Annotated in this window: 194 protein-coding genes, 1 tRNA gene and 2 pseudogenes (1 of these 197 cut by a window edge); 84 read left to right on the forward strand and 113 right to left on the reverse strand. The window is 65.9% G+C overall.

What is annotated here, in order from left to right; genetic code table 11:
- The 14 genes from pelF to NMQ14_RS09570 form a co-directional block, all read right to left on the reverse strand.
- The coding region (pelF, locus tag NMQ14_RS09505; protein WP_257095527.1) for a GT4 family glycosyltransferase PelF at nt 1-939 on the reverse strand (939 nt) is incomplete at its 3' end.
- Nucleotides 936-1,937 carry a hypothetical protein gene (locus NMQ14_RS09510; RefSeq protein ID WP_257095529.1) on the reverse strand — a complete coding sequence of 334 codons (1,002 nt, stop codon included), beginning with the start codon at nt 1,935-1,937 and terminating at the stop codon, nt 936-938. The genes pelF and NMQ14_RS09510, both read right to left, overlap by 4 nt.
- Nucleotides 1,927-3,315: a PelD GGDEF domain-containing protein gene (locus NMQ14_RS09515; protein WP_257095532.1), complete on the reverse strand. Its 1,389-nt coding sequence runs from the start codon at nt 3,313-3,315 to the stop codon at nt 1,927-1,929. Before NMQ14_RS09515 ends, NMQ14_RS09510 begins: the two co-directional genes overlap by 11 nt.
- The gene (locus NMQ14_RS09520) at nt 3,316-3,843 is read right to left on the reverse strand and encodes a penicillin-binding protein activator LpoB (protein ID WP_257095534.1); all 528 of its coding nucleotides are present in this window, start codon (nt 3,841-3,843) and stop codon (nt 3,316-3,318) included. It abuts the gene before it with no gap.
- Nucleotides 3,844-3,874: 31 nt separating this feature from the next.
- Nucleotides 3,875-7,588, reverse strand: coding sequence for a tetratricopeptide repeat protein (locus tag NMQ14_RS09525; RefSeq protein WP_257095536.1), 3,714 nt, complete (start codon nt 7,586-7,588; stop codon nt 3,875-3,877).
- Complete coding sequence (locus tag NMQ14_RS09530) at nt 7,551-10,292, reverse strand: bifunctional glycoside hydrolase 114/ polysaccharide deacetylase family protein (RefSeq protein WP_257095538.1); 2,742 nt, start codon at nt 10,290-10,292, stop codon at nt 7,551-7,553. The genes NMQ14_RS09525 and NMQ14_RS09530 overlap by 38 nt, the downstream gene beginning before the upstream one ends.
- A gap of 285 nt (nt 10,293-10,577) precedes the next feature.
- Nucleotides 10,578-11,309 carry a proteasome-type protease gene (locus NMQ14_RS09535; protein WP_069039805.1) on the reverse strand — a complete coding sequence of 244 codons (732 nt, stop codon included), beginning with the start codon at nt 11,307-11,309 and terminating at the stop codon, nt 10,578-10,580.
- Nucleotides 11,310-11,408: 99 nt separating this feature from the next.
- Nucleotides 11,409-12,221 (reverse strand): transglutaminase family protein, encoded by an 813-nt coding sequence (locus NMQ14_RS09540; RefSeq protein WP_257095544.1) that lies wholly within the window; start codon nt 12,219-12,221, stop codon nt 11,409-11,411.
- 100 nt (nt 12,222-12,321) lie between these two features.
- Nucleotides 12,322-13,272, reverse strand: coding sequence for an alpha-E domain-containing protein (locus NMQ14_RS09545; RefSeq protein WP_257095546.1), 951 nt, complete (start codon nt 13,270-13,272; stop codon nt 12,322-12,324).
- A 196-nt stretch (nt 13,273-13,468) separates the two neighbouring features.
- A complete protein-coding gene (locus NMQ14_RS09550; protein WP_257095547.1) occupies nt 13,469-14,890 on the reverse strand; it encodes a circularly permuted type 2 ATP-grasp protein in 1,422 nt (473 codons plus the stop codon).
- A 222-nt stretch (nt 14,891-15,112) separates the two neighbouring features.
- Nucleotides 15,113-16,300: a beta-ketothiolase BktB gene (gene bktB / locus NMQ14_RS09555; protein WP_257079956.1), complete on the reverse strand. Its 1,188-nt coding sequence runs from the start codon at nt 16,298-16,300 to the stop codon at nt 15,113-15,115.
- A gap of 43 nt (nt 16,301-16,343) precedes the next feature.
- Entirely contained in the window at nt 16,344-17,270 is a 927-nt protein-coding gene (locus tag NMQ14_RS09560) for a CobD/CbiB family protein (protein ID WP_257095548.1), read from the reverse strand.
- Between the two features lie 99 nt (nt 17,271-17,369).
- Nucleotides 17,370-17,984 carry a CoA pyrophosphatase gene (locus NMQ14_RS09565; RefSeq protein ID WP_257095549.1) on the reverse strand — a complete coding sequence of 205 codons (615 nt, stop codon included), beginning with the start codon at nt 17,982-17,984 and terminating at the stop codon, nt 17,370-17,372.
- On the reverse strand, nt 17,984-18,640 hold the full coding sequence (locus NMQ14_RS09570; RefSeq protein WP_257095550.1) for a TIGR02281 family clan AA aspartic protease: 657 nt from the start codon (nt 18,638-18,640) through the stop codon (nt 17,984-17,986). The genes NMQ14_RS09565 and NMQ14_RS09570 overlap by 1 nt, the downstream gene beginning before the upstream one ends.
- Between NMQ14_RS09570 and NMQ14_RS09575 the strand changes: the two genes are divergently transcribed.
- Entirely contained in the window at nt 18,630-19,334 is a 705-nt protein-coding gene (locus tag NMQ14_RS09575; protein WP_257095551.1) for a type 1 glutamine amidotransferase, read from the forward strand. The two genes, NMQ14_RS09570 and NMQ14_RS09575, sit on opposite strands and share 11 nt — an antisense overlap.
- Before the next feature lie 36 nt (nt 19,335-19,370).
- Here NMQ14_RS09575 and NMQ14_RS09580 read toward each other — a convergent pair whose 3' ends face one another.
- From NMQ14_RS09580 to NMQ14_RS09600, 5 genes are read right to left on the reverse strand one after another with little or no spacing between them, the layout of a single operon-like run.
- A complete protein-coding gene (locus NMQ14_RS09580) occupies nt 19,371-19,856 on the reverse strand; it encodes a YajQ family cyclic di-GMP-binding protein (protein ID WP_069039796.1) in 486 nt (161 codons plus the stop codon).
- Nucleotides 19,857-19,880: 24 nt separating this feature from the next.
- A complete protein-coding gene (locus NMQ14_RS09585) occupies nt 19,881-20,195 on the reverse strand; it encodes a pyrimidine/purine nucleoside phosphorylase (RefSeq protein ID WP_257095552.1) in 315 nt (104 codons plus the stop codon).
- Nucleotides 20,196-20,213: 18 nt separating this feature from the next.
- On the reverse strand, nt 20,214-21,452 hold the full coding sequence (locus NMQ14_RS09590; protein WP_257079963.1) for an argininosuccinate synthase: 1,239 nt from the start codon (nt 21,450-21,452) through the stop codon (nt 20,214-20,216).
- A 35-nt stretch (nt 21,453-21,487) separates the two neighbouring features.
- A complete protein-coding gene (gene argF / locus NMQ14_RS09595) occupies nt 21,488-22,411 on the reverse strand; it encodes an ornithine carbamoyltransferase (RefSeq protein ID WP_257095553.1) in 924 nt (307 codons plus the stop codon).
- A 2-nt stretch (nt 22,412-22,413) separates the two neighbouring features.
- Nucleotides 22,414-23,601, reverse strand: a complete 1,188-nt coding sequence (locus tag NMQ14_RS09600) for an acetylornithine transaminase (protein WP_257095555.1) — start codon at nt 23,599-23,601, stop codon at nt 22,414-22,416.
- Nucleotides 23,602-24,179: 578 nt separating this feature from the next.
- Between NMQ14_RS09600 and NMQ14_RS09605 the strand changes: the two genes are divergently transcribed.
- On the forward strand, nt 24,180-24,650 hold the full coding sequence (locus tag NMQ14_RS09605; protein WP_257095557.1) for a DUF3579 domain-containing protein: 471 nt from the start codon (nt 24,180-24,182) through the stop codon (nt 24,648-24,650).
- A 194-nt stretch (nt 24,651-24,844) separates the two neighbouring features.
- Here the strand turns inward: NMQ14_RS09605 and rpsT are convergent, their stop codons facing one another.
- A complete protein-coding gene (rpsT, locus tag NMQ14_RS09610) occupies nt 24,845-25,117 on the reverse strand; it encodes a 30S ribosomal protein S20 (RefSeq protein WP_257080127.1) in 273 nt (90 codons plus the stop codon).
- A 141-nt stretch (nt 25,118-25,258) separates the two neighbouring features.
- Here rpsT and murJ point away from each other — a divergent pair, with 141 nt between their 5' ends.
- Both murJ and NMQ14_RS09620 read left to right on the forward strand, forming a co-directional pair.
- Nucleotides 25,259-26,797 (forward strand): murein biosynthesis integral membrane protein MurJ, encoded by a 1,539-nt coding sequence (murJ, locus tag NMQ14_RS09615; protein ID WP_257095559.1) that lies wholly within the window; start codon nt 25,259-25,261, stop codon nt 26,795-26,797.
- A gap of 13 nt (nt 26,798-26,810) precedes the next feature.
- On the forward strand, nt 26,811-27,437 hold the full coding sequence (locus tag NMQ14_RS09620; RefSeq protein ID WP_257095562.1) for a YbhB/YbcL family Raf kinase inhibitor-like protein: 627 nt from the start codon (nt 26,811-26,813) through the stop codon (nt 27,435-27,437).
- 7 nt (nt 27,438-27,444) lie between these two features.
- Here NMQ14_RS09620 and aroC read toward each other — a convergent pair whose 3' ends face one another.
- Nucleotides 27,445-28,614 (reverse strand): chorismate synthase, encoded by a 1,170-nt coding sequence (gene aroC / locus NMQ14_RS09625; RefSeq protein ID WP_257095564.1) that lies wholly within the window; start codon nt 28,612-28,614, stop codon nt 27,445-27,447.
- Between the two features lie 37 nt (nt 28,615-28,651).
- On the opposite strand from aroC, the gene NMQ14_RS09630 reads away from it, so the two are divergent.
- Nucleotides 28,652-29,368: a hypothetical protein gene (locus NMQ14_RS09630; RefSeq protein WP_257095566.1), complete on the forward strand. Its 717-nt coding sequence runs from the start codon at nt 28,652-28,654 to the stop codon at nt 29,366-29,368.
- A gap of 18 nt (nt 29,369-29,386) precedes the next feature.
- On the opposite strand, the gene NMQ14_RS09635 is transcribed toward NMQ14_RS09630, so the two are convergent.
- The 8 genes from NMQ14_RS09635 to NMQ14_RS09670 all read right to left on the reverse strand — a co-directional run bounded on the left by NMQ14_RS09635 (nt 29,387) and on the right by NMQ14_RS09670 (nt 36,409).
- Nucleotides 29,387-30,166 (reverse strand): SDR family oxidoreductase, encoded by a 780-nt coding sequence (locus tag NMQ14_RS09635; protein ID WP_257095568.1) that lies wholly within the window; start codon nt 30,164-30,166, stop codon nt 29,387-29,389.
- Nucleotides 30,166-30,708, reverse strand: coding sequence for a DUF3833 domain-containing protein (locus NMQ14_RS09640; RefSeq protein WP_257095989.1), 543 nt, complete (start codon nt 30,706-30,708; stop codon nt 30,166-30,168). The genes NMQ14_RS09635 and NMQ14_RS09640 overlap by 1 nt, the downstream gene beginning before the upstream one ends.
- A 5-nt stretch (nt 30,709-30,713) precedes the next feature.
- Nucleotides 30,714-32,030 carry an MFS transporter gene (locus NMQ14_RS09645; RefSeq protein WP_257095570.1) on the reverse strand — a complete coding sequence of 439 codons (1,317 nt, stop codon included), beginning with the start codon at nt 32,028-32,030 and terminating at the stop codon, nt 30,714-30,716.
- Nucleotides 32,027-32,551: a chalcone isomerase family protein gene (locus NMQ14_RS09650; protein WP_257095572.1), complete on the reverse strand. Its 525-nt coding sequence runs from the start codon at nt 32,549-32,551 to the stop codon at nt 32,027-32,029. Before NMQ14_RS09650 ends, NMQ14_RS09645 begins: the two co-directional genes overlap by 4 nt.
- Nucleotides 32,551-33,765, reverse strand: a complete 1,215-nt coding sequence (locus tag NMQ14_RS09655) for a cyclopropane-fatty-acyl-phospholipid synthase family protein (RefSeq protein WP_257095574.1) — start codon at nt 33,763-33,765, stop codon at nt 32,551-32,553. The genes NMQ14_RS09650 and NMQ14_RS09655 overlap by 1 nt, the downstream gene beginning before the upstream one ends.
- The gene (locus NMQ14_RS09660; protein WP_257095577.1) at nt 33,762-34,532 is read right to left on the reverse strand and encodes a DUF1365 domain-containing protein; all 771 of its coding nucleotides are present in this window, start codon (nt 34,530-34,532) and stop codon (nt 33,762-33,764) included. Before NMQ14_RS09660 ends, NMQ14_RS09655 begins: the two co-directional genes overlap by 4 nt.
- Nucleotides 34,529-35,797, reverse strand: a complete 1,269-nt coding sequence (locus NMQ14_RS09665; protein WP_257095579.1) for an FAD-dependent oxidoreductase — start codon at nt 35,795-35,797, stop codon at nt 34,529-34,531. The genes NMQ14_RS09660 and NMQ14_RS09665 overlap by 4 nt, the downstream gene beginning before the upstream one ends.
- A gap of 120 nt (nt 35,798-35,917) precedes the next feature.
- Nucleotides 35,918-36,409, reverse strand: coding sequence for a glutathione peroxidase (locus NMQ14_RS09670; RefSeq protein WP_257095581.1), 492 nt, complete (start codon nt 36,407-36,409; stop codon nt 35,918-35,920).
- Between NMQ14_RS09670 and NMQ14_RS09675 the strand changes: the two genes are divergently transcribed.
- The 6 genes from NMQ14_RS09675 to NMQ14_RS09700 all read left to right on the forward strand — a co-directional run bounded on the left by NMQ14_RS09675 (nt 36,408) and on the right by NMQ14_RS09700 (nt 41,437).
- The gene (locus NMQ14_RS09675; protein WP_257095584.1) at nt 36,408-36,731 is read left to right on the forward strand and encodes a hypothetical protein; all 324 of its coding nucleotides are present in this window, start codon (nt 36,408-36,410) and stop codon (nt 36,729-36,731) included. The genes NMQ14_RS09670 and NMQ14_RS09675 overlap by 2 nt on opposite strands.
- 86 nt (nt 36,732-36,817) lie before the next feature.
- Nucleotides 36,818-37,768 (forward strand): MerR family transcriptional regulator, encoded by a 951-nt coding sequence (locus NMQ14_RS09680; protein WP_257095586.1) that lies wholly within the window; start codon nt 36,818-36,820, stop codon nt 37,766-37,768.
- Between the two features lie 216 nt (nt 37,769-37,984).
- Nucleotides 37,985-38,815, forward strand: a complete 831-nt coding sequence (locus NMQ14_RS09685) for a ferritin-like domain-containing protein (protein ID WP_257095588.1) — start codon at nt 37,985-37,987, stop codon at nt 38,813-38,815.
- Nucleotides 38,815-39,303, forward strand: a complete 489-nt coding sequence (locus NMQ14_RS09690; protein WP_257095590.1) for an adenylyltransferase/cytidyltransferase family protein — start codon at nt 38,815-38,817, stop codon at nt 39,301-39,303. The genes NMQ14_RS09685 and NMQ14_RS09690 overlap by 1 nt, the downstream gene beginning before the upstream one ends.
- Before the next feature lie 104 nt (nt 39,304-39,407).
- Entirely contained in the window at nt 39,408-40,157 is a 750-nt protein-coding gene (locus NMQ14_RS09695; protein WP_257095593.1) for a c-type cytochrome, read from the forward strand.
- Entirely contained in the window at nt 40,154-41,437 is a 1,284-nt protein-coding gene (locus tag NMQ14_RS09700) for a cytochrome c (RefSeq protein ID WP_257095595.1), read from the forward strand. Before NMQ14_RS09695 ends, NMQ14_RS09700 begins: the two co-directional genes overlap by 4 nt.
- A gap of 162 nt (nt 41,438-41,599) precedes the next feature.
- Here NMQ14_RS09700 and NMQ14_RS09705 read toward each other — a convergent pair whose 3' ends face one another.
- From NMQ14_RS09705 to NMQ14_RS09720, 4 genes are all read right to left on the reverse strand, one after another.
- Nucleotides 41,600-42,634 (reverse strand): isocitrate/isopropylmalate dehydrogenase family protein, encoded by a 1,035-nt coding sequence (locus NMQ14_RS09705; RefSeq protein ID WP_257095596.1) that lies wholly within the window; start codon nt 42,632-42,634, stop codon nt 41,600-41,602.
- Between the two features lie 134 nt (nt 42,635-42,768).
- On the reverse strand, nt 42,769-43,488 hold the full coding sequence (gene dnaQ, locus NMQ14_RS09710; RefSeq protein WP_257095597.1) for a DNA polymerase III subunit epsilon: 720 nt from the start codon (nt 43,486-43,488) through the stop codon (nt 42,769-42,771).
- A gap of 64 nt (nt 43,489-43,552) precedes the next feature.
- A complete protein-coding gene (gene rnhA / locus NMQ14_RS09715; protein ID WP_257095598.1) occupies nt 43,553-43,990 on the reverse strand; it encodes a ribonuclease HI in 438 nt (145 codons plus the stop codon).
- Between the two features lie 14 nt (nt 43,991-44,004).
- Nucleotides 44,005-44,751, reverse strand: coding sequence for a class I SAM-dependent methyltransferase (locus tag NMQ14_RS09720; RefSeq protein ID WP_257095599.1), 747 nt, complete (start codon nt 44,749-44,751; stop codon nt 44,005-44,007).
- 77 nt (nt 44,752-44,828) lie between these two features.
- On the opposite strand from NMQ14_RS09720, the gene gloB reads away from it, so the two are divergent.
- Nucleotides 44,829-45,590: a hydroxyacylglutathione hydrolase gene (gene gloB, locus NMQ14_RS09725; RefSeq protein ID WP_257095600.1), complete on the forward strand. Its 762-nt coding sequence runs from the start codon at nt 44,829-44,831 to the stop codon at nt 45,588-45,590.
- Between the two features lie 139 nt (nt 45,591-45,729).
- Here gloB and NMQ14_RS09730 read toward each other — a convergent pair whose 3' ends face one another.
- On the reverse strand, nt 45,730-47,682 hold the full coding sequence (locus tag NMQ14_RS09730; protein ID WP_257095601.1) for a hypothetical protein: 1,953 nt from the start codon (nt 47,680-47,682) through the stop codon (nt 45,730-45,732).
- A gap of 195 nt (nt 47,683-47,877) precedes the next feature.
- Nucleotides 47,878-48,834: a diguanylate cyclase gene (locus NMQ14_RS09735; RefSeq protein WP_257095603.1), complete on the reverse strand. Its 957-nt coding sequence runs from the start codon at nt 48,832-48,834 to the stop codon at nt 47,878-47,880.
- A gap of 197 nt (nt 48,835-49,031) precedes the next feature.
- Between NMQ14_RS09735 and NMQ14_RS09740 the strand changes: the two genes are divergently transcribed.
- Nucleotides 49,032-50,534, forward strand: a complete 1,503-nt coding sequence (locus tag NMQ14_RS09740; protein ID WP_257095605.1) for a transglycosylase SLT domain-containing protein — start codon at nt 49,032-49,034, stop codon at nt 50,532-50,534.
- Nucleotides 50,535-50,706: 172 nt separating this feature from the next.
- Here the strand turns inward: NMQ14_RS09740 and NMQ14_RS09745 are convergent, their stop codons facing one another.
- The 4 genes from NMQ14_RS09745 to NMQ14_RS09760 form a co-directional block, all read right to left on the reverse strand.
- The gene (locus NMQ14_RS09745) at nt 50,707-52,731 is read right to left on the reverse strand and encodes a dipeptide ABC transporter ATP-binding protein (protein WP_306441191.1); all 2,025 of its coding nucleotides are present in this window, start codon (nt 52,729-52,731) and stop codon (nt 50,707-50,709) included.
- Entirely contained in the window at nt 52,728-54,176 is a 1,449-nt protein-coding gene (locus NMQ14_RS09750; protein WP_257095611.1) for an ABC transporter permease, read from the reverse strand. Before NMQ14_RS09750 ends, NMQ14_RS09745 begins: the two co-directional genes overlap by 4 nt.
- Before the next feature lie 66 nt (nt 54,177-54,242).
- Nucleotides 54,243-55,220 carry an ABC transporter permease gene (locus tag NMQ14_RS09755; protein WP_257095613.1) on the reverse strand — a complete coding sequence of 326 codons (978 nt, stop codon included), beginning with the start codon at nt 55,218-55,220 and terminating at the stop codon, nt 54,243-54,245.
- Nucleotides 55,221-55,839: 619 nt separating this feature from the next.
- A complete protein-coding gene (locus NMQ14_RS09760; RefSeq protein ID WP_257095615.1) occupies nt 55,840-58,020 on the reverse strand; it encodes an ABC transporter substrate-binding protein in 2,181 nt (726 codons plus the stop codon).
- Between the two features lie 186 nt (nt 58,021-58,206).
- On the opposite strand from NMQ14_RS09760, the gene NMQ14_RS09765 reads away from it, so the two are divergent.
- The 5 genes from NMQ14_RS09765 (at nt 58,207) to NMQ14_RS09785 (ending at nt 63,546) form a co-directional block, all read left to right on the forward strand.
- The gene (locus NMQ14_RS09765) at nt 58,207-59,079 is read left to right on the forward strand and encodes a DUF6279 family lipoprotein (protein ID WP_257095616.1); all 873 of its coding nucleotides are present in this window, start codon (nt 58,207-58,209) and stop codon (nt 59,077-59,079) included.
- A complete protein-coding gene (locus NMQ14_RS09770) occupies nt 59,076-59,702 on the forward strand; it encodes an LON peptidase substrate-binding domain-containing protein (RefSeq protein ID WP_257079993.1) in 627 nt (208 codons plus the stop codon). The genes NMQ14_RS09765 and NMQ14_RS09770 overlap by 4 nt, the downstream gene beginning before the upstream one ends.
- A 176-nt stretch (nt 59,703-59,878) precedes the next feature.
- Nucleotides 59,879-61,018, forward strand: coding sequence for a rhomboid family intramembrane serine protease (locus tag NMQ14_RS09775; protein ID WP_257095617.1), 1,140 nt, complete (start codon nt 59,879-59,881; stop codon nt 61,016-61,018).
- 10 nt (nt 61,019-61,028) lie between these two features.
- The gene (locus tag NMQ14_RS09780; RefSeq protein WP_257095618.1) at nt 61,029-62,222 is read left to right on the forward strand and encodes a DNA polymerase IV; all 1,194 of its coding nucleotides are present in this window, start codon (nt 61,029-61,031) and stop codon (nt 62,220-62,222) included.
- A gap of 358 nt (nt 62,223-62,580) precedes the next feature.
- Nucleotides 62,581-63,546, forward strand: coding sequence for an IS110 family transposase (locus NMQ14_RS09785; RefSeq protein ID WP_257095619.1), 966 nt, complete (start codon nt 62,581-62,583; stop codon nt 63,544-63,546).
- A 137-nt stretch (nt 63,547-63,683) separates the two neighbouring features.
- Here NMQ14_RS09785 and NMQ14_RS09790 read toward each other — a convergent pair.
- Nucleotides 63,684-64,287 (reverse strand): annotated as a pseudogene (locus tag NMQ14_RS09790) (PEP-CTERM sorting domain-containing protein).
- A 264-nt stretch (nt 64,288-64,551) separates the two neighbouring features.
- Here NMQ14_RS09790 and NMQ14_RS09795 point away from each other — a divergent pair.
- The 3 genes from NMQ14_RS09795 to NMQ14_RS09805 all read left to right on the forward strand — a co-directional run bounded on the left by NMQ14_RS09795 (nt 64,552) and on the right by NMQ14_RS09805 (nt 68,980).
- Entirely contained in the window at nt 64,552-64,887 is a 336-nt protein-coding gene (locus NMQ14_RS09795; protein ID WP_257095620.1) for an HNH endonuclease, read from the forward strand.
- A 543-nt stretch (nt 64,888-65,430) separates the two neighbouring features.
- Nucleotides 65,431-67,602 (forward strand): catalase/peroxidase HPI, encoded by a 2,172-nt coding sequence (katG, locus tag NMQ14_RS09800; protein ID WP_257095621.1) that lies wholly within the window; start codon nt 65,431-65,433, stop codon nt 67,600-67,602.
- Nucleotides 67,603-68,134: 532 nt separating this feature from the next.
- Nucleotides 68,135-68,980, forward strand: coding sequence for a PEP-CTERM sorting domain-containing protein (locus NMQ14_RS09805; protein ID WP_257095622.1), 846 nt, complete (start codon nt 68,135-68,137; stop codon nt 68,978-68,980).
- A 197-nt stretch (nt 68,981-69,177) separates the two neighbouring features.
- Here NMQ14_RS09805 and NMQ14_RS09810 read toward each other — a convergent pair whose 3' ends face one another.
- Entirely contained in the window at nt 69,178-70,059 is an 882-nt protein-coding gene (locus NMQ14_RS09810; RefSeq protein ID WP_257095624.1) for a LysR family transcriptional regulator, read from the reverse strand.
- Nucleotides 70,060-70,148: 89 nt separating this feature from the next.
- Here NMQ14_RS09810 and NMQ14_RS09815 point away from each other — a divergent pair, with 89 nt between their 5' ends.
- The gene (locus NMQ14_RS09815) at nt 70,149-71,159 is read left to right on the forward strand and encodes a sodium-dependent bicarbonate transport family permease (protein WP_257095626.1); all 1,011 of its coding nucleotides are present in this window, start codon (nt 70,149-70,151) and stop codon (nt 71,157-71,159) included.
- Nucleotides 71,160-71,326: 167 nt separating this feature from the next.
- On the opposite strand, the gene NMQ14_RS09820 is transcribed toward NMQ14_RS09815, so the two are convergent.
- Nucleotides 71,327-71,878, reverse strand: coding sequence for a ribonuclease HI family protein (locus NMQ14_RS09820; RefSeq protein ID WP_257095628.1), 552 nt, complete (start codon nt 71,876-71,878; stop codon nt 71,327-71,329).
- A gap of 55 nt (nt 71,879-71,933) precedes the next feature.
- Here NMQ14_RS09820 and fabI point away from each other — a divergent pair, with 55 nt between their 5' ends.
- The 5 genes from fabI to NMQ14_RS09845 all read left to right on the forward strand — a co-directional run bounded on the left by fabI (nt 71,934) and on the right by NMQ14_RS09845 (nt 77,064).
- Nucleotides 71,934-72,719 carry an enoyl-ACP reductase FabI gene (fabI, locus tag NMQ14_RS09825; RefSeq protein ID WP_257095630.1) on the forward strand — a complete coding sequence of 262 codons (786 nt, stop codon included), beginning with the start codon at nt 71,934-71,936 and terminating at the stop codon, nt 72,717-72,719.
- Nucleotides 72,720-73,032: 313 nt separating this feature from the next.
- Nucleotides 73,033-73,656, forward strand: a complete 624-nt coding sequence (locus tag NMQ14_RS09830; RefSeq protein WP_257095632.1) for a LemA family protein — start codon at nt 73,033-73,035, stop codon at nt 73,654-73,656.
- A gap of 16 nt (nt 73,657-73,672) precedes the next feature.
- A complete protein-coding gene (locus NMQ14_RS09835) occupies nt 73,673-74,509 on the forward strand; it encodes a YgcG family protein (protein ID WP_257095992.1) in 837 nt (278 codons plus the stop codon).
- Between the two features lie 49 nt (nt 74,510-74,558).
- On the forward strand, nt 74,559-75,056 hold the full coding sequence (locus tag NMQ14_RS09840; RefSeq protein ID WP_257080007.1) for a TPM domain-containing protein: 498 nt from the start codon (nt 74,559-74,561) through the stop codon (nt 75,054-75,056).
- A gap of 133 nt (nt 75,057-75,189) precedes the next feature.
- Nucleotides 75,190-77,064 carry an ABC transporter ATP-binding protein gene (locus NMQ14_RS09845; RefSeq protein ID WP_257095635.1) on the forward strand — a complete coding sequence of 625 codons (1,875 nt, stop codon included), beginning with the start codon at nt 75,190-75,192 and terminating at the stop codon, nt 77,062-77,064.
- 36 nt (nt 77,065-77,100) lie between these two features.
- Here the strand turns inward: NMQ14_RS09845 and NMQ14_RS09850 are convergent, their stop codons facing one another.
- Nucleotides 77,101-77,772 (reverse strand): hypothetical protein, encoded by a 672-nt coding sequence (locus NMQ14_RS09850; RefSeq protein ID WP_257095637.1) that lies wholly within the window; start codon nt 77,770-77,772, stop codon nt 77,101-77,103.
- Between the two features lie 300 nt (nt 77,773-78,072).
- On the opposite strand from NMQ14_RS09850, the gene NMQ14_RS09855 reads away from it, so the two are divergent.
- Nucleotides 78,073-78,705, forward strand: a complete 633-nt coding sequence (locus NMQ14_RS09855) for a bifunctional 2-polyprenyl-6-hydroxyphenol methylase/3-demethylubiquinol 3-O-methyltransferase UbiG (protein ID WP_257095639.1) — start codon at nt 78,073-78,075, stop codon at nt 78,703-78,705.
- Nucleotides 78,706-78,872: 167 nt separating this feature from the next.
- Here the strand turns inward: NMQ14_RS09855 and NMQ14_RS09860 are convergent, their stop codons facing one another.
- The gene (locus NMQ14_RS09860) at nt 78,873-79,634 is read right to left on the reverse strand and encodes a hypothetical protein (RefSeq protein ID WP_257095641.1); all 762 of its coding nucleotides are present in this window, start codon (nt 79,632-79,634) and stop codon (nt 78,873-78,875) included.
- Nucleotides 79,631-80,425: a zinc-dependent peptidase gene (locus NMQ14_RS09865; RefSeq protein WP_257095643.1), complete on the reverse strand. Its 795-nt coding sequence runs from the start codon at nt 80,423-80,425 to the stop codon at nt 79,631-79,633. The genes NMQ14_RS09860 and NMQ14_RS09865 overlap by 4 nt, the downstream gene beginning before the upstream one ends.
- Before the next feature lie 81 nt (nt 80,426-80,506).
- Here NMQ14_RS09865 and NMQ14_RS09870 point away from each other — a divergent pair, with 81 nt between their 5' ends.
- Both NMQ14_RS09870 and NMQ14_RS09875 read left to right on the forward strand, forming a co-directional pair.
- On the forward strand, nt 80,507-80,635 hold the full coding sequence (locus NMQ14_RS09870) for a hypothetical protein (RefSeq protein ID WP_257080013.1): 129 nt from the start codon (nt 80,507-80,509) through the stop codon (nt 80,633-80,635).
- 148 nt (nt 80,636-80,783) lie between these two features.
- Nucleotides 80,784-82,982, forward strand: coding sequence for a bifunctional (p)ppGpp synthetase/guanosine-3',5'-bis(diphosphate) 3'-pyrophosphohydrolase (locus tag NMQ14_RS09875; RefSeq protein WP_257095645.1), 2,199 nt, complete (start codon nt 80,784-80,786; stop codon nt 82,980-82,982).
- A 24-nt stretch (nt 82,983-83,006) separates the two neighbouring features.
- On the opposite strand, the gene NMQ14_RS09880 is transcribed toward NMQ14_RS09875, so the two are convergent.
- The 3 genes from NMQ14_RS09880 to NMQ14_RS09890 form a co-directional block, all read right to left on the reverse strand.
- A complete protein-coding gene (locus tag NMQ14_RS09880; RefSeq protein ID WP_257095647.1) occupies nt 83,007-84,215 on the reverse strand; it encodes a methyl-accepting chemotaxis protein in 1,209 nt (402 codons plus the stop codon).
- Nucleotides 84,216-84,373: 158 nt separating this feature from the next.
- A tRNA-Arg gene (locus tag NMQ14_RS09885) sits at nt 84,374-84,448 on the reverse strand.
- The gene (locus NMQ14_RS09890) at nt 84,439-85,911 is read right to left on the reverse strand and encodes a glycosyltransferase family 39 protein (RefSeq protein WP_257095650.1); all 1,473 of its coding nucleotides are present in this window, start codon (nt 85,909-85,911) and stop codon (nt 84,439-84,441) included. Before NMQ14_RS09890 ends, NMQ14_RS09885 begins: the two co-directional genes overlap by 10 nt.
- An 86-nt stretch (nt 85,912-85,997) precedes the next feature.
- Here NMQ14_RS09890 and NMQ14_RS09895 point away from each other — a divergent pair, with 86 nt between their 5' ends.
- From NMQ14_RS09895 to NMQ14_RS09905, 3 genes are all read left to right on the forward strand, one after another.
- The gene (locus tag NMQ14_RS09895) at nt 85,998-87,002 is read left to right on the forward strand and encodes a glycosyltransferase family 2 protein (RefSeq protein WP_257095652.1); all 1,005 of its coding nucleotides are present in this window, start codon (nt 85,998-86,000) and stop codon (nt 87,000-87,002) included.
- A complete protein-coding gene (locus tag NMQ14_RS09900; RefSeq protein WP_257095654.1) occupies nt 86,999-87,940 on the forward strand; it encodes a lysylphosphatidylglycerol synthase transmembrane domain-containing protein in 942 nt (313 codons plus the stop codon). The genes NMQ14_RS09895 and NMQ14_RS09900 overlap by 4 nt, the downstream gene beginning before the upstream one ends.
- Before the next feature lie 74 nt (nt 87,941-88,014).
- Complete coding sequence (locus tag NMQ14_RS09905) at nt 88,015-89,898, forward strand: ATP-binding cassette domain-containing protein (protein ID WP_257095656.1); 1,884 nt, start codon at nt 88,015-88,017, stop codon at nt 89,896-89,898.
- 14 nt (nt 89,899-89,912) lie between these two features.
- Here the strand turns inward: NMQ14_RS09905 and NMQ14_RS09910 are convergent, their stop codons facing one another.
- Both NMQ14_RS09910 and NMQ14_RS09915 read right to left on the reverse strand, forming a co-directional pair.
- Nucleotides 89,913-90,782, reverse strand: a complete 870-nt coding sequence (locus tag NMQ14_RS09910) for an HDOD domain-containing protein (RefSeq protein ID WP_257095658.1) — start codon at nt 90,780-90,782, stop codon at nt 89,913-89,915.
- 76 nt (nt 90,783-90,858) lie between these two features.
- The gene (locus NMQ14_RS09915) at nt 90,859-91,083 is read right to left on the reverse strand and encodes a hypothetical protein (protein WP_257095660.1); all 225 of its coding nucleotides are present in this window, start codon (nt 91,081-91,083) and stop codon (nt 90,859-90,861) included.
- Nucleotides 91,084-91,168: 85 nt separating this feature from the next.
- Here NMQ14_RS09915 and earP point away from each other — a divergent pair, with 85 nt between their 5' ends.
- The 10 genes from earP to NMQ14_RS09965 all read left to right on the forward strand — a co-directional run bounded on the left by earP (nt 91,169) and on the right by NMQ14_RS09965 (nt 103,793).
- On the forward strand, nt 91,169-92,332 hold the full coding sequence (gene earP, locus NMQ14_RS09920) for an elongation factor P maturation arginine rhamnosyltransferase EarP (protein WP_257095661.1): 1,164 nt from the start codon (nt 91,169-91,171) through the stop codon (nt 92,330-92,332).
- Nucleotides 92,333-92,434: 102 nt separating this feature from the next.
- Nucleotides 92,435-92,992, forward strand: coding sequence for an elongation factor P (gene efp / locus NMQ14_RS09925; protein WP_257095663.1), 558 nt, complete (start codon nt 92,435-92,437; stop codon nt 92,990-92,992).
- Nucleotides 92,993-93,265: 273 nt separating this feature from the next.
- Nucleotides 93,266-94,270: a hypothetical protein gene (locus NMQ14_RS09930; RefSeq protein ID WP_257095666.1), complete on the forward strand. Its 1,005-nt coding sequence runs from the start codon at nt 93,266-93,268 to the stop codon at nt 94,268-94,270.
- Between the two features lie 28 nt (nt 94,271-94,298).
- Nucleotides 94,299-95,990 (forward strand): single-stranded-DNA-specific exonuclease RecJ, encoded by a 1,692-nt coding sequence (gene recJ / locus NMQ14_RS09935; RefSeq protein WP_257095668.1) that lies wholly within the window; start codon nt 94,299-94,301, stop codon nt 95,988-95,990.
- Between the two features lie 119 nt (nt 95,991-96,109).
- Nucleotides 96,110-97,453 carry a M48 family metalloprotease gene (locus NMQ14_RS09940; RefSeq protein ID WP_257095670.1) on the forward strand — a complete coding sequence of 448 codons (1,344 nt, stop codon included), beginning with the start codon at nt 96,110-96,112 and terminating at the stop codon, nt 97,451-97,453.
- Between the two features lie 180 nt (nt 97,454-97,633).
- On the forward strand, nt 97,634-98,761 hold the full coding sequence (locus NMQ14_RS09945; RefSeq protein WP_257095672.1) for a TRAP transporter substrate-binding protein: 1,128 nt from the start codon (nt 97,634-97,636) through the stop codon (nt 98,759-98,761).
- Nucleotides 98,762-98,858: 97 nt separating this feature from the next.
- Nucleotides 98,859-99,461 (forward strand): TRAP transporter small permease subunit, encoded by a 603-nt coding sequence (locus tag NMQ14_RS09950; protein WP_257095674.1) that lies wholly within the window; start codon nt 98,859-98,861, stop codon nt 99,459-99,461.
- On the forward strand, nt 99,458-101,464 hold the full coding sequence (locus NMQ14_RS09955; RefSeq protein ID WP_257095676.1) for a TRAP transporter large permease subunit: 2,007 nt from the start codon (nt 99,458-99,460) through the stop codon (nt 101,462-101,464). The genes NMQ14_RS09950 and NMQ14_RS09955 overlap by 4 nt, the downstream gene beginning before the upstream one ends.
- A 74-nt stretch (nt 101,465-101,538) precedes the next feature.
- Nucleotides 101,539-102,834: an MFS transporter gene (locus NMQ14_RS09960; protein ID WP_257095678.1), complete on the forward strand. Its 1,296-nt coding sequence runs from the start codon at nt 101,539-101,541 to the stop codon at nt 102,832-102,834.
- Nucleotides 102,831-103,793: an AEC family transporter gene (locus NMQ14_RS09965; RefSeq protein WP_257095680.1), complete on the forward strand. Its 963-nt coding sequence runs from the start codon at nt 102,831-102,833 to the stop codon at nt 103,791-103,793. Before NMQ14_RS09960 ends, NMQ14_RS09965 begins: the two co-directional genes overlap by 4 nt.
- On the opposite strand, the gene NMQ14_RS09970 is transcribed toward NMQ14_RS09965, so the two are convergent.
- From NMQ14_RS09970 to NMQ14_RS10025, 12 genes are all read right to left on the reverse strand, one after another.
- Nucleotides 103,755-105,125 carry a vanadium-dependent haloperoxidase gene (locus tag NMQ14_RS09970; protein ID WP_257095682.1) on the reverse strand — a complete coding sequence of 457 codons (1,371 nt, stop codon included), beginning with the start codon at nt 105,123-105,125 and terminating at the stop codon, nt 103,755-103,757. The genes NMQ14_RS09965 and NMQ14_RS09970 overlap by 39 nt on opposite strands.
- A gap of 6 nt (nt 105,126-105,131) precedes the next feature.
- Nucleotides 105,132-105,722, reverse strand: coding sequence for an ankyrin repeat domain-containing protein (locus NMQ14_RS09975; RefSeq protein ID WP_257095684.1), 591 nt, complete (start codon nt 105,720-105,722; stop codon nt 105,132-105,134).
- Nucleotides 105,712-106,224, reverse strand: coding sequence for a hypothetical protein (locus NMQ14_RS09980; protein ID WP_257095685.1), 513 nt, complete (start codon nt 106,222-106,224; stop codon nt 105,712-105,714). Before NMQ14_RS09980 ends, NMQ14_RS09975 begins: the two co-directional genes overlap by 11 nt.
- A gap of 8 nt (nt 106,225-106,232) precedes the next feature.
- A complete protein-coding gene (locus NMQ14_RS09985) occupies nt 106,233-117,194 on the reverse strand; it encodes a carboxypeptidase-like regulatory domain-containing protein (protein WP_257095687.1) in 10,962 nt (3,653 codons plus the stop codon).
- On the reverse strand, nt 117,191-117,367 hold the full coding sequence (locus tag NMQ14_RS09990; protein WP_257095689.1) for a hypothetical protein: 177 nt from the start codon (nt 117,365-117,367) through the stop codon (nt 117,191-117,193). Before NMQ14_RS09990 ends, NMQ14_RS09985 begins: the two co-directional genes overlap by 4 nt.
- A gap of 253 nt (nt 117,368-117,620) precedes the next feature.
- Nucleotides 117,621-118,211 (reverse strand): hypothetical protein, encoded by a 591-nt coding sequence (locus tag NMQ14_RS09995; RefSeq protein ID WP_257095691.1) that lies wholly within the window; start codon nt 118,209-118,211, stop codon nt 117,621-117,623.
- Nucleotides 118,212-118,220: 9 nt separating this feature from the next.
- Nucleotides 118,221-118,793: a DUF3592 domain-containing protein gene (locus NMQ14_RS10000; RefSeq protein WP_257095693.1), complete on the reverse strand. Its 573-nt coding sequence runs from the start codon at nt 118,791-118,793 to the stop codon at nt 118,221-118,223.
- Between the two features lie 17 nt (nt 118,794-118,810).
- Nucleotides 118,811-123,214, reverse strand: coding sequence for an Ig-like domain-containing protein (locus tag NMQ14_RS10005; RefSeq protein WP_257095694.1), 4,404 nt, complete (start codon nt 123,212-123,214; stop codon nt 118,811-118,813).
- A gap of 62 nt (nt 123,215-123,276) precedes the next feature.
- Nucleotides 123,277-123,828 carry a PEP-CTERM sorting domain-containing protein gene (locus NMQ14_RS10010; protein WP_257095696.1) on the reverse strand — a complete coding sequence of 184 codons (552 nt, stop codon included), beginning with the start codon at nt 123,826-123,828 and terminating at the stop codon, nt 123,277-123,279.
- A 367-nt stretch (nt 123,829-124,195) separates the two neighbouring features.
- Nucleotides 124,196-125,563 carry a PEP-CTERM sorting domain-containing protein gene (locus tag NMQ14_RS10015; protein ID WP_257095698.1) on the reverse strand — a complete coding sequence of 456 codons (1,368 nt, stop codon included), beginning with the start codon at nt 125,561-125,563 and terminating at the stop codon, nt 124,196-124,198.
- A 368-nt stretch (nt 125,564-125,931) separates the two neighbouring features.
- The gene (arfB, locus tag NMQ14_RS10020; protein ID WP_257095699.1) at nt 125,932-126,330 is read right to left on the reverse strand and encodes an alternative ribosome rescue aminoacyl-tRNA hydrolase ArfB; all 399 of its coding nucleotides are present in this window, start codon (nt 126,328-126,330) and stop codon (nt 125,932-125,934) included.
- 52 nt (nt 126,331-126,382) lie between these two features.
- The gene (locus NMQ14_RS10025; RefSeq protein ID WP_257095700.1) at nt 126,383-126,937 is read right to left on the reverse strand and encodes an NAD(P)(+) transhydrogenase (Re/Si-specific) subunit beta; all 555 of its coding nucleotides are present in this window, start codon (nt 126,935-126,937) and stop codon (nt 126,383-126,385) included.
- 41 nt (nt 126,938-126,978) lie between these two features.
- Here NMQ14_RS10025 and NMQ14_RS10030 point away from each other — a divergent pair, with 41 nt between their 5' ends.
- The 4 genes from NMQ14_RS10030 (at nt 126,979) to NMQ14_RS10045 (ending at nt 129,693) form a co-directional block, all read left to right on the forward strand.
- Complete coding sequence (locus tag NMQ14_RS10030) at nt 126,979-127,200, forward strand: hypothetical protein (protein WP_257095701.1); 222 nt, start codon at nt 126,979-126,981, stop codon at nt 127,198-127,200.
- 35 nt (nt 127,201-127,235) lie between these two features.
- Entirely contained in the window at nt 127,236-127,364 is a 129-nt protein-coding gene (locus tag NMQ14_RS10035) for a hypothetical protein (RefSeq protein ID WP_257095702.1), read from the forward strand.
- Between the two features lie 144 nt (nt 127,365-127,508).
- The gene (locus tag NMQ14_RS10040; RefSeq protein ID WP_373457188.1) at nt 127,509-128,918 is read left to right on the forward strand and encodes an NAD-dependent succinate-semialdehyde dehydrogenase; all 1,410 of its coding nucleotides are present in this window, start codon (nt 127,509-127,511) and stop codon (nt 128,916-128,918) included.
- A 10-nt stretch (nt 128,919-128,928) separates the two neighbouring features.
- Nucleotides 128,929-129,693 (forward strand): class I SAM-dependent methyltransferase, encoded by a 765-nt coding sequence (locus tag NMQ14_RS10045; protein ID WP_257095703.1) that lies wholly within the window; start codon nt 128,929-128,931, stop codon nt 129,691-129,693.
- Between the two features lie 27 nt (nt 129,694-129,720).
- Here the strand turns inward: NMQ14_RS10045 and NMQ14_RS10050 are convergent, their stop codons facing one another.
- From NMQ14_RS10050 to NMQ14_RS10075, 6 genes are all read right to left on the reverse strand, one after another.
- Nucleotides 129,721-130,110, reverse strand: coding sequence for a hypothetical protein (locus NMQ14_RS10050; protein WP_257095704.1), 390 nt, complete (start codon nt 130,108-130,110; stop codon nt 129,721-129,723).
- A gap of 79 nt (nt 130,111-130,189) precedes the next feature.
- A complete protein-coding gene (arfB, locus tag NMQ14_RS10055; RefSeq protein ID WP_257095705.1) occupies nt 130,190-130,594 on the reverse strand; it encodes an alternative ribosome rescue aminoacyl-tRNA hydrolase ArfB in 405 nt (134 codons plus the stop codon).
- A gap of 94 nt (nt 130,595-130,688) precedes the next feature.
- Nucleotides 130,689-131,432: a Crp/Fnr family transcriptional regulator gene (locus NMQ14_RS10060; protein WP_257095706.1), complete on the reverse strand. Its 744-nt coding sequence runs from the start codon at nt 131,430-131,432 to the stop codon at nt 130,689-130,691.
- A gap of 309 nt (nt 131,433-131,741) precedes the next feature.
- Nucleotides 131,742-133,115 carry an NAD(P)(+) transhydrogenase (Re/Si-specific) subunit beta gene (locus NMQ14_RS10065; RefSeq protein WP_257095707.1) on the reverse strand — a complete coding sequence of 458 codons (1,374 nt, stop codon included), beginning with the start codon at nt 133,113-133,115 and terminating at the stop codon, nt 131,742-131,744.
- A gap of 13 nt (nt 133,116-133,128) precedes the next feature.
- Nucleotides 133,129-133,404: an NAD(P) transhydrogenase subunit alpha gene (locus NMQ14_RS10070; RefSeq protein WP_069040710.1), complete on the reverse strand. Its 276-nt coding sequence runs from the start codon at nt 133,402-133,404 to the stop codon at nt 133,129-133,131.
- Nucleotides 133,405-133,432: 28 nt separating this feature from the next.
- Nucleotides 133,433-134,563, reverse strand: coding sequence for a Re/Si-specific NAD(P)(+) transhydrogenase subunit alpha (locus NMQ14_RS10075; protein ID WP_257095709.1), 1,131 nt, complete (start codon nt 134,561-134,563; stop codon nt 133,433-133,435).
- A gap of 183 nt (nt 134,564-134,746) precedes the next feature.
- On the opposite strand from NMQ14_RS10075, the gene corA reads away from it, so the two are divergent.
- A complete protein-coding gene (corA, locus tag NMQ14_RS10080; RefSeq protein ID WP_257095711.1) occupies nt 134,747-135,838 on the forward strand; it encodes a magnesium/cobalt transporter CorA in 1,092 nt (363 codons plus the stop codon).
- 24 nt (nt 135,839-135,862) lie between these two features.
- Here the strand turns inward: corA and NMQ14_RS10085 are convergent, their stop codons facing one another.
- From NMQ14_RS10085 to NMQ14_RS10110, 6 genes are all read right to left on the reverse strand, one after another.
- Nucleotides 135,863-136,678: a PP2C family serine/threonine-protein phosphatase gene (locus NMQ14_RS10085; protein ID WP_257095713.1), complete on the reverse strand. Its 816-nt coding sequence runs from the start codon at nt 136,676-136,678 to the stop codon at nt 135,863-135,865.
- A gap of 100 nt (nt 136,679-136,778) precedes the next feature.
- The gene (locus NMQ14_RS10090) at nt 136,779-137,612 is read right to left on the reverse strand and encodes an HDOD domain-containing protein (protein ID WP_257095715.1); all 834 of its coding nucleotides are present in this window, start codon (nt 137,610-137,612) and stop codon (nt 136,779-136,781) included.
- 105 nt (nt 137,613-137,717) lie between these two features.
- Nucleotides 137,718-138,959, reverse strand: coding sequence for a glycolate oxidase subunit GlcF (gene glcF / locus NMQ14_RS10095; RefSeq protein ID WP_257095718.1), 1,242 nt, complete (start codon nt 138,957-138,959; stop codon nt 137,718-137,720).
- Nucleotides 138,960-138,970: 11 nt separating this feature from the next.
- Nucleotides 138,971-140,047 carry a glycolate oxidase subunit GlcE gene (gene glcE / locus NMQ14_RS10100; protein ID WP_257095721.1) on the reverse strand — a complete coding sequence of 359 codons (1,077 nt, stop codon included), beginning with the start codon at nt 140,045-140,047 and terminating at the stop codon, nt 138,971-138,973.
- 2 nt (nt 140,048-140,049) lie between these two features.
- Entirely contained in the window at nt 140,050-141,573 is a 1,524-nt protein-coding gene (locus NMQ14_RS10105) for an FAD-linked oxidase C-terminal domain-containing protein (RefSeq protein ID WP_257095723.1), read from the reverse strand.
- A gap of 229 nt (nt 141,574-141,802) precedes the next feature.
- A complete protein-coding gene (locus tag NMQ14_RS10110) occupies nt 141,803-143,095 on the reverse strand; it encodes a glycerate kinase (protein ID WP_257095725.1) in 1,293 nt (430 codons plus the stop codon).
- Nucleotides 143,096-143,238: 143 nt separating this feature from the next.
- Between NMQ14_RS10110 and NMQ14_RS10115 the strand changes: the two genes are divergently transcribed.
- Both NMQ14_RS10115 and murI read left to right on the forward strand, forming a co-directional pair.
- Entirely contained in the window at nt 143,239-143,805 is a 567-nt protein-coding gene (locus NMQ14_RS10115) for a cob(I)yrinic acid a,c-diamide adenosyltransferase (RefSeq protein ID WP_257095727.1), read from the forward strand.
- A 77-nt stretch (nt 143,806-143,882) separates the two neighbouring features.
- Nucleotides 143,883-144,686 carry a glutamate racemase gene (gene murI / locus NMQ14_RS10120; RefSeq protein WP_257095729.1) on the forward strand — a complete coding sequence of 268 codons (804 nt, stop codon included), beginning with the start codon at nt 143,883-143,885 and terminating at the stop codon, nt 144,684-144,686.
- Nucleotides 144,687-144,809: 123 nt separating this feature from the next.
- Here murI and NMQ14_RS10125 read toward each other — a convergent pair whose 3' ends face one another.
- Entirely contained in the window at nt 144,810-145,076 is a 267-nt protein-coding gene (locus NMQ14_RS10125; RefSeq protein ID WP_257095731.1) for a hypothetical protein, read from the reverse strand.
- 96 nt (nt 145,077-145,172) lie between these two features.
- Here NMQ14_RS10125 and NMQ14_RS10130 point away from each other — a divergent pair, with 96 nt between their 5' ends.
- Complete coding sequence (locus NMQ14_RS10130) at nt 145,173-146,093, forward strand: LysR family transcriptional regulator (RefSeq protein ID WP_257095732.1); 921 nt, start codon at nt 145,173-145,175, stop codon at nt 146,091-146,093.
- A 136-nt stretch (nt 146,094-146,229) separates the two neighbouring features.
- Here NMQ14_RS10130 and NMQ14_RS10135 read toward each other — a convergent pair whose 3' ends face one another.
- The 9 genes from NMQ14_RS10135 to NMQ14_RS10175 form a co-directional block, all read right to left on the reverse strand.
- A complete protein-coding gene (locus NMQ14_RS10135) occupies nt 146,230-148,353 on the reverse strand; it encodes a PQQ-dependent dehydrogenase, methanol/ethanol family (protein WP_257095734.1) in 2,124 nt (707 codons plus the stop codon).
- 248 nt (nt 148,354-148,601) lie between these two features.
- On the reverse strand, nt 148,602-149,468 hold the full coding sequence (locus NMQ14_RS10140) for a decaprenyl-phosphate phosphoribosyltransferase (protein ID WP_257095736.1): 867 nt from the start codon (nt 149,466-149,468) through the stop codon (nt 148,602-148,604).
- A gap of 32 nt (nt 149,469-149,500) precedes the next feature.
- Nucleotides 149,501-151,006, reverse strand: coding sequence for a glycosyltransferase family 39 protein (locus tag NMQ14_RS10145; RefSeq protein WP_257095739.1), 1,506 nt, complete (start codon nt 151,004-151,006; stop codon nt 149,501-149,503).
- 3 nt (nt 151,007-151,009) lie between these two features.
- Nucleotides 151,010-152,080 carry a 3-deoxy-7-phosphoheptulonate synthase AroG gene (gene aroG / locus NMQ14_RS10150; protein ID WP_257095741.1) on the reverse strand — a complete coding sequence of 357 codons (1,071 nt, stop codon included), beginning with the start codon at nt 152,078-152,080 and terminating at the stop codon, nt 151,010-151,012.
- A gap of 111 nt (nt 152,081-152,191) precedes the next feature.
- A complete protein-coding gene (locus NMQ14_RS10155) occupies nt 152,192-152,725 on the reverse strand; it encodes a DUF2062 domain-containing protein (protein WP_257095743.1) in 534 nt (177 codons plus the stop codon).
- 59 nt (nt 152,726-152,784) lie between these two features.
- Entirely contained in the window at nt 152,785-154,272 is a 1,488-nt protein-coding gene (gene tldD, locus NMQ14_RS10160; RefSeq protein WP_257080076.1) for a metalloprotease TldD, read from the reverse strand.
- 47 nt (nt 154,273-154,319) lie between these two features.
- Nucleotides 154,320-155,090 (reverse strand): long-chain N-acyl amino acid synthase, encoded by a 771-nt coding sequence (locus NMQ14_RS10165; RefSeq protein WP_069039704.1) that lies wholly within the window; start codon nt 155,088-155,090, stop codon nt 154,320-154,322.
- Nucleotides 155,091-155,111: 21 nt separating this feature from the next.
- Nucleotides 155,112-155,930 (reverse strand): carbon-nitrogen hydrolase family protein, encoded by an 819-nt coding sequence (locus tag NMQ14_RS10170; protein WP_257095748.1) that lies wholly within the window; start codon nt 155,928-155,930, stop codon nt 155,112-155,114.
- An 85-nt stretch (nt 155,931-156,015) separates the two neighbouring features.
- Nucleotides 156,016-159,972 carry a YhdP family protein gene (locus tag NMQ14_RS10175; protein WP_257095750.1) on the reverse strand — a complete coding sequence of 1,319 codons (3,957 nt, stop codon included), beginning with the start codon at nt 159,970-159,972 and terminating at the stop codon, nt 156,016-156,018.
- A 192-nt stretch (nt 159,973-160,164) separates the two neighbouring features.
- Here NMQ14_RS10175 and glnE point away from each other — a divergent pair, with 192 nt between their 5' ends.
- The 3 genes from glnE to NMQ14_RS10190 all read left to right on the forward strand — a co-directional run bounded on the left by glnE (nt 160,165) and on the right by NMQ14_RS10190 (nt 164,377).
- Entirely contained in the window at nt 160,165-162,900 is a 2,736-nt protein-coding gene (glnE, locus tag NMQ14_RS10180) for a bifunctional [glutamate--ammonia ligase]-adenylyl-L-tyrosine phosphorylase/[glutamate--ammonia-ligase] adenylyltransferase (protein WP_257095752.1), read from the forward strand.
- A gap of 36 nt (nt 162,901-162,936) precedes the next feature.
- Nucleotides 162,937-163,305 (forward strand): YhbY family RNA-binding protein, encoded by a 369-nt coding sequence (locus NMQ14_RS10185; protein ID WP_257080105.1) that lies wholly within the window; start codon nt 162,937-162,939, stop codon nt 163,303-163,305.
- Nucleotides 163,306-163,402: 97 nt separating this feature from the next.
- On the forward strand, nt 163,403-164,377 hold the full coding sequence (locus NMQ14_RS10190) for a sulfite exporter TauE/SafE family protein (RefSeq protein ID WP_257095754.1): 975 nt from the start codon (nt 163,403-163,405) through the stop codon (nt 164,375-164,377).
- 138 nt (nt 164,378-164,515) lie between these two features.
- On the opposite strand, the gene NMQ14_RS10195 is transcribed toward NMQ14_RS10190, so the two are convergent.
- Nucleotides 164,516-165,217 carry a VIT family protein gene (locus NMQ14_RS10195; protein ID WP_257080107.1) on the reverse strand — a complete coding sequence of 234 codons (702 nt, stop codon included), beginning with the start codon at nt 165,215-165,217 and terminating at the stop codon, nt 164,516-164,518.
- Between the two features lie 67 nt (nt 165,218-165,284).
- Between NMQ14_RS10195 and NMQ14_RS10200 the strand changes: the two genes are divergently transcribed.
- Nucleotides 165,285-166,001, forward strand: a complete 717-nt coding sequence (locus tag NMQ14_RS10200; protein WP_257095756.1) for a rhodanese domain-containing protein — start codon at nt 165,285-165,287, stop codon at nt 165,999-166,001.
- Nucleotides 166,002-166,032: 31 nt separating this feature from the next.
- On the opposite strand, the gene NMQ14_RS10205 is transcribed toward NMQ14_RS10200, so the two are convergent.
- Nucleotides 166,033-166,962, reverse strand: coding sequence for a DUF808 domain-containing protein (locus NMQ14_RS10205; RefSeq protein WP_257095758.1), 930 nt, complete (start codon nt 166,960-166,962; stop codon nt 166,033-166,035).
- Between the two features lie 400 nt (nt 166,963-167,362).
- Here NMQ14_RS10205 and NMQ14_RS10210 point away from each other — a divergent pair, with 400 nt between their 5' ends.
- A complete protein-coding gene (locus NMQ14_RS10210; protein ID WP_257095760.1) occupies nt 167,363-167,902 on the forward strand; it encodes a glycine zipper 2TM domain-containing protein in 540 nt (179 codons plus the stop codon).
- A gap of 51 nt (nt 167,903-167,953) precedes the next feature.
- On the opposite strand, the gene NMQ14_RS10215 is transcribed toward NMQ14_RS10210, so the two are convergent.
- Nucleotides 167,954-168,583 carry a trimeric intracellular cation channel family protein gene (locus NMQ14_RS10215; protein ID WP_257095762.1) on the reverse strand — a complete coding sequence of 210 codons (630 nt, stop codon included), beginning with the start codon at nt 168,581-168,583 and terminating at the stop codon, nt 167,954-167,956.
- Between the two features lie 111 nt (nt 168,584-168,694).
- Nucleotides 168,695-169,117 carry a cyclic nucleotide-binding/CBS domain-containing protein gene (locus tag NMQ14_RS10220; protein ID WP_257095764.1) on the reverse strand — a complete coding sequence of 141 codons (423 nt, stop codon included), beginning with the start codon at nt 169,115-169,117 and terminating at the stop codon, nt 168,695-168,697.
- A 145-nt stretch (nt 169,118-169,262) separates the two neighbouring features.
- Here NMQ14_RS10220 and NMQ14_RS10225 point away from each other — a divergent pair, with 145 nt between their 5' ends.
- The 3 genes from NMQ14_RS10225 to NMQ14_RS10235 all read left to right on the forward strand — a co-directional run bounded on the left by NMQ14_RS10225 (nt 169,263) and on the right by NMQ14_RS10235 (nt 171,110).
- Nucleotides 169,263-170,186, forward strand: coding sequence for a DMT family transporter (locus NMQ14_RS10225; protein ID WP_257095766.1), 924 nt, complete (start codon nt 169,263-169,265; stop codon nt 170,184-170,186).
- A gap of 262 nt (nt 170,187-170,448) precedes the next feature.
- The gene (locus NMQ14_RS10230) at nt 170,449-170,679 is read left to right on the forward strand and encodes a CopG family transcriptional regulator (RefSeq protein ID WP_257095768.1); all 231 of its coding nucleotides are present in this window, start codon (nt 170,449-170,451) and stop codon (nt 170,677-170,679) included.
- A 23-nt stretch (nt 170,680-170,702) separates the two neighbouring features.
- Nucleotides 170,703-171,110 (forward strand): type II toxin-antitoxin system VapC family toxin, encoded by a 408-nt coding sequence (locus tag NMQ14_RS10235; protein ID WP_257095770.1) that lies wholly within the window; start codon nt 170,703-170,705, stop codon nt 171,108-171,110.
- A gap of 192 nt (nt 171,111-171,302) precedes the next feature.
- On the opposite strand, the gene ssb is transcribed toward NMQ14_RS10235, so the two are convergent.
- The 4 genes from ssb to NMQ14_RS10255 all read right to left on the reverse strand — a co-directional run bounded on the left by ssb (nt 171,303) and on the right by NMQ14_RS10255 (nt 174,578).
- Nucleotides 171,303-171,836, reverse strand: a complete 534-nt coding sequence (ssb, locus tag NMQ14_RS10240) for a single-stranded DNA-binding protein (RefSeq protein WP_257095772.1) — start codon at nt 171,834-171,836, stop codon at nt 171,303-171,305.
- Nucleotides 171,837-171,958: 122 nt separating this feature from the next.
- Nucleotides 171,959-173,308 (reverse strand): MFS transporter, encoded by a 1,350-nt coding sequence (locus NMQ14_RS10245; RefSeq protein WP_257095773.1) that lies wholly within the window; start codon nt 173,306-173,308, stop codon nt 171,959-171,961.
- A gap of 173 nt (nt 173,309-173,481) precedes the next feature.
- On the reverse strand, nt 173,482-173,628 hold the full coding sequence (locus NMQ14_RS10250; RefSeq protein WP_257095774.1) for a hypothetical protein: 147 nt from the start codon (nt 173,626-173,628) through the stop codon (nt 173,482-173,484).
- A gap of 185 nt (nt 173,629-173,813) precedes the next feature.
- On the reverse strand, nt 173,814-174,578 hold the full coding sequence (locus NMQ14_RS10255) for a PEP-CTERM sorting domain-containing protein (RefSeq protein ID WP_257095775.1): 765 nt from the start codon (nt 174,576-174,578) through the stop codon (nt 173,814-173,816).
- A 325-nt stretch (nt 174,579-174,903) separates the two neighbouring features.
- On the opposite strand from NMQ14_RS10255, the gene uvrA reads away from it, so the two are divergent.
- Both uvrA and NMQ14_RS10265 read left to right on the forward strand, forming a co-directional pair.
- Complete coding sequence (uvrA, locus tag NMQ14_RS10260) at nt 174,904-177,753, forward strand: excinuclease ABC subunit UvrA (protein WP_257095997.1); 2,850 nt, start codon at nt 174,904-174,906, stop codon at nt 177,751-177,753.
- Between the two features lie 250 nt (nt 177,754-178,003).
- Entirely contained in the window at nt 178,004-178,345 is a 342-nt protein-coding gene (locus NMQ14_RS10265; protein WP_257095776.1) for a hypothetical protein, read from the forward strand.
- Here the strand turns inward: NMQ14_RS10265 and NMQ14_RS10270 are convergent.
- Nucleotides 178,328-178,573, reverse strand: coding sequence for a response regulator transcription factor (locus NMQ14_RS10270; RefSeq protein ID WP_306441202.1), 246 nt, complete (start codon nt 178,571-178,573; stop codon nt 178,328-178,330). The two genes, NMQ14_RS10265 and NMQ14_RS10270, sit on opposite strands and share 18 nt — an antisense overlap.
- A gap of 95 nt (nt 178,574-178,668) precedes the next feature.
- On the opposite strand from NMQ14_RS10270, the gene NMQ14_RS10275 reads away from it, so the two are divergent.
- Together NMQ14_RS10275 and NMQ14_RS10280 are read left to right on the forward strand one after the other, a co-directional pair.
- Nucleotides 178,669-178,791, forward strand: coding sequence for a hypothetical protein (locus NMQ14_RS10275; RefSeq protein WP_257095777.1), 123 nt, complete (start codon nt 178,669-178,671; stop codon nt 178,789-178,791).
- A 364-nt stretch (nt 178,792-179,155) separates the two neighbouring features.
- Complete coding sequence (locus tag NMQ14_RS10280) at nt 179,156-179,377, forward strand: TIGR02450 family Trp-rich protein (protein ID WP_257095778.1); 222 nt, start codon at nt 179,156-179,158, stop codon at nt 179,375-179,377.
- A gap of 21 nt (nt 179,378-179,398) precedes the next feature.
- On the opposite strand, the gene NMQ14_RS10285 is transcribed toward NMQ14_RS10280, so the two are convergent.
- The 4 genes from NMQ14_RS10285 to NMQ14_RS10300 all read right to left on the reverse strand — a co-directional run bounded on the left by NMQ14_RS10285 (nt 179,399) and on the right by NMQ14_RS10300 (nt 181,915).
- Nucleotides 179,399-179,788 (reverse strand): carboxymuconolactone decarboxylase family protein, encoded by a 390-nt coding sequence (locus NMQ14_RS10285; protein WP_257095779.1) that lies wholly within the window; start codon nt 179,786-179,788, stop codon nt 179,399-179,401.
- Nucleotides 179,789-180,083: 295 nt separating this feature from the next.
- Nucleotides 180,084-180,779: a type VI secretion system tube protein Hcp gene (locus tag NMQ14_RS10290; RefSeq protein ID WP_257095781.1), complete on the reverse strand. Its 696-nt coding sequence runs from the start codon at nt 180,777-180,779 to the stop codon at nt 180,084-180,086.
- 159 nt (nt 180,780-180,938) lie between these two features.
- Nucleotides 180,939-181,718, reverse strand: a complete 780-nt coding sequence (locus tag NMQ14_RS10295; protein WP_257095783.1) for an SDR family NAD(P)-dependent oxidoreductase — start codon at nt 181,716-181,718, stop codon at nt 180,939-180,941.
- Between the two features lie 26 nt (nt 181,719-181,744).
- Nucleotides 181,745-181,915 carry a hypothetical protein gene (locus NMQ14_RS10300; RefSeq protein ID WP_373457187.1) on the reverse strand — a complete coding sequence of 57 codons (171 nt, stop codon included), beginning with the start codon at nt 181,913-181,915 and terminating at the stop codon, nt 181,745-181,747.
- 320 nt (nt 181,916-182,235) lie between these two features.
- Here NMQ14_RS10300 and NMQ14_RS10305 point away from each other — a divergent pair, with 320 nt between their 5' ends.
- Entirely contained in the window at nt 182,236-183,435 is a 1,200-nt protein-coding gene (locus NMQ14_RS10305; RefSeq protein WP_257095785.1) for an MFS transporter, read from the forward strand.
- Between the two features lie 69 nt (nt 183,436-183,504).
- Nucleotides 183,505-183,939 (forward strand): hypothetical protein, encoded by a 435-nt coding sequence (locus NMQ14_RS10310; protein ID WP_257082425.1) that lies wholly within the window; start codon nt 183,505-183,507, stop codon nt 183,937-183,939.
- A 17-nt stretch (nt 183,940-183,956) separates the two neighbouring features.
- On the opposite strand, the gene NMQ14_RS10315 is transcribed toward NMQ14_RS10310, so the two are convergent.
- The 5 genes from NMQ14_RS10315 to msrA form a co-directional block, all read right to left on the reverse strand.
- Nucleotides 183,957-186,311, reverse strand: coding sequence for a CHASE domain-containing protein (locus NMQ14_RS10315; protein WP_257095787.1), 2,355 nt, complete (start codon nt 186,309-186,311; stop codon nt 183,957-183,959).
- Between the two features lie 193 nt (nt 186,312-186,504).
- Entirely contained in the window at nt 186,505-190,509 is a 4,005-nt protein-coding gene (locus tag NMQ14_RS10320) for a translocation/assembly module TamB domain-containing protein (protein WP_257095789.1), read from the reverse strand.
- The gene (locus tag NMQ14_RS10325; protein WP_257095791.1) at nt 190,509-192,335 is read right to left on the reverse strand and encodes an autotransporter assembly complex family protein; all 1,827 of its coding nucleotides are present in this window, start codon (nt 192,333-192,335) and stop codon (nt 190,509-190,511) included. The genes NMQ14_RS10320 and NMQ14_RS10325 overlap by 1 nt, the downstream gene beginning before the upstream one ends.
- Entirely contained in the window at nt 192,336-192,680 is a 345-nt protein-coding gene (locus NMQ14_RS10330) for an FKBP-type peptidyl-prolyl cis-trans isomerase (RefSeq protein WP_257082421.1), read from the reverse strand.
- A 111-nt stretch (nt 192,681-192,791) separates the two neighbouring features.
- Nucleotides 192,792-193,346, reverse strand: coding sequence for a peptide-methionine (S)-S-oxide reductase MsrA (gene msrA, locus NMQ14_RS10335; RefSeq protein WP_257095793.1), 555 nt, complete (start codon nt 193,344-193,346; stop codon nt 192,792-192,794).
- Nucleotides 193,347-193,594: 248 nt separating this feature from the next.
- On the opposite strand from msrA, the gene NMQ14_RS10340 reads away from it, so the two are divergent.
- The 11 genes and pseudogenes from NMQ14_RS10340 to NMQ14_RS10390 all read left to right on the forward strand — a co-directional run bounded on the left by NMQ14_RS10340 (nt 193,595) and on the right by NMQ14_RS10390 (nt 204,460).
- On the forward strand, nt 193,595-194,614 hold the full coding sequence (locus NMQ14_RS10340; protein WP_257082418.1) for a MoxR family ATPase: 1,020 nt from the start codon (nt 193,595-193,597) through the stop codon (nt 194,612-194,614).
- A 25-nt stretch (nt 194,615-194,639) separates the two neighbouring features.
- Complete coding sequence (locus NMQ14_RS10345) at nt 194,640-195,491, forward strand: DUF58 domain-containing protein (RefSeq protein WP_257095795.1); 852 nt, start codon at nt 194,640-194,642, stop codon at nt 195,489-195,491.
- Nucleotide 195,492: 1 nt separating this feature from the next.
- Nucleotides 195,493-196,455, forward strand: coding sequence for a nonribosomal peptide synthetase MxaA (locus NMQ14_RS10350; protein WP_257095797.1), 963 nt, complete (start codon nt 195,493-195,495; stop codon nt 196,453-196,455).
- Nucleotides 196,452-197,501 (forward strand): VWA domain-containing protein, encoded by a 1,050-nt coding sequence (locus NMQ14_RS10355; RefSeq protein WP_257095799.1) that lies wholly within the window; start codon nt 196,452-196,454, stop codon nt 197,499-197,501. The genes NMQ14_RS10350 and NMQ14_RS10355 overlap by 4 nt, the downstream gene beginning before the upstream one ends.
- Nucleotides 197,498-198,037, forward strand: a complete 540-nt coding sequence (locus tag NMQ14_RS10360; RefSeq protein ID WP_257095801.1) for an MxaK protein — start codon at nt 197,498-197,500, stop codon at nt 198,035-198,037. Before NMQ14_RS10355 ends, NMQ14_RS10360 begins: the two co-directional genes overlap by 4 nt.
- Entirely contained in the window at nt 198,034-199,017 is a 984-nt protein-coding gene (locus NMQ14_RS10365; protein ID WP_257095804.1) for a VWA domain-containing protein, read from the forward strand. Before NMQ14_RS10360 ends, NMQ14_RS10365 begins: the two co-directional genes overlap by 4 nt.
- Nucleotides 199,018-199,324: 307 nt before the next feature.
- Nucleotides 199,325-201,127, forward strand: a pseudogene (locus NMQ14_RS10370) (methanol/ethanol family PQQ-dependent dehydrogenase).
- Between the two features lie 144 nt (nt 201,128-201,271).
- A complete protein-coding gene (locus NMQ14_RS10375) occupies nt 201,272-201,661 on the forward strand; it encodes a cytochrome c (RefSeq protein WP_257095806.1) in 390 nt (129 codons plus the stop codon).
- A 128-nt stretch (nt 201,662-201,789) separates the two neighbouring features.
- Nucleotides 201,790-202,659 carry a quinoprotein dehydrogenase-associated putative ABC transporter substrate-binding protein gene (locus tag NMQ14_RS10380; protein WP_257095808.1) on the forward strand — a complete coding sequence of 290 codons (870 nt, stop codon included), beginning with the start codon at nt 201,790-201,792 and terminating at the stop codon, nt 202,657-202,659.
- Between the two features lie 14 nt (nt 202,660-202,673).
- Entirely contained in the window at nt 202,674-203,723 is a 1,050-nt protein-coding gene (locus NMQ14_RS10385) for a trypsin-like peptidase domain-containing protein (protein ID WP_257095810.1), read from the forward strand.
- Nucleotides 203,724-203,776: 53 nt separating this feature from the next.
- On the forward strand, nt 203,777-204,460 hold the full coding sequence (locus NMQ14_RS10390; protein ID WP_257095812.1) for a hypothetical protein: 684 nt from the start codon (nt 203,777-203,779) through the stop codon (nt 204,458-204,460).
- A 33-nt stretch (nt 204,461-204,493) separates the two neighbouring features.
- Here NMQ14_RS10390 and NMQ14_RS10395 read toward each other — a convergent pair whose 3' ends face one another.
- Both NMQ14_RS10395 and NMQ14_RS10400 read right to left on the reverse strand, forming a co-directional pair.
- The gene (locus tag NMQ14_RS10395; protein ID WP_257095814.1) at nt 204,494-206,578 is read right to left on the reverse strand and encodes a bifunctional diguanylate cyclase/phosphodiesterase; all 2,085 of its coding nucleotides are present in this window, start codon (nt 206,576-206,578) and stop codon (nt 204,494-204,496) included.
- Nucleotides 206,575-206,961 (reverse strand): Hpt domain-containing protein, encoded by a 387-nt coding sequence (locus tag NMQ14_RS10400; protein ID WP_257095816.1) that lies wholly within the window; start codon nt 206,959-206,961, stop codon nt 206,575-206,577. The genes NMQ14_RS10395 and NMQ14_RS10400 overlap by 4 nt, the downstream gene beginning before the upstream one ends.
- A 245-nt stretch (nt 206,962-207,206) precedes the next feature.
- On the opposite strand from NMQ14_RS10400, the gene NMQ14_RS10405 reads away from it, so the two are divergent.
- From NMQ14_RS10405 to NMQ14_RS10420, 4 genes are read left to right on the forward strand one after another with little or no spacing between them, the layout of a single operon-like run.
- Nucleotides 207,207-209,267 carry a M3 family metallopeptidase gene (locus NMQ14_RS10405; protein ID WP_257095818.1) on the forward strand — a complete coding sequence of 687 codons (2,061 nt, stop codon included), beginning with the start codon at nt 207,207-207,209 and terminating at the stop codon, nt 209,265-209,267.
- Nucleotides 209,268-209,305: 38 nt separating this feature from the next.
- On the forward strand, nt 209,306-209,881 hold the full coding sequence (locus tag NMQ14_RS10410; protein ID WP_257095820.1) for a glutaredoxin family protein: 576 nt from the start codon (nt 209,306-209,308) through the stop codon (nt 209,879-209,881).
- A gap of 11 nt (nt 209,882-209,892) precedes the next feature.
- A complete protein-coding gene (gene xth / locus NMQ14_RS10415; RefSeq protein WP_257095822.1) occupies nt 209,893-210,651 on the forward strand; it encodes an exodeoxyribonuclease III in 759 nt (252 codons plus the stop codon).
- A complete protein-coding gene (locus tag NMQ14_RS10420; RefSeq protein WP_257095826.1) occupies nt 210,648-211,325 on the forward strand; it encodes a Crp/Fnr family transcriptional regulator in 678 nt (225 codons plus the stop codon). The genes xth and NMQ14_RS10420 overlap by 4 nt, the downstream gene beginning before the upstream one ends.
- Before the next feature lie 21 nt (nt 211,326-211,346).
- On the opposite strand, the gene NMQ14_RS10425 is transcribed toward NMQ14_RS10420, so the two are convergent.
- Nucleotides 211,347-211,793 carry a hypothetical protein gene (locus NMQ14_RS10425; protein WP_257095828.1) on the reverse strand — a complete coding sequence of 149 codons (447 nt, stop codon included), beginning with the start codon at nt 211,791-211,793 and terminating at the stop codon, nt 211,347-211,349.
- Between the two features lie 229 nt (nt 211,794-212,022).
- Here NMQ14_RS10425 and NMQ14_RS10430 point away from each other — a divergent pair, with 229 nt between their 5' ends.
- The gene (locus NMQ14_RS10430) at nt 212,023-212,181 is read left to right on the forward strand and encodes a helix-turn-helix domain-containing protein (protein WP_373457189.1); all 159 of its coding nucleotides are present in this window, start codon (nt 212,023-212,025) and stop codon (nt 212,179-212,181) included.
- 440 nt (nt 212,182-212,621) lie between these two features.
- Here the strand turns inward: NMQ14_RS10430 and NMQ14_RS10435 are convergent, their stop codons facing one another.
- From NMQ14_RS10435 to NMQ14_RS10445, 3 genes are all read right to left on the reverse strand, one after another.
- A complete protein-coding gene (locus tag NMQ14_RS10435; protein ID WP_257095829.1) occupies nt 212,622-217,628 on the reverse strand; it encodes a filamentous hemagglutinin N-terminal domain-containing protein in 5,007 nt (1,668 codons plus the stop codon).
- A 78-nt stretch (nt 217,629-217,706) separates the two neighbouring features.
- The gene (locus NMQ14_RS10440) at nt 217,707-218,525 is read right to left on the reverse strand and encodes a peptidylprolyl isomerase (RefSeq protein WP_257095831.1); all 819 of its coding nucleotides are present in this window, start codon (nt 218,523-218,525) and stop codon (nt 217,707-217,709) included.
- A complete protein-coding gene (locus tag NMQ14_RS10445) occupies nt 218,522-220,147 on the reverse strand; it encodes a ShlB/FhaC/HecB family hemolysin secretion/activation protein (RefSeq protein ID WP_257095833.1) in 1,626 nt (541 codons plus the stop codon). The genes NMQ14_RS10440 and NMQ14_RS10445 overlap by 4 nt, the downstream gene beginning before the upstream one ends.
- A 193-nt stretch (nt 220,148-220,340) precedes the next feature.
- Here NMQ14_RS10445 and NMQ14_RS10450 point away from each other — a divergent pair, with 193 nt between their 5' ends.
- Nucleotides 220,341-220,538, forward strand: a complete 198-nt coding sequence (locus NMQ14_RS10450; RefSeq protein WP_257082089.1) for a DUF2892 domain-containing protein — start codon at nt 220,341-220,343, stop codon at nt 220,536-220,538.
- 5 nt (nt 220,539-220,543) lie between these two features.
- Here the strand turns inward: NMQ14_RS10450 and rsmA are convergent, their stop codons facing one another.
- From rsmA to NMQ14_RS10470, 4 genes are read right to left on the reverse strand one after another with little or no spacing between them, the layout of a single operon-like run.
- Nucleotides 220,544-221,365: a 16S rRNA (adenine(1518)-N(6)/adenine(1519)-N(6))-dimethyltransferase RsmA gene (rsmA, locus tag NMQ14_RS10455; protein WP_257095836.1), complete on the reverse strand. Its 822-nt coding sequence runs from the start codon at nt 221,363-221,365 to the stop codon at nt 220,544-220,546.
- 2 nt (nt 221,366-221,367) lie between these two features.
- Nucleotides 221,368-222,387, reverse strand: a complete 1,020-nt coding sequence (pdxA, locus tag NMQ14_RS10460) for a 4-hydroxythreonine-4-phosphate dehydrogenase PdxA (RefSeq protein WP_257095839.1) — start codon at nt 222,385-222,387, stop codon at nt 221,368-221,370.
- A complete protein-coding gene (locus NMQ14_RS10465; protein WP_257095841.1) occupies nt 222,384-223,709 on the reverse strand; it encodes a peptidylprolyl isomerase in 1,326 nt (441 codons plus the stop codon). Before NMQ14_RS10465 ends, pdxA begins: the two co-directional genes overlap by 4 nt.
- A gap of 13 nt (nt 223,710-223,722) precedes the next feature.
- Nucleotides 223,723-226,668 carry an LPS-assembly protein LptD gene (locus NMQ14_RS10470; RefSeq protein ID WP_257095843.1) on the reverse strand — a complete coding sequence of 982 codons (2,946 nt, stop codon included), beginning with the start codon at nt 226,666-226,668 and terminating at the stop codon, nt 223,723-223,725.
- A gap of 210 nt (nt 226,669-226,878) precedes the next feature.
- Here NMQ14_RS10470 and NMQ14_RS10475 point away from each other — a divergent pair, with 210 nt between their 5' ends.
- Nucleotides 226,879-227,883: an aminoglycoside phosphotransferase family protein gene (locus tag NMQ14_RS10475; RefSeq protein ID WP_257095845.1), complete on the forward strand. Its 1,005-nt coding sequence runs from the start codon at nt 226,879-226,881 to the stop codon at nt 227,881-227,883.
- A 10-nt stretch (nt 227,884-227,893) separates the two neighbouring features.
- Entirely contained in the window at nt 227,894-228,589 is a 696-nt protein-coding gene (gene murU / locus NMQ14_RS10480; protein WP_257095846.1) for an N-acetylmuramate alpha-1-phosphate uridylyltransferase MurU, read from the forward strand.
- On the opposite strand, the gene NMQ14_RS10485 is transcribed toward murU, so the two are convergent.
- Nucleotides 228,576-228,821, reverse strand: partial view of an ATP-binding protein gene (locus tag NMQ14_RS10485; RefSeq protein ID WP_257095848.1) — the final stretch only. 1,242 nt of this gene lie beyond the right edge of the window; only the last 246 of its 1,488 coding nucleotides appear in the window; its start codon lies beyond the right edge, outside the window — the gene reads right to left on this strand; it ends in the stop codon at nt 228,576-228,578. The genes murU and NMQ14_RS10485 overlap by 14 nt on opposite strands.

Here is a 228,821-nt window from a genome sequence, read left to right on the forward strand (position 1 = left end):
GGGCCGCTGCGCGCGCAGCGGCGCCAGCTTCTGGATCGCCACGCCATTCGGAATGTTGCGCGTGCGCGCGGCGTCGGCCCCGTCGGCGACCTGGCGCAGGCGGTTGATCTCATACAGCGCGATGATGGGGTCGGCCGCGCCATAGGTCAGCCGGCCCAGCCATTCGAAAAAGCGTATCCACAGCTGACGGAAATAGCTCAGTTCGGACGCGTCCTTCTGGAACACGTTGCGGTTGTCCCGTATCCACTCGTTCTGATACAGGTCGATCTTGCGTTCCTTGGTATAGATGCCGTGCTCCGACAGCACCAGCGGCCGGCCGGTCGATTGCGCCAGCATGGCGCCGAGGAAGCCGGCGTATCCGGTCGATACGCTGTGATAGACCTTCGCCGGAATCAGCCCGTGCGCGACGCGCGCGAGCTGCCACAGCGGCTGGTGCATGATGCGCACAGTCCAGAAGTAGTCGACGAAGCTGGGGTCGCTGCAGTACTTGCGATAACGGTCGGTCACGATGTCCCACGAGGCTTCGCTGCGCAGGAAGTCGTCGAGGCTGACCCGGCCGCCCGGACTGATTTCACGGCACGCCGCACCGAACAGGTCGAGCGCGTCACCACCGCTGCGGAAGGTGTCGTGCAGGGCGGCCATGCGGGCGAAGCCTTCGGCGTCGCCCGCCATGCCGGTCTTGCGGTCGTGTGCGCTGGCGCTGCCCAGGTCGTCGTGCAGGTAGTGGGTTTCGATGTGCTTCACGTTGTCCGGCAGCGTGTAGCGCATGTCGCCGTAATCGCTGCGCCGGCTGCCGATGAACACCACGGCGAACGTGAGGTCGGGGAAGGCGCGGATGATCTGGTTCACCCAGCTCGACACGCCACCCGACACGTACGGAAACGTGCCTTCGAGCAGCAGCGCCACATCGACGCCCGCCGGTTTGATCAGCTCTGTCATGCGTGCCCCCAGAATCGCAGTACCGGCTGCAGGCGCGAAAGGCCCTCCCAGTCCTGCATGCTCGCCAGCAGGGTTTTCACCCGCGCGTAATCGCGCCGGGCGAACGCCAGTTCGGCCAGATAGGGCACCACGCGCGACGCCGGCAGGCCCAGTTCTCGCGCGCGCCGGTAGGCGGCGTCGGCTTCGTCGAAGCGTTGCAGCTGCTGCAGCAGGCGACCGTGCTGCAGGTGCAGCGCCGGATCGTCGGTCAGTCCCTGCAGCGCGGTTTCGGTGTGGCGCAGCGCTTCACCGACCGCGTAGTCCAGCAGGTCGCCCTGCACCAGCCCCTGATAGATGAGTTCCCAGTACAGCGCTGCAAGCTGATGCGCGACCGTGCTGCGTTCCACGACATCGCTGCTGGCCGCGAGGCGCTGGCGCGCCTCGTGGATGGAGGCGTTGAGCTGCTTCTCGCGTCCGTCGAGCAGGCCGTAGGCGAGCAGGCGCAGATCGTCTTCGGCGTCGCCCAGCAGTTCGCGCAGCACCGGCGAACCGATGCGCGACGGCGCATGCGACAGCGCCACCATCGCGCGCAGGCGCTGCGGCACCGGCGCACGCTCGTTTTTCAGGAACTGGCGCACGCCGGCCTGACGGAATCCGGCGGACGACTTTTCGCTGCTTTCGTGCGTGTCGAGATCGGGCAGACGCACCGCGGTGAAACGCTGCGGCGCACGCAGCCGCGGCAGCAGGTGGCGCAGCAGCGCACCAATGACCACTCCGACGAAGCCGAGCAGCGGTACGAAGAAGATGCAGCTGAACAGCAGCGCAAGCACGCTGGCACGCGGTTTCGATTGTCGCGCCGGGATCAGCAGGTAGACGGCCAGCGCAAGCAGGCCGCTGGCTGGCGCGTGAATCGCCAGATAGGCCAGCAATGCCTGATCGGCGTGCTCGACCAGAAGCATTGCCTGCAGGGCGCCAAGCTCGGTCAGCAGGGCCATCAGGCCGAATTTGCTAGCGCCCATGGCGACCTTTCAGCAGTCGTTCGAGCAACGTCAGCGGTTCGATCGTATCGATCAGGTTGATGCGGCTGCCGATGCCGCTCGCATCCAGCCCGCCGCTGCGGTGCTGCGCCAGCCAGGCATCGATGCGCGCGAGATAGCCTTCGACCGCCGCACTGCCGGCAAGCGGCATCAGCGTGATCAGTTGCGAGCCGGTGTCGCTGCGCACCAGCCAGACCACATCGAGCGAGCGCTGGATGCGGCTGATCTGGAGTGCCAGATCGTCTTCCGGCGCAGCGGCCGGAAAATCGAGCGTGACCAGCGCGCTGGCCACGCCGGATTCGACCCGCACGCGCCACATGCGCGCCAGTTCGAAGGCGAAGTCGGGCGGGCAGTCGGGGTGTACCGCGCGGATCGGTGCCGCCAGTTCGCTCGCCGACAGACCGTCGGCGTAGTAGCCGAGCAGCAGGTTGAGCATCTGCAGCGTTTCGTCGTGCAGCGCGAAGAACGGCATGCCTTCGACCACCAGCAGCGCGCACATGTCGCCCGCCATGTCGGTCAGCGGCGCAACGACCAGATAGCGCGAGCCGCTCAGCGCACGTTCTTCGTCGAGCGCGATGTGGGCGAGGCGACGTCGTTCGCAGGCATAGCCGACCAGCGGATCCGCCATGTCGATGTCGAACGGCGCACCCAGATGAACCGGTGCGGCGCCGTCCGCGTGGCCGTCCTGATCGATCTGCAGCAGCGCGGCACGTTCGATCTGGCAGTACTGGGACACCAGCCGCAGCAGTTCGGCCGCACCGGGCAGCGAAGTCCCCGCGGCCGGCGCCGACGCCAGACCGCGCAGACTGACCAGCGCATCGCGCATCGATACCGGGCGCGAAATGAGGTCCTGCTCCAGCCGGTCATGCGACAGGCGCAGCAGATAGTGCTGGTGCGTCAGGTATTCGAGCCGCTGTTCGAGATAGGCCTGCACGCTTTCGGCGCGTCGCACGCGGCCGCGCCACAGCGACGAAAACTCGCCGCTGATCATCACCGTGATCAGCCAGCCGAGGAAATACAGTTTGGGCAGTTCGCCCAGCGCCACGCCCAGCTCGCCGAACACGAACCAGGCGCCGAACACGATGGCACTGCCGACCAGACCCGGTATCGGCCCGTAGCGCAGCGCCACCAGCACCGGGCCCAGCCACACCCACGCGAACTGCGAACGCAGGAAGAACGGGTCAAGCGGATTGAGCCAGAACGCCAGTGCCAATGCCAGCACCGGCAGCACCAGGGTTTCGGTCAGCGCCGATGCGCCAGCCCCGGAGCCGGTCGGCGTGAAGCGGTCGATGATGCGCCGGATCAGCGGCTCATCGACGCGGCGGATGACCGGCTTCTCGCCGGGCGCGCGCGGATTCATTTACTTCAGGGCCGGCACGAGGAGCGACTTGATCAGTTCCTGCGCCACGCCGGACAGCGATTCGCGACTCCAGCCGCTCTTGCCTCCGACGCCGCTCCACACGACCTTGCCGCCGTCGATCTCGACGATCTGCAGCGCCACGCCCACCGCCGGTTCGCCATCGACACCGACCTTGTAGCGCCACTCGTCGACAGTGCCGGTGACCGCATAGCGCGCGCCCTGCTCCTTCGCCCAGTCCATCGCCTTGTCGGCGTCCTTCGGTTTGCCGGATTCGAACAGGTTGTCGTTCTGCAGGCTGACCGGGTAGCGCTTCAGGTTGGCCACGCCGAGCGAACGCAGCAGGCCTTCTGTGACGCTCTCGGCGCGCTGTCCGGCAAACGGCGTTTCGGTCGCGTTGGCGAACGGCAGCACCACCCAGGCGGCGCTCTTGTCGGCGCCGGAAGGCGGCGAGTGGTCGATGACGGCGCAACCGCCAAGCAGTGTGACAACGGCCAGCAGGCCCAGAGTGCGGTGGATCAGGCGGGTCATGGTGTATCTCCCTGTTCTAGAAAGGCGGCCATCAGAAGAACAGCCGGTAGTGAAGCGCAAATTCGGTGGTACGCGCGAACAGCCCGCCACCGCCCTTGTTCTGTCGCCAGGACAGCGAAAAATGATCGGTGCCGAGCACGCTGCCGGCCAGGCCGAGCGCCACGTCGTAACCGGCACCCGACACGCTGTTGTTGAGCACGCCGACCGAGCCGAAAGGCCGCAGCGCCTTGGTGTAGTCGCGCGCCAGCCGCACGTTGTGGGTCAGTCGCACGCCGTGCAGGTTGAAGCTTTGCGGCCGCAGCGCGGTGGCGTCGGACGCGCTGGCGAAGAACAGCCGGTTCTTGATGTCTACGGCACGCGCATCGGCAAGATCAATGTCGGACGGACTGAAGCGGTAGCCCGCCACATAGGCGCTGACTTCGAGATCGGGCAGTTCGGTCCGGATCGAGTGCACATATTCCGCCTGCCACAGCCGGCCGCGGCCGATGTCGAGATCGTTCTGCGCCTGATAGCGGTAGCGCGACAGCTGCAGACCGATGCGGTCGTAGCGCGACACGCGATAGGTGCCGCGCAGTTCGACCTGATCGCGCATGCCGGCGACGCGCAGGCCGAGATTTTCGGTGGCCGGCATGTTCAGGCCGATGCCCAGCGATCCGGACAGGCGCCGGTCGATGCGCTGTTCGCGCTCGATAGCGAACGGATGAATCGTTTCGAAGCCGTCGCGCTGACCGACGGTGATGCGGGTCACGCCATCGTCGTGCGCCCAGGCCAGCCGGCCGAGCAGGTATTCGCGTTCGTCGGGTACCGCCGAGTAGTCGACGTTGTCGCCGCGGCCGCGCGTGATCGAGCCGAATTCGACACTGAACCGCAGGTCGGGCGCGACACCGATGTCGAGTGTGGCCGACTGCTGGCGTTCGTCGATGCCGGCCAGTTCGCGCTGGGCGATGTCGAGGTCGAAGCGGTCGGCGTAGTCGAGCAGCGCGTCGCTCAGCTGCAGGTGCAGCGGCGCGTCATCGCGCTGCGCATCCATCGTTTCGAAGGCCGCCGTCTGGGCACGCCGCACGTCGCCGACCAGCCGCGCGCTGTTGACGCGGTCGTAGCGCGGCAGGCGTTCGTCCCACTGCTCGAGCAGCGCGCCCACCGCCGCGACGTCGCCCTGACCGAGCGCGGCGGTGATGTCGGCCCACAGCGGACGGTTCAGCGCGCGACCGTACTGGTGCCACAGAAAGCCGCGCACCGCCTCGTACTCGCCGTGATCGATGAACCATGACAGCGCCAGTTCCTTCGCCGCCGGCAGCCATTCGCCGTCGGGCGCGCGGTCGAGCCGCAGCACCTCGCGCAGCAGCGCATGCGAGGCGTCGCCCGGTTGCTGGGCACGCGCGAGTCGCACACGCGCCAGCCGCTGCAGTTGTGCGATGTCGTCGGCGGCGAGCACCCGCAGCTTCGGCCGCTCGGCGCGCCACAGCTGCTCGCGCAGCCGCCACGCGCGTTCGGTTTCCTGATTCTGTTCCAGCGCATCGGCGACATTCATCATCCACAGGAAGTCGCCGCGCTGCGCGCCGATGCGCGGCAGCAGATAGCGTTCGAGCGCAGTCTGCGGGCGCGACAGCGCCTGCCAGGACGCAGCCAGCGCGTCATGCAGCAAGGGTTCGCGCGACCATGACTGTTCATGGCGCGCCAGCAGTTCGCGCAGCGCCAGCGTGTCGTTGCCGTCGATGAACAGCCACAGCAGCGCGGAACGCACGTCGACCGAGCCCGGATCGATGGCCAGCGCCGCGCTGAAGTCGTCCAGCGCCTGCGCCTTGCGGCCGGCGGCCTGATGCCAGCGCGCGCGGATCTGCAGGAACAGCGGCAGCTGTTCGGCATCGCGCCGCTGGGCGTCCGACAATTCACCGATGATGCGGCCGATGTCCTGCGGCCGGCCGGTGAACACATAGAGATCCAGCGTACGCATGAGCCATACGCGATCGCCATGGAGGCGCCAGCCGCGCTCGGCTTCGCGCGCCGCCTGCAGCGGTGCGACATCCAGCAGCAGTTCGACCAGATCCTGCAGTTCGAACACCTCGGCATCGTCGAAGCGCGTGATGCGGGCCAGCGCGTCGCGCGCCCGGTCGTCGTCCTGCAGCAGTTGGGCCAGTGACGCATAGAGCCGCCAGTAATCGCGATCGGCATCGCCGGCTGCCGGGCGGACCGCTTCGAGCGCGGCCATCGCTTCATCGAAGCGGTTACGCGAGATCAGCAGCGCCGCCCGGCGCGACGTGCGGCGCACATCCGGCGTGGCGGAGGCATCGATGCGCGCCAGCGTGGCCAGCGCGAGCTCGATGTCGGCGGCGCGCTCGGCCAGATCGGCCAGCGCCACCAGCACCGGCTGCGGCGGGTTCGCCCCGCCCAGGCCCTGCAGGAATTCGATGCCCTCGCGCGGTCTGCCGAGCCGTTCAAAGGTGGCGATGATGGCGGTCAGCAGGCGGCTGTCGTTGGGCTGCCGTGCGATGCGGTGACGCAGGCCGGCCAGCAGGGCTTCGTCGTCGAGCAGGCCGGGGGCCAGCCGCAGCACCGCGTCCCACGCGTCCTCGCGGCCGGTGCGCCGGGCGATGACCAGCCACTGGTCGAGACCTTCCTGCGGCCTGCCGGCCCACTCCGACGACGTGGCCAGACGCTCGCGCCAGACCAGGCTGTCGGGCGCCTGACGCACCGCCGACGCGGCGACGCGCTGCGCGTCGTCGAGCTGGCGGTTGCCCAGAAAGGCCTCGAATCCGAGCGTGTAGATGCGGTCATCGAATGGCAGATCGGGCACGCCATTCGTCGCCACCCGCCAGGGCTGGGCATCGAAGCCGGACTGCGCCAGCAGCGTGCGGCGCCATTGCTGCTGCAGCGACAGCTTCAGCATGGCGCGGGCAAAGCGCGCCGCCGCGTCGGGGCGGTTGGCGGCGCGCGCCAGCGTGACCAGGTAGTACAGCACTTCGGTGTCGCCCGACAATTCACCCAGTTCGCGTTCGGCCGTTTCGAGCGCCAGTGCCAGCAGATCGCCCGACTGCAGGATGCGGATCGCCTGCAGATAAAGCTGACGACGCGTTGCGGCACCCGGTTCGGCGGCACGCAGCAGCAGCAGAATTTTCGCGGCGCTCTGGTATTCGCCATGGCCGAGCAGTTCCTTCGCCGCCTCGCGATAGATGCGCGGGTCAGGCCGCACACCTTCACGTGTGAAGCCCGAAAGCAGTTCCAGCGCCAGCACCGCCTGTCCCCAGGACAGCGCGCGTTCGACCAGCGCCATGCGGTTCTGGTCGGTCAGGCCATCGATCAGCACGGTGCGGCGCAACTTTTCGGGCAGGGCCGCCTCGAGTTCGGCGCGCCGCGCAGAACCCGGCTGGCTGGCCAGCAGCTCGCTTTCGAACACCGTCCATTCGACCCAGCGCGCCTCGGTGCCCGCGGCGCCGGCTGGCGTGCCGGACAACAACGGCGCCAGCGCAAGGCGCGCACCGTCGTAGTCGCGCCGCGCCAGCGCCTGTCGCACCAGCGCCAGCCGCAGTTCGGGATTGTCGGGATCGGTGCGCAAAAGATTGCGCAGATAGGCGATGGTCAGCGTGTCGCCACGGGTCGCGTTCAGCGTGTATTGCACCAGTTCGCGATACGGATAGAGCACGACCAGCAGCAGCGCCACCAGCAGCGCGATGCCCAGCAGCACATGCGGCGCGACCAGCCGCGGCCGCTCAAGCGAGGCGGCAGCGTAACTCGATCGTCGCAGCATGCGCGGTCAGCCTGAAGTGTGAAAGTCCCGCGTCGCGACGGAAGGGCTTGAGCGCCTTGCCGTCCGCGCTGGCGGTGCAGTGGTCGATGTTCGCAAGCGCGAATTCAAGAGGAACGTGAGCGCGCAGGTCCAGCACCAGCCGGTCTGCATCGCGCGTCATCGCGGCGATGCGGCCGTTGCTGCTCGACAGCGCGGGCGCCGCCGGCGCCGCCGGGAGCAGACCGAAGCTCGCCTGATCGGCGGCCAGATGCAGATAGCGGCCTTCCGGTCCGGCGTTGAAGCCCGCCACAGCGGACGCTGCAGCGAGATCCGGATAACCCAGTTCGGCCGGCAGGCGCAGCGTGCGCAGATGCGACGCATTGCGCACCAGGTAGCGCTGGCCATCGAGCGAACGCGCCAGCACCAGGTCGTTGAAGTTCATCGCAATGCGCACGTACTCGCTCGGAAACACCGGGTGGATCTCCTGCGCCAGCGCGTGGCGATACACCTTGTGCAGCGCGTCGAGCGCCGCTCGCTTGCTGGCCGAATACGTGTGGTAGTAGATGTTGATCGGCTTCAGGCGGCGCGGCGCACCCGTGTAGTCGAAGGTTTCGATGACGCGCTCGAAGCCGTAGAACGGGCCGGTCCACAAATTCGTGTAGACGTTCTCGTTCATGATCGGCGCATACACATGGAAGCGCCGCCCCTGCCAGGAGCCCAGCGCGGACACCGCGGCCAGACTGGCGTAGTTGCGGGTGGCCACCGTGAAGCCGCCGTTCATCTGCACCATGCCGGCGGCGTCGACGATGTCCAGCGCAGCTTCGGTCGGCGACGCATCGCCGGTCCACAACATCAGCCCGACCGGTTTGCCGGGCGGTGCCAGACGGCTGCGAATGTACTCGCTCGAACCCAGAATCTCGCGCTGCAGGCTGGGGACATAGCCCTTGGGCGCCAGTGAATAGCCCTGCAGCGACTCGCGCACTTCACCGCGCTCGACGCTGTCCCAGAAGAACGGATGCGTATAGCTGTGCGACGCGATTTCGACGTGCGGCAGCGCGAACATGCGACGCGCCACGTCTTCCATCAGCGGCGACTCTTTCGGATACGCGCCCTGCGGGCTGGTTTCGACCTCGATGACCGACATCGCATGCGGCACCGCGTAGCGCTTGAGCACATCGTCGAGCAGCACTTCCGCGGCCAGACGGCGGCCCGGCATTTCGGCGCGCGACGGAAAGCCGTCGCCATCGATGTGGGCGAAGAACATGCGGCGTCCGGCGGCCGTCGTGGTGTCTGCGACGGGCAGCGCAGGCAGCGCCAGCGCCTGACGGAGGAAGGCAAAGGGTTCAACGATCCAGCGCGACTGCTCGTCCTCGCCCGGGAGTACGCGCACCACGAAAGGATTCAGCACGTAGCCGCCCCACCCGGTGAGGGCGGCCGCGTCGTAGTGCGTACCGTTCGCGTCCGACAGGCGCAGCAGCGTCCGTGCGCCAGGCGCCGACACCCTTATCGGCTCGACGCCCCGTCGCTCCGGAAGCGCCGGCGACTCGTAGCCGATCAGCGCATCGGCACTGACGACCTTCAGCGCACCCTTCGGTGGGGCCGCGTCGTCGAGCCCTGCGGCGCGAACGAAGCTGCCAGCCGGCTGGAACCCGAAGCTGCCGAATACTGCAACCCGCGTGCCGTCGGCGATGCGTGCAGCCAGCCAGTTCGACAGCGCGCCGGCGCGATCCGGCGACACATAGCCGTCGAACCAGGCGACGACGCCAGCGTAGTCGCCGGCGGACACCACCTCCGGCAGACTGCCGTTGACGTCGACATACTCGGCCACATAGCCCAGATGATTGACCGGCATTTCGGCGTAGCGGTGTGCATTCGACGCATTGATGCGCGACGACTCCCGACTGTTGTAGAGGAACATCACCTTGCGCGGAAGCACCTCGATCAGGCCGATGCCGGTGGTTTCGAGCGCGGCATCGGTGACGTAGGGCACGATGCCGTGCGACAGGATGCGTTGGGCGGTCGCGCGCGCCAGCGAGCGGGCGGTCGGCGCCACGTAGTCGATCGCCAGCACCGTGGCGCCGTACTGGTCGCGTGCCGCGACCAGTTGGCCAAGCAGCCAGTCTCGATCCGCCTGAGACACCTCGACATAGCGCTTCTTCTTCGCGTCCCAGCCGCGATAGAGGGATTCGGCCGCCACGGCAAATATCTCGCCCCGCAGCGCAGGCAGCAGTTCGAAGCCGCGGTTCATGATGAGACGGATGCCCGGAAAGCGCGTGCGCATCAGGCGGATCACCGCCACCAGACCGGCCTGCTGCGCCACCACGTCTGCGTTCTTCACCAGGTGATAGGAATCGAGCGTGTCCAGAAAGAAGCCGCGGTAGCCGCGCGCCCACAGCGGTGCAATGACCTGTTCGGCGAAAAAGGCCGGCCAGTCCGGCTGCGCCTGATCGATCACGATGGACTGCCAGTCGGTATTGCTGCCGATGCGCCACGGCGCCGGGATGCGCGAGGCGTAGCCGCGCGACGGATGCACTTCGCCGACGCTGACATAGGCGAACAGTTCGCTGCCGGCACCTTCAGCCTTGCCGGCACGGTAGGCGACAGGGTCGAAACCGTGGTCAGGCTCGACCACCGCAATGTCGAACGCCTTCAGAGAGGCCAGTGGCGCCTGCTTGCCGTAGTGCAGCGCAATGGAAGGAAGGTCGGCTGCGCGCGCTGCCGTCACGCATGCGAAGCCTGAAGCGACCAGACACAGCAGGACGTACAGAACACCTCGCAACCCCCGGGGCATCAGGGTACGCGGCGTGACGCACACATCGATTGCGCGTGCGCAATGCCAGTCGGCTTGAGCAGACATGCTCCAGACAGGTTCGTGGTTGGAATCCGGATTAACGACGGCCTCGGGGGAACCTTTAGCTTTGCGGGCGCGCCGGCGGAAATGCCCGAAAAGACAACGGGCCCGTGCGGTGCAACGCGCGATTCGCCGCGCCGCACCGGTCCCCGAGCGACATCAGCCGGGTATCCAGTCAGGCGAGGGCAGCGCGTGGAAAGCCTCGCGCAGGCTTTCACCCCAGCGGCTGCGGATCATTTCGAAGTAGGCGTTGTCGGCGTCGATGCGCAGGCTGGAGCACACCTTGAGCCCGTCGCGCCGCAACACCAGCAGGTCGAGCGGCAGTCCGACCGACAGGTTGGACCGTATGGTCGAATCCATCGATATCAGCGCGCACTTGGCCGCATCGTCGAGCAGGGTTTCCGGGCGGATGACGCGGTCGATGATGGGCTTGCCGTACTTGGCCTCGCCGATCTGGAAGTAAGGCGTATCGCGTGTCGCCTCGATGAAATTGCCGGCCGAGTAGATCTGGAACAGCCGCGGCACCTCACCCAGGATCTGACCGCCGAGGATGAAGGACGCGTTGAATTCGATGCCGAACTCCTGCAGGGCATCGGCGTCGCGCGCATACACCTCGCGCAGGCAGTCGCCGACATGGCGGGCCGCTTCGAACAGGTTCGCCACGGTATGCAGATTAGGGCCGTCGGTGGCCAGGCGCTCGCGCAACAGGCTCACCAGCGTCTGCGTGACCGCAAGATTGCCCGCGCTCATCAGCACGAGCACGCGCTCACCCGTCCGCTCGAACACATTCATCTTGCGGAAGGTATTGATGTGATCGACCCCCGCATTGGTGCGCGAATCGGACAGGCAAACCAGCCCGGCGTCGAGCAGCATGCCCACGCAGTAAGTCATGGCAGAAATTCCGGCAGGTGTGAAAGAGGAATGTTATCCGTGTCGGCGGGCCTGTGCGCAGTCCGGCCCGAAAAGCCACAGCCGGGCGAGCCCGCCCGCTCAGTGGCGGTGTACGGACACCCGCGTCACCGTCATCACGGCATGGTCAGCCGTGTCGCTCAGACGCACCGGGCAGGCGTCCAGATGATCGCGACCGACCGCCAGCCGGCAATAGCCCTGCCCGGCCAGCGACCGTTCGAGCACATCGACACTGACCCAGCCGGCTTCGCCACCGGCAGCCGGGCCGCTGGCCAGCCAGACATCGACCCAGGTGTGCGGCGCCGCCCATTCCCCGGCAGCATCGACCAGATAGCCGCTGACGAACCGCGCCGGCAGGCCGGCGGCACGACAGCAGGCGATGAAGGCATGCGCGATGTCGGCGCCGCAGCCGCGCCCGGCTTCGAATGCACTGGCGGCACCGGCCGGCGGCACACATTCCGGCTGGTGGCGCACCGCACCGCATACCGCGCCGCTCAGATCGAGCAGTTCGCCCACGGTATCGCGTCGCGCGCGAAGATGGGTGGCCGCCATCGCATGGGCCTGCTCGTCGCTTTCCGTCAGGCGGCTGGTCGCCAGATAGGACAGGGGCGACAGCGTGCCCGCATCGCGCGGCATCCACGCCGCATCATCGGTCATGCGAACCGTCCCGCTGACCAGGATGGACAACTCGCTGTGCGGGCGGTCCAGTGTCAGCAGGTGGCCGACATTGCCATGCGCATCGATCGAGCGGCGTGCGCTGCCCGGCGCCTGAACCTTCCAGGCCAGTGCCCGCTGGGTCGAATCCTCGCGCGGCGTCAGTCGCAGTTGCTGGATGCTGTACTGCACCGGCCGCGTGTAGCGCAGCGTGGTTTCGTGGCGGATGTCGAGCAGCATGGTTATCTCCTCTGATTTCGGCAGACAGGTCGTCTCCGGCCCGCACCGGGCCGACTTGGCCCCCTCGGGGGACGGACGCAGCCACGCCCCCCAGGGGTGATCAGCTTGACGACATCGGCACCAGGAAGTCTTCGGACACCCGGTTGCCCAGATCGATGACACGTACGATGAACTGCGTCAGGTATTCGTGCAGGCCACGCGCAAAGACATCCTCGATGCGACCGAACTTCAGGCTGGCCTGCAATTCGCCGGCACGCCTTTCGGTTTCGCTCGAACGGTAGTTCGACAGCGCATTCAGGTTTTCAAACACCTCGACCATGCTGGTACGCAGCGAGCGCGGCATCTGGTCATTCAGGATCAGCAGTTCGGCAACCTTGACCGGCGTGATCAGGTCGCGGTAGACCTTGCGATACACCTCGAATGCGGACACCGAGCGCAGCAGCGCACTCCACTGGTAATAATCGGCGGCGGTATCGGGCGGTGCCGCGCCGTCGACCAGCATGTGGTACTTCACGTCGATGAAGCGCGCGGTCGCGTCGGCCCGTTCGAGGAAGGTGCCGAGGCGGATGAAGTGAAACGCCTCGTCGCGCAGCATGGTGCCCAGCGTGACGCCGCGCGACAGGTGCGAGCGGAACTTGACCCACTCGAAGAATTCACCGATTTCGCTGCCGGCGAGCTTCCAGCGCGGGTAGTCGCGCATCTTGAGCCAGGTGTCGTTGGTGGTTTCCCACATTTCCGACGTGATGGTGCCGCGTACCGCGTGGGCGTTTTCGCGCGCCATGCGCAGGCAGCTCATGATCGACGACGAATTCGTGCCGTCAAACACCATGAATTCGAGCACCGATTCCATCGTGGCTGCACTGTGCTTGGCGCGGAAAGCGTCTTCCAGACCGGTGATCGACAGTGTCGCCCCCCAGCCGGCATCGATGCCGCCTTCGGCCTGCGGCACCATCGACATGCGGTAGTTCACGTCCAGCATGCGGGCGACGTTTTCGGCGCGCTCGATGTAGCGCGCCATCCAGTAGAGGTGATCTGCGGTGCGGCTCAGCATGGTGACTCGATCCAGTTATCCGCATAGGAAAAATGCGACGCTTCCGCGCCGCCCGCAGGGCCGCCCCAAGGGCGAGCGCAGCCCCCTCGGCGGGGGTGAGGCAGGGGTTTCGCAGCACATGTGCTGCGCCTGCCGAACGGGCCGGCTGTGCAAAGCCGGCCCTGCGCGAAGGAAGTGAGCGTGGGGGCTTCCATTCTCAGACCTCCAGTATCCAGGTGTCCTTGGTGCCGCCGCCCTGCGACGAATTCACCACCAGCGAACCTTCACGCAGTGCCACGCGGGTCAGGCCGCCCGGCACCATGTTGATGTCCTTGCCCGACAGCACGAACGGGCGAAGGTCGATATGGCGCGGCGCGATGCCGGCATCGACGAAGGTCGGGCACGCGGACAGCGCGAGCGTGGGCTGGGCGATGTAGCGATCCGGCGTGTCGATGATGAGCTGCCGGAAGCGTTCGATCTCCTCCTTCGTGGCACGCGGGCCGATCAGCATGCCGTAGCCGCCTGCGCCGTGTGTCTCCTTGACGACCAGTTCGTCCAGATGGGACAGCACGTAAGCCAGATCGTCCGGCTTGCGGCACATGAAGGTCGGTACATTGTTCAGCAGCGGTTGTTCGCCAAGGTAGAAGCGGATCATGTCCGGCACATAGGGATAGATCGACTTGTCGTCAGCCACGCCGGTACCGATCGCATTGGCCAGCGTGACATGTCCGTCGCGATAGACCTGCAGCAGCCCCGGCACGCCAAGCATGGAATCGGGCCGGAAGGCGAGCGGGTCGAGGAAGTCGTCGTCGATGCGGCGGTAGATCACATCCACCCGCTGCGGTCCTTGCGTGGTGCGCATGTACAGGTGATCGTCGCGCACGAACAGGTCCTGCCCCTCGACCAGCTCGACGCCCATCTGCTGGGCGAGGAAGGCGTGTTCGAAGTAGGCCGAGTTGTAGGCGCCTGGCGTCAGCACGACTACCGTCGGATCGATGACCCCGGCCGGCGCGACCGCGCGCAGATTGGTCAGCAGCATGTCCGGATAGTGTTCGACCGGTGCCACGCGGTAGCGCGAGAAGAGCTCCGGGAACAGCCGCATCATCATGCGCCGGTCTTCCAGCATGTAGGACACGCCGGAGGGCACGCGCAGATTGTCTTCCAGCACGTAGAACTCGCCGGCACCGGCTCGCACCACGTCGACCCCGGCGATGTGGGCGTAGATGCCGCCGGGCACATCTACGCCCTGCATTTCCGGGCGGTACTGGCTGTTCGACAGGATCTGTTCGGCCGGCACGTGACCGGCCTTGATGATTTCCTGGTCGTGGTAGACGTCATTCAGGAACATGTTCAGCGCCTTGACCCGCTGGCGCAGACCGGCCGCGAGTTGCTTCCACTCCTGCGCCGGAATGATGCGCGGCACGATGTCAAACGGGATCAGGCGTTCCTTGCCGGACTCTTCGCCGTAGACGGCGAAGGTGATGCCGACGCGGTGAAAGACGAGATCGGCTTCGGCACGCTTCTGGGCAATGCGCTCGGGGGGCGTTTCCGCAAGCCACTTCTGATATCCGGCGTAGTGACTGCGCACCGTGCCGTCGGCACTGTTCATTTCGTCATAGATCGACGACGGATTTGCCATGATCGTGTTGTCTCGGTGGTGATGTGGCGCTTGTGCTGACTTCATCCGGAGCACAGCGAGAAATGTGCCATGCCCCAAAGCCGCGCCGATACTTGAAAACCCTTGCCTTGAGTGGGTTTTTGCACCACAACGGTGCGGCAACCGGATTCATCTGGTGCAGAGCCGCAAAACAAAACGCCCCGCAAGGTGCGGGGCGTTCCGGAGTGTTGAAGCGGCACGCGCTCAGATGCGTTCGATGATGCCGGCAATGCCTTGCCCGCCGCCGATGCACATCGTGATCAGGCCGTAGCGGCCGCCCGTGCGCTGCAGTTCGTACAGACACTTGACGGTCAGGACGGCGCCGGTGGCACCGACCGGATGGCCGAGGCCCACTGCACCGCCGTTGACGTTCACCTTGGCCGGATCAAGACCGAGTTCGCGCGTTACGCACATCGCCTGCACCGCAAACGCCTCATTCGATTCGATCACGTCGAGATCGGACGCCTTCAGGCCGGCGCGTGCGAGCGCCAGCTTGACGGCGGGAATCGGGCCCGTGCCCATGATGCTGGGCGCGACGCCGGCGACCGCATAGGACACCAGACGGGCCAGCGGCTTCGCACCGGCGCGCGCCGCGGCACCCGCTTCCATCATGACGATGGCGGCTGCGCCATCGTTGATGCCCGAGGCGTTGCCGGCCGTCACCGAGCCGTCCTTCTTGAACACCGGGCGCAGCTTTGCCATGCCTTCGATCGTGGCGTCACGACGGAAATGTTCGTCGGTGTCGATGACCGTCGTACCCTTCTTGGTCTGCACTTCAAGCGGCGCAATCTGCGACTTGAAATGGCCGGCATCGGTTGCCGCAGCCGCGCGGCGGTGCGACTCGACGGCGAAAGCGTCCTGATCTTCACGACCGAAACCGAACTGGCTGGCGATGTTCTCGGCCGTGATGCCCATGTGCGTCGTTTCGAACGGATCGGTCAGTGCGCCGACCATCATGTCGATCATCTTGGTGTCGTTCATGCGGGCGCCCCAGCGCGCAGCCGGCATCAGGTAGCCACCGCGACTCATGGTTTCGACGCCACCGCCGACCGCACATTCGGCGTCGCCCAGCTGGATGGCGTTGGCGGCCGACACGATGGCCTGGAAGCCGGAACCGCACAGGCGGTTGACGCCCATTGCGCAGGATTCCTGGGCCATGCCGGCATTGAGTGCGACAACGCGCGACACATACATGTCACGCGCTTCGGTGTGGATCACGTTGCCGAACACCAGATGCTGTGCTTCCTTGGCATCGACACCGGCGCGCGCAAAGGCGGCCTTGACGACGTGCGCGCCCAGATCACATGCCGTGAAATCCTTCAGCGAACCGCCGTAGGCACCGATCGGCGTACGCGCTGCACCCACGATCACCACTTCTCTCTTGTCAGCCATCGCCACAACCTCCCTTGAAATCAGTTTCCGAACACGTTTCGAATCAGTTTCCGATATAGCCGGCCAGTGTCAGCAAGCCAAGCAGGATCAGACAAAACACCAGTGTGCGCCAGACCAGCCCAATCGCGCTTTGCATCAGATCAACATCGGCGTCATTGCCCATGCCCAGTTCGGGCCGGTCAGCCACCTCCCCAAGCTCGAACAGCGGCGCACCGAGCTTGACGCCCAGTGCGCCGGCCCCACTGGCCAGCAGGATGCCGGCCGCCTGTTCAGGCCACCTTGCCGCCTGCGTACGCCAGCAATGCACCGCATCCTCGAAATCGCCGACGATGGCGAACGTGGCGGCGGTCATGCGCACGGGTACCCAGTCCAGCCATTCGTACATGCGACGCGCAAAGCGGCCGAATGCACCGAATTCGATGTTTTCCCGCCGCGCCCACGACCACGACAGGCGTTCCGTCAGGCGATACAGCAGCGGTCCGGTCGGCCCGGGCAGCAGTGCGAACAGCGCAAGCGGCGCCAGCACGTGCCGGTGCGCCGCGAGGATGCCCTGCTCGATGGACAGCCGGGCGATTTCCTCGGTCTTCAGACGATCGGTATTGCGTTGCAGCCAGTCCGACAGCTCGCGCCGCGCCGTGTCCGGATCGTCGGCGCGCAGGGCATCGGCTATCGCCTCGAAATGATGGCTGAACTGGCGGAAACCCATGGTGACGTACAGCACCAGCACGTTGAGCGCCCAACCGAGCAAGGGGTTGATCCACACCAGCACGAGGTACAGACACCACACCGCGAACACCGGCAGGCCGACTGCGAGCACCCAGGCGATCACGCCATGCCGGACTTCACCGGCATTGAGCCGCTGTTCGAACCAGAAAGCGTAGCGGGCAAGCGGCCCCGCCACTACGCGTTCGTAGGACAGCGGTTTGTATTGCTCGATCAGGAGTGCGACGAAGAGGGACAGCCAAGTCATGAAGAAGCGTCAGTTGCCGTGCCAGCCTGCGGACGATAGCACACCGCGGAATCCGGCGCCGGGCGGGCGTCCGCGGCCAGATGTCAACACAGCCCGTTGTCACCGCCGCAGTGGAGGATCGGCGAGCAGGTGCTCGGCGAAACTGACGATCATCCCGGCAGTCGCACCCCAGATGTCGTAGCCCTGCCAGGGCATGGCCCAGTACTCACGCATCACGCCTTCGTGCTCGATGCGGCCGCGCGTGCGGTTCGACGGATCGATCAGGAAGGACAGCGGCGTTTCGAAGGCTTCGGCGACCTCGAACGGATCGAGCCGCAGCACAAGCGGTGCATGCAGAAGGCCGACCACCGGCGTCACGCGGAATCCGCTCGCCGTGATGAAGTAGTCGGGCAGGCGGCCGATCAGTTCGACCTGTCCGGCCGCCAGACCGATTTCTTCCTGCGCCTCGCGCAGCGCGGTGGCTTCGGGCGACACATCACCCGGGTCGACCCGCCCCCCCGGGAAGGCGATCTGTCCCGGGTGATCATAAAGATGAGCGCTGCGTCGGGTCAGCAGCAAGGTCGGCTCGGCACCGCCGATGACCACCGGCACCAGCACGGCGGCGGGGGTGAAGCCGGCGAAGCGCTCGTCGATCGGGCACGGCTGCAGCGCATGCAGGCGACTGCGCAAGCCGTGTGGATCAAAACCGGCGGACGACAGCACGGGCGTGTCCATCAGAAGCGCTGCCTCAGCGTCATGATCTGGCCCGTGCGCTGCATGTCCATGCGGTTCAGAAAGCTCATGCCCAGCAGCACGTGCGGCATGTCGGCCTCCATCACCGCCGCGTCGACGTTGCTCAGCGTCACGCCGCCCAGTTTGACGCTGGCCAGCTTGACCCGCCAGGCGCGCACCACGCCATTGGCGGTCTGCACCACCATGACCGGCGCGGACGCGGTGCGGATATTGGCGCGCAGCGCGTCGCTGCGCCCGAGCGCAATGACCGTGGCACCGGTATCGAGCAGGAAGCGCACCGGTGTGCCGTTGATCGCACCATCGGACAGGAAGTGTCCCTGCGAATCGGCGTTCAGCTGGATGGCGACCGCCCCCGCATCGCTGCTGCGCGACGAGGCGACATTTTCGCCGATGCGCAGCAGCACGCGCCGGCCCTCGACTTCAACCCACGCGCGGTCGCGGTCGACCGACAACAGCCGGATGCCTTCCGGCGACCGGGCACCGACGGCCAGCGTGCGCGGCGCACCGCCATCGACCACCAGCACCGCCTTGCCACCGAACACGCCGGCCAGCGACAGGTCGACCGCCTGCGCGGAACAGGCCGCCAGCGACAGAAGCATCGCTAGAATGTACGCAGGAGGTCTATTGATGAAGCCCATTGCAGTTTTCCGTCACAGCCTGACCGAGGGGCCAGGACATATAGCAACATACATGAAAGGCATAGGTCGCGACATCAAGGTGGTCGCCATCGACCGCGGAGATGTCGTTCCGCACGATCCGACCGCGTTCGCCGGCCTGTGTTTCATGGGCGGCCCGATGAGTGTTAACGACCCGCTGCCCTGGATACCTGAGGTGCTGGCGCTGATCCGCCGCGCGATGGACGCCGACATCCCGGTCATCGGTCACTGTCTGGGCGGGCAGCTGATGTCGAAGGCGCTGGGTGGTACGGTGGGCGCCAATCCGGTCAAGGAGATCGGCTGGCGCGACGTGACGCTCAAAGGTGCGGCTGCGCGCGAGTGGTTCGGCGACCGGGAGCGATTCCTGTCGTTTCACTGGCACGGTGAAACCTTTTCGCTGCCGGACGGTGCCACCCATCTACTGGCGTCGGATGCCTGCACCCATCAGGCCTGGGCGATCGGCAAGCATCTGGCGATGCAGTGCCACATCGAAATGACCGAAGCGATGATCCGCGAGTGGTGTGTCGGCGGGCAGAAGGAAATCCGCGAAGCGTCGGCCCAGCCGACAGTGCAGTCGGCCGAAGGCATGCAGCAGGACATCGAAGCGCGCGTGGCGGCGCTGCACGCCGTCGCGGAAACCGCCTACGCGAAGTGGAGCGAAGGTCTGAAGGACTGAGCCGCGCCGCCGGCTGAGGACGCGGCCGCGCGCCGCTCAGTCGCGGAAATTGCCGAACTGCAGCGGGATGTCGGTTACCTGCTTGCGCAGCAGCGCGATCGCGTCCTGCAGCACGTCGCGCTTAGCGCCGGTCACGCGCACCTCTTCGCCCTGGATGCTGCCCTGTACCTTGAGCTTGCTGTCCTTGAGGATGCGCACGATCTTCTTGGCCGATTCGCTCTCGATGCCCACCTTGAGCTTGAGCTCCTGCTTCGACTTGTTGCCGCTGATCTTCTGCGCGTCGCCACGCTCGATCGAACGCACGTCGATGTTGCGCTTGGCGAACTTGGTGAGCAGCACGTCGTAGACCTGATCGAGCTTGAAGTCGTCGTCGGCGAACAGCGTCAGCAGCTTGTCGCCCTGCTCGACGCGCGCATCCGACCCCTTGAAGTCGAAGCGGTTGGCAATTTCCTTGTTCGCCTGATCGACCGCATTGCGCAGCTCGACCATGTCGATTTCGGAACTGATGTCGAAGGAAGGCATGCGTCGGTTCCCGGAAGTGTCCGCTCAGCCGAAGTGACAGACGTAGTGGTAAGGCTCGCCGGTGACCTCGATGTCGAATGACGAGTTGCCCGGCACATCGTAAGACTCGCCTGCGCCGTAGGTCTTCCACGCCGCCTCGCCCTTCAGGCGCACACGGCAGCTGCCTGCCACGCCTTCCATGATTTCCGGTGCGCCGGTATTGAAGGTGAGCGTGGCCGGCAGGATGACGCCGACCGACTTCTTCGTGCCGTCGGCGAACTGGATGCTGTGGCTGACGCACTTGCCGTCGAAATACACATTGGCCTTCTTGACGACGCTGATGTTGTCGAACTGGGACATGTTCTTTTCCTGTTGTGATTACTTGCCGCGCTTGATGGCCGCGTTGGCGGCGATACGCATGCGCAGCGCGTTGAGCTTGATGAAACCGGCCGCGTCCTTCTGGTCGTACGCACCGGCGTCGTCCTCGAAGGTGGCAATGGTCGGATCGAACAGCGAATCGGTCTTCGAATCGCGCGCGACGACGACGACATTGCCCTTGTATAGCTTCAGCCGCACCCAGCCATTGACCGATTGCTGCGTATGGTCGATCAGCGCCTGCAGCGCGCGGCGCTCCGGGCTCCACCAGTAACCGGTGTAGATGATGCTGGCGTAGCGCGGCATCAGGTCGTCCTTCAGATGGGCGACTTCGCGGTCCAGCGTGATCGACTCGATGGCGCGGTGGGCGCGCAGCAGGATGGTGCCGCCCGGTGTTTCATAGCAGCCGCGCGATTTCATGCCGACATAGCGGTTCTCGACCAGGTCGAGGCGGCCGATGCCGTGCTTGCCACCGATCTGGTTCAGCGAGGCCAGAAGCTCGTGCGCCTTCATGCGCGTGCCGTTGATGCTGACCAGATCGCCGCGCTCGAATTCGAGATCGAGGTATTCGGCTGCGTCCGGCGCCGCTTCCGGCGACACCGTCCAGCGCCACATCGACTCTTCGGCCTCGGCGGACGGATCTTCGAGATGACGGCCTTCGTAGCTGATGTGCAGCAGATTGGCGTCCATCGAATACGGCGAGCCACCCTGCTTGTGCTTCATTTCGATCGGTATGCCGTGCGTTTCGGCGTAGGCGAGCAGCTTTTCGCGCGACAGCAGATCCCACTCGCGCCACGGCGCGATCACCTTCACGTTCGGCATCAAGGCGTAGGCCCCCAGCTCGAAACGAACCTGGTCGTTGCCCTTGCCGGTCGCGCCGTGCGAAATGGCGGTGGCGCCTGTTTCGCGGGCGATGTCGATCAGGCGCTTGGCGATCAGCGGACGCGCAATCGAGGTACCGAGCAGGTATTCGCCTTCGTAGATCGTGTTGGCACGAAACATCGGAAACACGAAGTCGCGCACGAACTCCTCGCGCAGGTCGTCGATGTAGATGTTCTCCGGCTTGATGCCCAGCTTGATCGCCTTGGCGCGCGCCGGTTCGAGCTCTTCACCCTGGCCGAGATCGGCGGTGAAGGTCACGATTTCGCACTGGTACACATCCTGCAGCCACTTCAGGATGACCGAGGTGTCCAGGCCGCCCGAATAGGCCAGGACCACTTTCTTGATGTCGCCGCTACTCATCGTCTTCGTCTTTCGCTTTCAGTTGATTCGTTGATTCAGCTGCCGGACACGCGGCCCAGCAGCAGGAATTCCATCAGCGCCTTCTGCGCGTGCAGGCGGTTTTCGGCTTCTTCCCACACCACCGAATGCGGGCCGTCGATCACGTCTGCGCTGACCTCTTCGCCGCGATGTGCCGGCAGGCAGTGCATGAACAGCGAATCCGGCTTCGCGGCCTTCATCATGTCGGCGTCGACCTGCCAGTCGGCGAACGCCGCGGCGCGCGCCTCGTTCTCCGCTTCCCAGCCCATCGAGGTCCATACATCGGTGGTGAGCAGATCAGCGCCGCGCGCGGCGTCCATCGGGTCGGCGAAACACTCGTGATGATCGGTACCGACGCCGGCGCGCTCCGGTTCCACCTCGTAGCCGGGCGGCGTCGAAATGTTGAGCTTGAAGTCGAACAGCTCGGCCGCCTGCATCCAGGTGTGGCACATATTGTTCGAGTCACCGATCCACGCCACCGTGCGGCCGGATAGCTCGCCACGGTGCTCGATCCAGGTGTAGATGTCGGCCAGCACCTGACACGGGTGGTATTCGTTGGTCAGACCGTTGATGACCGGCACCCGAGAGTTGGCCGCAAAACGCTCGATGATGGTCTGTTCGAAGGTGCGGATCATGACCACGTCGCACATGCGCGAAATGACCTGCGCCGCGTCTTCCACCGGCTCGCCGCGTCCAAGCTGCGAGTCACGCGTATTCAGGTAGATGGCACTGCCACCCATCTGGTGCATGCCGGCTTCGAACGACAGCCGCGTGCGCGTGCTCTGCTTCTCGAAAATCATCACCAGCGTGCGGTCCTGCAGCGGCCAGTACTGTTCGTAGCGCTTGAACTTGTCCTTGATCCAGCGCGTGCGCGCGAACACGTAATCCAGTTCTTCGCGCGACAGGTCGGTGAGTTGCAGAAAGTGTCTGGGTCGGGTCATCGTCAGGCGGCGAGCTGGGCGCCCGCGAGAAAGTTGCGGATGAGGGGCGTCAGGCGCTGCACCAGTTCCTGGCTGTCGGCATCCGAATAGATCAGCGGCGGCACCAGACGGATGGTGCTCTCCGACGTGACGTTGATCAGCACGCCCGCTTCCAGCGCCTGCGCGACCAGCGCACCGCACGGCCGGTCAAGTTCGACACCGATCATCATGCCGACGCCACGAATGTCCTTCACGCCGGCGGTGTCGGCCAATGCCGTGCGGAAGGCGGCGCGGATCGCGTCGCCCTGACGCACGGCGTTTTCCATGAGGCCATCGCGCTCGATCACTTGCAGCGTGGTCAGCGCCGCGGCGCAGGCCAGCGGATTGCCGCCGAAGGTCGAGCCGTGCGTGCCGGGCTTGAACACACCAGCCGCCGGACCGCGCGCAAGGCAGGCACCGATCGGCACACCGGACCCCAGACCCTTGGCCAGCGTCATCACGTCCGGTTCGATACCCGCATGCTGAAAGGCAAACCAGCTGCCGGTGCGGCCGACGCCGCTCTGCACTTCGTCGACCATCATCAGCCACTGATGCTGGGAGCACAATTCGCGCAGTTCGCGCACGTAGGCCAGATCGGCCGGATGGATGCCGCCTTCGCCCTGGACCGGTTCGAACAGCACGGCCACCACATTGCGGTTGTGTTCGGCAATGGCCTTCACGGCGGCGATGTCACTGAACGGCACCCGGTAGAACCCCGGCGTCAGCGGCTCAAACCCGGCCTGCACCTTGCGGTTGCCGGTGGCCGACAGTGTGGCCAGCGTGCGTCCGTGAAAGGCGTGCTCCATGACGATAATGCCCGGCAGTTCGACGCCGCGCTGATGTCCATACAGGCGTGCCAGCTTGATCGCCGCCTCGTTCGCTTCGCAACCGGAATTGCAGAAGAACACCTCGTCCATGCCCGACAGCGCAGCCAGACGGTCCGACAGGTCTTCCTGCGCGGTCACCCGGTAGAGGTTCGAGCAATGGATCATTTCGGCGGCCTGGCGGGAAATCGCCTGCACCAGATCGGGGTGGCCGTGGCCCAGCGTATTGACTGCCACGCCCGCCATTGCGTCCAGATATTCGCGTCCGGCGTCGTCGAAAAGGCGGGCGCCCTTGCCGTGCGTGAAGGCGACCGGTTGCCGGCCGTATGTATTCATCAGATGCGTCATCGAAAGCTCCGCGACCGCGTGGCGAGTGTGCCGTCAGGCGCACTATGGAAAACGAAAAAAGCACGGCGGCTCGCGCCGCCGTGCTTGATCACGCTACGATTTTAGTGCAAAGCCGTCACGCTGTGTAGCGCCAGACCTTCATGTTGCGGCGCACATCGTCACTGCAGCGCAGCAACAGGCGCAGGTGATACATCGCTTCACGGCCCGCCCGAAGCCAGCTTCAGGACGCTAGCGCCTTGATCCGGAACTGATCATCAGCGTGTTCGACGCACCGACTTCAATCTGGCACAAAGCGTGCTAACACCGAGCAACCCATGTAGATCTGTTTCAGCTTGCGTTCGGCGTCGTCCGCCGACGTACCTGGAATGCTCAGGTTCTCCATCAATACGCCGCTGCGTGTGCGAATGCTGAATCCGAACCGCGCTACCGGAGATCGCACCGTCGAAGGCTTCGCTGCCTTGTGAGCGCGCATGGGTGAATTAAGCATAAATCGCAATCTCGTCATGGAGATAGCGCGAGTATAGAAACTAGTTGGTAACTTTACAATTCGTTCCGATTGTTTTTAAAGGATTTCTTGTTTGACTCACTTCGCTGCCAACGCACGCGTCTGTGGCTCGGGTCAAGAATTCCATCGCACAGGTCGTAAATCCGATATGAGCGCTCTACCGCACATTGACGCCACAGCTTTATCGATTGCCGATTCACCGGCAAACGAAGTCCTGTCGACACGCCATGCCGATGACGCGTTGCGCGAGGGGAGCCGCGCCCCGCGCAGTTTCACCATCATCGGCGCCACCGCGAATGGCAAGGCGTTTCGACCCAGCGACTGGTGCGACCGTCTGTGCGGCGTGATGTCGTCGTTCGGCAGCCAGCGCAAGATGCGCTACTCGCCGTTTGTGCGGCCGGGGTGCTGGATCACCGGGGAAAAGTGTGTTTTCGTCGATGCGCGGCTGTATGAGCTCGAACCGCTGGCTTACAACTTCCTGATGCACTTCGCGCGCGACAACGGCTTGCGCGTCGACTACCAGGTCAGCGACACGCTGCCCTGACGGGCATGGACGCAATCGGCCTGCGTCGTCCGGAATGCGGACGGAGAGCGAACGCGGGAATCCACGACAACGTATGAATTCCGGATCAATCATCCGGAAGACCTGCCCGACGCCTCAGACGGTTGCGCTTGAAAAGCTGCCGGAGAAAACAAAAAAGCCGACCCGAAGGTCGGCTTTTTCGTTCGTATCGAGTCTCAGGCCGCTGCGGCCATCGATTTAATCGCACCGGACAGGCGACTCTTGTGGCGCGCGGCCTTGTTCTTGTGAATGATGTTCTTGTCGGCGATGCTGTCGATCGTCGTCTGAGCTTTCAGGAAGATCGCCTGCGCGGCCTGCTTGTCGCCGGCGAGAATCGCCTTGCGGACGTTCTTGATCGCCGTGCGCAGTTCAGAGCGCTGGCTCGTGTTGTGATCGCGACGAACGTTTGCCTGACGGGCGCGCTTGCGTGCTTGTGCTGAATTGGCCATGTTGCGAATTCGTGTTCGGGAAAACACGCGAATATACATAAGCTCACAGTAGGGCGCAAGCCCCTGTTTGAGCTCCCGGCAGGCACGTTCGCGCTGCGCGCTCTGGTAAGGTGCGCGCTGACCCGGCATCGCCTTCTTTCGATGAATCTGCTCCGCGCACTCGCAACCGTCAGCAGCATGACACTGCTGTCGCGCATCCTCGGCTTCGTACGCGACTTCTTCATCGCACGTGCTTTTGGTGCGGGTGCCGCGACCGACGCCTTCTTCGTCGCGTTCCGCCTGCCCAATCTGTTGCGCCGCATGTTCGCCGAAGGTGCGTTTTCGCAGGCCTTCGTGCCCATTCTCGGCGAGTACCGCAATCGGCGCGGCACGGACGATACGCGGGCGCTGATCGATCGGGTGGCGACCCTGCTGGCGCTCATCGTCACTGGCGTGACGCTGCTCGGCATCCTCGGCGCACCTTGGCTGATCTACATATCCGCCCCGGGTTTCGCCGCCGACGCCGAAAAGTTCGACCTGACGGTCATGCTGACCCGCATCACCTTTCCCTACATCCTTTTCATGTCGCTGGTGGCCATGGCCGGCGGCGTGCTGAACACCTTCAGCCGTTTCGCAATACCGGCATTCACACCGGTGCTGCTGAATCTGAGCTTCATCGGCATGAGCCTGTTCGCGGCGCCCTTCTTCGATCCGCCGGTGCTGGCGCTTGCTTGGGCGGTATTCATCGGTGGCGTATTGCAGCTGGCGCTGCAGGTGCCGGCACTGATGCGCATCGGCATGCTGCCGCGCATCAGGCTCGATCTGCAGGACCCCGGCGTGCGGCGTGTCTTCAAGTTGATGCTGCCGGCCATCCTCGGCGTGTCGGTGTCGCAGATTTCATTGCTGATCAACACCATCTTCGCGTCCTTCCTGGAAAGCGGATCGGTGTCGTGGCTGTATTACGCCGATCGCCTGATGGAATTTCCGGCCGGTCTGCTCGGCGTGGCGCTGGGTACCATCCTGCTGCCGTCGCTGTCGCGCAGTCACGCCGACGGAAACACCGGTGAATTTTCCGGCCTGCTCGACTGGGGCCTGCGGCTGACCCTGATGCTCACGCTGCCTGCTGCACTGGCGCTCGCCCTGCTCGCCACGCCGCTGGTGGCCACGCTGTTCCACCATGGCCAGTTCACGGCGCACGATGTGCTGCAGACGCGCAACGCGCTGGTCGCCTACAGCGTCGGACTGACCGGGCTGATCCTGGTGAAAGTGCTCGCCCCCGGCTTCTATTCGCGCCAGGACATCCGCACGCCGGTGAAAATTGCGCTCGGGGTGCTGGTGCTGACGCAACTGATGAACCTCGCCTTCATCAAACCGCTGGCGCACGCCGGGCTGGCGTTGTCGATCGGTCTCGCATCGCTGGTCAACGCCGCGCTGCTGTATCGCGGCCTGCGGCGCATCGGCGCCTATCTGCCGGCACCCGGATGGGCCGCTTTCTGGCTGAAGATCCTGATCGCGCTGTCGGTCATGGGCTGCGTGCTTTACTTCAGCGCCGATCTGGCCGACGACTGGCTGCGCGCAGGTACGATGATGCGCATCCTGAACCTGGCCTGGATTGTTCTGGCGGGTGCGGGCAGCTATTTCGCCACGCTGTTTGCATTGGGTTTCCGGCTGCGCGATTTTTCGCGTCGCGCAACATCCTGACTGGAGGGCACGCATGAAACTGACGAGCAAGAATTTTGCGGACAACGGCCGCATTCCGGGCGAAAACGCCTTCTTCATTCCGGCCGCCACCGGTCACGTCTGCCTGGGCGCCAATCGCAACCCGCATCTGGCATGGTCCGGCCTGCCGACCGGCACCCGGTCGCTGGTGCTGATCTGCAACGATCCGGACGTACCGACCCGGCCGGACGATGTGAATCAGGAAGGACGCACCGTGCCGGCCAGTCTGCCGCGCACCGATTTTTCGCACTGGGTGCTGGTGGATCTTGCCCCGTCAGGGGAAATCGCCGAAGGCGAGTTCTCGTCCGACGTGACGCCGTGCGGCAAGCCGGGCCCGACCGGACCGCGAGGCACGCGCCAGGGCATCAATGACTTCACGGCGTGGTTTGCCGGCGACGAGCAGATGAAGGGCGACTACTACGGCTACGACGGTCCCTGCCCGCCGTGGAATGACGAAGTCCTGCATCACTACGTGTTCACGCTGTACGCGCTGGACATCGAGCGGCTGCCGGTTGACGGACGTTTCACCGCCGCCGATGCACTCAAGGCCATGGCTGGCCGGGTGCTCGGGGAAGCGAAGCTGACCGGCGTGTACTCGCTTAACCCGGCAGTCGCCGGCTGACGCACCCTCAGGCCTCGTCCGGCTCCGGATCGTCGACCGCCGCGTCGCGCTGCGCGCGGATGCCGGCGATCACGTCAGCCGGCGCCGCCGCGGCGATGCGTGGCGTCGCGCATTCGACGTCGCCGCACTGCGCGCGGTGGCGCAGCGCATGGTCGATCAGCACCAGCGCCAGCATGGCTTCGGCCACCGGCGTCGCGCGGATGCCGACACATGGATCGTGACGACCGTGCGTGTTGACGATGACCGGATTGCCCGCCTTGTCGATCGAATGGCGGTCGAGCCGGATGCTCGACGTCGGCTTGATGGCGATCGATACGCGCACGTCCTGTCCGGTCGAAATGCCGCCGAGCACCCCGCCCGCATTGTTCGACAGATAGCCCTGCGGCGACATTTCGTCGGAATGTTCGGTGCCGCGCTGCTCGACACTCGCAAAACCGGCGCCGATCTCCACGCCCTTGACCGCATTGATGCCCATCATGGCGTGCGCGATATCGGCGTCGAGCCTGTCGTACACCGGTTCGCCCCAGCCGACCGGCACACCGGATGCCATGACATCGATGCGCGCGCCGCAGGAATCGCCCGACTTGCGCAGCGTGTCCATGAAAGCCTCGAGTTCGGGCACGATGGCCGCGTCGGGGGCGAAGAAGGGGTTGTCCGCGATGGCCGCACGGTCACGGTAGCTGATGCGCAGCGGACCCAGCTGACTCATCCAGCCGTGGATGTCGATGCCGTGGCGCTCCTTCAGCCACTTGCGCGCGATCGCGCCGGCCGCCACGCGCACCGCGGTTTCGCGCGCCGACGAACGGCCGCCGCCGCGGTGGTCGCGGATGCCGTACTTCTGCCAGTAGGCGTAGTCGGCATGCCCCGGGCGGAAGGTTTCGGCAATGTTGCCGTAGTCCTTCGAACGCTGGTCCTGATTGCGGATCAGCAGTGCGATCGGCGCGCCGGTCGTCATACCCTCGAACACACCTGACAGGATTTCAACTTCGTCCGGCTCGCGCCGCTGCGTCACATGACGCGATGTACCGGGCTTGCGCCGGTCAAGTTCATGCTGGATGTCGGCAGCGGTCAGCGCCAGCCCCGGCGGGCAGCCATCGACCACGCAGCCGATGGCCGGACCGTGCGATTCACCGAAGGATGTGACACAGAACAGCGTGCCCAAAGTGTTGCCGGACATGGGAAAACCCGCGATTTTTCAAGGCCCGGAGTTTACCATGCGCCCCGGTCGCGCCTTTCCGGCGCACACCACCCGTGATTGCACCCGCCTCGCCATGACACAACGCTTTGCCCTCGTCATCGTGCTCACCATCGTCGCTGGCCTGTGGCTCGACGGACAGGCCTACGCCTGGGCACAGCCGGTGGTGTCCATCTGGACCTGGATGCTGTTCGGCCTGCTGTGCTGGCGCGCCGATGCCGACCATCGCCGGCTGTGGCTGGTCTGCCTGGCGTGGGCGACCTTCGGCGAAATCGTGCTCGCGCTGGTCTGGGGGCTGTACGAATACCGGCTCGGCAATCTGCCGCTGTTCGTGCCGCCCGGGCATGTGCTGCTGTTCGCGCTCGGCATGTGGCTCACCGAGCGGCTGCCCGCTTCACTGCCGGACGCCGTTCCGGCGCTGGGCGCCGGTCTGGTCCTGTCCTTCGCATGGCTGGAAGCCGACACCATCAGCCTGCTGCTGTTCGCCTTCTTCCTGCTGTGCATCCGGTACGGTCCGTCACCCCGGCTGTACGGCACCATGTTCGCACTTGCACTGCTGATGGAGCTGTATGGCACGGCGATGGGCAACTGGACCTGGGCGCTGCTCGTTCCGGGGCTGCCGTTTACCGCCGCCAATCCGCCAATCGCGGCCGGTGCGTTCTATTGCATGCTGGACTGGCTGGCGGGGCTGGCGATGCGTCGGGACGGCGCCGCCGCGACGGTCGAGGCGCGCTGAGCCCCGCGTCGGTGTGCGTCAAAGCCCGGTCATTCGCCGTACTGCGGCGAAATACATCCGGTAGGGCAGCAGTCGCAGCAGCAGCAGCCAGCGCGTGAAGCGGTGCGGAAAGTGGATGTGGAAGTCGCCGCGGGCGAGGCCGCTCAGGATGTGCCCCGCCGCTTCGTCGGAGGAAATGAGGGCGGGCATCTTGAAATCGTTCTGTGCGGTCAGCGGCGTTTCGACGAAGCCGGGGCAGACCAGATGCACGCCAAGTCCGCGCGGCCTTACGTCCATGAATAGCGTTTCGGCGAAATTGATCAGCGCCGCCTTGGTCGCACCGTAGATGATGGCCTTGGGCAGGCCGCGATAACCCGCCACGCTGGACAGGATGACGAGCGCACCCGACTGCGCGGCGAGCATGCCGGGCAGCACCGCGGCACAGCCCTTCATGACGGCCGCGACATTGGTGTTCAGCGTGGCGTCGATATCCGCCGGATCCAGCTCCCAGGCGCGCACCGCCTGATAGCGCGCGGCGACGAACAGCACGGCGTCGATGCCGCCCCAGCGCGCGGTCAGCGTGGCGGCCGCATGCGCCAGTGCGTCGGGTTCGGCCACGTCGAGCGGCAGCACCACGGCCTGGGCAGACAGCGAACCCAGCTGCGCGAGCTTGTCCGCACTGCGCGCCGACAACGCCACCCGGGCGCCGTCGGCCATCAACCGGCGTGCCAGCGCTTCGCCGATGCCGGACGATGCGCCGATGAGCCAGACGCGTTGGCCCGACCAGTCGGCCAGCGGCGGATTCAGCGGCGCGAACATCAGGGCGCGCCGCGGGTGAACGACAGCGTCACCTCGCCGAGGTAGATGCCGAATTTGCTCATTGCCGAGCGGTTGAGCATCACCTTGTCGTCGATCATGTACATCCAGTCGTCGAAGTCGACGTTGTAGACGCTGCCATCGACCGGCAGCGCCAGCACGTAACGCCAGCGCAGCGCACTGCCGCTTGCCTCGCCGGTCGCTTCGCCGACGACATCGTCGGCGCGGCCGGTGTAGCGCCCGTTGCCCAGATCCCTGATGGTCCACACGCGGCGGCTGGTCGTGCCGTCGCTCCATGAAAAGTGTTCGTCCAGCGTGCCGGTGTCGCCTTCCCAGCGCGCCTCAATGCGCACCGTGAACCGCTTGATCACCTCGCCGCCTCGGTCCTGGAACATGCCCCAGCCATTGACCGTGCCGTTGAAGTAGGTGCGCAGGTCCATGACGGGCTTCTGCCCTGCGTAACGATCGACCGCCACGCCACCACACCCGGCCACCAGCACGGCGGCGCACAGCGCAGCGATGAAGCTCCGCATTCGCCAGAACATCGATTTCACGATTTCAGTCCTCCGTATTCGGCATCGGTTGCCATTTCCGTTCCCGCTTCGTTGTTCAGTTCGGGTTCCACTTCCGGTTCCAGCCAGTCCGCATGGCGCCACAGCAGCACGCACGCGGCCGCCTTGAGCGCCAACGGCACCAGCCCGTAGACCGCGGCCAGCGCCAGTCGTGCATCGGCATCGGTGGCGCCCGGCTGATAGCCGAGCACGCCCAGCAGCGGCAGCGCCAGACCGGCTGCCAGCGCCAGATTCATCTTGGTGACGAAGTTCCACACGCCGAAGCTGCCGCCAGCCGACAGCGGCTCATCGCGCCGGCCGACCAGGCCGGCCACCAGCGCCGCCGGCAACGCGAGATCGGCACCGAGCGCGATGCCCGATGCTGCGCAGATCAGCATGAAGGCCACGTCATCGCCGGGGCCGAGCGTAAACGCCCAGGCGAAGACCGATATCGCGAGCACCATCGACGCAGCCCAGCTGCGCGCGCGACCGTAGCGGTCGGACAGGCGCGTCCACAACGGCAGTGCCAGCACGCCGGCGACGAAGTACAGCGCGAGAAACAGTCCTTCCCGCTCCGCTGCGCCAAGCACGTCGGCGATGAAGAACAACACGAGGGTGGCCGGAATCGCCGACGCGATCCCGTTGAGCGCAAAAACCGTGAGCAGGCGACGGAAGCGACGGTTCTGCAGCACCTCGCCCAGCACTGCACGCAGCGGCTCGTGCCGCATCGGCTGCACGCGGCTCGCCTCCGGCACGGCAAACAGCGTGATGACGGCACTCACTGCCAGCAGCGGCAGCCAGTACAGCACCGCCTGCCACAGACCCTGTGCCGCATCCGGCGACAGCAAGCCGGGTGCGATGGACGCCGCCACGACACCGACCAGCGCACAACCTTCGCGCACCGCGACAAGCCGGGTGCCCAGGGCCGGCGTCGCCGACAGTTCGGCGCCCCAGGCGTAATAGTTGATGGTGCTGATGCTGTAGCCGGCATAGACCAGCGCCAGCGCACCGATCAGCCAGAACACCGGATCGGTGCCTTCGGCCGGACGCACCAGTGCGAGCAGCCCGAGCGCCAGCGGCAGCAAGCCCATCCACACGAGGCGACGACGGCCACGCGCGCGATCACTGGCGGCGCCGATCAGCGGGTCGATCAGGGCGTCGAGCAGACGCGCTGCGAAAAGCACGATGCCGAGCACGGTCAGCGATACACCGAAGCTGTCGGCGTACAGCTTAGGAATGTGTACGTAGATGGGCAGTGCCGCGGCGGCCAGCGGTGCGCCGAGCACGCCATAGGCAAACAGGCGGGCCGATCTCAACTGGACGGGAGCGATTCGGCCAGCAGACGGGCGCGCAGCTTTGGCTCGCGGGTGCGGGCGTCCAGCCAGATGGCGAAGAAGGCATCGGACAGCGCCTTGTCTTCGATGGCCGGCAGTTCGATGCCCTGATGGAAGAAGCGCGCGCTGCCATCCGTCATCTTCACGCCGGTCAGCACGTCGCCTTCCTTCACGTCGGGGAACACGCCGGTCAGGATGTCCTTCCAGCGCGCCAGACGCTTCTTGTCGCGTTCGCCCAGCCGCTTGATCTCGTCGATGCTGGCTTCGGCCAGCTTGTAGCCGTCGAACGAGCGGGCATAGCGGATGCTCAGCGCAAAACCGCCGTCCGGTGAATAGGTGCCGCCGCTGGCCCACAGAGAGGCGTCGTACAGCTTGAAGCCGAACCAGCGCATTTCGCCTTTGCCGAGCGGCTTCAGGTCGGGCAGCACGTCGCCTGCCCCCGCCAGAGGCTGGGCGGAAGCGATGCCGGCGACCATCAACAACAAGGCAAGCATTCGGCGCATCAGGTTTTCTCCAGATGAAATTGATGAACGTCGATCGAACCGGCGCGGAAGCCGGCCTCGCAGTACGCCAGATAGAAGCGCCACAGCCGCTGGAAGCGACGATCGAATCCCAGCGCGCGCAAGGCGTCGGTGCGCGCTTCGAAGGTGGCGCGCCAGCGTGCCAGCGTCAGCGCGTAATCAGGCCCGAAGCGGAAATCGTCGCGCACCTGCAAGCCGACCTTCTCCGCCTGCTGCACGAACACGCTGGGCGACGGCAGCATGCCGCCCGGGAAAATATACTGCTGGATGAAGTCAGTTCCCTTACGATAACGCGCAAACAGATCGTCTGCGATGCTGATCGTCTGGATAACCGCCTGACCACCGGACGCCAGCAGGCTGTCGAGCTTGGCGAAGTAGGTCGGCCACCAGCGCTCGCCGACGGCTTCGAGCATTTCGATCGATACGATGTGCGACGCCTTGCCGTGCAGGTCCCGGTAATCACGCAATTCACAGGTCGCGCGGTCGGCATAGCCGCCACGCTCTGCGCGCTGTCGCGCCCATGCGAGCTGTGCGGGAGACAGGGTCACACCATGCACGCGCGCACCGGCGCGCTGCGCCGCAACCTCGGCAAAGCCACCCCAGCCGCAACCGATCTCGATCACGCTGTCGTCCGCCGACAGCCCCATCACGCGCGCGATGCGCTGGTATTTGGCGAGTTGCGCTGCTTCCAGATCGCGCCGGGAGTCGCCTTCGTACAGAGCGCTCGAGTAGGTCATGCTGCCGTCCAGCCACAGACCGTAGAACTCGTTGCCCAGATCGTAGTGGGCGACGATGTTCCGGCGGCTGCCTCGTCGTGTGTTCGCGCGGCCGAGATGGCGCATGCGCGCAAACACCAGTGCCAGCAGGTTGCCGTGCACCGCGCGCTGCAGCGCGTCGCGGTTCTGGGCAAACAACGTCAGCACACGGCCGAGTTCGTCGGTATCCCACAGGCCGTCGAACCAGGCTTCGCCAAGACCGATGTCGCCGCGCGCGATCACGCGGTCGAACACCCCCCAGTCGAGGATGCGCATTTCGACCGGCTGACCTCGGCCGCCGAAAGACACCATTTCTCCGTCCGGAAGAGACATCATCAGCCAGCCGTGCTCGATGCGTTCGAGCAGCTTGAATACATGGCGCGCGGCCGATGGGAGCTTTCCGTGTCGCGCAAGCGCGACCATGGCATCCGGTTGGTTCATCGGGTCAATTCCTGTACTGGAGGAGCCGGTTTTCTGAAAAAGGGCACATTCGCCCGCCACAGGTGAAAGGCCTGGATGTGTATGCGCGCAATCACCCCCAGCGTCATCAGCGGGAAAGCCGCCAGAGCACGCCACGCGACGGCACGACTCATCGGCACCGCGCGCCCTGAGACACGGGTACGCAACTGCCGTTCCGCGCCTTCGAAATAATCGATCGCCACCGCATGCTGGCTACCGCGCTGGTCGAAACGGAAGCGGTAGCGACCGCTCACCGGAAAGAAGGGCGATACGTGAAACACCTTGCGTGTCTCCAGCCATTCGCCATTCAGGATGGGGCGGCGGTCGTCGTGCGACACCAGGTAGGCATGGCGTTCGCCGAAGGTGTTGCTCACCTCGCACAGCACGGCGCGCAAGGCACCGCCCGCGTCGTGGCAGAACCAGAAGCTGACCGGGTTGAACACATAACCGAACAGGCGCGGCATGGTTTGCAGGACCACGTCCCCATCAACGCCGGCCAACCCCTCCTGCGCCAGCAATGCGCGTATCCACGGCAGCGGATGCGATCCGTCGCGTGCGCCGTGGTCGCGGAAGTGCAACGACAAGGGCGCCCAGCGGTTCAACGCCAGCATCGGAATTTTCGATGAGCCCAGCGTATCGAGTCGGAAGCGCATGAAGAACAACTGATACGCGAAGCGGCGACGAACCCGTGCGGTCCGCTCATGCATCACCGCGCCACGGCACAGGCTGACATCGCTGGCAGCCATCATGCAGCCAGCACCGGCTCGCTGCGTTGCCAGGGCACGTCGGCACCGAGTTGCCGCGCCACGCGCACCGCCGATGACAGGCCGTCCTCGTGAAAACCGTAGCCTGTCCAGGCGCCGCAGTACCAGATGCGATCGCGGCCCTGGATCTCCGGCAGCCGTTGCTGGGCATCGATCGCCGGGCCGTCGAACAGCGGGTGCGCGTATTCGATGCGTGCAATCACGCTGGCCGAATCGGGTTCGATGAACGGGTTCAGCGTCACCACGACCGGCTGACTGAAGGGCAGCGGCTGCAGTCGGTTCATCAGGTAGGACACGCTGACCGGACGCTCGTCGGGCGCGCCTTCGCCCGCCAGATAATTCCACGCCGACCAGACGCGCCGGTTGCGCGGCAACAACCGAGTGTCGGTGTGCAGCACCGCGTGATTGGGCTGGTAGCGTATGGCGCCCAGCAGCCGCTGTTCGGCCGACGTCGCGGCGTCCCCCAGAAGGGCCAGCGACTCATCCGAGTGGCTGGCCATGACGACCTGATCGAAGCAGTCAGACGCCCCCCCCGCATCGATCCAGACGCCGTCTTCCGCCCGGCGTACACGGGTGACGGACGCGCCGCGCCGCACGTCCGACAACAGCGCAGCCAGTTTCTTCACGTACTCGCGCGAGCCGCCACGCACGGTGAGCCACTGCGGCCGGTCATTCACGCGCAGCAATCCGTGGTTGTGGCAGAAGCGGGCAAACGTGGCGAGCGGGTAGGCCATCATCGTGCGCGTCGGACAGGACCAGATCGCTGCCGCCATCGGCAGCAGATACCAGTCCCGGAAAGCCTCGCTGTAACGATGCTTCACCAGGAACTCGCCGAGCGACAGGTGCTCTGCGCTGCCATTGGCCGCCCGCTCGGTGACTTCGCTGTTGAAGCGCATGATGTCCTGAAGCATCCGCCAGAACCTCGGCCGGGCCAGATTGGCCGGTTGGGCGAACACCGTGGCCAGGCTGCTGCCGCTCCACTCGATGCCGGAGTCCTGCAGACTGACGCCGAAACTCATTTCGCTGTCCGCAATGTCCACACCAAGATAAGCAAACAGACCGCACAGATGCGGATAGGTCGCCCGGTTGAACACAATGAAACCGGTGTCGACCGGGTGGCGTACACCACCCAGCTCCACATCCAGCGTGTTCGAGTGGCCGCCAAGACGATCGTGCTGTTCGAACAGCGTGACCTGGTGTTCGCGCGACAGCAGCCATGCGGCTGCGAGTCCGGAGATTCCGGAACCCACGACTGCAATCCTCATAATTCTCCTGGAAACCGCATCGGATGGTGTGCGGCCGGACGATCCCGCCGCATCAGGCGTAACTTTACATTGACACCGCCATAGAACGGCAAATTGACACCAGCTTCAACGCGCCAGCGCAGCCTCTATGGCCGCGATCATTTCTGGCGATTCCGGCGCCACATTGCTCGGAAACGACTTGATCGTGCTGCCATCTCTCGCGATCAGGTACTTGTGGAAATTCCATCCGGGTTCGACGCCGGTCAGGCGCGTGAGATCTGCGTAGAACGGATGACGCTGCGCCCCTTTTACCGCGGTCTTCGAAAACATCGGAAACTTGACGCCATAAGTCATGCTGCAGAACTCCGCGATGTCCTTGTCGCTACCCGGTTCCTGATTGCCGAAATCGTTTGACGGAAAACCGAGCACGGTAAAACCGCGCGTACCAAAGCGTGACTGCAGTTTTTCCAGCCCTTCGTACTGCCGGGTAAAGCCGCAGCGGCTTGCGGTATTGACGACAAGCAACACGCGGCCGCTGAATTCGCACAGCGACTTTGGCTTGCCATCGAGCAGGCCGGGCAGCGAACGGTCAAGCACGGTCGGGCAGGATTCGGCCATGGCGGCTCCGGTCGTCAATGTGAAGACGGCGGCGAACAGCCAGTCAGCGCGACGCACGGCTAAGCTCGCAACACCGCACCGTCGTTTCGGACAACGCCGGCGGCAGGAAATGGGTGCCCGTCACCGCGCGATGCAGGTGGATGAGCGTTTCATTGGACGTCGGCTTGTGCGCAGCACCTGCCGGCACTGCCAGTGCGACCTGCGCAGGCTTCGCCGCGGCCGACGGCTCGTCTGCACCCGGCATGCGTGCCAGGCACACACTGGTGAGCGCACCCGCTCCGGCGAAAAGAAGTCCCGCGACAACAGCGTGTTTCATGACTGACCCCCAATTTTGTCCTGGACAAAACCCTCTGTAGCTTTTAATCTAGGGCTCATTGAACGCTTTGTCAATGGTTTGTCCAGGACAATATGAAACACGACGCCAACGGGTCTGGTCGATTGACGATCAGCGCCGTCGAACGCGAAACAGGCCTTCCCAAAGACACACTTCGCGTGTGGGAAAGGCGTTACGGGTTCCCTCAGCCCGCCCGAGATGAAGCGGGCGAGCGTCTGTATACGCAGGAAGACGTCAATCGGTTGCGCCTGATCCGCAGATTGATCGATCAGGGCTGGCGGCCGGGCAAGCTGCTGGCCGCCAGCGAGGCGGATCTGCAGCGGATCATCGAGGCAGAACGCGTCGCAAGCACGTCAGTTGCGCTGGATGGAGGCGTGCCGACGGACGAAGTACTTGCGGCAATACGGCGCCACGACGTGCCTGCATTGCGCGACCTGTTTCAGCGCACCCTGCTCGAACGGGGACTGCAGGCCCTGGTGTCGGATCTGGTCGCGCCGCTCAACGTGGTCATCGGCGAAGCCTGGATACGCGGCGAACTGGGCGTTCCCGAAGAGCACTTCTACACCGAGCAGGTGCAGAGCTTCCTGCGCGGCACCCTCGCCGGTTACACCCGGCCGGCCGCGCCGCCGCGCGTCCTGCTCACCACACTGCCGGAGGAGGAACATGGCCTCGGTTTGTTGATGGTGGAGGTAATGCTGGCGTCGGAAGGCGCGCAATGCTGTTCGCTCGGGCCCCGCATGCCACTGACCGACATCCGCACGTCGGCCTTGACCTCGGCGGCCGACATCGTCGCGCTCTCCTTCAGCGCCGCTTACCCACTGCGTCAGGCACTCGCCGGCGTTCGTACGCTGCGCGATTCTTTGCCGGACACGGTGGGCATCTGGGTCGGCGGAGCGGGTGCGAACGAAAGACTGGCGGGCATCCCGGGCGTATCCGTCATCGGTGCCATCCGCAGCGTGCCCGACGCATTGGCCGAGTGGCGTGCGGCCCGGCTGCCCGATTCGTCCATCGCCGCCCTGAATTGATGCACGGGCTTTCCCGGCGGGCACCAACCGGCCGGGAGATTCTCCTGAAATATGCGCCGGGCACGCCGCTCCGGCTTGATAGCGCCCCTTTCATCCGTCTATTTCATTTACCGGCAGCAGGCTGAACGTGGTTTGATCTGGCCGGTCGTACACGTACAGCATTCATCATGCTGACTTGTGCTCGCGTAAAATGGCGTTTTCCCGAGGAGCCCGCCCATGCTCTACCCCGAACTGTTCAAGTCACTCGAATCCGCCCGCTGGGACATGGACAAAGACGTGCCTTGGGACGGTTTCGACGCGTCGCTGCTGTCGGACGAACAGGCGCTGACGATCAAGATGAATGCCATCACCGAATGGTCGGCGCTACCGGCGACCGAAATGTTCCTGCGCGACAACCGCGACGACTCCGACTTCTGCGCCTTCATGTCTGTGTGGTTCTATGAGGAACAGAAGCATTCGCTGGTACTGCTCGAATATCTGCGCCGCTTCCGGCCCGACCTGTCACCGACCGAGCAGGAACTGCACGAGGTGCGCTTCGAATTCGATCCGGCACCGGCACTGGAAACGCTGATGCTGCATTTCTGCGGCGAAGTACGGCTGACCCAGTGGTACCGCCGTGCGTCGGAATGGCACACCGAGCCGGTCATCAAGCACATCTACGGCCTGCTGTCGCGAGATGAGGCGCGGCATGGCGGGGCCTATCTGAAGTACATGAAGCGTGCGATCGAGCGCACCGGCGACACCGCGCGGGCAGCGTTTTCCAAGATCGGCATGCTGATGGCGGCCAGCGGACGCGCCGGCAAGCCGCTGCATCCGACCAATCTGCACGTCAGCAAGACGCTTTATCCGCGCGATACCATCCAGTCCCGCCTTCCCGACCCTGACTGGCTGGAACACTGGCTGGACCAGCAGATCCGTTTCGACAAGGACTGCGAGGCGCGCGTCATCGGCGGCATCCTGCGCAATCTCAGTTCGCTGTTCGGCGAAAGTTTCAAGACCATCAGTGACCTGAACCGCTTCCGCAAGCAGTTCGCCACGGCAGCTTGATGCAGGGCGGGACCCCGGCTTTCGAAGCCAAACTGTGCGCACCGGCCGACCTGCCGGCGCGTGCCGCCGATCTTTCGGGGCCGCGGGTTTTCACCAACGGCTGCTTCGACATCCTGCATCGCGGTCACGTGACCTGCCTGGCACAGGCGCGCGCGCTTGGCGGCTCGCTGATCGTGGCGTTGAACTCCGATGCCTCGGTACGCCGGCTCGGCAAGGGCGATGATCGTCCGGTCAATCCGCTGGAAGACCGCGCTGCCGTGATCGCGGCACTTGAATCGGTCAGTCTGGTCACCTGGTTCGACGCCGATACCCCGCTCGACCTCATTCTTGCCTGTCGTCCCGAAGTGCTGGTCAAGGGCGGCGACTGGCCGATAGACCGCATCGTCGGTGCGCGCGAAGTGCTGGCGCGGGGCGGCCGGGTCGAATCCATCGCCTTCGAGCACGAACGCTCGACCACCGGGCTGCTGCACAAGATCCGCCGTCTCTGATCACGCCGACGGCCACGCGGCATCGCACCATAACCGTGCATACCGGGGCGCGCCCCTTATCATCCGGCTTGACCGCCTCCCGTCTGCCCGCCCCGCCCGTTCCGATGAAACAACTGTTTGAATCCCGCCCTGTCCGTCTGCCGATGCAGCGCCTGCTGCTCGCCTGCTGTGCCGTGATGTCCTTTTCGGCACTTGCCGCGCCGGTCGTCGAAGACACGATGGCGCAGCGCGTACTCGCCTGTACCGGCTGTCACGGCGCCGAAGGTCGCGCCGGCCCGGACGGCTACTACCCGCGCATCGCCGGCAAGCCGGCCGGCTATCTGCACAACCAGTTGCTGAATTTCCGCGACGGTCGCCGTCAGTACCCCCTGATGTCCGAACTGCTTCAGACGCTGGGTGACGACTACCTGCGAGACATGGCCGACCACTTCGCCGCACTCGACCTGCCCTACCCGGCCGTGCGCGCCACCGGCCCCGGCGCCGCACTCGGGCGCGGCGAAAGACTGGTGCGCGAAGGCGACGCAGCGCGTGACCTGCCGGCCTGCGCCAGCTGCCATGGCGACGCACTGATGGGTGTCGCGCCCGCGATCCCGGGGCTGATCGGCCTGCCGCGCGACTATCTGGCCGCCCAGCTGAGCGCCTGGAAAAGCGGCATCCGACAGGCGCATGCACCGGACTGCATGGCACAGATCGTCAAGCAACTGAGCGCGGACGACATCGGCGCGGTATCGCAATGGCTGGCTGCGCAAACCGTGCCGGCAGGTGCCAAACCCGCTGCCATGACGACGCGCGAGCTGCCGCTGCGCTGCGGTGGCGTGCCTGCCTCGCAGACGGCCGGGGGCGCCGCACGATGAAGCGCGCCGCCCTGATCCTTCCGCTGCTCGCGCTGCTGGCGGCGCTGGTCTGGTGGTCGACCGGTCAAGACACCGGCGCCGACGCGCTGCCGGTCGCCGACGCCTCCCGCTCCGCTGCGCCGCCGGCGGAACTCGTCGCACGCGGCGAGTATCTGGCGCGCGCCGGCAACTGCATGGCCTGCCACAGCGCGCGCGGCGGCACACCCTGGGCCGGCGGGCGCGCCATCGACACCGCGTTCGGCACCTTCTACACCAGCAATCTCACCCCCGACCCCGACACCGGCCTGGGCCACTGGACCGCCGACGACTTCTGGCGGGCGCTGCACGAAGGCCGCTCGCGCGACGGTCGGCCGCTCTATCCGGCCTTTCCCTACACGAGCTACACCCATGTCACGCGCGAAGATTCCGATGCGCTGTGGGCCTATCTGCAGACGCTGCCCGCAACCCGGCAAGCCAGCCGGCCGCACGTGCTGCGTTTCCCCTACGACTCGCAGGCCGCGCTGGCCGCCTGGCGCACGCTGTATTTCAAGCCGGCCGTATTCCAGGCCGATGCGTCGCAGTCTGCAACCTGGAACCGCGGCGCCTATCTGGTGCAGGGGCTCGGCCACTGCAGCGCGTGCCACGCGCCGCGCAACGCGCTGGGCGCCAGCGAGGACGCGGACAAACTCGCCGGCGGGCTGATGGCCGGCCAGAACTGGTACGCACCGTCGCTGGGCTCGCCGCACGAGGCGGGCGTGCAGGACTGGAAACGCGAAGAGGTCATCGCGCTGCTGCGTGACGGCATTTCGCACAACGCGTCGGTCGCCGGTCCGATGGCCGAGGTGGTATTCGGCAGCACGCAATATCTGTCCGCCAGCGATCTGGATGCGATGGCGACCTATCTGCAGGCGTTGCCTGCGACGGCTCCGGTGGCAGCCGCCGGCAGGATCGTCGCGCTCGACGATGCGCAGCGCGCCCGCGCTGCGCAGTTGTTCGTCGACCACTGCGCAGGCTGCCATGGTGAAAACGGCGAAGGATCCGGCAGCATCTACCCGGCGCTCGACGGCAACCGGGCGGTGACGCTGGACCCGCCGGCCAATCCGCTGCGCATCGTGCTCGGCGGCGGCTTTGCCCCGGCCACGAAAGGCAACCCGCGCCCCTTCGGCATGCCGCCATTCGCCGCCAGTCTCAGCGACGAGGACATCGCGCTGGTCGTGTCACACATCCGCGGCAGCTGGAGCAATGGCGCAAGCCCGGTCAGCGTCATCGACGTTCAGCGCTACCGCGGCAATCTGCGCTGAGCGCACCGCCTGACGGAGCGTGAAGACGCAGCCTGTGGGAACGGCGTTGTGGGAGCGGCGGGGCCGCCGCTCCCACAGGCCGACGCGGAGCTCTTTGCCAGCCCCGTCCGCGCCAGCAAGGCCAGCCCTGGAGAGCCGCCGCGGCGACAGCCCCGGCAGCGATCAGCTGTTGCGGATGCGCGCGACCAGGGCGTCGGTGTACTGCTTCGTCGTCGCCTTGCCACCGAGATCGCCGGTGCGCACATTGTCGATGTTGAGCGTATCCGACACCGCCTTGCGGATGATGTCGCCCTTGTCCTGCAGTTTCACATGGTCGAGCATCAGCGCAGACGCCAGCACCAGCGCCGTCGGATTGGCGATGCCCTTGCCGGCGATGTCCGGCGCCGAGCCATGGACCGCCTCGAAGATCGCCGCGTCGGCGCCGATGTTGGAGCCCGGCGCCATGCCCAGACCACCGACCAGGCCGGCGGTCAGGTCGGACAGGATGTCACCGAACAGGTTGGTGGTGACCAGTACGTCAAACTGCCAGGGGTTCATCACCAGCTTCATGCAGCAGGCGTCCACGATGACCTGTTCGAACTGGATGCGGCCCTTGTAGCGCTCTTCGTACATCTGTTCGGCGGTCTCCAGGAAGATGCCGGTCAGCGCCTTCATGATGTTGGCCTTGTGCACCACGGTCACTTTCTTGCGGCCGAGCGCGATCGCGTGTTCGAACGCGTATTCGAGGATGTGGCGCGCGCCCTGGCGGGTGTTCACGCCGGTCGACATGGCCACCGCGTGCGGGTCGCCCTCGATCGGGATGAAGTGCTCGTAGCCCATGTACAGGCCTTCGAGATTTTCGCGGCAGACGATGAGGTCGATGTTGTCGTAGCGGCCGCCAGGGATCAGCGTGCGCGCCGGACGGATGTTGGCGTACAGCTTGAACGCCTCGCGCAGGCGCACGTTGATCGAGCGGAAACCGCCGCCGACCGGCGTCTCCAGCGGGCCCTTAAGGCCGAGCCGGGTGCGGCGGATGCTTTCCAGCGTCGCCTCCGGCAACGGATCGCCATGCGTCTTGAGCGCGCCCATGCCGGCTGGCTGGGTATCCCATTCGAACGGCGCACCGACGGCGTCCAGCGCGGCCAGCGCGGCGTCCATGATTTCGGGGCCGATACCGTCGCCGGGTATCAGGGTGGCGGGAATTTTCTGCGCACTCATTCGGGGTCTCCTGTCATGGTTATGCATCGCCGTACGTCAGCGCCGGGTTGGCGCAGCGTCCGGAAATGTGGGAAGGCCGAAGCAAGAAACCTGCCCCGGCAGGGTCTGGCGGCACGTACCGGCAGACCCGATGTTCATGCCGGCGTGACCGGCTCGATGGCGCGCCATACCGTGGCGCCGCCGCTGGCCTTGTCGATCTCGGCCAGCACGCGTTCGTGCTCCGAACGCTCGGCGTCGCTCGCCAGTACGCGGCGCAATGCACCGGAAACGCGCGTCGGCCCGGCACTGCGCACCGTCGCGGCATCCGGCTCGAGATCGATGATCAGGCTTTCCTGACCGCGCGTCATTGCCAGATAGACCTCGACCAGCAGTTCGGCGTCGCGCAGTGCGCCGTGGAATTCACGGTGCGTGTTGTCGATGCCGAAGCGCTCGCACAGCGCATCGAGATTGGCGCGCTTGCCGGGGAACATGTCGCGCGCCATGCGCACGGTGTCGATCGGCGGGCCGCTGGTGATCGTGCGCAGCAGCGGCAGCCCGAGCAGGTTCAGTTCGTTGTCGATGAATCCGACGTCGAAGGCGGCGTTGTGGATGACCAGTTCGGCGTCGCGCACGAAATCGACGAATTCCGCCGCCACATCGCGGAATTTCGGCTTGTCGGCGAGAAACTCGGTCGTGATGCCGTGGATCGCGACTGCGCCTTCCGGCACCTCGCGCTCCGGATTGACGAAGCGATGCAGTTGCCGGCCGGTGCGCTTGCGACCGACCATTTCGACGCAGCCGATTTCGATCAACCGGTCGCCGTTCTGCCATTCCAGCCCGGTCGTTTCGGTGTCGAGGATGATCTGGCGTTTCATGGAAGGGAAAGTCCGGGAACAGGTCGGGCCACTGCGCGGCGCATTCTACAGCCAGCCGTCGCGCTCACGCACCGCGCACGGGAATCGCGTCGCGCGCCAGCCGGTCGACGCGCTCGTTCTCCGGGTGCCCGGCATGGCCCTTGACCCACTTCCACTCGACTTCATGCACCCGTGCCGCCGCATCGAGCGCCTGCCACAGGTCGACGTTCTTGACCGGATCGCCACCCGCCGTTTTCCAGCCCTTGCGCTTCCAGCCGTGTATCCACTCGCTGATGCCCTTCTGTACATACTGCGAGTCGGTATACACCACGGCGTGCACCGGCTTCTTCAGTGCGTTGAGCGCTTCGATCACCGCCATCAGTTCCATTCGGTTGTTCGTGGTCGCGCGCTCGCCACCCGACAGTTCGCGTTCGACGGCGCCGCACTTGAGCAGCGCGCCCCAGCCGCCCGGGCCCGGGTTGCCGCTGCAGGCACCGTCGGTATAGATGATCACATCGTCCAAGACTTGCTCCAGGTTCAGGTGCCGAACTTGCGGTCCGGCACGGTATTGCGACGGGCGCTACCGACGCTGGCCACGGCCCGCGCGGCGGCGCGACGGTCGCTCCATTTCGGCGTGATGAGGCGCATGCCATGGACCCGCTTGACACCCTGCAGTACGTAGGTAGCGCCCAGGAAGGGCCACCAGCGGTCACCGGCGGATTCGATGAAACTCCAGCGCGCCAGCCATTTCTCGCTGCGTACCGGCGGGCGGTAGCAGCCGAAACAGCCCGCCTGCGTGTCCAGGCTGAGCAGCTTGAACCAGTCGCGCAGGCGCGGCACCGACAGCCAGTCTCCATTCCACGGAAAGGGCTCGCGTTCCTGCAGGCGCCGCCGTGCGCCCCACAGGCTGAACGGGTTGAAGCCGGTCACCAGCACCTGCCCTTCCGGTACCAGCACCCGCTCCACCTCGCGCAGCACGGCGTGCGGGTCGGCGGCAAATTCGAGCACATGCGGCAGCACCACCAGATCGACGCTGGTGGCCGGAAACGGCAGATGTACCGGATCGCACACCAGGGCCGGCATCGGACCCGGGCGCGCATCGTCGCTGTACAGCTTGAACGGCATCCGGTTGGCGCGCAGATAGTCGTGCTGCAGCAGGCCGATCTGTACCGCGTTGTAACCGAACACGTCGGCCACCATCTGGTCCACCTGTGCGTGCTCCCAGCGCTGGACGTATTGTCCCTGCGGGGTATCGAGCCATTCGTGCAAACCGGGAATCGACATGTTTTACGGGGCGGTGGATCGTCACGCGTGAGACGGACGCATTGTCATTGCTTCAGCCTCACGCCAGAATCGGGCGGATGAAGATATATCCGATACCCGCGTTTGGCGACAATTATCTTTGGCTGGTCGCAAACGGAACACGCGCGCTGGCGGTCGACCCGGGTGACGCCACACCGATACTCGCGGCACTCGACCGGCACCGCCTGACGCTCGACACCATCCTGATCACCCACCACCACAGCGACCACATCGGCGGCGTCGCCGAACTGGTGCGTCGCACCGGCGCACGCGTCTACGGGCCCGCGGACGAGCGCATTGCCGAAGTGACCGATCCGGTGGCAGAGGGCCGGCGCATCGACCTGCCCTGGCTGGGCGTCGCCCTGACGGTGCTCGACGTGCCCGGCCACACGCGCAGCCACATTGCCTGGTATGGCGGCGATGCACTGTTCTGCGGCGACACGTTGTTCGCCGCCGGATGCGGCCGGCTGTTCGAAGGCACGGCGGAACAGATGTGGCACTCGCTGTCGCGCATCGCCTCGCTGCCGCTGCACACGCGCATCTACTGTGCGCACGAATACACCGAATCCAATCTGCGCTTCGCACTGGCGGTCGAACCGGACAACCAGGCGCTGATCGCCCGCGCCCGCCGCGTCGCGAAGCTCCGGGCCGCCGGTCAGCCCAGCGTGCCGTTCGCGCTGGCCGAAGAACTGGCGACCAACCCCTTCCTGCGCGTGCGCGAGGCAGCCATCATCGGCGCCGCCGAAGCACATGCCGGCCGCAAACTGAAAAGCCCGGTCGAGGTGTTCGCGGTACTGCGGGAGTGGAAGAACGGGTTCTAGTGGGGGCGGCCAAACCAGGGCCGATAGTCCAGTCGATCGAACTCCGTCCCCTGGCCAGAGCGAAGGGTCACCATGCAGCCACTGTCCTCGAAGCGAAAAACCGCTTGCCTGGACCGATCAGGTCAGACTCAGGCAGAGATCATCGTCTGCGCCGGGCCAGGCAACCGACCATCAGAAGCCCTGCTCCGTAAAGCCAGGCGGCAGGCGGCAGAGGCAGAGGCACGGCAGTGACTGAATAGACATAGAACCTGCGACCGTCGGTTTCTCCCTCGATCACCGCCAGGTCACTGATGACATGGACCGTCAGCGGCGCCAGCCCGACGAACGGCGGGTCGGCGACCAGCCATTCGAACACGTCGCCCTGATCGGGAACGAAGCCATCGATGAAACGCAGGTTCACAATGCTGTCTGCTAGATTTGCCTGACCCAGTACGACCAGTTGGTCATACTCGATGCCCGCGAGGCGGCCGCCGATTTCGATGTCGAAAATCGTACCGTTCGCCTCCAGATTGCCGTCGATGGTCAGGATGCCGGGCGAGTTACCCGGCCCGATGGTGACGGCACCTGTCGAAATCAGGCTGCTGAAACCGCCTGAGCCATAGCCGATCGTCCCGGTGCCGCTGAGCGTGCCGCCGACGAACTCGATCTCATCCCCGTTCAGCCGCCCGTTGACCACCGTATCACCCTCGATCTGGCGGAAGGTGCCCACGCGCAACTCGCCATCCGGGTCGATCACCAGTTCGGGTGTATTGAGCAGCGTGGCGACGCCTTGCCGGTTCTGCAGGAAGGAATCGGCATCCACCACCGTCGCAAGCCCGGTGAGCGGATCGACAATCCCGGGTACGCGAACGCGCCCTGCGTTCTCGAACACGCCGACCGCGTTGTAATCGGACGTGTTGTCAGGAAAAAGCGGATCATCTTCCGGCACCGGAAGAAAGGTCATCTCACCGCCCCGCGCGTTGCGGACGTTGACGACACACGTGTCACCGAATCGATCATTGGAACAGGCACCGGAATCGCGGCTGCCCAGCAGCACACCGGAGAACGAACCTTCGTTGATCAGAAGGCCGCGGGCCGCGGCGACGGACGATGTCCCTGCACCGACCGCCACCACGGCCGCACCGCTCGCCGTCACCAGGGAGCCGGTGTTCTGCAGCATTGCGCCAGGCCCGATTTCGATACGGCTCTGAAAACCATCGACGAGAAAATCCGCCCGTTGCCGCCACTCCGCCATATCAAAGCTTCCACCCCGCATCAAAGCGATGCGACTGCGCTCCGTCAGCAACAGCCCCCCGGTCTCGGTGGTGATGAAACCGGTGAACACGTGAGAGCCGGAGAAGGAAATACCGTACCGGGCAGCACCGCCAAAAACGTCCGCATAAAAAGAGGCGTTGTCATGAAAACCGCCGGCCGCCAGATGCAAGGAACCCGACCATGCCTCGAACTTGCCGCTGTCTTGCACCACCGGCAGCGCGAACACGCTCGTGCTGCTGCCCGACGCCTTGATCACCGACGCACCGGCCTGATTGACGAAGGACGAGCGCGCGAGCTCAGAGCTTCGAACCATGCCCAGATCGTTCTGGATCCAGTAAGTCGAAAAAACATCATTGATGAAACGGGCACCGCCCCCGAGGATCAATCGCCCATTGCCGGTCTGAAAGAATTCACCCTTGTTGATCGCGTCGAGCGGAAACAGGTTCTCCGCATCACTGGCAGCGATGTACATGCCATCAGACGGAAAAGAAGTGCCGTAACTTGCGCCCGGGACGCCGCTCGTGCCGAAAAACTCAAGTCGGGCCGGGTAACCGGCCGCGGCAATCCAGCCATTGGCGAGCACCGCGTTCGTTGCGGTCGAAGCTCCCCGAAAGCCGTCTCGAAAAATGATCGTGCCACCTTCCATCGACAGCACACCCAGATCAACGGCTCCGTATCGATCGATCTGCTGACCCGCGGGCACGATCGTCTGCGCCGTCGCAGGCGCCCACGCTGCAGCGGCGCACACACACAGGGTCAGGGCCGTCGCCAGTCCGAACCGCGGGGCGTTGTGACGGCGCCGCGAAGGCACGGCTGAGTTCAAAACAACGGTATCCATGGTTCCCGTTCCGTGATGACGGCACGCGTCGGACATTAGCAGCCGCCGCAATTCGCAGCCACCTCGCCGGTCTCACGTTTCTTGACGCTGATCAAAGAGTTACTTCACGTGACGGTGCCCGTTCGTCGGCGACAGATTCGCGTGATTCGCACTACGGAATGCGCAGCGCACCATGCATGCGGACGAGGTCCCGAATCACTCCACGGCGACTTCCGGCACCTTGTAGCCGACGCGGTCACGACCGCCGGACTTGGCGGAATAGAGGGCGAAGTCGGCCTCTGCGAGCAGGCTTTGCGGGCCGCCGCTTTCCTGCCCGGGTGTCGTGCTGGCGACGCCGACACTGATGGTCAGCTTGCCGCCCGGCACGGCGCGATGTTCGATGCCGAGCGCCCGGATCGAGTCGCACAGGCCCTCGCCCACCCGGCGTGCGCCACCCAGATCGGTTTCCGGCAGGACCAGCGCGAATTCCTCGCCGCCATAGCGCGCCACCAGATCACTGGGTCGGCGCGATACCGCGAGCAATGCACTGGCGACACTTTTCAGGCACTCGTCACCGGCGATATGACCGTAGGTGTCGTTGTACTGCTTGAAGTTGTCCACATCGACCAGCGCCAGCGCGATCGGCCGCTTGTAGCGTGCCGCGCGACGCCATTCGCGCATGATGGTTTCGTCGAGCTGGCGGCGGTTGGCCAGCCCGGTCAGGCCGTCGAGCGAACTCAGCCGGGTCAGTTCCTGATTGGCGGCATCGAGCTTGCGTGTCAGCACCACCAGCGAATAGCGCATCTGCAGGATGCGCTGCATGGCGCGTACCTTGGCCGCCAGGACGACTTCGCTGACTGGCTTGAACAGGTAGTCGTCTCCGCCGGCGGTGATGCCCTGCACCAGATCGGTGTCGGCTGTGCGAGCGGTCAGGAAGAGGATGGGCGTCCATTCGCCGGACTGCTCGATGGCACGGATGCGTCGCGCGACCTCGTAGCCGTCGATGCCCGGCAGCACCACGTCGAGCAGCACGATGTCCGGGTTGTGCTCGCGAAAGGCGGCAATGCCGGCCTCGCCGTCGGTGGCTGCAATGGGCAGTATGCCCATCCGTTCGAGATGCTGACTGATGACGGCAAGCCCCGTCTGGGAATCTTCAATGATCAGCGCTTTCATGGACATACCCTTTTTTCCGCATCATAAGCCACGTGCGCACCGCGCGTGCGGGTGTCTGACGAAACGAAACCAAGCGCTGCCCATGTGGTCCGAATCTCTTCTCTTCATCGGCTCTTCAACGCCGGCAGCGTCCGCAACCAGGTTTGACGCTGCATGCTCCGGGTGGCTAGCATTCGGGGTTTGGCTCTTTCGCAGCAATGCAGCTTCTCATCGACTCCCTCCTGCGCCGCGCCGCGATCCTGCTGTCGGGCCTGCTGCTCGCCGGCTGCGCGGCCACCGGCGTGGTCAGCGAGAATTCCGGCGACGCGCCCGCTGCACGGTCATCCGCGAGCACGCCGGAACGCAGCCGTGCGACGAAAAAACCGGGCGACACCAGCCGCACACCGGGTATCAAACCGGGCAAGGCCGAACCGATCCCCTTTCCGGAACCGACCGAGATCGTCCGGGCACCGGAAGACGAAATCAAGCCAGTCGACCTCACCCTCCCCCCGGACGACCTTTGGGAACGCATCCGCAAGGGCTTCGGCATGGCCGACCTCGACCATCCGCTGGTCGCCGAGCACCAGGCCTGGTATCTGAATCGACCCGACTACTTCCGCCGCATGTCAGAACGGGGCCGGCGCTACATGTTCCACATCGTCGAGGAGATCGAAAAGCGCGGCCTGCCGACAGAACTGGCGCTGTTGCCCATGGTGGAAAGCGCCTACAACCCCGAGGCACTGTCGGTCGCCAAGGCGTCCGGTCTGTGGCAGTTCATTCCGTCCACCGGCAAGCTGTACGGACTCGAACAGAACGCGCAGCGCGATGACCGGCGCGATATCGTCGCCTCAACCCAGGCGGCACTCGAATACCTGCAGAAGATCTACGAAATGCACGGCGACTGGCATCTGGCGCTGGCCTCCTACAACTGGGGCGAAGGCGCGGTCGGGCGCGCCGTGCTGCGCAACCAGGCGGCCGGCCTGCCGACCGACTATGCCTCGCTGAACATGCCGGCCGAAACACGCCATTACGTACCCAAGCTGCAGGCGCTGAAGAACATCATCGCGCAGCCCGAACTGTTCGGGATCGAACTCGAATCGGTCGAAAACAAGCCCTATTTCGCCCAGGTCGCCGAAGCGCCGTCGATGGACCTGGCCACTGCAGCCCGGCTGGCCGACGTGCCGGTGGCCGAAATCAAGGCGCTCAACCCGCAGCACAAGCGACCGGTCATCCGCACCGGCAAGGGCGGTGCGCAGCTGGTGCTGCCGGCGCACGCGGTCGATACCTTCATGGCCAATCTGGACAACCGCAACCCGGACGCCGCACCGACCGCCGGCGCGCCGTGGCGTACCTACACGCTGGGGCCCAAGGAAACGCTGGCCACGGTGATCCGCCGCTTCGGCGTCAGCGAATGGCGGCTGCGCCGCTTCAACGGCCTGTCGCCGACGGTGCGCATCGGTCCGGGCAGCACGCTGCTGGTGCCGGACGAGAACAGCAGCCTGTCGCTCGACGGCGGCAACGCCGAAGAAGCACCGCGCCTGGGTGTAGACAAGCCGAAATACAAGCGCGTGAAACGCAACGGCCGCTGGGTGAATGTGCCGGTCACGCCAGCCTCCGGCAGCAAGGCCGTGAGGCCGGGTGTGCAGAAGAAGAAGGTCAGCGCGCCGCCGGCACGGAAGAAGACGGTGATTCCGGCTGGAAAGTCAGCGACGGGAAAGTAGCGGTCGGGCGTGCGACATGCCGGCGCGGCGACCTGTGGGAGATGTCCCTGTGGTGGCTGCCCTGTGGGAGCGGCGGCCTCGCCGCGATACGCACTCTGCTCAACGATGGTCGCTGCACAATCGCGGCGAGGCCGCCGCTCCCACAAAAACCCCGCGGTTCGCCGCACCGCGTTCAATCTGCGAACCAGCACGCCACGGCCTGGCGGCCATCATGACCTTCGAGCACCGGCGCATCGGTCTGACAGCGCGCCTGCGCGCGCGGGCAGCGCGGGTGGAAATGGCAGCCTGCCGGCGGATCGGCCGGCGACGGCAGATCGCCGGTCAGTTTCTGCGGCAGGGTTGCAGCGTCGAGGTCGGCACGCGGCACCGCCGACAGCAGCGCCTTCGTGTAGGGATGACACGGCGCACCGAGCACCTGGTCAACGCTGCCTATCTCGACGATGCGCCCGAGGTACATCACCGCCACATCGTGCGCGAGGTGTTCGACCACCGCAATGTTGTGCGTGATGAACAGGTAGGCCAGCCCCATGTCGCGCTGCAGCCGACCCAGCAGGTTCAGGATCTGCGCCTGCACCGACACGTCGAGCGCGGAAGTGGGTTCGTCGCACACGATCAGCGCGGGCTGCACCGCCAGCGAGCGCGCGATGGCGATGCGCTGGCGCTGGCCGCCGGAAAACTCGTGCGGGTAGCGATCGGCCATGTCGGCGCGCAGGCCGACCTGTTCGAGCAGGCGCGCCACCGCCACGCCGTCACCGCCCTGCTGCAGCGCGCCCATGCCCTCGCCGATGATTTCGCCGACCCGCATGCGCGGGTTCAGTGAGCCGTACGGGTCCTGGAACACCATCTGCATGCGCGCGCGCAGGCTGCGCAGCGCGCTTCTCGACAGGCTGCCGACATCCCGGCCATCGAGGCTCACGGTGCCGCCGGTCGGTTCGATCAGGCGCAGGATGGCCTTGCCCACCGTGGTCTTGCCGCAGCCGGATTCGCCGACCAGCGCCAGCGTGCGACCCGGGCGGATGTCGAGCGACACGCCATCGACCGCCCGCACATGACCGACCACCCGCTGCAGCACACCGCGACGGATCGGGAAATGCACTTTCAGATCGTGTACCGACAGCAAGGGCGCCTGCGCTGTCTCGATGCTGCCATCGGCCACGACTGGCGACGCCGCCGTCGCCAGCGGCGCAGCGCGCGCCGTCTCCGCCGGGTCGTACAGATGGCAGCGCACACGCTGCGCCTCGCCCGCCTCATGCCAGGCCGGCGCTTCGTCATGGCAGCGCGACCAGGCCTGCGGACAGCGGTCGGCGAAGCGGCAGCCGGTGAAGGCGGTGGTCAGCGGCGGCACCGAACCGGGGATGGTCGCCAGTTCGCCGCGGCCGTGGCGCGCGGCATCCGGCAGCGCATCGAACAGCAATTTCGAATACGGATGCGCCGGCCGCGTGAAGAAGGCGGCACGCGGCGCCTGCTCGATGAGCTGGCCGGCGTACATGACACCGATCTGGTGCGCCATGCGCGCCACCACGCCGAGGTCGTGCGTGATCAGCAGCACCGCCATGCCGCGCTCGCGCTGCAGCCGCGCCAGCAGGTCGAGCACCTGCGCCTGTATGGTCACGTCGAGCGCGGTGGTCGGCTCGTCGGCAATCAACAGGCGCGGCTCGCCGGCCAGCGCCATGGCGATCATCACGCGCTGCTTCATGCCGCCGGAAAACTGGAACGGGTATTCGTCGAGCCGGCGCGCCGCGTCGGGAATGCCGACCGCGTTCAGCAGATCGAGCGCCCGGGCGCGCGCCGGCGCGCCGCGCAGGCCGCGATGGGTGGCCAGCACCTCGCCGATCTGCTGCAGCACGGTGAGCACCGGGTTCAGGCTGGTCGCCGGCTCCTGGAAAATCATCGCCATGTCGCTGCCGCGGCTTTCGCGCATCTGCGCTTCGGTCAGCGTGGTCAGTTCGCGCCCGGCCAGCTTCACCGAACCGCCGGCGATGTAGCCGACGTCGGGTAGCAGGCGCATCAGCGCACCGGCCGTCATCGACTTGCCGCAGCCGGACTCGCCGAGCAGCGCCATGGTTTCGCCGGCACGCACCTCGAAGTCGAGGCCATCGACCGCGCGCGCGATGCCGGCCGGCGTATCCAGTTCGGCAACCAGGCCGCGCACGTCGAGCAGCGGCTCGACGGCGTGTCTCACGTCGGGTCCGCTCATGCTGCCACCTTCTTCAGGATGCGCCGCGCGCGCCACTGGAAGCGCGGATCGAAGGCGTCGCGCACCGCGTCGGCGAACAGGTTGGCCGCCAGCACCAGCGCCAGCATCAACACGAAGGCGGCGGCCAGCGACCACCACACGACCGGTTCGCGCGACAGCTCGAGGCGCGCGGCATTGATCATCGTGCCGAAGCTGTTCATCGAGCTGTCGACGCCGATGCCGATGTAGGACAGCACGGCTTCGGACAGCACCAGTCCGGAGAAATCCATCACCAGCGCAATCAGTACGATGTGCATCAGGTTGGGCAGGATGTGGCGCGCCATGATGCGCGCGTCGCCGACGCCGAAGGCGCGTGCCGCCTGCACGTAATCGAGTTCGCGCAGCTTCAGCGTCTCGGCGCGCAGCAGCCGGCACAGGCCGGTCCATGAGGTGAGGCCGAGGATGAAGCACAGCGCCAGCAGCCGGGCGTCGGCGCGTTCGGCGGCGGTTTCGAACCATTCGGGGTGGGTGTCGATGATGACCTGCATCATCAGCACCATGGCGGCAATCAGCAGCACGCCGGGGATGGAGTTGAGCACGGTGTAGAGGTACTGGATCGCGTCGTCCCACCAGCCGCCGCGGAAACCCGCGATCAGGCCGAGGGCGACCGCCAGCGGCAGCGTCACCAGCGTGGTCAGCGTGCCGATCAGCAGCGCGGTGCGCACCGACTTGAGCGACAGATAGAGCACGTCCTGCCCGACTTTGTCGGTGCCGAACACGTGGTAACCCGCGGACCAGGCTGCGGTGACGCCGCCGATCACGCAGAGCACGGCCAGCGTCACGAACACCGCGCGCCACGCGATCGGCCGGGTCGCCGCGGTGTCCGGCCGCCACACGGTGCGGCAGGTGGCGGCGTAGGGGGCACCGCGCGCGAGCGCCATCCATCCGACCGCCACACCGACCACCACCGCCCACAGCAGCAGGCCGTAGAACGCACCGCTTGCGGCACGGCGCGCGAGATCGCTGTCGCGTCCGGCCACCTCTTCAAGGTGCGCACCGCCCCACTTCAGCCGTGGGTAGTCGCGCATCTGCACGCCGTCGCGCTCCATCGTTTCCTTCGCGAAGGCGTGCGTGGCCAGCGGCGCGGAGTAGGTCTTTTCCTTGTTCAGCCGCAGGTCGGCCACCAGCGCGTCGAGCACCGACAGCACCTCGGGCGCGTACTGCACTTCGCTGCTGCCTTCCTGCGCCGGCAGCCGTGGCTGGTAATGCAGCGAATCGAGCAGCCCGACGCTGACGAAGGCCGCCAGTATCGTCGCCGACGTCATCGCCACGCCCGACTCGCCTACCCGCCGCCAGGCACGGCGCAGGTAATCCTGCCGACGACAGTAGACGGCGAGCGCGATGCAGCCGGCCACCATTGCCCACAGCAGGATGTCGGACCACAACAGGAGCGGTTTGAAATCCATGTCAGGCGTGCCTCGCGGAGGGCACGCTCACCAAGGCGGGCCACGAACGGAATGAGCAATGGGGCATCAGTTCAGCCTCACTCGCGGATCGACCAGCGTGTAGGAAATGTCGGTCAGCAGCAGACCGACGATGTAGAGCACCGAGCCGATGAACACCATGGAGCGCACCACGGCGAAATCCTGCGAGCCGATGGCGTCGATGGTGTAGCTGCCCAGCCCCGGGATGCCGAAGAAACTTTCGAGCAGCAGCGACCCCATGAACAGCAGCGGAATGACCACCACCACGCCGGTCAGGATGGGAATCATCGCGTTCTTCAGCACATGCCGGAACAGGACGCGCAGTTCCGAAAGTCCCTTGGCGCGCGCCGTGCGCACGTAATCCTTGTTGATCTCTTCGAGGAACAGCGTGCGGTACCAGCGCGCCGACGCCCCGATGCCGCCGACCACGCTGATCAGCACCGGCAGGATGAGGAATTTGCCTGCGTCCAAGCCGCTGCTGTAGCCGGAAATCGGCACCAGATTCCACACCTTGCTCACCAGATACTGGCCGCCGATGATGTAGAACAGCCCGGAAATCGACATCGCCGCCACGCACAGCACGACGCCGCCGACATCCAGCGCGGTGTTGCGGAAGAACACCAGCAGCAGCGCGAAACTAACGGTGACGAAAAGGCCGAGGACGAAGGTCGGAATCGCGATGGCGAGGCTGGGCCCCATGCGGCTCCGGATTTCCAGCGCGATGTCGCGGCCGTCGTCAGCGCGACCGAAGTCCAGCGCGAACATGCGTACCGACTTGTCGAACAGGATGGTGTCGGTTGCCTTCGCCACACCCGGCGCGGCGGCATTCCACACCAGCGGCTTGTCGTAGCCGCGCTCGGCCTTCCACTTTTCGATCGCCTCCGGCGTCACCCGCTTGGCACCGAGCTGCATGCGAGCGATGTCATCGGGCGAATTGACGACGAAGAACAGCAGGAAGGTGATCAGGTTCACCCCGATCAGGATGGGAATGGCATAGAGCAGCCGGCGGATGATGTAGGCGATCATCGTGCGGCGCCTTCGAACGCGCACCGGAAGCGCGCCTGATCAGCGACCTGCCTGAGGGACCGGTGATGGTGGGAGCTGTCCCCGTGGGAGCTGTCCCTGTGGGAGCTTTCTCTGTGGGAGCTTTCTCTGTGGGAGCAGCGGCCTGTGGGAGCGGCGGCCTCGCCGCGATACGCACTTTGCAATGCGACCATCGCTGCACGATCGCGGCGAGGCCGCCGCTCCCACAGGGCCGGTGCCGATCGCGGCGTGGGCGGAGCGGGGGGTTCGGCGAGCACGCCTCGCCGCCCGCGGCGCCGGCGGGCCATGCAGGGCCAGCCGTGGAACGGAGGGGGGGTTTCGGCGAGCACGCCTCGCCGCCCGCGGCGCCGGCGGGCCATGCAGGGCCAGCCGTGGAACGGAGGGGGGGTTTCGGCGAGCACGCCTCGCCGCCCGCGGCGCCGGCTGGCCATGCAGGGCCAGCCGTGGAACGGAGCGGGGGTTTCGGCGAGCACGCCTCGCCGCCCGCGGAGCCGGCTGGCCATGCAGGGCCAGCCGTGGAACGGCGCGGGGGTTTCGGCGAGCGCTGCTCGCCGCCCGCATAGCCTGCAGTGGATCGCCGCTCCCACAGGGGCCAGGAAGTTCATGCCGCCGCCCCCACAGCGCGCGCCTGTTCGGAGCGCTTCCAGTGACGCCAGGCGGGCCACACCAGTGCGAGCAGCAACAGGGCGCCGGCGACCAGCGGCCAGCGCACAGGGCGGTTCCATTCGGCGCGCTTCGCTTCGCGCAGCGCCGGGTCGATGCGGGTGTATTTCATCGTGTTGTTGGCCACGGTCGACGGTTTGCGGTTGAACACCCAGCTGTGTTCCAGGCCGTAGCTCTTCGGGTGGAAGCCCCACACCCAGGGCGCATCGTGCTGCAGGATGGCCAGCATGCGGTCGAGGATGACCTGCCGTTCCGGGCTGTTGTCCATCGCCTTCATCTTCTCGAACAGGCGGTCGAATTCGGCGTTTTCGTAATTTGCCGCATTCTCGCCCTGCACCTTCACCTTGGACTGCGGGCCGTAGAGCAGGAAAAGAAAGTTTTCCGGGTCCGGGTAATCGGCGTTCCAGCCCCAGAAAAAGAGTTGGGCGGCGCCCTTGCGCACCTTTTCCTGGAAGCGGTTGTAGTCGGTGCTGCGCACCACCAGTTGCACGCCGAGCTGATCGAACTGCTTGGTCAGCCAGTCGATGCGCGCCTTGCTGCCGAGACCGGTGCCGGTGGTGTCGAGATTGACCACCAGCGCCTCACCGGTTTTCGCGTCGCGACCGTTAGGCCAGCCCGCTTCGGCCAGCAGCCGCTTCGCTTCGTCAACGGACTTGCGTTGCGGCTGATCATTCACCCAATCGTACATACTGGGGTTGCTGCCTTCGCGGCCGCCCCGATAGCCGAAAATGCCGGGCGGCAGCGGCGACTGCGCCGGCAGACCGCGGCCGTTCTGGAAAATGGAAATGAACTCCTCCTGGTCGAGCGCGATGCCGATGGCCTGACGCAGCTTGCGGCCGCGCTCCGCCATGCCGCCGACCACCGGGTCGAGCATGTTGAAGCCCATGTACATCGTGGACGTCGATACCGAGGTCTGCAGCCGGATGCCCTGCGCCTGCATGCCGTCGCTCAGGCTGACTTCGCCGGTCTGGCCGAACTGCACCGCCTGGTCGAATGAATCGGAACTGATGCCGGACGCGTCGTAGTAGCCCTGCAGGAATTTGTTCCAGTACGGAATCTGTTCCTTCTCGCGCGTGAACACGATCTGTTCGACCAGTGGCAGGCGCTTGCCGCAGTCGGCCAGCAGGCCGGCTTCGCGGTCGCCCTCCTCACCCTCACACGGATAGGTTTCTTCGCGGAAGTTCGGATTGCGCGTCAGCACCATGCGCGCGTTCGGATTGTTCTCGCTGAGCATGTAGGGGCCGGTGCCGATCGGGTACCAGTCGAGCGTGAGGTTGCGCTCCGCCATGCCCGGCTGGGCGTGAAACAGGTCGGCCTCCCACGGCACCGGCGCGAAGAAGGGCATGGCGAGCCAGTACAGGAACTGCGGGTATTTGCCCTTCAGGCGGATGCGGTAGGTGTGGCGGTCGATCACCTCGACGCCCGGCAGCGCATGCTGGCGCAGGTCCAGCCAGGCGCCGGGCGGTAATATCTTCGCGGCGTCCTTCAGCGTGTCGCCGAATTCCTTCAGGCCGACGATGTAGTCGCTCATCAGGCCGAAGATCGGCGAATGCAGGCCCGGATGGGCCAGCCGCTTGATCTGGTAGGCGTAGTCTGCGGCTTCGAGCTCGCGCGAGCCGGTCTGTTCGAAGTCGTACAGCGTCAGCCGCGCGCCCGGGCCACCCGAGTGGTAGAGGTAACGGCCGGCTTCGTCGCGCGCCAGCGCCGGATGCGGCTGGTAGCGGATGCCCGGCCTGATGCGGATGTCGTACACCGACTCGGCAATGTCGGCCGCCGGCGCATCGGCCGACAGCTCGCGGCCGTCACGGTCGTAGAAGCGCGGCTGCGGCATCGCTTCGGCCGTGGCGGTGGTCAGTTCGAACGGTCGTGTGTGGTAGTGGTACTGCAGCGGCGCCTCGTAGATCTGCGCCGTGAAGGTGATTTCGTTTTCGCTGTACGACTGCACCGGATCGAGGTGCTTGGGTCGGTCGGTGAAGGCCGTGTAAAGAATGTTGCGGCCGCTTTCCGCCGCCGGATACGGATTGTTCCAGACCTCGCCGCAGCCACTGAGCAGCATCGAAGCCAGGGACGCGGCCAGCAGTCGGCACAGGGAGCGGTGCAGCGGTCGCAGTCGGATCATGGGCGGATTGTAGGCGGCGAGGTCCGCTCTGTGAGCGGGCAGGAGGAAAAAGGTTTCCGGCGAGATTTGGTTGCCGTATCGGTCGATCCACTCAGCGAACCGATACCGCGGCGATCGGTCTAGGATGCAGATGATGTGTCACCTTCCCGCCCGCCGATGAACCTGGTCCGTTCCCGTGTCCGCTCCATGAAAGCGCTGGTGCCCGCGTTCGCCGTCGCGCTCGCGCTCACCGGCTGCAGCTTCGTGCAGATGGGTTACAACCAGCTCGACCGCCTGATCGCCTGGCGACTCGATGACTACCTGCCGATGTATTCAGCGCAACGTGCAGTGGTCGAGCCCGCCGTCGCACGGCTCGTCGACTGGCACTGCGCGACCCAGCTTCCTGCATACTCGGCATGGCTGCGCACGGTCGATGCCGACCTGCGCGACGGCATGAGCGTGGGGCGCGCGAATTCGCACATCGACCAGGCCCTGGGGTTCGGCCACGACATCGCCCGCCGCGCGGCACGTGAAGTCGGGCCGCTGATGGTGGGCGCCACGCCGGCGCAGATCGAGACATTCAACAAACGGATGAAAGAGAGCAACCGTGACTATGTTGAAGACTGGGTTGAGCCATCGCGTGACGAATTGGTGCGCGAGCGCGCCAAGCGCATGAAGAAGCGCAGCGAGGCCTGGCTGGGCAAACTCACGCCGTCGCAGCTGACGCTGATCGACGACTGGGCGCGCGACGTGCGCGGCAACGGCGAGGACGGCATGGAAAGCCGCCGTCGCTGGCAAACGGCACTGGCCGACGTGCTGGCGCGCCGCAATGCCGGACGCGACGCCGTGATCAGCGAACTCGAAACCCTTTTCGTGTCGCCCGGCAACCTCTTCACACCTGGCTACTCCGCCGCCTTCGACGCCAATCGTGCCCGCGCGGCTGAGGCGCTGTCGGCGCTGTCGGCCTCGCTCACTCCGGCTCAGCGCAAGCACCTGCAGCGCGAAGCCGCCTCGCTCGTCGCCGATATCGAACAAATCGCCTGCCGCCGCAGCGAACCCAGCCTACAGGCCCGCTCATGACGACTTCACTTTCTCCCGACGCCATTCCGCTGTTTCCGCTGAGCGTCATATTGTTTCCCGACGGCATGCTGCCGCTGCGCATCTTCGAGGTCCGCTATCTGACGATGATCAAGCAGTGCCACAAGAGCGGAAAGCCCTTCGGCGTGGTGTCGCTGACTCAGGGCCAGGACGTGCAGCGCCCCGGCCCCACGCCGGGCGAGCGCTTTCACGCCATCGGCACACTGGCGGAAATCATCGACTACCAGACACCGCAGCCCGGGCTGATCGAAATCGTCACCCGCGGCACCTCGCGCTTCAAGGTGACGGCCAGCGAGCAGACCCCGCACGGTCTGTGGATGGCAGACATCGAAGTGCTGCCGGACGACCCGCATGTCAAGGTGCCTTCGGACCTGGCCTATGTCGCGGCCAATCTGGTGCGCATGCTCGAAGTGTTCGAATCGGCCGAGGTGTCGCCCATCCTCGAACCCCGTCGCTTCGACGCCGCTGGCTGGGTAGCCAACCGTTGGTGCGAACTGCTGCCGGTACCGGCCGAGGACCGCCAGCGCATGATGGAAATGACCGATCCGCTGCTCCGTCTGGAATTGATCAGCGACCTGCTGGACATGACCGAATTCGGTCGCTGACCGGACAGCCCGGCCAGTCGGCATCAGTGGTCGACGCACGCGCTCTGGTCGATATCATTGCCGAGTACCACAGCGACTTCCGCCCGGACGCGTCGCAAACGGATACACGATGGTGATCATTGCCGCCGGACTGCAGTGCTACGCTCGAGCCACTCCCGCATGACGCACTGCCTCACGTGACACCCGCCCCCCTGCCCCTGCTCGACCAGCTGATCCGGCGCCGCCGGCGCATTCCGGTGACACTCACGCTGATCGCGCTCAATGTCGGCGTGTTCGCGCTGATGCTGCTATATGGCGCCGGCCTGTGGCATTCGTCGAGCGACGTACAGTTCGCCTGGGGCGCCAATTTCGGTCCGGCGACCAAGGACGGCGAATGGTGGCGGCTGGGCAGCGCACTGTTCCTGCACTTCGGGCTGTTCCATCTGGGCATGAACATGCTGTCGCTGTGGGACGGCGGCCGACTGGTCGAACGCATGTTCGGCCCGGCGCGCTTCATCGCGATCTATCTTCTGAGCGGCCTGGCCGGCAATCTGCTGTCACTGATTTCGCAGGGCGACCGCGCGGTGTCGGGTGGCGCATCAGGCGCCATCTTCGGTGTTTTTGGCGCGTTGCTGAGCTTTCTGTGGCAGCAGCGCGACACGCTGGACCGACGCGAATTCACCCGTCTTTTCTGGGGTGCCAGCCTGTTTGCGGCCATCACCATCTTCCTCGGCTTCCAGATCCCCGGCATCGACAACGGTGCACACATCGGCGGCTTCATCGCAGGCCTGCTGGCCGGTGCGGCACTGGCGCAACCGTTGGGCGACAGCGCAAAGCCGCTGCTTGGCCGCTATCGCACACATACCGCCTCGGCCGGTCAATGGCTGGCCGGCTTCACGCTGGTCACCGCGCTGGTGCTGATGATCATCGGCATCCCGTCGCCACGCTATCGCTGGAGCGAAGAGGTGATGGCACGCGGCGAAATCCGCGAATTCATCGGCGAGGACAAGCGCATTGCCGACCGCTGGACGCAGCTGCTCGGCGACGCGCAGTCATCCGGCGCGTCGTTCGACGAACTGGCCGGGCGCATCGAATCCGAAGTGGCCGACGCCTACCAGCAGCGCTTTGACGAATTGACGGATCTGCGCCTCAGTCCGGAAGCACCGTCGGCACCGACGCTCGAAAGCCTGCGTCGCTATGCCGAACGGCGGCTCGACGCCTCGCGCGCGCTGGTCGACGGCCTGCGCGCGCACGACATCGAGCGCGTGCGCGAGGCGCTGGAGCAGGCCAGCCAGCCGCCACCGCAGGTCGCGCCGCGAAGCGGCAAGCCGAATTGATCCTGCCGCCATGACCCGCCGCTGGATCGCCCATCTCGACATGGACGCCTTCTTCGCCTCGGTCGAATTGCTGCGCTACCCCGAGCTGCGCGGCCTCCCGATGGTGGTGGGCGGTGGTGCCCGCCATCAGCCCGAACTGCTGCCCGACGGCACACGGCGCTTCGCCCGGCTGCGCGACTATGCGGGCCGCGGCGTCGCCACCACGGCCACCTACGAAGCGCGCGCCTTCGGCGTGCATTCCGGCATCGGCCTGATGAAAGCCGCCGCACTGGCGCCCGACACCGTGCTGCTGCCGATCGATTTCGACGCCTACCGACTCAACTCGCGGCTGTTCAAGGCCGCCGTGGCTGAACACGCGCCGTTGATCGAGGACCGCGGCATCGACGAAATCTACATGGACCTGACCGACCTGCCGGGCGCCCAGGATGCCGTCGGCGACGACCCGCACGGCGGCGTGCGCGCCATCGCGCTGCGCATCCAGCAGGCCGTGCACGCGGCAACCGGCCTCAGCTGCTCGATCGGGATTACGCCGAACAAGCTGCTGTCCAAGCTGGCGTCCGATCTGCACAAGCCGCATGGCATCACGCTGCTGACCGAAGCCGATGTGCCATCGATCATCTGGCCGCTGCCGGCCAGACGCATCAACGGCATCGGTCCGAAAGCCAGTGCGAAGCTCGAAGCGCTCGGCATCCGCAGCATCGGCGAACTGGCAGCGGCCGAACCGCACGGGCTGATCGAACAGTTCGGCCAGAGCTATGGCCGCTGGCTGACCGCCGCTGCGCACGGCCGCGATGACCGGCCGCTGGTGACCGAGCGCGAAGCGAAGTCACTCAGCCGCGAAACCACTTTCGAACGTGATCTGCATGCGCGCCATGACCGCGCCGAACTCGGCGAGATCTTCACCCGTCTGTGCGAGCGCCTGGCGGAAGACCTGCAGAGAAAGGGCTATGTTGCAAGATCCATCGGAGCGAAGCTGCGGCTCGATGACTTCAGTATCCTGACGCGAGAAATCACGCTGCCTGTTTACATATGCGATGCGCCTGCGATCCGTCATCACGCAGCCCTGTGCGTCAAGCGCATGCCACTCGACCGGCGCTTCCGCCTGCTCGGCGTGCGTGCCGGCCACCTGATGCGGGCCGACGCACTGCCGGCAACGGGTGCCGCCCCCGGCACGGAAGAAGGGCAGCTCGCGCTGCCCTTCTGAACGAATGGCGCGGCAAGACGGGCCGGCATCGTGCCCCTGCGGGAGCGGCCCGTGTGGGAGCGGCGGCCTCGCCGCGATGCGCACGTTGCACTGTGGCGATGAATGCACGATCGCGACGAGGCCGCCGCTTGTATGTTCTGCCTCGGCGAGTTGTAGTGAGAACTTGTCGGGGTGGAGGGACCAACGCCGCTTCTGGCTTTTGCACAGACCGTGGGAGATATCGTCCCGCCCCTCACCATCGAGCACCCATGAGGAATCCATCGACGCGGCCCACGCCGGCCCTGATCGACCATATCCTGCAAGCGATTGCCTGGTGAGTCCCGACAAGCCCCTAAACCTTAGTCGGGAGAGCCTGTTCATGACAAGTCAGCCTGCGCCGATTCACATCGGCATCGACGTATCCAAAGCCCGCCTCGATATCGCACTGGGCGAACACGGCCCGGTGCAGCGCATCGACAACACCCCTCTCGCCATCCGGGCCTGGCTGCGCGCCTTGCCCAGCGGCCCGCTGCACATCGGCTGCGAGGCCACCGGCACCTATCACCACGCGCTGCGTGACGCCGTGATCAAGGCCGGGCACCCGCTCTACCTGATCGACGGCTATCGCCTCTCGCGCTACCGCGACGCCACGAGCGTGCGGGCCAAGACCGATCCGATCGACGCCCGGCTCATCGCCCGCTACATCGCCTCCGAAGGGCATCGCCTGCACCCCTACACGCTGCCACCCGAGGCCACGCAGCGCGTGCAGCAACTGCTGCGTCGTCGCGCCACCCTGGTCCGGGCCGCCGTCATCATGCGCCAGAGCCTGTCCGATCTGCCCGGCTTCAAGCGCGAGGTGCGCGCCTTGCTGGCCAAGGCTGACCGGCTCGCCCAGCAGATTCAGGCCCAGATCGTGGAAAAGCTCAAAGCCAGCGACTGGATCGACGATCACCGCCGCTGCCAGGGTATCGAGGGCGTCGGTCCGCTGAGCGCCGCCGCATTGTGCGCGACCTTCCATCGGGGCGCCTTTACCAGCGCAGACGCCTTCATCGCCTATCTCGGACTCGATGTGTGCGTGCGCCAATCGGGCAACCAGAACGCGCGCGGCACCCTGAGCAAAAAGGGCGACCCGGAGGTGCGCCGACTCCTGCACAACGCCGCAATGGCCGCCAGCCGATCAGCCACTTGGAAACCCTTTTATCAAGCCTGCATCGCCCGCGGCTTCTCCTGCACCCAGGCCCTTGTCGCCCTGGCAAGAAAGATCGCTCGCGTGGCCTTCTCTCTCATGAAAACCGGCGCTCAATACCAACCCAGGGAGCACAAAAACACTTGTGCTCAGACATAGAATCTCCCACAGAACTTCACTGCTCGCTGCCCGCAGAGCCGGCTAGCCATGCAGGGCAAGCGGTGGATCGCCGCTCCCGCAGGACATCCCGGACCACAGTGACCGCTCCCGTCAATGCTCGCCGTCTTCGCGCGCGATCAACGCTTCTGCGTACGCCGGCGCGCGTCAAGCGTGATCAGGCCCAGGCCGGCCAGCAGCAGCGCGCAGGGTTCGGGCTCGGGCACGGCGGCGACCGGGCTGGTCAGCGCGAAGCCAACCTGGGCATCTTCGAGGTCGGAGATGCCCAGGTTGGCCGCCAGCCGGGTCGGTTACCACCAGGTTCAGGCCGGACAGCGAAAACAGCGGCGCAAACGGGACGAAGGTTTCACCCGACGTGACGCTGCCGAAAGTCGTATCAACCGCAAGCGTGGTGTCGATCAGGAAGTTCTGCAGATCGACATCAACGCTGCCACGCGACAGGCGCAAGCCGCTGCCGACACGTGCCAGGGTAGTGTTCGAAAGATCGGGGTCGAGCAGCCCCCCGGTGATCGGAAACAGACCGATCAGGTTGCCCGACGCATCACTTGTCAGCGAAGCAAGGCCGAGAGCACTCACCGACACACCTGCACCGACCAGCGTGGGGGTGCCGGTAAATGCGGTTACCGTAGGTCCGATGGGTTCGACCGGAAACGCCGCGCTGACCGTCATCGGGGAAGCGGCCATGGCCGCGAGTGCTGCAGTTGCTGCAATCTTCCTGATCATCATGGGTACGCTCCCGAATGGCTGGAGTGGTCATGGGCCGGTGGGCCGGCCTCGTGTCACTGTGGTATCTCTTTCGCGTCTGCCCTCCCTGCGCGCACGGAACGGATGCGTTGCATCACGCGCACGGCTCCCTCGGCGGGCGAAGTAGCGGATAGAAGCTTCGTGCGCTATGAAGCCCCCGTGTCACGCGAACATCACGCAATCGTCACGCAGGTGCGGCGGGCGCCCGGAACCGCGGGGCGGACGTCCGGTCACTGGGTCGCCATGTCACGCAACCCGGACTCGACACCCCAGGACGGCGCCCGTACGCGCCTGCGCGAAGACGCGCCCTGCCCGCTGTGCGGGCGACCGATGCGCGCCGGATCGGTGGTCGATCAGCACCATTTGGTGCCGAAGTCGAAGGGCGGGCGTGTCACGGTTCTGATGCATCGCATCTGCCACCGCAAGCTGCATACCGTACTGGGCGAAGACGAACTGGCGCGCGATTTCGCCACGCCGGAACGATTGCGCGAACACCCCGACATCGCCGCCTTCATCCGCTGGATACGCCGCCGACCGCCGGAATTCGATGACCGACACCGGCGGCCGCGACGCGCGTGATCAAGCGGTGAATTGCGGCCGGCGAGCGAGGCCTGAATCAAGGGTGCCCTCCGGACTGGCGCGACACGACAGAGGACGCAAGCACGCGCACCAGATCTGCCGATACTTCGAAGGCCGAAGGTCCGGGCCGTCGCGCGAAGGCGCCGGCGGCGTCCGGCGCTTGCCGGCCGCGGTTTCCGTCGCACCGCTTGGCGCAATTTCGCAAACCTGACACCTGATTGAAGCGCATCACCCACGAAATCTGATTGACGGGTTAGGCGCCCGGCAACTCGCATGGATTATTGAAGGCGATCTAAAGAAAATAACGACGGTCACCCGCAGGGCATCGACGAAACTCGCCTGACCGGGCATCGTCGTCAAGCGGGAACGGGTTGCACCGTCAGGAATGAAATCGACCGGGGCAGGCCGTACCGAACTTTCAGGTGCAGTGGTTGATCTGTTTCGATTCATCCATTTCAAGAATCGCCCGGCAGGTTGATTCGGGCTGTTTGCATGACCTCAGCCGGAGCGAACGCGCCGGGGTCACTACCAAAGGAGAGCACGATGAATGCACGAGACGAGTCCGCCGGCAAATGTCCGGTCATGCACGGCGGCGCCACATCGGCCGACTTATCCGTGATGGAGTGGTGGCCCAAGGCCTTGAACCTCGACATCCTGCACCAGCACGACCGCAAGACGAATCCGATGGGCGAATCGTTCAGCTATCGGGAAGAGGTGAAGAAGCTCGACTTCGCGGCGCTCAAAAAGGACGTCACCGCGCTGATGACCGACAGCCAGGACTGGTGGCCGGCCGACTGGGGCCACTACGGCGGCCTGATGATCCGCATGGCGTGGCACGCGGCGGGTACGTATCGCATCGCCGATGGCCGCGGCGGCGGCGGCACCGGCAACCAGCGCTTCGCGCCGCTCAACTCCTGGCCCGACAACGGCAACCTCGACAAGGCACGACGCCTTCTGTGGCCGATCAAGAAGAAGTACGGCAGCAAGCTGTCGTGGGCCGACCTCATCCTGTACGCCGGAACGGTGGCCTACGAATCGATGGGCCTGAAGACTTTCGGCTTCGGCTTCGGCCGCGCAGACATCTGGCACCCGGAAAAGGACATCTACTGGGGTTCGGAAAAGGAATGGCTGGCGAAGTCCGACAACCCGAACAGCCGCTACTCCGGCCAGCGCGACCTCGACAACCCGCTTGCCGCCGTGATGATGGGGCTGATCTACGTGAATCCTGAAGGGGTCGACGGTCAACCCGACCCATTGAAGACCGCGCACGACGTGCGCGTCACCTTCGCCCGCATGGCGATGGACGACGAGGAAACCTGCGCGCTGACCGCCGGCGGCCACACAGTCGGCAAGTGCCACGGCAATGGCGATGCTTCACTGCTCGGCCCCGCACCGGAAGGCGCGCCGATCGAGGAACAGGGCTTCGGCTGGATGAACCACAGCACTCGCGGCGTCGGCAGCAACGCGGTCACCAGTGGTCTTGAAGGCGCATGGACCACGCACCCCACGCAGTGGGACAACGGCTATTTCAAGCTGCTGCTCGGCTACGACTGGGAACTGAAGAAGAGTCCGGCCGGCGCCTGGCAGTGGGAACCGGTCAACATCCGCGAAGAGGACAAGCCGGTCGATGCGGAAAACCCGGCCATCCGCCACAACCCCATCATGACCGACGCCGACATGGCGATGAAGATGGACCCGGCCTACCGAAAGATTTCCGAGCGCTTCCATGCCGACCCGGCCTATTTCTCGGAAGTGTTCGCGCGCGCCTGGTTCAAGCTGACCCACCGCGACATGGGCGCGAAGGCTCGCTACATCGGCCCGGAAGTGCCGCAGGAAGACCTGATCTGGCAAGACCCGGTACCCGCCGGCAACACCGGCTACGACGTCGCCGTGGTCAAGGCGAAGATTGCCGCCAGCGACCTGTCGGTCGGCGACATGGTGGCCACCGCGTGGGACAGCGCGCGCACCTTCCGCGGCTCGGACCTGCGCGGCGGCGCCAATGGCGCGCGCATCCGCCTCGCGCCGCAGAAGGACTGGGACGGCAACGAGCCGGCCCGCCTCGCCCGCGTGCTCGGCGTGCTCGAACCCATCGCTTCAGCCGCCGGCGCCAGTCTGGCCGACGTGATCGTGCTGGCCGGCAATGTCGGCATCGAACAGGCCATCAAGGCGGCCGGCTTCGGCATCCCGGTGCCGTTCGCGCCGGGTCGCGGCGACGCCTCGCAGGCGCAGACCGACGTCGAATCCTTCGAAGTGCTCGAACCGGTGGCCGACGGCTTCCGCAACTGGCAGAAGCGCGACTATGTCGTCACGCCGGAGGAACTGCTGCTCGACCGCACCCAGCTCATGGGGCTCACCGCACCGGAAATGACCGTGCTGATCGGCGGCATGCGGGTGCTCGGCACCAACCACGGCGGCACCATGCACGGCGTATTCACTGACCGTGTCGGCGCGCTGACGAACGACTTCTTCGTCAATCTCACCGACATGGCGTACATGTGGAAACCGGCCGGCAGCAACCTGTACGAAATCCGTGACCGCCAGTCCGGCCAGGTGAAATGGACCGCCACCCGGGTCGACCTGGTGTTCGGCTCCAACTCCATCCTGCGCGCCTGCGCAGAGGTCTATGCGCAGGACGACAGCAAGGAAAAGTTCGTGCACGACTTCGTCGCCGCCTGGACCAAGGTGATGAACGCCGACCGCTTCGATCTGGCCTGAAGCCGGCCGCCGCGCCGACGCAACTGCAACGGTTTGCGCGGATGTGGCGCCCGCTCCGGTCACGGGCAAGGCCCTGTGATCGGAGCGACGCCCTCTCTGTGGGAGTGGCGACCCGCGACGATCTGCACCGGCCCCTGTGGGAGCGGCGGCCTCGCCGCGAACATGTCACGACCATCGTTGTGCAGAGTGCGTACACGGCGATGGGGTTTCGGCGAGCTGCTCGACCAACGCCTGCATCGCAGACAAGTTCCGCTTCGGCAAAGGACATCGCTGTTCGCGGAAACGATGTCTTCCCAATGCAACACAGCATTGCCCTGCCCTGCCCTGCCCTGCCCTGCCCTGCCCTGCCCTGCAGGTATCAGGCACCGGGCGCCATTGTGATTTGTTGCAGTTTTGTGTTTCTCTTCATTCCCCGTGAATATCTGCACACTAATTCTCGAGGGCAGATGGCGGGCATCAAGATGATCGCCCAGCATGAGGAAGGGTCACGGTCACCCGGATTGCGTGACATCCATTTCCCCAGGAGGCAGACATGAAGGCTTCTAACGTATTGACGGGTATTGCGCTCGCGGCGATCACATCCCTGCACAGCGGCGTGGCGTCCGCAGTGCTGGTCAACAACGTAGGTCTGGAAGTGCGGGCGCTCGTCGATACCGACGCCTTCGGCGCCAAGGCACCGCTGGCCAACGCGATCGAATCCGAAATCGATCTTCCTTACGACCGCTCGGTGGTGAGCATTTCCGGCGGCACGACCGGCAGTTTCTCCTACATGGCCGTCTCCGATATCGGCAACCAGCTCCTGAAGATCGGCGGCAGCCTGACCAATCCGACCGGTACCGATTTTTTTGGCTTCGGTGTGCCGTTGATCAACGTCTATGCCCAGGCAAAGGATGTGCTGTCGCTCACCTCGGCGGTTGCCGGCACCTACGATGTCACGCTCGAACTCGTGGTCAAGGGAAATCTGGTGACTTCCGGCGTGTCGGGTGATGTCAGCGCCAACAGCCTGCTGACGTTTGGCCCCGTGGTCGGACTCAATACGACCGACTCCAGCCGCTACACCGCGGCGGGTGAAATCAACGATACGCTGAGCGTCACACGCCAGCTGACGTTCGCGGCGCCTGGCTCGGCAATCGATATGGAATTCGAGGCTTTTGTCAGCTTTTCGGCAACTCGGGTGCCAGCAGGCTTCACCATATCGGGTGATCTCAGCAACACGGCTTTCCTGAATCTGATCCTGCCTCAGGAACTTTCGGTCATCGAATCAGGGTCGGGTACCTTCGGCGTCGCCATCCCGATACCTGAGCCGCAGGTCCATGCGCTGATGCTGGCTGGGCTTGCCTTGATCGGCACGGTTGCCGCACGTCGAGCGCGCGTCTGATCTGCAGTCAGAACCGTCCGTCGTTATTCGCGTTCGGCGGGTGCCTTGGACACGCGCGTCGCGTCGTCTGCCGACACGAAATCGCGGCAGCCGATCGCAGTGCGCGAGGAAAGGTCTTGCTTTCAACGACGATGTTGTAACGCAGCCGGTTGCCCTGGCTTCTTCGAGTACACGGAGTCTGTAGTCAGGGCACGCATTCATGTGGCCAGCAGATGCGCCTTGAACGCGCGCGCCAGCGGCGACAGCTTCTTGCCGCCCGGATGCACGATGTGCCAGTTCGACAGCACCGGAAACCCGTCGACGTCGATCACGCTCACGCCGTGTTCGCCGTCCAGACCGTGCAGCGCATGGCGCGACAGCACGGCGATGCCGAGGCCGCCGGCGACCGCTTCCTTGATCGCCTCGTTGCTGCCCAGTTCGAGCCGGATGTCGGGCCGGAAGCGGTGGCTGCGGAAATGCTGGTCGGCCGCCATGCGGGTGCCGGAGCCGCGCTCGCGCAGGATGAAGCGGCGGCTGTGCAGCGCATCCAGCATCACCGATGACTGGCTGGCAAGCGCATCGTCGGCAGGTGCAACGACGACGATGGGATTGGTCATGAAGATGTCGTCGCTCAGGTCCATGTCGGCTGGCGGCATCGACATGATGTAGAGGTCGTCCATGTTTTCGCGCAGGCGCTGCACTACGCCGTCGCGGTTGAGCACTTCGAGCGACACGTCGATCGCCGGATGCCGGGCACAGAAACTGCCGAGCAGGCGCGGCATGAAGTACTGCGCGGTGCTGACGACCGCCACCCTGAGCTTGCCTCGCGTGAGGCCGCGGGCACCGTCGGCCTCCTGCTCGAAGGCGTCCCAGGACTGCGCGATGGCCCGCGCGGTCTTGGCCAGTTCCTGACCGATGTCGGTCAGATACACCTTCTTCGCCACCACTTCGTACAGCGGCAGCCCCACGGCTTCGCTCATGTCCTTCAACTGCATGGATGCGGTGGGCTGCGTCACGTGCAGCGCCCGCGCGGCACCACTCACGCTGCCGGTTTCGGACAGAGCCAGAAAAAGACGCAATTGCCTGAAGGTGATATTCATAGGTTTTAATCTATGTTGCAAGACAGAAAAATCGATTTTACTCGATGATCAGAACACCCTAGCATCCGGGGCGAAAGGAGATTGCCCCCATGCACACACTGCTCGACCCCGCGATCCTGTTCTTCGTGTTCGGCGTTCTGGCCGGCACGCTGCGTTCCAACCTCGATATTCCGGAGCCGATCAAGAAATTCCTGTCGCTCTACCTGCTGATGGCGCTCGGTCTGAAGGGTGGCTTCGCCCTGGCGCAATCCGGCATGAACCCCGGCGTGGCAGCCGGCCTGGCTGCCGCTGTCTTCATGGCCTTTCTGGTGCCATCGATCGGCTATCTGCTGCTGCGCCGGGTGGCGTCGCGCTTCGACGCAGCGGCCGTGGCCGCATCCTACGGCTCGGTCAGCGCAGTCACGTTCGTCACCGCCACGCAGTATCTGGACAACGCGGGCACCGCTTACGGCGGCCACATGACCGCAGCCATGGTGCTGATGGAATCACCCGCCATCATCATGGCTGTGCTGCTGGCGAATGCGGCGCGTCAGGCGGTGAGCGCACCCGCCCTGGTGACCTCCGGCGGCGGCGCGGCCGTGATGACGGCAGGCGCTGGCGCACCGGGGACACCGATCGGCCGCATCCTGCACGAGTCCTTCACCGACGGCGCGCAGCTGCTGCTGATCGGCGCGATGGTCATCGGCTACTTCAGCGGCGAAGCCGGCAAGGCCGTGATGCAGCCCTTCGCCGGCGACCTGTTCAAGGGCATGCTGGCCTTCTTCCTTCTGGACATGGGTCTGATGGTGGCGCGCAATTTCGACCTGGCGCGCAAGGCGTCACGCTGGCTGCTGGTCTATGCCACCGTGGCCCCGGTCGTGCATGCGGCCATTGCCCTGACGCTGGCTGCCGCGCTGGGCATGGGCTCAGGCGACGCCACCCTGCTCATGGTGCTGTCGGCCAGCGCGTCCTACATCGTGGTGCCCGCCGTGCTGCGTACCGCGATACCGGAAGCCAACCCGGCCCTCTACTTCGGGCTCAGTCTGGGCGTCACCTTCCCGCTCAACCTGCTGGTCGGCATACCGGTGTATGCAGCGGCGGCGGCGCGGGTGCTGGGCTGAGGTCTGTGCTGGCATTGAATCGCGAACCGCGTCTGCTGTACGCGTACCACGGGCAAGTCGTGCGCCTTGTCGAGACAAGCCATCTCGACAAGGCGCACGACGCGGTCCGGGGCCCGCACGCTGCAAACCCGAACGGCGCGCGTCACGCGATTCAATGCCAGCAGACCCTAGCGCCGCCGCCCGGGCACCGGCGCCGGTTTGTCCGGCAGGCCGAGCGCGGCACGCGACAGGCGGTCAGCGTCGCGGTTGCGGTGGCGCGGCACCCATTCCAGGCTGACCGATTCGAAGCGGGCGAGCAGTGCTTCGGTGCGCACGACCAGTTCGAGCAGCGGCGCGATGGCGGTTCGCTGTTCGCCGCGCAGGTGGCGGACGACGAAGTCGCTGTCGCCGCGTATATATATATGGCGGGCGCCGAGACCAGCGGCATGTTCGAGTGCGGCGCACAGTGCAATCAGCTCGGCCTCGTTGCTGCAGCCACTACGCCCGGCCGGGCTGGACAGCTCGATGCGGTTGCCCTGGGGCGACACCAGCAGCGCGCCCAGACCGATGCGGCCCGGGTTGGGCAGCGCGCAGCCATCGAACCAGATCTGCCAGGTCGATGAGGGCGCGGGTCCGGCCGGACGTTCCGGCGAAAGTTCGGGCGAGAGAGGGGCGGAAGTCGGCACCGGCAGATGGTGCCATGCGGCACTTGCGCGCGGGCGAAGCGCTGCGCGCGTCATCCCCTATAATCCGCCCTCCCCCAACCGGCGCGACGCCGGATCTCTGGAGACGCACATGGGCTTTCTCGCCGGCAAGAAAATACTGATCACCGGACTGTTGTCCAACCGCTCGATCGCCTACGGCATCGCCCAGGCCTGTCACCGCGAAGGCGCGGAGCTGGCGTTCACCTATCAGAACGAGCGTTTCACCGATCGCGTCACCAAGATGGCGGGGGATTTCGGCTCGTCGATGGTGTTCGCCTGCGACGTGGCGGACGACGCGCAGATCGCCGCACTGTTCGAACAACTGGGCTCGACCTGGGACGGACTGGACGGCCTGGTGCACTCGATCGCCTTCGCCCCCGGAGAGGCGCTCGATGGGGACTTTCTCGACGGCCTGTCGCGCGAAGCCTTCCGCATCGCGCATGAAGTGAGCGCCTACAGCTTCCCGGCGCTGTGCAAGGCGGCGCGCCCGATGATGCAGGGGCGCAACGGCTCGGTGCTGACCCTGTCCTACCTCGGCGCCGTGCGTGCTCTCCCCAATTACAACGTGATGGGGCTGGCCAAGGCCAGCCTGGAAGCATCCGTGCGCTACCTCGCTGCCAGCCTCGGCCCGCAGGGCATCCGCGCGAACGCCGTGTCGGCCGGGCCGATCAAGACGCTCGCTGCCTCGGGCATCGGCAACTTCGGCAAGCTGCTGGCCTACAACGAAAAGAATGCACCGCTGCGCCGCAACGTGACGATCCAGGAAGTGGGCAATGTTGCCGCCTTCCTGCTGTCGGATCTCGCCAGCGGCGTGACCGGTGAAATCACTTATGTAGACGGCGGTTTCAGCCAGACCGCGCTGAGCGCCGTCGACTGAGTCAGAGCCCAACGTGTGGGAGCGGGGGGCCCCCCCCGCTGGGAGGCCCGATGTGAGGTGTTCAACGGGCGAANGCGCCGTCGACTGAGTCAGAGCCCAACGTGTGGGAGCGGCGGCCCCGCCGCGATGGATGCCGCGATGATCGTTGATCAACGTGCGATCGCGGCGAGGCCGCCGCTCCCACAGGCCGCACTCCCACAGAGACGGCTGCCGCACAGGTTGAACGCGCCGTCACATCCAGCCTGTATCCTTCTTGCATCCGGGGCTTTCGCCCCCAACTACCGTCACATTCAAACGGTTCCGGAGGCAGGCTATGCGCAAGATGTGGATGTCACTGTTGGCGCTTCTCACCGTCACGCTGCTGTCGGGCTGCGGCTACAACACGCTGCAGTCGGGCGACGAGCAGGTGAAGGCGGCGTGGTCGGAGGTGCTGAACCAGTATCAGCGCCGCGCCGATCTCATCCCGAATCTGGTCAATACGGTCAAGGGTTTCGCGGAACAGGAGAAGGACATCCTGATCCGCGTGACCGAAGCGAGGGCCAAGGTCGGTGCCATCCAGGCCACGCCGGAACTGATCAACGACCCGCAGGCATTCGCGAAATTCCAGGCCGCCCAGGGCGAAATGGGCAGCGCGCTGTCACGCCTGCTGGTGGTCGCTGAAAACTACCCGCAGCTCAAATCGGACGCCAACTTCCGCGACCTGCAGGCGCAGCTCGAAGGCACGGAAAACCGCATCACCGTGGCGCGCAACCGCTACATCAAATCGGTGCAGGACTACAACGTGACGGTGCGCTCCTTCCCGAGCAACCTGACGGCGATGGTGTTCGGGCATGACGTGAAGCCGAACTTCACGGTCGAGAACGAGGCCGAGATTGCCCGCCCGCCGACGGTGGATTTCGGCACCGCACCGGCGAAACCGGCGGGCGCCACGCAGTGAACCCGCAGTGAAACTGATGTCCGGCCTGCGCGCCGCATGCGGCGCGTTGTTGCTGTTCGCCACACTGGCCTTCGCGCAGCTGGCGGTGCCGCCGCTGAGTGCGCGCGTCACCGACCAGACCGGCACTTTGAGCCCGGCCACGACGGCCGCGCTTGAACAGTCTCTGGCGGCCTTCGAGGCACGCAAGGGCAGCCAGATCGCGGTGCTCGTCGTGCCGACGACCGCGCCGGAAACGATCGAGCAGTACGCACTGCGCGTCGCCGAAACCTGGAAGCTCGGCCGCCAGGGCGTCGACGATGGCGCGCTTTTACTGGTCGCCAAGGACGATCGCGCGCTGCGCATCGAGGTCGGGTACGGGCTGGAAGGCGCGCTGAGCGACATCACGGCCAAGCGGATCATTGCCGAAGTCATCACGCCGCGCTTTCGCGAAGGCGACTTCGACGGCGGCGTGCGCGCCGGCGTCGAACGCATGGTGTCGGTGATCGACGGCGAGCCGCTGCCGGCCGTTTCACCGAAGGCGGGTCAATCGGCGGGCGACATCGAAGGCTATGTGCCGGTGCTGTTCGTCATCGCACTGGCCATGGGCGGCATCCTGCGCTCGGTGCTGGGCCGACTGCCCGGCGCGCTGGTGACTGGCGGCGCAGTCGGCTTCGTCGCCTGGCTGATGGTCGGCGGGCTGGGGATCGCCATCGCCGCCGGCATCATCGCGCTGCTGGTCACGCTGTTCGGTGGTGGCGGGCGCGGCTTCGGCGGCATGGGCGGAAGCGGGCGGGGTGGCGGCTTCGGTGGAGGCGGCGGCTTCGGCGGCGGTGGCGGCGGTTTTGGCGGTGGCGGTGCTTCGGGCCGATGGTGAGCAAACCCATGAACGAGCGGACGAACAAGCAAGCGAACGGGGTAAGGCGATGACTGTGCTGCGCATGCTCAAGCATGCCTTCCATCTGCCCTGGCAGATGCGCCGCGCCTTTCCGGCGGAGACGCTGCGCGACATCGAACAGGCGATCACGGCCAGCGAAACGCGCCACGCGGGTGAGCTGCGTTTCGTGGTCGAGGGCGCGCAGGCTCCGCTGGCGGTGTGGCGCGGCCAGACCGCACGCGAGCGCGCGATCGAGGTGTTTTCGCTGCTGCGCATCTGGGACACGGCGCACAACAACGGCGTGCTGGTCTACCTGCAGATGGCCGACCACGACATCGAAATCGTCGCCGACCGCGGCATCCGCGCCCGCGTCGGCGACGCCGAATGGGCGGTGCTGTGCCAGCAGCTCGAAGCACGCTTCGCGCGCGGCGAATTCCGCGCCGGCGCGCTGGAGTGCGTCGAGGCGGTCACGCAGGCACTGGCGCGCCACTTCCCGCCCGACGGCCACCCGCACAACGAGCTGCCGGACCGGGTGGTTCTGCTGTAGACGCCGGCCGGCATCCACCGGCGCAACCAACCCGTCGATCCGTTGCCCAAGCGCGGACTGTCACGATCGGGCGGGTAAAATCCGCCCATCGGGCCTGTACGGCGCACCCTTGCAGTCCCTCTCGGAGAAAGATTTGCTGAGCTATTTCGAACGACGGGTCGATCCGTATCCGGACGGCACGCCGCCCTCGCCGCCCAAAGGACTGTTCGCCTTCCTGTGGAGCGGCACTGAAGGCATGCGCGGGCTGATCCTGCTGATGACCGCGTGTACCGCGCTGATCGGCGTGTTCGAAGCCATGCTGTTCGCCATGCTTGGCAACATCGTCGACTGGCTGGGCAAGATCGAGCCGGCACAGCTGTGGGTGGAGGAGCGCAGCCACCTGCTGATGCTGGGCGGCATCCTGCTGGCCAGCCCGCTGCTGATCGCCCTGCAGACGCTGATCAAGCACCAGTCGCTGGCCGGCAACTTCCCGATGCGGCTGCGCTGGAACTTCCACCGGCACATGCTCGACCAGAGCATGAGTTTCTACCAGGACGAATTCGCCGGCCGCATCGCCGCGAAAGTGATGCAGACCGCGCTGGCCGTGCGCGACACCTGGATGATCGTGGCCGACATCCTGGTGTTCGTCATCATCTACTTCGTCACCATGGTGGCCGTGGTCGGCAGTTTCGACTTGTGGCTGCTGCTGCCTTTCGCCGGCTGGCTGTCGCTGTACGTGGCGGCCATGGTCTACTTCGTGCCGCGGCTGGGCAAGGTGGCGCAGTCGCAGGCGGACGCCCGCTCGCTGATGACCGGCCGCATCACCGACGCGTATACCAATATTGCGACCGTCAAGCTGTTTTCGCATTCGGCGCGCGAAGCGCTGTTCGCGCGCGACGCGATGCGAGAATTCATGGTGCCGGTGTACGCACAGAGCCGGCTGGTCACCGGCTTCGAAATCGTCAATCACATCCTGAGCATGGGACTGATCGCGAGCACTGCCGGTACCACCCTGTGGCTGTGGATGCAGGGCCAGGTCGGCGTCGGCGCGGTGGCCGCGGCAACCGCCATGGCGCTGCGCCTGAACGGCATTTCGCACTGGGTGATGTGGGAACTGGCGTCGCTGTTCGAACAGATCGGTACCGTGCGCGACGGCATCAACACGCTTTCGCGGCCGCGGCTGGTGAATGACCGTGCCGACGCGCAGCCGCTGCATGTGACGCGCGGCGACATCCGCTTCGAGCATGTCACGTTCGATTACGGCAATGGCCATGGCAGCGGCGAGCGGGTGATCGACGACCTGTCGCTGCACATCCGGCCGGGCGAAAAGATCGGTCTGGTCGGCCGCTCGGGCGCCGGCAAGTCGACGCTGATCAACCTGCTGCTGCGCTTTCACGACGTCGAGGGCGGCCGTATCCTGATCGACGGTCAGGACGTGTCGCTCGGCACCCAGGACAGCCTGCGCGCGCAGATCGGCATGGTCACGCAAGACACCTCGCTGCTGCACCGCTCGGTGCGCGACAACATCATGTACGGCCGTCCGGACGCCGACGATTCCGACATGATCGCCGCCGCCGAACGCGCGGAAGCCGACGAATTCATCGCCGATCTGGTCGATCCGAAGGGCCGGCGCGGCTACGATGCCCATGTCGGCGAACGCGGCGTGAAGCTTTCGGGCGGGCAGCGGCAGCGGGTGGCGATCGCCCGCGTCATGCTGAAGGATGCCCCCATCCTGCTGCTCGACGAGGCGACCAGTGCGCTCGATTCGGAAGTGGAAGCGGCGATCCAGGCCAGCCTGTACCGGCTGATGACCGGCAAGACCGTGGTCGCGATCGCGCACCGGTTGTCGACCATCGCCGCGATGGACCGCCTGATCGTGCTCGATCGCGGCCGCATCGTCGAAGAGGGCGACCACGCAACGCTGCTCGCCCGCGGCGGGCTGTACGCGCGTCTGTGGGCACACCAGAGCGGCGGCTTCCTCGGCGAGGATGTCGACGACCGCGTGGAAGCGGCCGTCGCCGTGGCCTGAACAGACGGCAACACCCCGCCAGGGCGTGCCCGACGATCAGCCGGCCGAGCGGCGATCGGGAAAGTCGATGAGCACGCGGTTGCGGCGACGGTCGACCATAGGCTCGGCGGCCGCTTCATTCATCGGCTGCAAGCCGACCAGACTGGCCATGCCGGCGCGCGCAAGATCAAGCGCTGCCACGTAGTCGCGCGCCAGCCGCAGGATGCGTGCGCTGTTCGGCGCGCCGAGCGGGCGGCGCACCACCGAGCGCGCAGGGGCCGCATCGCCATCGTCGGACGGCGTGCGCCGCTCGCGCATTTCTCCGCGCGCCACGTCGGTCACCTCGCTCTGCATGCGGAACAGCCGCTCGCGCAGGGACACGAGCGAGGTCGTCAGGCGGACCACGGTGGCCATGGTCGGCGGTTCGTTCGCGGCATCCGGACCGGCCGCGCGCGATGCATTCGATGTACCGCGCAATCGTGTGCAGCGCGTCTCCCACACGCAGGCATCCCACTCGCTGTCGACATTGCCGCCAGCCGCCTGCCAGGCCGCGACCGCATCGAGTTCGCGTTCCCAGGGGATGCCGAGGCCGGTTTTCTCCGCCTGCAGCGCGTCAACGGGCGGGAGGAATTCCGCTGCGATGCCCTCCCCCGTTCCGGCGCCGCACCCGAACGGGCTTTCGGCGCTCGTGTAAGGTCCGGAGTCGGGGCTCTTTCCTGCACGTTTCATGACGGTCTCCTCCATCGGTAGTCGATGCTTCGTCCTGCGCGGCGCCTGACCGCACTGGCGAAGCTCTCCTGGTTCGCCGCCTGCAGGGCGCGGGCTACGGGCTGTGCCGGGGTTTCATCGTCTGCCGGCCGCTCATTGGAATGTTGTTGGGTGGCGCAGCGGCAGGGCCTGCAATCGGCACACAATACGTACCGGCAGCAAGGCCGAGGCACGTACCGTTACAGCGTAGAGGTTTTCGCGCAGGTTTCCCGCTGCACTGCAGCGGAGGTCGGCACCAACCCACTCATGGAAGCACACCGCATGTCCGAGCCACCCGACCATGCAGACCTGATCACCCGCTCCACGCTGGGCCACTACGATCGCCATGCCGAAGACTACTGGCAAGGTACGCGCGACCACGACGTGAGCCAGAACATCGCTGCCCTGCTGTCATTCATCGAAGCCGCACCACCGTTTGAGCTGCTGGACTTTGGCTGCGGCCCCGGCCGGGACCTGAAGACGCTGAAGGACATGGGCCACCGTCCTACCGGACTCGAGGGCGCTGCACGGCCGGCCGCCATGGCACGCGCGTTCAGCGGCTGCACGGTCCTGGAACAGAATTTCCTCGAGCTTGACCTGCCACCGGCGCGCTTCGACGGCATTTTCGCCAATGCCTCGCTGTTCCATGTCCCGTCGCGACTGCTGGCCGAGGTGCTCGGCAAGCTGTTCGCCGCACTCAAGCCCGGCGGCATACTGTTCAGTTCGAATCCGCGTGGCAACGGACAGGAGGGGTGGAATGGCGAGCGCTACGGCAGCTACCACGACCTCGAAGGCTGGCGCCGCTACATGAGCGGTGCAGGTTTTGTCGAACTGACCCACTACTACCGCCCGCCCGGCCTGCCGCGCGAACAGCAGAACTGGCTGGCCAGCGTGTGGCGCCGGCCGGCCGACTGAGCGGGACTGCGCAAGCCCGATGGACGCGGCATCGTGTGGGAGCGGCGGCCCCGCCGCGATACGCACGCTGATCAACGATCATCGCTGGCCGCCGCTCCCAGAGAGGCCGCCGCCCCCACAGAACAGGCGCCTGCCACAGGAAGTCGCCGCTCCCGCTGAGCCTCGCGTCAGCGCGACCAGGCCTGCATCGCGCGGCCTTCCGGCAGCCCGGTTTCGCCGGCCGGATTCAGCGGCCAGTGCCAGGTGTCATGCTGCAGCCAGCCGGAAGCGGCAAGGCGCGCCGGCAGACCGGGCAGCAGGAGCATGTCGGCGGGCCCGGGCGGCGAATGCGTCTGCGCGTATTCGATGATCAGGCAGGCGTGCGCCGCCTGCTGCAGCGCATCGACATGCGCCTGCTGGATAGCTTGGCCACGCCGCTCGACCTCGGGTTCTGCCATGCCCTGCCTCAGCCATGTGCCGCAGGGCAACAGCGGCAACTGGCTCAGCAGGTTGACCGAGGCGCACCAGGCGCCTTCGGGCAGCGGTGGCGCACCTGTCGAGTCGCCCGAGCGGTCAGCGATCAATCCGGTCACGTCCTGCATCACGCAGACTACGCGCCCCGGGTGCCGGCGCGCCGCGTCAAGCGCCGCCGGCGCGAAGGCGACGTCGACCAGATCGATGCGTTCGAAGCAGTCGAGCAATTGGGTGAGCGGCACATCGTGCAGCAGCCCGGCGCCCATGATCCACGCACGTTTCGGTGCGTCGCGCGAGCAGGTCGCCTGCCGAGCCGATGCCAGCAGCGCGGCGCGCGTGCGGGCGAGGTGATCGGCCCAGTGCCGGCGCAGGCGCCGGTGGCGCACGACGAGGGCTGCCGCTTCGCGCCGGTAGCCCATGCGCCGGGCTTCGGGCAGGCAGTCGATGCGCCACCAGGCGAGAAGTTCGGCGATCACGTTGCGGCGCCGCCTCCCGGTGCGTGCAGCGCGCGCGCGCGCGGAGCCGGGTCCTGTCGGTAGAAGAGCGCCAGTTGTGCATAGAGATCCGGCCACACGTCCTGGATCAGATCGGGAATTTCGAAGAAGCATTCCGACATGACGGCGAAGAATTCGGCCGGGCTTTCCGCTGCGTAGTCGTCGATTCCGGTTTCGACACCGGCTTCGATATCGGCGCAGAAACGCTGGTACGCGTCCGACCACACCCCGGCCCAGCGCGCCACGCTCATGCCTTCGTGCAGCGGCGGCAGGCCGTCGGCATCGCCGTTTCGCATGTCGAGCTTGTGCGCGAATTCGTGGATGACGACATTCACGCCGTCGGCCGCGTGATCGTCCGGCTGCCAGGACAGCAGCACCGGGCCGCCGGCCCAGGCTTCGCCGATCAGCGGCTCCTTGTACTCATGCACCACGCCGGCGTCGTCCACGCTCTGCCGCGGCACCAGGAAGTCGCCCGGATAGAGCACCACGCCCACCCAGTCGTCGTACCAGTCCAGCCCCAGCCTGAGGATGGGCAGACAGGCCTGCAGCGCGATCTCGACCAGCTGGTCGTCGTGCAGCACCATGTCGTGCGCGCCGTGGAACTGCCGGCTGGCGATGAACTGGCGCGCCAGTTCGCGCAGTGCCGGCCGGTCGGCCGGATCGAGATACTCGAGAAAGGGCAGCCGTGCCTCGATGCGTGCCCAGGCATCTGGCGTCACCTCGGGCAGGTCCGCGTCGGCCGGCGCAAGCGCGCGTCTGAGCCAGTGAAACATTTGGCAATGGTCCTTGCTTGCGTAAGGTCGGGGGCGCGCCTATCGTACTGGCTCCGCAACCATGAAAGGAGGTGATCCGTGATGAAACGTCTCGCGATCCTGTTGGGGCTGGCGATGTTTGCGTCGTCCAGCGTTGTCATCGCATGCCCGGGCGAAAAGCACGGCGACGCCAAACCCCAGAGCTCCCAACCGGACAAGCCGAAGACCTGATTCGGGGCAACTGTCGTGAGACAGATGTCTGCGGGGCGGCCGAGTGATCGGTCGCCCCTTTTTGTTTCAATCCCTGGCATCCCCACCGCATCCGCCCATGCTGCTGCGCCGCAAGCCCCCGCGTCCCTGATCAGCGATAATCCCGAACATGGTTTCCGTCGTCCATTCCCTCGTCAGCGCAGATACTGCCCGCACCACGCTCGAACTGCTGGCCGACGGTCTGGGTGACGCCGAGGCCGCTACATTGCGGGCCGCCCACGACCGCGTGGCAACGCTTTACGCCGGCCGCACGCTTGGCACTGGCGAGCCGATGCACGAACACGTGGTGGGTCAGACGCTGATCTGCGCCTCGCTGCGGCTCGACCTCGAAACCCGACTGGCGGCGCTGCTGTTCCCGCTGCACGAAGTTGTCGACGACGCCGATCAGCAGATCGCCGAACAATACGGCCAGTCGGTCAGCGAGCTGGTGTCCGGCCTGCAGCGGCTTGATCATCTGCGCCTGATCACCCGCTCGCACGCCACCAGGAGCACGACCGGTGCAGAGATCGGCAACCAGGCCGAAGTGCTGCGCAAGATGGTGCTGGCCATGGTGGCGGACGTACGTGTCGTCATGCTGCGACTGGCGTCGCGCGTGCAGAGCCTGCGCTGGCTCACGGTCAATCCGAACGAGCAGCGCATCGACATGGCGCGCGAGTCGCTCGACATCTATGCGCCGCTCGCCAACCGGCTCGGCGTGTGGCAGTTGAAGTGGGAGCTGGAAGACCTCTCCTTCCGCTTTCTCGAACCGGACACCTACAAGCGCATCGCCAGGCAGCTCGACGAGAAGCGCGTCGAACGGGAAGCCTTCATCGCCGATTCGATGGCGCGGCTGCGGGCCGAACTGGCCGGCGCCGGCATCAAGGCGGAAATCCAGGGCCGGCCGAAACACATCTACAGCATCTGGAACAAGATGCGCGCCAAGCGCATCGAGTTCGCCGAGGTGTACGACGTGCGCGCGCTGCGCGTTCTGGTCGACGAGGTGCGCGACTGCTATGCCGCGCTCGGTGTGGTGCACCAGCTGTGGCAACCGCTGCCGCGCGAATTCGACGACTACATCGCACACCCGAAGGGCAACAATTACCGCTCTCTGCACACCGCGGTGCTGGCGCCGGACGGCCGTTCGCTCGAGGTGCAGATCCGCACGCGCGAAATGCACCAGCACGCCGAGATGGGCGTGGCGGCGCACTGGCGCTACAAGGAAGGTTCGGGCCAGGACAAGGACTACGACGACAAGATTGCCTGGTTGCGCCAGCTGCTGTCATGGCGCGATGAAATCGCCGACCACTCGGAATGGGTCGAGCAGTTCAAACGTGCCGCACTCGACGACACGCTGTACGTGCTGACGCCGCAGGGAAAGGTGATCGACCTGCCGCAGGGTGCAACGCCGATCGACTTCGCCTACCGGTTGCACACCGATCTGGGCCACCGCTGCCGCGGTGCGCGTGTGAACGGCCAGCTGGTGCCGCTCAATACGCCGCTCGACAACGGCCAGCGGGTCGAAATCATCGCCGCCAAGCAGGGCGGGCCGTCACGCGACTGGCTGAACCCGCAGCAGGGCTACATCGCAACCCATCAGGCACGCGTGAAGGTACGGCGCTGGTTCGCCCAGATAGAAGAAGGCGAAACGCTGGCGCAGGGCCGCAACTGGCTCACGCGCGAGCTGTCGCGCGAAGGCGCGACGCAGACCAATCTGGACGAACTGGCGCAGAAGCTGGGCTACAACAGCGTCGACGCCCTGCTGATCGCGTGCGCGCACGGCGAGGTCGGACCACGTGCGATTCATGTCGCGCTCAAGGGTGACGAGCCGCCGCCGGACGAACCGCTGATCAAGCCGCGCGCACCGCGTGCCGTGGGCGAACGCGGCGTGCTGGTGGAAGGTGTCGGCAAGCTGCTGACCCAGCTTGGCCGCTGCTGCAAACCGGCACCGCCGGATCCGATTTCGGGTTTCGTCACGCGCGGGCGCGGCGTGGCCGTCCACCGCAGCGACTGCCCGAACTACATCAACATGGTGGCGCGCAATCCGGAACGGGTGGTCGACGCGCAGTGGGGCGAAATCGCCAGCCAGGATCCGGAATCGCGCTTCGCCGCCGACCTGCTGGTCGAGGCGCACGACCGGCAGGGCCTGCTGCGCGACATTTCCGAACTGCTGTCGCGCGAGCGCATCAATGTGACGGCGGTGAGCACGCTGTCTAAGGCCGACATGGCGCGCATGAGCTTCACGGTTGAAATTGCCAGCGTCGGCCAGATCCAGAAAATACTGGCGCTGCTGCGCGACGTCGACGGCGTGGTTGAGGCGCGGCGCGGCTGAGTCACCCCGGACCCTGGCAGTGGATCAGAACAGCTCGATTTCTCCGACCGACATGTTGTTCTGCGAGACGGCCCCCTGATTCAGTGACCTGGAAGCCTCCTCGGCTTCGCCAAGAAGCCGCTCGAGAACGGCATTGCGCCCGGCGACGCGCGAAAGCCCGTCATGCTGGTCGCGATCCCTGTGGGCGTCGAAGACGCCGTTTACATAGCGCGCCATCAGTTCCGTCTGTTCGCGCACCTTGTGCAGCAACTGGCTCACCATGTCTTCGAACTGCATCGACATGATGCTTTCCATGACCGCGTCGTGGATGGCCGACGACAGTTGATTGATGCGTTCGGCCTGCCGTCCCGCATGACTGTTGATCTCCGACATCTGGTTCCACAGTTCTGCGGCCTGCTGTTCCGAGGCCCGGGCCGAGCCGATGTCAGTGCCGGCTGAGTGCGAGATGACGTCGCCCGCTTCGACGATGGCACCATTCACATCACCCAGCAGGGCGCCGATTTCCGTGCTGAATTTTTCGGTGCGCTGGGCAAGTTTGCGCACTTCGTCGGCAACCACTGCAAACCCCCGGCCGGCTTCGCCCGCGCGCGCAGCTTCGATGGCTGCATTCAGTGCCAGGAGTTCGGTCTGCCGGTTGATGTCGTTGACCTGTCCGATGAGCGCACGCACTTCGTCGAGCTTGGTGCGGACGCAGCCGAAGCGTTCGGCGATCCGGCTGCTGCCTGCGCTCAGCGCTTCGACGGTCGCGACAAAACCCGACAGCGCTGTCTGCATTTCCTGTGCGAACTGTGCGATACCCGCACGTCGGCGCGCCTGATCTTCATCCGAGGCCAGAGCCTGCAGCTCCTCGACCATGGTACGCAGGGCACTGCGGCCTTCGGATTCGCGCAGATTGCCGCACGCGCTCGAAATGATGTCCTGGGTCTGCCCGATCGAGCCCTGCAACCGTTGAAACTGTTGCTGGCTGCCAGTGGCGAGCGCGGCACACAGATCGTCGTACCGACCGACATTTCGGTTGATGTCGGCCATACGTGCGCGGCTGGTCGCTGCATAGCGCGCGCGCGCCTTGTGGCTGAGAATCTGAGACACGATGAGGCTCGCGACCGTCAGTGCGAGGAGGCCCCCGCTCCAGCCAGCCGGCGCCTGCGAAAATACCGTTGCAGCACACCCTGCACTGGTTGCTGCAGCTATCCATACGGCGAAATCGTCGCTGCGCATTGAAGACGTTGCCATGTTCAGTCCGTCGGTCTGTTTGGGGTTTTTTTGGTACGACTTAAGTGATATCGACGAACGATATCGATTCCTTTAGCCGCAAGGCGCCGGGCTGGCAGGTCGTCGTGAGGCGGGGACACCGCGGATGTGCGGGAGGGCGAAGCGGGACAAGGCACTGCTGGTGGCCCCAACAGGAATCGAACCTGTACCTACCCCTTAGGAGGGGGTTGTTGTATCCATTCAACTATGGAGCCGCGGGCCGAGATTGTACCCGCGCGCCAGTTGAACGCATGAAGGCGTAGCGGTATTCGATCGGCGGGCGCTCCGGCCGGGCATGCAGCGGGTGCAAGGCCAGGCGGTGCACGGGCGCCGCGGCGGCCCGTTCGAACAACCGCCTTCCGTCATCGTTCCGACCGATCAGCAGATGCGGCGCGAACCGCGGCGCGGGTTCCGGCAGGCCTTCCTGCCACACCGTGACGCGTGCCTGCGGAAAACGCACGCGTAGCACGCCACCCAGCACCGGATCGTGCGTCACGATGGGCGTGCGCCCGTCGTACCCTGCGCCGCGCAGTGCGTCGGCGAGTTCTGCCGCCGGCTCGTTGAGTTCGTCCGGCCGGTTGCGCCAGCCGTCGAACACCGGGCGCATGCTGGCCATGAACAGATAGAGCAGCGCGAGCGCGATCAGGGTGCCGCGCAGCCAGCTCAGCCGCGGGTGTGCTGCCAGCCGGGGCCGGCAGCAGAAGAAGGCCAGCGGTGCCATGAACACCAGCGGCTGCAGCCAGCGGCCCTTGAAGTGCGTCGCGCCACCCACCAGGACAAGGCCCAGCATCAGCGCCGCCAGCGCGCCGAAGTAGCGTCGCCACAGTCGGCAGTGCGCCGAGGCGGCGCCGTCCTGCCACGCCGCGCGGCCGAAGATCGCAGTGCCGGCGAAGGCGAGTGCGCCCAGCGTGGCCAGTGCGGCGCCGAGCAGGCTGCCCACGCCGCGCGCGAGGCCGGCTGTCAGGCCCGTGCTTGCGCCCAGCTTTTCCAGAGTTCGAGCGCTGGCCACATGCCAGTTGTCGAACAGCCACAGCGCGTGCGGCGCAAGCACCACCAGCGCGACCAGCACTGCCGCGATGATCCACGGGCTGCGCAGCACCGGCCGTGCCTCGCGCGAAAGCAGCAGTGCAAGCACCAGTGCAACCAGAAAGAGGGCGAAACTGTACTTGGACAGCAAGCCCAGCGCCGCGCACAGGCCGAGCGCGGGGTAGAGCGCCCGGCACGGCTTTTCGATCAGCCGCACGACGATGCACAGCGTGGCGGCAGCGATCGCCGTGGCCAGCACCGAATGCGTCAGGTCGCGCTGCGACTCCCAACCGATCTGCGGAATGAGCAGCATGGAGGCCGCTGCCAGCAGCGCCAGCGGCGCGGCCATCAGCCGGCGCGCGGCCAGCCAGACGAAGGCGTAGGTCGCTGCGAGCAGCGCGTTCTTCAGCAGCGACAGCGAAAGCACCGAGACGCCCGCGACCTGGAACACCGTCCATTGCAGCCATGTATATAGCGGTGGCTGAGTGCCGTAGCCGGCAGCAAGGTGCTGCGTCCAGAGCGCCTGTTCTGCCTCGTCCAGTTCGAGCGCGTCGGACACCAGGATGCGCGACAGGATGTGGGCGCCGAAATAGAGCAGGAGCAGCAGCCAGGGAACCTGGTGCGACCGGAGAGTGGAAAGAGGGGCGTTCATCGCGTCACAGTGTCGCAGTGCATCTTTAATTGAGCGTTAATCGCAGCGCGTCACGATGACGATCGAAATCATCACGCCGTCCTTCGATGCCCCAAGTGGTCGAACTCGTCAAGCCGGAACTGCCGGTGCGTGCCTTGGCCGAGGCGCCCGAGGTGTCCGTCGTCGTTCCGGTGTTCAATGAACTCGACAATCTCGGCGATCTGGTCGATCGCATCCACGCGGCGCTGGCGCCCACCGGCCGTCGCTTCGAACTGATCGTCGTGGACGACGGTTCGCGCGACGGGAGCGGCGCGCTGCTGGTGCGATTGGCAAGCGCGCGGTCCTGGCTGCGGCCGGTCCGACTGGTGCGCAATTACGGCCAGTCGAGTGCGCTTCAGGCAGGCTTCGACCGCGTGCGCGGTCGCTACGTCGTGACGCTGGACGGCGACCTGCAGAATGACCCTCTGGACATCCCGGCGATGATCGATCGCCTCGACAACGATCCCGAGGTCGACATGATTTCCGGCTGGCGCCGGCATCGGCAGGACAACGCCCTGTCGCGCTGCCTGCCCTCGATGATCGCCAACAAGCTCATATCGGCATCGACCGGCGTGCATCTGCACGACTACGGCTGTGCGCTGAAGGCGTATCGACGCGACATCATCGACCGCATCCGGCTGTATGGCGAACTGCACCGCTTCATCCCGTCGCTGGCGCGCGACGCCGGCGCACGCATCGCCGAAATGCCGGTGCGCCATCACGCGCGTGCGCGCGGCGTGTCGAAGTACGGCATCGATCGCACCTTCCGCGTCATTCTCGATCTGGTGCTCATCGTCTTCTTCATGCGTTACCGCCAGCGTCCGCTGCATGCCTTCGGCGCGCTCGGCCTGTGGATGGCCATGCCGGGGACGGTCATCCTCGGCTGGCTGGGCGTGCTCAAGCTGTTCGGAGAGGATATCGGCGGCCGCCCGCTGCTGATTGCCGGGGTCATGCTGCTGCTCATGGGGGTGCAGCTCATCGTCGCCGGCCTCATCGGCGAACTGCTGATCCGCATCTATCACGAGGGCCGCGGCCGGCCCCAGTACCACGCGCGGGAGCCGGACGCGCGATGACGCGCGGCGCGCTGCTGCGCCCCGTCGCAGCCTGTGTGCTGCTGGCGGTGGTGGTCCGTCTGGCGGATCCCTGGTCGCTGGCCGACGTGCTGCTGCGTGCCGACCGCGACTGGCTGCTCGCCGGTCTCGCTGCCGCCTTGCTGTCCAACGTCGCGTCCGCCCTGCGCTGGCGCGCGCTCACCGCCTGGCTCGGCGCAACCGTTAGTCCGCTGTTCGCGCTGCTCACTTATTTCAGGGCGATGTCGCTCAATGCGTTGCTGCCCGGCGCTGTCGTCGGCGGCGACCTGTACCGCGCGCTGGCGCTGCGCAAGGCCGGTCTGCCGGCGCTGGACGCAGGGCTGTCCGTGCTGCTCGACCGCGTCAGCGGCCTGTGGATGCTGCTGGCGATCGGTGCCGTGGCAGCGCCCTTCGCCGCAGGGTCGCTGACGGTTGCGCTGCGGGCACCGGCTGCCCTCATCGATCTGCTTGGCGCAACCGTCCCGCTGCTTCTGCTGGTCGCTCCATTGCTGCTGATCGCGCGGCCATTGACCGACGTCCATCGCGGCCGTCCGGTCGGCGCCCTTGCGCGCATCCAGTCGCATGTACGGCGCGCGGGCGCGCTGCAACAGTACGCATTGCAGATGGGCGCATCGCTCGTGGTGCAGGCGCTTTCGGTCGGCGCGCTTGCCTGTGGCGGTCGCGCACTCGGGCTCGATCTGCCGGGCCTTGTGTGGGTGGCTGCAGCGGCCCCGATCTTTCTGATGGCTGCGCTGCCGGTTAGCGTCGGGGGCTGGGGAACGCGTGAAGCCGCCGCGGCCGCGGTGCTTGCCGCCTTCGGCGTGCCGGCGGCGGAGGCAGTCGGTGCAGCCCTGGTCTACGGCGTGTTCGGGCTGCTTCAAGCGGCGCTCGGCGGCGCATTGCTGGCCTGGCAGTCGCAGCCGCTGTCGCGCGCCGGCTGAAGCGCGGCAGGAACTTTGAAGGCAGGGCGTATACTGCGCGCCCGGTCATCAAGCCACCACTCACGCTGCCCAACATGCCGCTGATCACGCTCGACAATGCCTGCCTTGCCTTCGGCGACGTGCCGCTGCTCGACCACACCGCGCTGGTGGTCGAACCCGGCGAGCGGCTGGCGCTGATCGGACGCAACGGCACCGGCAAGTCCAGCCTGCTGAAGATTCTCGCCGGAGACGCCGCGCTTGACGACGGCACGTTCTGGCGCCAGCCCGGCATGAAGCTGGCCTATGTATCGCAGGAACCGAAATTCAAACCCGGCGCACGCGTGTTCGATGCGATCGCGCAGGGACTGGGCGAACTGGCGCAACTTCTGATCGATTATCACGACGTGGCCGACGCGATGGCGCACGGCGACGAAACCGTGTTCGACCGCATGTCGGAACTGCAGGATGCGCTCGAGCACCATCAGGCCTGGCGCTTCGAGCAGCGCATCGAACAGGCGCTCGAGCGGCTGGCGTTGCCGGGCGACGCGAAGGTGGAATCGCTGTCCGGCGGTATGCTCAAGCGCGTGGCGCTGGCGCGCGCGCTGGTCGCCGAACCGGACATGCTGCTGCTCGACGAGCCGACCAACCACCTCGACCTCGACGGCATCGCCTGGCTGGAAGCGCTGCTGAACGACTTCCGCGGCGCCAGCCTGGTGATCACCCACGACCGGCGCTTCCTCGACAGCTTCGCCAGCCGCATCCTCGAACTGGACCGTGGCCAGCTGCGCAGCTACCCCGGCCGTTACGCCGAATACGTGGCGCGCAAGGCCGATGAACTGTCAGCGGAGGCGCTCGAATCGGCGCGTGCCGACAAGTTGCTGGCGCAGGAAGAGGTGTGGATACGCAAGGGTGTCGAGGCGCGGCGCACGCGCGCCCAGTTCCGCGTCAAGCGGCTCGACGAGTTGCGCGCCCGGCGCGAGGCGCGCCGTGACCAGATGGGCCGGGCACGCATCGAGGTCGATCGCGGCGAAGCGTCGGGCCAGCTGGTGGCCGAACTGGAAGACGTCAGCAAGCGCTTCGGCGACAAGGTGGTCGTGCGCAACTTCACGGCGCGCATCGTGCGCGGCGACAAGGTCGGCTTCATCGGCCCGAACGGTGCCGGCAAGACCACGCTGCTCAAGCTCATCCTCGGTCAGCTGCAGGCCGACAGCGGTGTGGTGCGCAACGGCACGCGCATCGAGGTGGCCTATTTCGACCAGTTCCGCAGCCAGCTCGACGACTCCGCGACGTTGGCCGAAGTGATCAGCCCGGGCTCGGACTTTGTCGAGATCGCCGGCAAGCGCACGCATGTGATCGGTTATCTGGGTGACTTCCTGTTCCCGCCGCAGCGCGCGCGCGCCAAGGTCGAATCGCTGTCCGGCGGCGAGCGCAACCGCCTGCTGCTGGCGCGGCTGTTCGCCCGCCCGGCCAATGTGCTGGTGCTCGACGAGCCGACCAACGATCTCGACATGGAAACGCTGGACCTGCTCGAACAGCTGCTGCAGGACTACGACGGCACCGTGCTGCTGGTGTCGCACGACCGCGCCTTCCTCGACGCCGTGGTCACGCAGACGGTTGCCTACGAAGGCGACGGACGCTGGCGCGAATACATCGGCGGCTACACCGACTGGGTGGCGCAGCGCGCCACGGTGCAGGCGGCCGCCAGTGCGGCAGCGAAAGTCGCCAGCGCGCCAGCTGTGAAAGGCGACAAGCCGGTGGCCGCCGCTGCGAAGTCGAAGCTCAGTTTCAAGGAACAGAAGGAGCTGGACGGGCTGCCCGATCTGATCGCCACGCTGGAAGCCGAACAGACAACGCTCACCGACCGCCTGTCGGCCGGCACGGGTACCGATGCGGCGAAAGTATCGGCGCGCCTGGGCGAACTGGCCACGCTGATCGATCAGGCGATGGTGCGCTGGGAGGCGCTGGAGGCGCGCCGCTGAACCGGATCAGGGGTTCAGGGCTGCTCAGGGTCATCCGGCAGTGCCGGCTGGGGGGGCGGCGATCCATCCATCGGCAGGCCAAGCCGGCCGAGCAGGGTTTCGTGGCTGACGCGCAGCAAGGCCTCGATCGCCGCAAAATCGTCCGGCAACGCCGGATCGTCCCACCCCTTGGCGCTGTGGCGCGCCAGATTGACGGCGAGCGATACATTTCGGGTGCGTGGGGTGGCTGCCCGGCTGTCGTCCATCAGTTCCACCAGCAATGACGGCAACTTCCATGCGCGCACCAGCGCGAGCTGGAGTTCATGCGCGGTGACGTTGAATACGGCCTTCTGCGCGGCCGCCGTGCGCATGCCCGGGTTGGCGCGCAGCAGGTCGCGCAGATCGAGCGACAGTTTGGGCGCAAACACCCAGCACAGCACTTCCGCCACATCGTGCAACAACGTGGCAACGGTGATTTCATCGACATCCATGTCATGCCGCATGAGCGCCCATTCGCGTGCCCAGCTGGTGGCACGGCGCGCGCGCGCAATCACGCGCATCACACCGAGCAGCGCCTGCGGATGGCCGTGCAGGTGATCTTCCAGCGTCGGCAGGCCGTCGAAATGGTTGAAGAAGGGCGTGATGCCGATCATCATCAGCGCCCGTTCTATGGTCGTGATGTCGTGATGCTGGCTGTGCCGATTGCGTGATTCGATGAAGGCGAGCACCCGCAAGGTCATCAGCGGGTCGTGCAGCACGACCTGGGCGATGCTGCGTGCGCTGACGGAGTTTTCCGTCTCGCGCAATACAGCCAGTTCACGCACGGTTCGTGCCAGAACCGGCACGGATTTTCCGCCCATGTACGCCACCCAGCCGTCAAGGGTGGCGATCGAAACGTCGCGCATGATTCAGGTCCTTCGTTCAGATGACCTGTTTACGGCCGGAATGGGCGCCGGCTGAATGGTGACCGCAATGCGTGGTTCAGTCCTCGTCCTCGTCGTCGATCGTTGCGTCGTCGATCGCCGCGTCGCCGGCCCAGTCATCATTGTCGGCCTCGCCATCTGCTTCGGCAACCAGCGCCATCGCGTTGATCTGGGCGATCTGGTCGAGCAGGCTCGGCATCGGCGGTATGTCTTCGCCGGCCTGCAGGGTGCGGTGGGTGTGGCGAAAACCGAGTGCTTCGGACGTCGGACGCTGCATGGGCATGACAGGACTCCTTGAGCGGGCAGGCAATGACGGATGATGTCGAATACTTCTCCCTTTACGACGAACGGATTCAGGACTTGAAGGCATGTCGCACCCTGTCACGCAAGATTCATCACGGAAGTTGTCGCTGACCGGGCGCAGCGCCGACCTGTTCTGCCGCGTCATCGACAATTTCGGTGATATCGGCGTGTGCTGGCGGCTCGCGCGCTGCCTGGCGCGCGACCATGGCTGGCATGTCAGGCTGTGGGTCGATGCACTTGATGCGCTGGCGCGCATCAAGCCGCAAGGAGCCGCCGAACCGGGCGTCGAGGTCAGGCAATGGAATGACGACACGCCCCTCTGCTTGCCGGCCAGCTGCGTCATCGAAGCCTTCGCCTGCGACCTGCCGCCGGCTTTCGTGACGGCCATGGCGGCGCAACACCCGCCGCCAGACTGGATCAATCTGGAATATCTCAGTGCCGAAGCCTGGGTAGAAGGCTGCCATGGGCTGCCGTCGCTCGACGCGGCGAGCGGGCTCACGAAACGCTTTTTCTTTCCCGGTTTCACGGCACGCACCGGTGGCCTGCTGCGCGAGCGTGATCTGTCGGCGCAGCGCGACGCCTGGCTGGCCGATGCCGCGGCCCGGAAATTCGATCTGGCGCGACTCGGCATGGCCGTCGATGCCGGGGCGTTGCAGCTTTCCCTGTTCGGCTACGAAAGCCCATCGATCGCGACGCTGCTCGAAGCCCTCGCGGCGCATACGCAACCGGTGCAGCTGTGGGTACCGGAAAGCCGGTCGCTCACGGTGGCGGCCGAAGCACTCTGTCGGCCGTTGCGCGCCGGGGACGTCGTACGGCGCGGCGCGCTCTCGCTGCACGTACTCGCCTTCATGGACCAGGACGACTACGACCGGCTGCTGTGGCAGTGCGACCTGAACATTGTCCGTGGCGAGGATTCATTCCTGCGCGCCCAGTGGGCCGCGCAGCCCATGCTGTGGCACATCTACCCGCAGGACGGAGGCGCCCACCTGACCAAGCTCGACGCCTTTCTCGACCGCCATGCCGAAGGCCTGCCCGCAGAGGTGGCGACGCGCCTGCGCGCGCTTCATCACGGCTGGAACAGCGCGAACGCGGTGCCGGTGCAGGACTGGCAGACCCTGCTCGGTGACCTGCCGCATCTGGCGTCGCACGCACGCCAGCGGGCGCTAGCGCTGGCGTCCCAGGACGACCTCGCGACGCAGCTTGTGATGTTTAATCAACCACCTATATAATGCCGGGTTTGCCGCGGCGGGCGTTGCAACAGGGGTTGCAAAGGTTCGAGCTGTACATCGGCGGCTTTCAATCACAACCCTCCCCACAGGAACGAACCCTGCATGAAAACCGCTCAGGAACTGCGCGCCGGCAACGTCGTGAAAATCGGCAACGAAGCCATGGTCGTACTCAAGGCCGACTACAACAAATCCGGCCGCAACTCGGCTGTCGTCAAGCTGAAGATGAAGAACCTGCTGACCGGTTCCGGTCAGGAGACTGTCTATAAAGCCGATGACAAGTTCGACTTAGTCATCCTCGAGCGCCGCGAAGTCACCTACTCGTACTTCGCCGACCCGATGTACACCTTCATGGATGGTGACTACAACCAGTATGAAGTCGACGCCGAAAACATGGGCGACGCACTGAACTACGTCGAAGACGGCATGGCGTGCGAAGTGGTGTTCTACGAAGGCCGCGCGATTTCGGTCGAGCTGCCGAACTCGGTGGTGCGCGAAATCACCTACACCGAACCGGGCGTCAAGGGCGACACCTCGGGCAAGGTGCTCAAGCCGGCCAAGATCAACACCGGCTATGAAGTGTCCGTGCCGCTGTTTTGCGAAATCGGCGACAAGATCGAAATCGACACCCGTACCGGCGAATACAAGAACCGCGTGAAGTAAGCCGTTTCATCGCCGTTGTTCCGGAAAGCCCCGCCCGGTGCGGGGCTTTTCTTTTGCAGCGCAACGCGTGCGAGCGGCGAGGGTCTTGTCGGAACGGCAAGGGTTTTGTGGGAAAGGCGAGGGCGGGAGCGGAGGTTTCCGCGGGCACTGCTCGCCGCCCGCAGCGCCAACCTGCCATGCAGAGCCGTGAGTGAATCGCCGCTTCCACAGCGGTGGCGCCGACAGTCCGTGCAAGCCGTGAAGTCCGGGCCACCCGCGGGGTACACTCACGGAATGCCTCTGCACATCGTTCTGCCCGGCCTGCTTTGGCCGTCATCCCCGCATCACCCAGCCGCCCTGCAGTCGTTGAAGACGCCGGCGCTGTCGCGTCTGGCCGGTTGCGGCAGCACCTTGCGGCGGCCGGCGCTGGCGGCCGAATTCCTGCTGGCGTCGCTGTTCGGACTCGACGAGCAGGCACCGTTCGGCGCGCTGCGCCGCGCCGGCCAGGGCGAGGCGGTCAACAGCCGGCAGTGGCTGGCAGCCGACGCCGTGCATCTGCGCTTCGCGCGCGACGCCCTGCTGCTGACCGATGCACCCGATGTGGCACCGGACGCCGAGGAAGCCGCCGCGCTGTGCGCGTCGTGGAACGCCCACTTCGCCAATGTCGGCTGGCTCTACATGGGCGCCGGCGGTCACGGCCATCTGGCGCTGCATGAACCCGTCACCGTCGACACCACGCCGCCGGGCGGCGCGCTCGGACGAAAGATCGACGTGCGCCTGCCATCCGGTCCGGATGGCGCGAAGGTGCGCCAGTGGATGAACGAAACCCAGATGCTGTTTCACAGCCACCCGGTGAATGCCGCGCGCGAAGAGGCCGGGCGCCCTGCCATCAACAGCCTGTGGTTCTGGGGCGCCGGCGTGGCGGTCGCACGCGCGCAGGCGCGACCCATCCAGGTGTGGTCCGACAATGCGCTGGCACGCGGCATGGCACTGGCGTCCGGCGTGCGCACGGCGCCGCTGCCGGCACAGGTCGGCGTGGCGTTGTTGCCGGACAATCTCGTGGTGCTCGACGCCGCGCTGGCCCCTTCGCTCTACCTCGACGCCGAAACCTGGGCGCAGGCCGCGGTCACCATCGAGCAGCAGTGGATCGTGCCGGCACTGGCAGCGCTCCGGCGTGGCGATGTACAGACGCTCACGCTGACGCTCAGCGGCGACGACGGACGCATCGATGTCACCGTGCAGCGGCGCGACCTGATGAAATTCTGGCGCCGTCCCTTTTCCGTCGTTGCATCGCCCTGATGCGCGGCCCCTGCCTGCCGGAATTCCGATGACCTGCATCAAGCACCGCCCCGTCCCGCTGCGCAGCAGCGAGATGCTCGCCCAGCAGGGCGTGCATCCGCTTCTGGCCCGCCTGTACGCCGCGCGCGGCGTACAGGACCGCAGCCAGATCGACTACTCGCTCAAGGCGCTGCTGCCGCCGGATTCGATGCGCGGGCTGGCCGACGCGGCGGTCATGCTGGCCGATGCGATCGAAGCCGACGCCCGCCTGCTGATCGTCGCCGACTACGACTGCGATGGCGCCACCGCATGCGCCATCGGCATCCGTGCGTTGCGCGCAATGGGCGCCAACGTGAGCTATCTGGTACCGAACCGCTTCGAATACGGCTACGGCCTTACGCCGGAAATCGTCGACCTTGCCGCGCACGCCGAACCGGACATGCTGATCACCGTGGACAACGGCATCGCCAGCGTCGAGGGCGTGGCACGGGCGAACGAACTGGGCATGTCAGTGCTGGTGACCGACCACCACCTGCCGGGCGACGAATTACCGGCGGCCGACGTCATCGTGAATCCGAACCAGCCGGGCTGCGACTTTCCGAGCAAGGCGATCGCCGGCTGCGGCGTCATGTTCTACGTCATGCTTGCGCTGCGTGCCGAACTGCGCAGCCGCGGCGCCTTCGACGGGCGTGAGGCGCCGAATCTGGGCAATCTGCTCGATCTGGTGGCACTCGGCACCGTGGCCGACGTGGTGAAACTGGATCACAACAATCGAATTCTGGTCACCCAGGGCATGCAGCGCATCCGCGCCGGCAACATGGTGCCCGGTCTGCGCGCGCTGTTCGCAGCGGCCGGGCGCGAGCCGTCGCAGGCGCAGTCCTTCGATCTGGGCTTCGCGCTCGGGCCGCGGCTCAACGCGGCCGGACGGCTGTCGGACATGTCGCTCGGCATCGAATGCCTGATCACCGATGACTTCGCGCGCGCACTCGGTCTGGCGCAGCAGCTCGACGCAATCAACCGCGAACGGCGCGAAATCGAACAGGGCATGCAGGAAGACGCCGAGGCGCAACTGGCCGGCATCGATATCGGCGAATCGAAGTCGTTGTCGCTGTTCCACCCGGACTGGCACCAGGGCGTCATCGGCATCGTCGCCTCGCGCATCAAGGAGCGCGCGCACCGCCCGACCATCGCCTTCGCGCGCGGCCACGAAGGTGAAATCAAGGGCTCGGGCCGTTCGATTGCCGGCCTGCACCTGCGCGACGCGCTCGATCTGGTGTCCAAGCGCGAACCCGGCCTCATCATCCGCTTCGGCGGGCACGCCATGGCGGCAGGCCTGACGCTGCTCGAACACGACCTCGACCGCTTCCGAGCCGCCTTCGAACGGGCGGTCGCCGACATGGTGGAACCTTCCGCGCTGACCCGCACCATAGAAACCGATGGCGCGCTGGAGGCATCGCTGATGAACCTCAACGCAGCGACGCTGATCGAAGCTGAAACATGGGGCCAGGGTTTTCCACCGCCGGTATTTTCCGACCGCTTCGAGGTGCGCAACCAGCGCCTGCTGAAGGACAAGCACCTGAAGCTCGCGCTGGTGAAGGACGGTGCAAGCTTCGACGCCATCTGGTTCAACCGCGCGGAACCGCTGCCGGCGCGGGTGACCGCAGCCTACCGGCTGGACATCAACGAATACCAGGGCGTACGCCGGATACAACTGATGGTCGAGCACGCCGAACCTGTCTGACCCTGCACCTTGAATCTTGCATCTTGAATCTTGCATCTGAATCGAAGTGTCGTCAGCGCCATGTCGCATCGAACCGTTGTGGTGTCCGCGCAGACTGATGATCGAAAGGACCGAAACACATGTCACATGACCGCTACTTCCGCCGCGAAATGTCGCGCCGCGACTTCCTCTGGTTGTCCGGCATCGCCAGCGCCGCGGTAACGCTGCCCCAGCTGACCGGCTGTGCGACCGACCCGATCACCGGCAAGCAGGTCGTCGTCGGATTGTCCGAGGAGGGCGAACTGGGCATTGACCGCCAGCATTCGCCGAAGCAGTTCTCGGCCGACTACGGTGCGGTGCAGGACAACGCCCTGAACCGCTACGTGAACGATCTCGAGTTGTCGCTGGCAAGGAACACGCATCGGCCGGAGGTGCCGTACAACGCACGCGTCGTGAACGCGAACTACATCAACGCCTACACCTTCCCCGGCGGCAGCATGGCCGTCACGCGCGGCATCATGCTCGACATGGACAGCGAGGACGAACTGGCCGCCCTGCTCGGCCACGAGACGGGCCACGTCAATGCGCGACACAGCGCCAAGCAGGCGGGCCGCTCGATGATTGCCCAGGCCGGCGCCACGGCGGTGAATGTCGCAGTGGCGATGTCCGACTACCGGGGCGCCGCACCGCTGGCCAACATCGCGACCCAGGTCGGCGCCAGTGCGCTGCTGGCCGGCTACTCGCGCAGCGACGAGCGCCAGGCGGACGCGCTGGGCCTGGAATACATGACCAAGGCCGGCTACAACCCGGACGGCATGGTGAATCTGATGGACATGCTGCGCAGCCAGAACAAGGCCAGGCCCAGCCTGCTGCAGACCATGTTCTCGTCGCACCCGATGTCCGACGAGCGGTATGCCACCGCCGAACGCGAAGCGCAGGACACTTATGGGTCTCTGCGCAACAAGAAGCTGTCGCGCGATCGCTACATGGACAACACCGCGTCGCTGCGTCGCATCGCGCCCGCCATCAAGGCGCAGCAGGACGGCGAATCGCTGATGGCGAAGAAATCGATCGAGGAAGCGGAAGGCAACTTCGCGAAGGCATTGAAGGTCGCGCCGGACGACTACTGCGGCAATGTGCTGATGGGCAAGTGCCTGATTGCGCAGAAACAGTATGAAGATGCCGACCGGCATTTCGCGCGCGCTGCGGAGCTCTATCCCGGCGAAGGCCAGGCGCTTTACCAGCGCGGCGTGTCCAGGCTGGCGCTGAACCGGCCGCAGGAAGCGCTGGCATCGTTCAATGCCTACGACCGCATCCTGCCGGGAAACCCGTCCACATTGTTCCTGAAGGGTGTTGCCTATGAAACGATGCAGGACAAGCGCAATGCCAGCCAGCACTACGCGGCCTACATCCGCAGCGGCAACAAGGACGCGCAGGCGCAGTTTGCCTTTCAGCGACTGCAGAACTGGGGCCTGGTGAAGTAAGGAAACCGTAAGGCAGAAAATATACGGTGCGCCCGCCTGAACAGCGACGCTGCAGTGCGCCTTGTCCTGGCCGGTAAGGCGGGGTTAGCATCACCGGGCGCCGTATCTGTACGGCACACGGCGATCATTGCACCGCACAGCATGATGCGGTCACAACAACGACGATGAGGAGAGCACGACATGTCCGAACAGAACAAACCCCAGGCAGCCCGCAGAAACTTTCTGGCCAGAGCCGCCGGCACCGCAGCCGGTACGGCGGCAGTAGCCTTCCCGGGCATTTCGGTCGCCCAGTCGCCGATCACGTTGCGTTTCCAGTCCACCTGGCCGGCGAAAGACATCTTTCACGAATTCGCCCAGGACTACGCCAAGCTGGTCAATGAAATGTCGGGTGGCCGCCTGAAGATCGACGTGCTGCCGGCCGGTTCGGTGGTGAAGGCCTTCGACCTGCTGGATGCGGTCAACAAGGGCACGCTTGATGGCGGCCACGGCGTGATCGCCTACTGGTACGGCAAGAATTCCGCGCTTGCGCTGTGGGGCTCCGGCCCGGCCTTCGGCATGGACGCCAACATGTTGCTGGCGTGGCACGAATTCGGTGGCGGCAAGGCGCTGCTGGAAGAAATCTACAAGAGCCTCAACATGGACGTCGTGTCCTACATGTACGGCCCGATGCCGACCCAGCCGCTCGGCTGGTTCAAGAAGCCGGTGTCGAAGGCGGAAGACATGAAGGGCCTGAAGTTCCGTACCGTCGGCCTGTCGATCGACGTGTTCACCGATATGGGCGTGTCGGTCAATGCATTGCCTGGCGGCGAAATCGTGCCGGCGATGGACCGCGGCCTGCTCGATGCGGCCGAGTTCAACAACGCGTCCAGCGACCAGGTGCTCGGCTTCCCCGATGTGGCGAAGGTGTGCATGCTGCAGAGCTTCCACCAGGCGTCGGAACAGTTCGAAATCCTGTTCAACAAGAAGCGCCTGGAGGCGCTGGCGCCCGACCTGCGCGCCATCATCGCGTCGGCCGTTCCGGCTGCTTCGGCCGAAATGTCCTGGAAGGCAATCGACCGCTATTCCACCGCCTACATGGAAATGCGCGACAAGCAGGGCGTGAAGTTCTACAAGACACCGGACCCGATCCTGAAGGCGCAGCTGGCAGCGTGGGACAAGGTGACCGAGAAGAAGGCGTCGGAAAATCCGCTGTTCGCCAAGGTGCTCGAATCGCAGCGCTCGTTTGCGAAGCGCGCCGCGGCCTGGCAGAACGACACCACCGTCAATTTCCGCATGGCGTACGACCACTTCTTCTCGAAGAAGGGCTGAGCCCCGGCGATCGCCAACAGACCGGCGCCACCGAACGGGGCGCCGGTTTTTTCATTTCGGGCATCGATGCGCGTGCCTGCCGGATCAGGAAACCGCCATGCAAGAACTGCTGCTGCGCATAGATCGATTCAACACCCTGGTCGGACACGCCTTTGCGTGGACCGTGGTGCTGCTGACGCTGATCATCACCTGGGAAGTGTTTTCCCGCTACGTGCTGAATTCGCCGCACGCCTGGGTGTTCGACGCCACCTACATGCTGTACGGCACACTGTTCATGATGGCCGGCGCCTACACGCTGGCGGCGAGCGGTCACGTGCGCGGCGACGTGCTGTACGGCTTCTTCCGGCCGCGCACCCAGGCCACGCTGGACCTCATCCTGTACTTCGTGTTCTTCATTCCGGGCGTGCTGGCGCTGTGCTGGGCCGGCTGGGACTTCGCGTCCGAATCCTGGGTGATCAACGAACATTCTTCGGTGTCGGCCGACGGCCCGCCGATCTACCCGTTCAAGGCCATCATTCCGCTGGCCGGTGCCTCGCTGATGCTGCAGGGCGTGGTCGAAATCCTGCGCTGCATCATCTGCATCCGCCAGGGTGAATGGCCGTCGCGCGTGCGCGACGTGGAGGAGGTCGACGTCGAAAAGCTGCGCCACATGGTGCATGCCGACCTGCCTGAAGAGGCGCCGGCCGGGAGCGCGAAATGAGGAAGGAACTGCGCTTCGGCTTCGGCCTGATGGCGATCATCATCGCCGCCACGGCCATCCTGATGCCCGCGCCGTCGGAATGGACGAGCGGTCACCTGGGCTTGCTGATGCTGGCGCTGGTCGTGGTGGCCATCATGCTGGGCTTTCCGACCGCGTTCACGCTGATGGGCATGGGCGTGATCTTCGCCTGGCTGGCCTACCGCTCGCAGAACCCGGACATCGCGACCCAGCAGACGCTGGACCTGATGGTGCAGCGCGCGTTTTCGGTCATGACCAACGACGTGCTGATATCGATTCCGCTGTTCGTGTTCATGGGCTATCTGGTCGAGCGCGCCAACCTGATCGAAAAACTGTTCAAGAGCCTTCATCTGGCGATGTCGCGCCTGCCCGGTTCGCTGGCCATCGCCACGCTTGTGACCTGCGCCATCTTCGCGACCGCCACCGGCATCGTCGGTGCGGTGGTCACGCTGATGGGCCTGCTGGCGCTGCCGGCCATGCTGCGCGCCGGCTACGACGTGCGCCTGTCGGCCGGCGTCATCACGGCCGGTGGCTGCCTGGGCATCCTGATTCCGCCGTCGGTCATGCTGATCGTCTACGGCGCGACCGCCGGCGTGTCAGTGGTCAAGCTGTATGCCGGCGCCTTCTTCCCCGGCCTGATGCTGGCTGGTCTGTACATGGTGTACGTGATCATCATGGCAAAGCTGCGCCCCGACTGGGCGCCGCCGCTGCCCGAGGCCGAACGCCACGTTCCGCTGCCGGCACTTGCGTCGCAGGTGGCGCGCCAGTACGGCTCGCGTGCCCTGCCCTCGCTGCTGGCTGCGTTGAAAGGCCCGCGCAACGCCGATGTGCCGATGGGCAATCTGCTCGGCCAGCTCGGGCTCGCGCTGCTGCCGCTGATCGCGGTGACGGTATCGCTGTTCGCCATCCACGGCTCGATGACGGCGGTGAAGGTGATCGACGAAGTGCCGGCCGGGCTCGAATCGTTCGAAAGCAGCTATTCGTCGTCATCACTGGCCGAACCGGACAGCGACGGCGGGCTGGCAGAGCCGCCGGCCGAAGGCGGACTGGGCGAACCACCGCTGGAATCGGGACTGTCCGAGCCGCCCGAGGCGGGCGTATCCGAGCCACCGCAGGAAGCAGGTCTCGCGGAACCGCCCGGAGCGGCGCCCATGGCCGCAGAAGCGCCTGTTCCCTCACTGGCCGAACCGGGTGCCGAAACGCCCGCCGCGAATGACGCCGTTGCCGCACCGACCGCCCCATCGAGCTTCTGGATTGCCTGCGCCATCTGCGCCGTGCTGCTGATTGCGTTCTACGCCATCCTCAGTTTCGAGCGGCTGGAAATCTTCAAGATGCTGCTGTCGTCCTTCTTTCCGCTGGCCGTACTCATCCTGGCGGTGCTCGGCTCCATCGTGTTCGGACTGGCGACACCGACCGAGGCGGCGGCGATCGGCGCCTTCGGCGGCGCGCTGCTGGCGGCGGCCTACGGCCAGCTGAATTTCGGGGTCGTCAAGGAGTCGGTGTTCCTGACCGCCAAGACCTCGGCCATGGTGTGCTGGCTGTTCGTCGGCAGCGCCATCTTCTCGGCCGCGTTTGCGCTGCTGGGCGGACAGGAACTGGTGGAGAACTTCGTGCTGTCGATGGATCTGACACCGATCCAGTTCATGATCCTCGCGCAGTGCATCATCTTCATCCTCGGCTGGCCGCTCGAATGGACCGAAATCATCGTCATCTTCATGCCGATCTTCGTGCCGCTGCTGGCGCACTTCAACATTGATCCGCTGTTCTTCGGCCTGCTGGTGGCGATCAACCTCCAGACCGCCTTCCTGTCGCCACCGGTGGCGATGTCGGCCTTCTATTTGAAGGGCGTGGCGCCGTCGCACGTGACACTGAACCAGATCTTCGCCGGCATGCTGCCCTTCATGGGCATCCAGGTGATCATGCTCATCCTGCTCTACATGTTCCCCGGCATCGGCCTGTGGCTGCCGAACTATCTGTACAACTGACGTAACCGTCACAGCACGCTGCGGAGGTGCCGATGCACCTCCGCATTCCTGCTACGCCACGTAAAATCCGACCGATGCCTCCTGCAGAACCGAATCGCCTGCTGGTCCGCCTGCGCTGGACCGCCTTCCTGCTGCTCGCCTGCTCCTATGTGCTGGTGTTTTTCCATCGCACCGCGCCTGCCGCCATCGCGGGCGAGCTGACGCGCGACTTCGCGGTGGGCCCGGCTTCGCTGGGCATCCTGGCCGCCAGCTACTTCTGGATCTACACGGTGATGCAGATCCCGACCGGCGTGCTGATGGATACGCTCGGGCCGCGTCGCATCGTGGCTTTCGGGGGTGTCATCGCCGGCATCGGGGCGATCATCTTCGCTCAGGCGGATTCGCTGTTCGTCGCCGTGATCGGCCGCGCACTCGTCGGGTTGGGCGTGTCCTTTCCGTTTCTCGCACTGCTCAAGATCAACGCCGCCTGGTTTCCGGAAAGCCGCTTCGCCACGATGAGCGGGCTGACCCAGTTCATCGGCAATCTCGGGGCGGCCGTCGCGGCGACGCCGCTGGCCTGGCTGGTCGGTGTGGTGTCGTGGCGCTCAGTATTTGTGGCGCTGGGCCTGCTGTCGATGCTGCTGGCCGTGCTGACCTGGCTGTACGTGCGTGACCGGCCGGAAGACGCCGGCCTGCCGTCGCTGCGCGAGCTGTCGGGCAAGCCGGCGCATGCGCCGCTGGCCGACGACTGGAAGGCCGGACTGCGGCGCGTCGCCGGCAACCGCTCGACCTGGCCCGGGCTGTTCGTCAACCTGGGTATCGCCGGCAGCTTCTTTTCGTTCGCCGGCCTGTGGTGCGTACCCTGGCTGATGAAGGTTCAGGGCATGGATCGCGCGCTCGCGGCGCAGCACGCCACCCTGATGCTGGTCGCCTTTGCCGTCGGCGCACTGTTCATCGGGCGGCTGTCCGACCGGTTGCGCCGCCGCAAGAGCGTCATGCTGGCAGTCGGCACCGTGTACCTGCTGTGCTGGCAGCCACTCACCCAGGGCATGCCGCTGACACCGCTGGCCAGCCATGCACTGTTCGCGCTGCTCGGCATGTCGGCCGCCGCCTTCACACTGAGCTGGGCCAGCGCAAAGGAGGTGAATCCGCCGGCGCTGTCGGGCATGGCGACCAGCGTGGTCAACGTCGGCTGCTTTCTCGGTGCCGCCATCCAGCAGCCGCTGGTCGGCTGGGTGATCGAGCGCGAGATCGGCGGCCCGGGTGAGCCGACCGCTGGCGCCATGGCGTCCGGCATGTCGGTGTTCGTCGTCGCTGCGCTGATCGGTCTGGCCGGTGCGGCCCTGGTGACCGAAACGCGCGGCCGCAATCTGACCGAGGTGCAGGCGTGACGCTGGGCAGCAATCTGCTTGGGCTGATGGTGCAGGTGATGCTGCCGCTGTCGCTGCTGGTCGCGGCCGGTGGCTGGTGGGCGGCACGCATGGGCGAGGATCACGATGCCGGCGTGCTGCGCGCGCAGCTGAACCGGCTGGTCCTCTATCTGTTCTATCCGGCCATCCTGTTCGCGGTCGCCGCCAGCACGCCGATCAGCTTCGAGTTGCTGACGGTGCCGCTGCTGGTCGGCATCGGTACGCTGGCCAATGGCGCGCTGCTTTATGTATTGCTGTGGAAGACGCGACTGGGCGCCGGATTGCACGACACGACGCGCGCCTCGCTGATGCTCGGCGGCATGTTCGGCAACACCTTCAACGTCGGCGCCCCGGTGCTGGAGTTCTTCTTCGGCGACGGCGCCATGCGCTACGCCATCTTCAACGACATGTTCATGACCATGCCGGTCGTGTGGACGCTGGGCGTCTGGATCGCCACCCGGCTCGGCTCGCACGCCGACGGCGAGCGTCCGGACGTGCTGCGCACCGTTCTGATGATGCCGCCGATGTGGGCTTTCGCGCTCGGCCTGGGCGCGCAGTACAGCGGACTGGCCTACCCGCCGCTGATCGAGGCGGCGCGCTTCATCGGTCAGGCGGCGATCCCGGTCATCATGTTCGTGCTCGGCATGACCATTCCGTGGCGCCGGCTGGTGCCGCGCACCGAAGTGCTGGTCGTCGCGTCGGTCAAGCTGCTGGTCGCACCGTTGCTGATCTGGGCCATCGTGCTGCTGTGGTCCGACGTGCCAACCGAAGCGCAGCGCGCCTCACTGGTCGAATGCGCCACCCCGACCTTCATGACCTCGCTGCTGCTGGCCGAGCGCTTCAGGATCGATGCCGCCGCCTCGGCACTGCTGATCGGCTGGAGTACGCTGCTGTTTTGGCTGTCACTGCCGCTGCTGATGGCGCTCGGTCTGTTCGGCTGATCCGGCCCGCTTGAGCACGCCGTCCGCAACGCGCCGACCGAGCACCAGACCGTCCTCGTTGTCATGGCGGAAATGGATGCCGCCGTACAGGCGCGACATCGCCGCCTCTTCCGCCTGCGCAGTGAAGCGCTCCGCACGCTCCGGCATGTAGTGCGCGAGCACCCGGGCAGCCGCACCGCTGGTCGCGGCATGCCCCGACACGTAACCGGGAAAGGGCGGCGTCAGGATGGCGGGCGTGAAGTCCGTGCCCAGCAACTGTTTCGCCGCCGTGACCGGCCGGACCGTCCAGTAGCGATACTTCACCTCCCACGACACGATGAACACATCGGCCATCGCCATGTTCAGGTCGGCAAACAGGTCGAGTGTCCGCCGGGTGTCGGCCAGCGGTCGCTCGGCCAGCGCGTCGAGCGCGATCTGGTTCCAGTGACCGGGCGGCGTGACCGAGCCGTGACCGTCCACCCAGAATTTGGCGATTGCGAGCTGTTCCGGCGTCAACGTGCGCTGCACGTCGATCACCTCCTGCAGCGCCTTCAGATAGGCCGGCGAGCCGTACTGCGGCGGTACCGGTCTGGTCGCGTCGTAGTCCACTGCGACCCAGGTGCGCCAGAACGGCGCGAACGGTTCGGAGGGCGGAAAGTAGAAATACTGTGGCGTCGGCTCCCAGCTGCCCGGTCCGTAGTAGCGTCCCTCGCCGTACCACTGAAGGCGCACGCCGTTCCAGCCGTGCTGCGCGCCATCGGAATCGCCGTAGGCGGCGATCTGCCGCCCCACTTCGTAGCCAAGCGACAGCGCACGTCCGGTCGCCTCGTCCGGGCGCTCGCGCGAATGCCCCCTGTGCTGCGCGGCCAGCTCGAAGGCGATGCGGTCGAAGGAGCGCTCCTCGACATTGAACAGATAACCCAGCACGTGCGCCGCCGCCATGGACTGCGCCAGCGCGGCGTCCTGGTCGCAGTGCTGCGCCGCAAGCGCCGCGTCGCGCATCGCCACATGCATCAGTGCGAGGCCACGCGCTGCGCGCGTCGGCGACACCTTGTGCTTGACGTGCATGGCCAGCTGCAGCCGTGTCCATGCCAGTCCGGGCGGCTCGCTCTGCCAGGCCTTCACCATGGCCCTTGCCTCGGTGCGCGCCTTTTCCCAGTCGTGGAACACCGACACCGGGAGCAGGCTGCGAGCCTCGTGCGCACGAACAAGATTTGCGCACTCGCCGCGCGCGATCAGGGTGTCGTCCAGTCCAGCCGCGCGGACGGCGTAGCTGGCAGCCAGCGCCAGCAACAGTGCGGCCGGTAGCCGGATCCGGTCGAGCCAGCGCATGCAAGGGGAACGGTCAGGCATCGGCGGCTAGCGGGAAGTGGCGGGCAACAAGGCCTCGCGATGAAGAATGCGGGCCAGTGCCGGGGCGTCGCGCCCGTAGCTGTCCTGTTGCGCCGGGTCGGCACCGTGGGCAAGCAGCAGACGGATGGCGGCCGCCTGCGCGCCGAGCACCGCCTGATGCAGGGCGGGGCAGACCGGAGAACCGGCCGACACCGAGGCGCCGGCATCGATCAGTTTGCGCATGACTTCGAGGTGACCACGCCAGCCGGCAGCGGCCAGTGCGCTGCAGCCATTGTCGTCGACCGCATCGACGCCGGCCCCGGCGGCGAGGAGCTGCTCGACGATGCGCAGATGTCCCTGCGCCGCCGCATTGTGCAAGGCGCGAAGCTGGCGGCCCGGCAGGGGTTCGTCCGCTGGCACGCCGGCCCGCAACAACTGCGTGACCACGTGAGCGTCGCCGATGCCCGCGTACTGCACCAGCGCGGCGGCGTTCGCCGGAACCCGTGCCGCGTCGAGCGCGCGCAGCGCGGCCGTCTTTCCGTCTGCCGCCACGGCAGCCGAAACCAGCATGGCCGCGCAGCACACCGCTCGCGCTGCCGCGACCCTGCTACTGGCCATCGTCAATGCTGACCGCGCCCGTGCTGCCCACCCAGGCCCTGACCTGGCGCGCCACTTCGTCCGGACTGCGCCCCAGGCCGGCACGGCGGCTGGCGATGCGTCCGTCCGGATGCAGGGCGATACGCGCCGGCACGCCGGTCAGTCCCAGTTCGCCCAGCAGGGTCGGGCTCTGCGACCGAAGCCAGCGGAGGTCGCCCAGCCGCTCGTAAGCCTGACGCAGCGTGTCGAACTGCGCTTGCGACCCCAGAATGAGCACCACCACATTGCCGCCGAAGCGTTCGTTCTTCGAACCGAGCGCATCGAGAAAGCGTCTCGCGCTGGGCAGGCCACCGTCGACGACGGCGAGCAGCCATTGTTCGCCCGACTGCAGATCGCCGCTGCCGACCGGCTGGGCGTCCACGTCGATTGCCTCGAAGGGCGGCAGGCGCAGATCGGCGGCAGGCGCAGCCGGCGCGCCGAGCAGGGCCGAGACGAGAAAGAGAGGGAACAGGAACTGTTTCATGGCCTTCTTCACGGAACGATGAAGTTGCGTATGACGCTGCGTTCGCTGCCGATGCCGCGGAACATGTCGGGATCGGTGCCACCGCTCAGCGAGATCGCCTGGGCGCGAGCGGCTTCGGCATCACCCGCCGTGCGCTGCACCGCGAAATGCATCAGGCCCGCGGTCGAACCGGCCGGTATGCTGAGCGTCCAGGTGGTGGACAGATTGTCGCCACTGATGACCGAAGTCGGCAGCAGCGTTGCTGTCGTACCGGCGAACACGTGGGCGAGCGCCGGATCGCTGCCCGGTGTGCCGTCGGTGGTCACCGCGTAACGCTGCGCCGTGTCGGCCGGATTGACGACGACAAACGTCGCTCCGTCCGAACCGAGGTTGGTGGACAGTGTCACGTTGATCGTGGCGTCGCTTGCTCCGCGGTTGGTCAGCAGTTCGATGTAGCGGGCATAGCCCCCGGCAGCCGGCACGTAGAGACGCCGTACCACGTCGAACTGCCCGACCCGCGCCGCGCCGACGACGAGTTCGCGTCCGCCGGTGCGCAGGCTCGCCACCGATACGCAGGGGAAGCTGCTGCCGGCCACGCTCAAGCCATAAGCCGTGTCATAGGCATCGCCCCGTCCGCCGTAGCCACCATCTACGAGCACGCCGGTGCAACCGAAATCGTAGCGCGAGGTGTCCGGCGAATCGAAGGTGAAGCCCAGATTGACCATCTGGCTGACGACCAGATCGAGTACCGCCGCGCCGGTCGTCAGCCGCTCCAGCGTGGCCTGACCGGTGTAGCCGCCGCCGCTCGTCTGCAGGCGTATGGTGCCCAGCGGCAGCGAACCGAACAGGAAGCGCCCTTCGCTGTCGGCCAGTGCGGAAGCCTGGAACTCGCCGAAGGGGCCGACCGCCGGTCCGATGGCGCTCACCGACACGTCGGGCAGTGGTTCGCCCGATTCCAGCAGCACCTGGCCACTCAGCGAGAACACCTCCGGCTCGTCCAGCACGACGTCGATCACCTCGCCCTCGGCGCTCAGTCGCGCCACCGCCGTCGCCACCAGACCGGTGACCGGGTTGCGGGCGAACAGGGTGAGCTCGCCGGTTGCTATGCGCACCGCCGTGAAGCGGCCGTCGCTGTCGGCTGTTTCGTAGCGATCGAAGGGCAGACCGGTCGAGCGTACATAGACCTCTGCGCCGACGACCGGCATGCCGTTGCGATCGCGCACCTGGCCCCGCACCGTACCGCTGGCCGGCAGGACCAGATCCTGCGTCTGCACCACCGTCGCGTCCGGGAAGACGCCGCTCGCCTCGCCGCGCAGACCGTAAGCATCTTCGAAACCGATGCGCCAGTCGCCTGCGGGCACACCGATCAGGCGATAGTTGCCGTTCTCGTCGGACTGCGTGCTGATGTTGAGGTAGGGCCCTTCGAAACCGCCTTCCAGCGATTCGATGAACACCTCCGGTGCCGGCACGCCGTCGGCATAGCGCGTCACCCCCTTGAATACCGAAGCCAGCAGGGTGGCGGACACCGAGTTCTGGTCGGCGATCTCGAACGAAACGATACCGTACTGCGTGCTGACCGAGTACGCGCCATCCGGCAGGCCGGTGAATACGACCCCTGTCTCGCACTCGGCGTCCGCGTAGTCCTGCGACACGGGCAGCGTGATCGCCTGCGTCGCGGCCAGTTCCAGTTCGCCGCCGCCGAAGCCGCCGCCGTTGAGCGAGAACGTGCAGGTGTTGTCGATCGGCAAGCCGTCGGCGGCCCGCACATTCACTGTCGCACTGGCTGAGGGCAGTTCCAGCACCAGGTCCTGTACCAGCACCTGCATGTCCGCCGTGAGCTGGACAGTCTGTGTCGTGCTGAACAGCGTACCGCGCAGCCAGTAGTCGACACGCAGTCTGATCAGGCGTCCGACCGGCAGATTGTCGAGATAGAAGTTGCCGGACGAATCGGTGACCGCGTTGATGCCCGTTTCCCAGCCGTACAGATCGTCATAGATGTAGTAGGCCGTGATCCAGTTGTCGGGCAGCGGCGCACCGGAAGACGATCGCAGCACACCGCTCACCGCGCCGCGTCCGGGCAGCGTCAGATCCACGGTGTTCGCCTCGTCGGCCGACAGCGTGAGCGTGCGTTGCGACGCGACCGAGTTGTAGGGATCCCGGACCGAGAACACCAGAGCTTCGCCCGACGGCAGCACGACGCCGCTGTAACGACCGTCGAATCCGGTCGAGAAGCCGGTCAGGTACGTGCGGTCGGACGCCCGGAGCACTTCCACCCAGTGCGACGCCTCGTACGGCAGGCCGTTGGCACTGAAGACACGACCGGACACCTGGGCGCCCTGCAACAACAGTGACACGGGCAGCGTTTCGCCATCCAGCGGCTGCACCTGCCGCGTTGCGGCGATCAGGCTGCTGTTCGGGTGCTGCGCGCGCACCGACACGTTGTCGCCGTAGGTCGTGAGCGAGAACACCTGACTTGGCGATGCGCCGCCCTGGAATACGACCGGACCTTCCGAACGCGAGCCCAGGGCATCGCTGACCGTGAGATAGAGCGATGCGGGCACCGGCAGCGACTCGGCAATGGCCACCTGCACGTCGAGTCGGGCCTGGGCCTGCAGGCGCAGTGCGTGACTGAGTATGCCGCCCGCTTCCGCCAGCGTGCCACGCTCGCTCAGCAGCACCTTGGTCGCGTCGGCGCTGAGTACCTTCACCTCGTAGTCCGCCAGCGGCACGGCCGGGAAGCTGAACTGGCCGATGCTGTCGGTCAGGGTGCGCACACGCATGGCCAGACCGTCGGAAGTCTGCAGTTCGACCGGCTGGCCGACCGCCGGCGTCACGCCGTCGGAGCGCACGACGGTACCGCGCACGACACCGCCGCCGACATAGGCGCCCACCGTCACCGGCTCGCCATTGACCCTCACCTGCAGCCGGTAGCCGCCGAGATAGCTGGCATTCGAACGCCAGTTCGCCACCACGACCGGATAGTTGCCTTCGGCCTGCGCCGGCACCGCCAGCAGATTGTTGAACTCGTTGTACTGCGCATAGCCGTTGCGCTCGTCGTAGCCATAGCCCTGTGCAAGCAGGGACTTGTCCGGCGCGTAGGTCTGGGCGCTGACGATGTAGGCGGCCGGATTCGTCCCGACCGGCTGACCGTTGATATTGACCGAAATCACATCGCCCGGGCGCGCCGGCACCGAGAAGAGCTGCCGCTCGCCGGCAAAGCCGATCAAGCCGAGGCGGTCCTGGGCGGACGAGGTCGCTATCGTGCGTTCCAGCGTCTGGCCGTCCTCGACCGCCGACAGCACACCGCGCAGTTCGGCCGTCCGTCCCTGGGCGTTCCGCACGCTGACAGTGTAGGCACCGTCGCGCAGCGTGGCGATGAGCAGTTGGCCTGCGCCGTTGGTCACGCCGTAGTAGCAGTCGTTGCAACCGGTCATCGTGACGCGCACCGTCACGCCCTGCAGCGGCGCGTTGCCGGCGTCGGCATCGACCACCGTGACGCGCAGCGCCGCCAGGGCCGGCAGCGTGGCCGCCAGGTTCTGCGTTTCGTTGTTCGCTGCGACGCTGCCCTCGACGACACGGACGGTGGAGGAATCCGACGGATGCCGCACGCTCAGCGAATAGCTGCCGACCGGCGCCGGCACGGTGAGACGTCCCAGACCGTCGGTGCGCCCGACATAGCGGTTGCTGATATTGCTGCCCGGTGCGGTCAGATAGACATTGCTGCTGGCCGCCGCGACACCGCGCGCATAGTTCGCCTGCAACACGAGCGCGCCGACGCCGTTCAGGGTGACGTTCTGCGTGGTCACCTGATTGGCAACGACCGACACTTCGACTTCCGTCACCCCGCCGGTACGACTGTCGGTCACCGACAGTCGGTAACGACCGACCGGCAGCGCGCTGAGGTTGTATCGGCCGAGCGAATCGGTGGTGGTCGAGCGCGAGATCGAGCGCGATACGTCGATCGAGGCGACGCGGACCGACGTGCTCACGCTCGCCTCTCCGTTGGCGGTGACGACCGCACCGGTGAGCGAACCGGCCGCTTCCACCTCGATGTCGGTCACCGTCACCTCGCCTTCGGTCACCTGCACGCCGCTGCGGCTGCCGATCAGGGCCGTGCCCTGGTTGTGCGGCACGTTGACGTTGAGTGCGAACGTGCCTGCCGGCATGCCGGGCAGCAGATAGCTGCCGTCGCCAGCGATCGAGACCGACACCGATCCGCGACCGGTGGGCACCGTCGTACGCACCGTGCCGCCGCTGACGCTGTAGTCGGACGGACCGACGACAGTACCGGTCAGCAGACCGCTCGGGAACACGATATCCAGCGTCGTGCTGCCGGTCTGCGCGTCCGGCAACGCGCTGACCGGCGATGCACCGATGCCGGTCAGCGGATGGCCGGTGCCGTAGCCCCAGGAGCAGGACCTCTCGACCGGACGCACCTCGATCTCGACCCCGACCGGCAAGGGCAGCGATCCGAAGTCCTGGATGCGACCGGGCAGCGACCAGGCGCCTGCAGCATCGGCGCGCAGCGTGGACACGCCTGCGACATCGAATTCGCAGTCCGAACTGTTATAGATCACCGGAAGCCAGCTTCGACCGAACAAGGGGTGACGGCTGCGCAGTTGCACCGTGCCCTGGGCCACCGCATTGCGGCGATCGCCTTCGAGCACCCGCCCGCTGACCGTGCCAAGCAGCGAAGGCAGAGGATCCAGCGTGCTCACGCCATCGGCCGGCAGCGTGAAGTTGGCGATGGACGCGCGCTCTGCATCGGTGAAGGACTGCAGCGCTTCCGGCGGCAGCGCGCTCAGACGCTCGGCAGCGGCACGCGCGCCGGCCCGGCCGATCTGCGGCACCGCGAAGTGCATGAGCGTGACCCGACCGCCCGCCGGCACCGTGATGCGGCTCCAGCCGGCCTCCAGCCGGTTCGGCCCGGAAGAGATGTGGCTGAAGCGATCCGGCGTGCCGCGGCTGCGATCGCCGAAGACGAAGGCGGTGGCGGGCTCCGAGGTGGAAATGAAGGGGTCCGCATCGCTGCCGTCATCGACCGTGGCCCAGATGTCGGTGCCGGCGTCGATGACCGAGTCGCCGCCGGAACTGTCGACCACGCGCATATTGCTGTCAATGAAGCCGCTGCGCAGGCTGACGTCGACCGTCAGCGCTTCGGCACCGGGGTTCTCGAAACTGTCCAGATAGCGGGCGAAGTAGCCGCCGCGCGGTACGAACACCTTGCGGCTGACATTCAGCCCGGACAGCGGTGCGACCTGGGTGATGGCGTACTGGCGCTTGCCGGCTTCGAGGAAGGCCGAACCGTCGCCGACAAAACGCTCGCCATTGACGAACAGCACTGCGCCGCCCGGCACGCTCGCATTGCTGCCGGAGAACATGCTGTAGGAGCCGCGCCAGCCGTCGCCGATCTGGCCGCCATCCTCGATGTCGTACTTGAAGTTGTTGGCGTCCCACAGGGTCGAGGGAAGCGGGATGCGGTTGTCCGCCAGCACCAGCGAAAGATTCCTGTCCTGGCCATCGCTGTCGAGCAGGAGGTCGGCATCGGCATAGCGGGCGCTCGCCGCGTCCTCGGCCGACACCGAATAGCTGGCCAGCGGCACGCCGTCGAAGCGGAAGTCGCCAAGACTGTTGGTGGTCGCCGACCGCGACGACGCGACGCCGTCCGTGCGACGCAGCACGACACGCACACCGGCCGCCCGCGTGCTGCCATCCGGTCGCAGCACGGTGCCGCTGACCGACCCGGCCGCCGGCAGGACGACGGTAACCGTTTCGCTGGCACCATCGCCCGGCAGGGTCACCACGGTGGTCTGAATCAGCGCCGTGTTGTCCGGATGACGCGCTTCGACGTTCAGCGCTTCGCCCGCCGGTAGCGCGAACTGCACCTGACCGCTGCCATTGGTGCGCCCGCTGGTCAGGGTGGAACTGCCGCGACGCACATAGACGAGGGCATCGGGTGCCGCGACACCGCGCGCGAAATTCACCTGAGCGTTCAGCGTGCCTATGCCGGTCAGCGTGAGATCGCTGACCGCCTGGGTATCGGCCACCACGCTGACCGAAGCCGATGCCGTCAGGCCGGAACTGCTGGTCGCGCGCAGCGCGTGGCTGCCCAGACGCACGTCCGTGAAGCGATAGACGCCGCCGGTATCGGTCGTGGTCGAGCGATAGGGCAGGTAGCAGCATATGTAATCGGGGTCGAGCTGTACCGTCACCCCGACCGCAGGGTCGCCGTTGGCGGCGCGCACCGTGCCGGTCACCTCGCCGGTAGGCTCCATCGCGATGTCGGCGATCGTCACCTCCGCCGCCGGTATCGCGGCCGGGCCGGTGGCGCTGCCGGTCACCGGCTGACCCTGCGGGTGACTCAGCGTGGCCTGCGCCAGATAGGAGCCTGGAATCAGGCCGGTGAACAGATAGCTGCCGTCGCTTCGTATGCTGGCCGACAAGGTCGTGCTCGAACCCGAAGGATAGCGGTAGGGAATGCTCACCGAGCCGTTGCTGACAAGTTCGCCGCCGGCACGACGTACCGTACCCTTGAGCAGTCCGGTATTGACGAAGGCGACGTCGGCAACGCGCACCGGTTCGGCCGGCGCGAAGGCGGTCGCCACGGTCGGACTCACTTCCCGGGTCGACGGATGGCTGGCGCTCAGGCGGAACCTGTCCTGCGCGATAGCACGCACCGAAGAGCTGCCGAAATTCGCCGAGCTCAGCGCATAGCTGCCGTCGCTGGCCGACGTGGTGGTGTAGGTGCGCGTGTAGAACGCCGACTCGCTGCGGAAGGTCAAGGTTGCGCCGGATACCGGCGTACTGCTGTCACCGGCATACACGACGCCGCGCAGGGTGCTGCCCTCGACCGCCGGCAGGGTGTCCAGCGTGGACAGTCCGTCGGCAGGCAAGCGGAAGTTGCGGATGATGGCGCGCTCTTCCGCGCCCAGACCGTCGAGCGCTTCCGGCGGCAGTTGCGCAAGGCGCTGCGCCGATTCGCGCGCCGGGATGCGTCCGGTCTGCTGCACGGTGAAGTGCATGAAGGCGGCGCTGGCGCCCGGCTGCAAGGTGACGGTCTGCCACTCGACGGACAGGCGGGCAACGGTGCCGAGCGCCGTCGTTCCGCCAGCGCCTGCGGCAAGTTCGCCGCCTTCTCCATCGAACACCCAGGCGACGGACGGATTGCCGGTATCGAGGAAGGGGTCGGTATCGAGATTGTCGTCGGCCACCACCCAGCGGTCAGCCCCGGCACCGGAACCGACCGTGAATACCGGGTCGTTGCTCGAACTGTCGACCACGCGCGCGCCGCCACTGCCCTGCGCGATATGGGTGCTCACCCGCAGCGACACGGTGACCGGCGCCGCCGTGCGGTTCTCCAGCACTTCGAGATAGCGGGCGAAGTAGCCCTGCTTCGGCACATAGACGCGACGGCTCACGTTCAGACCGGAAGCGGTGTGCAGTTCATCGACTTCCAGCAACTGGCCGTCCTGGGTCAGCCGGCCGACCGAGCCGTCGCCATTCAGGAAGGGCACGCCGACACCGCCGACCACGATGTCGAGCAGCGCGGCGCGACGGGCGGAGCCACCGTCGCCGTTGAACACCGAGTTGTCGCCGCGGGCGATGCTGCCATCGCCCTGAAGGTCGAACAGGAAGCCGTTCGCGTCATAACGACTGATCGGCAGATTGACGGCGCTGTCGACCAGATTCAGATCGATCGTCACGGCATCCTGGTCGAAGCGCACCGAGCCGCTGTCCTGCGCCTGCAGGCGACCGTCGCCACTGCGCGCACGCAGCGTGAAGGTACCGGCCGGCACGTCGGTGAAGCGGTAACTGCCGTCGGCCTGCGAATAGGCGTCCCAGCTTCCGCCATAGGTCGGGTCCGGATTGGACAGGGTCACCCGGATGTTGCCGAGCGCCGCCGAGCCCTGCGCATTCAGGGTGCGGCCGCTGACGGTGCCGACACCCAGCAGCGCCAGGTCGCGCACCACGAGTTCGCCGTCCTCGGCGATGCGCAGATCGGCACGCGCCCGCACCCGGCCATTGACGCGCGCGGTGACACGGTAGTCGACGCCGGTCTCGAGCTGCTCGAAGACATAGCGGCCATCAATGCCCGTGGTATAGGCGCGGTTCTCGCTGGAGCCGCTGACGCGCGTCAGGCGGACTTCGACACCGGATTGCGGGTCGGCGGCCAGACCCTTGGTCACCGTGCCGCTGACCGATCCGACCTCCTTGCGGCTCATCTGCACCACCACTTCGGCATCCCGTCCGCTGCTCAGCGTGCCCTGCGCGCTGCCGCTGAGACGCTCGATGCCACTGCCGCGCGAGGCGAGGACCTCGAAGTCGCCATTGAACACACGGCTGAAGCTGACCCGGCCTTCGCCATCGCTGACCGCGGTCTGGCTGCCGCCGAATGCGCTGCTGCTGTTCAGCGTGACCGAAGCACCGGCCACGGCGGCGCCGTCCGCATCCTGCGCACGCACATTCACCGTGCCCAGGCCGACCATGCGGATGCGCACGGTACGCACTTCGTTCAGCGCCGATACGCGCGATACCGCCTGACCCTTGTCACCGTCGCTGGCCTGGGTGGCCACCAGCGTGAAATCGCCGAGCGGCACCGCCGGAATGTCGAAAGCGCCGTTGCCATCCGCACTGACCGAAATCGCGGTGCGCCCGTTGATCTGCAATTCGACCAGGGCACCGGCCACCGGCGTCACGTTGTCGGCGCGTACCACATTGCCGTTGATGCGTCCGGTGGCCGCCAGCGTGACGTTGGCATTCACGTTCTCGGCGTCGCCGGATATGCGCGCGGTCGCGAAACCGGCGAGTTCGGTCGACGGATTCCGGGCATAGACCGTGTAGTCGCCGACGAACTGCGGGCTGGCGACATAGCGTCCGTTCGCGTCGGTCTGCACCGTGGTGCCGCCGCCGAACAGACCCGAGCCGGTGATCTGCACCGGAACGCCGGGCTGCGGTACGCCGGAGGGATCGCGCACCACACCCTCGATGCTGCCCTGACCGAGGAACACCACATTGGTGGTGACAGGCGAGCCTGCCACCACGGTCGTCAGCACGATGCTGGTACGACCCCGGTTGCCACTCGCGTCGCTGGCCTCGATGGTGTAGCTGCCGGCGGCTGCGATGGGCAGGCCGAACTGGCCCTGGGCATCGGTGCTGGTGGTCCGGGCGCCCGGATTCAGCGTGACGGTGATGCCTGCACCGACCGGCGTACGACCGTCGCGACCGAACACGGTGCCGACGATGCCGCTGGAGGCAAGCTGCATATTGATCGTGACGACGGCGCCATCGGAAGGCACATTGCCGCCGGCATTGGCGGTCTCGCCCTGGCTGCCCACAGCGGTGATCGAGAAGGCGCCGACCGGCACACCGTCGATCGCATAGTTGCCGTTCGCATCGCTGCGCGCGACATAGCTCAGGCGGCTGCCGACCAGGGACTGTACCGTCACCTGGGCATCGGCCACGGCCTGGCCTCCCGTGCGCGTGATGCTGCCCCTGACCATGCCCGTCGGACCGAACACGAGATCGGCACTGACCACCTGACCGCCCTGGTTCAGCACGATGCCGGTCAGACGGCCGCGCAGGCGGCCGTCCAGCATGGCATCCAGAGAGTACGGGCCATCGGACAGCGGCAGAGAATCGAAGCGGAACGCGCCGCCCTCCGCCGTCACCGTCTGGGTCACGATGCCGCGGGCAGCCGACACCAGGCGCACCTGTACACCTGCCTGCGGCGTTGTTGCGTCGGATGCGAGCACCACACCCGCAATGCTGGCCACCGGCTGCAGACGCAGCGTGAGCGGCAAGGCACCGCCGGCCGCGACCTGACCATTGGCGGTGCCGATCAGGCCGGAGGACGGATCTGCAGTGGACGCGCTCAGGAAGCCGGTCGGCACGCGCTCGAACACGACCACGCCGGACGCGTTGCTGCGCACGGTGCGGATGTCGCGCGTGGCGCCCAGACTGGTCAGCGTGACCGGTGCATTGCCCACCGCGCTGCCGCTGCCATCGAGCACGGTAACGGTGACCGTGCCCTGACCATTCATGCGCACGTCGATGCGCGCGTCCTCGCCCTGGCTCTGCAGCGTGCCATAGGCCTGACCGTGATCACCGGTCTGCGGGTCCACCACCGACACGGTGAAGCTGCCGGCGCTTACATCGGGAATCAGGTAATCGCCATTGCTGTCGGTGCGCACCGTGGCCAGCGTTTCGCGCGGCTGATTGCGGGTGACCGACACTTCGGCGCCGGACACCGGAGACAGGCCATTGGCCTGAAGCACGCGGCCGGCCAGACGCCCGCGCGGACCGAGCTGCAGCAGGGTGCTGCCCTGCACGCCATCGTTCTGGCCGGCCATCACGACACGCGCCGCCGAACCGGTAGCGAACTGCGCGGTCACCAGCACGCGCCCGCCGTCGTCGACGGTGGCGATCAGCGGATTGCTGGACGTGAACAACGTGCCGCGTGTCTTGCCGGTCAGGTCGACCTGGCGACCATCGCGCAACACGCCCAGCGCGGACAACTGGGTGGATTCACCGCCATTGAGCCGTGGCTGGCCCGCAGTGATGCCCAATGCCACCGGCACCGGTGTAGCCGGACGCCACACGATCTCACCGGTATAGACCGCAGTCGAGCCGAATGCCGGATACGCCAGCTCGGTTTCGCCCACCGTGCCATCCGAGCAGGTGACGCGCACACGGAAGGGCGGCGCGGGAATCTGCGGCGCGTTCGGCCCGATGGCCGCGGCGGCGCCAGGCAGGTTGTACAGCGTGAACGAGTAATCGGACTGCAACGGCGCATTGCGATTGAGCGCCGATACGGTGCAGGAAGCCTCGGCCGAGGGCGCCGCCACCGCTGCTTCGATCAGGCTCGCCGCGAGCAGGACCACGGCCAGTGCAAGCACGCCCAGTCGTCTTGCGAGACCCGCCAGCAGTCCGGTCCCGATGAAGCGGGACGCAAGGTGCACGCGAGCGGGCATCGGAATCGGCGCAGTCGTCATCGTGCTTCACCCACCATGGCATCCGGCGCGACCGGCAGATCGGCATCGGTCTGCCTGAACGGGTACAGGGCGGCCACGGTCTGCATGCCGAACACCGCGGTTCCGCCGCCCGCGCAAACGGACCGGTTGCAGGCGGGCAGGCCGCCCGGGCGCATCCATGTGCTTGTCTTCATCGCTGCATATTCCGATCACTGAAACGCGCTCCGGCTCCGAGCACCACCGAAGCCGCCAACATCATCAAGGGGAGAGCGGAACGCGCTCCCCGTTCGATGCAATCTCCATCCAGGCGCAGTGCGCCCGCTTCCAGCCTTGGCTGGATGAATACGACACCCTCCCGGTCCGACACGGACCGCCCCATGACATCGGGGTCGATGGAATGAACGCCATCACGGCCATCCTTCGCCCGCATCGAGTGCTGCACCGCACTCAACGGCCCGTTCCCGGCTTGTCCACGATCTGGACACGCCCGCCGGCACGCCAGTTGGTCAGGATCGGATCCTCGGCAAGTTCCTGTGTAACGCGCCAACCCGTACCCGTTCGCACCAGCGCCAGTGTGTCCGCCGTCGCCGGGCCACTTCCGTTCGCCGGCTCGGTGCGATACTCGACAAGAACGTAGTCGCCATACGCAATCCGGCTGATCAGCTTGATTCGCCGCTCCGGATAGAAAGCGGCCCACTCACGCTTCCATTCATCCGGGCTTTTTCGTGCCTGCTGATCCCGCGACTTCATCAGTGCGACCGATGCGGCAGTCCAGGTGTCGTTGTTCCAGTCGAAGTCCCCGCTTTGCATGGACGAGAAATACGCCGCCAGCGTGTCTTCCGGTTTGTCATATCGCGCCGCATCACGCGTGACGCGTGCCAGACCGAAGGGAGGCGAGTACTTCTGCACGGCGTAGACGCGAACGTGTTCAACGATGAGCGTCCTGTATTCCCCGGCATCCAGCGACGGACCTTCTGCACTGACGGCGATGGCGCTGTACAGGACGATGGGAATGAGGGCGGCAAATGATATTTTCATGTCAGATGATCATTTCGATGTGCAGGGTGATCGCGTGCGGAAGCCTCTCCATGCCAGCCCCAGCGAGAGCAGGCCACCCAGAGCGGTCAGCAGTGCGACAGGAAGCGAGTCTTCCGGCGAGACGCGCTTGTCGATCACGGCCAGCGCCGGCTGTTCAGGGTCCACCCAGAGTGATATCCGGCCGCCGGTTGTCCAGGCCGCAATGACCTCGCTCATTGCCAGCGCTTCCGGGCTGCCCGGCGTGAAACGGTTGCCATGAGCGAGCGAGTAACGTGAGGTCTGATAGCCCCGACCGGCAAATTCGTAGCGGGCCGAAAACTCAAGTTCAAGCTGCTCGACCATGATTCCCGGGCCCGAGGGCAGGCCCGTTTCGGCGCGTCTGACGATCCGCGCGGAAAAATGCTCGATCTGCCCCGACACCGCGCGCATTCTGTCCGACGTTGCGTGGCGGATGAATTCATGCCAGCCGGACCATGCCGTCGAAATGACCAGCAGAAGTCCCAGCAGAAGCATGGGCCAGCGCAGACCTCTGCCGAGCTGATCGAGAAGACGAGAGGCTTGTGCATGCAGATCGGATGACATGAATGGGCTGTGCCGGGTCATTCGAACGGCAGGGTATCCATGCCATCACCGCCCAGAGGCAGGGAGGCCTGGACGATGGTGAGCTTGCGCGACGGCTCCAGCAGCGCGCCTTCTTCAGCCCTGTAGGTCCACTTCAGTTCGGATTTGAAGAAGAGATAGGCCGATCCGGTCCGCTTGAGCCGGATGGCCGCCTCACTCAGATCGATCAAGGTCCATTTCCAGCCGCCGCTGATGCCAGCTTCACCGACGACGAAGGTGACGCTCTTGATGTCGCCTACCCCGGGAAATTTCATTTCCGCATCGATTGCGCTGAACGAGAGCGTTGCGGCACCCGCGATCTCCCCGTCCAGAGGGGGCTGGTCGCAGGTGAAGTAGGACGCCTTTCCGCCGATCGACAACGCGCCCTTCAGCTTGGAGTAAAGGCCGGCATCCAGAAGATCGGTCAGACCCGGCAACGCGCTCTGTGCCAGCCGCAGGAAGAATCCCTGGGGAGCCCAGTTGATCTTGCCCTCGACCTCGACATCACCGAAACCGGACGCTGTGACCTTCTTGCCCACACCATTCGCCGATTTGCTGCAACAGCGTCGTTCGACCAACGCATTGAAACCGCCCTTGAACTTGATGGATGCTTCGACCGGAAGCTTCAATCGCTTCAGCGTCTGCTCCCATCCCTTTCCGGCGTACTCGATCGAAGCAGCCGAATTGAGCGGAGGCGGCACCAGAATGAGCTGCCCATCCTTGTCGGGATCCGGTTTGCAGGTCGGACATTCACCTGACTCATCAAGCTTCTCGCAGTCCTTGCACTTCGGCGGACCGTTCTTGCCGCACTTGTCCGGGTCATACACGCACAGGCCGCCCCAACCGGCCTTGCTGATGCCACCGCCCGCGTCGGTCACCAGCAGCGCGCCGTCCTCGCTCACCGTCGCACGCCCCATCGGGACGAACTGTCCGAGATCGTGGTCCCACTGCACGACCGGCAGATTGTCGCCGGGCGGATAGGCGCGATTGTTGGGCAGGGTCACCTCGATCGGGGGATCGAAGCGTGTGCCGGCCGGCTGCACTGTCCACGCCGGCAGGCCGAAGGCCGCGCCGCCGGCTGGCGGCGCCATCGGCAGCTTGTCGGCGGTGACCGGGCTCACGACCAGGGTGCCGGTGCGGCTGCCATCGGGGAAGGTGACGCTGTTGGCCTTCACCTTCATCTGGAAGCCTTCGATGCCCGGTATGGTCAGGATGACGTCCTCGTTGCCGCCGACGACCTTCGCCTGCGACGACAGCAAGGGCGGCAGATAGACCGGATGCGGCAGCGCGTTCTCCTGGCCGCGCACCGCGAAGGCCTCGAAATGGAGGCTGGGCCAGACCTGGCCGAGATGCGAACTGGTGCGGCCATCGACGAACAGGTCGACGCGCCCCGGCGGCAGGTTGTCGAGCAAGAAGGCGCCGCTTTCGTCGGTGGTGGACACCACGCTGGTGCGGCCCACCGATATGCGCACGCCGGGCAGCGGCTCGCCCTTGTCGGTGTATACAAATCCACGGAAGCGGGTCGTGCCGTCACGCGCTTCGCGTACCTGGATGACGTACTGGGCATTGCCGGCCAGCTGTGCCGGGTCATTGACGTCGCCATCGGCATTGTTCAGCGCACGCGCGCTGACACGAACCGTGCCCGGCGTCAGTCCGATCTGCGGCCGCGTCGCGGTAAGCCCGTTACGATCGGTCACCAGCACGCGTTTCTGCACCCGGTTCCCATTGTCATCGACGAAGAAGGCGTCGCCTTCCTCGATCGTGAACACGATGGGCACGCCGGGAAGATGGTTGTCACTGACATCCCGCACGACCAGGGACAGCAGTTCCAGCGGCACGCTGCCGGTCTCGGCGATCTGGTGGGTGCCGGTGTCGGCCAGTACCTTGGACACGGCTCCACGCCGGGTCGTGGCCGAGAAGTACACCTCGCCGGCGAACTGGTTGGCCAGCACGCCCGCCTGCGCGGACACCTGGGCGCGCACGACGTTGGATCCCGGTCCGGTCTGCTTGCCGGGTACCAGCCACACCTGCGCACGGCCGGCGCTGTCGGTGCGCACCACAACATTGCGCGCCGGACTCACGCCATCCGGCCGCTGCACCTGACCGCGCACCGAGGTGATGGAACCGGTATTGCGCATGACGTCGAAGCTGACCGGCAGATCGGCGACAGGCGCGCCATCGCGATCGAGCGCGACGATGGACAGTGGCTGCGGCAGCTCGACGCCGACATCGCCGGTCTGGCCGTTGCCCGACAGCGCGGACAGGCGGTGGCTACCGACCGCGATCCGGCTGACGCGCAGCGCGCGCACGCGCCGGTTGCCCAGGTGGTCGGTCGCCACCACGTCGAGCACGTTCTCGCCCACCTGCAGCGGCACCGTGCCGGCCAGGAAGTAGCGATCGGACACCTGCGCCTCGACGCCATTGACGGTCACCACCGGCTCCGGCGCCCCGGTCATGCCCTCCACCGCGTCATTGACGACGCCGCGCACATCGATGGCCGCCGCCGAGGTCACATGAAGATCCTGCGGTGTCTCGATGGTCAGTATCGGCGCCGTCTGATCCACGGAAACCGTGATGGTCGAGGTACCCACGCGTCCGGCGGCATCGGTGGCGACGACCGTAAGCACATTCATGCCTTCGCGCAGGAAGAAGCGCTCGAAGGTGAAACCGGTGCCCGCCGCATCGAGCACCGCGCCCTGCTGGTTCACGGTCACCGCGACCACCGGCTTGCTCACGCGCCCGGTGACAGTCACCGGGCGCTCGACAGTACCGGTCAGGTCGGTCGGGCTGCTGTCCTGCACCCGACCCAGTATGGATTTGTCGGTCGGACTGAGCACCGTGACACGCGGCGGACCGTCCAGCGTGACCGCGCGTCTTTCGCTCGTGACCGTGCCATCATCGAAGCGCGCGATGAATTCCAGGGTGTTGTCGCCGTCGAGCAGCTTGACTGCACCCGTGTAGCCGATTCGACCGGATTCGTCCGCCGTCTGGATGCTCATTGCCGAGCCATTCACGGTAAGGCTCCGGATCGCACTTTTGTTCGCGAATACCGTCGCCGCCACCGGCAATTCGACGGACGTCACGGTCTGCCCGCCGGCTGGCGACGTCACTTCGAGCACATGCAGATTCTCGGAGTCGACCTCGAATCCCCACGCCGCGCTGGCGACGATGCCAACCGTATCGGTCACCTCGACGTAGATCGTGTAGGGCCCCTCCGGCAGAGCCTGCGCGGGAACGTATGTCAGATCCGAACCGCTGATCTGGACCGCCGAACTGACATCGGCACCATTGAACATGAAGCGCAGGGAGCGCAGATCGAGCGACGCACCTCCGGTCACGAGACGGGCGCGAAGGGTCGGCCGCACCCCGGCCGGCAGCACCTCGTCGCGCGGAGACATGTCCGCAATCGACGGCGGAATACGCGTGGTGAAGGACCATCTCGATTCCGCCGCGTTGCCTGCACGATCGGCAAGCACAAGCTGCACGACATGCGTTGCGTCGGTGAGCGGCGCCGGGACGGAATAGGAGACGTCGGTCGGCGTGATCAGCGCAGACGCACTGACGTCGACGCCATCGAGCAACAAACGGACCTTCTCCGTATCGATACCGGATCCGAGGTCGAAATAGTTCGCTCTGATGGTCGGCTGCGCTCCCGGCGACAGAAAGCCGCTGGGGGGTTCCTGGGTGAGCACTTCAGGCGGCGTGCGCGTCACGAACGCCGTCTGCGCGCTCGCGCGGTTGCCGGCCGCGTCGGCCACGCGCACGACCAGTGTGTGCGGCCCCTCGCTCAGCGGCTGCGTCGGCCGGAAACTGAAGCCCGACGCCGAAGCCGCGACCTGGGCACCGATCGCTACGCCATCGAGTTCGACTTCCAGCGTTCGCACATCAACCCCGCTGCCGGAATCGGCGAACGAAGCAGCCAGCTCAGGCACCGCGTCCGCCGCCAGAATCGTGCCGGCGGACGGAAGCAGACCGGAAATGCGCGGCGCTTCGCTGTCGCCCGCGGGCGGTGTGCCAACGAAACGCCAGCTCAATGCGGTCAGCAGATCGATCGCGGTCGAACGGTTGGTGCGGAGAGTGATCGTGTCCTCGGACAGTCGCGACTCGCCCGCGGCAAGGTCGCCAACCGTCAGGGAACCCTCCAGCACCGTCACGTAACTGACCACCGAGGTGACTGTGCCGCCGACGGCACTCAGCGGACCGCCCGTGTTGATCAGCCTGGCGCGATAAACCGATTCCCACTCGAGCCGCGATATGCGCTTGGTCGACACCAGTTCGAAGGCGGTCACCGAAACGGCCGCGTCTTGCGCGGATGCAGGCATCGCCAGTACGAGCGAGCAGAGCAGCAGGGATACCAGGGCACGCAGCATGGCCATGACGGGTGACGTCACCTTGTTTGTCATCGATCGGAACTCGGGCGTGAAGGGTTCGCAGGGCGGGCGCGGCAGTCCCGCTCCGGGTCGAATCAGCTGCCGGAACGAGAGCCGAACGCCAGCGCCAGCGCCAGCGCGAGCCCGGCCAGCGCCAGTGTCGAAGGTTCGGGCACCGGCTGGGCGACCGCTGCCCGCGTGCGCCCTGAGGCAAGAACATCGAAGGTATCGGGGTCCGAGATCGAAAAAGCCTGCACACCTGGCAGGCCACTGCCCAGCCATTCGAATTCGATGGCGAAGCCGGTCAGCGACGCTCCACCATCAAGCGGGGCGCCGAGGGCGAACAGGTCGAACAGTGCGGGAAGCCCTGACTGGGACCCGATGATGATCTGATCCCAGTCAGCGTCCAGCGAAGGATCGCTGACGATGTTCAGAGAGGACTCGAGATAGAGGGACGGATCGAATTCGATGTCGATCAACGCGATCGGTGCGTCACCCGCCTGGTGGGTGACTGAGTAGTCATAACGGAACAGCGATCCGCCCAGCGACTGGACACTGAACCCGATGACGGCCGCCTGTGCCTGCAGGGCGGCGAAGACGGACAGGGCAAGAAATGTTCGTATGGCAGCAAGGAGCGGACGGTTCATGATGTGTGCGTGTGTCGTTGTTCGATCCTGCGGCGATTAGCAAGCTTCAGTCCACGTCATGTGAAACAAGGACATAGCTGTTACAGAGTTTTACGAATGTAAAAATCCGCGACAGGAATCGGGCCGACGCCGCCTGCCCCGGGCATCGCAGCGTCGCTCCATCGAGTTCGACCGCCCCGGGAATTCATCTGAAATAAATCATGTCGTTATGTTCGAGGAGGCCATTCCCATGCACGGCCGGCACCTTTGTCTGGTGGCAACCAATACGCCCGTTGCGAGCGATATCGATGCAGCTCGCGGCGATGCCGCGCCTTTCCTTTATGTCGAGCAGGCTGCGAGCCGGACCGCCCGCCCGGTCCGCCGACGGTCAGGAAGAACGGAAATGCCTTGCATCCGGACGGCCTTGCGCCCGACGGCCGAGCCAGCCTACAAGCCCGAGTCCGGCAACCATCAGCGCCCAGGTTTCGGGCTCCGGAATCGATTCGACAACGACCAGTTCAAGCTTGGCATTGTGATAGTTCGACAGGCGCACCACACCGTCCTTGTCGACATCCAGCCAGGAGAACACGATGCCGCCATCCTTGGCGGTAATGCCCCCCTCGGCGCCCTGAATCTGGTCATGGTAGAAACCCAGCCAGGATTTCCCGTCGATCTGGCCAGCGCCGAACAGGGTCACCATATGCGATCCGCCCGCAAAACTGAACGCCAGCTCGACGTCTTCACCCAGCCTTACCTGCTCGGTGATGAACTCGACCGTGGGCGCCTTGCCGTGGCTTTTCATGGTCAGGCCGTGAGCGGTGAAGTCGCCCTCGGCAATGTCGCCGGGATTGCCCTGGTACTTGAGTTTGAGATCCTTGACGTCCTGCCCCGCGAGATAGTGCAGCTTGCCGTCAAGCACCGAGGACCACTTCGGCGGAGCTTTGCCCTTCTCGCGATCCATCCACAGATCCAGCGTGGCCACGCGCGACCCGCCGTTTACGCCGATCGCGTCGCCGTCCTCGCCGATGCCCGCAACATGCTCGTCATTGAACTCGACGCCGTAGCGTCTGTGCAGGTACTCCAGACTGTTCGCAACGGAGGCGGGCGCACACTGATTCACATCCTGCTCGATGCTGTAGCCGTGTCCCGGCTGCAGATAGATCTGCGTCGGTCCTGTACCCAGAAAATTCAGGGGCGTGGCCTTGGGTGGCGCAACGACTGCCGGCACTGCCGGAGCGCCGCCTATCCGCGCGTCGCGATGGGTAATCCCGTACGACCGGAAAGCGCCGATCCTGACTGCCGATCCGCCTGGCGCATCGGTTGAAGCTTCGCTCGCCGCCCCCGGCGCGGGAGAGGCACCGACGTCGAAGCCGGTGACCACACTGTAAGAGAAATCAACGTACGCGTTGATCTCCGTTCGCGATCCGGTGTCGGAAAAGTCGAACAGGCTGGAGATCGAACGACCGAAACCACCGGCTCCAGCCGCATTGAACACCGGCATGTTCTGTACGACCCAGCCTTCGGTTTCGGTGAAAACGTTGATGTAACCGCTGGACGGCAAGGCGAGTCCGTCGAAATCGAAACTCACCTGACCCGTGTTCGATGCGCTCGTTCCGGCAAAGGAAACCTGCGAGAAATCGATCGCCGAACCGGACAATTCAATGGCATGCGATGTCGCCGTGATGCTTGCCATCAGTGTGGCGAGCACCATGTGTCGAAGAAATTGCGAAGGGAAACGCGAACGGTGACTCATCATGATCAGACCCTTTCGTTGAAATGGACCTCAGGAACCGGTGCAAACCACTGTTGCGAAGCAGAATTCATACCAAAACACAAAAGCGACAACCGCAAGCCAAGTCGATGATTTTTTGCAAATTTATGACATTGAAAATGTAAAAAACTGCGACACAGCGCTTGTGCAGACCCTGGCGCAAGGTCGCGTCATCCGCATCGAGCGGTCGCTGCAGCCCGCCAGCCACCGGATGCGTGCACCCCTCAGGCATCCGAACGGCGGGAACCCGAGTCCGTCGCGGCTTTCGACGCATTGTCGAAACCGGAGGGTCACCTGCGCCAGTGCGACACGCGCGGGACCCGGACGCCATTACGAGGACACGCCCGCGCCGATCAGTGCTCGGGGACCTTTCGCCCGGCCTTGACTTCGGCACGCCGTGTCTTTCCATCCAGACGTCGCTTGACCGCATTCATCAAGGGGCGCGTCGGGCGACGGACCTTCTCGACCCGGGCGGCAGAGGCAATCAGTGCCGCCAGGCGACGCATCGCTTCGGTACGGTTCTTCTCCAGGCTGCGGAAGCGCTGCGCCTTCACCACGACGACACCGTCCTTGCTGATGCGGTGATCACCCAGCATGCGAAGTCTTGCCTTCAATTCTTCCGGCAGCGACGAGGCCGCGATGTCGAATCGCAGATGCACTGCGTTCGCCACCGTGTTCACGTTTTGCCCGCCGGGCCCCTGGGCGCGAACAGCGCTGAACACGATTTCGGACGGAACCAGAACATAGGACATCACGCTCGAAACCCCGATAGACGGCCCGGAACACGGCTCGAAGCCCGCACCGTCATCGCCGTCTCCAGTATTCGGGCCCGCGTCCCGGTCGATGAAAGCGCTGCGGCTTCGCCAGCGTGTCGGGTGGCGCGACCGGTGAATCAGCTCTGTTCCCTGCAGCAAAGCGACGGCGCAGAGCAAGGCACTTTGCCGGGAAAGACGGACCCTGGCCGGCGCATCGGTCTGAACGGACACGCCGGCCCTTGCGGCAAGCGATGATCAGCTCAGCGCCTTGACATGACCAATCATCTCCGCCCCCCCCCTGCGCCGAGCCGTAGCACAGACGGCAGTTCTCTTCGAAGAACAGCGCGTTCTCGATGCCGGAATAGCCGGCGCCCTTGCCGCGCTTGATCACGATGACGATCTGCGCCTTGTCGGCGTTCAGGATGGGCATGCCGTAGATCGGGCTGGTCTTGTCGGTGCGGGCAACCGGATTCACCACGTCGTTGGCACCGATGACCAGTGCCACGTCGGCCTGCGAAAACTCGTCGTTGATTTCTTCCAGGTCGAACATCTGCTCGTAGGGCACGCCGGCTTCGGCCAGCAGCACGTTCATGTGGCCCGGCATGCTGCTCGCCAGCAGACGGCGTGACCCGCGACCGTTCGTTGATGGAACGCACGCTGGCCGCACCCGCACGCGTCGAACGGTTTGGCCCCTGTGCCCAACTGCCTGGCCGGAAACCCGCCTTCTTCGACGCGCAACGCATCGAGGACGCCCAGGGGCGCTTGCTCGATGTGCTGTACCTGTCGTTCCGGTTCAACGACAAATTCGCAGGCATCTTCCACACCCTTCTACCGCACGCGCAACCGCCCAGTGATGCAGCAGCTTGAGGCAGGGGGGCGGGTCACTGCGAGCAGTGGCAGTGATGACCTCGCTGCTGCTGGCCAAGCGCTTCAGGATCGATGCCGCCGCCTCGGCACTGCTGATCGGCTGGAGTACGCTGCTGTTCTGGCTGTCACTGCCGCTGCTGATGGCGCTCGGTCTGTTCGGGTGAGAATCAGATGCAAGCTGCAAGATTCAAGCGGCGAGCAGAAAGCGGTTGGGCATTTCCTGTCGTGGCAGCCTCCAACTTGAGTCTTGCATCTTGAATCTTTTATCTGTGCTGCTTCGCAGCGCGAACCTGATCGACGGCCAGTGGATCGCTGCGGATGACGGCGCCACGCTTACCGTGCGCAATCCGGCGACCGGCGAATGGCTGGCCGACGTGCCCCGCTGTGGCGCTGCGGAAACCGCCCGGGCGATCGACGCGGCAGCACGCGCCCTGCCCGGCTGGCGCACACGCACCGCCGCCGCACGTGCCCGCGTGCTGCGCGACTGGTTCGCGCTGATCCTGGCGCACGAAAAGGCGCTCGCGGCACTGATCACGGCCGAGGGCGGCAAGCCGCTGGCCGAGGCGCGCGGCGAGGTGACGTACGGCGCCTCCTTCGTCGAGTGGTTCGCCGAAGAAGGCAGGCGCGTCTATGGCGACACCATTCCTTCGCCGGCGTCCGACACCCGGCTGCTGACGCTGCGCCAGCCGGTCGGCGTATGCGCCGCCATCACGCCGTGGAATTTTCCGCTGGCGATGATCACGCGCAAGGTTGCGCCGGCGCTGGCGGCCGGCTGCACGGTCGTAGTGAAGCCGTCGGAACTGACGCCGCTGACGGCGTTTGCGCTGGCTGAACTGGCCATGCACGCCAGCGTGCCACCGGGCGTGCTCAACGTAATCACCGGTGATCCGGCACAGATCGGCGACGCCCTGTGCGCCGACCCGGCGGTACGCAAGCTGTCCTTCACCGGCTCTACGGCGGTCGGCCGGCGGCTGATGGCGCAGTGCGCTCCGACCTTGAAACGGCTGTCGCTCGAACTGGGCGGCAACGCACCCTTCATCGTGTTCGACGACGCCGATGTCGACGCCGCAGTCGAGGGCGCGCTGGCGGCCAAGTACCGCAACAGCGGTCAGACCTGCGTATGTGCCAACCGCTTCATCGTGCAGTCCGGCGTCTATGAAGTTTTCGCCGCCCGACTGGCCGACGCTTCGGCGCGGCTGGTGGTCGGCGACGGCGCCGATCCGGGTGTCGAACAGGGGCCGCTGATCAACATGGCAGGCCTCGAAAAGGTCGAGGCGCTGATCGCCGATGCGAAGGCGAAAGGTGCCCGGGTGCTGTGCGGCGGACGCCGCCATGCACTCGGTGGCACCTTCTTCGAACCGACCGTGCTGGCCGATGCGACACCGGCGATGCGCATCGCCCGCGAGGAAGTATTCGGCCCGGTGGCGCCGGTATTCCGTTTCGAATCCGAAGCGCAAGCCATCGCGCTGGCAAACGACACCGAATCCGGACTCGCCGCCTATTTGTATACACGCGATATCGGCCGCGGCTGGCGCGTCACCGAAGCACTGGACTTCGGCATGGTCGGCCTGAACACCGGACGCATATCGAACGAAGTCGCCCCGTTCGGTGGCATCAAGCAGTCCGGCTTCGGGCGCGAAGGGTCGAAACACGGCATCGAGGACTATCTCGACATCAAGTATCTGTGCGTCGACATCGGCCACGCACCTGCCGGGTAACCGTCGAACCATGACCGCCACGTTCGCCGATCACTTCGCCACACTGGCCAGCCAGTACGCGAGCAGCCGCCCGACCTATCCACCGGCACTGTTCGACTGGCTGGCCGAACGGTGCGCCGCGCGCGACTGCGTGTGGGACTGCGGCACCGGCACCGGTCAGGCGGCGGTCGATCTCGGCCGCGTGTTCGGGCGGGTCGTCGCGACCGACGCCAGCGCCGCCCAGATCGCCGAAGCCACCCCGCATGCACGCGTCGACTATCGGGTTGCACCTGCCGAGGCGTCGGGGCTGGACGATGCATCGGTCGATCTGGTCGTCGTCGCCCAGGCGCTGCACTGGTTCGATCTCGACCGCTTCTACCCTGAAGCGCGGCGGGTGCTGAAACCGGGCGGCGTGATCGCGGCGTGGTGTTACGGCGTACTGCACGTCGGCGACGAAGGTGATGCGGTGGACCATCTCGTGCAGCACTTCTATCACGATGAGGTCGGCCCCTGGTGGCCGGCCGAACGACATCATGTCGAAACGGCTTACCGCGATCTGCCCTTCCCGTTCGCGCTGCTGCCCGCGCCCGACTTCGCGCTGTCGGCGCGGTGGACGCCGGCGCAGCTGCTCGGCTACCTGCGCAGCTGGTCGGCCACCGCGCGCTTCATGGCCGCGAATGGCTTCGATCCGGTCGAACGGTTGTCGGTCGCGCTGCACGCGGCCTGGGGCGACCCGACGCAGGCGCGGACGGTCAGCTGGCCGCTGTCGCTGCGCGTCGGCGTCTGTTGCAATTGAATCGCGAACCACGTTTGCAGCCTTCGCTCAGCGACGCGCAAAACGGGCGCTCACGGCCGGCGCCCAGCTCGACGCAATCACGGCGCCGGCGAGCATGAATTCGAGATTGACGAACAGGTATTCCAGCGGCGGGTAGGCGGTCGCGCCGTCCCACGGCACACAGCCTGCCAGCGCGACCACCGCGAACAGCGGGCGCGCCCAGCGCCGGAACAGCAGCAGGCCGGCCGTCGAGATCGATGCCAGCGCCAGATACACCATGCCGCCGATGCCGGTCATCCAGCTGGTCGCGTCCTGCGCTGCAACGTAGCCACGCAGCGGCTCGGGCAGATCAGGTGCGGTGGCGATGTGCGACACGACCGCCAGTACCACGCACAGCAGGTAGAGCGCGATCAGCATGCGGAACATTATGGGTGTCATGGATTGTCAGGGCGGTGGATGAACGGGGACGGACACCGGCACCGCGCAGCACGACGGGGCATGAGGTGTCGGGCTGTGCTCATTCGTAGCCGCCACGGCGACCGGCCTTGATCGCCGAGCGGTGCGTCTTGCCTGCCAGCCTTCGTTCGACCGCCGCGCGGCCGGGACGCGTCGGACGGCGTGTCTTTGCGACATGGGCAGCTGCGCCGATCAGTTCGTCCAGGCGGCGCATGGCCTCGGCACGGTTCTTCTCCAGGCTGCGGAAGGTCTGCGCCTTGATCACCACGACGCCTTCATGAGTGATGCGCTGATCGCCAAGCGCGAGCAGGCGCGCCTTCAGTTCGTCCGGCAGCGACGAGGCGCCGATGTCGAAGCGCAGATGCGCAGCACTCGATACCTTGTTGACGTTCTGCCCGCCGGCACCCTGGGCGCGAATGGCGGTGAATTCGATTTCGTCGGGCAGCAGGGTGTACGGGATGCGCATGATGCAGGTCAGGCGTTCGGCAATGCTGGATTGTGCCCCGGCCCCGTGCGTCGCACAGTACCGGGGCATCGACCGGACGGTCCGGAGCGGCGTGTCAGTTCCTGCGCTTGCGCGCCGGCAACAGACGGTCGTACTCATCCTTGACCACGCCATAGCACTCGCACACGCGCTCTTCCATCTTCGAGCGCTTGACCACGGTGATGAGGCCGCGCGAGCGTGCGATCAGGCCTTCCTTCTCCAGCAACCCCAAGGTCTGCGTCACGCTTTCGCGCCGCACGCCGAGCAGCTTGGCGACCCGCTCCTGTGTGACGGCCAGTTCGCAGCCGTCGAGCCGGTCGATGCTCATCAGCAGCCAGCGGCACATCTGCTGGGGCAGTTCATGGTGCTGGTTGCACACAGCGTTCTGCGCCGTCTGGCTGATCATTGCCTGGGTGAACAGCAGCGACAACGCCTGCAGATGACCGCCGAGCCCGAATTCGTTCTGCATCACCTTGCGACTGAGACGGTAGGCCTGACCGGCGCTCTGCACTTCGGTGCTGGTCGGCATGCTTTCGCCGCCCATGAAGATCGAAATGCCGACCATGCCCTCGTTGCCGACCAGCGCGGTTTCGCTGGAAGAACCGTCTTCCAGCGAATAGAGCAGCGACACGATGCCGGAAACCGGAAAGTGCAGGAAATTCACGTGATCGCCGGATTCCGACAGCGTCCAGTCTATCGGCATGTCGACGAGTTCAAGATCGGGCAGCAGGCGCGCGAAGTCCTTGTCAGGCAGTGATGCGAGTATCCGGTTCGCCGTCGGATCGGGCGGCGATGCACTTTCGGCATCCTTTTTCGACATAGCCTGTCCCTTCCAGGGTGGGTTGGAGTGCGTAGATGTACGGAAAACAGCTCAAATGGAAGGCGTGTCGCGCTGAACCGCGGGTCGCTGCGAGCGACGCATCGGGGATGATCAGCGCCGCCTGTCATGCATATAGCCCTTATCCGGCCGGGTGACAACCCGCGAATTCCCGGGGCGGTTCCCGACTCATGAAGGGCGCCCGCCGCAAACCGGGCATTGACTCGCGCAGCGAACGAACACAGGGCGTTCGATACAAAAAAACCGCGTGCCGCCTCGGCGGACACGCGGTTTCAGCGGTGTGCAGTCCGATCAGCTCAGCGACTTCACGTGGCCGATCATTTCCGACACGACACCCTGCGCCGAGCCGTAGCACAGGCGGCAGTTCTCTTCGAAGAACAGCGCGTTCTCGATGCCGGAATAACCGGCGCCCTTGCCGCGCTTGATCACGATGACGTTCTGCGCCTTGTCGGCGTTCAGGATGGGCATGCCGTAGATCGGGCTGGTCTTGTCGGTGCGGGCCACCGGATTCACGACGTCGTTGGCGCCGATGACCAGTGCCACGTCGGCCTGCGAGAACTCTTCGTTGATTTCTTCCAGGTCGAAGATCTGCTCGTAGGGCACGCCGGCTTCGGCCAGCAGCACGTTCATGTGACCCGGCATGCGACCCGCCACAGGGTGAATGGCGAATTTCACCTCGACGCCCGCCTCTTCCAGCAGCTTGGTCATTTCATAGACCTTGTGCTGGGCGCCGGCCACCGCCATGCCGTAGCCGGGCACGATGATCACCTTCTGCGCGTAGCGCATCATCGACGCGGCATCCATCGACGAACATTCCTTCATCGTGCCGGTCGGGCCCGAGCCGGCCTGCGCTTCGCCGGTGATCGGCGAGAACAGGATGTTGGTGATCGGGCGGTTCATCGCCTTGGCCATCAGCTGTGTCAGCAGCGTACCGGCTGCACCCACCACGATGCCCGCGATGATCAGCGCCGGAATGCCCAGCACATAGCCTTCGAAGCCCACGGCCAGCCCGGTGAAGGCATTGAACAGCGAAATGACCACCGGCATGTCGGCGCCACCGATCGGCAGCGTGATGATGACGCCCAGCACCAGCGACAGCACGAAGAACGTGATGATCTGGGTCGGCGTCGGGTCGCCGCTGACCACGATGCCGACACCCACCAGAACCGTGACGAGGGCGAGCACGATGTTGACGGCGTTCTGCGCCGGCAGCCGCCAGGCCTTGTTCATCAGACCCTGCAACTTGGCGAACGCCACGCAGGAACCCGAGAACGACACGGCACCGATCAGCGCGCCCAGCGTGGCCAGCGTCGTGAACACCACGCCATGCACGCCGCCGCGCGCAAATTCGAGCGCCGCGATCGCTGCCGCCGCGCCGCCGCCCATGCCGTTATAGATGGCGACCATCTGCGGCATGTCGGTCATTTTCACCACCTTGCCCGACCACCAGGCCGCAACGCCGCCGATGACGATGGCGAGGATGATGAGCCCGAAGTTCTGCATGCCGGGCGTGAAGAAGGTGACCAGGGTGGCCACCACCATGCCGATGCCTGCCCACACGATGCCCTTGCGCGCGGTGACCGGCGAGGCCATGGCCTTAAGGCCGAGGATGAACAGTACGGCGACGACGAAATAGGATGCGTCGACCAGGAGTTTTGCAGTCACGTTGTCGGCCCCCTCAGTTCTTCTTGGTGAACATGGCGAGCATGCGCTCGGTCACGACGTAGCCGCCGGCCGCATTCGCCGCGCCCAGAACCACGGCGATGAAGCCGATGGCGAGCTGCAGCGGATCTTCCGGATCAGCATGGCCGAGCACGACCATGGCACCGACGAGCACGACGCCGTGCACGAAGTTGGAACCCGACATCAGGGGGGTGTGCAGGATGACCGGCACACGGGCGATCACCTCATAACCGGTGAAGGCGGCGAGCATGAAGATATAGAGCGCTTCCATCATTCGATCCTTTCTTTTTTGAGCGGCCTCAGAGGCCGAACACCTTCTTCACCATCGTGTGACGCACCTCGCCACCGTGGGTGAGCGCGGTGCCGGAGATCACGTCGTCGTCCCAGTCCGGCACGAACTGACCGTCCTTGACGAAAGGTGACAGCAGGTTGAAAAGATTCTTGGCATACATGTCCGACGAATGCACCGGCATGCGCGACGTGATGTTCGTCGGGCCGATGACGAGGGCGTTGCCCACATGCACCGACTGGCCGGCGATCGTGCCGTCGACGTTGCCGCCGGATTCGCACGCCATGTCGACGACGACGGCACCGGCCTTCATGCCCTGCACCATGTCGAGCGTGATGATGCGCGGCGCACGCTTGCCCGGGATGGCTGCGGTCGTGATGAGCACGTCGGCGTTGGCCACCGCCTTGCCCAGCTTCACGGCCTGCTGCGCCTTTTCCTCTTCCGTCAGTTCGCGCGCATAGCCACCGGCACCGGCGGCCGAAACGCCGGTATCGACGAACTTGGCACCGAGCGACTCGATCTGTTCCTTGGTTTCCGGCCGCACGTCATAGGCTTCGACGATGGCACCCAGGCGCTTTGCCGTGGCGATGGCCTGCAGGCCGGCCACGCCGGCACCGATCACCAGTGCGCGGGCCGGGCGGATCGTGCCCGCAGCGTAGGTCAGCATCGGGAAGAACTTCGGGCACTGGCCGGCGGCTATCAGCACACACTGATAGCCGGCCACAGCCGCCTGCGACGACAGTGCGTCCATGCTCTGGGCGCGCGAAATGCGCGGCACCAGTTCGACCGCGAAACTCGTGATGTTGCGTTCGGCCAGCCGAATGGCCCGCGCGCGGTCTGCATAGGGCTGCAGGAAGCCGGTCAATACGGCACCCGGCTTCAGCGATTCGATCTGCATATTGGTCGGCGCACCGACCCGCAGCACGATGTCGGACTGCGTATGGATCGCTTCGCTGCTGTCCGCGATGGTTGCACCCGCAGCGACATAGTCTTCGTCGCTGTAATGGCTGCTCGCGCCTGCGCCGGTCTGCACCTGAATCGCGGCGCCCAGTGCGGCAAACTTCTTGACCACTTCGGGCGTCAGCGCCACGCGCTGCTCGCCCTCGGCCGACTCCTTCGGCACACCAATGGTGACTGCCATGTACCCTCCCCCGTAATGAACTTCCTGCTCTGAACATCGTGCTGTGAGTCCGCGTCGATGGCGCGGCGGTGCCGATGTTTCTGAATGCCCGGGTGAACGCCGAAAATGCCCCCCGGCCGGCTTCGCATACTATCCTCAGGCAGCGCGGTGCGCAGCGGGGTATACCAAAATAAAGGTTTACTTATGAATCGACAAACCACGCCGAAACGCGTGCGCGGCACGTCGCGCCGCTCAAGCAAACGCGGCCTGGCGCCCGGGTCGGTGGTGTTCATCGGCGCAGCGCGCGAGCAGGCGGCGGGCATCTCGCTGATCGAGTACGGACCGGACGCGTTGCAGGAAACCCGCTTCACGTCGCTCGAACAGTCGCGCCTTCACGCAGCGACGCTGCCGCTGCGCTGGCTGAACGTCTATGGCGTGCACGACACGAGCGTTCTGGCCGAGATCGGTCAGCGCTTCGGGCTGCATCCGCTGGTGCTGGAAGACATCGCCAATACAGAACAGCGGCCGAAGGTGGAGGACTACGGCGACCAGCTGTTCATCGTCGCCCGCGTGCTGCAGTTGTCGGATGACGGTCACACGCTGTCATCGGAACAGTTCAGTCTGGTGCTCGGCACCGATTTCCTGCTCAGCTTCCAGGAACGTCCGACCGGCAGCTTCGAACCGGTGCGCGAGCGGCTGCGCAAATCGCTCGGCAGCCTGCGCAGCAGCGGCATCGACCTGCTGGCCTACAGCCTGATCGATGCCGTGGTGGACAACTATTTCGGCGTGATCGAGCGCATCGACGACCGGCTTGATCGACTGGAGGAAGCGCTGTTCGAACGTCCGGCGAGTGCGCAGATCGCCTCGCTGCACGAGGCGAGGCGCGACACCATGGCACTGCGGCGCGCGCTGTGGCCGTTGCGTGAAGTGATCAGCAGCCTGCAGCGCGGCGACCATCCGCTGGTGACGCCGGAGACGCGTGTCTATCTGCGCGACGTGCAGGACCACCTGACATTCCTGATCGAATCGGTCGATGCGATGCGCGAAACGCTGTCCGGTCTGCTGGATGTGTACCTGTCGGCGATGAGCCAGCGGGTGAATCAGGAGGTGCGCATCCTGACCGTGATCACCACGCTGTTCATGCCAGCGGCGCTGGTGGCGGGTGTGTTCGGCATGAATTTTCGCCACATGCCCTGGCTGGATTCACCGCATGGCTTCCTGCTGGCACTGGCGCTGATGACCGGCATTGCGGCGCTGCTCGGCATGCTGTTCTGGCGCCGACACTGGATGGACTGAACCGTTGCGGCCAGGCGGACGCGCTCAGTCCTTCATGCTGCCCAGCTTGCGCCGGGCCGAATCCAGCCTATCGCGTTCGGCCTTCTCGCGCGCTTCGACATCAATCAGCTTGATGAGGATGAGCGACACATTGTCACCGGTCGGCCGGCCCCGATCCCGTGCGCGCTTGATCAGGGTTTCCGCCGCCTCGCGAGCGGAAAAGACGGACAGCACGCCGCCGATTTCCTCGTCGGAAAAGTAGGCCCACAGACCATCCGAACAGATCAGGAAGCTGTCGCCGTCGGCCAGGTCGGTAGCGCCGCCGTAGTCGATCATCGGCTCCTTCTGCGCACCGAGGCAGTGCAGCAGCAGATTACGCTGCGGATGCGTCTTGGCCCCTTCCTCGTCGAGCCTGCCCTGGCGGATCAGTTCGCCGACCAGTGAGTGGTCCTGACTGATGGCGACACGCTTGTCATGGCGGAAATGGTAGATGCGCGAATCACCGCAGTGCGCCCAATCGACGCGACCCGACTGCATCAACAGCACGCAGGCGGTGGAATGCGGATCCTGCTCGGTCGTGAAACGGGTGAGCTTGATCACCACGTGCGCTTCCTCGACCACACTGCGCAGCAGGTCTTCCGGTGTTTCGACCGCGGGCGCGTAGGCCTCGAAGTTGTCGCGCGCCTTCATCACGACCTGCTCGGCTGCCATCGCACCGCCGCTGTGCCCGCCCATGCCGTCGGCGAGCACCGCCATCAGCATGCCCTTGTGGCGGCTGTGCGGGAAGACTGCGGCACGGTCCTGCTGTTCCTTGCGGTCACCGATATGCTGCGCAACGCAACTGTCTAGTTTTAGTGCCATGAAGGATTCCGGATACGTCCCCTGATTCTAGCCGTGTGGGCGGGTCCGCTGCGACCCGCGTCACCCGGCGTCACAAACACCGGAAAATTGTGACGAATGTTCACACCGCGAGACTGACGTGCCGTTCGTTGATTTCATCGATGTATTCGTCCAGCGCCGCAGCGTGGATACCGAGTTCGGTCAGGATTTCCGGCCCGCGCACCGCCCACGACGGATCGCTCAGCCCCTTGTTGCGCAGATAGATGTGGGTGGCGAGCGCGACGATGCCTATGGTGCTGCGCAGGCCGAAGGTATCGTCGTCCGGCATGGTGTGATGGTGCTGGATCGCCTGCACGATCAGTTCCGGCAGACCCCAGTTGCGGGCAACCCAGTAGCCGACCGTGGCGTGATCGAGGCGATAGCTCGTGTTCTCGAGCGCCAGATCGACCCAGGCCGTGTCGTCATCCAGATTGAGCCGCTTCCAGTACTCCGGGAAGCGGGTGCACAGCAGCGGCACGCCGCAATCGTGGAACATCGCCGCCAGATAGGCCTGGTCGGGGAATACATTGCACACCGCCACACGTTCGCTGGCGATCTGCGAGGCGATGGCGGCGATTTCGTCGCAACGCGCCCAGAAGTGCGTCATCTGGGGACCGGCTCCGCTCGCCACCTGACGGATCGAAATGCCACGCACGAGATTCACGGTCTGCGACAGACCGACCAGCATCAACACCTGCTCGGCATTGCTCGGCGCGCGTCCGCGGCTGTAGGCCGGCGATCGACACAGTTTGAACAGGGCCGACAGCACCCCTGGATCGCGCGATATCGATTCTGCCAGATCGCCCACTTCGAAATCCGGCGTACGCATCAGGTTGTCGATTTCCATCAGCAGATGCGGCTTGGCCGGCAGCAACACGGCGGTGGAATCGAGCAGGGCTTCTGCGGTGTCGGGCATCGTACTGCGAGCGTTTTGCATGGTGGGGTTCTCTCTTCGGGATCTATTGCGGGTTACGTCAATCAACGGCAGGAATTGCCGCGACTTGAACCGCAAGCGATACGCTCAGGCAGCCGTTGTCAGCGCCTCCTCCAACCATTCGATCCAGTGCCGTACCGGCGTTCCGGTGCCGGTCTGAAGGTGTGCGATACAGCCGACATTCGCACTGGCAATTCCCTTCACCGGCGCGGACTGCAGCGCATTCAGCTTGTTGTCGCGCAGCGTGCGCGACAACTGCGGCTGCAGCAGTGAATAGCTGCCGGCCGAACCACAGCACAGGTGGCTGTCGCTGACCGGTACAAGGTCATACCCGGCGGCTCGCAGCAGGCCTTCGGCGAGACCGCGCACCTGCTGGCCGTGCTGCAGCGAACAGGGCGGGTGATACGCCAGCGGCGCCGATACAGGCGGCTGCGCCGCGAACAGGCCTTCGACCTGCACCCGCTCGGCGTGCAGGATTTCCGACAGGTCCTTCGTCATCGCGCCGACGCGTGCGGCGCGCTGTGCGTACTGCGGGTCATCGGCCAGCAGGTGGCCGTACTCGCGCACCGTGGTGCCGCAGCCGGAGGCGGTCATCACGATGGCTTCGATTTCGCCGCTCTCAATGGCCGGCCACCAGGCGTCGATCAAAGCCCGCATGTCGCGCCGTCCGCCGTCCTGGTCATTCAGGTGAAAGCGCAAGGCGCCACAACAACCGGCACGCGCCGCCTCGACCAGCGAAATGCCCATCAGATCGAGCACCCGCGCCGCGGCGGCATTCACGTCCGGCATCAGCGCCGGCTGTACGCAGCCGGCCAGCACCAGCATGCGCCGTGCGTGACGTACCGGTGGCCAGCTGCCGGCATCGCGCCGCGGCGCCACCTTGGCGGCCAGCGAGGCGGGCAGCAACGGTCGGGCGAGCCGGCCCAGCGCCAGTGCCGTGTTGAACACACCCGGTCGAGACAGTCCTTCCCGCAGCACCCAGCGCGCCGCGCGTGCGGCCAGCGGCCGTTGCGTGCGACGCTCTGCCACGGCACGGCCGATATCGACCAGTTCGCTGTAGCGCACACCGGACGGACAGGTAGATTCGCAATTGCGACAGGTCAGACAACGGTCGAGGTGCGGCAGCACGGTTTCGGCCGGTACGGCGCCCTCGAACATCTGCTTCATCAGGTAGATGCGGCCGCGCGGGCCGTCGAGTTCATCGCCGAGCAGCTGATAGGTCGGGCAGGTCGCGTTGCAGAAACCGCAATGCACGCACTTGCGCAGCACTGCCTCGGCAGCGTCGCCCTCCGGCGTGCTGCGGATGAAATCGGCCAGTCCGGTCTGCATCGGGGTCGCTCTTAAAGTTCGGGGTACAGCCGTCCGGGGCTGAACACGCCGGACGGGTCGAAAGCCTTTTTCAGCCGCTGGCTGACCGCCATCACTTCGGGCTTGAGCGGTTCGAACACGCCCAGCGCCCGGTCTACGGTCCGGCCGCCACGGAACAGGGTGACATGGCCGCCCAGCGCGCCCACCACATGACGCAGCGCATCGGCGTCGGTGTCGCTGCGCAGCCATCGCTGCAGGCCGTTCCATTCGGTCAGGCTGTCGCCATCGAACGCCAGATGCGGCGCCGTCGGCGGCAGCGCGACGCGCCACAGCGGTGCATCGCCATCGAAGAAGGCGTGCGTGTGATTGCGCACCGACTGCCACAGCGCGGCCGCTTCGACGGCATCGACCGCCTCGCCGCCGATCAGCTGTGCCGCAGCGTCGAGCGCAACCCGGGCGCCCGACAGCCTGACATGCAGCCGGCCTCCATGCCAGCAGGTGGCGGAAATCGGCAGCGGCTGCGCGCCCCACTCGCGCAGGCGCAGCAGCGCCGTCGCATCGTCGAGTTCGAGCAGGCGGGTCTGTTCGGCCTGGGGCAGTGGCAACACCTTCAACGTCACGTCGAGAATGAGGCCCAGCGTGCCGAAACTGCCGGCGATCAGCCGCGATACGTCGAAGCCCGCAACGTTCTTCATCACCTGGCCACCGAAGCGCAGCACGCGGCCCTGGCCATCCATCACGGTGACGCCGAGCACGAAGTCGCGCAGGCTGCCGGCTGCCATGCGGCGCGGGCCGGACAGGCCGCTTGCGACCATGCCACCCACTGTGACGCCGGGACCGAACAGCGGCGGCTCGAACGCCAGCATCTGCTGCCGGCCGGCCAGCAGTGCTTCGATGTCGGCCACGCGGGAGCCGGCGTGCGCCGTGATGTAGAGCTCGGAGGGCTCGTAGGCGATGACACCCTGGGCACCGCGCATGTCGAGCGGCGCGCCGGCGAGCTGCTGCGCGAGAAAATCCTTCGAGCGACTGCCGTGCGGGCGCAGCGTGCGGCCTTGCGCGGCTGCATCCAGCACCATCTCGCGCAGCGTCGAATGGAAAGGATGGGTCATCGTCAGAAGCGCGGCAGGTCGGGGTGCGGCAGCTCGCCGTGATGCACGTGCATGCCGCCCATTTCGGCGCAGCGGTGCAGCGTCGGCACCGCCTTGCCCGGATTCATCAGACCGGCCGGATCGAAGGCCGCTTTCACGCGATGGAACATGTCGAGTTCGCCGGGTGCGAACTGCACGCACATCTGGTTGATCTTCTCCAGTCCGACGCCATGCTCGCCGGTGATGGTGCCGCCCAGCGCAACCGACAGCTCGAGGATTTCGACGCCGAAGGCCTCGGCGCGGTGCAGCGAATCCGCATCGTTCGAATCGAACAGGATCAACGGATGCAGATTGCCGTCGCCCGCGTGGAACACGTTCAGGCAGCGCAGGCCGTACTTGTCGGACATCGCATTCATCGCTTCCAGCATGTCGGCCAGCTTGCGCCGCGGAATGGTGCCGTCCATGCAGTAGTAGTCGGGCGAGATGCGCCCGGCCGCCGGGAAAGCCGCCTTGCGTCCGGCCCAGAAACGCAGCCTTTCGGCTTCGCCGTCGGACACGCGGACTTCGGTGGCACCCGCTGCGTCGAGCAGCGCACGCACCCGGGCAATCTCGTCTTCCACTTCTTCCGCCGTGCCATCGGCCTCGCACAGAAGGATGGCCGCGGCATCCAGCGGGTAACCGGCATGCACGAAAGCTTCGACCGCCACCGTCGTTGCCTGGTCCATCATTTCCAGTCCGGCCGGGATGATGCCGGCCGCGATGATGTCGGCCACCGCCTGACCGGCGCGACGCACATCGTCGAAGGCGGCCAGTACGCAGCGCGCCACGCGCGGTCGGGGCACCAGCTTCACGGTGACTTCGGTGACGACGCCGAGCAGCCCCTCCGAACCTATGGTGACGGCCAGCAGGTCATAACCCGGGGAGTCCGGCGCGGCGCTGCCCACCTCCATTACGTCGCCGGCCATGCTGACCATGCGCACGCGCAGCACGTTGTGCACCGTCAGGCCGTACTTCAGGCAATGCACGCCGCCGGAGTTCTCCGCCACATTGCCGCCGATGCTGCAGGCGATCTGCGACGATGGATCCGGCGCGTAATACAGGCCGTGCGGCGCGGCTGCTTCCGACACCGCAAGATTGCGCACGCCCGGCTGGACCACCGCCTGCTGCGCCAACCGGTCGACCGACACGATGCGGTTCATGCGCGCCGTTGACAGCACGACGCCCTGCTTGTGCGGCGTGGCTCCGCCGGACAGTCCGGTGCCGGCGCCGCGCGGCACCACCGGCACACCGAGCCGGTGACAGGTGCGCAGCACGGCGACCACCTGCGCCTCGGTCGTCGGCAGCGCGACGGCAAGCGGCATTTCGCGCATCAGCATCAGGCCGTCGCACTCGTACGCACGCAGGCGACCGGAGTCCGTGATCAGGCAGTCGGCCGGCAGCACGCGTGACAGTTCGGCGATCAGCACAGCCGGAGAGATCGCCGCGGGTGCAGCGGCGGCGGAACGGGTGTGGGCGGTTTCGGCGTGGGCCTGCGGCAATGCGCTCATGGCTCGTTTTCGGGTGCAATCATGCGGTCGATGATACCCGCAGACATCCGCGACGGCGGACGGTTGCGACGTAGCGATCCGGCGACACCGAAACTTGCCGACTTGAACGACGGCTGGCCGGGCATGCCCCGCTGCGGCTGGAGCGTGTGCTGTGGGAGCTGTTCCTGTGAAAGCGGCGATCCCACAGGGACGTCGCCTGCTGACGCTTTCCGCTGCCCGTGAACGCGCGTCAGGCCTTCTTCTCGACGTAGATGGCGCGGAAGTCGTTCACATTGGTCAGCGTCGGTCCGGTCACGATCAGGTCATCAATGCCATGGAAGAAACCGTAAGCGTCGTGCACATCGAGCATGTGGCGGGCGTCGATGCCGGCGGCGCGCGCGCGGGCGAGCGTGTCGTCCGTGACCAGGGCGCCAGCGTTGTCCTCGCTGCCGTCGATGCCGTCGGTATCGCCGGATACCGCATGGATGCCGGGCATGCCGTCGAGCGCAATTGCCAGTGACAGCAGGAATTCCGAATTGCGGCCGCCGCGCGGCTTCTGCCCCGGCTTGATCTGGCCCAGCGTCACCGTGGTCTCGCCGCCGGACAGCAGCACGCAGGGTGGCGCCAGCGGCGTGCCGTTGATCGCGCACGCCTTGGCGATGCCGGCCAGCACCTTGCCGGCATCGGCCGACTCGCCCTCGATCATGTCGCCCAGCACCAGCGGCGTCACGCCGTGCGCGCGGGCCACCTCGGCGGCCGCCAGCAGCGAAGCCTGGGCAGTCGAAATGGTGCGCGTTTCGCAACGCGCCAGACGCGGGTCATCCGCCTTCGGCGTTTCGGATTCGGGGCGCGACAGCCAGCTCATGACCGCGGTCGGCACTTCGATGTTGTAGCGGCGGATGATGGCCAGCGCATCCTCGCGCGTCGTGGTGTCGGGCACCGTCGGGCCGGACGCGACCACCGCCGGATCGTCGCCCGGTACGTCCGAAATGACCAGCGTGAATACGCGCGCCGGATAGCAGGCCTGCGCCAGCCGGCCGCCCTTCATCGACGACAGGTGCTTGCGCACGCAATTCATTTCCTGGATCGCCGCGCCGCTGGCCAGCAGCGCGCGGTTGACCGCCTGCTTGTCCTCCAGCGTCAGCCCTTCGGCCGGCGCCGACAGCAGTGCCGAGCCGCCGCCGGATATCAGCGCGATCACCAGGTCGTCTTCGTTCAGTCCCTGCACCGATTGCAGGATGCGTTTCGCCGCCTGCTGGCCCGCCGCATCGGGCACCGGATGCGACGCCTCGACTACTTCGATGCGCCGGCACGGCGCGCCGTGGCCGTAACGGGTCACCACCAGTCCCGACAGTTCGCCTGGCCAGTTCTTCTCGACCGCCAGCGCCATCGAAGCGGCCGCCTTGCCGGCGCCCACCACCAGCGTGCGCCCCTTCGGCGGCGGCGGCAGGTTGGCCGGCACGCACAGGTCCGGGTTGGCGGCGTCGAACGCCGCCTGGAACAGCTTGCGGAGGAAGTCTTTGGGGTCGATTGTCTGGGTCATGCTTGCGGCAGCTCCATGTGTTGCATCCGGTCAGCACGCAACGCACGTGACCATGGGAATATATGAAGAATTCTAACTGGTACGGCCTTATATATAAGCCGACTTATAATCAATAGCTCTTATCCATCTCATCACGAGCAGCCATGGCCAACCGACTTTCAAAGATTACGACACGCACCGGTGACGGTGGCGAGACCGGCCTCGGCGACGGCACGCGGGTGTCCAAATACAGCGCCCGCGTGCACGCGCTGGGTGACGTCGACGAACTGAACAGCGCGCTCGGCGTGCTGCTGTGCGAAGCGCTGCCGCCCGATCTTGCCGCGCTGCTGACCGACATCCAGCATGATCTGTTCGACCTCGGTGGTGAACTGGCCGTACCGGGCTACAACCTGGTCAAGCCCGACCAGGTGGCACGGCTGGAAACCGAACTGGAACGACTGAATGACGAGCTCCGGCCGCTGAAGGAATTCATTCTGCCCGGGGGTACGCGCGCGGCCGCGCTGTCGCACCTTGCACGCACGATCTGCCGGCGTGCCGAGCGCGCCGTCATCGCCGCCGCCGCAGAAGGTCAGGTGCCGGACGCCAGCCGCCAGTACCTCAACCGCCTGTCCGACCTGCTGTTCGTCATCGGCCGCACCTTCAACCGGCTCGATGGGCGAGGTGACGTGCTTTGGCAACGTGGCCGTGCGCATGATGGCAAGGCCGGCTGAACAACGCTGCCACGGATGGACGGTGAATCTGCATTCCTCCGGTTCTCGAGAAACTCGCCTCGGCTGACCATCAAAACGTGATCCCGACTCACGACGCGCCGATCGGCGTATTCGACTCAGGCCTCGGCGGCCTGTCGGTGCTGCGCCACGTACGGGCGCGCCTGCCCGCGGAAGACTTTCTTTACGTCGCCGATTCGGGCCATGCGCCTTACGGCGAGCGCAGCGCCGACTGGATACGCGCACGCAGCCTGACGCTCGGCGAATTCCTGATCGGCCGCGGCGCGAAGGCGCTGCTGATCGCCTGCAATACGGCGACGGCAGCCGCGGCGCATGCCCTGCGCGAACGCTGGCCCGAGGTGCCGGTCGTCGGCATGGAGCCGGCGGTCAAACCCGCCGCCGCCGCCACGCGTTCCGGTGTGGTGGGTGTACTTGCCACCACGGGCACGCTGGCCAGCGCGCGCTTCGCTGCGCTGCTCGACACCTTCGGCCGCGACGTCCGCGTGATCACCCGGCCCGGTACCGGCCTGGTCGAAGCGGTCGAGCACGGCGAACTGGACACCCCCGCCACGCGTGCGCTGATCGCGTCGCATCTCGAACCGCTGCTGGCCGGCGGTGCCGACGTGATCGTGCTCGGCTGCACGCACTACCCCTTCCTGCGCGGCCTGATCGAGCAGGAGGTCGGGCCGTCGGTACAGGTGATCGAGACCGGCGATTCAGTGGCCCGTCAGCTGGCGCACCGACTCAACGACGCCGGACTTCTGCGCAGCGGCAACCCTGCGGGAACCGAAAGCTTCTGGTCCTCGGCCGCCTCGGGCACTGCTGAGCGGGTACTGCAGCGCTTGTGGCATCCGGATGCGCGGCTTGCCGCCTTGCCGGGATAAAAAAATCCCGCACACATGCCGGATTCGTTGACGAATCAGACAGGTGCGCGGGTAAGACCGAAGGGTTGGCCAAGGGAAGCGGTGGCCGGGGCGGTGAGCCGCCCCGGACGAGTCCCGGCGGCGTCAGCCAGTGAGCCGCAGCGGGTTGTCGGGTTGAAGGGATGCCATCTGTCGTGGATGGGTCGAGCCGTTCTGACGCCCCGCCCGGAAATTGCGATCGCCGCCTGCGGCGCCCGGCATGAAGCCGGCCAGGGAGAGCCGGAGGCGTACCGCATCGTCCATGCACAGGATTCCGAACATCTTCGCGTGCCCCAGCGCCGTCAGACGTGACGTGCGCCACCCGGATCCGGGCAGGGAAGCAAGCGGGCTGGGCGCGAGGGTGATGGACACGGATGATTCGGGTTGCAGTGAATGACGCGAGATGCTAAAAACTTTGATCCATTAGTACAAATATTATTTTTTTCTTGATTTGATAAGAAAAAGGTTATGAATATTACGCTCCGTCAGTTGCAGGTATTTGCGAAGGTGGCTGAAACAGGCAGCTTCACGCGCGCGTCGGAGCAGCTCTTCCTGACCCAGCCGGCGGTGTCTCAACAGGTGCGGCAGCTGACCGAAACAGTCGGCGAACCCTTGTTCGACACCATAGGCCGGCGCACCTTCCTGACCCCGGCCGGGGAGGAACTGTTGTCGGCATGGAAGGGCATACAGCTGCAATGGCAGCAATTCGAGGAAAACCTTCAGGCGACCCGCAGCCTGCACCGCGGCACACTCAGGCTGGCCGCGGTCAGCACCGCGAAGTACTTCGTGCCGCGGGTGCTCGGACCCTACTGCGCGCAGCACCCGGGCATCGACGTGAAGCTGGAAGTGGCGAACCGGGACCGCCTGATCGAGCGCATGCAGGCCAATCTCGACGATATGTACGTCATGACGAAGCCGCCCGAGGACATGGATCTCACCTGCGACTCCTTCCTCGACAATCCGCTGGTCGCGATTGCGCCGGCATCGCACCCGCTGGCCAATGCCGGCATGCTGAAGCTGCAGGATCTGGCGCAAGAGCGTTTCATCATGCGCGAACAGGGCTCGGGCACGCGCATCGCGATCGAGAACTACCTGTCGCAGCAGGGCGCCACATTGAATGTGCGGATGGAACTGGGCAGCAACGAGGCCATCAAGCAGGCGGTGGCAGGCGGAATGGGCTTGTCCATCCTGTCGCGCCATACGCTGCATCGCGATCCGCTGCTCAAGGATGAAGTGGTCATCCTCCAGGTAGAGGGGTTTCCGCTGATGTCACGCTGGCAGGTGGTCCGGCTGCAGCAGCGTCGCCTGTCGCGGGCAGCCGAAGCCTTCCTCGCATTGCTGCAGGCCTGGATACCGGTCTATCTGGGCTCCAAGGGCATGGGCATCTGACGCATGCCGCGCACGGCTCTCGTTTCCACATTCGTCGAACGGGCGAAAAAGTGCCCGCCGTAGCGGGCGCAAAGGAGGAGAAAAGTGCGTGCGGACGCCATCGGTGCACGGCGCCGATGGCGTCCGCTGCGGTTCCCTATTGCTTGGCCTGTTGCGTCGTCACGATGGCCTGGTTGCGCACATAGTGCTGCAGCGCCTCGAGGTCGGCATCAGTCAGCTCCGCATACTTCGGCATGCCGTTCTTGACCAGGGCGCCATCCAGCACCTTGCGCAACGTATCCTTCTTCAGGAACAGCTGCGATGCACGAAGATCGGGGGCATAGCCGCCCGATACGGCACCCGCGCTGTGGCACCACACGCAGGTGCTGGTGTAGAGCGCGCTGCCCCGTTCGACTTTTGCAGGATCCGGCTTGAAATCGGCCGGCACGATCGGTGTCGCGAAGGCGGGTTTGCCGACATCGGGCAGCGCAGCCTTTCCATCGAGCGCAAAGGTCAACAGCTGCCGCGTCTGGCCGCGATAGCCCCAGCCGTACTGCGCCATCGAACTGCCGCCACCGAGCGACACGCCTGCGCCGCCCCAGCCAACCAGGAGCGATACGTACTGCTTGCCACCGACCGAGTAGGTGATGGGCGGGGCGCTGATGCCGGAGCCCACATTGACCGACCACACTTCCTTGCCGGACAGCGCGTCATAGGCTGCGAACTTGCCGTCGATCCGGCCCTGGAACACCAGATTGCCGGCCGTCGTCACCGTGCCCGGGTTCCAGTAACTGGGCTGCGGTATCTCCCACACCTTCTTCTGGTTCACCGGATCCCAGGCGAGCAGTGACGCCACGCCCGCTTCCTTCGGAATGTCGCCGTGCAGGCTCATGTCGACGGCCAGATCAAGCTTCCAGTCCGGCTTCGTCCAGTCGAGCACATTGACCTTGCCGTCCTTGAACAGTGAAGGCAGTTCGGTTTTCGGGATATAGACCAGACCGGTCTTCGGGTTGAACGACATGGCGTGATAGTTGTGCGCACCGAACACACTGGGCCAGATCAGCTCTTCGCCATCTTCGTAGCGCGCGCCTTCGCGTTCGATCGGACGGCCCGTCTTCATGTCGATGCCGCTCGCCCAGGTCACCTTCTCGGCGAACTTTTCGGCCGAAAGCAGTTTGCCGTCCTTGCGATCGACCACGTAGAAGAAGCCGTTCTTCGGCGCATGCAGCAGCACCTTGCGCGAGTCCTTTCCATCCTTGAGCTTGAGGTCGCTCAGCACGATGTCCATGCTGGAGTTGTAGTCCCAGGTCTCGCCCGGCACGGTCTGGTAATGCCATTTGTACTTGCCGGTCTTCGCGTCCAGCGCAACGATGGAACAGAGGAACAGGTTGTCGCCGCCGCCCGGGCTGCGCGCTTTCTGGTTCCACGGGCCACCGTTGCCGGTACCGATCAGTATCTGGTCGTATTCCGGGTCGTAGGTGAAGCCGTTCCAAGTCTGGCCGCCACCACCCTTCTTCCACCACTCGCCCTTCCAGGTCTTCGCCGCCATGGCCTGCGTCTCGTCCTCGAAGCCATCGGCCGGGTTGCCGGGCACGACGTAGAACTTCCATGCCGGCTTGCCGGTGTCGATGTGATAGGCACTGACGAAGCCGCGCCCGCCGCCGAACTCCGAACCGCCGTTGCCGATGATGACCAGATCGCGGAAAGCGGTCGGATAGCCCGAGATGTAGAGCGACTGCTTCGGATCGAAGGTTTGCGTGCTCCAAAGCTTCTTGCCCGTCTTGGCGTCGAGTCCGATCAGGCGCCCGTCTATCGTCGCGATGACCAGCTTGCCCTTCCAGTAGGCGAGGCCGCGGCTGGAATCCCACATGATGCGCAGGCGATCGCCGGCATGCTTGATCGATTCCGGGTCGTACTCCCACAGCAGCTTTCCGGTCTTCGCGTCGAGCGCTCGCGTCTTGCTCCAGCTACCCGTGAAATACATGACGCCATCGACGACCAGAGGGGTGGCCAGCAGCGAGCGGTCATCCGGCAATGCCATCGACCATTCGAGCCCGAGCTTGCCGGCATTGCCGGCGTTGATCTGCTCCAGCGGGCTGTATCGCTGCATGCTGTAGTTGCGCCCGTACGACAACCAGTTCTCCGACTGCTTCATATCCTTCAACGCGGCGTCATCCACGGAGCCGGCAGCCAGGCCCGGTGCGGCAGGCAGGATGATGGAAAGGGCAAGCGACAGCGCGGCCATCGCACCCCTGCGCGGCGTGAACACTTGTGACTTCATGACATTGGCTCCTTGGCAGTTTTTAGAGATATCCCGAATGCGCCGCACCGTGACATGCCATCGTCGTGCAGCGCACCTCGGGTTGGGCGTACGCCACCCAGGAGCCGTTATCCCCGTATTGGTGCGCGACGTCAGGGGAATATGACATCAAGAAATCGGGGCGAGCCGGTCCAAAGCACAGAGATACTTTCCCTGGAAAAAATCGAAGCGGAAATTTGTGCGTTGCACACGCAACGCAGACCGGGCGATCAGCGCAACAGAAAAACCGTAACCGCCAGCCAGCCTGACATTGCGACGACCAGATGCGGGTCGCGGAACAGGTCGTGCGAGGGATCACCGCCGCCGCCGCGGCGGTGCAGCATGTACAGGTAGCGGAACAGCCCGTACAGCACAAAAGGCAGGGTGTAGATGAGATCGGACGTCCCGTGGATGCGTACGGTGTCTTCATCGACGGTGTACAGCGAGTACGCCACCACGGCGCAGGCGCCGGTAACGGTGATGAACTGGTCGAGCAGCGCGGGCGAGTAAAGATCGAGCACCTTGCGGTGCGCACCACCCGCCTCGTCCATCAACATCATTTCCGCCCTCCGCTTGGAAAAGCCCAGGAAGAGGGTCAGCAGCAGGCCGCACATCAGCAGCCAGTTCGACGGGGGAATATCCAGACCGGTTGTACCGGCCAGCAGCCGCAGCATGAAGCCGGCGCTGATCAGGAACACGTCGAGCACCACGACGCGTTTGAGGCCATAGCTGTAGCCGAAGTTGATCAACCCGTAGACACACAGCAGATGGACCAGCGTGTCACCGACCTGCCAGGCCAGCAGCAGCGAGCCGATCGAACAGGCCGACATCAGCAGGATGGCCACCGACGGCGACAGCGCACCGGATGCCAGCGGCCGCTGCCGCTTGGCCGGATGCAGCCTGTCCTGCTCGATGTCGCGCAGGTCATTCAACGCATACACCGCGCTCGACATCAGGCAGAAGGCGAGGAAGGCAATGAGGGCCGCCTGCACCGTGGCCGCGTTGTGCCAGGCGTGACCGAACAGCAGGCCGAAGAACACGAAGCCGTTCTTCACCCACTGGTGGGGTCGCAGCAACTTGAACGCGGCGGCAATCATGGTCGGTGGCCGGATGGCAAACCTTCGGGCATTCAGCGGAAGTAACGTTCTTCGAAAAAGCAGCCCTGCTGCGGCAGCCAGCCCGGAATCGCGTACCAGTAGCGGCGCGCCGGTTCGAGCACGCCGGCATGATAGGCCGTGAAATCGAAGCCGTGGCCGCGGATGCGCCAGAACTTCGCGCCGCGCACCGTGAGCAGGTCGACCTGCACGTCGCGGAAATACGGCGTGTAGTCGGTCAGCTCAGGCGCTTCCTTGCTGAGCACCAGCACATCGCGACCGTCGAGGCGGCGGAAATCGGTCAGCATGTCGTCGTGGCGCGCATGACTCGACGCCGGACCGAACACCGGCCAGTAACGCCGGTGGTTGTAGCCGACGGTGACCGACGGCGAGTAGCCGTCGGTCATCAGTTCGTAGCGATTCACGTCGTCGCCGAGCGCGGCGATCACTTCATCGGCCTTCACCGTCTGCACCACGCCGGCGTACTTGCGTTCGCCCAGCAGCGAGGCCCAGCGCTCGACCGGCTGGCTGGCCACCGCCAGCACGGCCGCCACATGCACGGCCGCGATCACGGCAGCGAACCTGATGGTCCGCTGCAGCGTCACATCGGACACGCTGCGGCCGTACAGCAGGAACACCAGTGGCACGAAGGAAAACACCCAGTGCAGGCCGATCGTCTTGACCAGCGACAGCAGACCGAAGATCGACAGCGGCACGATGACCAGCCAGGGCAGCGCCGCCTGACGCAGCCAGGCGCCCGGCGCGCGCAGCAGGCCCCAGACGACCATGGGCGTCAGCAGCCACACCATCATCGCGCCGTAAAGCAGCGGCGTTTCCCACGACAGGTGGGCGTTGCCATGGCGGTTGAACACGTTGAACATCACGTTCGCCCAGCAGTGCTGACTGTTCCACCAGGCGTTGTACAGCCCGGCCGGCAGTGCGCACAGCACGAGCAGCGCCAACGCCTTCCATTTCCAGACGGCCGGCCGCCACAGCGCCCAGCCGATGTAGGCGAAGCCGAGCAGTACGGCGAAGTACTTCGACAGGAAGGCGCCGCCCAGCAGCAGGCCACTCAACGCGAACAGCCCGTAAGTGCGGCCGCGCACGGCACTCAGGAACACCAGCGCCGACGCGACGCTGAAATACACCAGCGGAATGTCGGTCGTGATGAGTACGTCGAGTACGCTGGCCGGCGCGAGCAGCACCAGTGTGGCCACACCCCAGCGCGTGGCGTGCGGGTCGTCGCGCAGAAAGGCGAGCAGCATGAAGGACAGCAGCGCCGGCTGCAGGATGGCCGGCAGGCGCAGCCACCATTCCGCTTCGGACACGGCGATCAGCCCGGCGAGCCACCAGCCGACCATGGGCGGGTGGTCGTAGAAGCCGCCGGCGGGAATCCTGCCCCACCAGTAGAAATACGCCTCGTCGCCGGTGAATGGCAGCGCTGCGCCCAGCCAGCCGCGGAACAACAGCGTGAGCAGCAGCGCCACAAAGTAGAAACGGCGCCAGTTGTGGGCTGGCGCCGTTGCGGAGAACAGGCTCACCGATCAGTCGCGGTCGGCGATGGCACGACGGCGCGCGCGCACGGCTTCGGCCAGCGTGTCGAGCAGCTCTATGCTTTTCTCCCAGCCGAGGCAGGCGTCGGTGATGCTCATGCCGTACTCCGGCTCCTTGCCGGCGACCAGATCCTGACGGCCTTCCTTCAGGTGCGATTCCACCATGACGCCGAAGATGCGCTCTTCGCCGCAGGCGAGCTGGGCTGCAACGTCGCGCGCCACGTCCATCTGCAGCGCGCACTGCTTGCGGCTGTTGGCGTGCGAGAAGTCGATCATCACCTTGGCCGGCACACCGGCAGCAGCCAGTTCGCGGCACACCTTGTCGACCGCCTCGGCGTCGTAGTTCGGTTCCTTGCCGCCGCGCAGGATGACGTGACAGTCTTCGTTGCCCCCGGTCGTGACGATGGCGGAGTGGCCTGCCTTGGTGACCGACAGGAACACGTGAGGCGCCTGCGCCGACTTGATCGCATCGGACGCGATGCGCACATTGCCGTCGGTGCCATTCTTGAAGCCGACCGGGCAGGACAGGCCGGAAGCCAGTTCGCGGTGCACCTGGCTTTCCGTCGTGCGCGCGCCGATCGCACCCCAGGCGACCAGATCGGCTGTGTACTGCGGCGTGATGGTGTCGAGGAATTCGGTACCGGCCGGCAGACCCAGCTCATTCACTTCGAGCAGGATGCGGCGCGCCAGACGCAGGCCATCGTTGATCTGGAAGCTGTTGTCCAGATACGGATCGTTGATCAGACCTTTCCAGCCCACCGTGGTGCGCGGCTTTTCGAAATAGACGCGCATGACGATTTCGAGGTCGGCCGACAAACGCTCACGCTGTGCCATCAGCAGCTTCGCGTACTCCATGCCCGCCTTGTAGTCATGGATCGAACAGGGTCCGATGACGACCAGCAGCCGATCGTCGGCGCCGCGCAGGATACGGTGAATCGCCTGGCGCGCGCCGAACGTGCTCTGCGCAGCGACATCGCTGGCCGGCAGGTCTTCGAGCAGCTTCATCGGCGGGATGAGTTCGCGGATATCCTTGATGCGGACGTCGTCGGTGATCATTTGCATGTGAGCGTTCATGGCCTTCAGTTCGGGGACCGCGCAGGCACGGGAGCCGGTAAAAAGTTCGAGATTCTAACCCGGCGCGCGTTTTCGTTCGATGACGGCGCCGCGCGCAGGTCAGTGCAGACTGTCGTGCTTCGGATCGCGCCAGAGCAGATGAACAGCCAGGTAGCCGACGATCGCTCCGGTGCACGCCATGATGAACAGCCCGGTGACCAGCGGCATGCCGGCCGCACCGAGCCAGATCCAGAACCCTTCCAGCCAGCCGGTTGCGAGCTCGCCGATCTTTTCGGCCGACTGTTCGATGTTCTGCACCTCGCGGTCGGAACCCGGCCGGTCGAGCACGAAACTGCCCAGTTCGTAGGCCGCCCAGTAGATCGGCGGGAACGTGAATGGATTGGTGATCAGCGTACACCCTGCGCTGATGGCCACGTTTGCCCGCATCGCGAATGCCGTCGCGATTGCGAACAGGAACTGCGCGAACGGAATCATCAAGCCGAAGAACAGGCCGATCGATACGGCCTTGGCGACACTTTGCCGGTCGGCGTGCCACAGCCGGTCGTCGGACAGGTAGCGGGCAAACGGCGCCAGCCAGCGTATCGCGAGCAGTTGTTCGCGGGTGGGCATCCAGCGGGCGAGAAAGGGGGGCATGGGGTAAGCGCCGCAATCCAGGGGATGCGGCGGCAGTCAGTCAGTGATCGGGCTGTCGCTCAGGCGGTGCCGCCCACGGTCAGTCCGTCGATGCGCAATGTAGGCTGGCCGACACCGACCGGAACGCTCTGGCCTTCCTTGCCGCAGGTGCCGACTCCGCTGTCCAGTGCCATGTCGTTGCCGATCATCGACACGCGGGTCAGCGCGTCCGGACCATTGCCGATCAACGTTGCCCCCTTGATCGGATAGGTCACCTTTCCGTTCTCGATCATGTATACCTCCGCACCTGAAAACACGAACTTGCCGCTGGTGATATCGACCTGACCACCGCCGAAATTGACGGCATAGAGGCCTTTTTTTACCGAGCGGATGATTTCTTCCGGCTCGCGGTCACCATTGAGCATGTAGGTGTTGGTCATGCGCGGCATCGGCAGATGCGCAAAGCTTTCGCGCCGACCGTTGCCGGTGGGCGCCACACCCATCAGGCGCGCGTTCAGGCTGTCCTGCATGTAGCCAACCAGAATGCCGTCCTCGATCAGCGTCGTGCAGCGGGTCGGGTTTCCTTCGTCGTCTATCGTCAGCGAACCACGTCGATCCGGCAATGTACCGTCATCAACCACCGTAACGCCGCGCGACGCCACCTGCTGACCGATGCGCCCGGCGAAGGCGGAACTGCCCTTGCGGTTGAAGTCACCCTCCAGGCCATGGCCGATCGCTTCGTGGAGCAGGATGCCCGGCCAGCCCGGGCCGAGTACCACGCTCATCGTGCCGGCCGGCGCCGGACGTGCGTCGAGGTTCACCCGCGCCTGATGGACCGCCCGTGCCGCGTAGTCGCGCAGCACTGCATCGGTGAAATAACCGTAGTCGAAACGGCCGCCGCCGCCGCTGGAGCCCTGCTCGCGACGCGCACCGTCCTGCATGATGACGGTGACCGACACGCGCACCAGTGGCCGCACGTCAGCCGCCATGTGGCCGTCGTTGCGCATCACCAGCACGGTCTCATGGGTGCCGGCGATGTGCGCCATCACCTGCGTGACGCGGCTGTCTTCCGCGCGGGCATAGCTTTCGAGCCGCTCCAGCAGTTGCACCTTCGCGGTGTCACTGAGCGAAGCATGCGGGTTGGCGGCCGAATAAAGCGGTCGCGGCAGCTTCGCTTTGTTGGTCAGCGTGCGCGCAGTCAGGCTCTGGCCTTGAGACGCGATTGCACGCGTCGCGCGTGCTGCCGCTTCCAGCGCCGGAGCGCTGATTTCGTCCGAGTAGGCGAATGCGGTCTTTTCGCCCTGGATCGCGCGCACGCCCACGCCCTGCTCGATATTGAAGCTGCCCGACTTGACGATGCCCTCCTCCAGGCTCCAGGCCTCGCTGCACTGGTGCTGGAAATACAGGTCTGCGTAGTCGATGCGGTGTGAGGCGAGCAGGCCGAACACCCGGTCTAGGTCATTGCGCGCCAGATCGAAGGGTGCGAGCAGCGTTGACCGCGCGGTGTCCATCAGATCGAGGCGGGGTGATGCGGCCTTGATGCCGGTCGTGCGGGTGGAACCTGTCATGGGTCAGTGCATCCTCTTGAAATTTGGAGCCAGCGTCTCTGGCCAGCCTAGCGTCCGAGCCTGTCCGCGATGGCATCTTCTTCCTGTCGCGGGAAAAAATATTTGTACATCGACTTCTCTTCTTTCAGATCGCGCCAGCGCCCGCCCAGTTCATCAACCCGGCTGCGATACATTTCGCGCGTCAGCCTGAGCAGTACTGCGGGTGCGCCGACACGGCTGCACATGCGTTCCTCGGCGGCCGGCACGAAGGACAGATATTTCTCGTAGAACACGCGGTGGCGCGGGTTCACCTCGATCAGCACGTCGTCGCAGTGCTGCAACCGGAAGGCGTAGATGCACATCAGGTGGAACAAGGTGCCCATCAGGCGCTTCGACTTGACCGACTGTTCCACCGCAAACTTGCCGAATTCGCACACGCGACGCCCGTCTCCGCGCAACGCAGCCATCACGTCGGGGTAGGTTTCGTCGGCCGACAGTCCCGTGTCGGAATCGAGATTGACGGTAATCGTTCCATAGATGTGGCCGTCGAACTCGGCCACAAGGGTGATGCGGTTCGGTACCTCGTCGATCTGCTTCTTGGTGTGATAGCCACGCCACGAGTACATCTTCTCGATCAGCAGGCTGGTGCCTTCGCGCTTCTCGTTGTCGCTGCTCAGCAGGCGCACCCGGAACTTGTCCTTCTGCTGCGCCATTTCACGCGTGCCGGCGATGTCTTCCTGCTCGATGCACATGGAACGCAGCCGGTCGACGTCCATGACCGTGACTTCAGCCAGCGTGTGCGGAAACTGCGAATGTGGACGGGTAGGTTGATCAGCCATGATGACCTCAGCAACAAATGTTCAGCATGAAAGGCGTCGGTGCCCCAGAGCGGGAAGATTTTGACGGATTTCAACGAGATAGTCCTCGTTCAGATCACCTAGTACCACGCCCGGGCCACGCGCCAGACGATTCAGCACCTGACCCCACGGGTCGATCAGCATCGAATCGCCGAAGGTACGCCGCCCCGACGGGTGCACGCCACCCTGCGCCGACGCCAGCACGTAGCACTGATTTTCGACCGCGCGCGTGCGCAGCAGCAGTTCCCAGTGCGCGCGACCGGTCGTTTCGGTGAAGGCCGCCCCCAGCACCAGCAGCTTCATGTTGCCCAGCGCGCGGAAAAACTCCGGAAAACGCAGGTCGTAGCAGATCGACAGCCCGACCCGCCCGAACGGCGCCTCGAAGGCAACCGGCGTGCTGCCTGCCTCTATCGTGCGCGCTTCGTCGTAGTTCTCCGCCCCGCGCGTGAAGGCAAACAGGTGGATCTTGTCGTAGCGCGCCACTTGGCAGCCATCCGGTCCGTAGGCAAGACAGGTGTTGCGCACCTTGTCTGGCCGTTCGGCGACGAGCGGCACCGAACCGCCGACCAGCCAGACGCCGTGCCGCTGCGCGGCTTCTGCCATGAAGCGCTGAATCGGGCCATCACCCTCTGTTTCGCGAATCGCCACCTTGTCGGCTTCATCGCCCGAAATGAGCGCAAAATACTCGGGCAGCGCCACCAGCTTCGCACCCTGGCGGGCCGCTTCAGCGATCCAGTGCCCGGCTTCGTCGAGGTTCTCGGCGACGTTCGGGCCGGACACCATCTGCACGGCAGCAACGCGGGTCAGGGCTGAAGTATTCATGGCGAGCCTTTCAGTTTGATGATGCGCCGCCGCGGCGCGATTCGGCAACCGGCGCATCCGACAAGCGGACTGCGCACCCCGGGCATCAATTTTCGGCCTGCTTGCCCGTGGGTGGAGGCACCGCGAGCCTGGCCACGACCGGATCATCCCAGGAACCGGTCACACCATACTGGAAGGCGAAAATCTGGCCGAGCGGGTCGCGCAGCACCTTCTGCGCAAGGTAGGTGGCCACACCGACCGCCGGATTGGCGATCAGCACGCCGACCGACACGCTGTCGCTGAGCGCCGGCTGCACGCGCACGACCAGGTTCTGCGTTTCGGCCGCAATGTCGGCACCGCCGCTGATGCGCACGCGCGCAGCCGGCCCGGCCAGCTCGAAATCATCGGTTTTCATGATGCCACGCTCGACCGCGACATTGCCTTCGATCAGGTCGAACGCGAAACCTTCGCTGAACACGTCCCGGAAATCCAGCGTGATGCGGCGCGGCAGCGCCTGCAGACTGAGGATGCCGAGCAGGCGCCCGGCACCCGGGTTGATCTTGCTGAACTGCCCCTTGCTGACCGACAGCTTGAAGGCACCGGTCAGCGACGGATAGTCGATCGACAGCGGGTCGCCGTTCCAGCGCAGGCTGCCCTGCATGTCGGCGGCGCCCCGGCGCAACGTATCGGCGTGACCGAGCCGGTCGAGCAGCTTGCCGGCGTCGTCCGCCCTGATCGAGAAATCGAGCCGCGTCTCGCGCACGCCACCGGACGCACCGAGCGGCTTGCCCCAGGCGCCGCTGGCATCGAAACGGCCTTCCGGCAGTTCGAGCGCCAGACGGTCGATCAGCCAGGCGCGCCGCTCGTTGCTGGCCTGCAGCGCCAGCTTGCCCAGCATCTTGCCGTCGAGCACGAAGCGCGCGGCTTCAATGTCCAGCGCAGGCAGATCTTCGAGCACGTCGGCCGCGTCCGCCTCTGCATCGGGCAACGCCTGCACGCCCGGCTCGCCCGCCGTATTGATCAGCAACTGGTCGAAACGCGCCTGCAGGCGGCCTTTGCCCTGACCGGACCAGTTGATGCGGCCGCGCGCCTGCGTACTCGCCAGATCGACGTCCCAGGCGTCGCCCTGACGCTGCGCATCGGCCTTGACCTCATCGAGCCAGTGGTCCATCAGGCGCACATGCCTGGCGTCGAGGCGTACCCGGGCAAGCGGCAGTTCGTCGCCGCCGCTGTCCGCCGCACCGACCGTTACTTCGGCCGCCGGCCGCGGCGCGAATGCGCGGCGCAAGGCGTCGAGGTCGAGCGTGTCGGCACGCAGCGACAGCGCAAGCCCGCGCTCCGGCATCGCCGGCTGTTGCGGCAGCCCGATCGCGCCCCGGTCGATCACCCAGCCGGTCGGCGTCGCGCGCCGCACGATGTCGGCGCTGGCCAGTTCGCCGAGCGTGATGTGCAGCAATTCGCGGTCCGGACCGATGGCGGGCAGGCCGCGTCGGGCCGATTCACGCGGGTCGAGCGTGCCGATGCGTTCGATGCGCAGCGCCATGGGCTCGCCGGCCGCCTTGCCCAGTGGCGCCGGCAGCGTCGAGGTCAGCTGGGCGAGATCGGCGTCCAGCGTGATGTCCATGCCGTTGCGGCGCACGCCCAGGCGAGCCTGCCAGGCTGCCGTGCCGGCGAGCGCCGCCAGCCACGGCTGGCCCAGCTGGGTGCGCAGCGCGTCCATCGATGCGCGTCCGCTGGCGGTCACGTTCACCACGCCGCCGCCCGCCGAAGCGACGTCGAGCGTCATCGGAAAACCGAGCGCCGTCGCCTGTGCGCCGCGCACGGTGAGCGCGCTTTCGGTGAATGCGATCTTGCCGGCCGCATCGGTCAGCGGTGGCAGCGCATCGTCGATGACCAGTCGATTGCCGGCGAAGGTGAAGTCGCCTTCGATCTTTGCGTCCTGCGAGTGGCGCAGCGGTATGGCCAACGACACGTTGAGACGGCCATAGCCTTCGGCGCGCATGCCGCGGGTGAAGCCGTCGATGCGTCCGGCCACCGGGCTGATGTCGATGTAGCGCAGGAATTCCGACGTGACGCCGCTGGCAGAGCCGCGCACCAGCAACAATTCCTCTGCCCCGTCCAGGTCGGGGATTTCGGCCGTCGTGGTCCCCAGCTTCGTGTTCAGGATGCGGCCGTCGCGCGACGTGATGAGCATGCGCGCACCTTCGAACAGCACGTCGGCGTCAAGTCCGGTGATGGCCGGCCAGGTGCCTCCGAAGGCAACCGTCACGTCTTCGGCCTTCACCTTGACCTGAAAGACGCCGGGTCGCCCGCGATCGAACGGGAAATCGTCCAGCTTGCCGCGCAGCTTCAGCGTGGTGTCGGTAGAGCCGCCCGCCACCAGGGCCTCGCGCAGCCAATCGCGCGTGTCGGCACCGATATACAGCGGAAGGTAACGCCAGATGGCGCGCGCGTCGCTTCGCTGGAGGCGGCCGTCGAGATCGAGTTCGCCTGCGGTATTCGACAGCGTGCGGTAGCGACCGCTCAATTCGCCTTCTACATCGGCATTGCTGAACGCCACGGATTCGAGCGCGACGGTGGTTTCGCCGTCACTGCGCGACCAGCCGGCACGCAATTTGAAGCGGGTGAAAGTGATCTGCGGCTCGGCGAACACCGTCGGCAGGTCAAAGGTCAGTCCCGGCGCATCGACCAAGACGCTGCCGCGCGCATCGCTGCCTTCGAGCTTGCCGCTCAGACCGGCCACGCCGGGCACGTCGCCACGCGCATTGAAGCCGATGCGGTCGAGCCCGGCGCTGACGCGGAAGCCAAGCGGCGCCGCCAGCTCACCGTTCCATCCGGCGTCAAGGTCGGTCAGACGGCCGTGCGGCGCATGATCGCGCAGGCGCTCGCGCAACGAGTCGGGCAGCGGCATGAAGTCGGACAACCGGGTCAGCGCAGCGAGGTCGAGCACGCTGGCCGACACCTCACCCTGCCCGGCACGGCCGTCGGCGGCAGCCTGCCATTTCAGGTCGATGCTGGTGGGCCGCACGCGCACGCCGTCGCGCGTCAGCAACTGCAGCTGACGCGCATTGGCGGTGACCCGCGTGCGGCTCAGATGCTCGGCAGTGATGCGGCCGGACAGGCTGACCAGATCGAGCTGCGGCAGATCGGGCAGCAGGCGCAGCCTCACGTCCGACAGCGCCAGTTCGCCGGTGACCGCATTGAGCGTGGCGCCGTCGAAATTCGCCCAGGCGCGCACGGCACCGCGCCCCTGGGGCAGATCGACCGGATAGTCGACCCAGCGCTGCCAGATGGCGAGATCGGCGTTGTCCAGCGACACGTACAGTTCGCCTGAGGCGCCGGCAGGCAGGGCGATATCGGGCAGTTCCACGTCGCCACGCAGCTCCAGCTGCCGGGCCAGTTCCGCCGGCGGCGTGGCAAGCAGTCCGAAGCGGTGCCGGTCGCCCGCATTGTCCAGTCGCAGATTGACCTGGGTCAGCGTCAGCGGCGGCGCACCCGCGCGGGTTTCGTCATGCCATTCGAGCCGTGCATCGCGGATGTTGATCTGCCCCTGCGCCAGCAGCCACGGCAGAAAACCCCCTCGCGTGCCGTCCTGCCGCAGCGCGAGCCCGGCGACATGCAGCACGCCTGCCGTGTCGCGCCGGATCTGGAGTTCCGGGCTGTTGATGTCGAGCCGATGCAGGTGCATGCGCCCGCGCACCAGCGACGAAAACCCGAGTGCGGCATCGACCTGTTCCAGCCGCAGCGCCGGCTGGCCAGCTTCGTCGAGCAGGGTGACACCGCGCAGCGCCAGATGCGGGTGCAGACCGCTCCAGTCGGCGCGGATGCTGTCGATGCGCACCTCGCGCGCCAGCGCCTCGCCCACCAAGCCTTCGATCTGCGTGCGGTAGGCATCCACCTGCGGCAGCAGCAGGTGGCGCGCGCCGAGCACGACCACGGCCACGACAATCCAGGTGACCAACAGCACGTCGACCGCGCGGCCGGGCAGTCGCCCCCAGGACGGCCGCGCCGGGTGTGGGTCTGCGGACCGGTGGGTGACGTCGGCGGAGGAGGATTCGGACAAGATCAGGGCCTGCAGTCAAAAGGAGGATGACTGCGTTTGTGGGACGATGCGGGAGTTTACCCGCAACGTCGCACCCGGCGCGTTTTGTAGGGAGTCCTTACAACAGGCGCGCAAGGCGCCAGGCGGGCCGATGCACCGGGCCCGGCGCGTGCGCCGGCCCCGCCTTGTCATGACCGACCGCAGAGACGACACATGGACGCACCCACCGCTATTGCCCACGCCCGACGGCACAGCCGCTACCTCGACCGCCTGCTCGATGCCCGACCGGCGCTGATCGACGCGCTGACCGACACCCTGCAGGCGCATGCCAGTGCGGCTGTGCTCGAAGACTGGCTTGCGCAGACGCCGTTCGAGCCGGCCGACGAAGCCGGCATCAAGCGCGTGCTGCGCCACCTGCGGGCCCGCACGATGGCCCATCTGATCGTGCGCGATCTGTCTGGTCTGGCCGACCTGGACGAAGTGACCGAGGGCATGACGCTGCTGGCCGAACTGACGGTGCGCGTGGCGGCCGATCAGGCGCGCATCCCGCTCGTTGCGCGCTTCGGCGAGCCGCGCGGCGAATCGGAAGACGGCAGCGCCGGCGCCGTGCAGCCCTTCATCTGCATCGGCATGGGAAAACTGGGCGGGCGCGAGCTGAACGTCAGTTCCGACGTCGATTTCATCTTCGTATATCCGGAAAGCGGTGAAACCGATGCCGACACGCCCAACGGGCTCGGCAAGCGCATCGACAATTTCGATTTCTTCACGCGGCTGAGCCGCAAGGTGATCGAACTGCTGTCCGAAGTGACCGCCGACGGCTTCGTGTTCCGGGTCGACATGCGGCTGCGCCCGAATGGCGACAGCGGCCCCCTGGCGGTCAGTTTCGACATGCTCGAAAACTACTTCTTCACCCAGGGCCGCGAGTGGGAACGCTACGCCTGGATCAAGGCGCGCGCGCTGACCGGCAGCCGGCACGACGAGCTGGAGTCGCTGCGCAAGCCGTTCGTGTTCCGCAAATACCTCGATTTCGGCGCCATCAACGCGATGCGCGACCTGCACGCGCAGATCCGCCGCGAAGTGGCACGGCGCGACATGGCCGACAACGTGAAACTCGGCCCGGGCGGCATCCGCGAGATCGAATTCATCGCCCAGGTGTTCCAGTTGATCCGCGGCGGCCGCGAGAGCGCGCTGCAGATCCGTCCGACCCAGAAGGTGCTCGACCGGCTGGCGATGCGCGGCGTGATGACCGAAGAGGCGGTGGACGAACTGCATGCCGCCTACGTGTTCCTGCGTCGGCTGGAACACCGGCTGCAGTACCTCGACGACGCGCAGACGCACAAGCTGCCGGAAGACCCCGCCGACCAGGCGCTGATCGCCAGCGCGATGGGGTTCGACGACTACGCGGGCCTGCTGACCGAACTCGATGCGCACCGCGGCCGGGTCAGCCGGCATTTCGACGCCGTGTTCGGCGCCCAGGAATCGGACACCTCCGCGCCGCGCGCGCTGTGGCAGGACGCCGATCAGGGCGACGACTGTCGCAGTGCACTGGCCACGCTGGGCTTCAGCGAGCCGGACGAACTGTCGAACCGGCTGGCGGCGTTCAAGTCAGGCAGCCGCTACCGCCAACTGCCAGACACGTCGCGCAGCCGGGTTGATGCGCTGGTGCCCAAACTTCTCGAGGCATGCCGCGAAACACCGCACCCGACGGCCACCGCACTGCGCGGGCTCGATCTGCTCGAAGCCATCAGCCGGCGCGCCGCCTACCTTGCGCTGCTGGCCGAGTTTCCGCAGGCACTCGGGCAGGTGGCGCGCCTGATCGGTGCATCGAGCTGGGCCGCCGGCTATCTGGTGCGTCACCCCATCCTGCTCGACGAACTGCTGGATGCCCGGCTGCTGACCGCGGAACCGGAGTGGCCCGCCTTCGAAGCGGCGTTGCGCGTGCAGCTCGACGAACTGGGCGACGACACCGAGCGCCAGATGGACACCATGCGCGACGCCCATCACGCGCAGGTATTCCGCCTGCTGGCGCGCGACCTGGCGGGCGAACTGTCGGTCGAACGGCTGTCCGACCACCTGTCGGCGCTGGCCGACGTGATGCTGCGCGTCACGCTTGACCTGTGCTGGCGCAAGCTCGCACGACGCCATCGCGACGCACCGCGCTTCGCGGTCATCAGCTACGGCAAGCTGGGCGGCAAGGAGCTGGGTTACGCGTCCGATCTGGACGTGATCTTCCTGTTCGACGACGATCACGAATCGGCGCCCGAAATCTACGCCCGTCTGGCGCAGCGCCTGCTGACCTGGCTGTCCAGCCACACCAGCGCCGGCATCCTGTTCGAAACCGACACCCGTCTGCGGCCGAATGGTGAATCCGGCCTGCTGGTCAGTTCGGTCGAAGCCTTCCGCGACTACCAGCAGAAATCCGCCTGGGTGTGGGAGCACCAGGCGCTGACCCGCGCCCGCTTCTCGGCCGGCGACGTGCAGGTCGGCGAACAGTTCGAAACCATCCGCAACGAGGTACTGACGCGCGTGCGCGACCTCGCGACGTTGCGCGGCGAGGTGTTGGACATGCGGCGCAAGATGCGCGAAGGGCACGCCAACAAGTCCGACCTGTTCGACATCAAGCACGACCCGGGTGGTCTGATCGACCTCGAATTCGCGGTGCAGTACCTCGTGCTGGCCTACGCATCGCGTTACCCCGAATTGACCGGAAACCTCGGCAACATCGCGCTGCTGCGCATTGCCTCTCAGGTCGGCCTGCTGCCGGCGCTGGACGCGGTCGCCGCGGGCAACGCCTACCGCCGCCTGCGGCATCTGCAGCATGGCCTGCGCCTGAACGACGCGCCGAAGGCGCGCGTCGACCCGGCGCAGGTGGTCGTCGAGCGGGCAGCCATCACCGCGGTCTGGACGCGGCTGTTTCCGGATGCCGCGAACTTGACCGCCCCGCCCTGACTCAAACGATCATGAAACGATGCCGGAGCACCCGCCATGCCCATTAGCCGCTGGATACTTGTCGCCCTGCTTGCCGTGACGCTGGGCGGCTGCGCGACCTCCCCGCCGCGCCCGCCGGCACCGACCACCGACGAGATCGTGCAGATGTCGAAGGATGGACTGACGCCAGCCGAAATCATCCAGCGCATCGACGAAAGCGGCGGCCTGTATGCGCTGAAGGCATCGGAACTGGCCAATCTGCGCGAACAGGGTGTGTCCGACGAGGTGATCGACCACATGCAGCTCACGCTGATCGAAGCCACCCGGGCGCGCGAAGCCATGCGCGAGCGCGAACGCATGTGGATGTTCGGCTACCCCGGCTATCCGGGTTATCCGTGGGGTTACTGGCGGCGGCCGTTCTACTGAGTTCAAATACACCCCAGAGCTATACATAGAACGAAATATCACTTTTTGAGATAAGTATTGCTGGCTAGACTGCGCCCTCCCCAAGGAGTGCCGTGCAGTGAAAATCCGCCACATCGACACCCGCCCGACCGCCGTCGGGCAAGCCCACGAAGCGCTCGGCCTGCCGCCGGTGGAGCAGGTCATCGACCGCGCGCAGGCGCATCCGCTGGTCACCGTCGCTACCTGGCTGATCGGCTTCACGCTGTTCGGCCTCGCCACGGTGCTGCTGGTGCGCGGCCTGCCGATGAGCGATCCGGCCGCCGCGCTGGCCATCGTCATCGAGGTCGTCACGTCGGAGGAGTTCCTCACGGCTGCCGCCGTCGGTTTCGTTGCGCAGAGCATCGACGGCGCGCTCGGCATGGCTTACGGCATATCGGCCACCACCTTCCTGCTCGGCACCGGCGCATCGCCCGCGGTGGCCAGCGCCAGCGTGCACATCGCGGAAATATTCACCACCGGACTGTCCGGTCTGTCGCACCTGAGGCTGGGCAATGTCGATCGCAAGCTCATGCTGCGTCTGCTGGTGCCCGGCGTGATCGGCGGCGTGCTGGGCGCGCTGGTCGTCACCCAACTCGACGGCGCGGCGCTCAAGCCCTGGATTTCCGGCTACCTGCTGCTGATGGGCCTCTACGTGCTGACCAAAGCCTGGCGCCATCGGCGCAAGCCGGCGCAGGAACCGAAGCATGTCGCCAAGCTGGCGCTGTTCGGCGGTTTCGTCGATGCGGCGGGCGGCGGCGGCTGGGGTCCGGTGGTCACGACCAGCCTGGTCGGCGCCGGTCAGGACCCGCGACGCACCATCGGCTCGGTGAACTTCGCCGAATTCTTCATCGCCATCGCCAGTGCCGGCGCCTTCGTGCTGTTCATCGACGCCGCACCGTGGGCCACCGTCGCCGGGCTGGTCGCCGGCGGAATGTTCGCCGCGCCGCTGGCCGCCTTCCTGTGCCGGGCCCTGCCGGCGCGCGCGCTGCTCGTGCTGGTCGGCCTGCTGATCAGCGCGCTCAGTGCATACAACCTGTGGAAGGCACTCGGATGAGCGCAGTGGCAAGACGAAAGCGTCAATTTGCAAGGGTGGAATCGACGCGTTGAAAGGCGATCGGAGCCAAGATCGCCGAAACAAGGGCCATCCGGGCACCGCGCATCCCGCCACCGGATGAACGACGCGCGATCCGGATCAGACTGCAACACCGAACCAGGATCCGACCAGTGCAGTGAGTGCCATAGCCGCAGCGCCCCAGAAGGTGACGCGCAGCGCCCCCCTCAGCGGCGACGCGCCGCCCACGCGCGCCGCGACCGCACCCAGCAGCATCAGAGAAACCAGTGACGTGACGATCACCACCGTGGTCAGGGTGTCTTCCGCAGCCAGCACGACGGCGAGCAGAGGGATGCCGGCGCCCGCCGCGAAGGCCAGCGCCGATGTCAGAGCGGCCTGCAGCGGACGCGCCTGTCCGTCGACCGGAATCCCCAGTTCGTCACGCGCATGCGCCTGCAGCGCGTCACGCTTCATCAGCTGGCGCGCCACTTCGTCCGCGGTCACCGGATCGAGCCCTCGCCCGACGTAGATGGCTGCGAGTTCGCTCATTTCATGGACCGGATCACTTTCCTGTTCGCGCCGCTCCTGCTCGATGTCCGCCCGTTCCGTATCCGCCTGCGAATGGACAGACACGTATTCGCCGGCCGCCATCGACATGGCGCCGGCCACCAGCCCGGCCACGCCGGTCAGCAGCACGACCTGCGGCGTCGCGTGCGCGGCCGCCACGCCGGCGATCAGGCTGGCGGTCGACACCACGCCGTCGTTCGCCCCGAGGACGGCGGCGCGCAGCCAGCCGCTGCGGTGACTGCGGTGCATTTCCTTGCGCGAGGCGCGGATCGTCATGGTTCAGTCATCAATACTGTGCACAGACCACACGGTATACTTTCCGGCCGTCCTGACCGAGTCACTCATGTCCCGTTTCGCCAACATCGCCGCCTATCGCTTCGTACGACTGGACGAGCGCGACACACTGCGTACGCGCATCCACGCGGCCGCGCACGCGCGCGGCCTGCTGGGCACAGTGCTGCTGGCGACCGAAGGCATCAATCTCTTTCTCGCCGGCACGACCGACAGTCTGCGCGCCTTCCTTGCAGAACTGGCTGAAGACCCTCGCCTTGCGGGGCTTGACGCGAAATGGAGCTATTCCGACACGGTGCCTTTCAAGCGTCTGCGCGTGCGCCTGAAGAAGGAGATCGTCACGGTTGGCGCGCCGGATTTCGATCCGGCCGAGACGCCGGCGCCCTACCTGCCGCCGGCAGAGCTGAAGCGCTGGTACGACGAGGGCCGCCGTTTCGTCATCATCGACACGCGCAACCGATGGGAAGTGGATCAGGGCAGCTTCGACCACGCGCTCGACCCGGGTGTCGACAGCTTCGGTCAGTTCCCGGCGGCGCTCGAACAGTACGCCGAACTGAAGGACACGCCCATCGTCACCTTCTGCACCGGCGGCATCCGCTGTGAAAAGGCCGCGCCACTGATGAAGCAGGCCGGCTTCACGCAGGTGTATCAGCTCGAAGGCGGCATCCTGCGCTACTTCGAAGAGGTTGGCGGCGCGCACTGGCACGGCAACTGCGTCGTGTTCGACGAGCGCGGCGCACTGAAACCCGACCTCAGCCCGGCGGGCTGAGCGCGCGGGCGCTCTCCGCAATAACAGACCGTTATGCGCCCCGGGCGCCGCGCAGCTTCTTCACGCCCAGCACGACAGCCAGCGTGAGCGCGCCAGCGACGATGCCGGTCAGCGCGTCGGCGATGAAGGGCAGCAGCACGCCGGCCACCGTGCCGGCAGACTGCGATACCGTTTCGGTCAGGCGGTGGATTGCGTCGTGCAGCAGCGGAATGCCGTGCGTCAGGATGCCGCCGCCGACCAGGAACATCGCCGCCGTGCCGGCGACCGACAGGAATTTCATCAGCCACGGCGCGGCCGTCAGGATGCCGCGTCCGAAGGCACGCAGCGGTGCCGAGCCTGAACGACTGAGGTAAAGCCCGCCGTCGTCCAGCTTCACGATACCCGCCACCAGACCGTACACGCCGATGGTCATGATGGCAGCGATGCCCGCCACCACGGCAACCTGGGTGGCGAATGGCGCATCCGCAACGGTGCCGAGCGTGATTGCGATGATTTCCGCCGACAGGATGAAGTCGGTCCGGATCGCGCCCTTGATCTTGTCCTTTTCCAGCGCGACCAGATCGATTTCCGCATCGGCCAGCGCCGCCAGATGTTCCTTGCGCTGCGCCACGTCCTCGTCCGGGCTGTGCAGGAACTTGTGCGCCAGTTTTTCGAAGCCTTCGTAACAGAGGAACAACCCGCCCACCATCAGCAGCGGCGTGACCGCCGCGGGCACGAAAGCACTGATGGCCAGCGCCGCCGGCACGAGAATGAGCTTGTTGCGCATCGAGCCCAGCGCCACCGCCCACACCACAGGCAGTTCGCGGTCGGCCTTGACGCCCGCCACCTGCTGCGCATTCAGTGCCAGATCGTCGCCCAGCACGCCAGCGGTCTTCTTCGCGGCAATCTTGGTCAGCACCGATACATCGTCCAGCACGCTGGCGATGTCGTCGATCAGTGCAAGAAGGCTGGCGCCAGCCATATCGATATCCCGTTGTGAAGGTTTGCCGCGCGGATCCGCTCGGCATGAGTCGCGTCGCATGCTACCCGAAGACCGCCTGCGCCGGCACCCGGGCATCTTTGTAGGACGGGGCCGACAGCCGGTGCGCCCGATGCTGACTGGCCACCTGCTGCGCCACTCTTAAGCTCTTGTCACGGCTTCATGTCATCCACTTTCGCCACCCGATTGAATACCGACCGGAGAAACCGATGTCCGCGGCCCAACTTCTGATGTGCGCATTGATGCTGATCGCCACCGTTGCGCTGATCGTGACCGGCCCGGACGACGGGCCCGTCGAGCAGGCCGCCGCAGCGGCCAGTGAAAGCCTGTTGTCACTGACCCGGATCCTGAATCACTGAATCTGACCACGAGACCGACCATCATGAAACAGACCGCCAGAAAGATCGCCGGCACCGCCGGCCTGATCAGTTGTTGCTTCATGCTCGCCGCGTGCGATCCGCAATCCACCTTCCCGATCAGCCCGCAATCCGGCGCCGTGGAGCCGGAAAAGCAGGAACGAGCAACCACGGTCACCCGGAAATCGGATGAACCCCGAACGGTCGCAGCAACGCCGGCACCGGCCATACGCGCCGATCTGGGCGAAGTCATCGCAGTGGATCCCATCGTGGCCGAAGGTGAAGCCAGCGGTGTCGGCGCAGCCGTGGGCGGTGTGGTGGGCGGCCTGCTCGGCAACCAGATCGGCAGCGGCAGCGGCCGCAAGGTCGCCACCGCCGTCGGTGCAGTCGGTGGTGCGGTCGCCGGCCACACGATCGAAAAGAACCGCAACGAACATGTAACCGGCTACCGCGTGAGCGTGCGCATGGATACCGGCGAGCAGCGCAGCTTCACTGAAAGCGCCGATACCCCTGTGCGCGCCGGAGACCGGGTGCGCGTGATCGGCGGCAATCTGCAGCGCACCTGACGTCAGCATCCGGCGTCTGCATCCGGCGTGAATTCGCAGGCGCCCCGGACATCACTCCTCGCGCCAGCCCGGTACCGACCATCCGGTCAACACCGCCAGCAGGCGCAGACCGGCGATCAGCACCACTGCGACACCGAGCGACACCAGCGGCGTGACGGCGAGCGCATTCATGCCCAGATAGACCCAGGCGCCGACGAAGGCGCACAGCGCATACGGACGGTGGTCGCGGAACACGTAAGGCACTTCGTTGCAGATCACGTCCCGCATGACACCGCCGAATACGCCGGTGATGACGCCCATCATCGCCGACACGAACACCGGCATGCCCGCCTCATAAGCCAGGCCGACGCCGGTCACGGTAAACAGCCCCAGGCCAAGAGCGTCCGGAAGCAGGATGGCACGTTCGGTGAAACGGTGATGGCGCGCGCGCAGCCAGGGCACAGCCGCCAGCGACAGCAGGAAGATCAGCCACACATGGGCCTGGTGTTCGACCCAGAAGAAGGGCCGGCGGTCGAGCAGCACGTCGCGCACCGTACCGCCACCAAACGCCGTGATGAAGGCAACCGCGAACACCCCGACCACGTCCATTCGACGGCGCGCCGCTTCGATGAAACCGGACAGGGCAAACGCAAGGGTGGCCGCGAATTCGATCGCGGCGATCAGGAGCTGGAATCTGGGCATCGCGCGATTCTAGGGTCTGTCGCCAGTGAATAGCGGGCCGCGCGCGCCGCCCTGGCCATGCGCAGGGCGCGGGCGGGTCGGGAAGCCCCGCATCGCCCGTGCCGCCTTCAGTCAGCAGATACGTTCCCACAGGCTGGTTTCGTCACCCAGGCGCTCGAACTCCACGCCATTGAAATCACCGCGCGACACCACGCCGAGAATGCGTCCGCCCTCGACCACCGGCAGGTGGCGGTAGCCGCCGTCACTCATCGCGCGCAACGCGTCGAGCGAGGTTTCGGCCGGACCGATGGTGCGCGGATCGGGGGTCATTGCAACCGCAAGCCGGGTGTCTGGTCCGTCATGGCCCTCTGCCAGGATGCGCACGGCATCGCGACCGGTGAAGATGCCGGCCAGCGTGCCCTGGTCATTGACGACCAGCACGGCACCGACGCGGCGCTCCCACATGCGGCGGCAGGCGTCGCCAACCGTCTCACCGGTGGTCAGCAACAGCGGATCCTGATCCTTGATGACAAGTCCGATGCAACGCTTTTTCATGTCTGCTCCCGCTTCAGTCGGAACCCATGCTCCGTAACCGAACAATAGTCCGGACTACGTTCCATTTCTTGAGCCTGATCAGCTTCCGGCCCTGCCGGAAGCCGGGTCGGCTAAGCTCTGGACCGCCCGCCCCCTCCGACACACCATGAGTGCCATTGAAGCGTCCCCGTCATCCCGCCTGGGCGGCTATCTCGCCGCCGCCGGCACCGTCGCCATCTGGACCGGCTTCATCCTCGTGTCACGCATGGGTGGAAAAAGCGCGCTGACGCCCTACGACACGCTGGCGCTGCGTCTGGGCACGGCCGCCCTGCTCCTGCTGCCGTTCGCCGGCAGCCTGCCGCGCGGCGCCTGGCGCGACGGCCGGCTGTGGTCGCTGGCCATGATGGGTGGCCTGCTCTACGGCGTGCTCGCCTTCGCGGCGTTCAAGTTCGCCCCGGCCGCGCACGGCGCCATCCTGCTGCCCGGCATGCAGCCCTTCCTGATCGCCGCCGTCGCCTGGGCAATCAGCGGCGCACGGCCCGGCGGCGCCAGCGTCGCCGGGCTGCTGTTCATCGCGGTGGGCATCGCCTGCGTGGCGCGACACGAACTGGTCGGCCACGGCAGCTGGACCCCCGAACTACTGATCGGCGACGCACTGCTGCTCGGCAGTTCGCTCGCCTGGGCCATCTACTCGGTACTGGCCAGGAAATGGGCCTACGACCCGTGGACGCTGACCCGCTTCGTCGCACTGGCGTCCGCACTCGTGTTCCTGCCGGTCTATCTGCTGTGGCTGCCGAAAGCGCTCGACGCCGTACCGCCGTCGATGCTCGCGCTGCAGGGCCTTTACCAGGGCGTGGCCGTCACCATCGTCGCCATGGTGCTGTTCCTGAAGGCGGTGGCGGTGCTGGGGGCACAACGCACCGGCGCACTGGTGGCACTGGTGCCTGTGCTGGCCGGCGTGATGGCCGCGCCACTGCTGGGCGAGGCGCTGTCCGGCTGGCTGATCGCCGGCCTGCTGTTCGTATCGGCCGGCGCCTTCGTGGCGGTCAGACCCGGGCGCAGAAAGACCAACGGTGCGCTGAAAACTTAGGCAGACGCGCAGGCGTTTGACGCGTCGTACCGGAACAGCGAGTGTGCGGTCGATCGAATCGATGTCGAGGTCGCGCACGTTGGCGAATCAACATGCGCCGTCCAGCGGTGCGCTCCCGCCCGAAGTAAAGGGGCCGCCGACATCCATCTGCACCCACCCGGACTGGGCCGCGGGGCGATGCGCGCGTGAGTTTGACGCGCTCATCAGGCAACATATACTTTGAAATATACTTGCCTTGTCGATCGTAAGAGGAGTCGCCGCCATGTCGCAAATCACGTTGTATCTGGACGATGCCACGCAGGCGTTGGTGGAACAGGCAGCGCAGGCCAATGGTGTGTCGAAAAGCCGTTGGGTGGCCGACATCATCCGCAAATACGCAGCCCAGGAGTGGCCGCAGGATTGTCTGGATTCAGCCGGGCGTTTTCCCGATTTTCCGTTGCGCGAGGACAGTACGGTCGCCCAGCCGGCTGACTCGCCGCGCCTGGATTTTTGAGTGCAGGAACTGGATCGCCTGCCATGTTGATTCTCGACAGCAACACCATCAGTTACTACTTTCGCGGCGATCCTCAGGTCGTGCTGCATCTGCAAGCGCTGTCGCCAGCTGATGTTGCCGTCCCGGCCATTGTGGAATACGAGCTTCGCTACGGTCTTTTGCGATTGCCGCCGCTGGCGGCCGTTCCCCGTCTGGCGGCATTGGCCGCCTTGCTGCGACCGATGCAGGTGTTGCCCTTCGATAGCGAGTGCGCCGCCCAGGCAGCCCGTCTGCGCGCCGAACTCGAGGCAACGGGCACGCCCATCGGCCCGCACGATACGCTGATCGCAGCCACGGTATTGCGTCATCAGGCCACGCTGGTCACGCGCAATGTGCGCGAATTCTCCCGCGTGCGGGGATTGCAGTGGCTGGACTGGCACGAAGCCGATTGAGCGCCCTGAACATGCCTCCGGCGTACCCAGGCAGGCATTGTCCAACGGCCTGTTGGACAGTCGTTTCGACGATGCAGCAGATTTTCCGCCAGCCAGTCGTTCACCAGCCGGCTGAACCCACCACATCGTGCCGCAGGAAGACAAACGGCGCGCCCTGAGGCGCGCCGTCACTTTCATTCCGGGCGAACCGGATCAGAACGGGATGTCGTCGTCCATGCCGCCGAATCCGCCCGAACTGCTGGCCGGGGCGGACTGCGGAGCGGGCTTCTGCGGCGCGCGCGCGGCGGGCGCCTGGCGCGGCGATTGATCGAAATCGTCGCCCCCGCCGCTGCCGCTGCCGCCGGCACCTCCGCTATAGCCTTCGTTGCCGGCACCGCCGCCGCCCATGCCCTGGCGGCTGCCCAGCATCTGCATCTGGTCAGCGCGGATTTCGGTCGTGTAGCGGTCGTTGCCGTCCTTGTCCTGCCACTTGCGGGTGCGCAGGCTGCCTTCGACATACACCGCCGAACCCTTGCGCAGGTACTGGCCGGCGATTTCGGCCAGCCGGCCGAAGAAGGCAACGCGGTGCCACTCGGTCATTTCCTTCTTTTCGCCGGTCGCCTTGTCCTTCCAGCTGTCAGTCGTCGCGACGGTGATGTTGCAGATCGCGTCGCCATTCGGCGCGTAGCGGGTTTCCGGGTCCTTCCCGAGATTGCCGACCAGAATGACCTTGTTCACTGAAGCCATGATTTCTCCCCCGGAGTGTCTTTGAACGTGCGCCCCGACGAGGCCCACGGACTGCATGATCAAAACGGCGCTGCGCGCCGCATCTTGCTACGCGCCGGACAGATTACGCCCTTTGCATAATTTCAGGTACCGGCGACCGGCTGGTCGAGCAGCCTGCGCACGACGTCTTCGTCCCACAATTCCAGATTGACCTTCAGGAAAGCCATGCGCCGCTCGGCCTCGATGCGCACCTCGCGCAGCCCGGGCAGGTCGTTGATCTGTTCGCGCAGGCGGTCCAGATCGACATGGTCGCCGATCGCATACTCGCGCAGCGCGACCACCGGCGGCGGCTTCATGCTGCGCGCCCACAGCAGCCACACGACTGCCAGCGCGGTGCAGAACAGATAGACGCCATCTTCGCCGAAGCGCAGCGCGATGGCACCGCCGACCGCACTGCCGGTGGCCGCGCCGAAGGACTGCGCCGTGTTGAACACGCCCAGCGCCGCGCCCTTGGCGTCCGGCGGCGCGATGCGCGACACCAGCGACGGCAGCGTGGCTTCGAGCAGATTGAACGCCACGAAAAACACGAGCAGACCGCCGATCAGCACCCACGCGAGGTCGAAATGCAGCAGGAACATCAGCTGCGAGGCGATCAGCGTGACGATGGCCGCGAGGAACACGGTCTTCACGCGCGACTTGCGTTCAGCCCAGATGATGGCCGGAATCATGCAGATGAAGCTGGCGATCACGATCGGGAAGTACAGCGTCCAGTGCTCGGCGACCGGCAGGTCCATCACCTGCACGAGGGCGAGCGGCACCATCAGGAACATGGCCATCTGCACCATGTGCACGACGAACATGCCGAAGTTGAGGCGCATCAGCTGGCGGTCGCCCAGGACGCGCGCGAACGGCGCAGGCTTCACGACCGGCGCGTGGTCCGGGTCCGGCACCACGAACAGCAGCAGCGGTATGCCGGCCAGCGCCAGGCCACCGATCAGCAGGAAGATGCCTTCCATGCCGATCCAGCCGTACAGCGCCGGGGCGAGCACAAGCGAGGCCGCGAACACCAGGCCGATCGACGTACCGATGACCGCCATGATCTTGGTGCGATGCTCGTCGCGCACCAGATCGGCCACCAGCGCGGTCGCCGCGGCCGAAATGGCGCCGCTGCCCTGCAGGATGCGGGCGGCGATCATCCAGTTGATGTCGGGCGCCCACGCGGCCATCGCGCTGCCGGCGGCGTACAGCAGCAGGCCGATCACGATGATGCGCTTGCGGCCGAAGCGGTCCGAGGCGGCGCCGAGCGGAATCTGCATCACACCCTGCGCCAGACCGAACATGCCGAACGCCAGGCCGACCCAGAAGATGTTGTCGCCGCCCGGCAATGTGCGTGCGAACACCGCGAACACGGGCAGCACGAGGAAAAGCCCCAGCATGCGCAGGGAAATGATGAAGGCCAGCGCAGCCCCCGCGCGCAGTTCCGTGCGGGTCATGCGGTCTTTTGTCGGGGGAGTCATGTGAGGCAGGAAAAGCGAGCAGCCGCGATTCTAGCAAGCGGACAGGGCGTGCAACGTCCGCTGAAAGTTTTGCTTCGCAAAGATATGCCCGAATAGGCGGTCGAGCGTGGCGGATGGGCAGGGCAAGAACGCCGAGTCTGCCTTTCGAATCAGCCTTTCGGAGTATCCGGGTCCGGATATCCCAACTGCCACTGGTGCTTCAGCGCAAGCAGCAGCACCACCGCATCGGCGAGCAACTGTTCGGGATCGAGCCGCGCGAAGTCCGGCGACTGCTCATCGGCCACTGCGAGACACATTACGAGATGCGCTACGAGTGACCATGAGCGGCGGGATTCGGCCCTCTACGTGCTGCGGTTCTGGCACACACGGGAGAATCGCTGAAAGGCAAAGCGGGCGCCAAACGGTTCGATGGATCACGGTGCCGGAAAAAACCGCGGGGGCTGCGGCCCCCGCATCGCTTGCCTGCAAGCAACCGGCCGGATCACACCGGCACCGCGCGCCCACGCCGCCGCGCCAGCATCAGCCCCGCCAGCCCAGCGCCAAACAGTGCCGCCGGCACAGGTTCAGGTACGGCCGCGACATCGCCGGGGCGAACCGCCCAGGCATGGAATCCGTTGTACTGGTAGCTGATGCCCTGGTAGCCGACGTCGGTATTGACGCCCCACGCGTAGAGGCCCGGGACGGGCGCGTACGCCGTACCGGACCAGTACGCGTAGGACTGCAAGTTCTGAATCGCGCCGTTGGGGCCAAGGCCACTGCGCGCTTCTCCCCAGTGATAAGCGCCATCTCCAAAGATGCCCCCATCGCTCTGGTTGCCCCCCGACGGACTGTAGTAGCTCTTGAACCCCAGATTGTTAAAGTACATGTGAGCCAGTTCGCTGTACATCGTGCCGTCCTCCCCCACGGTACGAACGTTGTAGCCAATGTCGGTGCCGAAATAGGTGTAGTTGTAGTCCGCCAGCCCACCGTCCCGAACCATGGGCAGGCGCCAGTCGTCATACGTCACCCCGCGCACGCTGTCGTGGTAGCTCAGGTTCGCCGCCCAGGTCAGCGCCTGCTGCCAGGTCATCAAACCATCCGCGTCATACCCGCTCGTCTTCGCGTAGTTGGCATCCGCCAGCCAGGTCACGTCCAGTACGTCGTCGTACAGCAGACCGCCGCCCCGGTCGTGCAGCGCCGCCTGCGCCGCACCGCTAGACAGCGCGCCCAGCAGCGCCAGCCCCAACACCTTCTTTCCGTAGTTCATCGCCATCGCTCCCGTTTCGGCTTGTTGCTTACGACATACTCAATCACCTTCTTGGCATAGCAAGCTCCATGCCGCCCACATCAAGCCCTTGATGCACATGGGGTCCCGCTGGCAGACAGGCAGGGGAAATGTAAATTTCTCCGACACATTTCAAGTCATGGCAGCGGCCCGGCACACCCGCCCTTCCCCGCCGGTGTCCAGTCCCTGCCTCAAGTGCACACCCCTTGAACCTTGCCACTTGAATCTTGAATCTCGACGCCTTCCCTCCTCGCCTTTCCCGCCAAAATAGGTTCTCATAGCCGGTTGCATGAAACCGGGCGGGCTGATGGACTGGATACGCATTCGTGGGGCGCGCACCCACAATCTGAAGAACATCAATATAGACATCCCGCGCGACCGGCTGACCGTGATCACCGGGCTGTCGGGCTCCGGCAAGAGCTCGCTGGCGTTCGACACGCTGTACGCCGAGGGCCAGCGGCGCTATGTGGAGTCGCTGTCCGCCTACGCGCGGCAATTCCTGCAGCTGATGGAAAAGCCGGATGTGGACCTGATCGAGGGGCTGTCGCCGGCGATTTCGATCGAACAGAAGGCGACCAGCCACAATCCGCGCTCCACCGTGGGCACGGTGACCGAAATACACGACTATCTGCGCCTGCTGTTCGCACGGGTCGGCACGCCCCACTGCCCCGAGCATGGCGCGCCGCTGGCCGCGCAGAGCGTGTCGCAGATGGTCGATGCGGTGCTCGCGATGCCGGAAGAGAGCAAGGTGGCCATCCTTGCGCCGGTGGTCAGCGAGCGCAAGGGCGAACAGGTCGAGCTGATTTCGGAGTTGCGTTCGCGCGGCTTCGTGCGGGTGCGGCTCGACGGCAAGATGATGGACATCGACGCGCTGCCCAAGCTCGACAAGAACATCAAGCACACGATAGACGTCGTCGTCGACCGGCTGAAGGTACGCCCCGACATGCGCCAGCGTCTCGCCGAATCCATCGAAACCGCGCTGCAGCAGGCCGAAGGCCGCGCCATCGCTCTGGACATGGACAGCGACGCCGAACAGCTGTTCTCGGCCCGCTTCGCCTGCCCGGTGTGCGGCCACAGCGTGTCCGAGCTGGAACCGCGCTTCTTCTCGTTCAACAATCCGGCCGGCGCCTGCACCAGTTGCGACGGCCTGGGCATGGTCACCTTCTTCGACCCGACGCGCATCGTTGCCCACCCGCACCTGTCGCTCGCCTCCGGCGCCATCCGGGGCTGGGACCGGCGCAACCAGTTCTATTTCCAGCTGCTGTCCAGTCTGGCCGGCTTCTACAAATTCGACATCGACACCCCGTTCGACGAACTGGACGCGGCGCTGCAGGCTATCGTGCTCGACGGTTCGGGCAAGGTGCGCATTCCGTTCCGCTACCTGTCGGAATCGGGCCGCGCGACGATACGCGAGCACGTGTTCGAAGGCGTGGTGCCGAATCTGGAACGCCGCTACCGCGAAACCGATTCGGTCGCCGTGCGCGAGGAACTGGGCAAGTACCGCAACACCAAGGTGTGCCCGGACTGCAAGGGCACGCGGCTGCGCAGCGACGCGCGCCATGTGAAGGTGGCCGATCACACGCTGCCGGAACTGGCCGGACTGCCTCTGCGCGCCTGCAAGGCCATTTTCGACGGCATGGAACTGGATGGCGCGCGCGCCGCGATCGCCGCCCGCATCATGCGCGAGGTGGCGGCCCGGCTCGGCTTCCTGATCGACGTCGGACTGGACTACCTGAGCCTCGACCGTTCGGCCGAATCGCTGTCCGGCGGCGAGGCGCAGCGCATCCGGCTGGCCAGCCAGATCGGTTCCGGCCTGACCGGCGTCATGTACGTGCTCGACGAGCCGTCGATCGGCCTGCACCAGCGCGACAACGCGCGCCTGCTCGGCACGCTGTCGCGGCTGCGCGACCTCGGCAACACGGTCGTCGTGGTCGAGCACGATCAGGAAGCGATCGAAATGGCCGACCACGTGGTCGACATGGGCCCCGGCGCCGGCCAGCACGGTGGCGAGGTGATCGCGCAGGGCACGCCGGCCGACATCGAAGCCTGCGAAGCCAGCCTGACCGGTGCCTACCTGTCGGGCCGCAAGCAGATCGCGGTGCCGCAAACCCGCACGCCGGCGAAGGACGACTGGCTGCACATCCGCGGCGCACGTGGCAACAACCTGCACGGCACCGACGCGGCGATCCCGGTCGGGCTGCTGACCTGTGTCACCGGCGTGTCCGGCTCGGGCAAGTCCACCCTGATCAATGACACGCTGTACGCCGCAGCCGCCCACCATCTGTACGGCTCGGCGGCGCTGCCGGCCGCGCACGACGCGATCGAGGGGCTGGACCTGTTCGACAAGGTGATCAATGTCGACCAGTCGCCGATCGGCCGCACGCCGCGCTCCAATCCGGCCACCTACACCGGCCTGCTGACGCCGATCCGCGAATTGTTCGCCGGCGTGCCGGAAGCGCGCTCGCGCGGCTACGGTCCGGGCCGCTTCTCGTTCAACGTGAAGGGCGGCCGCTGCGAAGCCTGCCAGGGCGACGGTCTGGTGCGCGTCGAAATGCACTTCCTGCCCGACGTGTTCGTGCCGTGCGACGTGTGCAACGGGCGCCGCTACAACCGCGAAACGCTGGACATCCGCTACAAGGGCAAGACCATCCACGACGTGCTGTCGATGAAGGTGACCGAAGCACGCGACTTCTTCGACGCCGTGCCGACGGTCGCACGCAAGCTGGAAACGCTGTGCGAGGTCGGGCTGGGCTACATCGGCCTCGGCCAGAGTGCGACCACGCTGTCCGGCGGCGAAGCACAGCGCGTGAAACTGGCGCTGGAACTGTCCAAGCGGGACACCGGCCGCACGCTGTACATCCTCGACGAACCGACCACCGGCCTGCATTTCCACGACGTGGACATGCTGCTCGGCGTACTCGGCCGCCTGCGCGACGCCGGCAATACCATCGTCGTCATCGAGCACAACCTTGACGTGATCAAGACCGCCGACTGGATCATCGATCTCGGCCCGGAAGGCGGTGCCGGCGGCGGGCTCATCGTCGCCACCGGCACCCCCGAGCAGGTCGCCGCGGAGCCGGCGTCACACACCGGGCGGTATCTGGCGCCGCTGCTCGAAAAGGACCCGCGGCGCCAGCCGTGTCCGGCCGCCGACTGAGCGGCCCGGTGGCGCCAGGCGAAGCATTGCGCGGTTGAGCGCGGCGTGTTGGGCATCGCTGCGCTCACCCCAACCTACGGGCTGGGCCATGCGTCGGGCGGGCTCGACGCGATTTGTTGGGCGTCGCTGCGCTCACCCCAACCTACGAGGCTGGGCGATGCGTTGGACGGGGGAACGTGACTTGTTGGGCGTCGCTGCGCTCACCCAGCCTGCAGGGCCGGATGATGTGTAGGTTGGGGTGAGCGCAGCGATGCCCAACGATCGAGCTTCGACCGTGATCGCGACGCAAGCCAACACCGGCCTTGCTGCGGAAAGCTTCTGGCCGGGTCCTGGCCTTACTCAGTCGATCAGCTTGAGCTGCCGCGCCGCGTGCATCAGTTCGATGTCGGGCGACCCGCATGCGCAGGATTTCGAGTTCGCGGGCGCTCAGCGCAGCCAGCGGGTTCTTCGCGCCGCTGCCGGCGCGGCGCAGCGCCGCCAGTTCGGCCTGCACGTCCGGGCTCAGCGTCTGCCGGCGGTGATACACCGCGCAGATCGCCTCGACCAGCAGGTCGGGCGGCGAACTTCTGGTGACTTAGCCGAGCGCGCCTGATTCGAGCGCCTTTTCGACGAAGGTGGCGTCGCGGTGCATGTTGAAGATGAGCACGCGCGCGTCGCGGTCGCGCTGCAGGATGTGCTGCAGCGTCTGGATGCCGCTGGCACCCGGCAGCGTGATGTCCATCACCACCACATCCGGCGCCAGTTCGACGTAGCACCGATAGACCTCTTCGCCGGAGCTGGCCTCGGCTGCAATGGTCAGCGGCGGATGCCGCTCGATCAGTCACCGGTAACCTTCGCGTACTACCGCGTGGTCGTCGCTCGCCGCAGGTCGTTCCAGCTGGATGACGACCGCAGCCGCGCGCCTGCGCGTCCCACATGGGCACCAGCCTGTCGAGACCGGCGATCAGCCCGTACTCGTCCAGCCCGTCCGGCCGCAGCTCGCGCAAGATGCCGTGCAGCGATTCCATCGTGCTGCCGACCGTGTGCAGCACCGTCTGACCGCTGGCGCGCAAGGGGTCGGCTTCGACTACGCCACGCTGACCGACGCCGACACCCTGACACGTGCCATGAAAAACGCCGGCACGGCCGTCTTCCGCCCGGGACCGACCTGTCGTGGCTGCCGACGGCGCATGCCCTGATCGTGCTGATCGCGCGCTTCCGCCCGGAAGCCCGCGGCCTGCGCTGAGTGAACCCGCCCTCCTGTCGCAAAACCCTGCACGCCGGATGACGGCCGCCTCGACCGACCGCGCATCGGCGTGCAGCGGGCCGAGCGCTGACGCGCATTCGTGCAACGCTTCGCAAGGATGGGGAATGGCTGCGCAGCGGCGCGGTCTGAGTCGTCAAACCCAGCGACCGTCACACCATGAATCCGCTGCACCCGAAAAAGCTGCTGCTCACCAAATGGACCGCCGTTGCGCCTGTCGGCCGCAACCTGCACTTCCTGGTCTGCAAGGTGATCGAGCCCGACCCGCCTGAAACAGCGATCCGCTGGATAGACATCGAGGCGGTCCATTCGAAATCGGTGCGGCGCATCGAATGGCGCGAGCTGAAGGATGCGACCCGCTGGCGGCAGGGCTGGGTCTGACCGCTCGCCAAAGATCGCCGGTCAGCCGGCTGACTGCTCCGCCCGCCAGGCATCGACCACCTCCTGCGCCGCCCTGAAGGCATCGACCGACGCCGGCACACCGGCATACACCGCGCAGTGCAGCAGGGTTTCGCGGATTTCCTCCACCGTGCAGCCATTGTTGAGCGCGCCGCGCACATGGCCCTTGAGCTCGTTCGGGCATTTCAGCGCGGTCAGCGCCGACAGGGTGATCAGGCTGCGCGTGCGCCGGTCCAGACCGCCGCGTGTCCAGACGCCGCCCCACGCATGTTCATTGATGAAAGCCTGCAGCGGCTGCGTGAAGTCGGTCGCGTTGCCCAGTGCGCGATCTACAAAGGCATCGCTCATCACTTCGCGGCGTACCGCCTCCCCGCGCTTCGCGCCATCGCTCATGATCCGTTCTCCCGTTGCGTTCGTATCGAGCGGCGGATTCTACGGACTCCGGCCTTATCGGGCACCAGCGAGTGCGCCGGCAGGTTGAGCGGCAGCGCGGCCGGCGCACTGTCCGGCGACTCATCCGGCATGCAGGTGCCGGCCGGCATCAGCGGCGTCGCACTGATGGCCGCCCTGGCCGTCTGGCTCGACATACTGCGTCGACCACGGAACCCGCTTGACCCGGCCGCCGCGACGCGGAGACCGGGCTTCTGCCACCGGGTATTCAGCGCAAGAGCGCCCTGTAGCCGCAGGCTCAGCCGAGCTGCAGCCTGCGCCGGCGCGCCACCCAGCCGATCAGGCCGAGACCGGCCAGCAGCAGGGCCGCCTGCTCCGGTTCGGGTATCGGTTGCGACACGTCGAGCAGGATGGGCGTGTCGGGTGACGCAAGCTGCATCAGTACACGTGCGTCACCCTTCACCCCTTCCAGATCCCAGTTCGCCTTGATGGCGTCACCGGGCTTTCCGCCCTTTTCCGGCGGATAGTAGGCAAGTTCGATTGCCTTGTAACTCAGACTGAGGGATGCCAGCGGGTCACCGCCCGAGGCCCCGGCCAGGCTCAACGAGGTCAGCGTGGCGTCTTCGAAGGTCATCGTGAAGTAGCGATGGGCTTGCTCCTCGCCCGACTTGACGAAGCTGAGCGTCACCTTGCCGACTACATTGCCGTTCGCCACACCTTCAAACAGTTTGGGGATGCTCTGATCCACCGCCTGCGTCCATTCCAGATCACCGAACACCGGCCGCGATGCCGTACTGCCGGACGGACCGGTGGACGCCGTGTTGGACAGCGTCCAGTTGAAAGAAAAGACCTCTATCTGGTCCTTGTAGTTTTCGGCGACCGAACCGCCATTGATACGCGGTATCTCCAGGTAGTAGTCGGCTGCCAGCGCCGGCGCCGCGGCGAAGTACATGATCGAAGCGGTGATGCATGAGGCGGCAAGTCTGAGTTTCATCGGTTTTTCCCGGAAAATGAAGGACATCCATCGGCCGGGTCGTGCCTTTGTGGCCGCGCCGGCGCAAGCACTGCACCCGAACACTACCAAGGACGCCTCATTCCGGACAGCCTTGAAGAACGTGTTTCCCCTGCAATCCGAGACGTGCCGTCACGCAGTTCAGAAGGCGCCCTTCACCGTGCCGCCATCGACCCGCACAGCCGCGCCTGTGGTCGCCGACGCCAGCGGACTGGCCAGATAGACGACCATCGCGGCGACTTCTTCCGGCGTGGCGAAGCGCTTGATCAGCGAGGTCGGGCGCACCTTCTCGAAGAATTCCTTTTCGAAGTCCTCGAAGCTCTGGCCGCTTTCATTGGCCAGCGTCTGCACGAATTCCTCGACGCCGCGCGAGCGGGTCGGACCCGGCAGCACACTGTTGACGGTGATGCCGGTGCCGGCGACCGACTCGGCCAGACCGCGCGCAATCGCGATCTGCGCCGATTTGGTCATGCCGTAGTGGATCATTTCGGCCGGAATCTGGATGCCGCTCTCACTCGATATGAACAGGATGCGGCCCCAGTTGCGCCGCTTCATGCCGGCCAGCACCTGGCGCGACAGCCGCACCCCGCTCAGCACGTTCACGTCGAAGAAGCGCGTCCAGTCGGCGTCGGGAATGTCCTCGAACGCTTTCGGCTCGAAGATGCCGAGGTTGTTCACCAGGATGTCGATGTCCGGGTGCGCCTTCGCCAACGCGTCGGCACCGGCCGCGCTGGCCAGATCGCCGGCAAAGCCGATCGCCCCCACACCCAGCTTCGCGACGGCGGCGTCGACCGCCGCCTGCGTGCGGCCATTGACGATGACGCGCGCGCCTTCGCGCAGCAGCGCCTCGGCGATGGCGTAGCCGATGCCGGCGGTGCTGCCGGACACCAGCGCGAGACGGTTCTTCAGTTGCAGATCCATGCGGAATTCTCCTCGATGAATGGGCGTCAGGTGCGCGGCGCTAACATGATGATGGCCATTCCGGCCAGCGACAGCGTCGCCGGCCGCAGCACCCAGACCGGCGCGCGGTCCTTCAGCCACAGCCAGGGCCGATAGCAGCCGACGATCTCCGCCAGTGCGGTGGCGACGAAAAGCGCAGTGGTTGAAATCGGATTCATCGGCCGAAGATAACCCGGCCGGGCACGCGATGGTCGGCGCATCGTTGAACTTCGAGGTTCCCCGTACGCGGCAGGGGCAGCCGTCCATCCGGCGCGGTGCGTGTGGCGCGAGTGCATGCGCCGTCTTGTTGGGCATCGCTGCGCTCACCCCAACCTACGATGCAGCCTCCCGCACGTCGGGATGAGCACAGCAATGCCCACCACCCGTAGGTTGGGGTGAGCGCAGCGATGCCCAACAACATCCGCTGCCGCCCGCGACGCGTAACGGCGGCACAACGGCCTGTGCTAGCCTCCTGCCACCCGAAGTCCTGTTCCGCGCCATGCCCTCCGCCCTGCCTGCCGTGCTGTGCGCCGCCCTGCTGCTGATGGTCACGATGGGCGTGCGCCAGTCGTCCGGCCTGTTCATTTCGCCGATCAATACCTCCACCGGTCTGGGCATCGTCAGCCTGAGTCTGGCGCTGGCGATCGGCCAGTTCGTCTGGGGCGCGATACAGCCGGTGGCTGGTGCGGTAGCCGATCGCTACGGGCCGGGCCGCGTACTGGCCGCCGGGCTGATCGTGCTGGCGCTCGGTTGCGCGCTCACACCCTTCATGGACACCAGCTTCGGCATGATGATGGCGCTCGGCGTGCTGTCGGCGGCTGGCTCCGGCGCCGGCAGCTTTTCGGTGCTGATCGGCGCCGCCTCGCGCAAGCTCGATTCGGCGAAACGCGGCCAGGCGGCCGGCGTCATCAACGCCGGCGGTTCGCTCGGCCAGTTCGTGTTTGCGCCACTGGCGCAGAAGCTGATCACCACCGTCGGCTGGATGGGGGCGATGTACGCACTGGCCATCGCAGCGCTGGCCGCACTGCCGCTGGCACGCGCCCTGCGTGCTCGCGAACCGGTGGTCAGTCATGCCGCGCCCGATGGCAGCGGCGGCCTGCGTCACGCGGTGCGCGATGCGCTGCGTGACCGCAGTTATCTGCTGCTGCACGCCGGCTTCTTCACCTGCGGTTTTCACATCGCCTTCCTGATCACCCATCTGCCGGGCGAAGTCGGGCTGTGCGGCCTGCCGGCGGAAGTGGCGAGCAGTGCGCTGGCGCTGATCGGGCTGGCCAACATCGCCGGCAGCCTGCTGGCCGGCTGGGCGGTCGGCCGCTGGCGCAGCAAGATGATCCTGTTCTGGATGTACGCGTCGCGTGCGGTGCTGGTGTTGATCTACCTGGCGTCGCCGCAGACCGAATGGACCTTCTACCTGTTCGCCATCGGTCTGGGCGTGACCTGGCTGGCCACGGTGCCGCCGACCGCCGGCGTGGTCGGCAAGCTGTTCGGCACGCGTTATCTTGCGACATTGTTCGGCCTCACGCTGCTGTCGCACCAGATCGGCGGCTTCTTCGGCGCCTGGCTGGGCGGGCTGGCGCTCGAGCACACCGGCAACTACCTGTGGATGTGGTATGCCGATGCACTGCTCGCGACCATCGCGGCGCTGGTCAATCTGCCGATCCGCGAGGCGCGCATGCAGCCGGCTGCAGCGCCGGCGTAGGCGGATGCCGATGGCGGTATGGCTGGTCATGCACGACAATGGTGCGATGACAATAAAAGGAGAACACTGATGAAACTGCTCGGCGCACTTGGAATACTGGTGATGGGCCTGCTCGCCGCCTTCGTTATCGCCAACTGGAGCGTGCTGGTCATGCCGGTCGAGGTGTCGCTGCTGGTGGCGACGATCAACGCACCGGCCGGCATCATCCTGCTCGGTGCCACGACCTTGCTGCTGGTGCTGCTCGGCGCCTACACACTCACGCTGCACACCTCGACCCTGCTCGAAGCGCGCCGTCATGCCAAGGAACTGCGCGAGCAGCGCTTGCTGGCTGATCAGGCCGAAGCATCGCGCTTCACCGAACTGAACGCTGCGATGCAGAAAGAATTCGCCGAGTTGCGCGCGGCCATGCAGCAGACGACGGCCGAATCGGTGAATTCGCTCGCGGCGGCCATCGGTGAGGTCGAAGACAAGCTGGACCGCAGTCTCGGCGAGCGACGCGCCTGACGCCGCGCGCCGCCCGCTCAGGCGTGGCCGGGTTCGTACAGCGTGAAGCCGTTGCGGCCCGACTGCTTGGTACGGTACATCGCGGTATCGGCGCGCTGCAGCACGTCTTCCAGTTCAAGGCCGTGATCGGGAGACAGCGCGATGCCGATGCTCGGCGTGACCGTCAGCGACAGGTCGGCGACCTCCATCGGCGCGGACAGCGCCTGCACGATCTTGCGGGAAATCTCGCCGGCGACTTCCGCATTGTCGACGTCTTCGAGCAGCACGACGAATTCGTCACCCCCCAGCCGAGCGGCCGTATCGGTGACGCGCACGGTGGCCAGCAAGCGTTCGGCGACCACGCGCAACACTGAATCGCCGGCATGGTGCCCCAAAGTGTCGTTGATGTCCTTGAAATGATCGAGATCGAGCATGATCAACGCGGTCCGCAAGCCAGTGTGCTTTGACCGTTCGACCGAACGCTCGAAGCGTTCGCTCAGCAGCAGACGATTCGGCAGGCCGGTCAGCGTATCGTGGTGCGCCAGCCGGCGGACATAGGCCTCGGTGCGCCGCCGTTCGGTGATGTCGTAGGCGAAACAGATGTAGCCATGGATGTCACCGTGCGCGTCGCGCAGCGCATTGACGGCCAGATTGACGGGCACATGTACGCCGTCCTTGCGCACATAGGTCCATTCCCGCTCATCCACACCGCCTTCGCGCACCGGCAGCACGAACACCTCGAAACCGCGCACCGGCACACCCTTTTCGGCCGTCAGCTGCGCGCTGCGCTGATGCATTTCGGTGTCCAGATGCAGCAGCTCCGGCGTGGCGACACCCACCAGTTCGTGACGCGTATAGCCGAGCAGCCGTTCGCCGGCCGGATTGATCGACTGGATGACGCCAGCCGTATCGGTGGCGATCACGCAGAACGGCGCGTGCTCCAGAATCGCCTGATTGAGCAGGTCGGATTCGCGCGCCGCACGCTGCGCATCCAGCAGTTCCGTCAGGTCGGTCGCCATGATGATCAGGCGCGGCCCTTCGGATTCCTCTTCGGTGGCCGTGATGGCCAGCTCTATCTTGCGTACGCCTCCGTGTGCATGCTCGGCGCTCACGTTGCAGCGCAGAAGCCGCCGGTCGCCATGGCGGATATCGCTCAGTTGCCTTTTCAGCGTCACGTCACCGTGACTCGAAAAAAGCTGCGTCAGCGGCATGCCCTGCAGCAGGCTGGCTTCGATGCCGAGCATGTCGCCGATCGCCGGATTGGCACCGAGCACGCGCGACGCCGGCGTGGCATCGCAGATCAGGATGCCTTCCGCGCTCGCCTCGATGACCGAGCGCATGCGCGCCTCGCTTTCGCGATGGGCGACCGACATGCGATACGCCAGATTTTCGGCCCGGCTTCGCAGACCGAATACGGCAGCCAGCGTGCTGCACAGCAATACGGTCAGCCCCAAACCGGCGGCCGCGGCCAGATTGGCCTTGCTCGCCGGAGCAGCCACGTCGAATGCCGGCAAGGTCGTGAAGCGCAAGGTCCAGCGGCGCATGCCGACTTCGATCGGGCGCGTCTCGACAAAACTTGGGGTGTAAGTCCCCAGATTCGTCAGCACCGCACGGCGACGCTCGTACAGCAGCGCCGATTCGTCAGTGGCCACGCCATCGAACAGCTCAAGCACCATGTCGACTGCGCGGTCATCCAGTGCCGCGTGGGCCAGATCACTGATGCGGAACGGCGCATAGACGAAGCCACGGAGCGCCGCACGATACGCCTCGACGGTATGCAGCCCGCGCGAAGTACGATAGACGGGCACGAACATCAATGCGCCAGGCTGGGGTGCCGCTCTGTCCTGCACCAGCGTAACAGCGCCCGACAGTGCCGCCCTGCCGGTGTCTGCCGCACGATCCATCGCCGCGCGACGTACCGTCTCAGAATACATGTCGTAACCGATGGCATCGAGATTGTTACCGATATCGGGTTCGAGATAGACGATGGTGGTCAGCACGTCGCGTTCGCCGGCCGGACGGATGGCGTAACCGGGTTGCCCCGAAGCCCGAATCGCCGCCTCGTGTGCGGCCCGTTCAACGGGCGTCAGCACTTGTGCAAAACCGAAGCCCTTGAGGCCGGGAAAGCGCGTGTCCAGGTGCACTCCACGGGCAAACGCCCGCCACTCGTCGCGCGTCACGGTCGACGAAGCGGAAAACAGGGCAACACCGGACCACAGCAACTGTTCGTAGTCGGCCATGGCTTCGGTCAGCGCGCGCTCGGCCTCGCCCACGCTGCGATCGAAACGGGTTTGCGCCTGCATCCGTTCCTGCGCACGCAGGGCTTGCCAGGCCATCCAGGAAAGAGTTGCACCCGTGACGCCGGTCAGCAGCAGCGTCAACAGGGCGGTCATACGCAGCCCATTAACAGGGGACGAAAGGTTCATCTATCGGTCACTCTTGACTCAAGTCGCGGCGATGCGCAAATAGAAAAAGAAATTTTTCATTTGTTTACGTGCGCCGATCACCCAACTTTATAGATAACGCGTTAATTGACCCTTCGTACGCTGCTGCAGCGCAGCATGTCGACCCGGTTGTGGAAAACCGTCACTTGAACGAAAAGACGTAGCGCACATCGACCGCCTGTTCGGTGCCGGTGCTGCCGATCAGCGCGAGATGGCGGGTCAGTGTCCAGGTCAGCTTGACCACGCTGGTCGCGCCGGCCACGCCCTGTTCGTACGACAGCAGCGCATTGTTGGTCAGCCGCTTGCCGACGCTGACCACCTGGCCGCCGACCGTCGTGCTGCTGCGCTGCGAACTGCTGACCACCTGACTGCGCGGACCGCTGGCGATCGAACTCTGGGTCAGGGCGATCTGGTCAAGGCCCAGCGCCTGGGCCAGCGATCCGGTGATGCCTTCGCCCTCGCCGCCCAGCAGCGCACTGGCGGCGGTCGCCAGCAGCGACAGATCCGAGCCGCGCGCCGTTTCCTGACCGCGGCCAAGCACGATCCACGACAGCTTTTCCGAGTCCGGCATTGCACTGTCGGATACCAGCCGCACGCGCGGCCGCTGCACCGTGCCGCTCACTTCCACGCCGGCCTGCACCGGCAGGTTCGGTCGGATGGCGCGCACGTTCAGCCCCGGATTGGCCAGCGAGCCCTGGAAACTGACGACGCCGCGTTCGATGTCGAGGTTCTGGCCATAGGCGCGATAGCGGCCACCCACCGTGCGGATGTTGCCGGTGGCGCTGATGCCGCGCCCCTGATCGCGCAGCGCCAGCTGGCCGGCCAACCGCGTATCGAGCCCGCGCCCCTTGAAATAGAGCCGCTCACCGAGATCGACGTCGATCTGCAGCGCCAGCGGCGGGCCGCTCGCGGAGGCGCCGTTGCGACCTTTCATCACGACGTCGTCGCCGAGCGTCGGCGGCGATTGCTCCGGCACGGTGAACAGCCCGGCGTCGGCCGTCAGCGCCAGTTGCAGCGCAATGCCGGCCTTGGCCGAGCCGCGCACGCTGCCGTCACCGGACAGCATGAGCCACTGCTCGCCGCCCTGCAGCGGCACGAAGCGGCGCACCTCGATCGCGATGTCTGCTGCCGCCGTGGCCAGATCGACCGTGCCGCGCGCAGCGAGGCGGCCCGGCTCCTTCGTCAACGCCGCGGCATTCAGGCGTGGATCGGCCGGCGCGCGCGCATTGGCGCTTTCGAAGCTCAGGCCGTCGAGATTCAGCCGGTCGCCGGCGAACGTCGCGCGCAGGCTGCCACGCTCCAGCCGCAGGCCTTCGTCGGCGAGCCGGAACGTCAGGCCGTCGCCGTCGATGCGCCCCGACAGCTCCGGCGCACGCAGCCGCCCGGCCATCTTCACGTTGGCTTTCAGGCTGCCGGCGGTTGTCATGTCGAGCCGCAGCGCGCGACCGATCCAGTTCAGCGTCGGCACGTCGAGCGTCGCTTCGCCAGTGGTCTGTGCATCGAGATCGGGCAGCCACAGACTGCCGGCATGGCGCAGTGGCACGCGCACCGCGGCCTGCAGCTGGCCGATGTCCGGGCCGGCAATGCGGGCCGTGACGGCCGCCGATTGGCCGGCGAAATCGATCTGCGCGCGCGCCTCGCTGAACGCAAGTTCGACCCGGCCTTCGCCCGAAATGACCGCGTTGCCGCTTTCACGGAACACGGCGATCCGACCGCTCAGCCCTGCGTCGCCGGTCAGCGCGGCGCCAACCGCCCAGTCGGCGCCCAGCTTCAGCGGCGCACGCACCGCGATGCCGGCTTCGCGGTCGCGCCAGACGAGGCGCAGCGGAAAGCCGCGCATGCGGCCACTGGCATCAAGGCGCTCCGGCGTCCACAGCGTGCGCGCGAGCACCGCTTCGCCGCCGCCGGTCAGCGCCAGCGTCGCATCGTCGAGGGCCACACGCCGGGCCGACGCCGACAGCGACGCCGGGCGGACCAGCGTGGCACTCAGTTCGGGCGACAGCACCAGCGCCAGCTGATCGATGCGCCCGGCCCACGACGGGCCGTCACCGGATGACAGCAAGGCGCCCCGCGCCGCAAGCTCGAGCGACTGGCGCAGCGGCGCATCACCGCGTTCCGCCGGCTGATCGGCAAGTTTCACGCTGGCCGACAGGCGATGCGCCGCGCGCGTGCCATCGATGTCCAGCTGCACGGCCTCGATGGGCGCCGGTGCGGACGGACTGCGCAGATCGGCCGCCACCAGCTTCAAGGTCATGCGCCCGTCGGCACCGGGCGCGAGTTCGGCACTGACGTCGGCGCTGGCCACGCTGCCCAGCTCACCCAGCCGGAGCGCGCGCGCGGCCAGCGTCAGCGTGCCGAAAGGCGCCTCCGGCGTACCGGCGAGCCGACCGCTGCCGGAGATGCGACCGGCCAGTTCCAGCCCGGTGAGCGCACGCAGCGGTGCCAGACGCTGCGCGTCCAGCGACCAGTCGAGCACGTCGTCTGCCTTGCCGGCGCGGCCGCCGAATGCGCCCTGCGCTGCCAGCCGGTTGCCCGCCCAGTCCAGTGCGATATCGACCTCCGACAGTCGCCTGCCCTGCAGCCGCCCCTTGACCGCACCCGCCAGTGCCTCGCCCATCAACGTGCTGGGCGCGAAGTCGAGCGCCACCTGCGCGTCGATCTGCGGCTTGATCTGACCGTTGGCGGAAAATTTCGCCGACAGGCTGGCCGCCGGCACGCGTGCGAACGCCGAAGGATCGAATTTCTGCAATGCGCCGGCCAGCCGGAAGGCGAGCGTGTCGTCCAGCTTCAGCGTGCCGGCCAGCGTGGACTCGGCGCCGCGCGCCGACACCCGGGCGCTTTCCAGCGTGAGCAGTTGCTGCGCCACGTCGCCACGCGCATCGAGCGCGATGCGGCTGGCGCCGCGGTCGGTCAGTGCAACGTCGAACTGCTGGCGCTCGCCCGACGCGCTGATGTCGATGCGTCCGCCCAGTTTCGTCGCCAGCCCCTGCCCATGCAGCGCGGCGGTATCCACATCGCGCAGCACCAGCGCCGCGTGCACCGGCAGATCGCCCTCGGCACGCCAGCCAGCCGTGCCGCGGATGTCGCCACCGCCGGACAGCTCGATCAGCAGGTCGCGCAGATCGACTTGTGTCGGGCTCGCCTCGACCTGCGCCGACAACGCACGCACCGGCAGCTGGTTCTTGTCGATGCGCCCGGCTTCGCGGTTGCGCGCCGTCAGTGGTCCGGTCAGGGCAAGCGCCGCGCCGTCGCGCGACTGCAGATCCGCCTCGACCGTCCAGCGACCGGCCGGGGCGGCGGCGTTCAGGCGCTGCGGATCGAATTCGTCGAGCGCCAGCCTGAGCGCGGTCAGCGGTTGTTCGATGAAGGGCCGGGCACTGACGTCGGCCTGACCGGACAGACCGAAACCCCGGGCGCGCAGCGCAGCGGTGGCGCCGTCGACCAGCGTGCCGCCCAGCGCGGCGGTGGCCGAGTAATCCTGCGCCGTGAAAGCCAGTTCGCCGGACAGCGCGAACGGCGCGTCGCCGACCAGCGCGAGCGCACCCGCCAGCGCGCCCCACGGCGTGGTCACGGCGACCTCGTCCAGCCGATGCGTCACGCCATCGGAGTCGATGGCCGCCTTGACGTCGGTCAGTACGATGCCGTCGACATCGGGCGCCGAGTACTCGGCGAGCACGATGCGCCCGATGTCGAGCCGTGCCTTCAGCGCGAACGGCAGCGCGAGGCTGGAGGGCGTGGTCGGCGGCGCGTCACTGGACGACGTGGCGATGCGCACATCCCCCGCTGACAGGCGCGCGATGTCGAGCCGGCGATCGAACAGCGCCGCGGCCGGCGCCCAGTCGAGCGCCAGCGATGTGGCTTCGGCGCGCAGCGTGCCGTCGTCGTAGATCACTTCGGCCAGCCGCGGCGCTGTCCACACGCTGCCGGATTCGACCTTGACCGACTGCAGCGCCGGTACCGCCCACTGCGCGCCGGCGGCGATCGCGCGCAGGCCACCGGAGGACGCCAGCAGCCAGTACATCAGCAGCATCGGCAGCGCGATTAGTGCAACGTCGGTCAGGGCGACACCGGTGCCGCGCACACGGCTGCGCGCGCGCAGGCTGCGGCGCGGCGTGACGGGTTGCGGGGCTTGATCGGGCGCGTTCATCAGAAGGCAATGGCCAGCGAAAAATGCGGCCGCCAGGTCTGTTCGCGTTCGCCGTAGGCAATGTCGAACGCGATCGGGCCAGCGGGCGAACGCCAGCGCACGCCGGCTCCGGCACCATAGGCGAAGTCGAAATCCTTGCGGCTGTCGGTGGCGTCACCGGCGTCGACAAACACGGCGCTGCCCCATTGATGCGACCACCAGTGCACGTACTCGGCGCTGAGCACGCCAAGTACGCGGCCACCCACGATGGCGTTGCCTTCGCGCACGCCAAGCTGAAGGTAGTCGTAACCGCGCACCGAATTCGCGCCGCCGGCGCGGAACAGGAAATCCTGCGGCAGCGCGTCGGCCTTGCCGCTGGTCAGGCCGGCTTCTCCGCGCAGGATGATCTGGTCGCGCTCGCCGACCGGTATGAACCACTGCCCCTTCAAATAGGTACGCAGGAAATTGGTGTCGGACAGCAGGCCTTCGACGCCGCCGCCGACCTGGGCGTTGAGCACCCAGCCGCTGCGCGGATCGAACGGGTCATCGACCTCGCGCCAGGTCCACGAGGTGTTCAGTGCCAGCGACTTCTGCGTGCTGGTGACCAGACCGTCGATTTCGCGCTGTTCGCGCTGCAGGCTGATCGAATGGCGGATTTCGATGTTGCCGCGGATGCGCGCGCGCACCGCACCGATGCCGACGCGCTTGGTCACCAGGTCCTGGATGTCGGCGTTTTCGGCCAGCGCGCCGAAACTGTCGCGGTAGCCGTCGGCGGCCGGTGGCAGCAGCACGTCGGCAAAGGCGATCTGGCGCAGCTGTTCGAGCCGGATGGCGGTATTGAACAGCCACGAGCGCTTGAACAGATTGTTGTCCGACCAGGCCACCTCGGCGCGGTAGCCGGTGTTGCTGCTCAGGCCGGCGCCAAACGACAGGCGGCGCGAACTGGCTTCGGCCACCGCGACGCGCACCGGTGTTGCGGCGGCCGCGGCCGGATCGCGATCGACGCTGATCTGCGCCGAACCGAAGTAGGGCGACGACAGCAGCGCGCGCTCGAACGCCAGCAGGGCGTCGGTGGAATACGGATCGCCCGCGCGCACGGTGGAGTAGCGGCGCACCAGATTGAGGTCGTGCAGCGCAAGTCCGGTCGCCTCGATGTCGCCGAAACGGAAGGCCGGACCGCTGTCGAGTCGAAGCCGCAGGTCGACCCGGGCAGCGGCCGCATCCACTTCGGCCTGGCTTTCGATGAGTGCGCCAGCGGCGTAATCGCGCGAGGTCAGCGTGTCGAGCAGGTTCTGCTTGGCCGATGACCAGTCGGACTGGCGGAACGGCTGCCCCTCGGCCAGGCGCCAGCTGCGGCGCAGCTCGTCGCGTCGCTCGGCGCGTTCGGCTTCGGCCACCGCCCCCGCGAACTCGATGTCGACGCGGCCGATGACTGCGCGCGGCCCCGGTTCGATGGCCAGTGCGGGCGGGTCGCCGTCAATCTCGACCGACGGCGTGAAATAGCCTTCGGTCGACAGCAGGTCGGTCACCTCTCGCCGCACCCGGCGCAGCAGCCGGCGCTGCGCACGTTCGTCGGTCAGCGCCTCGCGCAGCACCAGCGAACGCGCGTGACGTTCGAGCATGTCGTTCACGTCGTCCGGCAGCGCGTTCGGACGCAGCGGCAAGCGACCGAAAGCCGCAGCGGGTGGGTTGTCTTCCGGCAGCCGTTCCGGCATGTCGTCGCCCGCCGCCGCATCGTCAACAGCCGACTCGGCAGCACCGACCGCAGACAGGCTGACGAACAGGCACACAAAGGCTGCGAGCGGCCAGCGGGTAAACCGGCCGCGCAGTTGCAGGAGCCTGTGCAATCAGCCCGCGCTCAACAGCTCGACCTCGAAAACCAGGGTGGCATTCGGCGGGATGACACCACCGGCACCGCGCGCGCCGTAGCCCAGGTGCGGCGGAATGGTCAGCTTGCGCACGCCGCCTTCCTTCATGCCCGCCACGCCTTCATCCCAGCCGCCGATGACCTGGCCCGCGCCCAGATTGAAACCGAAGGGCTGCTTGCGGTCCTTGCTCGAGTCGAACTTCTTGCCGTCGGTCAGCCAGCCCGTGTAATGCACGCTGACCCGCTGGCCGGCAACCGCTTCGGCGCCGCTGCCCGGAGTGATGTCTTCGATGATGAGACCGCTTTCGGTGGTGATGGCAGACATTTTTCGTTCCGTTGGTTGAATTGAAAGGATGCAGTTTACCCGGGTGGCGCGCCGGTCAACGCTGTCGGGGACTGTTGGCACGCCATGGCACGCCCGTTCTGTGATCGACGGTCAGCAGACCCGTGTCTTGACGCGCGTCGCGAACAACCGGCGCAACGTGTCGATCTTCGGTGCCACCACGGCCATGCAGTAGGGCTGCATCGGATTGTGGTCGTAATAACTGACATGCCAGAGCTCGGCCGGCCAGAACGTGACGTCGCCTTCGACCCGGGTGACGATGGGCGCAGCAAAGCGCCGCGCGTCGGTCAGCTGCGCGATGACGTTCCGGGCGGTCGCCGCCTGCACGCCGTCGCGGCAGAAGATCACCGACCGGTACTGGGGGCCGACATCGTTGCCCTGCCGGTTTTCGGTGGTCGGATCGTGCAGCGCGAAGAACACCTCGAGCACTTCGGCAAAGCCGATGATCGACGTATCGAACGAAATGCGCAGCACCTCGGCGTGACCGGTCCGTCCGCCGCACACCTGTTCGTAGGTCGGATTCGGCACCGGACCTCCGGCATACCCCGGTTCGACCTCGATCACGCCTTCGACACGGTTGAACACCGCCTCCAGGCACCAGAAACAGCCGCCGCCCAGCAGGGCGGTTTCGGTCGGTACGGCATTCATCTGCGGATCCTCCAGAGCGTGCGCCGAATGGCAATTCGGGCGTCAGGCAACTGCCTGACAATGGATCGACCCACAGCGGGTACCGAGGTTCATCCGGGCGGAGCAGCGGTCGGTATCCGCATGTATCAGGAGGTCACACGCGGTTTGCGAGGCACTTGTCCGGCGCGCTGCAACATGCGTCTCACCGGCAAACCTTGTATCGTTCGGGGCAAATCACCCGCCCATAAACGTCGCCGGAATCCAAGTTGATGCTCTCCCAGGAAGCCTTGCAGGACTGGCGCGGCCTTGCGCTGCGCGTTGAAGAAGAGGTGCGTCGCGCCATCGTCGGCCAGGACGACACCCTGCGCCTGATCAATGTGGCGCTGTTCGCCCGCGGTCACGTATTGCTCGAAGGCGATGTCGGCGTCGGCAAGACCACCGTGCTGCGCGCCTTCGCCCGCGCCATCGGCGGCGACTTCGAGCGCGTCGAGGGCACGGTCGACCTGATGCCGAACGACCTCGTCTATCACACCTATGTAGACAACGAAGGCAAGCCGCGCATCGAGCCAGGCCCGCTGCTCCGGCACGGCGAGCGGCTGACGACTTTTTTCTTCAATGAAATCAACCGCGCCCGCCCGCAGGTTCAGTCGCTGCTGCTGCGCGCGATGGCCGAACGCACGCTGTCGGCGTTCAACCGCGAATACAGCTTTCCGCACATGACCGTGTTCGCCGACCGCAACCGCGTCGAGCGCGAAGAAACCTTCGAGCTCGCGTCGGCCGCGCGCGACCGCTTCATGTTCGAACTGCGCATGCTCACGCCATCGGACGACGATACGCGCCGCGCGCTGGTGTTCGACCCGCGCTTCCACGACACCGATGCGCTGATCGACACGGTGACGCCGGGTGTGGTCGACTGGATGCAGATGAACACCATCGGTGCGGCGATCCAGCGTTCGGTCAGCGCGACCGACGCGCTGCAGCGCTACGCGATGGACATCTGGGCCGCCACCAGCGACCCGGTGAAGTACGGCCTGCAGATCGACGGCGTCGACATGTCGCGCCTGATCCTGGCCGGCGCCAGCCCGCGCGGCATGGGCATGCTGATGCGTGCCGCGCGCGTCGTGGCCTGGATGGACGGCCGCGACTACCTGACGCCGGAAGACATGCGCGCCGTGCTGCCGTCTACATTGGTACACCGCGTGTTCTTCACGCCGGTCTACGAACTGCGCCGCGCCGAACTGGCCGATGCGCTGGTGTCGCAAATGCTGGAACGGGTTGCCACGCCCTGATCGGGCAGCGGGCAAGACCGGCACCATGAACGCTCCGAAAGACTTCCACTACCGCATGCCGCGACGCGTCGGCGGCCAGCGGCCGGGTGCGCACCGCAGCGTGACCGCGGGCAGCGGGCAGGAATTCATCGCCCACCAGTCGCTGTTCGACCGGCCGGACCCGCGCCGGCTCGACCTGCGCGCCAGCGTGCGCGACCCGGAACAGCGCTGGCTGGTGCGCGTGACGCGCCAGCGCGCCGGCATTCCGGTCTATCTGGTGGCCGACGTGTCGGCGTCGATGGCATTCGGCTCGGCCGCCACCAAGCTGGAGCGGCTGGCCGAGTTCGCCCGCTCGCTCGGTGATTCGAGTTTCCGCATGGGCGACGCGCTCGGCCTGCTGGCGTTCGACCGCACCGAACGCACTGACCTGATGCTGGCGCCGATGCGCTCGCGCGGTGCCGGCCTGATGATTGCCGAGGCGCTGCTGCGCAGCCGTGCCGACCAGCCGTCGAGCGCCGGGCTGGCCGAAGCCTGCATGCGCATCGCCGGACGGCAGGCACTGGTGTTCGTGGCATCCGACTTCCACGCGCCACTGCCGGAACTGGGCAAGGCGCTCGACCTGCTGTCGCACGCACACGTCGTGCCGCTGGTCATCTGGGACGAAGTGGAGCCGCAGGCGCCGGACGGCGACGGCCTGCTTGCGTTGCGTGACGTCGAAACCGGTCGCAGGCGCGGGCTGTGGCTGCGACCGGTCATCCGCCGGCGCTGGAAGGACGCCTTCGCGCAGCGCCGGGCCGATCTGCAGAAAATGTTCGCCGACCGCGGCATGCGCCCCTTCTACATGACGGGTGCGTTCGATGCGGACGCCCTGTCGCGCTATTTTTTCGAGGCTGTCTGACATGCAACCCACCTACTGGAGACTGCGCCTGCTCAGCCTTGGCGCAGCTTTGGCCCTGCTGACGCTCGGGCCCTGCCATGCGCAGGACGCCGCTGCGCCGGCTCAGGCAGCGGCTCGGGAGACTGTGCAGGACGCGCCGCCGGCAGCCCCCCGGGCCGCGGCACTGTCGATCGCACCCGATGTGCAGCCGCTGCGGCCGTTCGGCCATGTCATCGGCGACGTGATCACCCAGCGCATCGCGCTCGACCACGAAGGTCGCCAGCTGGACCCCGAAGCCTTGCCCGCGCTGGAACGGGTCGGCAACTGGTTCCAGCGGCGCGACGTGCGCATCGAGCGCGATGCCGCCGGCCGGCGCTGGCTGGTCATCGACTACCAGATCATCAATGTGCCGGACGAATTGCGGGCGCTCGACCTGCCGGCGCTCGACCTTGCGACGAAGACACCCGGTGTGCGTCTGGAAACCGGCGTGCTGCCAGTGACCGTCGCGCCACTGACGCCGACGGTTGTGCTGGCGCGTGCCGGTCTGGAAGAAATGCGACCCGATGCCGAGGCGCCGCGCATCGATACCGCGCCGCTGCAGCGGCGACTGCACTTCGCGCTGTACGCGGCCGCTGCACTGGCCGCCGCCTGGCTGGCGCTGTATGTGGTGCGCCAGATGCGCGCGCGCAACAGCCTGCCATTCACGCGTGCAGCGCGTGACATGCGCCACCTCGACCCGGGATCGACGGCGATCTGGCAACGCCTGCACCGCGCGCTCGACGAAACCGCCGGTCATGTGGTGCGCGGTCACAACCTGGCGTCCCTGCTGGCCTGCGCGCCGTGGCTTGCGCCGCTGCAGTCGGAGCTCGAACGCTTCTTCGAGACCTCGCAGAAGCGCTTCTTTGCCGACCACCCGGTCGATGGACAGGAACCGGCTGCGCTGTGCGCACGCGTGGCGAGGCTCGAACGGCAGGCGCTGGCATGAATGACGCGGTGAATGGTCTGCTTGGCAGCCTCTTTGGCAGCCTGTTCGGCGGACTCGAATTCGCATCGCCGCTGTGGCTGCTCGCGCTGCCGCTGGCCCTGCTGCCACTGTGGCCGAGGCGTCGCCACACCCTCGATTACGCCTGCATCGACTGGCTGCCACGCGACGGGCTGGGTGATGCGCTGCTGCGCGGCGGGCGCATTGCGGCGGCGCTCGCCATGCTGGCCGCCATCATCGGTGTGGCCGGCATCGGCCAGCCCGCCACCGAGCTGCAGCGCACCGGTCGCGGCGCCGAAATCGCCATCGTGCTCGACCGCAGCCGCAGCATGGACGAACCGCTGGTGCCCAAGGGTCGGCAGCCGGTCATCGACTCATCGCATGAATCCAAAGGCAAGGTGGCGCGCCGGCTGCTCAGCGATTTCGCGCAACGGCGACCGGAAGACCGCTATGCGCTGCTGCTGTTCAGCTCGACGCCGATGGCGGTGGTGTCGTTCACGCAGCACGGCGACGTGGTTCAGGCGGCCATCGAAGCCGGCGGCATCGGCCGCGGCCTGTCGGAAACCGACATCGGTCGCGCCCTGCTGGCAGGCGCCGAGCAGTTCGAGCGGCGCGCCTACTCGGGCAGCCGCATCCTGCTGCTCGTATCAGACGGCGCCGCCCAGGTCGATGCCGACATGCGCGAACGCATCGCCCGCGCGCTGAAAAAGAACCGGGTCGCGGTGTACTGGGTGTTCATCCGCTCGGCCCTCAGCCAGGGACTGGACGCCGATCCGGACGACGGCAACATGCCCGAGGCGGCGCTGCACGCCTTCCTGAAATCGACTGGCGTGCCCTATCAGGCATTCGAAGCCGAAGACCCCGAAGCGGTCAAGCAGGCGGTGGCCGAGGTCGACCGCCAGCAAAACCTGCCACTCGATTACGCCGAACGCATTCCGCGCCGCGATTTCTCGGCCTGGTTCTTCGCGCTGGCGCTGCTCGCAGGCGCCCTCGCGCTGGCCAGTCGCCTGCTGACGAAACCGGCCTGGACACAGGACCTTCCATCATGAAACTCCGCCAGGCGGGCTCTGCGCTCGTCATCCTGCTCGTGTCGAGCCTGCTCTTTTCGGCCTATGAAGCCTACCGGCTGTCGCAGGCGCGCGACTTCAACCGTCTGCTCACCACGGCCGTCGATGCCGCGGCCACGCAGGACACGCCGGAAGCGGAATTCGCCCGCGCCCTGTCGCTGGCCGCGCGCAACGACTACGAAGGTGCCGTGCGCGCCTACAAGACATTGTCGCGCACGACCGAGGGGGCGCTGCTGGAAGCCGTGCTGTACAACCTCGGCAACCTTCATTTGCGCGAGGCGCTGAAGTACGGCCCGGACGAAATCGGCCGTTCGCTGCCGCTGGCCGAACTGGCCAAGACCAGCTATCGCGAATTGCTGCAGCGCAACCCGCACCACTGGGACACGAAGTACAACCTCGAACGCACGTTGCGCCTCGCGCCCGAGCGCGAAGAGGTGCTGACCGAGGCGCCGCCGCTACCGCAGAACAGCGAGCGCGCCGTGACGACCATGAAGGCCTTCACACTGGGGCTGCCATGATGTTTTCGCCCGCGGTGCTGCTGGCTCGTGCGCGCAGCGCGCACGCGCTGCCGCTCAGTCTGGCTGCGCTGCTGTTTGCGGTCGCCGTCGTGCTGCCGCCTTTGCCGCTGCCCGGTCGCAGCTATCACCACATGGTGGTGCTGGACATCACGCAGAGCATGAATACGCGGGATTACGAACTTGACGGCAAGCCGGTCAACCGGCTCGACTACGCCAAGCACAGTCTCGGCCAGTCGTTGCGCACCCTGCCCTGCGGTTCGCGCATCGGCTGGGGTGTGTTTTCGGAATACCGTCTGCTGGCGCTGATGACACCGGTCGAGGTGTGCGGCAACTATCACGAGCTGCTGGCGACGCTGGCCAATATAGATGGCCAGATGTCGTGGGCCGGCGCCAGCGAGGTGTCGAAAGGCCTGTTCTCGTCGATCCGCGCGCTGCGCGACATGGAACAGCCGCCGTCGCTGGTGTTCGTGACCGATGGCCATGAAGCGCCGCCGCTGAATCCGAAGATGCGCCCGTCCTTCGACGGTGAGCCCGGGCTGGTGAAGGGCTTGATCGTCGGTACCGGTGGCGCCACGCTGAGCCCGATTCCGAAGCTGGACCTCGATGGCCGGCCACTCGGCTACTGGAAGGCCGACGAGGTCGTGCAGAGCAATACGGCTTCGCGCGGGCGCGGCGGCAACGCGGCGCAGGAGACCATGGTCGACGAATCCGGTCTTGCGATCGAAAGCACGCGCGCCAGTGGCACCGAGCACCTTTCGAATCTGAAGGGCGCCCACCTGCGCGATCTGGCCACCCAGACCGGCATGCGCTACGAGGCGCTCGCTTCGCCCGACGAACTGGCCGGCGCGCTGGTCGATCCGGCGTTCGCGCGTCAGCAATCGGTGCCCACGGAACTGGGCTGGGTGCCGGCACTGCTCGGATTGCTGTGCCTCGCCTGGGCCTACCGACCCGACTTCCGTCAGCCACGCCCCGCGGCTTGACGCAACGATTCGCTGCGCCGTCGGGCGGCGATGCATCGTGCAACAGTCCATCCCACGGGTCGGGCTGAACGCGAATTTCTGCCCCCGCCCGGACCGACCCGGGAAAACATGATCTCTTTGCCAGGGAAGGCTTCCCGATCGACGGGAGAAGGTTCACCCACCCCGGGGAGAATCTCCTGCCGTTGCAGTTTGCCATGCTATAAAACCCATAACCCGATTGAAGCGAGCCACTTATGACCTCTCGGGCCGGCGGTTGCGTTGCGCCCTGCGGAACGCCCGGTTAATAAATAGCAACAAGGAGAAGCCAATGTCCAGCAACTACAAGCAGGTGCCGCTGTGGGTGGCCGCACTCGCGATTCCGGGCACCGCCCTGGCCAACGCCGATGTCGCCAGGCTGATCAAGGATCCGAAGAACTGGGCCATGCAGGCCGGCAACTTCGAAAACCAGCGCTACAGCACGCTGAATCAGATCAACAAGAAGAATGTGAAGGACCTGAAGGTTGCCTGGACCTTCTCGACCGGCGTATTGCGCGGTCACGAGGGCGGTCCGCTGGTCATCGGCGGCATGCTGTTCGTGCACTCGCCCTTCCCCAACAAGGTGTTCGCGATTGATCTGGAAACCCAGAAGATTGTCTGGAAGCACGAACCGAAGCAGGATCCGTCGGTGATTCCGGTGATGTGCTGCGACACGGTCAATCGCGGCCTGGCCTACGCCGAAGGCAAGGTATTCCTGCAGCAGGCCGACACCACCCTCGTTGCGCTCGACGCCAAGACCGGCAAGGTATTGTGGTCGGTCAAGAACGGCAATCCGAAGATCGGCGAAACCAATACCCAGGCGCCGCACGTATTCAAGGACAAGGTGATCACCGGCATTTCCGGCGGTGAATTCGGTGTCCGTGGCTTCGTCGCTGCCTACGACATCAATACCGGCAAGCAGGTGTGGAAGGGCTACAGCACCGGCCCCGACGCCGAAATGCTGATGGACCCGGAAAAGACGATGACCTTCACCAACGGCAAGATGGCGCCGGTGGGCAAGGACTCGTCATTGAAGAGCTGGCAGGGCGACCAGTGGAAGATCGGTGGCGGTTCGACATGGGGCTGGTACTCCTATGACCAGGCCGAAAACCTGATGTACTACGGTTCGGGTAACCCCTCGACGTGGAACCCTTCGCAGCGCCCGGGTGACAACAAGTGGTCGATGACCATTTGGGCACGCGATGTCGATACCGGCTGGGTGCGCTGGGCCTACCAGATGACACCGCACGACGAGTGGGACTTCGATGGCGTCAATGAAATGATCCTTGCCGACATCGACGTGAAGGGCAAGAAGCGCAAGGCGCTGGTGCACTTCGACCGCAACGGCTTCGGCTACACGCTGGACCGCGTGACCGGCGAACTGCTCGTGGCCGAGAAATTCGACCCGAAGGTCAATTGGGCCACGCACGTCGACATGAAGACCGGCCGCCCGCAGGTCGTGGCCAAGTATTCGACGCGGCTGAACGGCGAAGATGTGAACAGCAAGGGCATCTGCCCGGCCGCTCTGGGTTCGAAGGACCAGCAGCCCGCTTCGTTCAACCCGAAGAATGGCCTTTTCTACGTGCCGAAGAACCAAGTCTGCATGGACTACGAGACGATCCGAGTTGAATAAACTGCCGGTCAGCCGTACGTCGGCGCCACCCTGTCGATGTACCCGGCCCCGGGCAGCCACGGCGGCATGGGCAATTTCATCACCTGGGACGCAGGCAAGGGCAAGATCGTCCAGTCCAAGCCGGAGAAGTTCTCGGTCTGGTCGGGTTCGCTGGTCACCGCCGGTGGCATCGCCTGCTACGGCACGCTCGAGGGTTACCTCAAGTGCGTCGATGCCGACGATATCAACAAGGAACTGTACAAGTTCAAGACCCCGTCGGGCATCATCGGCAACGTGACGACCTGGGAATTCAAGGGCAAGCAGTACATCGGTATCCTGTCGGGTATCGGCGGCTGGGCCGGCATCGGCCTCGCAGCCGGTCTCGAAAAACCGACCGATGGTCTGGGCGCCGTGGGTGGTTACGCCGAACTCTCGAGCTACACCGAGCTGGGCGGCACGATGACTGTCTTCGCACTGCCGTAATCGTGCGTTGAGCGGAAGGCGCAGGTTGCGCTTTCCGCAAGGTCCCCGGACTGGCACCGTGCGGAAACGCCGGTGCCAGTCTTTTTTTGTCCGCAGATTGCCCGTGACAGGTGTCGGGGGCACCCGGCAAACCAGGGGAGAATGATGAGAACGCAGTTCTTGCAGGCAGTCGTGCTGATGCTGATGACCTCGGCCCAGATGGCGACGGCACAGACAACGCCGTATCAGGTGCAGGGCGGCAACAAGGTGGATGACGCAACGCTGGCCGGCTGGCGTGCGTGGCGCAACGCGGCATGCGAACGCTGCCACGGCCCGAACCAGGAAGGCATGGTGGGGCCATCGCTGATCGTCAGCCTCAGGACGCTCGGCCGCGACGACTTCAAGGCGGTCGTCACCAAAGGTCGCGTCGACCGCGGCATGCCCAACTTCGATGGATCGAGACAGGTCATGGACAATCTCGACGGTCTTTATGCTTACCTGAAAGGCCGTTCCGATGGAGCGATCCGGCCCGGTCGCATCGAAAAGATGGACTGAGCGAAAACAAAACCACGCGCGTACTGTCTCAACAGCTCGCGCGTGAGGCGCACGGAACAAATAATTCAAGCAGAACCCGGGCTTCATTGCCCAGCAAGGGTTCATTCATCCGGAGGAGACCTGAAACAATGAAACATTCCCTGATCGCTGCTGCCTTCCTGCTGGGCACCGGACTGGCCGCACCGGCGCTGCAGGCGCAGGAAACCGGCGACGACAAGGTACTGCGCGTCTGCGCAGACCCGAACAACCTTCCGCTGTCGAACGACAAGGGCGAAGGTTTCGAGAACAAGATCGCCGAGTTGCTGGCCAAGGACATGGGCTACGCGCTCGAGTACACCTACTTCCCGCACCGCATGGGCTTCATCCGGATGACCCTGAAGGCCAAGCACGAAAAGCTGCCCGGCCGCTACAAGTGTGACCTCATCATCGGTGTGCCGGTCGGCTTCGACATGGGCGCAACGATCAAGCCCTATTTCCGCTCGACCTACGCCATGGTGTTCAAGAAGGGCACGGGTCTGGACGATGTGAAGGTACCGGACGACCTGCTCAAGCTGTCTCCGGAGAAGCTCAAGTCGCTGAAGTTCGGCGTGTTTTCCCAGACGCCGCCGGTCGACTGGCTGCTGCGCAACAAACTGTTCGACCAGGCGATTTCCTATCAGCGCCAGTCCGGCGACCCCGGTGCCTATCCGGGTGAAATCGTCGAAAAGGATCTGGTCGCCGGCAAGGTGGATGTCGCCATGGCCTGGGGCCCGATCGCCGGCTATTTCAGCCGCAACGCCAAAACCGACGACCTGGTCACCATCGGATTCCCGCCGGAAAACACGATCAAGTTCGATTACGCGATCACGATGGCCGTGCGCTATGGAGAGAAGGACTGGAAGAACAAGATCGAGGAAACCGTTCAGCGCAATCTGCCCGGGATCCAGGCCATCCTGACCTCGTATGGCGTTCCGCTGATCGATGAGGCGCAGGCCAGCCAGACGGCTGCCGATCGCTGATCGTTGCGACCGTCATGCCGGACCACCTCCAGCCTGCCACTGCCTGCCTGCTGACGCTTGCGCTGTGGCCGTTTCCAGCCGCAGCGCTGGATCAGCAGGACATTGCAGCGCTTATCAAGCTGCGACCGAGCGTTCTGAAGGTCGAAGCGTCGGACGACAAGGGCAACGTATCGGTCGGCACCGGCGTGGCGGTCGGTCCGGGCATCATCGCAACGGCCTGCCACGTGACTGCGCGCGCCACGACCATACGCGTGGTCAGCAACGGCGAACGCATGCAGGTCAGCTCGCAGCGTGCGCAGGTCGGGCGCGACCTGTGCCTGCTCGACGTACCCGGCGCCGCGCAGGTGCCGGTGGTCGAGTTGCGCAGCTCGCCGCTCAAACCGGGTGAGGAACTGGTCGCGCTGGGTTACATCCTCGGTGCGGCGCCACGGGTGAGCAACGGCATGGTTCTGCAGTTGCATCCGCACGACGGCGCAAACGTCATCCAGAGCACCACGCCCTTCACGTCGGGGGCCAGCGGCGGCGGACTGTTCGATCGCGAGCATCGGCTGGTCGGCGTGATGACCTTCAGGTTCCGCAGCGGCACCGACAACCAGTTTTCGATGCCGGTCCAGTGGATACGCGAGGGCTTGGCACTGCCTGGCGGCATGGATGTTGCCCCCCTGAGTGGCCTGGCCTTCTGGAATGAAAGCGATAGCGCCCTGCCCGCCTTCCTGCAGACGCTGCGCCTGCAGACCGAAGCACGCTGGGGCGAACTGGAGTCGCGCGCACGCGGCTGGATCGCCGGCAATTCGGGCGACGCATCAGCCTGGCATGCGCTCGGTCGAGCGCAGGTCAAGCAGGGGCGGCCGGTGGATGGCATCGCCGCACTGGAGCGCGCCAACGCGCTCGACGCCGACAACCCGGTGTTCCTGACCGATCTCGCCACTGCCCAGCTCGGCCAGCGCGACGAAGCCGGCTATGCCCGGACGCGGGCGCGGCTGGCCGGGCTGTCACCGGGCGCACTGAGCCTGCTCGACCAGAGGCTGCAAAGCTGCGCCGTCAACGCCGAGGCCGCATGCTGAATACAACCGAGCCGGACACGAAGAGGTCCGCACTTTCATCACGAGGAGTCATCATGATCAAGCACATCAAGCTGTCTGCGCTGTTGCTGGCGCTGGCCATTGCAGCCGGCAACACGCACGCCGAGCCGAGCGACGAAATCACCGAAGCCGAAAAGCAGCTTTTCCTGAACGACCAGCTTTCGTCGCTGAAGGCGCCCACCACGCTGAGCTACACCTTCAAGCGCAGCGGCAGTCTGGAAAAGCCGTTCGAGGACAAGGTGGAAGTGCGCATCAGTGAAGAGGCCGGCGCGCGCAAGGTCAATACGGCCTGTCTCAGCGGCACCAACAAGAAGGAAATGCCCGAGGTCGATGGCGGCCTGAGCAATCCGGCGCTGATGTGCTTCCTCGAACGTGACATCGCCGAAATGGAGCGCCTGACCGGCGGCAAGGCAGCCTACTTCCGCAAGCGCATCCGGCTCGCGCTGTCGGAAGGCCCGACCGCCAAACCGGTCAAGGTGAGCTTCGGCGGCAAGACAGTCGATGCCCGGGAGTACCGCATCACCCCCTACAGCAACGATCCGAACAAGCAGAAGTTTCCGAAGTATGTCGGCAAGACCTACATCTTCGTGCTGTCCGATGCCGTGCCAGGTGGCATCTACCGGGTCGACAGCCAGATCCCCGATCTGAGCAAGCCGGACGGCAAGGCGGTGCTCATCGAGGACGACATGATGTTGGCCGGCAGCGGCGTCAAGGGCTGATCCCCACCCCGCTCCGCTGACCGGGCGACCGGTTCAGCGGGCCGCCTCGATCTGTCGCATGAAGTCTTCGGCCGGCAACGGCCGGGAAAACAGATAGCCCTGCATCAGGCCGCATTTGCGCTGCGCCAGGAACTGCCGCTGCGCCTCGGTTTCTACGCCCTCGGCGACGACTCGCAGACCGAGTGCGTGCGCCATGGCGAGAATGGCATCGACGATGGACGCATCGCTCTCGTCGTCCGGCAGGTCACGCACAAAGCTGCGGTCGATCTTCAGCAAATCGATCGGAAACTGCTTCAGCGTCGACAGCGACGAGTAGCCGGTGCCGAAATCGTCGATCGACAGCGTCAGGCCGAGCGCCTTGAGCGCTGCCAGCTTGGCCAGTGCGGCCTGCGGCTCGTGCATCACCGCACTTTCGGTCAATTCCACATGCAGGAAGTGGCTCGACAGCCGGTTCGATTCCAGCGCCTCGACAATCTGCGGCAGCAGCGAGTCGGAACGGAAATTGATTGCAGACAGGTTGACCGCCACCGGCACCACCGGCCGCCCCTGATCGCGCCACTGCGCAATCTGCCGGCAGGCTTCCCGCACCACCCATTCACCCAGCGGCACGATGAGACCGGTTTCTTCGGCCACCGGAATGAATTCGACCGGAGACACCGCGCCACGTTGCGGGTGATTCCAGCGCAGCAGCGCTTCGGCCGACACGATGCGCCCGGTCACGGCGTCGACCTGCGGCTGGTAATGCAGTGCGAACTGCCCCCCCTCGAGTGCGTGCGCCATGTCCTGCTCCAGCGAAAGACGTTCGATCGCCCGCTGCTGCATGGTTTCGGTGAAGAATTCGAAGGTATTGCGGCCGCGCTGCTTGGCGGCATACATCGCCATGTCCGCGTGGCGGAGCAGGGTTTCGGCGTCGTCGCCATTTTCCGGGAACAGTGCAATACCGACCGACGCCGTCACCACCAGTTCGACGTGATCCATCTGGATCGGCTGCCCAAGTTCCTGGCAGATGCGGGCCGCCACGCGAGCAGCATCTTCGGTGTGCGCCAGGTCGGTCAGCAGCACGGTGAATTCGTCGCCGCCCAGCCGCGCGACGACCTCATCCGGCTGTAGCCCTTCACGCCCGACGAAGTCGGCCGAACGCACCGATCCGAGCAGGCGGCTCGCCACCTCGCGCAGGATCTGATCCCCCAGCGTGTGGCCAAAGCTGTCGTTGATGCGCTTGAGGCGGTCGAGATCGAGGTAAAGCAGTGCGCAGCGCTTGCCCAGCCGGCGCGAGCGGGCCAATGTGTGGTCGAGCATTTCGCGGAACATCTGGCGATTGGCAAGACCGGTCAGGCTGTCGTGGTAGGCGAGAAAGCGGATGCGCTGCTCGGCCAGCTCACGCTCGGTCACGTCCTGGGTCACGCCTTCAATGCGTACCACGCGGCCGAATTCATCACGTACTGGCAGCGCCTGTTCGAACAGCGTCACCAGTGAGCCGTCGGCACGCTGCACACGGAAACTCATTTGATACGGTACGCCCTCGCGGGCGCGTTCCATCGCGGCATGCAGATGCTGTCGATCCGGGCTGAGCACGCGCGACAACAGACCGAACGGAACCTGCTGGGCGGCCACGCGCGTATCGCCCCACAGGTCGAGACAGATCGCACTGCGCTCACAGCGGTCTTCCCCGACATGCCAGATCCAGCCGCCGAGCCGTGCCACGCGCTGCGCCACGGCGAGCCGGCGTTCCGACACTTCGAGTTCCATCACGGTGCTGGCCGCCCGCAGGGCGTAGCGCACGCGATAGACCAGCAGCGTCCAGTTGAGCGGTTTGGTGACGAAATCGGTCGCGCCGAGCGAGTAGGCACTGTCGATCGATACCGTGTCGTCCATGCCGGTCAGCATGATGACAGGCAGGCGCCGGCCATGCGCGCGTTCGCGGATGCGCCGGCACACCTCGAAGCCATCCATGCCGCTCATGTTGACGTCGAGCAGCACCAGAGAAAAGCCGTGGCTGTCGAACAGTTCGAGCGCCTGTTCGCCACTGCCCGCTTCCATCACTTCGAAGCCGGCGCTGATCAGGGCTTCGGTCGCCATCAGGCGGACCATCACGTCATCATCGACCAGAAGAATCATGTGCGAGGGCCCGGGTCGCCACAGGAGGGGTCGTCCAGCGCGCCGAAGGCGGCCAGCGTCTGCTGCACCGCCTGCTCAAGCCGCAACCGCAGTTGTCCGTCGAAGGCGACGCGCCCGTCACGCGCGGCATTTTCGATACCGCTGGCGAGACTGCATATATATATAGCACCGAGCGCGCCGCTCGAACTTTTCAGCCGGTGCGCCGCCAGACGCAGTGCATGGGCGTCCCCCGCCGCCGCGGCATCGCGCAGGGCGTCGATGATCGCCGCCGCTTCATTGCGCCAGGTCGCCAGTACACGCGTGCGCAGACCGGCGCGGTTCTCGCGCATGCCGGGTACGCTGAACAGGATGCGCAGGTCGAGCATGGCAGCGACGTCGGGCACTTCCGCGTGAGGGTCCTGCCGAGGGGGAATCCGCACAGTCATCAGACAGTCTTTCGAAAGCACGCAACCTGGAACGCAGCTTGATTCTGCGTGGTTTGACCTGCAACTGCAGGAAGGAGACTTCGCTTTCCACCTTTGGTTTTCGGCGGTCCGGGATGCAACTTGAGCCTGTGTCGCCGGGCGCCGGGCTAGAATCGATCTCGCCCCGTCATTCAACTGGCTGACTGCAACGCTTCCGGATACCCATGAACACGAACCCGCTGCTCGATTTTTCCGCCCTGCCCCGTTTCGACCTCATCCAGCCGGAGCATGTCGAGCCGGCCATCACCGACCTGCTGACCCGCTATCAGGCGCTGATCGACGAATTGATCGCGCGCCCCGAAGCCCCGACCTGGGACGGGTTCGCGGCGCCGATCACCGACATGGGCGAACAGGTGAACCGTGCCTGGGGCGTGGTCGGCCACCTGCACGGCGTGAATGACGTGCCGGCCTGGCGCGAGGCGTACAACGCTTCGCTGCCCGAAATCACCCGCTTCTACAGCTCGCTCGGCCAGAATCTCGCGCTGTTCGCCAAGTACCGCGCGCTGCACGATTCGCCCGAGTACGCCACGCTGTCGCCAGCGCGCCGCCGCATTCTCGACAACGAAGTGCGCGACTTCCGCCTGTCGGGTGCCGAATTGCCCGAAGAACTCAAGCCGCGGTTCAAGGAAATCCAGGAAGAGCTGGCGTCGCTGTCGGCGAAGTTCTCGGAAAATCTGCTCGACGCCACCAATGCCTTCGCCGAATACGTGACCGACGATGCGCTGCTGGCCGGTCTGCCAGACGACAGCATCGAAGCGGCGCGCGAGGCGGCGCAGCGCGACGACCGCGACGGCTGGAAATTCACGCTGCACATGCCGTCCTACCTGCCGGTGATGCAGTACGCCGACAACCGCGACCTGCGCGCGCGCATGTACCGCGCCAACGCAACCCGTGCATCCGAGTTCGGCGATGCTGCGCGCGACAACACAGCACTGATCGACCGCATCCTGTCGCTGCGCGCCGAAGAGTCGAAAATGCTCGGCTTCAACAGCTTCGCCGAACTGTCGATGGTGCCCAAGATGGCCGACACGCCGGCCCAGGTGACAGCCTTCCTGCGCGACCTCGGTGCCCGCGCCAAGCCGCACGGGCAGCGCGATCTCGACGAGCTACGCGCATTCGCCCGCAACGAATTCGGCCTCGACGAACTGCAACCCTGGGACATGACCTGGGTGTCGGAAAAGCTGCGTGGCCACCGCTACAACTTCTCGGAACACGAGGTGAAGCAGTACTTCCCCGAGCACAAGGTGCTCGCAGGCCTGTTCCGCGTCATTGAAGGGCTGTACGGCGTCACCATCAAGCCCGACACGGCGCCGGTCTGGCACCCGGACGTGCGCTTCTTCCGCATCGAGCGCGCTGCTGCCACCGGCAGCGAGCTGGTGGGCCAGTTCTACCTCGACCTGTACGCGCGCGACACCAAGCGCGGCGGCGCCTGGATGGACGAAGCCATCACGCGGCGGCGCGTCGCCTCGGGCGTGCAGACGCCGGTGGCCTATCTGAACTGCAACTTCCCGTCACCCGTGGGCGGCAAACCCGCCACCTTCACGCACGATGATGTGATCACGCTGTTCCACGAATCGGGTCATGGCCTGCACCACGTGCTGACGCGGGTCGACGATCTCGCGGTGTCCGGCATCCACGGCGTCGAATGGGACGCGGTCGAACTGCCGAGCCAGTTCATGGAGAACTTCTGCTGGGAGTGGGACGTGCTCTCCGGCATGACCGCGCACGTCGACACCGGCGAGCCCCTGCCGCGTGCGCTGTTCGACAAGATGATCGCCGCGAAGAATTTCCAGAGCGGCCTGCAGACGCTGCGCCAGGTCGAGTTTTCGCTGTTCGATCTGCGCCTGCACCATGAATTCGTGCCCGGCGGCGAACAGACCATGCTGCAGCTGCTCGACGAGGTGCGCGACGAGATCGCCGTCGTGCGCCCGCCGGCCTGGAACCGCTTTCCGCACAGCTTCAGCCACATCTTTGCCGGCGGTTACGCCGCGGGTTACTACAGCTACAAGTGGGCCGAGGTGCTGTCCGCCGACGCCTTCGAGGCGTTCGAAGAGGCGCGCGAGCACACCGGTAGCGTGCTCGACACCGAGACGGGTCGCCGCTTCTGGGACGAAATCCTCGCCGTGGGTGGCTCGCGCCCGGCGCTCGAATCGTTCAAGGCCTTCCGCGGCCGCGAACCGCGCCCCGACGCACTGCTGCGCCACAGCGGCATGGTGGCGGCCTGATTGTCGCCGCGACAGCCGATCCAACAGGGAGCTTATCGATGACGAATCTGCGCCTGCTGCTTTGTGTGTCGATCGCCGGCACATTGCTCGCCAGCCCGGTCTGGGCACAGACCTACAAATGGAAGGACGCCCAGGGCAACACGCACTACACCGGCACCCCGCCGCCACCCGACGCCCGCTCGGTCACCGAAAAGAAGCTGCAGCCCAGCGTGGTCGAACAGGGCGCGAGCTATGCCGAACGTGAGGCGACGCGCACGGCGCCGGTCACGCTGTGGCTCGGCAACGAGTGCGACGCTCTGTGCGAATCGGCGCTCGCCTTCCTGAAGAACCGCGGCATCGCCTACACCGAACAGCGCATCATCACCGACGAGCAGAAGGACGCCTTCGTGAAGCGCTTCAAGCTGCAGGAAGCGCGCGTGCCGGCCATCAACGCCGGCAAAGACCACCTGATCGGCTTCAGCGCCAGCGCCTGGACGTCGCTGCTGAACCGCGCCGGCTACCCGGCCAAGGGCACGGCCAGAGTCGCACCCAAGGCAGCGGCCGCGGGCGCCGCCCCGACCGCGGGTGAGGCCGCACCAGCCGACCAGGGCAACTGGCAGCCCGCCACCGAATGACGGAGACCGGTTTGAAGATCGCCTGCTGGAACGTCAATTCGCTGAAAGTCCGCCTGCCCCACCTCACCGACTGGCTCGCCGCCGGGCAGCCCGACGTGGTGTGTCTGCAGGAAACCAAGACCGAAGACGCCACCTACCCGCGCGCCGAGCTGGAGGCGGTCGGCTACCACAGCGCGATCAGCGGCCAGAAGACCTACAACGGTGTGGCCATCCTCACGAAGCAGCCGGCCGAAGACGTGGAGGCGGGCATCCCCGGCTTCGACGACGAACAGCGGCGCGTCATCGCGGCCACCGTCGGCGGTGTGCGCATCGTGTGCGCCTACTTCCCGAACGGCCAGGCCGTGGGTTCCGAGAAGTTCGAATACAAGATGCGCTGGCTCGATGCGCTCACCGCCTGGCTGCGCGACGAACTGACCCGCCACCCGCAGCTCGCCCTGCTCGGCGACTACAACATCGCACCCGAGCCGCGCGACGCCCACCCGGACTGGAAGGACGAAATACACGTGTCGCCGCAGGAGCGCGCCGCCTTCGCAGGCCTGCAGGCACTCGGCCTCACCGACGCCTTCCGCCTGTTCGATCAGCCGGAAAAGAGCTGGTCCTGGTGGGACTACCGCGCCGGCGCCTTCCGCCGCAATTTCGGCCTGCGCATCGACCACATCCTGCTGTCGGCACCGCTGGCCGCCCGCTGCACCGCCTGCGTCGTCGACAAGGGCCCGCGCAAGCTGGAGCGCCCGTCCGACCACGCGCCGGTCATCGCCACACTGTCGTGAGCACGCCCGCCTCCAGCACATCCGTTGACGCATTGACCGCGCTCTATCCGCTGCTGTCGGGCCTGTCGGCCACAGCACGCGAGCGCATCGAAGCCGAAGGCCGGCTGCTCGACGTGCCGGCCGGCACCCGCCTGTTCGACGAACACCAGCCGTGCACCGGCTTTCCGTTCGTGCTGTCAGGTCAGGTCAAGGTGGCCAAGGCCTCGGCCAGCGGGCGAGAGCTGCCGCTGTACCGCGTGCATGCGGGCGAGACCTGCGTCATTTCCAGCGCCTGCCTGCTCGGCCACAACGACTACAACGCCTATGGCGTCGCCGAAACCCCACTCAAGCTGCTGGTGCTGCCGGCCGCCCTGTTCGAACAGTTGCTGGCCGAACCCGACTTCCGCCGCTTCGTGTTCGGCCTGTTTTCCGAACGCGTCGCCGACCTGATGCAACTGGTCGAAGCCATCGCCTTCCACCGCCTCGACCAGCGCCTCGCCAGCCTGCTGCTCGGCCACGGCAAGACGCTGCACACCACCCACCAGCAACTGGCCGACGAACTCGGCAGCGTGCGCGAAATCGTTACCCGCCTGCTGAAGAGTTTTGCTGATCAGGGGCTGGTGACGCTGGGGCGGAATCAGATCGACATCCTTGACGCTGCAGGGCTGCGGGGGATTGCGGCGGAGAAGAAGTGAATGAGGGACTTGCGCTCTCCGTCAAGGCTGGGGTCGGCAAGACAAAGCAACAGCATTCTTCGAAGCGATCAGAGCCCGTACCCGGAGCAACGAATAGGGAATTGACTTTTCATTCCGTGAGTAAAAAATAACCACCTGTTCAACGTAGTTATTTAAAACTTTCGCATCTAAAAAAACCTCAGGGTGAGCAAGCGAAAACTCGTCAGGGTCAACATAAGCCCGATAGCTCTTCCCTTTGGGCCACTCGTCATACCCACCAACATCTTTGATGACGTTGGAATCACGTCGTTCAATAGTCCATCCTGGACACCCTTCAACAGCGCCAACTGCATGCCCCTCAGTTAGCAGATTCGCAAGATCATCGAAGCGACCTTCCATTGCTAAAACGCTAACAGCAAGTTTAGCGGCAAAGAAATGATCACCCTGCGGATCGAACTCTCCGAAGGCCTCTTGATAGCAGTCCCCCACTCTGTTTCTCATTTTATTGGATGAACATTTCCAACATAAGGATTTCCGTACATATCGAAGTTAATATAGACGCGGAAATTAACTCCACCATCTGAAATATCAGAGATGGTCACTTTGTTGTTCTGCAAGTAATTCTCAAATCCTTTTTTCCCGGCGCTCATTGAAAGATCGAGTATTTTTTGATCAGTTGACCTGCCCCTTCTTTTCGGACCACTTGAAACTCGTGAGAATGGCTTCCAAGAGTAGATGGTCAATATCCCTTCGCGAAGCCGACGAGGCGCCAGCGGCGGAGGTGTCGAAGAATCACGGTGTCAGCGAGCAGACGATCTACACGTGGAGTAAGCGCTTCGACGCAATGAACGCCGTTGATATCTGGCATCTGCACTAGCTACTGGCTGCCAAGATTGTGGCGGCTGAATGCGCGAAACTGCGAAGACTGCACAGTTGCAGGCGAACTCAAGCGCGCGGATGGCGCATTCGACGGGGATTCGTGGTGTCGCTACTCCGAATGATGGTCAATTCTATAATCAAATCACCGGATGTACTCTCTCTCCCTTGAGGCGTACCCAGACATTCCCGAATCATCAATTTCTTGAAAGGATGCCCATCGAGCTGAACCGCCGGAAATAGAGACATCAGATTCGGGCAAAAGGTATCTAGGCGCCTCTGTAACGATGGGAGGTTGTTCTAGCTCATCAGGGGTCAACCAAACCGAACTACATTCCTCGCACATCACTACAACAGTTTTCGCATCACTGCACAGAAGAAAGCCGAGCAAGCCGTCTCGGCAAACACCGCAGTTTTTTTGAAGATAAAACATAAATACTCCTAAGGAATTACAGGAAAAGCGCTCACGACACTTTTTTTGTTCTCAATTACTAGCCGAAGATGTGACGCTTCTGGCAGTCCATTTGCATTACCCCACCTACCTCCAACGTAACCTGCTCTCCTGCCCATCGGAACCACATAGACGTCCCTCTCCGGAACGGGGCCTCTGGCTGCAATCGTAGTACGTACAACTCCTGGATCTCCGCTCTGAATCTTTAACCACGCCTCGTCAGTAAGTGATAACGCCTCCTTTCGAGAATCAAAAACCCCATGCTTGCCAGGGCGACCGGGAATGTCCTCCGCATGATTTAAGACGTGTTGAATCCGATTTCCGAAATTCGGGCTTGGATCTGGACCATAGCGTAGTCCTGCAGGCGATTCCCAAGTTTTGACTCCGCGAATTTCCTCAAACTTGAGAGGAAATATACTGCCTTCGCTCTTACCTGCATCCGAGCTAAATGATGTTTTGTTCGCTGGTACCGTCGTCCCATCCGCCCACCGCAGCAGCTTCTGCCCCCCAACCTCGATCACCCGCGCGACGAACTGCCCGGCCTTCGTCATCAGCGCCGCGCCGACGACCAGATCCTCCGGCCCGGGCAGCAGCAGGGAAGCGCCTGCGGCCGACAGCACGACGACGTTGTCGATGTTCCGGGCGGTGATGGCGCCGACGTACTGGCTGCCGCCTTGCGGGGCGAAGGCGTAGGCTTCTGGGTCGGGTGCGAAGTCCTGGCGCACGATTTCGTCCGACAGCGGGCGCGCCATCAGGCGGTCAAACAGCGTCAGGTTGTGGGCAATCGCGTCTGCGTCCTGCTGCGCGCCGAGCCACGGGTTCTCGGGGTCGATGCCACCCGGACGCTGCGCCCCCATGCGAAGTGGCATGGCCTCGGTCATCAGGCGGTAGTAGTCGGTACATAAGCCGGTCGTTTCGCAGGCTTCACGCGCGTCCATCAGCGCGCGCTTGTTCGCCTGCGACTTCTGACTGAAGTCGGCATCGACCGCGTTCAGGCACGCCGCGTCTCCGCCACACGCGTTCTTCGCATCTGCGTAGCGATCCTGTTCCTGATGCTTCAGGTAGTTGAACAGGGTGACGTTCTGCGCCGTCCATGCAGCCGTCACCGGATCACCGCCGGCCAGTCCGGATGCCGTGCCGCCGACCAGCATCGAAAACGCGGTCAGCGCAATCTCCCGGTCAGGACCGCTCAGATCGAGGGCATCATCGAGCGGCGCTTCCACAAGGGTGGCTGTGATCGCGCCGAGGGCGCCGGAGTAGGGATCGTCGCCGCGGGCGGCGGCGGTCAGTGCGCCGAGCACACCATGCGCCAGCGTGTGGCCGAGACTGCCTTGCGGGCCGAAGTTGCCATCACCGATCTGGTTGGCACCCAGCGCGGACGCTTCGTTGATGACGGCATTGAACAGCGCGTGTTCGAAGCCGGCGCCGGTCAGTTCGCCGACGGCGCCAGTGGTCAGTGCGCGGATGGACCAGCGACCAATGGCTGACTCGATGTGCGCGTTTGCCCAGGAGCCCGTACCCGCCGTGAGGGCGCCCGCCAGCCCGCTGGTCAGGGCCGCGTCGACATCGATGCGGCCGGTCGCAACGAACTGCCCGATCGCGCTCGACAGCGTCTGCGTAATGGCCGCGGTCCCGGCAACGTTGGCAAGACCGGGCGCCGCATAGGCGGTGGCCGCCGACCACGCCGGACCGAAGTTGGTAGCCAGGCTGCCGATGAGATTCGACATCTGCGGGCCGATCAGCATGCTGGCGGTGAAGCTGGCCATGACGCCCACCAGATCGCCGAAGCTGCCACTTTTCCGGAAGCGGTAGCGCAGGTTGTCGCGCGCTTCTTCGTAGCGGTAGGCGTCACCCAGTTCCGCAGCAATCTGCGCCTTGAAGGCGCGACTCAGCGCGTCCGTGTGCGCTGCGTCTCCGCCCAGCACGCGGAACTCGCCAGATACCGAGCGCACCGATGAAACCTGCAGATTCCACACGGCAGCCTGCATGAAGCCGCCGGGCTGCACGGTATCGCCCTCGATGGTCAGCGTACCGCCACTGACCTTGCGTTTCTCGTAGAAGTAGGCGGACCGCTTGCGGTTGAGCAATGTGTCGGCCGTGAGGGTCAGCCCACCATCGGACAGGACGAAGCCGGTGTTGTCGACACGCTCGCCCGTGAGCTCGATGGCGACGCCGGCATCGAGCGCGCCGCCGGGCACGACGGCCAGTTGCGCCTGCCAGTCGGACGGCAGATACACGATGGGGTGCAGTTGGCCGCCGCGAGCGGTGTACCAGAGCACGGGTGCACCCAGCAGCGATTGCTGAGCCGCCGTCAGCTCGGCACCCATCGCAATGCCGTGTTCAATGGCAAACGCGGCGCCGTTGGCCGCCAGGATGGCGTGCTCCTGCTGTTGTGGCGACTGCCCGGTGAGCGCGTCCCATGACAGGCCGGGCAGTATCCAGCCGCGGCGGGTGGTCGCGAGGAAGGCGTTGCGCAAGGCCGCCGCCTCTTCTGCCGGCGTGAGTGCAAAGGGCAGCGTACTCGCCAGCCCGGGCGGAAGCAGGCGCATCAGCGCCGCACCGCTGTAGCGGTCCGCGGTCATGAACGGCAGCAGCGAGCTGCCGTGAGCACCGAAGCCGGCGACGTCGATCTGCGCAGGCGGGACGGTCGGTCCGGCAGTGCGATGGTAGTAGTCTGCGACGACGTCGAAGCCGTTGCGGATGTCTGCGGCCCGGACAACGATGCTCGCGGCGTGGATGTTGCCGGTATTGACGAAGGACGAGAGCGGGGGTGGCGTGTCGGTCAGACTGAGCACACCGGTCGACAGCATCCGGGCAAGCGCATCGGTAAGCGTGCCCGACGCACCTGGCGACATCGCAGGCGCCGGGCCATCGGGAGCCGGCGGAGTGGGGGTCGTTGAAGGCGGGTTGACCGGACCGCCATCCGACTCGAAGCGGCTGCCCGCCTGGATAATCCCGGGCAGCACGCCCAGTTCGAGCGCGCCGCTATCGGTACGCCGCCAGTCGATATCGGCGACGCAGTCGCTGGTGCACGGCGTGCCGACGGACTGCGCGTCGACATCGATCAGGTAATAGGTCGTCGACCAGACGGCGCCATAGCGGCGATCTTCATTCACGACATCCGGCGCGTCGATGCGGATGTCGCGGCCGGCGAGGATGGACGCACCGCGATTGTGAAAGAAGGTCGTCGCAGCGACCAGGTCCCGCCCGACCAGCATCAGCGCGCGTGACGACGGCACTTCGGTGGTTGTCGTGCACACGCCGTCGTACTCCGTGCGACAGCCTGGATAGTAGGGATAGTCGAAAGACGCCTGCCGGCTGCCGACTGCGGTTTCATTGCTGACGCCACGTGCGCCGATGAGCAGATCGCGGCCCGCATCGATGACCGACGGGTTGACGAAGTGGGCGTTCAACGCGATCACGAGGTCGTTTCCAGCGGTCAGCCGGTCGCGATTCACGTAGGGCTGCTGCGCCGCGCCGTCAACTGGGGTGCCGGCGTCGGACAGCCAGGGACGATCGATCAGGTGCAGGTCGCGCGATGCGGTGAAATGCTGGCGGCGCGCACCGCCCAGCCATTGCGCGCCGTCGGCGGGGGTGTATATGAACAGGTCGCGTCCTGCAGTCACATCGCCGGCGACGTCGCTGTCTTCGGGCGCGAGGACGTCGGGGTCGCCGCGCCGTGCCTGCGACAGGAAGACATCGCGTCCGGCCGACAGATGCCCGCTGTTGTCGGTCAGATTCAGATAGAGGTCGCCGCCCGCATGGACAACGCCCGAATTCGCCAGCGTGACTTCTCCGACATGCGTGGCACGTTCGGCATGGCTGCCAGGCAGACCTTCATCACCTGTTCGCACCAGTACACTTCCGGACGCCGCATCGATCGATGCGCCGGCATGGATGACGCCGGTATTGAGCCCCGAGCCCGGCCCTGCAAAGGTCAGTGACACGCCTGCGTCGATCAGGCCGTCATTGTTGAAGGCGCTCCAGTGGTCGGAGTTGTCGCCGACGAATCCCAGGCCGATGTCGCGGCCGGACGTGATGCGCCCGGTGTCGGCGAGCGTGATGCCGGTTGCGAGCAGCGTGACGTCGCGCCCGGCCACGAGCGCGCCCTGCAGCATCGATTCGAATGCACCGATGTTGTACAGCGCGATGTCGCGCCCGGCGGTGACGTCGCCGCTCAGTTCGACGTGCCCGCGCGTGGCGATCACCACATCGTCCAGTGCGATCAGCGGCGCGGTGCTGCGCACGCCCAGCTCGCCACCGACCGCGATCAGCTGGATGCTCGCGGCGCTGACGGTCTGGCCGATGTCGATGGAAAATGACTCGAAATCTTCCGGAAGCGGCGCATCGGCATTGCCGAGGGCCAGCGTGTCGGCATCGACCCGGGTGCGCCCGGCGATCACTTCGAGCGTCGAGCCGGTCGCGATCGGGCCGGTACTGCGCAGGGCGTGGGCGATCAGGTCAAGCCGGGTCGCCAGTGCCGACAGTCCGCCGGCACCGATGTCGATCCGCCCGCCAGTCACGTCGAAGCTCAGGGCTTCGTTCAGTCGCTCGATGCGGCCGGTGCTGAGCTGGACGTGAGGCGTGTTGATGAAGCCGCATCCATCACACGTGATGCCGTTCGGGTTGGCGATGACCAGCCGTGCCGCCTGCCCGGCGATTTCCATGCTGCCCAGCAGCTGGCTGGGCTGGCTGCCGCTGACTTCGTTCAGGATGACGCGTGCGGCCGATCCGTTCAGCGCAGCGTTCGCCGGCAGCGGCCCGGCCAGCACACTGCTCGCCGGGCTGGTCGAATTGTTGAAGACGAGGCCGTGTCGCGACACATCGAAGGTCGTCCAGCGATTGTGCGAAATGCCCGCCGCGTCGGGCGCGGTGATGCCGACCACCGGTACATCGCCCACCCGGCTCACGACAGCCTGCTGACTCGCCGGGGCCGCCAGGTCGACGACGGCATCGGCACGGACGTGCGATGCATGGGCGAGCATCACCGAGAGCACGACGGCCGCACCGCACCCCCTCAGCGGTCTGGCTGACTGCAGCAGATCCCTGAGCGCGGTCCGCATCCGAATCCGCCCTCAATCGCTGACCGTGATGCGGGCGTGCCGCAGCAGGTCGACGATCAGTTCGCGCAGCTGCGCCTCGCGCGCCTGCGCGGCCAGCAGACTGCGCAAGGTTTCGCGCACGGCCGCGTAGTCCGGCGTCAGCGTCGGGCGCACCGCATCGAGCCGGACGAGAGCCCAGCCATCATCCGACCTCAGCGGTGGGCTGACCTGCCCGGGCTGCATGCCGGCCAGTGCCTGCGCGATCCCGGCGGGCACGCCGTTCGTGCGGCCATCGATCACCGGTTCGGGAAAGCTGTGCCAGCCCAGTTCGCCACCGTTCGCCGCCGATGCAAAGTGCGAATGCGTGCGCGCCTCGCGCGCGAAATCGGCGCCCGCAGCGATACGGTCCGCCAACGCACGCAGCGCGGCGGCGTCATCCATCCCGATCAGGCTGAAGCGGAACTCGCGCTGCCCGAGGCGGGACACGATGTCGTCGTAACGCGCCCGAACCGCCTGTTCCGTGACCTCGACCACCGGCACACGACGATTCACGTAGGACTCGATCAGCGCGTCGCGCGAGGCGTCATCGCACACTGCGGGCGCACCACACGCCCCGCTGGCGCGCACCTTCTGCCACAGCAGTTCGCGTGCGATGAGGCGATGGCGGACGGCATTCGCAGTTGCCGCATCGACTGCGGTGCCGGTCGACTGCAAGCGGGCGACTTCGCCATCGAATTCCGCGCGCGGGATATCCACACCATTGACCTGCGCAACCGCCCTGTCGGCCGAGGCGGCCTGCGTGACCGGGCAGACCAGCAATGCTGTCAGGAAGAGCGGCAGCAGGGCCTTCATATCTCGAACGACACCGACAGATGCGCACGCCAGCCGTGCGACGGCAGATCGGCTTCGCGCTCGATGGGTACGCTGACGACACCTTCCCACAGCACGCCTCTGCCTGCGCCGCGGGCACCGAGGCCGGCGCTGGCCAGCGTCTTGCGTTGGCCTCCGGACAGGCGCGCGGCGCCATGATCGACATGCAGGAAGGGCACGACCGGATGGCCCGCGGGCGTGAATGCATGCGGCAGCCGAAGTTCGGAGCGCAGCACGTGACCGGTATCGCCCGATACTGACACCTCGCGGAAGCCCCGGACACTGGCAAAGCCCCCGAGATGAATCTGTTCGGCGCCGATCAAGCTTTCGCCAGCGCGCTGCGCCGTCAGCTGCACCGCGTATTCGACCTCATCCGACGCACTGCGGACGACGGCGCCCGCGGCGATCGCCCACTTGAGGAACTGGCGGTGCGTGTCGCCGCGCGACAGATCTGGTCGGTCACGCGTTGCACCCAACAGTGACAGCCCGGCCGACAGCGATGGCTCGATGAACAGTTGCCAGCGCTCGCCGCGCCGGATGTGCATCCAGGCGCCACGGCCGACCGTGCTGTGGTCGGTCTGCAGCGCGATCGACTCAACCTCGCGCGCCAGCCGTGAGCGGATCAGCGACACATCGATGACATGGCGCCCGCCGGCTGTCGACGACAGGACACGACTCCAGCCCAGTACGGCGTTCGCCGACCGGCTGGTGACCTCCAGCCCCGCGATGTCGAACGACGCGCGGGACCCCGAAACGGTCACCGACCACAGGTTGTAGCCATCAGGGATGGACAGCGACGCCAGCAGTGCATCACTGCCGGTGCTGTGCAGCAGTGCGAACTGCAGGTCGTCCAGCCAGCCCAATGCATTGCCGACACGCGCCGTGACCCGCAGACGCTCATCGCCGGTGCCCGATGCACCCTGATTGTCGAACCCCACGGTCATCGACCACGCGCGACCTTCATTGAGCACGACATCGAGCAGGCTCGTGCCGGCCGTGTTGCCTGGCAAGACACGTACCTGCGCCTGATACATGCGCAGCCGGTTGATCTGCTGCACACCCTGTTCGAGCGCCGGAAGAGACAACGCCTCGCCGACGGCGAACGGGAAGGCCCGCGCCAGAGCGGCGGCATCGATGCCCGGTGCGCGCAGCGATTCGATACGCCCGGGCACCAGCTCGACGACCAGTTCGCCTGCCTGCGCGTCAAGCGAAAGCAGCCGCGCACGACTGGTGATCAACCCTACCTCGACCAGTTGCGCATCGAGTTGGCGCAGCAGCAGTTCGAGTCGCAGGCGGCCGAGCGGCAGGTCGAGAAACGGCGCCAGGACGGTGTTGACCGCCGCATCGGGCAGCAGCCCGGCTGCGTCCACGCGGACAGTGCGGAAGCGGGTTGTTGCGCCGGCTTCATCTACGTCCGCCGGATGGCTGTTCAGCGCAGGCTGCGACTGCGCCTGCATCCGCGTGGGCGCGCGCTGCCAGCGTGCATCGCGCTCCGATGCGCGTCTTTCGTCGATCAAGCGGTCAGACGGCTCCGGTGACGCGGCAAGCCCGAACGGCAGACTGACCAGCCACACGACCGGACAGAGACGACAAAAGACGTGCATCGAAAGCACTCCATTAAATTCTTTTTGCATATTACATAAGAATTCAACGGAGTCAAAAAACCTCTGCCGCTTCGTCCGGCGGGCGCGCGGTCTGGGCCGATATCGCCCGGCCGTCGTGTAACTGCAGTCACAGACCGCGCGCCTCCTGCGGCGCAAGATGAAGTCACCTTTTCAACCCACAGGGAGCTTCATCATGAAATCCAACGTCGGCGGCATCGACAAGATCGCACGCATCGTCATCGGCCTGGCACTGATCGCGCTGGCAGCAACCGGCACCGTCGGGGTGTGGGGCTATATCGGCATCGTGCCGGTGCTCACCGGGCTGTTCAATTTCTGCCCGCTCTACCCGCTGCTCGGCATCAACACCTGCGGCGTGAAGAAGTCCGCCTGAAGGGATCAGGCGCGGGCAGGCGCGCCTGCGCCGTCAGCGGCGAGGTGATCGGTGATGTGATTCGCGATGCGCACGTAGTCGGCGACACCGAGGGTTTCGCCGCGCCTTGAGGCGTCGAGGGCGAGTGCGTCCCAGTCGTCCTGGGTCAGCCACTCGCGCAGCGTGTTGCGCAGCGTCTTGCGGCGCTGGCCGAAGGCGGCCTTGACGATGTCGGACATAAGCTGCGGATCGCGTGCGGTGAGTTGCTCGACCGGGCGCGGCCGCAGCTGCACGATGGCCGACATCACCTTGGGCATGGGCCGGAACGCGCCGGGCGGCACGTCGAACACGTGCGCGCATTCGAAGCGGTACTGCAGCATGACCGACAGGCGGCCGAACGCTTCGGTGTCGGGCGCGGCCACGATGCGGTCCACCACCTCCTTCTGCAGCATGAAGGTGAGGTCGGTCACGCAGGTGGCGTGATCGGCGAGGTGGAACAGCAGCGGACTCGAAATGTTGTACGGCAGGTTGCCGACGACGCGCAGCGCCGAGCCAAGCTCGACACTCAGGGCGCCGAAGTCGAACTTGAGCGCGTCCTGTTCATGGATCACCAGCCGGTCGGCCAGATCGCCCTCGCGCAGCCGCGCCGCCAGATCGCGGTCGATTTCGATCACGTGCAGGCGGTCGAGCCGTGCGGCCAGCGGGTGCGTCATCGCGCCCAGGCCGGGGCCGATCTCGACCATGGCCTGGGCCGGCTTCGGGTCGATGGCGGCGACGATGTTGCGGATGATGTTGCCGTCGACCAGGAAATTCTGACCGAAGCGTTTGCGGGCGCGGTGTTCTTCCATGATCAGCGGCCCGCCCTGGCGGCGGCACCGGCCGCGGCCATCGCGATGGCGGCATCGACCGCCTCGATCAGGCTGCCGGCATCGGCACGGCCGGTACCGGCGAGGTCGAGCGCGGTGCCGTGATCGACCGACGTGCGCACGATGGGCAGGCCGAGCGTGATGTTGATGCCGCGGCCGAAGGTGGCGTACTTGAGCACCGGCAGGCCCTGGTCGTGATACATCGTGAGCACGGCGTCGGCGCCCGCCAGCAGGCGCGGCACGAACAGCGTGTCGGCCGGCAGCGGGCCGTCGAGCTGCAGGCCTTCCGCACGCAGTGCGTTCAGCACCGGCGTGATGACGTTGATCTCTTCCCGACCCAGATGACCGCCCTCGCCCGCGTGCGGGTTCAGCCCGGCCACCAGGATGCGCGGCTGCGCGATGCCGAACTGTCGGCGCAGCGCGTCGTGCAGGATGCGCAGCGTGGTGGCGAGCGATTCCCGGGTGATGGCGGCCGGCACATCGGCCAGCGCCAGATGGGTGGTGGCCAGCGCCACGCGCAGCCAGGGCGCGCCATCGCTTTCTGCGGTGCGCCCGGCCAGCATCATCACGACGCGCGGCGTCGCGGTGGTGTCAGCCAGGTATTCGGTATGGCCGGAAAACGGGATGCCGGCATCGTTGATGACGCCCTTGTGCACCGGTGCCGTGACCATGGCGTCGAATTCGCCGCTCAGGCAGCCATCGCGGGCGCGGTCGAGCAGTTCGAGCACATAGGGTGCGTTGGCGGTGTCGAGCTGCCCCGCGACGGCTGGCACGCGCAACGGAATGTGCAGCACTTCGACCGTGCCGACCGGTGCTTCGCCGGACGCCACGTAGGGCTGCATTGCGACAGCGCCCTGCGGCGCACGCGCGGCGAGCAGTGCCGCGTCACCGAGCACCACGATACGGGCGTGTGCTGCGCGCGCATGCAATGCCGCGCACAGTTCCGGCCCGATGCCCGCCGGCTCGCCGCTGGTGAGGGCGATGCAGGGGCGCGCCGGCGTCACCGTTCCTCGGCCAGCCGGATTTCGACGTAGGCATTGTCGCGCAGCTGGCGCACCCAGTCCTGATATACCTCTTCGGCCTTGCGGTCGCGCAGCGTCATGCGGGCGGCTGCACGCTGGCGCTCGAGCGACACCTCGTCGATGCGCCGCTCGACCACCTGGATCAGGTGCCAGCCGAACGGCGACTGCACCGGTTCGCTGACTTCGCCCACTTTCAGGTTGTCCATCACGCGCTGGAATTCCGGCACCGTGTCACCCGGATACAGCCAGCCCAGATCACCGCCCTTCGACGACGACAGATCCTGCGAATTGGTGCGCGCAAGTTCGGCGAAATCGCCGCCGTTGTCCAGCCGCTCCTTCAGCCCGGTCAGCCGGCGGCGCGCCTCGGCGTCGTTGAGCACTTCCGAGGTCTTGATCAGGATGTGGCGCGCGTGGGTCTGCGTGACGCGCGACTCGTCTCCGCTGCCGCTGCCGCCGCGCTTTTCGACCAGCTTCAGGATGTGGAAACCGGCCGGGCTGCGCATCACGTCGCTGACCTCACCCGGCTTGAGCTTGGGCACGGCATCGGCGAACAGTGCCGGCAGGCGATCGAGCGGCCGCCAGCCGAGGCTGCCGCCATTGACAGCGTCCTGCGCGTCGGAATATGACGCAGCAATGCGCGAAAAGTCTTCGCCCTTGCGTATCTGCTCGAGCGCGGCGTCGGCGCGCGCCTTGAGCCTGATCAGTTGATCGGGGCTCGCGCCTTCCGGCACCCGCAGCAGGATGTGGGACACGTTGTACTCCTCGCTCTGGTCCGGCTTGCGCTCCGGATTGGCGATGAAGTTCGCAATTTCGCCTTCGGTCACGACAACCCGGCTTTCGACTTCGCGGTCGCGCAGGCGGCTCATGATGATCTGCTTGCGGATGTCTTCGCGGAAGCGCGACCACGCCATGCCGTCCTGCTCGATGGCTGCACGCAACTGCGGCACGTCCATGCGGTTGCTTTCGGCAATGCGCGAAAGACTGGCATCGAGCAGCCGGTCATCGACGCGCAACTGCGTCTCTGCCGCGTGCTGCAACTGCACCTTCTCGAGAATCATGCGTTCGAGCTGCTGGCGTTCGAATTCTTCGGCCGGCGGCGGCGTGACATTGCGGCTGCGCATCTGCGCAAAGGTTTCGGAAATGCGCGACCGCAGTTCGTGCAGCGTGATCACTTCGTCGTTCACCACGGCGACGATGCGATCCAGTTCGACGATGTCCGGCCGCTCGGCGGGCTGCGCCTGCACGGTGCCCGCCAGGGCGACACCGAGCGACAACAGCAGGAAGGTGAGGATTTTATTCAGCATGTTCGAAGGTCCATCAGTAATCCCCGCCGAAGATCGGATCGGCGGCGCTCTGGTTGATCTGGCCGTAGCCCGGAATGCTGCGCTTGAGCGCATCCAGCGGGTTCGAGCCGATCTGTGAGAAATCATTGAGTTCGAGCTGGAAGAAAAGTGCTGTACGGGTGCGCAACTCGGTCGTCGTCTGCCCGGCCAGCCGGGCGCCGAGGGCGATCCGCTGGAACACGATGCGACCCACCCAGCAGCCGCCGTTGTATTCAAGGCCACCCAGACCTTCGACCAGCCGGCGATCGGCGACTGAATAGTTGTGTCGCGCCACCGCATACCAGCGGTTGGTCAGCGGCCACTGCACCGAAAAGTCGACGTCACGCACATCATTGATTGCCGGATTGTTGGAGCGGCGGAAGCGGTACGCCGCGTTGAACACATGCGCCGGACGCGGGTTGTAGCGGGCCGACACGCTGTAGCGTTCGGTCTGCGAAAGGTCGGTGTTGTACTGGATCGCGGCGTCCAGATACGTATCTTTCAGCAATTCTCCCGACACCGCGGCCAGCGTGCTCGCGATGCGCTCGGTACGCGGCGTGCCGCCCGGCAGGGTGACCAGCTGATCGCTCAGATAAAAACGTTGCCCCAGGGCAACCCGCGCGCGCTCACGTCCATTCTCAGGATCGATGAAACGCGAGGTCGTCGCCGCGGTCACCTGGTTGCTGTCGGCGATGCGGTCCTGACCGACGAACACGTTCTCGGAGAAGATCTGTGCGAAGTTGAAGTCGGCCAGTGCGGTGTCGAACACCGGGAAGTCCGACTGGTCCTTGTACGACGACAGCACGTAATACAGACGGGGCTCCAGCGTCTGCACATACCCCTGCCCGAACAGGTCGGAATCGCGCTCGAACACCGTGCCGGCGTCGAGACTGAAGATCGGAATGGCGCGCGTCAGCGAGGTGTCCAGCCCGGCGTTGTTGGTACCGCGCGTGACGTCGTAATTGCTGTAATGCACGCCGACCTTCGGCGTGACCGACAGGTAGGAGGTCTGCATCGGCAACGACAATTGCGGATAGACGACGATGCGGCGCCCTTCGTCACGCGTCGTGTCGCTGATGCGGAAGTCGGTGTAGCTGCTCTTCATCTGGAACACGGAGCCGAAAGGCAGATCCGCGCGGAATGCATTCAGCGTAACCGCAGGCAACTGCGAATACAGCGGAGCCAGATTGGCCAGCGACTGGTATTCCGTCGCGCGCGCCGTGGCGTTCCACCAGTCCCCGGCGTAGGTCAGCGAACCTTCCTGTTGCAGGTAGCTGATCGACGTGATGGCGAGACGGCTGCCGAGGTCGGTGTAGTAGTTGCGGTCCGACACTTCACTGTAGTTGATGCGGCCAGTCAGCCGATCGGTGATCCGGTGCGTGTGCTGCAGGCTCAGCGCATGGCGATCGCGATCCAGGATGCGGTCGCTGAACAGGTAGTCGAGCCGCGCGATGCCGCTGTAGTTGTGGTTCAGGTAGCGGAACTCGTTGCTCATCATCAGGCCGCGCGTACCGAGCACACGAGGTGCAATCGTCGCGTCCATGTTGGGCGCGATGTTCCAGTAGTACGGCAGCAGGAAGTCGATACCGGTCCGGTTGGTCGTGCCGAAGGTCGGCGACAGGAAACCGGACTTGCGACGGTTATTGAGCGAAAAATCGAGCCAGGGCGAGTACAGCACCGGCACATCCTTGAAGTAGATCGTGCCGTTGCGGCCTTCGCCATCGTCGGACTCGAAATTGAGGTCCAGCGTTTCCGCCTTGGCATACCAGTCGGGATTGTCAGGCCCGCAGGTCGAGTAGGTGGCGTTCGTCATGCGCACCCGGTTTTCGCCCAGAAACTCCATGCGGTCGGCCTGGCCGGTACCGGTGGTCGTCCGGAGGTTTTCGCCGGTCTGCAGGTTGCGGCGCAGCGAGTACTGCGGCTTTTCGAACACCCCTTCGCTGCGATCAAGCCGGTAGCGCAGCGACGGGCCCTCGACCCGGTCTTCGCCGCGCACCAGCCGCACGTTGCCGTCGGCCTGCAGTTCCTCGGTCGGAGGTTCGTAGTGGATGCGGTCGGCGGTCAGCGTGGTGCCGGGGCGACGCAACTCGGCATTGCCCTCGGCGCGCATGACTTCGTCGGTCGTACCGCTGACCGATTCGGCGGAAAGCAGCGTGACGCGGGAATCCGGGTTGCGTGCGACGAATTCCGACAGCGTCATCGTGCCGTACATCATCTGTGACGCATCGTCTTCGGGCACGAGGCTCGGCAGTGAGGCGGCGCCTGGCATGCCCGCCTCGGCGACCGCCGCTGCAGCGGGTACCGCGCCTGCGGCGGCAATGCCCTCCGCCGGAGCAGGTTTGACGCGGCGCGCGACGGGTGGTGCGCCCATCAGCGCGCGATCGACCTTCAGCGGCGGCATGTTGCGCGCGGTGCTCACGTTGCCGCGCACCGGAATGTCGTCCGGCGACTGCACGCCGGGCGCGGCGCGGCGTGCGATCGAAGACGGTTGCCGCAGAAGTGCGCGGTCGACCTTGAGCGCCGGCAGATTGCGCAGGCCCGGCGCGGTGGCGCCGTCAACCGGTGCAGCGGGCACGGCAGTCATGGCGCGTTCGGCTGCCCTGGCGGCAGGAGTCGGTGCTTTGGTGGACGCACCGGCGACCGCTGCGGCCGCCGGTGCAGCGGCAGCCGGGGCCGCCTCCGCGGGCGCCACCGGCGTCGCAACAACCTCACCCGGCGCCGGCACCGGCACGGTTTCGACCGTCGCAGGCTGGGCGGACGCAGCCGGCGTCGCTGCGGTCGGACTGCCCGGCTTCGGCGGCGTCGTGCCTTTCACGGTCGCCGCCGGACGACGCGACTGCGGCACCAGCGAAGGATCGACCTGCAGCTGCGGCAGCGCGTCGGCCGCCTGCGCGGCGCAGGACATCCAGACCAGATAGAAAGTGACGGAACGCCTGAGCACGAATGAGGAAACTGGAAGCGGGCAGATCGCGGTTGGATGACGGCGACAGCGTCACGGCGTGCATCTGCCGGACTGTCTGCAGCCGCGTTATAGAATCGCGCATCTTATCAAACGCCACCCGCTTCCCGGTCCGCATCGGCAACAATTTGCCACCGCCCGCCCGTCCGGACGCCGACAGTTCGTCCTCAGTTCGCTCACGACACCCGCCCCATGACACAAGACCTTCGCCTTGACGCCCTGACCGGATGGCTGCAACAGCAGTTTCCCGGCCGCCCGCTCGACATCCGCCCGGCTTCGGCCGACGCCAGCTTCCGCCGTTACTTCCGCGTGACGCTGGACGACGGCACCAGCCATGTCGCGATGGACGCCCCGCCGCCGCAGGAGGACTGCCGCCCCTTCCTCGCGGTGCAGGCGCTGTTCGAGTCGGCCGGCGCCCACGTGCCGGCGGTGCGCGCGCAGGATGTCGAGCGCGGCTTCCTGCTGCTGTCCGACCTCGGCAACACCACCTATCTCGACGTGCTCGATGCCGACAACGCGGCTGCGCTGTACCACGACGCGACCAGCACCCTGATCGACATCCAGAAAGCCAGCCGGCCGGATGTGCTGCCGGCCTACGACCACGACCGGCTGCTGGCCGAGATGGAGCTGTTCCCCGTCTGGTACGTCGGTCGCCACCTGAAGGCCGAGCTCGATGAAAAGGAGGCGAACGCCCTGTACGAAGTGTTCGACCGTGTGCTCGCGGTCAATCTGGCCGAGCCGCAGGTTTTCGTGCACCGCGACTATCACAGCCGCAACCTGATGGTCACCCGGCCCAACCCGGGCGTGATCGACTTCCAGGACGCGGTCTTCGGACCGATCAGCTACGACCTGGTCAGCCTGTTCAAGGATGCCTACATCGACTGGGAAGAAGATCAGGTGCTCGACTGGCTGATCCGCTACTGGCAGGGCGCGCGCCGCGCCGGCCTGCCGGTGCGAGCCGATTTCGCCGACTTCCACCGCGATTACGAATTCATGGGCGTGCAGCGCCACCTGAAAGTGCTGGGCATCTTTGCCCGCCTGTATCACCGCGACGGCAAGGACGGCTACCTGAAGGACCTGCCACGGGTCATGAAGTACCTGCTGCAGACCAGCCAGCGCTACCGCGACCTGGCGCCGCTCGCCCGCCTGCTGCAACGGCTTGAAGGCATCAAGCCGCAAACGGGCTACACCTTCTGAGGCGCCTGCGATGAAGGCCATGATCCTGGCCGCCGGACGCGGCGAACGCATGCGGCCGCTGACCGACCATCTGCCCAAGCCACTGCTGGAAGTCGGCGGCAAGCCGCTGATCGTGTGGCACATCGAGCGCCTGGTGGCGGCCGGCGTGACCGATCTGGTGATCAACCATGCCCACCTCGGCGACAGGCTGGTCGAGGCGCTGGGCGACGGCGCGACGTTCGGCGCGGCCATCCGCTGGTCGGCCGAGCCGCCGGGCGCGCTGGAAACCGCCGGCGGCATCGCGCATGCGCGGCCGTTGCTCGGGGTAAAGCCGTTCATCGTGATAAACGGCGACATCTGGTGCGACGTCGATGTCGTGGCCCTGCAACGCGCAGCCGGCACGCTGCAGGCGGACGGCACGCTGGCCCATCTGCTGCTGGTGCCGAATCCGGCACATCACCCCGACGGCGACTTCACGCTGGTCGACGGACACGTCGGCGAGACCGGCGGACCGAAGCTCACCTTTTCCGGTGTTGCCGCCTACCACCCGTCACTGTTCGGAGCGCTCGACCCGAATGCGCCGGCGAAACTGGCGCCGCTGCTGCGCGCAGCGATGCGCGGGCGGCAGGTGACCGGCGCGCTGCACACCGGGCACTGGTTCGACGTCGGCACACCGCAGCGGCTGGCCGACGTCGACGCGCTGGCGCGCTCGGTCAGCGCTCGCTGAGCAGCGGTATCGTCAGTTCCACGCGCATGCCGTGGCCGCCTTCGCCATCGAGCAGCGCAATCTGGCCGCCGAGACGTTCGACCACTTCGCGCACGATGGCCAGCCCGAGTCCGCTGCCGCTGCCGGCCGAACCGGGTATGCGGTAGTAGGGCTCGAACACCCGTTCGCGCAGCTCGGCCGGAATACCCGGACCGGCGTCGCTGACCGACAGCACGGCCTGACCGTCGCGAGC

This window comes from Methyloversatilis sp. XJ19-13 (assembly GCF_024580155.1).
Classification (GTDB): domain Bacteria; phylum Pseudomonadota; class Gammaproteobacteria; order Burkholderiales; family Rhodocyclaceae; genus Methyloversatilis.

What these genes read in the sequence shown, in the direction of transcription:
- NMQ14_RS09510 (WP_257095529.1), bottom strand. Translation starts at nt 1,937, where the DNA reads ATGGGCGCTAGCAAATTCGGCCTGATGGCCCTGCTGACCGAGCTTGGC.
- NMQ14_RS09515 (WP_257095532.1), bottom strand. Translation starts at nt 3,315, where the DNA reads ATGAATCCGCGCGCGCCCGGCGAGAAGCCGGTCATCCGCCGCGTCGAT.
- NMQ14_RS09520 (WP_257095534.1), bottom strand. Translation starts at nt 3,843, where the DNA reads ATGACCCGCCTGATCCACCGCACTCTGGGCCTGCTGGCCGTTGTCACA.
- NMQ14_RS09525 (WP_257095536.1), bottom strand. Translation starts at nt 7,588, where the DNA reads ATGCTGCGACGATCGAGTTACGCTGCCGCCTCGCTTGAGCGGCCGCGG.
- NMQ14_RS09535 (WP_069039805.1), bottom strand. Translation starts at nt 11,309, where the DNA reads ATGACTTACTGCGTGGGCATGCTGCTCGACGCCGGGCTGGTTTGCCTG.
- NMQ14_RS09540 (WP_257095544.1), bottom strand. Translation starts at nt 12,221, where the DNA reads ATGCTGCTCGACATCCGCCACGAAACCACGCTGCGCTACACGCGGCCG.
- NMQ14_RS09545 (WP_257095546.1), bottom strand. Translation starts at nt 13,272, where the DNA reads ATGCTGAGCCGCACCGCAGATCACCTCTACTGGATGGCGCGCTACATC.
- NMQ14_RS09550 (WP_257095547.1), bottom strand. Translation starts at nt 14,890, where the DNA reads ATGGCAAATCCGTCGTCGATCTATGACGAAATGAACAGTGCCGACGGC.
- bktB (WP_257079956.1), bottom strand. Translation starts at nt 16,300, where the DNA reads ATGGCTGACAAGAGAGAAGTGGTGATCGTGGGTGCAGCGCGTACGCCG.
- NMQ14_RS09560 (WP_257095548.1), bottom strand. Translation starts at nt 17,270, where the DNA reads ATGACTTGGCTGTCCCTCTTCGTCGCACTCCTGATCGAGCAATACAAA.
- NMQ14_RS09565 (WP_257095549.1), bottom strand. Translation starts at nt 17,984, where the DNA reads ATGGACACGCCCGTGCTGTCGTCCGCCGGTTTTGATCCACACGGCTTG.
- NMQ14_RS09575 (WP_257095551.1), top strand. Translation starts at nt 18,630, where the DNA reads ATGAAGCCCATTGCAGTTTTCCGTCACAGCCTGACCGAGGGGCCAGGA.
- NMQ14_RS09570 (WP_257095550.1), bottom strand. Translation starts at nt 18,640, where the DNA reads ATGGGCTTCATCAATAGACCTCCTGCGTACATTCTAGCGATGCTTCTG.
- NMQ14_RS09580 (WP_069039796.1), bottom strand. Translation starts at nt 19,856, where the DNA reads ATGCCTTCCTTCGACATCAGTTCCGAAATCGACATGGTCGAGCTGCGC.
- NMQ14_RS09585 (WP_257095552.1), bottom strand. Translation starts at nt 20,195, where the DNA reads ATGTCCCAGTTCGACAACATCAGCGTCGTCAAGAAGGCCAATGTGTAT.
- NMQ14_RS09590 (WP_257079963.1), bottom strand. Translation starts at nt 21,452, where the DNA reads ATGAGTAGCGGCGACATCAAGAAAGTGGTCCTGGCCTATTCGGGCGGC.
- argF (WP_257095553.1), bottom strand. Translation starts at nt 22,411, where the DNA reads ATGACCCGACCCAGACACTTTCTGCAACTCACCGACCTGTCGCGCGAA.
- NMQ14_RS09600 (WP_257095555.1), bottom strand. Translation starts at nt 23,601, where the DNA reads ATGACGCATCTGATGAATACATACGGCCGGCAACCGGTCGCCTTCACG.
- rpsT (WP_257080127.1), bottom strand. Translation starts at nt 25,117, where the DNA reads ATGGCCAATTCAGCACAAGCACGCAAGCGCGCCCGTCAGGCAAACGTT.
- murJ (WP_257095559.1), top strand. Translation starts at nt 25,259, where the DNA reads ATGAATCTGCTCCGCGCACTCGCAACCGTCAGCAGCATGACACTGCTG.
- NMQ14_RS09620 (WP_257095562.1), top strand. Translation starts at nt 26,811, where the DNA reads ATGAAACTGACGAGCAAGAATTTTGCGGACAACGGCCGCATTCCGGGC.
- aroC (WP_257095564.1), bottom strand. Translation starts at nt 28,614, where the DNA reads ATGTCCGGCAACACTTTGGGCACGCTGTTCTGTGTCACATCCTTCGGT.
- NMQ14_RS09630 (WP_257095566.1), top strand. Translation starts at nt 28,652, where the DNA reads ATGCGCCCCGGTCGCGCCTTTCCGGCGCACACCACCCGTGATTGCACC.
- NMQ14_RS09635 (WP_257095568.1), bottom strand. Translation starts at nt 30,166, where the DNA reads ATGTTCGCGCCGCTGAATCCGCCGCTGGCCGACTGGTCGGGCCAACGC.
- NMQ14_RS09640 (WP_257095989.1), bottom strand. Translation starts at nt 30,708, where the DNA reads ATGTTCTGGCGAATGCGGAGCTTCATCGCTGCGCTGTGCGCCGCCGTG.
- NMQ14_RS09650 (WP_257095572.1), bottom strand. Translation starts at nt 32,551, where the DNA reads ATGCGCCGAATGCTTGCCTTGTTGTTGATGGTCGCCGGCATCGCTTCC.
- NMQ14_RS09655 (WP_257095574.1), bottom strand. Translation starts at nt 33,765, where the DNA reads ATGAACCAACCGGATGCCATGGTCGCGCTTGCGCGACACGGAAAGCTC.
- NMQ14_RS09660 (WP_257095577.1), bottom strand. Translation starts at nt 34,532, where the DNA reads ATGATGGCTGCCAGCGATGTCAGCCTGTGCCGTGGCGCGGTGATGCAT.
- NMQ14_RS09675 (WP_257095584.1), top strand. Translation starts at nt 36,408, where the DNA reads ATGGCGGCTCCGGTCGTCAATGTGAAGACGGCGGCGAACAGCCAGTCA.
- NMQ14_RS09670 (WP_257095581.1), bottom strand. Translation starts at nt 36,409, where the DNA reads ATGGCCGAATCCTGCCCGACCGTGCTTGACCGTTCGCTGCCCGGCCTG.
- NMQ14_RS09680 (WP_257095586.1), top strand. Translation starts at nt 36,818, where the DNA reads ATGAAACACGACGCCAACGGGTCTGGTCGATTGACGATCAGCGCCGTC.
- NMQ14_RS09685 (WP_257095588.1), top strand. Translation starts at nt 37,985, where the DNA reads ATGCTCTACCCCGAACTGTTCAAGTCACTCGAATCCGCCCGCTGGGAC.
- NMQ14_RS09690 (WP_257095590.1), top strand. Translation starts at nt 38,815, where the DNA reads ATGCAGGGCGGGACCCCGGCTTTCGAAGCCAAACTGTGCGCACCGGCC.
- NMQ14_RS09695 (WP_257095593.1), top strand. Translation starts at nt 39,408, where the DNA reads ATGAAACAACTGTTTGAATCCCGCCCTGTCCGTCTGCCGATGCAGCGC.
- NMQ14_RS09700 (WP_257095595.1), top strand. Translation starts at nt 40,154, where the DNA reads ATGAAGCGCGCCGCCCTGATCCTTCCGCTGCTCGCGCTGCTGGCGGCG.
- NMQ14_RS09705 (WP_257095596.1), bottom strand. Translation starts at nt 42,634, where the DNA reads ATGAGTGCGCAGAAAATTCCCGCCACCCTGATACCCGGCGACGGTATC.
- dnaQ (WP_257095597.1), bottom strand. Translation starts at nt 43,488, where the DNA reads ATGAAACGCCAGATCATCCTCGACACCGAAACGACCGGGCTGGAATGG.
- NMQ14_RS09720 (WP_257095599.1), bottom strand. Translation starts at nt 44,751, where the DNA reads ATGTCGATTCCCGGTTTGCACGAATGGCTCGATACCCCGCAGGGACAA.
- gloB (WP_257095600.1), top strand. Translation starts at nt 44,829, where the DNA reads ATGAAGATATATCCGATACCCGCGTTTGGCGACAATTATCTTTGGCTG.
- NMQ14_RS09730 (WP_257095601.1), bottom strand. Translation starts at nt 47,682, where the DNA reads ATGGATACCGTTGTTTTGAACTCAGCCGTGCCTTCGCGGCGCCGTCAC.
- NMQ14_RS09735 (WP_257095603.1), bottom strand. Translation starts at nt 48,834, where the DNA reads ATGAAAGCGCTGATCATTGAAGATTCCCAGACGGGGCTTGCCGTCATC.
- NMQ14_RS09740 (WP_257095605.1), top strand. Translation starts at nt 49,032, where the DNA reads ATGCAGCTTCTCATCGACTCCCTCCTGCGCCGCGCCGCGATCCTGCTG.
- NMQ14_RS09745 (WP_306441191.1), bottom strand. Translation starts at nt 52,731, where the DNA reads ATGAGCGGACCCGACGTGAGACACGCCGTCGAGCCGCTGCTCGACGTG.
- NMQ14_RS09750 (WP_257095611.1), bottom strand. Translation starts at nt 54,176, where the DNA reads ATGGATTTCAAACCGCTCCTGTTGTGGTCCGACATCCTGCTGTGGGCA.
- NMQ14_RS09755 (WP_257095613.1), bottom strand. Translation starts at nt 55,220, where the DNA reads ATGATCGCCTACATCATCCGCCGGCTGCTCTATGCCATTCCCATCCTG.
- NMQ14_RS09760 (WP_257095615.1), bottom strand. Translation starts at nt 58,020, where the DNA reads ATGATCCGACTGCGACCGCTGCACCGCTCCCTGTGCCGACTGCTGGCC.
- NMQ14_RS09765 (WP_257095616.1), top strand. Translation starts at nt 58,207, where the DNA reads ATGAAAGCGCTGGTGCCCGCGTTCGCCGTCGCGCTCGCGCTCACCGGC.
- NMQ14_RS09770 (WP_257079993.1), top strand. Translation starts at nt 59,076, where the DNA reads ATGACGACTTCACTTTCTCCCGACGCCATTCCGCTGTTTCCGCTGAGC.
- NMQ14_RS09780 (WP_257095618.1), top strand. Translation starts at nt 61,029, where the DNA reads ATGACCCGCCGCTGGATCGCCCATCTCGACATGGACGCCTTCTTCGCC.
- NMQ14_RS09785 (WP_257095619.1), top strand. Translation starts at nt 62,581, where the DNA reads ATGACAAGTCAGCCTGCGCCGATTCACATCGGCATCGACGTATCCAAA.
- NMQ14_RS09795 (WP_257095620.1), top strand. Translation starts at nt 64,552, where the DNA reads ATGTCACGCAACCCGGACTCGACACCCCAGGACGGCGCCCGTACGCGC.
- katG (WP_257095621.1), top strand. Translation starts at nt 65,431, where the DNA reads ATGAATGCACGAGACGAGTCCGCCGGCAAATGTCCGGTCATGCACGGC.
- NMQ14_RS09805 (WP_257095622.1), top strand. Translation starts at nt 68,135, where the DNA reads ATGAAGGCTTCTAACGTATTGACGGGTATTGCGCTCGCGGCGATCACA.
- NMQ14_RS09810 (WP_257095624.1), bottom strand. Translation starts at nt 70,059, where the DNA reads ATGAATATCACCTTCAGGCAATTGCGTCTTTTTCTGGCTCTGTCCGAA.
- NMQ14_RS09815 (WP_257095626.1), top strand. Translation starts at nt 70,149, where the DNA reads ATGCACACACTGCTCGACCCCGCGATCCTGTTCTTCGTGTTCGGCGTT.
- NMQ14_RS09820 (WP_257095628.1), bottom strand. Translation starts at nt 71,878, where the DNA reads ATGACGCGCGCAGCGCTTCGCCCGCGCGCAAGTGCCGCATGGCACCAT.
- fabI (WP_257095630.1), top strand. Translation starts at nt 71,934, where the DNA reads ATGGGCTTTCTCGCCGGCAAGAAAATACTGATCACCGGACTGTTGTCC.
- NMQ14_RS09830 (WP_257095632.1), top strand. Translation starts at nt 73,033, where the DNA reads ATGCGCAAGATGTGGATGTCACTGTTGGCGCTTCTCACCGTCACGCTG.
- NMQ14_RS09835 (WP_257095992.1), top strand. Translation starts at nt 73,673, where the DNA reads ATGTCCGGCCTGCGCGCCGCATGCGGCGCGTTGTTGCTGTTCGCCACA.
- NMQ14_RS09840 (WP_257080007.1), top strand. Translation starts at nt 74,559, where the DNA reads ATGACTGTGCTGCGCATGCTCAAGCATGCCTTCCATCTGCCCTGGCAG.
- NMQ14_RS09850 (WP_257095637.1), bottom strand. Translation starts at nt 77,772, where the DNA reads ATGAAACGTGCAGGAAAGAGCCCCGACTCCGGACCTTACACGAGCGCC.
- NMQ14_RS09855 (WP_257095639.1), top strand. Translation starts at nt 78,073, where the DNA reads ATGTCCGAGCCACCCGACCATGCAGACCTGATCACCCGCTCCACGCTG.
- NMQ14_RS09865 (WP_257095643.1), bottom strand. Translation starts at nt 80,425, where the DNA reads ATGTTTCACTGGCTCAGACGCGCGCTTGCGCCGGCCGACGCGGACCTG.
- NMQ14_RS09870 (WP_257080013.1), top strand. Translation starts at nt 80,507, where the DNA reads ATGAAACGTCTCGCGATCCTGTTGGGGCTGGCGATGTTTGCGTCGTCC.
- NMQ14_RS09875 (WP_257095645.1), top strand. Translation starts at nt 80,784, where the DNA reads ATGGTTTCCGTCGTCCATTCCCTCGTCAGCGCAGATACTGCCCGCACC.
- NMQ14_RS09880 (WP_257095647.1), bottom strand. Translation starts at nt 84,215, where the DNA reads ATGGCAACGTCTTCAATGCGCAGCGACGATTTCGCCGTATGGATAGCT.
- NMQ14_RS09890 (WP_257095650.1), bottom strand. Translation starts at nt 85,911, where the DNA reads ATGAACGCCCCTCTTTCCACTCTCCGGTCGCACCAGGTTCCCTGGCTG.
- NMQ14_RS09895 (WP_257095652.1), top strand. Translation starts at nt 85,998, where the DNA reads ATGCCCCAAGTGGTCGAACTCGTCAAGCCGGAACTGCCGGTGCGTGCC.
- NMQ14_RS09900 (WP_257095654.1), top strand. Translation starts at nt 86,999, where the DNA reads ATGACGCGCGGCGCGCTGCTGCGCCCCGTCGCAGCCTGTGTGCTGCTG.
- NMQ14_RS09905 (WP_257095656.1), top strand. Translation starts at nt 88,015, where the DNA reads ATGCCGCTGATCACGCTCGACAATGCCTGCCTTGCCTTCGGCGACGTG.
- NMQ14_RS09910 (WP_257095658.1), bottom strand. Translation starts at nt 90,782, where the DNA reads ATGCGCGACGTTTCGATCGCCACCCTTGACGGCTGGGTGGCGTACATG.
- NMQ14_RS09915 (WP_257095660.1), bottom strand. Translation starts at nt 91,083, where the DNA reads ATGCCCATGCAGCGTCCGACGTCCGAAGCACTCGGTTTTCGCCACACC.
- earP (WP_257095661.1), top strand. Translation starts at nt 91,169, where the DNA reads ATGTCGCACCCTGTCACGCAAGATTCATCACGGAAGTTGTCGCTGACC.
- efp (WP_257095663.1), top strand. Translation starts at nt 92,435, where the DNA reads ATGAAAACCGCTCAGGAACTGCGCGCCGGCAACGTCGTGAAAATCGGC.
- NMQ14_RS09930 (WP_257095666.1), top strand. Translation starts at nt 93,266, where the DNA reads ATGCCTCTGCACATCGTTCTGCCCGGCCTGCTTTGGCCGTCATCCCCG.
- recJ (WP_257095668.1), top strand. Translation starts at nt 94,299, where the DNA reads ATGACCTGCATCAAGCACCGCCCCGTCCCGCTGCGCAGCAGCGAGATG.
- NMQ14_RS09940 (WP_257095670.1), top strand. Translation starts at nt 96,110, where the DNA reads ATGTCACATGACCGCTACTTCCGCCGCGAAATGTCGCGCCGCGACTTC.
- NMQ14_RS09945 (WP_257095672.1), top strand. Translation starts at nt 97,634, where the DNA reads ATGTCCGAACAGAACAAACCCCAGGCAGCCCGCAGAAACTTTCTGGCC.
- NMQ14_RS09950 (WP_257095674.1), top strand. Translation starts at nt 98,859, where the DNA reads ATGCAAGAACTGCTGCTGCGCATAGATCGATTCAACACCCTGGTCGGA.
- NMQ14_RS09955 (WP_257095676.1), top strand. Translation starts at nt 99,458, where the DNA reads ATGAGGAAGGAACTGCGCTTCGGCTTCGGCCTGATGGCGATCATCATC.
- NMQ14_RS09960 (WP_257095678.1), top strand. Translation starts at nt 101,539, where the DNA reads ATGCCTCCTGCAGAACCGAATCGCCTGCTGGTCCGCCTGCGCTGGACC.
- NMQ14_RS09970 (WP_257095682.1), bottom strand. Translation starts at nt 105,125, where the DNA reads ATGCCTGACCGTTCCCCTTGCATGCGCTGGCTCGACCGGATCCGGCTA.
- NMQ14_RS09975 (WP_257095684.1), bottom strand. Translation starts at nt 105,722, where the DNA reads ATGGCCAGTAGCAGGGTCGCGGCAGCGCGAGCGGTGTGCTGCGCGGCC.
- NMQ14_RS09980 (WP_257095685.1), bottom strand. Translation starts at nt 106,224, where the DNA reads ATGAAACAGTTCCTGTTCCCTCTCTTTCTCGTCTCGGCCCTGCTCGGC.
- NMQ14_RS09985 (WP_257095687.1), bottom strand. Translation starts at nt 117,194, where the DNA reads ATGACGACTGCGCCGATTCCGATGCCCGCTCGCGTGCACCTTGCGTCC.
- NMQ14_RS09990 (WP_257095689.1), bottom strand. Translation starts at nt 117,367, where the DNA reads ATGAAGACAAGCACATGGATGCGCCCGGGCGGCCTGCCCGCCTGCAAC.
- NMQ14_RS09995 (WP_257095691.1), bottom strand. Translation starts at nt 118,211, where the DNA reads ATGAAAATATCATTTGCCGCCCTCATTCCCATCGTCCTGTACAGCGCC.
- NMQ14_RS10000 (WP_257095693.1), bottom strand. Translation starts at nt 118,793, where the DNA reads ATGTCATCCGATCTGCATGCACAAGCCTCTCGTCTTCTCGATCAGCTC.
- NMQ14_RS10005 (WP_257095694.1), bottom strand. Translation starts at nt 123,214, where the DNA reads ATGACAAACAAGGTGACGTCACCCGTCATGGCCATGCTGCGTGCCCTG.
- NMQ14_RS10010 (WP_257095696.1), bottom strand. Translation starts at nt 123,828, where the DNA reads ATGAACCGTCCGCTCCTTGCTGCCATACGAACATTTCTTGCCCTGTCC.
- NMQ14_RS10015 (WP_257095698.1), bottom strand. Translation starts at nt 125,563, where the DNA reads ATGATGAGTCACCGTTCGCGTTTCCCTTCGCAATTTCTTCGACACATG.
- arfB (WP_257095699.1), bottom strand. Translation starts at nt 126,330, where the DNA reads ATGTCCTATGTTCTGGTTCCGTCCGAAATCGTGTTCAGCGCTGTTCGC.
- NMQ14_RS10025 (WP_257095700.1), bottom strand. Translation starts at nt 126,937, where the DNA reads ATGCCGGGCCACATGAACGTGCTGCTGGCCGAAGCCGGCGTGCCCTAC.
- NMQ14_RS10030 (WP_257095701.1), top strand. Translation starts at nt 126,979, where the DNA reads ATGGAACGCACGCTGGCCGCACCCGCACGCGTCGAACGGTTTGGCCCC.
- NMQ14_RS10035 (WP_257095702.1), top strand. Translation starts at nt 127,236, where the DNA reads ATGACCTCGCTGCTGCTGGCCAAGCGCTTCAGGATCGATGCCGCCGCC.
- NMQ14_RS10045 (WP_257095703.1), top strand. Translation starts at nt 128,929, where the DNA reads ATGACCGCCACGTTCGCCGATCACTTCGCCACACTGGCCAGCCAGTAC.
- NMQ14_RS10050 (WP_257095704.1), bottom strand. Translation starts at nt 130,110, where the DNA reads ATGACACCCATAATGTTCCGCATGCTGATCGCGCTCTACCTGCTGTGC.
- arfB (WP_257095705.1), bottom strand. Translation starts at nt 130,594, where the DNA reads ATGCGCATCCCGTACACCCTGCTGCCCGACGAAATCGAATTCACCGCC.
- NMQ14_RS10060 (WP_257095706.1), bottom strand. Translation starts at nt 131,432, where the DNA reads ATGTCGAAAAAGGATGCCGAAAGTGCATCGCCGCCCGATCCGACGGCG.
- NMQ14_RS10070 (WP_069040710.1), bottom strand. Translation starts at nt 133,404, where the DNA reads ATGGAAGCGCTCTATATCTTCATGCTCGCCGCCTTCACCGGTTATGAG.
- NMQ14_RS10075 (WP_257095709.1), bottom strand. Translation starts at nt 134,563, where the DNA reads ATGGCAGTCACCATTGGTGTGCCGAAGGAGTCGGCCGAGGGCGAGCAG.
- corA (WP_257095711.1), top strand. Translation starts at nt 134,747, where the DNA reads ATGAATCGACAAACCACGCCGAAACGCGTGCGCGGCACGTCGCGCCGC.
- NMQ14_RS10085 (WP_257095713.1), bottom strand. Translation starts at nt 136,678, where the DNA reads ATGGCACTAAAACTAGACAGTTGCGTTGCGCAGCATATCGGTGACCGC.
- NMQ14_RS10090 (WP_257095715.1), bottom strand. Translation starts at nt 137,612, where the DNA reads ATGCCCGACACCGCAGAAGCCCTGCTCGATTCCACCGCCGTGTTGCTG.
- glcF (WP_257095718.1), bottom strand. Translation starts at nt 138,959, where the DNA reads ATGCAGACCGGACTGGCCGATTTCATCCGCAGCACGCCGGAGGGCGAC.
- glcE (WP_257095721.1), bottom strand. Translation starts at nt 140,047, where the DNA reads ATGACCCATCCTTTCCATTCGACGCTGCGCGAGATGGTGCTGGATGCA.
- NMQ14_RS10105 (WP_257095723.1), bottom strand. Translation starts at nt 141,573, where the DNA reads ATGAGCGCATTGCCGCAGGCCCACGCCGAAACCGCCCACACCCGTTCC.
- NMQ14_RS10110 (WP_257095725.1), bottom strand. Translation starts at nt 143,095, where the DNA reads ATGACCCAGACAATCGACCCCAAAGACTTCCTCCGCAAGCTGTTCCAG.
- NMQ14_RS10115 (WP_257095727.1), top strand. Translation starts at nt 143,239, where the DNA reads ATGGCCAACCGACTTTCAAAGATTACGACACGCACCGGTGACGGTGGC.
- NMQ14_RS10130 (WP_257095732.1), top strand. Translation starts at nt 145,173, where the DNA reads ATGAATATTACGCTCCGTCAGTTGCAGGTATTTGCGAAGGTGGCTGAA.
- NMQ14_RS10135 (WP_257095734.1), bottom strand. Translation starts at nt 148,353, where the DNA reads ATGAAGTCACAAGTGTTCACGCCGCGCAGGGGTGCGATGGCCGCGCTG.
- NMQ14_RS10140 (WP_257095736.1), bottom strand. Translation starts at nt 149,468, where the DNA reads ATGATTGCCGCCGCGTTCAAGTTGCTGCGACCCCACCAGTGGGTGAAG.
- aroG (WP_257095741.1), bottom strand. Translation starts at nt 152,080, where the DNA reads ATGCAAATGATCACCGACGACGTCCGCATCAAGGATATCCGCGAACTC.
- NMQ14_RS10155 (WP_257095743.1), bottom strand. Translation starts at nt 152,725, where the DNA reads ATGCCCCCCTTTCTCGCCCGCTGGATGCCCACCCGCGAACAACTGCTC.
- tldD (WP_257080076.1), bottom strand. Translation starts at nt 154,272, where the DNA reads ATGACAGGTTCCACCCGCACGACCGGCATCAAGGCCGCATCACCCCGC.
- NMQ14_RS10165 (WP_069039704.1), bottom strand. Translation starts at nt 155,090, where the DNA reads ATGGCTGATCAACCTACCCGTCCACATTCGCAGTTTCCGCACACGCTG.
- NMQ14_RS10170 (WP_257095748.1), bottom strand. Translation starts at nt 155,930, where the DNA reads ATGAATACTTCAGCCCTGACCCGCGTTGCTGCCGTGCAGATGGTGTCC.
- glnE (WP_257095752.1), top strand. Translation starts at nt 160,165, where the DNA reads ATGGACGCACCCACCGCTATTGCCCACGCCCGACGGCACAGCCGCTAC.
- NMQ14_RS10185 (WP_257080105.1), top strand. Translation starts at nt 162,937, where the DNA reads ATGCCCATTAGCCGCTGGATACTTGTCGCCCTGCTTGCCGTGACGCTG.
- NMQ14_RS10195 (WP_257080107.1), bottom strand. Translation starts at nt 165,217, where the DNA reads ATGACGATCCGCGCCTCGCGCAAGGAAATGCACCGCAGTCACCGCAGC.
- NMQ14_RS10200 (WP_257095756.1), top strand. Translation starts at nt 165,285, where the DNA reads ATGTCCCGTTTCGCCAACATCGCCGCCTATCGCTTCGTACGACTGGAC.
- NMQ14_RS10205 (WP_257095758.1), bottom strand. Translation starts at nt 166,962, where the DNA reads ATGGCTGGCGCCAGCCTTCTTGCACTGATCGACGACATCGCCAGCGTG.
- NMQ14_RS10210 (WP_257095760.1), top strand. Translation starts at nt 167,363, where the DNA reads ATGAAACAGACCGCCAGAAAGATCGCCGGCACCGCCGGCCTGATCAGT.
- NMQ14_RS10215 (WP_257095762.1), bottom strand. Translation starts at nt 168,583, where the DNA reads ATGCCCAGATTCCAGCTCCTGATCGCCGCGATCGAATTCGCGGCCACC.
- NMQ14_RS10220 (WP_257095764.1), bottom strand. Translation starts at nt 169,117, where the DNA reads ATGAAAAAGCGTTGCATCGGACTTGTCATCAAGGATCAGGATCCGCTG.
- NMQ14_RS10225 (WP_257095766.1), top strand. Translation starts at nt 169,263, where the DNA reads ATGAGTGCCATTGAAGCGTCCCCGTCATCCCGCCTGGGCGGCTATCTC.
- NMQ14_RS10230 (WP_257095768.1), top strand. Translation starts at nt 170,449, where the DNA reads ATGTCGCAAATCACGTTGTATCTGGACGATGCCACGCAGGCGTTGGTG.
- NMQ14_RS10235 (WP_257095770.1), top strand. Translation starts at nt 170,703, where the DNA reads ATGTTGATTCTCGACAGCAACACCATCAGTTACTACTTTCGCGGCGAT.
- ssb (WP_257095772.1), bottom strand. Translation starts at nt 171,836, where the DNA reads ATGGCTTCAGTGAACAAGGTCATTCTGGTCGGCAATCTCGGGAAGGAC.
- NMQ14_RS10245 (WP_257095773.1), bottom strand. Translation starts at nt 173,308, where the DNA reads ATGACCCGCACGGAACTGCGCGCGGGGGCTGCGCTGGCCTTCATCATT.
- NMQ14_RS10250 (WP_257095774.1), bottom strand. Translation starts at nt 173,628, where the DNA reads ATGTGTCTCGCAGTGGCCGATGAGCAGTCGCCGGACTTCGCGCGGCTC.
- NMQ14_RS10255 (WP_257095775.1), bottom strand. Translation starts at nt 174,578, where the DNA reads ATGAACTACGGAAAGAAGGTGTTGGGGCTGGCGCTGCTGGGCGCGCTG.
- uvrA (WP_257095997.1), top strand. Translation starts at nt 174,904, where the DNA reads ATGGACTGGATACGCATTCGTGGGGCGCGCACCCACAATCTGAAGAAC.
- NMQ14_RS10265 (WP_257095776.1), top strand. Translation starts at nt 178,004, where the DNA reads ATGCCCAACGATCGAGCTTCGACCGTGATCGCGACGCAAGCCAACACC.
- NMQ14_RS10275 (WP_257095777.1), top strand. Translation starts at nt 178,669, where the DNA reads ATGGGCACCAGCCTGTCGAGACCGGCGATCAGCCCGTACTCGTCCAGC.
- NMQ14_RS10280 (WP_257095778.1), top strand. Translation starts at nt 179,156, where the DNA reads ATGAATCCGCTGCACCCGAAAAAGCTGCTGCTCACCAAATGGACCGCC.
- NMQ14_RS10285 (WP_257095779.1), bottom strand. Translation starts at nt 179,788, where the DNA reads ATGAGCGATGGCGCGAAGCGCGGGGAGGCGGTACGCCGCGAAGTGATG.
- NMQ14_RS10290 (WP_257095781.1), bottom strand. Translation starts at nt 180,779, where the DNA reads ATGAAACTCAGACTTGCCGCCTCATGCATCACCGCTTCGATCATGTAC.
- NMQ14_RS10295 (WP_257095783.1), bottom strand. Translation starts at nt 181,718, where the DNA reads ATGGATCTGCAACTGAAGAACCGTCTCGCGCTGGTGTCCGGCAGCACC.
- NMQ14_RS10300 (WP_373457187.1), bottom strand. Translation starts at nt 181,915, where the DNA reads ATGAATCCGATTTCAACCACTGCGCTTTTCGTCGCCACCGCACTGGCG.
- NMQ14_RS10305 (WP_257095785.1), top strand. Translation starts at nt 182,236, where the DNA reads ATGCCCTCCGCCCTGCCTGCCGTGCTGTGCGCCGCCCTGCTGCTGATG.
- NMQ14_RS10310 (WP_257082425.1), top strand. Translation starts at nt 183,505, where the DNA reads ATGAAACTGCTCGGCGCACTTGGAATACTGGTGATGGGCCTGCTCGCC.
- NMQ14_RS10315 (WP_257095787.1), bottom strand. Translation starts at nt 186,311, where the DNA reads ATGACCGCCCTGTTGACGCTGCTGCTGACCGGCGTCACGGGTGCAACT.
- NMQ14_RS10320 (WP_257095789.1), bottom strand. Translation starts at nt 190,509, where the DNA reads ATGAACGCGCCCGATCAAGCCCCGCAACCCGTCACGCCGCGCCGCAGC.
- NMQ14_RS10330 (WP_257082421.1), bottom strand. Translation starts at nt 192,680, where the DNA reads ATGTCTGCCATCACCACCGAAAGCGGTCTCATCATCGAAGACATCACT.
- msrA (WP_257095793.1), bottom strand. Translation starts at nt 193,346, where the DNA reads ATGAATGCCGTACCGACCGAAACCGCCCTGCTGGGCGGCGGCTGTTTC.
- NMQ14_RS10340 (WP_257082418.1), top strand. Translation starts at nt 193,595, where the DNA reads ATGCTCTCCCAGGAAGCCTTGCAGGACTGGCGCGGCCTTGCGCTGCGC.
- NMQ14_RS10345 (WP_257095795.1), top strand. Translation starts at nt 194,640, where the DNA reads ATGAACGCTCCGAAAGACTTCCACTACCGCATGCCGCGACGCGTCGGC.
- NMQ14_RS10350 (WP_257095797.1), top strand. Translation starts at nt 195,493, where the DNA reads ATGCAACCCACCTACTGGAGACTGCGCCTGCTCAGCCTTGGCGCAGCT.
- NMQ14_RS10355 (WP_257095799.1), top strand. Translation starts at nt 196,452, where the DNA reads ATGAATGACGCGGTGAATGGTCTGCTTGGCAGCCTCTTTGGCAGCCTG.
- NMQ14_RS10360 (WP_257095801.1), top strand. Translation starts at nt 197,498, where the DNA reads ATGAAACTCCGCCAGGCGGGCTCTGCGCTCGTCATCCTGCTCGTGTCG.
- NMQ14_RS10365 (WP_257095804.1), top strand. Translation starts at nt 198,034, where the DNA reads ATGATGTTTTCGCCCGCGGTGCTGCTGGCTCGTGCGCGCAGCGCGCAC.
- NMQ14_RS10375 (WP_257095806.1), top strand. Translation starts at nt 201,272, where the DNA reads ATGAGAACGCAGTTCTTGCAGGCAGTCGTGCTGATGCTGATGACCTCG.
- NMQ14_RS10380 (WP_257095808.1), top strand. Translation starts at nt 201,790, where the DNA reads ATGAAACATTCCCTGATCGCTGCTGCCTTCCTGCTGGGCACCGGACTG.
- NMQ14_RS10385 (WP_257095810.1), top strand. Translation starts at nt 202,674, where the DNA reads ATGCCGGACCACCTCCAGCCTGCCACTGCCTGCCTGCTGACGCTTGCG.
- NMQ14_RS10390 (WP_257095812.1), top strand. Translation starts at nt 203,777, where the DNA reads ATGATCAAGCACATCAAGCTGTCTGCGCTGTTGCTGGCGCTGGCCATT.
- NMQ14_RS10395 (WP_257095814.1), bottom strand. Translation starts at nt 206,578, where the DNA reads ATGATTCTTCTGGTCGATGATGACGTGATGGTCCGCCTGATGGCGACC.
- NMQ14_RS10405 (WP_257095818.1), top strand. Translation starts at nt 207,207, where the DNA reads ATGAACACGAACCCGCTGCTCGATTTTTCCGCCCTGCCCCGTTTCGAC.
- NMQ14_RS10410 (WP_257095820.1), top strand. Translation starts at nt 209,306, where the DNA reads ATGACGAATCTGCGCCTGCTGCTTTGTGTGTCGATCGCCGGCACATTG.
- NMQ14_RS10430 (WP_373457189.1), top strand. Translation starts at nt 212,023, where the DNA reads ATGGCTTCCAAGAGTAGATGGTCAATATCCCTTCGCGAAGCCGACGAG.
- NMQ14_RS10440 (WP_257095831.1), bottom strand. Translation starts at nt 218,525, where the DNA reads ATGAAGGCCCTGCTGCCGCTCTTCCTGACAGCATTGCTGGTCTGCCCG.
- NMQ14_RS10445 (WP_257095833.1), bottom strand. Translation starts at nt 220,147, where the DNA reads ATGCACGTCTTTTGTCGTCTCTGTCCGGTCGTGTGGCTGGTCAGTCTG.
- NMQ14_RS10450 (WP_257082089.1), top strand. Translation starts at nt 220,341, where the DNA reads ATGAAATCCAACGTCGGCGGCATCGACAAGATCGCACGCATCGTCATC.
- rsmA (WP_257095836.1), bottom strand. Translation starts at nt 221,365, where the DNA reads ATGGAAGAACACCGCGCCCGCAAACGCTTCGGTCAGAATTTCCTGGTC.
- NMQ14_RS10465 (WP_257095841.1), bottom strand. Translation starts at nt 223,709, where the DNA reads ATGCTGAATAAAATCCTCACCTTCCTGCTGTTGTCGCTCGGTGTCGCC.
- NMQ14_RS10475 (WP_257095845.1), top strand. Translation starts at nt 226,879, where the DNA reads ATGACACAAGACCTTCGCCTTGACGCCCTGACCGGATGGCTGCAACAG.
- murU (WP_257095846.1), top strand. Translation starts at nt 227,894, where the DNA reads ATGAAGGCCATGATCCTGGCCGCCGGACGCGGCGAACGCATGCGGCCG.